The organism is Rhizobium sp. R86522 (assembly GCF_042466255.1).
GTDB lineage: Bacteria > Pseudomonadota > Alphaproteobacteria > Rhizobiales > Rhizobiaceae > Allorhizobium.
Genome location: NZ_JAXHBX010000001.1, coordinates 4,166,016 through 4,357,500 on the forward strand (window position 1 = coordinate 4,166,016; position 191,485 = coordinate 4,357,500).

192 protein-coding genes and 2 tRNA genes (2 of these 194 only partly in view) are annotated in these 191,485 nt (G+C 62.0%); 110 read left to right on the forward strand and 84 right to left on the reverse strand.

The genetic code is table 11. From position 1 onward, the window contains the following. The 4 genes from SJY08_RS20095 to SJY08_RS20110 all read left to right on the forward strand — a co-directional run. Window positions 1-360 carry the final stretch of a helicase-related protein gene (locus tag SJY08_RS20095; protein ID WP_377278692.1) on the forward strand. The gene continues 2,679 nt to the left of window position 1, outside the view, so only the last 360 of its 3,039 coding nucleotides appear in the window; the start codon falls outside the window, past its left edge; its stop codon occupies window positions 358-360. Next, the gene (locus SJY08_RS20100) at window positions 360-770 is read left to right on the forward strand and encodes an RNA-binding S4 domain-containing protein (protein WP_054150345.1); all 411 of its coding nucleotides are present in this window, start codon (window positions 360-362) and stop codon (window positions 768-770) included. Before SJY08_RS20095 ends, SJY08_RS20100 begins: the two co-directional genes overlap by 1 nt. 192 nt (window positions 771-962) lie before the next feature. After that, window positions 963-1,301: a ferredoxin FdxA gene (fdxA, locus tag SJY08_RS20105; RefSeq protein WP_054150346.1), complete on the forward strand. Its 339-nt coding sequence runs from the start codon at window positions 963-965 to the stop codon at window positions 1,299-1,301. Between the two features lie 383 nt (window positions 1,302-1,684). Further along, window positions 1,685-2,257, forward strand: a complete 573-nt coding sequence (locus tag SJY08_RS20110; RefSeq protein ID WP_054150347.1) for a CarD family transcriptional regulator — start codon at window positions 1,685-1,687, stop codon at window positions 2,255-2,257. A 136-nt stretch (window positions 2,258-2,393) separates the two neighbouring features. On the opposite strand, the gene SJY08_RS20115 is transcribed toward SJY08_RS20110, so the two are convergent. From SJY08_RS20115 to SJY08_RS20125, 3 genes are all read right to left on the reverse strand, one after another. Then, the gene (locus SJY08_RS20115; protein WP_377277835.1) at window positions 2,394-3,131 is read right to left on the reverse strand and encodes a Bax inhibitor-1/YccA family protein; all 738 of its coding nucleotides are present in this window, start codon (window positions 3,129-3,131) and stop codon (window positions 2,394-2,396) included. Window positions 3,132-3,307: 176 nt separating this feature from the next. Continuing rightward, a complete protein-coding gene (locus SJY08_RS20120; protein ID WP_377277837.1) occupies window positions 3,308-5,854 on the reverse strand; it encodes an ABC transporter permease in 2,547 nt (848 codons plus the stop codon). Continuing rightward, window positions 5,851-6,564: an ABC transporter ATP-binding protein gene (locus tag SJY08_RS20125; protein WP_377277839.1), complete on the reverse strand. Its 714-nt coding sequence runs from the start codon at window positions 6,562-6,564 to the stop codon at window positions 5,851-5,853. The genes SJY08_RS20120 and SJY08_RS20125 overlap by 4 nt, the downstream gene beginning before the upstream one ends. A gap of 74 nt (window positions 6,565-6,638) precedes the next feature. On the opposite strand from SJY08_RS20125, the gene SJY08_RS20130 reads away from it, so the two are divergent. Both SJY08_RS20130 and thpR read left to right on the forward strand, forming a co-directional pair. Beyond that, window positions 6,639-7,286, forward strand: coding sequence for an arylesterase (locus SJY08_RS20130; protein ID WP_300888601.1), 648 nt, complete (start codon window positions 6,639-6,641; stop codon window positions 7,284-7,286). Between the two features lie 66 nt (window positions 7,287-7,352). Continuing rightward, the gene (gene thpR, locus SJY08_RS20135) at window positions 7,353-7,946 is read left to right on the forward strand and encodes an RNA 2',3'-cyclic phosphodiesterase (RefSeq protein WP_054150352.1); all 594 of its coding nucleotides are present in this window, start codon (window positions 7,353-7,355) and stop codon (window positions 7,944-7,946) included. On the opposite strand, the gene SJY08_RS20140 is transcribed toward thpR, so the two are convergent. Next, on the reverse strand, window positions 7,895-8,353 hold the full coding sequence (locus SJY08_RS20140; RefSeq protein ID WP_377277842.1) for a low molecular weight protein-tyrosine-phosphatase: 459 nt from the start codon (window positions 8,351-8,353) through the stop codon (window positions 7,895-7,897). The two genes, thpR and SJY08_RS20140, sit on opposite strands and share 52 nt — an antisense overlap. A 28-nt stretch (window positions 8,354-8,381) precedes the next feature. On the opposite strand from SJY08_RS20140, the gene SJY08_RS20145 reads away from it, so the two are divergent. The 4 genes from SJY08_RS20145 to rlmN all read left to right on the forward strand — a co-directional run bounded on the left by SJY08_RS20145 (window position 8,382) and on the right by rlmN (window position 11,379). Next, window positions 8,382-8,684: a 4a-hydroxytetrahydrobiopterin dehydratase gene (locus tag SJY08_RS20145; RefSeq protein WP_300888598.1), complete on the forward strand. Its 303-nt coding sequence runs from the start codon at window positions 8,382-8,384 to the stop codon at window positions 8,682-8,684. A gap of 69 nt (window positions 8,685-8,753) precedes the next feature. Continuing rightward, on the forward strand, window positions 8,754-9,134 hold the full coding sequence (locus SJY08_RS20150; protein WP_054150354.1) for a YkvA family protein: 381 nt from the start codon (window positions 8,754-8,756) through the stop codon (window positions 9,132-9,134). 265 nt (window positions 9,135-9,399) lie between these two features. Continuing rightward, entirely contained in the window at window positions 9,400-9,903 is a 504-nt protein-coding gene (locus SJY08_RS20155) for an invasion associated locus B family protein (protein ID WP_054150436.1), read from the forward strand. Window positions 9,904-10,140: 237 nt separating this feature from the next. Continuing rightward, the gene (gene rlmN, locus SJY08_RS20160; RefSeq protein ID WP_300888597.1) at window positions 10,141-11,379 is read left to right on the forward strand and encodes a 23S rRNA (adenine(2503)-C(2))-methyltransferase RlmN; all 1,239 of its coding nucleotides are present in this window, start codon (window positions 10,141-10,143) and stop codon (window positions 11,377-11,379) included. A 33-nt stretch (window positions 11,380-11,412) separates the two neighbouring features. Here rlmN and SJY08_RS20165 read toward each other — a convergent pair whose 3' ends face one another. Both SJY08_RS20165 and SJY08_RS20170 read right to left on the reverse strand, forming a co-directional pair. Then, entirely contained in the window at window positions 11,413-12,054 is a 642-nt protein-coding gene (locus tag SJY08_RS20165) for a LysE family translocator (protein ID WP_054150355.1), read from the reverse strand. Window positions 12,055-12,128: 74 nt separating this feature from the next. Next, entirely contained in the window at window positions 12,129-12,992 is an 864-nt protein-coding gene (locus SJY08_RS20170) for an SDR family NAD(P)-dependent oxidoreductase (RefSeq protein ID WP_377277846.1), read from the reverse strand. A 92-nt stretch (window positions 12,993-13,084) separates the two neighbouring features. Between SJY08_RS20170 and SJY08_RS20175 the strand changes: the two genes are divergently transcribed. The 3 genes from SJY08_RS20175 (at window position 13,085) to SJY08_RS20185 (ending at window position 14,959) form a co-directional block, all read left to right on the forward strand. Continuing rightward, window positions 13,085-13,342 carry a type II toxin-antitoxin system ParD family antitoxin gene (locus SJY08_RS20175; RefSeq protein ID WP_377277848.1) on the forward strand — a complete coding sequence of 86 codons (258 nt, stop codon included), beginning with the start codon at window positions 13,085-13,087 and terminating at the stop codon, window positions 13,340-13,342. Continuing rightward, complete coding sequence (locus SJY08_RS20180; RefSeq protein WP_377277850.1) at window positions 13,339-13,515, forward strand: type II toxin-antitoxin system RelE/ParE family toxin; 177 nt, start codon at window positions 13,339-13,341, stop codon at window positions 13,513-13,515. Before SJY08_RS20175 ends, SJY08_RS20180 begins: the two co-directional genes overlap by 4 nt. A 220-nt stretch (window positions 13,516-13,735) precedes the next feature. Further along, window positions 13,736-14,959, forward strand: coding sequence for an argininosuccinate synthase (locus SJY08_RS20185; protein ID WP_377277852.1), 1,224 nt, complete (start codon window positions 13,736-13,738; stop codon window positions 14,957-14,959). A gap of 54 nt (window positions 14,960-15,013) precedes the next feature. Here the strand turns inward: SJY08_RS20185 and SJY08_RS20190 are convergent, their stop codons facing one another. After that, complete coding sequence (locus SJY08_RS20190) at window positions 15,014-16,204, reverse strand: multidrug effflux MFS transporter (RefSeq protein ID WP_377277854.1); 1,191 nt, start codon at window positions 16,202-16,204, stop codon at window positions 15,014-15,016. A gap of 108 nt (window positions 16,205-16,312) precedes the next feature. Further along, complete coding sequence (locus SJY08_RS20195; protein WP_153763217.1) at window positions 16,313-16,741, reverse strand: hypothetical protein; 429 nt, start codon at window positions 16,739-16,741, stop codon at window positions 16,313-16,315. A 197-nt stretch (window positions 16,742-16,938) separates the two neighbouring features. On the opposite strand from SJY08_RS20195, the gene SJY08_RS20200 reads away from it, so the two are divergent. The 3 genes from SJY08_RS20200 to SJY08_RS20210 all read left to right on the forward strand — a co-directional run bounded on the left by SJY08_RS20200 (window position 16,939) and on the right by SJY08_RS20210 (window position 21,671). Then, window positions 16,939-19,002 carry a M3 family metallopeptidase gene (locus SJY08_RS20200; RefSeq protein WP_377277856.1) on the forward strand — a complete coding sequence of 688 codons (2,064 nt, stop codon included), beginning with the start codon at window positions 16,939-16,941 and terminating at the stop codon, window positions 19,000-19,002. 157 nt (window positions 19,003-19,159) lie between these two features. After that, entirely contained in the window at window positions 19,160-20,980 is a 1,821-nt protein-coding gene (gene typA, locus SJY08_RS20205) for a translational GTPase TypA (RefSeq protein WP_054150361.1), read from the forward strand. 184 nt (window positions 20,981-21,164) lie between these two features. Beyond that, a complete protein-coding gene (locus SJY08_RS20210; RefSeq protein WP_377277859.1) occupies window positions 21,165-21,671 on the forward strand; it encodes a GNAT family N-acetyltransferase in 507 nt (168 codons plus the stop codon). A gap of 11 nt (window positions 21,672-21,682) precedes the next feature. On the opposite strand, the gene SJY08_RS20215 is transcribed toward SJY08_RS20210, so the two are convergent. Continuing rightward, window positions 21,683-22,309 (reverse strand): hypothetical protein, encoded by a 627-nt coding sequence (locus SJY08_RS20215; protein WP_377277861.1) that lies wholly within the window; start codon window positions 22,307-22,309, stop codon window positions 21,683-21,685. Window positions 22,310-22,437: 128 nt separating this feature from the next. Here SJY08_RS20215 and ppa point away from each other — a divergent pair, with 128 nt between their 5' ends. Beyond that, complete coding sequence (gene ppa, locus SJY08_RS20220) at window positions 22,438-22,974, forward strand: inorganic diphosphatase (protein WP_054150364.1); 537 nt, start codon at window positions 22,438-22,440, stop codon at window positions 22,972-22,974. A 4-nt stretch (window positions 22,975-22,978) separates the two neighbouring features. Here the strand turns inward: ppa and SJY08_RS20225 are convergent, their stop codons facing one another. Further along, entirely contained in the window at window positions 22,979-23,293 is a 315-nt protein-coding gene (locus SJY08_RS20225; RefSeq protein ID WP_377277863.1) for a DUF167 domain-containing protein, read from the reverse strand. Next, window positions 23,290-23,580, reverse strand: coding sequence for a YggT family protein (locus tag SJY08_RS20230; protein WP_377277865.1), 291 nt, complete (start codon window positions 23,578-23,580; stop codon window positions 23,290-23,292). Before SJY08_RS20230 ends, SJY08_RS20225 begins: the two co-directional genes overlap by 4 nt. 124 nt (window positions 23,581-23,704) lie before the next feature. On the opposite strand from SJY08_RS20230, the gene SJY08_RS20235 reads away from it, so the two are divergent. Next, window positions 23,705-24,952, forward strand: a complete 1,248-nt coding sequence (locus tag SJY08_RS20235; RefSeq protein ID WP_054150391.1) for an MFS transporter — start codon at window positions 23,705-23,707, stop codon at window positions 24,950-24,952. On the opposite strand, the gene SJY08_RS20240 is transcribed toward SJY08_RS20235, so the two are convergent. From SJY08_RS20240 to hemC, 6 genes are all read right to left on the reverse strand, one after another. Next, window positions 24,937-25,671, reverse strand: coding sequence for a glutamine amidotransferase (locus SJY08_RS20240; protein ID WP_377277867.1), 735 nt, complete (start codon window positions 25,669-25,671; stop codon window positions 24,937-24,939). The two genes, SJY08_RS20235 and SJY08_RS20240, sit on opposite strands and share 16 nt — an antisense overlap. Then, window positions 25,661-26,140: a TerB family tellurite resistance protein gene (locus SJY08_RS20245; protein ID WP_054150393.1), complete on the reverse strand. Its 480-nt coding sequence runs from the start codon at window positions 26,138-26,140 to the stop codon at window positions 25,661-25,663. Before SJY08_RS20245 ends, SJY08_RS20240 begins: the two co-directional genes overlap by 11 nt. A 10-nt stretch (window positions 26,141-26,150) precedes the next feature. Then, window positions 26,151-27,818, reverse strand: coding sequence for a heme biosynthesis protein HemY (locus tag SJY08_RS20250; RefSeq protein ID WP_082347723.1), 1,668 nt, complete (start codon window positions 27,816-27,818; stop codon window positions 26,151-26,153). Window positions 27,819-27,821: 3 nt separating this feature from the next. After that, entirely contained in the window at window positions 27,822-29,099 is a 1,278-nt protein-coding gene (locus tag SJY08_RS20255) for a mitofilin family membrane protein (protein ID WP_377277870.1), read from the reverse strand. Window positions 29,100-29,189: 90 nt separating this feature from the next. Further along, window positions 29,190-29,909 carry a uroporphyrinogen-III synthase gene (locus SJY08_RS20260; RefSeq protein ID WP_377277872.1) on the reverse strand — a complete coding sequence of 240 codons (720 nt, stop codon included), beginning with the start codon at window positions 29,907-29,909 and terminating at the stop codon, window positions 29,190-29,192. Between the two features lie 3 nt (window positions 29,910-29,912). Further along, window positions 29,913-30,842, reverse strand: coding sequence for a hydroxymethylbilane synthase (gene hemC / locus SJY08_RS20265; protein WP_377277874.1), 930 nt, complete (start codon window positions 30,840-30,842; stop codon window positions 29,913-29,915). A 73-nt stretch (window positions 30,843-30,915) separates the two neighbouring features. Between hemC and tsaD the strand changes: the two genes are divergently transcribed. The 5 genes from tsaD to SJY08_RS20290 are packed head-to-tail and all read left to right on the forward strand — an operon-like array spanning window position 30,916 to window position 34,401. Continuing rightward, entirely contained in the window at window positions 30,916-32,010 is a 1,095-nt protein-coding gene (tsaD, locus tag SJY08_RS20270) for a tRNA (adenosine(37)-N6)-threonylcarbamoyltransferase complex transferase subunit TsaD (RefSeq protein ID WP_377277876.1), read from the forward strand. Continuing rightward, entirely contained in the window at window positions 32,007-32,996 is a 990-nt protein-coding gene (locus tag SJY08_RS20275; RefSeq protein WP_377277878.1) for an NAD(P)H-dependent glycerol-3-phosphate dehydrogenase, read from the forward strand. The genes tsaD and SJY08_RS20275 overlap by 4 nt, the downstream gene beginning before the upstream one ends. A gap of 22 nt (window positions 32,997-33,018) precedes the next feature. Continuing rightward, window positions 33,019-33,312 (forward strand): YciI-like protein, encoded by a 294-nt coding sequence (locus SJY08_RS20280; protein WP_054150399.1) that lies wholly within the window; start codon window positions 33,019-33,021, stop codon window positions 33,310-33,312. A 5-nt stretch (window positions 33,313-33,317) separates the two neighbouring features. After that, window positions 33,318-33,749 (forward strand): EVE domain-containing protein, encoded by a 432-nt coding sequence (locus SJY08_RS20285; RefSeq protein ID WP_054150400.1) that lies wholly within the window; start codon window positions 33,318-33,320, stop codon window positions 33,747-33,749. Window positions 33,750-33,756: 7 nt separating this feature from the next. After that, window positions 33,757-34,401, forward strand: coding sequence for a class I SAM-dependent methyltransferase (locus SJY08_RS20290; protein ID WP_377277881.1), 645 nt, complete (start codon window positions 33,757-33,759; stop codon window positions 34,399-34,401). Here SJY08_RS20290 and SJY08_RS20295 read toward each other — a convergent pair. Further along, window positions 34,398-34,757 carry a hypothetical protein gene (locus SJY08_RS20295; protein WP_377277883.1) on the reverse strand — a complete coding sequence of 120 codons (360 nt, stop codon included), beginning with the start codon at window positions 34,755-34,757 and terminating at the stop codon, window positions 34,398-34,400. The genes SJY08_RS20290 and SJY08_RS20295 overlap by 4 nt on opposite strands. 286 nt (window positions 34,758-35,043) lie before the next feature. Here SJY08_RS20295 and sdhC point away from each other — a divergent pair, with 286 nt between their 5' ends. The 17 genes from sdhC to SJY08_RS20380 all read left to right on the forward strand — a co-directional run bounded on the left by sdhC (window position 35,044) and on the right by SJY08_RS20380 (window position 52,394). After that, window positions 35,044-35,439, forward strand: a complete 396-nt coding sequence (gene sdhC, locus SJY08_RS20300; RefSeq protein WP_069042870.1) for a succinate dehydrogenase, cytochrome b556 subunit — start codon at window positions 35,044-35,046, stop codon at window positions 35,437-35,439. A gap of 11 nt (window positions 35,440-35,450) precedes the next feature. After that, a complete protein-coding gene (sdhD, locus tag SJY08_RS20305; protein WP_054150404.1) occupies window positions 35,451-35,831 on the forward strand; it encodes a succinate dehydrogenase, hydrophobic membrane anchor protein in 381 nt (126 codons plus the stop codon). Between the two features lie 6 nt (window positions 35,832-35,837). Further along, window positions 35,838-37,682: a succinate dehydrogenase flavoprotein subunit gene (gene sdhA, locus SJY08_RS20310; RefSeq protein ID WP_054150405.1), complete on the forward strand. Its 1,845-nt coding sequence runs from the start codon at window positions 35,838-35,840 to the stop codon at window positions 37,680-37,682. 15 nt (window positions 37,683-37,697) lie between these two features. Beyond that, complete coding sequence (locus SJY08_RS20315; RefSeq protein ID WP_054150406.1) at window positions 37,698-38,477, forward strand: succinate dehydrogenase iron-sulfur subunit; 780 nt, start codon at window positions 37,698-37,700, stop codon at window positions 38,475-38,477. 183 nt (window positions 38,478-38,660) lie between these two features. Then, the gene (locus SJY08_RS20320; RefSeq protein WP_054150407.1) at window positions 38,661-39,185 is read left to right on the forward strand and encodes a protease inhibitor Inh/omp19 family protein; all 525 of its coding nucleotides are present in this window, start codon (window positions 38,661-38,663) and stop codon (window positions 39,183-39,185) included. A 61-nt stretch (window positions 39,186-39,246) separates the two neighbouring features. Then, complete coding sequence (gene zapE / locus SJY08_RS20325) at window positions 39,247-40,422, forward strand: cell division protein ZapE (protein ID WP_377277886.1); 1,176 nt, start codon at window positions 39,247-39,249, stop codon at window positions 40,420-40,422. A gap of 162 nt (window positions 40,423-40,584) precedes the next feature. Continuing rightward, on the forward strand, window positions 40,585-41,547 hold the full coding sequence (gene mdh, locus SJY08_RS20330) for a malate dehydrogenase (protein WP_054150409.1): 963 nt from the start codon (window positions 40,585-40,587) through the stop codon (window positions 41,545-41,547). A gap of 31 nt (window positions 41,548-41,578) precedes the next feature. After that, the gene (sucC, locus tag SJY08_RS20335; protein WP_377277889.1) at window positions 41,579-42,772 is read left to right on the forward strand and encodes an ADP-forming succinate--CoA ligase subunit beta; all 1,194 of its coding nucleotides are present in this window, start codon (window positions 41,579-41,581) and stop codon (window positions 42,770-42,772) included. Between the two features lie 17 nt (window positions 42,773-42,789). Continuing rightward, window positions 42,790-43,692 (forward strand): succinate--CoA ligase subunit alpha, encoded by a 903-nt coding sequence (gene sucD, locus SJY08_RS20340; RefSeq protein ID WP_006724463.1) that lies wholly within the window; start codon window positions 42,790-42,792, stop codon window positions 43,690-43,692. 163 nt (window positions 43,693-43,855) lie between these two features. After that, on the forward strand, window positions 43,856-46,852 hold the full coding sequence (locus tag SJY08_RS20345) for a 2-oxoglutarate dehydrogenase E1 component (protein ID WP_377277891.1): 2,997 nt from the start codon (window positions 43,856-43,858) through the stop codon (window positions 46,850-46,852). A gap of 57 nt (window positions 46,853-46,909) precedes the next feature. Then, a complete protein-coding gene (gene odhB / locus SJY08_RS20350; protein ID WP_377277893.1) occupies window positions 46,910-48,139 on the forward strand; it encodes a 2-oxoglutarate dehydrogenase complex dihydrolipoyllysine-residue succinyltransferase in 1,230 nt (409 codons plus the stop codon). A 12-nt stretch (window positions 48,140-48,151) separates the two neighbouring features. Next, window positions 48,152-48,565 (forward strand): MAPEG family protein, encoded by a 414-nt coding sequence (locus tag SJY08_RS20355; RefSeq protein WP_153763207.1) that lies wholly within the window; start codon window positions 48,152-48,154, stop codon window positions 48,563-48,565. Between the two features lie 29 nt (window positions 48,566-48,594). Next, window positions 48,595-49,068, forward strand: coding sequence for a hypothetical protein (locus SJY08_RS20360; protein WP_377277895.1), 474 nt, complete (start codon window positions 48,595-48,597; stop codon window positions 49,066-49,068). After that, on the forward strand, window positions 49,065-49,814 hold the full coding sequence (locus SJY08_RS20365; RefSeq protein ID WP_377277897.1) for an SDR family oxidoreductase: 750 nt from the start codon (window positions 49,065-49,067) through the stop codon (window positions 49,812-49,814). Before SJY08_RS20360 ends, SJY08_RS20365 begins: the two co-directional genes overlap by 4 nt. A gap of 25 nt (window positions 49,815-49,839) precedes the next feature. Continuing rightward, a complete protein-coding gene (gene lpdA / locus SJY08_RS20370; RefSeq protein ID WP_069042878.1) occupies window positions 49,840-51,246 on the forward strand; it encodes a dihydrolipoyl dehydrogenase in 1,407 nt (468 codons plus the stop codon). 129 nt (window positions 51,247-51,375) lie between these two features. Beyond that, window positions 51,376-51,876: a cytochrome b gene (locus tag SJY08_RS20375; RefSeq protein WP_069042879.1), complete on the forward strand. Its 501-nt coding sequence runs from the start codon at window positions 51,376-51,378 to the stop codon at window positions 51,874-51,876. A 17-nt stretch (window positions 51,877-51,893) separates the two neighbouring features. Beyond that, window positions 51,894-52,394, forward strand: coding sequence for a DUF2867 domain-containing protein (locus SJY08_RS20380; protein ID WP_377277900.1), 501 nt, complete (start codon window positions 51,894-51,896; stop codon window positions 52,392-52,394). On the opposite strand, the gene SJY08_RS20385 is transcribed toward SJY08_RS20380, so the two are convergent. Next, the gene (locus SJY08_RS20385; protein WP_377277902.1) at window positions 52,375-53,466 is read right to left on the reverse strand and encodes a TraB/GumN family protein; all 1,092 of its coding nucleotides are present in this window, start codon (window positions 53,464-53,466) and stop codon (window positions 52,375-52,377) included. The genes SJY08_RS20380 and SJY08_RS20385 overlap by 20 nt on opposite strands. A 90-nt stretch (window positions 53,467-53,556) precedes the next feature. Further along, a complete protein-coding gene (locus tag SJY08_RS20390) occupies window positions 53,557-54,480 on the reverse strand; it encodes a tyrosine recombinase XerC (protein ID WP_377277903.1) in 924 nt (307 codons plus the stop codon). Between the two features lie 139 nt (window positions 54,481-54,619). Between SJY08_RS20390 and SJY08_RS20395 the strand changes: the two genes are divergently transcribed. The 8 genes from SJY08_RS20395 (at window position 54,620) to SJY08_RS20430 (ending at window position 63,521) form a co-directional block, all read left to right on the forward strand. Beyond that, the gene (locus tag SJY08_RS20395) at window positions 54,620-55,519 is read left to right on the forward strand and encodes a GNAT family N-acetyltransferase (protein WP_377277904.1); all 900 of its coding nucleotides are present in this window, start codon (window positions 54,620-54,622) and stop codon (window positions 55,517-55,519) included. Between the two features lie 60 nt (window positions 55,520-55,579). Continuing rightward, the gene (locus SJY08_RS20400) at window positions 55,580-57,793 is read left to right on the forward strand and encodes a primosomal protein N' (RefSeq protein ID WP_377277905.1); all 2,214 of its coding nucleotides are present in this window, start codon (window positions 55,580-55,582) and stop codon (window positions 57,791-57,793) included. Between the two features lie 112 nt (window positions 57,794-57,905). Further along, window positions 57,906-58,289, forward strand: a complete 384-nt coding sequence (locus SJY08_RS20405) for a DUF4345 domain-containing protein (RefSeq protein WP_153763197.1) — start codon at window positions 57,906-57,908, stop codon at window positions 58,287-58,289. Window positions 58,290-58,552: 263 nt separating this feature from the next. Continuing rightward, on the forward strand, window positions 58,553-59,119 hold the full coding sequence (locus SJY08_RS20410) for a F0F1 ATP synthase subunit delta (RefSeq protein ID WP_377277907.1): 567 nt from the start codon (window positions 58,553-58,555) through the stop codon (window positions 59,117-59,119). Then, window positions 59,119-60,648 (forward strand): F0F1 ATP synthase subunit alpha, encoded by a 1,530-nt coding sequence (atpA, locus tag SJY08_RS20415; RefSeq protein ID WP_006724478.1) that lies wholly within the window; start codon window positions 59,119-59,121, stop codon window positions 60,646-60,648. Before SJY08_RS20410 ends, atpA begins: the two co-directional genes overlap by 1 nt. Window positions 60,649-60,677: 29 nt before the next feature. Further along, the gene (locus SJY08_RS20420) at window positions 60,678-61,556 is read left to right on the forward strand and encodes a F0F1 ATP synthase subunit gamma (RefSeq protein ID WP_006724479.1); all 879 of its coding nucleotides are present in this window, start codon (window positions 60,678-60,680) and stop codon (window positions 61,554-61,556) included. 24 nt (window positions 61,557-61,580) lie between these two features. Then, a complete protein-coding gene (gene atpD, locus SJY08_RS20425) occupies window positions 61,581-63,044 on the forward strand; it encodes a F0F1 ATP synthase subunit beta (protein ID WP_377277910.1) in 1,464 nt (487 codons plus the stop codon). Between the two features lie 69 nt (window positions 63,045-63,113). Next, window positions 63,114-63,521, forward strand: a complete 408-nt coding sequence (locus tag SJY08_RS20430; protein ID WP_148166079.1) for a F0F1 ATP synthase subunit epsilon — start codon at window positions 63,114-63,116, stop codon at window positions 63,519-63,521. Between the two features lie 66 nt (window positions 63,522-63,587). On the opposite strand, the gene SJY08_RS20435 is transcribed toward SJY08_RS20430, so the two are convergent. The 4 genes from SJY08_RS20435 to SJY08_RS20450 form a co-directional block, all read right to left on the reverse strand. Further along, window positions 63,588-65,207, reverse strand: coding sequence for a GMC family oxidoreductase (locus tag SJY08_RS20435; protein WP_377277912.1), 1,620 nt, complete (start codon window positions 65,205-65,207; stop codon window positions 63,588-63,590). A gap of 9 nt (window positions 65,208-65,216) precedes the next feature. Then, entirely contained in the window at window positions 65,217-66,434 is a 1,218-nt protein-coding gene (locus tag SJY08_RS20440) for a mandelate racemase/muconate lactonizing enzyme family protein (protein WP_377277914.1), read from the reverse strand. Window positions 66,435-66,476: 42 nt separating this feature from the next. Beyond that, window positions 66,477-67,901, reverse strand: a complete 1,425-nt coding sequence (gene aldA, locus SJY08_RS20445) for an aldehyde dehydrogenase (RefSeq protein ID WP_377277916.1) — start codon at window positions 67,899-67,901, stop codon at window positions 66,477-66,479. 101 nt (window positions 67,902-68,002) lie between these two features. Then, a complete protein-coding gene (locus tag SJY08_RS20450) occupies window positions 68,003-68,929 on the reverse strand; it encodes a LysR substrate-binding domain-containing protein (protein ID WP_377277918.1) in 927 nt (308 codons plus the stop codon). A gap of 168 nt (window positions 68,930-69,097) precedes the next feature. On the opposite strand from SJY08_RS20450, the gene SJY08_RS20455 reads away from it, so the two are divergent. The 8 genes from SJY08_RS20455 to SJY08_RS20490 all read left to right on the forward strand — a co-directional run bounded on the left by SJY08_RS20455 (window position 69,098) and on the right by SJY08_RS20490 (window position 77,817). Continuing rightward, complete coding sequence (locus SJY08_RS20455; protein WP_069042890.1) at window positions 69,098-70,030, forward strand: L-lactate dehydrogenase; 933 nt, start codon at window positions 69,098-69,100, stop codon at window positions 70,028-70,030. A gap of 86 nt (window positions 70,031-70,116) precedes the next feature. Beyond that, window positions 70,117-70,482, forward strand: a complete 366-nt coding sequence (locus tag SJY08_RS20460; RefSeq protein WP_054147618.1) for a helix-turn-helix transcriptional regulator — start codon at window positions 70,117-70,119, stop codon at window positions 70,480-70,482. A 28-nt stretch (window positions 70,483-70,510) separates the two neighbouring features. Beyond that, window positions 70,511-71,449, forward strand: coding sequence for a LysR family transcriptional regulator (locus SJY08_RS20465; RefSeq protein WP_377277921.1), 939 nt, complete (start codon window positions 70,511-70,513; stop codon window positions 71,447-71,449). Between the two features lie 66 nt (window positions 71,450-71,515). After that, on the forward strand, window positions 71,516-71,995 hold the full coding sequence (locus SJY08_RS20470; protein ID WP_377277923.1) for a formate dehydrogenase subunit gamma: 480 nt from the start codon (window positions 71,516-71,518) through the stop codon (window positions 71,993-71,995). Next, window positions 71,992-73,548 (forward strand): formate dehydrogenase beta subunit, encoded by a 1,557-nt coding sequence (locus SJY08_RS20475; RefSeq protein WP_377277925.1) that lies wholly within the window; start codon window positions 71,992-71,994, stop codon window positions 73,546-73,548. The genes SJY08_RS20470 and SJY08_RS20475 overlap by 4 nt, the downstream gene beginning before the upstream one ends. A 222-nt stretch (window positions 73,549-73,770) precedes the next feature. Then, entirely contained in the window at window positions 73,771-76,653 is a 2,883-nt protein-coding gene (gene fdhF, locus SJY08_RS20480; RefSeq protein ID WP_377277927.1) for a formate dehydrogenase subunit alpha, read from the forward strand. Further along, window positions 76,650-77,480, forward strand: a complete 831-nt coding sequence (fdhD, locus tag SJY08_RS20485) for a formate dehydrogenase accessory sulfurtransferase FdhD (RefSeq protein WP_377277929.1) — start codon at window positions 76,650-76,652, stop codon at window positions 77,478-77,480. Before fdhF ends, fdhD begins: the two co-directional genes overlap by 4 nt. After that, a complete protein-coding gene (locus SJY08_RS20490; RefSeq protein WP_054149864.1) occupies window positions 77,473-77,817 on the forward strand; it encodes a formate dehydrogenase subunit delta in 345 nt (114 codons plus the stop codon). The genes fdhD and SJY08_RS20490 overlap by 8 nt, the downstream gene beginning before the upstream one ends. An 18-nt stretch (window positions 77,818-77,835) precedes the next feature. Here SJY08_RS20490 and SJY08_RS20495 read toward each other — a convergent pair whose 3' ends face one another. From SJY08_RS20495 to rocF, 4 genes are all read right to left on the reverse strand, one after another. Beyond that, window positions 77,836-78,681, reverse strand: coding sequence for an asparaginase domain-containing protein (locus SJY08_RS20495; protein ID WP_377277932.1), 846 nt, complete (start codon window positions 78,679-78,681; stop codon window positions 77,836-77,838). Window positions 78,682-78,809: 128 nt separating this feature from the next. Next, window positions 78,810-79,286, reverse strand: coding sequence for a chemotaxis protein CheW (locus SJY08_RS20500; RefSeq protein ID WP_006724495.1), 477 nt, complete (start codon window positions 79,284-79,286; stop codon window positions 78,810-78,812). Beyond that, window positions 79,286-81,070 carry a methyl-accepting chemotaxis protein gene (locus tag SJY08_RS20505; protein ID WP_377277934.1) on the reverse strand — a complete coding sequence of 595 codons (1,785 nt, stop codon included), beginning with the start codon at window positions 81,068-81,070 and terminating at the stop codon, window positions 79,286-79,288. The genes SJY08_RS20500 and SJY08_RS20505 overlap by 1 nt, the downstream gene beginning before the upstream one ends. Before the next feature lie 235 nt (window positions 81,071-81,305). Continuing rightward, window positions 81,306-82,241 (reverse strand): arginase, encoded by a 936-nt coding sequence (gene rocF / locus SJY08_RS20510; protein WP_054149867.1) that lies wholly within the window; start codon window positions 82,239-82,241, stop codon window positions 81,306-81,308. A 122-nt stretch (window positions 82,242-82,363) separates the two neighbouring features. Here rocF and SJY08_RS20515 point away from each other — a divergent pair, with 122 nt between their 5' ends. Then, window positions 82,364-82,789 carry an Lrp/AsnC family transcriptional regulator gene (locus SJY08_RS20515; protein ID WP_006724498.1) on the forward strand — a complete coding sequence of 142 codons (426 nt, stop codon included), beginning with the start codon at window positions 82,364-82,366 and terminating at the stop codon, window positions 82,787-82,789. A gap of 21 nt (window positions 82,790-82,810) precedes the next feature. On the opposite strand, the gene SJY08_RS20520 is transcribed toward SJY08_RS20515, so the two are convergent. The 3 genes from SJY08_RS20520 to SJY08_RS20530 all read right to left on the reverse strand — a co-directional run bounded on the left by SJY08_RS20520 (window position 82,811) and on the right by SJY08_RS20530 (window position 89,343). Further along, on the reverse strand, window positions 82,811-86,971 hold the full coding sequence (locus SJY08_RS20520) for a translocation/assembly module TamB domain-containing protein (RefSeq protein ID WP_377277937.1): 4,161 nt from the start codon (window positions 86,969-86,971) through the stop codon (window positions 82,811-82,813). Window positions 86,972-86,997: 26 nt separating this feature from the next. Then, entirely contained in the window at window positions 86,998-88,932 is a 1,935-nt protein-coding gene (locus SJY08_RS20525) for an autotransporter assembly complex family protein (RefSeq protein WP_377277939.1), read from the reverse strand. 147 nt (window positions 88,933-89,079) lie between these two features. Further along, complete coding sequence (locus tag SJY08_RS20530; protein ID WP_054149957.1) at window positions 89,080-89,343, reverse strand: glycine zipper domain-containing protein; 264 nt, start codon at window positions 89,341-89,343, stop codon at window positions 89,080-89,082. A gap of 318 nt (window positions 89,344-89,661) precedes the next feature. Between SJY08_RS20530 and SJY08_RS20535 the strand changes: the two genes are divergently transcribed. The 4 genes from SJY08_RS20535 to hemA all read left to right on the forward strand — a co-directional run bounded on the left by SJY08_RS20535 (window position 89,662) and on the right by hemA (window position 94,886). Then, window positions 89,662-90,150 (forward strand): (2Fe-2S)-binding protein, encoded by a 489-nt coding sequence (locus SJY08_RS20535; RefSeq protein WP_054149870.1) that lies wholly within the window; start codon window positions 89,662-89,664, stop codon window positions 90,148-90,150. Between the two features lie 118 nt (window positions 90,151-90,268). Further along, window positions 90,269-92,635, forward strand: a complete 2,367-nt coding sequence (locus tag SJY08_RS20540; protein WP_377277942.1) for a xanthine dehydrogenase family protein molybdopterin-binding subunit — start codon at window positions 90,269-90,271, stop codon at window positions 92,633-92,635. Window positions 92,636-92,649: 14 nt separating this feature from the next. Continuing rightward, on the forward strand, window positions 92,650-93,450 hold the full coding sequence (locus tag SJY08_RS20545) for an FAD binding domain-containing protein (protein ID WP_377277944.1): 801 nt from the start codon (window positions 92,650-92,652) through the stop codon (window positions 93,448-93,450). A gap of 221 nt (window positions 93,451-93,671) precedes the next feature. Then, complete coding sequence (gene hemA / locus SJY08_RS20550; RefSeq protein WP_054149873.1) at window positions 93,672-94,886, forward strand: 5-aminolevulinate synthase; 1,215 nt, start codon at window positions 93,672-93,674, stop codon at window positions 94,884-94,886. Between the two features lie 74 nt (window positions 94,887-94,960). Here the strand turns inward: hemA and SJY08_RS20555 are convergent, their stop codons facing one another. Beyond that, on the reverse strand, window positions 94,961-95,950 hold the full coding sequence (locus SJY08_RS20555) for a GlxA family transcriptional regulator (protein ID WP_377277947.1): 990 nt from the start codon (window positions 95,948-95,950) through the stop codon (window positions 94,961-94,963). 69 nt (window positions 95,951-96,019) lie between these two features. Here SJY08_RS20555 and SJY08_RS20560 point away from each other — a divergent pair, with 69 nt between their 5' ends. After that, window positions 96,020-96,334 (forward strand): DUF1272 domain-containing protein, encoded by a 315-nt coding sequence (locus SJY08_RS20560; RefSeq protein WP_377277949.1) that lies wholly within the window; start codon window positions 96,020-96,022, stop codon window positions 96,332-96,334. A gap of 190 nt (window positions 96,335-96,524) precedes the next feature. Here SJY08_RS20560 and dxr read toward each other — a convergent pair whose 3' ends face one another. Then, window positions 96,525-97,709: a 1-deoxy-D-xylulose-5-phosphate reductoisomerase gene (gene dxr / locus SJY08_RS20565; RefSeq protein WP_377278695.1), complete on the reverse strand. Its 1,185-nt coding sequence runs from the start codon at window positions 97,707-97,709 to the stop codon at window positions 96,525-96,527. 108 nt (window positions 97,710-97,817) lie between these two features. On the opposite strand from dxr, the gene SJY08_RS20570 reads away from it, so the two are divergent. Then, window positions 97,818-99,665, forward strand: a complete 1,848-nt coding sequence (locus tag SJY08_RS20570; RefSeq protein WP_377277951.1) for a heavy metal translocating P-type ATPase — start codon at window positions 97,818-97,820, stop codon at window positions 99,663-99,665. Window positions 99,666-99,672: 7 nt separating this feature from the next. Here the strand turns inward: SJY08_RS20570 and SJY08_RS20575 are convergent, their stop codons facing one another. Then, entirely contained in the window at window positions 99,673-100,416 is a 744-nt protein-coding gene (locus SJY08_RS20575) for a BON domain-containing protein (RefSeq protein ID WP_377277953.1), read from the reverse strand. Between the two features lie 165 nt (window positions 100,417-100,581). On the opposite strand from SJY08_RS20575, the gene SJY08_RS20580 reads away from it, so the two are divergent. Next, window positions 100,582-101,082, forward strand: coding sequence for a ferritin-like domain-containing protein (locus SJY08_RS20580; RefSeq protein ID WP_377277955.1), 501 nt, complete (start codon window positions 100,582-100,584; stop codon window positions 101,080-101,082). An 80-nt stretch (window positions 101,083-101,162) separates the two neighbouring features. Here the strand turns inward: SJY08_RS20580 and SJY08_RS20585 are convergent, their stop codons facing one another. From SJY08_RS20585 to SJY08_RS20595, 3 genes are all read right to left on the reverse strand, one after another. Further along, window positions 101,163-102,260: a DNA topoisomerase IB gene (locus SJY08_RS20585; RefSeq protein ID WP_377277957.1), complete on the reverse strand. Its 1,098-nt coding sequence runs from the start codon at window positions 102,258-102,260 to the stop codon at window positions 101,163-101,165. Then, window positions 102,257-102,784, reverse strand: a complete 528-nt coding sequence (locus tag SJY08_RS20590; protein ID WP_069042905.1) for a sigma-70 family RNA polymerase sigma factor — start codon at window positions 102,782-102,784, stop codon at window positions 102,257-102,259. Before SJY08_RS20590 ends, SJY08_RS20585 begins: the two co-directional genes overlap by 4 nt. 98 nt (window positions 102,785-102,882) lie before the next feature. After that, window positions 102,883-103,146 carry a hypothetical protein gene (locus SJY08_RS20595; protein WP_377277960.1) on the reverse strand — a complete coding sequence of 88 codons (264 nt, stop codon included), beginning with the start codon at window positions 103,144-103,146 and terminating at the stop codon, window positions 102,883-102,885. A 156-nt stretch (window positions 103,147-103,302) separates the two neighbouring features. On the opposite strand from SJY08_RS20595, the gene SJY08_RS20600 reads away from it, so the two are divergent. The 3 genes from SJY08_RS20600 (at window position 103,303) to SJY08_RS20610 (ending at window position 104,208) form a co-directional block, all read left to right on the forward strand. Beyond that, a complete protein-coding gene (locus tag SJY08_RS20600; RefSeq protein WP_377277962.1) occupies window positions 103,303-103,635 on the forward strand; it encodes a hypothetical protein in 333 nt (110 codons plus the stop codon). A gap of 119 nt (window positions 103,636-103,754) precedes the next feature. Then, a complete protein-coding gene (locus SJY08_RS20605; protein ID WP_377277964.1) occupies window positions 103,755-103,943 on the forward strand; it encodes a hypothetical protein in 189 nt (62 codons plus the stop codon). Between the two features lie 76 nt (window positions 103,944-104,019). Then, window positions 104,020-104,208 carry a hypothetical protein gene (locus SJY08_RS20610; RefSeq protein ID WP_377277966.1) on the forward strand — a complete coding sequence of 63 codons (189 nt, stop codon included), beginning with the start codon at window positions 104,020-104,022 and terminating at the stop codon, window positions 104,206-104,208. Window positions 104,209-104,229: 21 nt separating this feature from the next. Here SJY08_RS20610 and SJY08_RS20615 read toward each other — a convergent pair whose 3' ends face one another. The 3 genes from SJY08_RS20615 to SJY08_RS20625 form a co-directional block, all read right to left on the reverse strand. Next, on the reverse strand, window positions 104,230-104,457 hold the full coding sequence (locus SJY08_RS20615) for a hypothetical protein (RefSeq protein ID WP_069042909.1): 228 nt from the start codon (window positions 104,455-104,457) through the stop codon (window positions 104,230-104,232). Window positions 104,458-104,588: 131 nt separating this feature from the next. Beyond that, window positions 104,589-104,665: transfer RNA gene (locus tag SJY08_RS20620), tRNA-Arg, on the reverse strand. A 66-nt stretch (window positions 104,666-104,731) separates the two neighbouring features. Then, the gene (locus SJY08_RS20625) at window positions 104,732-105,895 is read right to left on the reverse strand and encodes a M20 aminoacylase family protein (protein WP_377277968.1); all 1,164 of its coding nucleotides are present in this window, start codon (window positions 105,893-105,895) and stop codon (window positions 104,732-104,734) included. Window positions 105,896-106,082: 187 nt separating this feature from the next. Here SJY08_RS20625 and SJY08_RS20630 point away from each other — a divergent pair, with 187 nt between their 5' ends. Beyond that, a complete protein-coding gene (locus SJY08_RS20630; RefSeq protein WP_377277970.1) occupies window positions 106,083-107,174 on the forward strand; it encodes a D-alanyl-D-alanine carboxypeptidase family protein in 1,092 nt (363 codons plus the stop codon). Window positions 107,175-107,182: 8 nt separating this feature from the next. Beyond that, the gene (locus SJY08_RS20635) at window positions 107,183-108,328 is read left to right on the forward strand and encodes a CobW family GTP-binding protein (protein WP_377277972.1); all 1,146 of its coding nucleotides are present in this window, start codon (window positions 107,183-107,185) and stop codon (window positions 108,326-108,328) included. Here SJY08_RS20635 and SJY08_RS20640 read toward each other — a convergent pair. The 5 genes from SJY08_RS20640 to SJY08_RS20660 all read right to left on the reverse strand — a co-directional run bounded on the left by SJY08_RS20640 (window position 108,325) and on the right by SJY08_RS20660 (window position 112,116). Then, window positions 108,325-108,567, reverse strand: a complete 243-nt coding sequence (locus SJY08_RS20640; RefSeq protein WP_054149887.1) for a sulfurtransferase TusA family protein — start codon at window positions 108,565-108,567, stop codon at window positions 108,325-108,327. The two genes, SJY08_RS20635 and SJY08_RS20640, sit on opposite strands and share 4 nt — an antisense overlap. A 4-nt stretch (window positions 108,568-108,571) precedes the next feature. After that, the gene (locus SJY08_RS20645; RefSeq protein ID WP_377277974.1) at window positions 108,572-109,810 is read right to left on the reverse strand and encodes a L,D-transpeptidase family protein; all 1,239 of its coding nucleotides are present in this window, start codon (window positions 109,808-109,810) and stop codon (window positions 108,572-108,574) included. 182 nt (window positions 109,811-109,992) lie between these two features. Next, the gene (locus SJY08_RS20650; protein WP_076396727.1) at window positions 109,993-110,946 is read right to left on the reverse strand and encodes an acetyl-CoA carboxylase carboxyltransferase subunit alpha; all 954 of its coding nucleotides are present in this window, start codon (window positions 110,944-110,946) and stop codon (window positions 109,993-109,995) included. Window positions 110,947-111,008: 62 nt separating this feature from the next. Next, window positions 111,009-111,950, reverse strand: a complete 942-nt coding sequence (gene xerD, locus SJY08_RS20655) for a site-specific tyrosine recombinase XerD (protein ID WP_069042912.1) — start codon at window positions 111,948-111,950, stop codon at window positions 111,009-111,011. Between the two features lie 13 nt (window positions 111,951-111,963). Beyond that, window positions 111,964-112,116, reverse strand: a complete 153-nt coding sequence (locus SJY08_RS20660) for a hypothetical protein (RefSeq protein WP_006724525.1) — start codon at window positions 112,114-112,116, stop codon at window positions 111,964-111,966. Between the two features lie 144 nt (window positions 112,117-112,260). Between SJY08_RS20660 and SJY08_RS20665 the strand changes: the two genes are divergently transcribed. From SJY08_RS20665 to SJY08_RS20675, 3 genes are read left to right on the forward strand one after another with little or no spacing between them, the layout of a single operon-like run. Then, a complete protein-coding gene (locus SJY08_RS20665) occupies window positions 112,261-112,851 on the forward strand; it encodes a shikimate kinase (RefSeq protein WP_069042913.1) in 591 nt (196 codons plus the stop codon). Continuing rightward, window positions 112,848-113,975 (forward strand): 3-dehydroquinate synthase, encoded by a 1,128-nt coding sequence (gene aroB, locus SJY08_RS20670; protein ID WP_054149892.1) that lies wholly within the window; start codon window positions 112,848-112,850, stop codon window positions 113,973-113,975. The genes SJY08_RS20665 and aroB overlap by 4 nt, the downstream gene beginning before the upstream one ends. Continuing rightward, on the forward strand, window positions 113,972-115,276 hold the full coding sequence (locus SJY08_RS20675) for an HlyC/CorC family transporter (protein ID WP_377277978.1): 1,305 nt from the start codon (window positions 113,972-113,974) through the stop codon (window positions 115,274-115,276). Before aroB ends, SJY08_RS20675 begins: the two co-directional genes overlap by 4 nt. A 13-nt stretch (window positions 115,277-115,289) precedes the next feature. Here SJY08_RS20675 and SJY08_RS20680 read toward each other — a convergent pair whose 3' ends face one another. After that, on the reverse strand, window positions 115,290-115,571 hold the full coding sequence (locus tag SJY08_RS20680) for a BolA family transcriptional regulator (RefSeq protein WP_054149894.1): 282 nt from the start codon (window positions 115,569-115,571) through the stop codon (window positions 115,290-115,292). Between the two features lie 103 nt (window positions 115,572-115,674). Between SJY08_RS20680 and SJY08_RS20685 the strand changes: the two genes are divergently transcribed. Genes SJY08_RS20685 through SJY08_RS20700 form a run of 4 tightly spaced genes read left to right on the forward strand, consistent with a single transcriptional unit; the run spans window position 115,675 to window position 120,285 of the window. Then, window positions 115,675-116,301, forward strand: a complete 627-nt coding sequence (locus tag SJY08_RS20685; RefSeq protein ID WP_069042914.1) for a J domain-containing protein — start codon at window positions 115,675-115,677, stop codon at window positions 116,299-116,301. A 59-nt stretch (window positions 116,302-116,360) separates the two neighbouring features. Next, window positions 116,361-117,353 carry a cobaltochelatase subunit CobS gene (gene cobS, locus SJY08_RS20690; RefSeq protein WP_054149896.1) on the forward strand — a complete coding sequence of 331 codons (993 nt, stop codon included), beginning with the start codon at window positions 116,361-116,363 and terminating at the stop codon, window positions 117,351-117,353. A 12-nt stretch (window positions 117,354-117,365) separates the two neighbouring features. Next, window positions 117,366-119,261, forward strand: coding sequence for a cobaltochelatase subunit CobT (gene cobT / locus SJY08_RS20695; RefSeq protein ID WP_377277981.1), 1,896 nt, complete (start codon window positions 117,366-117,368; stop codon window positions 119,259-119,261). Further along, window positions 119,230-120,285, forward strand: coding sequence for an esterase-like activity of phytase family protein (locus tag SJY08_RS20700; RefSeq protein ID WP_377277983.1), 1,056 nt, complete (start codon window positions 119,230-119,232; stop codon window positions 120,283-120,285). The genes cobT and SJY08_RS20700 overlap by 32 nt, the downstream gene beginning before the upstream one ends. Window positions 120,286-120,357: 72 nt before the next feature. Here the strand turns inward: SJY08_RS20700 and SJY08_RS20705 are convergent, their stop codons facing one another. Continuing rightward, a complete protein-coding gene (locus SJY08_RS20705; RefSeq protein ID WP_054149898.1) occupies window positions 120,358-120,996 on the reverse strand; it encodes a VUT family protein in 639 nt (212 codons plus the stop codon). 150 nt (window positions 120,997-121,146) lie between these two features. Continuing rightward, window positions 121,147-121,437, reverse strand: a complete 291-nt coding sequence (gene rpmB, locus SJY08_RS20710) for a 50S ribosomal protein L28 (protein ID WP_006724535.1) — start codon at window positions 121,435-121,437, stop codon at window positions 121,147-121,149. A gap of 239 nt (window positions 121,438-121,676) precedes the next feature. On the opposite strand from rpmB, the gene SJY08_RS20715 reads away from it, so the two are divergent. Genes SJY08_RS20715 through SJY08_RS20725 form a run of 3 tightly spaced genes read left to right on the forward strand, consistent with a single transcriptional unit; the run spans window position 121,677 to window position 124,003 of the window. Further along, window positions 121,677-122,438 (forward strand): DUF3108 domain-containing protein, encoded by a 762-nt coding sequence (locus SJY08_RS20715; protein WP_054149899.1) that lies wholly within the window; start codon window positions 121,677-121,679, stop codon window positions 122,436-122,438. Between the two features lie 33 nt (window positions 122,439-122,471). Then, entirely contained in the window at window positions 122,472-123,350 is an 879-nt protein-coding gene (locus SJY08_RS20720) for a DMT family transporter (protein ID WP_377277986.1), read from the forward strand. Window positions 123,351-123,361: 11 nt separating this feature from the next. Then, on the forward strand, window positions 123,362-124,003 hold the full coding sequence (locus tag SJY08_RS20725) for a lysoplasmalogenase (protein WP_054149901.1): 642 nt from the start codon (window positions 123,362-123,364) through the stop codon (window positions 124,001-124,003). A 9-nt stretch (window positions 124,004-124,012) separates the two neighbouring features. Here the strand turns inward: SJY08_RS20725 and SJY08_RS20730 are convergent, their stop codons facing one another. Together SJY08_RS20730 and gloB are read right to left on the reverse strand one after the other, a co-directional pair. Beyond that, the gene (locus tag SJY08_RS20730) at window positions 124,013-124,435 is read right to left on the reverse strand and encodes a cupin domain-containing protein (protein WP_069042916.1); all 423 of its coding nucleotides are present in this window, start codon (window positions 124,433-124,435) and stop codon (window positions 124,013-124,015) included. Then, window positions 124,435-125,205: a hydroxyacylglutathione hydrolase gene (gene gloB / locus SJY08_RS20735; protein ID WP_377277989.1), complete on the reverse strand. Its 771-nt coding sequence runs from the start codon at window positions 125,203-125,205 to the stop codon at window positions 124,435-124,437. Before gloB ends, SJY08_RS20730 begins: the two co-directional genes overlap by 1 nt. 91 nt (window positions 125,206-125,296) lie before the next feature. Between gloB and SJY08_RS20740 the strand changes: the two genes are divergently transcribed. The 3 genes from SJY08_RS20740 (at window position 125,297) to SJY08_RS20750 (ending at window position 128,210) form a co-directional block, all read left to right on the forward strand. Further along, entirely contained in the window at window positions 125,297-126,049 is a 753-nt protein-coding gene (locus tag SJY08_RS20740) for a class I SAM-dependent methyltransferase (RefSeq protein WP_054149904.1), read from the forward strand. Between the two features lie 134 nt (window positions 126,050-126,183). After that, the gene (locus SJY08_RS20745) at window positions 126,184-127,287 is read left to right on the forward strand and encodes a pyridoxal phosphate-dependent aminotransferase (RefSeq protein WP_377277991.1); all 1,104 of its coding nucleotides are present in this window, start codon (window positions 126,184-126,186) and stop codon (window positions 127,285-127,287) included. Continuing rightward, entirely contained in the window at window positions 127,269-128,210 is a 942-nt protein-coding gene (locus SJY08_RS20750; RefSeq protein WP_377278697.1) for a prephenate/arogenate dehydrogenase family protein, read from the forward strand. Before SJY08_RS20745 ends, SJY08_RS20750 begins: the two co-directional genes overlap by 19 nt. A gap of 15 nt (window positions 128,211-128,225) precedes the next feature. On the opposite strand, the gene SJY08_RS20755 is transcribed toward SJY08_RS20750, so the two are convergent. Then, window positions 128,226-129,236: a DUF2125 domain-containing protein gene (locus tag SJY08_RS20755; protein WP_377277993.1), complete on the reverse strand. Its 1,011-nt coding sequence runs from the start codon at window positions 129,234-129,236 to the stop codon at window positions 128,226-128,228. Window positions 129,237-129,286: 50 nt separating this feature from the next. On the opposite strand from SJY08_RS20755, the gene SJY08_RS20760 reads away from it, so the two are divergent. Then, the gene (locus tag SJY08_RS20760) at window positions 129,287-129,814 is read left to right on the forward strand and encodes a gamma-glutamylcyclotransferase (protein ID WP_377277995.1); all 528 of its coding nucleotides are present in this window, start codon (window positions 129,287-129,289) and stop codon (window positions 129,812-129,814) included. Window positions 129,815-129,845: 31 nt separating this feature from the next. Here SJY08_RS20760 and SJY08_RS20765 read toward each other — a convergent pair whose 3' ends face one another. From SJY08_RS20765 to ftsE, 4 genes are all read right to left on the reverse strand, one after another. Then, window positions 129,846-130,631, reverse strand: coding sequence for a 1-acyl-sn-glycerol-3-phosphate acyltransferase (locus SJY08_RS20765; RefSeq protein WP_054149908.1), 786 nt, complete (start codon window positions 130,629-130,631; stop codon window positions 129,846-129,848). An 81-nt stretch (window positions 130,632-130,712) separates the two neighbouring features. Then, on the reverse strand, window positions 130,713-131,429 hold the full coding sequence (locus SJY08_RS20770; RefSeq protein ID WP_377277998.1) for a YdcF family protein: 717 nt from the start codon (window positions 131,427-131,429) through the stop codon (window positions 130,713-130,715). A gap of 85 nt (window positions 131,430-131,514) precedes the next feature. Further along, window positions 131,515-132,537, reverse strand: a complete 1,023-nt coding sequence (locus tag SJY08_RS20775; protein WP_069042923.1) for an ABC transporter permease — start codon at window positions 132,535-132,537, stop codon at window positions 131,515-131,517. Beyond that, a complete protein-coding gene (gene ftsE, locus SJY08_RS20780) occupies window positions 132,530-133,189 on the reverse strand; it encodes a cell division ATP-binding protein FtsE (RefSeq protein ID WP_054149910.1) in 660 nt (219 codons plus the stop codon). The genes SJY08_RS20775 and ftsE overlap by 8 nt, the downstream gene beginning before the upstream one ends. Before the next feature lie 200 nt (window positions 133,190-133,389). Between ftsE and SJY08_RS20785 the strand changes: the two genes are divergently transcribed. The 3 genes from SJY08_RS20785 to SJY08_RS20795 all read left to right on the forward strand — a co-directional run bounded on the left by SJY08_RS20785 (window position 133,390) and on the right by SJY08_RS20795 (window position 135,178). Continuing rightward, window positions 133,390-134,043: a hypothetical protein gene (locus tag SJY08_RS20785; RefSeq protein ID WP_377278001.1), complete on the forward strand. Its 654-nt coding sequence runs from the start codon at window positions 133,390-133,392 to the stop codon at window positions 134,041-134,043. Between the two features lie 82 nt (window positions 134,044-134,125). After that, the gene (gene hpt, locus SJY08_RS20790; RefSeq protein WP_006724552.1) at window positions 134,126-134,668 is read left to right on the forward strand and encodes a hypoxanthine phosphoribosyltransferase; all 543 of its coding nucleotides are present in this window, start codon (window positions 134,126-134,128) and stop codon (window positions 134,666-134,668) included. A gap of 150 nt (window positions 134,669-134,818) precedes the next feature. Beyond that, the gene (locus SJY08_RS20795; RefSeq protein WP_006724553.1) at window positions 134,819-135,178 is read left to right on the forward strand and encodes a response regulator; all 360 of its coding nucleotides are present in this window, start codon (window positions 134,819-134,821) and stop codon (window positions 135,176-135,178) included. A gap of 76 nt (window positions 135,179-135,254) precedes the next feature. Here SJY08_RS20795 and SJY08_RS20800 read toward each other — a convergent pair whose 3' ends face one another. The 4 genes from SJY08_RS20800 to argH all read right to left on the reverse strand — a co-directional run bounded on the left by SJY08_RS20800 (window position 135,255) and on the right by argH (window position 141,029). Next, window positions 135,255-137,912, reverse strand: coding sequence for a TIGR02302 family protein (locus SJY08_RS20800; protein WP_377278004.1), 2,658 nt, complete (start codon window positions 137,910-137,912; stop codon window positions 135,255-135,257). A gap of 133 nt (window positions 137,913-138,045) precedes the next feature. Beyond that, window positions 138,046-139,314, reverse strand: a complete 1,269-nt coding sequence (gene lysA / locus SJY08_RS20805) for a diaminopimelate decarboxylase (RefSeq protein ID WP_377278006.1) — start codon at window positions 139,312-139,314, stop codon at window positions 138,046-138,048. Between the two features lie 13 nt (window positions 139,315-139,327). Next, window positions 139,328-139,516 (reverse strand): lipoprotein, encoded by a 189-nt coding sequence (locus SJY08_RS20810; protein ID WP_054149963.1) that lies wholly within the window; start codon window positions 139,514-139,516, stop codon window positions 139,328-139,330. Window positions 139,517-139,625: 109 nt separating this feature from the next. Further along, the gene (argH, locus tag SJY08_RS20815; protein WP_377278008.1) at window positions 139,626-141,029 is read right to left on the reverse strand and encodes an argininosuccinate lyase; all 1,404 of its coding nucleotides are present in this window, start codon (window positions 141,027-141,029) and stop codon (window positions 139,626-139,628) included. Window positions 141,030-141,053: 24 nt separating this feature from the next. On the opposite strand from argH, the gene SJY08_RS20820 reads away from it, so the two are divergent. Next, window positions 141,054-141,716: a TlpA disulfide reductase family protein gene (locus SJY08_RS20820; protein WP_377278010.1), complete on the forward strand. Its 663-nt coding sequence runs from the start codon at window positions 141,054-141,056 to the stop codon at window positions 141,714-141,716. Window positions 141,717-141,785: 69 nt separating this feature from the next. Here SJY08_RS20820 and SJY08_RS20825 read toward each other — a convergent pair whose 3' ends face one another. From SJY08_RS20825 to SJY08_RS20880, 12 genes are all read right to left on the reverse strand, one after another. Next, window positions 141,786-143,345: an EAL domain-containing protein gene (locus tag SJY08_RS20825; RefSeq protein ID WP_377278012.1), complete on the reverse strand. Its 1,560-nt coding sequence runs from the start codon at window positions 143,343-143,345 to the stop codon at window positions 141,786-141,788. A 112-nt stretch (window positions 143,346-143,457) separates the two neighbouring features. Continuing rightward, complete coding sequence (locus tag SJY08_RS20830) at window positions 143,458-144,480, reverse strand: sulfate/molybdate ABC transporter ATP-binding protein (protein WP_054149917.1); 1,023 nt, start codon at window positions 144,478-144,480, stop codon at window positions 143,458-143,460. Next, window positions 144,477-145,367 carry a sulfate ABC transporter permease subunit CysW gene (gene cysW, locus SJY08_RS20835; RefSeq protein ID WP_377278015.1) on the reverse strand — a complete coding sequence of 297 codons (891 nt, stop codon included), beginning with the start codon at window positions 145,365-145,367 and terminating at the stop codon, window positions 144,477-144,479. Before cysW ends, SJY08_RS20830 begins: the two co-directional genes overlap by 4 nt. Window positions 145,368-145,370: 3 nt before the next feature. Beyond that, entirely contained in the window at window positions 145,371-146,192 is an 822-nt protein-coding gene (gene cysT / locus SJY08_RS20840) for a sulfate ABC transporter permease subunit CysT (protein ID WP_377278017.1), read from the reverse strand. Between the two features lie 68 nt (window positions 146,193-146,260). Beyond that, complete coding sequence (gene cysP / locus SJY08_RS20845) at window positions 146,261-147,244, reverse strand: thiosulfate ABC transporter substrate-binding protein CysP (RefSeq protein ID WP_377278019.1); 984 nt, start codon at window positions 147,242-147,244, stop codon at window positions 146,261-146,263. Between the two features lie 144 nt (window positions 147,245-147,388). Beyond that, window positions 147,389-148,270 carry a 3-hydroxybutyryl-CoA dehydrogenase gene (locus SJY08_RS20850; protein ID WP_054149921.1) on the reverse strand — a complete coding sequence of 294 codons (882 nt, stop codon included), beginning with the start codon at window positions 148,268-148,270 and terminating at the stop codon, window positions 147,389-147,391. 141 nt (window positions 148,271-148,411) lie between these two features. Further along, window positions 148,412-149,341 carry an electron transfer flavoprotein subunit alpha/FixB family protein gene (locus SJY08_RS20855; protein ID WP_153763151.1) on the reverse strand — a complete coding sequence of 310 codons (930 nt, stop codon included), beginning with the start codon at window positions 149,339-149,341 and terminating at the stop codon, window positions 148,412-148,414. Window positions 149,342-149,366: 25 nt separating this feature from the next. After that, entirely contained in the window at window positions 149,367-150,116 is a 750-nt protein-coding gene (locus SJY08_RS20860) for an electron transfer flavoprotein subunit beta/FixA family protein (protein WP_054149923.1), read from the reverse strand. A gap of 174 nt (window positions 150,117-150,290) precedes the next feature. Beyond that, window positions 150,291-151,148, reverse strand: coding sequence for a rhomboid family intramembrane serine protease (locus SJY08_RS20865; RefSeq protein WP_300888523.1), 858 nt, complete (start codon window positions 151,146-151,148; stop codon window positions 150,291-150,293). Window positions 151,149-151,447: 299 nt separating this feature from the next. Continuing rightward, on the reverse strand, window positions 151,448-152,026 hold the full coding sequence (locus SJY08_RS20870) for a cob(I)yrinic acid a,c-diamide adenosyltransferase (RefSeq protein ID WP_153763149.1): 579 nt from the start codon (window positions 152,024-152,026) through the stop codon (window positions 151,448-151,450). Window positions 152,027-152,030: 4 nt separating this feature from the next. Beyond that, complete coding sequence (locus SJY08_RS20875; RefSeq protein ID WP_006728764.1) at window positions 152,031-152,228, reverse strand: twin transmembrane helix small protein; 198 nt, start codon at window positions 152,226-152,228, stop codon at window positions 152,031-152,033. Between the two features lie 30 nt (window positions 152,229-152,258). Next, window positions 152,259-153,083: an SDR family oxidoreductase gene (locus tag SJY08_RS20880; protein ID WP_377278023.1), complete on the reverse strand. Its 825-nt coding sequence runs from the start codon at window positions 153,081-153,083 to the stop codon at window positions 152,259-152,261. A gap of 93 nt (window positions 153,084-153,176) precedes the next feature. On the opposite strand from SJY08_RS20880, the gene SJY08_RS20885 reads away from it, so the two are divergent. Further along, window positions 153,177-154,067, forward strand: a complete 891-nt coding sequence (locus SJY08_RS20885; RefSeq protein ID WP_377278025.1) for a YihY/virulence factor BrkB family protein — start codon at window positions 153,177-153,179, stop codon at window positions 154,065-154,067. Here SJY08_RS20885 and gluQRS read toward each other — a convergent pair. After that, the gene (gene gluQRS / locus SJY08_RS20890) at window positions 154,038-154,934 is read right to left on the reverse strand and encodes a tRNA glutamyl-Q(34) synthetase GluQRS (RefSeq protein WP_377278027.1); all 897 of its coding nucleotides are present in this window, start codon (window positions 154,932-154,934) and stop codon (window positions 154,038-154,040) included. The two genes, SJY08_RS20885 and gluQRS, sit on opposite strands and share 30 nt — an antisense overlap. Window positions 154,935-154,978: 44 nt before the next feature. Here gluQRS and SJY08_RS20895 point away from each other — a divergent pair, with 44 nt between their 5' ends. Beyond that, on the forward strand, window positions 154,979-155,623 hold the full coding sequence (locus SJY08_RS20895; protein ID WP_377278029.1) for a DNA-3-methyladenine glycosylase family protein: 645 nt from the start codon (window positions 154,979-154,981) through the stop codon (window positions 155,621-155,623). 106 nt (window positions 155,624-155,729) lie between these two features. Then, complete coding sequence (locus SJY08_RS20900; protein ID WP_377278031.1) at window positions 155,730-156,287, forward strand: HNH endonuclease; 558 nt, start codon at window positions 155,730-155,732, stop codon at window positions 156,285-156,287. 55 nt (window positions 156,288-156,342) lie between these two features. On the opposite strand, the gene SJY08_RS20905 is transcribed toward SJY08_RS20900, so the two are convergent. Beyond that, the gene (locus SJY08_RS20905) at window positions 156,343-156,858 is read right to left on the reverse strand and encodes a disulfide bond formation protein B (protein ID WP_054149930.1); all 516 of its coding nucleotides are present in this window, start codon (window positions 156,856-156,858) and stop codon (window positions 156,343-156,345) included. Between the two features lie 11 nt (window positions 156,859-156,869). After that, window positions 156,870-157,451: a YqaA family protein gene (locus tag SJY08_RS20910; RefSeq protein WP_377278034.1), complete on the reverse strand. Its 582-nt coding sequence runs from the start codon at window positions 157,449-157,451 to the stop codon at window positions 156,870-156,872. A gap of 179 nt (window positions 157,452-157,630) precedes the next feature. Here SJY08_RS20910 and SJY08_RS20915 point away from each other — a divergent pair. From SJY08_RS20915 to SJY08_RS20925, 3 genes are all read left to right on the forward strand, one after another. Beyond that, window positions 157,631-157,715: transfer RNA gene (locus SJY08_RS20915), tRNA-Leu, on the forward strand. A 22-nt stretch (window positions 157,716-157,737) separates the two neighbouring features. Further along, on the forward strand, window positions 157,738-158,229 hold the full coding sequence (locus tag SJY08_RS20920; protein ID WP_210166418.1) for a hypothetical protein: 492 nt from the start codon (window positions 157,738-157,740) through the stop codon (window positions 158,227-158,229). A 205-nt stretch (window positions 158,230-158,434) separates the two neighbouring features. Then, window positions 158,435-160,069, forward strand: coding sequence for an AMP-binding protein (locus SJY08_RS20925; RefSeq protein ID WP_377278036.1), 1,635 nt, complete (start codon window positions 158,435-158,437; stop codon window positions 160,067-160,069). A 33-nt stretch (window positions 160,070-160,102) separates the two neighbouring features. Here the strand turns inward: SJY08_RS20925 and SJY08_RS20930 are convergent, their stop codons facing one another. The 4 genes from SJY08_RS20930 to secA form a co-directional block, all read right to left on the reverse strand. Continuing rightward, entirely contained in the window at window positions 160,103-161,374 is a 1,272-nt protein-coding gene (locus SJY08_RS20930; RefSeq protein WP_153763143.1) for a GNAT family N-acetyltransferase, read from the reverse strand. Then, the gene (locus tag SJY08_RS20935; protein WP_377278038.1) at window positions 161,371-162,765 is read right to left on the reverse strand and encodes a lipopolysaccharide biosynthesis protein; all 1,395 of its coding nucleotides are present in this window, start codon (window positions 162,763-162,765) and stop codon (window positions 161,371-161,373) included. Before SJY08_RS20935 ends, SJY08_RS20930 begins: the two co-directional genes overlap by 4 nt. Before the next feature lie 61 nt (window positions 162,766-162,826). Then, window positions 162,827-164,032, reverse strand: a complete 1,206-nt coding sequence (locus SJY08_RS20940) for an acyltransferase family protein (protein ID WP_377278040.1) — start codon at window positions 164,030-164,032, stop codon at window positions 162,827-162,829. Window positions 164,033-164,132: 100 nt separating this feature from the next. Further along, window positions 164,133-166,829, reverse strand: coding sequence for a preprotein translocase subunit SecA (gene secA / locus SJY08_RS20945; RefSeq protein ID WP_377278042.1), 2,697 nt, complete (start codon window positions 166,827-166,829; stop codon window positions 164,133-164,135). Window positions 166,830-167,074: 245 nt separating this feature from the next. Between secA and SJY08_RS20950 the strand changes: the two genes are divergently transcribed. The 6 genes from SJY08_RS20950 (at window position 167,075) to SJY08_RS20975 (ending at window position 171,077) form a co-directional block, all read left to right on the forward strand. After that, window positions 167,075-167,926, forward strand: coding sequence for a peptidylprolyl isomerase (locus SJY08_RS20950; RefSeq protein WP_069042942.1), 852 nt, complete (start codon window positions 167,075-167,077; stop codon window positions 167,924-167,926). 66 nt (window positions 167,927-167,992) lie between these two features. Next, window positions 167,993-169,234 (forward strand): bifunctional glutamate N-acetyltransferase/amino-acid acetyltransferase ArgJ, encoded by a 1,242-nt coding sequence (gene argJ, locus SJY08_RS20955; RefSeq protein ID WP_377278044.1) that lies wholly within the window; start codon window positions 167,993-167,995, stop codon window positions 169,232-169,234. Window positions 169,235-169,241: 7 nt separating this feature from the next. Then, a complete protein-coding gene (locus SJY08_RS20960; RefSeq protein WP_377278046.1) occupies window positions 169,242-170,018 on the forward strand; it encodes a GNAT family N-acetyltransferase in 777 nt (258 codons plus the stop codon). After that, window positions 170,015-170,428, forward strand: a complete 414-nt coding sequence (gene mutT, locus SJY08_RS20965) for an 8-oxo-dGTP diphosphatase MutT (protein WP_377278048.1) — start codon at window positions 170,015-170,017, stop codon at window positions 170,426-170,428. Before SJY08_RS20960 ends, mutT begins: the two co-directional genes overlap by 4 nt. Window positions 170,429-170,526: 98 nt before the next feature. Then, window positions 170,527-170,847, forward strand: a complete 321-nt coding sequence (locus SJY08_RS20970; protein ID WP_054149941.1) for a hypothetical protein — start codon at window positions 170,527-170,529, stop codon at window positions 170,845-170,847. A 56-nt stretch (window positions 170,848-170,903) separates the two neighbouring features. Then, the gene (locus SJY08_RS20975) at window positions 170,904-171,077 is read left to right on the forward strand and encodes a Flp family type IVb pilin (protein ID WP_054149942.1); all 174 of its coding nucleotides are present in this window, start codon (window positions 170,904-170,906) and stop codon (window positions 171,075-171,077) included. 9 nt (window positions 171,078-171,086) lie between these two features. Here SJY08_RS20975 and SJY08_RS20980 read toward each other — a convergent pair whose 3' ends face one another. Further along, the gene (locus tag SJY08_RS20980; RefSeq protein WP_054149943.1) at window positions 171,087-171,971 is read right to left on the reverse strand and encodes a methyltransferase domain-containing protein; all 885 of its coding nucleotides are present in this window, start codon (window positions 171,969-171,971) and stop codon (window positions 171,087-171,089) included. A gap of 67 nt (window positions 171,972-172,038) precedes the next feature. On the opposite strand from SJY08_RS20980, the gene SJY08_RS20985 reads away from it, so the two are divergent. From SJY08_RS20985 to SJY08_RS21005, 5 genes are read left to right on the forward strand one after another with little or no spacing between them, the layout of a single operon-like run. Further along, the gene (locus tag SJY08_RS20985; RefSeq protein WP_377278051.1) at window positions 172,039-172,815 is read left to right on the forward strand and encodes a ComF family protein; all 777 of its coding nucleotides are present in this window, start codon (window positions 172,039-172,041) and stop codon (window positions 172,813-172,815) included. A 46-nt stretch (window positions 172,816-172,861) separates the two neighbouring features. Continuing rightward, on the forward strand, window positions 172,862-173,116 hold the full coding sequence (gene grxC, locus SJY08_RS20990) for a glutaredoxin 3 (protein WP_054149966.1): 255 nt from the start codon (window positions 172,862-172,864) through the stop codon (window positions 173,114-173,116). Between the two features lie 13 nt (window positions 173,117-173,129). Then, window positions 173,130-173,987 carry a carbon-nitrogen hydrolase family protein gene (locus tag SJY08_RS20995; protein ID WP_069042948.1) on the forward strand — a complete coding sequence of 286 codons (858 nt, stop codon included), beginning with the start codon at window positions 173,130-173,132 and terminating at the stop codon, window positions 173,985-173,987. Further along, window positions 173,984-174,412: a DUF1178 family protein gene (locus SJY08_RS21000; RefSeq protein ID WP_377278054.1), complete on the forward strand. Its 429-nt coding sequence runs from the start codon at window positions 173,984-173,986 to the stop codon at window positions 174,410-174,412. Before SJY08_RS20995 ends, SJY08_RS21000 begins: the two co-directional genes overlap by 4 nt. Beyond that, window positions 174,409-174,537: a hypothetical protein gene (locus tag SJY08_RS21005; RefSeq protein ID WP_377278056.1), complete on the forward strand. Its 129-nt coding sequence runs from the start codon at window positions 174,409-174,411 to the stop codon at window positions 174,535-174,537. The genes SJY08_RS21000 and SJY08_RS21005 overlap by 4 nt, the downstream gene beginning before the upstream one ends. A gap of 8 nt (window positions 174,538-174,545) precedes the next feature. Here the strand turns inward: SJY08_RS21005 and SJY08_RS21010 are convergent, their stop codons facing one another. The 4 genes from SJY08_RS21010 to mprF form a co-directional block, all read right to left on the reverse strand. Continuing rightward, window positions 174,546-175,097, reverse strand: a complete 552-nt coding sequence (locus SJY08_RS21010) for a DUF924 family protein (RefSeq protein WP_377278058.1) — start codon at window positions 175,095-175,097, stop codon at window positions 174,546-174,548. Next, window positions 175,094-175,849, reverse strand: coding sequence for a bifunctional 2-polyprenyl-6-hydroxyphenol methylase/3-demethylubiquinol 3-O-methyltransferase UbiG (ubiG, locus tag SJY08_RS21015; protein WP_377278060.1), 756 nt, complete (start codon window positions 175,847-175,849; stop codon window positions 175,094-175,096). The genes SJY08_RS21010 and ubiG overlap by 4 nt, the downstream gene beginning before the upstream one ends. Before the next feature lie 153 nt (window positions 175,850-176,002). Then, the gene (locus tag SJY08_RS21020; protein WP_377278062.1) at window positions 176,003-177,379 is read right to left on the reverse strand and encodes a virulence factor family protein; all 1,377 of its coding nucleotides are present in this window, start codon (window positions 177,377-177,379) and stop codon (window positions 176,003-176,005) included. Next, the gene (mprF, locus tag SJY08_RS21025) at window positions 177,376-179,976 is read right to left on the reverse strand and encodes a bifunctional lysylphosphatidylglycerol flippase/synthetase MprF (protein ID WP_377278064.1); all 2,601 of its coding nucleotides are present in this window, start codon (window positions 179,974-179,976) and stop codon (window positions 177,376-177,378) included. Before mprF ends, SJY08_RS21020 begins: the two co-directional genes overlap by 4 nt. 282 nt (window positions 179,977-180,258) lie before the next feature. On the opposite strand from mprF, the gene SJY08_RS21030 reads away from it, so the two are divergent. From SJY08_RS21030 to clpB, 6 genes are all read left to right on the forward strand, one after another. Beyond that, complete coding sequence (locus SJY08_RS21030; RefSeq protein WP_069042953.1) at window positions 180,259-181,533, forward strand: aspartate kinase; 1,275 nt, start codon at window positions 180,259-180,261, stop codon at window positions 181,531-181,533. A gap of 86 nt (window positions 181,534-181,619) precedes the next feature. Then, the gene (ptsP, locus tag SJY08_RS21035) at window positions 181,620-183,887 is read left to right on the forward strand and encodes a phosphoenolpyruvate--protein phosphotransferase (RefSeq protein WP_054149951.1); all 2,268 of its coding nucleotides are present in this window, start codon (window positions 181,620-181,622) and stop codon (window positions 183,885-183,887) included. A 39-nt stretch (window positions 183,888-183,926) separates the two neighbouring features. Further along, complete coding sequence (gene prfA / locus SJY08_RS21040; protein ID WP_054149952.1) at window positions 183,927-185,006, forward strand: peptide chain release factor 1; 1,080 nt, start codon at window positions 183,927-183,929, stop codon at window positions 185,004-185,006. Window positions 185,007-185,035: 29 nt separating this feature from the next. After that, window positions 185,036-185,878 (forward strand): peptide chain release factor N(5)-glutamine methyltransferase, encoded by an 843-nt coding sequence (gene prmC, locus SJY08_RS21045; protein WP_377278067.1) that lies wholly within the window; start codon window positions 185,036-185,038, stop codon window positions 185,876-185,878. A gap of 329 nt (window positions 185,879-186,207) precedes the next feature. Further along, window positions 186,208-186,972 (forward strand): DUF4167 domain-containing protein, encoded by a 765-nt coding sequence (locus SJY08_RS21050; protein ID WP_153763132.1) that lies wholly within the window; start codon window positions 186,208-186,210, stop codon window positions 186,970-186,972. 207 nt (window positions 186,973-187,179) lie between these two features. Beyond that, on the forward strand, window positions 187,180-189,783 hold the full coding sequence (gene clpB / locus SJY08_RS21055) for an ATP-dependent chaperone ClpB (RefSeq protein WP_377278069.1): 2,604 nt from the start codon (window positions 187,180-187,182) through the stop codon (window positions 189,781-189,783). Window positions 189,784-189,869: 86 nt separating this feature from the next. On the opposite strand, the gene SJY08_RS21060 is transcribed toward clpB, so the two are convergent. Then, window positions 189,870-191,485, reverse strand: the 3' portion of a protein-coding gene (locus SJY08_RS21060) for a M23 family metallopeptidase (protein WP_377278071.1). The gene runs 328 nt beyond the window's last position; the window shows 1,616 of its 1,944 coding nt (coding positions 329-1,944); its start codon lies beyond the right edge, outside the window — the gene reads right to left on this strand; the stop codon is at window positions 189,870-189,872.

Sequence of the window (191,485 nt, forward strand, 5' to 3'; positions counted from 1 at the left end):
AGCGACAACCAGCGTGGGACGGGCCGCCCCGGCGGCGATCGTCGTCCGCAGGGTCAGCGCAACCAGGCGCCGCGTGAAGGCGGCGAGGCTGGTGGCGAGAAGCGTGGCGAAGGTCGCCGTGACGATCGGCGCTCGGACAATCGTGGCGAGCGTCGTGACGACAATCGCGGCAAGTTTGCCGGCAAGGGCGACCGCCAGGATCGTGGCGACCGCAAGGACCGTGGTCCGCGGCCGGAGCGCGACAACAACAAGTCGCAGCCAGCACGCTTCGAGGCGAAGCCACCGCGCAAGGAGAAGCCGCTCGATCCGGATTCACCCTTCGCCAAACTCGCGGCTCTCAAGGAACAGCTGAAGAAGTAATGGACGACAAGCAGCCACCAAGCGGTTCGCGCCAGCGCATCGACAAGTGGCTGTTCTTCGCCCGTGTGGCAAAGTCACGCAGCCTCGCGCAAGAGCGGGTGGCTGCGGGCCATGTCAGCGTAAATGGGCAGAAGGTTCGTCAACCCAGTCATCAGCTCAAGGTCGGCGACCGTCTTGATATCGCCATGCCCGAGCGTGACCTGGTGCTGGTCGTGAAGTTGCCGGGTGAGAGGCGTGGTCCCTACCAGGAAGCGAGGCTCCTCTATGAGGATCTCACGCCGCCGCCCGAGAAGAAGCCCTTCAGTCCATCCGAGCCGGGCGTCCGAGCCCCAGGCGCGGGCCGGCCGACCAAGAAGGAGCGACGGGCGCTGGATGATCTGCGCGGCGAGCCGGATTGGTCTGCTGATTAGAAAATTTCTACAAAGGCGCCCGAATTGAGGGTGTTTATCCTTGCCTTGGCAGGGATTCCGCATTAGCTCACTTGCCGTCCGACAGAAATTTCCGGTAGGGCGCGGGCCGTTCCAAACGGGGTAGTATTCCCGTCAGAACCACCCACGTTCGTCTTTCTCCTGCCGTTCGAGAACGCCATCCTGGAGTGCCGCATGACCTATATCGTCACCGATAACTGCATTCGCTGCAAATACACCGATTGTGTCGAGGTCTGCCCTGTCGATTGCTTCTATGAGGGCGAAAACTTCCTCGTCATTCACCCGGACGAGTGCATCGATTGCGGCGTGTGCGAGCCGGAATGTCCTGCCGAGGCGATCAAGCCCGACACGGAGCCGGGGCTGGACAAATGGCTGAAGATCAATGCGGAATACGCAAAGATCTGGCCGAACATCACGGTCAAGAAGGAACCGATGCCGGAAGCCAAGGAAATGGATGGCGTCGATGGCAAGTTCGAGCAGTTCTTCTCGGACAAGCCGGGCTCCGGCGACTGAGGCCTTTCGGCGCGGCGTCGTGAGATGGAAGCCTGCCCAAAATTCCATCACTTGGCTGCGGATTCGCCGTTGCGTGCGCCATGATTGTGGCGCACTGCACTAAAATATTGATTTCCTCGTCTTTTTGTGATAGCGTCTCGGAACTGTTCCACTTTGCGGCATAGCTATGCCCTGAACCATCACGAAAGCAAACTCACTACCGCGCGATATACGTGACATCGGCGACACTTTTGTGTCGTGTCTCAGTCGCGACGAGGGTGGCGTTTGATTGTGTCGCGGACTGGATCAGGATGACAAGTCTCGCAACCTTGTCGTCTCATCCGGGCCTGACCGACCCGGCGCCGGCATCACGCCGGGAGCAAAACAGGGAGTATTTGAATAGAATGACGACCCAGCAGAAGAAGACTTCCTCGGCACGCCACGGCTTCAAGACCGGCGAGTCGATCGTATACCCGGCCCATGGCGTGGGTACCATCACCACCATCGAAGAGCAAGAAGTCGCCGGCATGAAGCTCGAGCTTTTTGTCATCGATTTCGAAAAGGACAAGATGCGTCTGAAGGTTCCGGTTGCCAAGGCCGTGAGCATCGGAATGCGCAAGCTGTCCGAGACAGATTTTGTCGATCGCGCGCTGAAGGTGGTTCAGGGCAAGGCTCGCGTGAAGCGTACCATGTGGTCGCGTCGCGCTCAGGAATATGATGCCAAGATCAATTCCGGTGACCTGATCTCCATCGCTGAAGTCGTTCGCGACCTCTATCGTGCCGAGAACCAGCCGGAGCAGTCCTACTCCGAGCGTCAGCTCTATGAAGCTGCTCTCGATCGCATGGCACGTGAAATCGCTGCCGTGAACAAGATGTCCGAGACGGAGGCCGTTCGCCTCGTTGAGGTCAACCTTGCCAAGGGTCCCAAGCGCGGCAAGACGATCGAAGAAGACGATACACAGGAAGAAGCGGCGTAAACCGCTTCGACTTCTGGTCATAAAAAACCTCCGGCGAAATCCGGAGGTTTTTTTGTGTCTGAGGCCCGCTCAATTCTATTGCCACGCAAAGAAAAACCCCGCCGAAGCGGGGTTTCCCAGAGACTGCCTTTAACCGTCAGTTCCGGTTTCCAAGGAAACGCAGGAGGAACAGGAAGAGGTTGATGAAGTCGAGGTAGAGACGCAGAGCGCCCATGATGGCGTTGCGGCCGGCCATCTCGCTCGAATTGCTCTCGTGATAGGACTCCTTGATCGACTGCGTGTCATAGGCGGTGAGACCGGCAAAGATCAGTACGCCGATCACCGAGATCGCGAAGTCGAGGGCCGAGGAGGCCATGAACAGGTTGACCAGCGAGGCGATGATCAGGCCGAAGAGACCCATCATCAGGAACGAGCCCATCGCCGACAGGTCACGCTTGGTGGTGTAACCATAGAGCGACAGGGCGCCGAACGAGGCGGCCGTGACGAAGAATGTCTGCACGATGCTTGCGCCCGTGTAGATCAAGAAGATCGATGACAGCGACAGGCCCATCATTGCGGCATAGACCCAGAAGGTCGTCTGCGCGGCTGCGACGCTCATCTTGTGGATCCTGAAGCTCAGGAAGAAGACCATGGCGACCGGTGCCAGGATTACCACCCACTTCAGCGGGCTCAGGAAGATCGCCTGGCCGAAAGCCGTGAGTTCGCCGCCGGAAACCGCCAACTGAAAGGTTGCAAAGGCTGCGATACCGGTGATGGCAAGGCCCAATGCCATCAGGTTGTAGACCTTCAGCATATAGGCGCGCAGACCTTCGTCGATCATCGTGGCCGACTGGGTCTGACCCGGACGGCTCTGATAGTTGCGAAGTTCGGACATGTTTTCCTCTCTCAAAGCTTCGATATTGGACAGCAGAGCCCGGATGGCTCCCGCGCCGCTGCGAAGCCCAGCATGCGTGCTTTCAATATGAGAGGTTCCCCCGTCCACGACAAGGGCCACAATCTTAAATCGCGGTAATACTGCGGGCGGCGGGGTCTTGCCCGCCGCATCCGACCTTAAAGCTCGCGAAGGACAGGGGCTGCCTTCTGACCGAGGATGCGCCAGGTTCCGGCCAGACCGATACCGATCGTGACCACCAGCGCGATCACGAGGGTCATCGCTGCGACATCGGGCAGGAAGTTGGACGGCAGCTTCATGATCTGGCTGAGCACGAACCAGGCGATCCCGCCACCGGCTACCAGCGCAAAGAGCGCCGTGGCCGCGCCAAGCAGCATGTATTCGTAGGTGAAGGCGCGGATCAGCATGGCGCGGGTCGCCCCCAGCGTCTTCAGGATGACTGCATCATGGGTGCGTGCCCGGTTGCCGGCTGCCAGTGCACCCGACAGAACCAGGACGGACGCAATCAGCGCGATGGCAGCGGCCGCACGGATCGCCGTTGCCAGCTGTCCGACGAGGCGATCGACGACATCGAGGGCGTCCTTCACCCTGACGGTCGTGATTGTCGGGAACTGTTGTGTGACCGAGCGCAGGATCGAGGCTTCCTCCGCGGAGGTCGCGTCCTGGTCTATCAGCGTCGCCAGCCAGGCATGAGGGGCGCCGGCGAAGGTGTTCGGCGAGAACACCATGACGAAATTCATCGACAGGCTTTCCCATTCGACGGTGCGGAAATTGGCGATCTTCGCCGTGATGTTGCGGCCGAGGACATTGATGGTGATCGTGTCGCCAATCTTCAGGCCGAGCTCGCGCCCTTCCTGCTCTGCAAAGGAGACGAGCGGCTCCCCGGTGTAGCCGTCCGCCCACCATTCACCCTCGGTGACGGTGCTGTTTTCCGGTATGTTCTTCGCATAGGTCAGACCACGGTCGCCGCGCAAAACCCAGCGGCCTTCCGGCGGCACCTCGACCTTGGCGACATCGGTGCCGTTGAGCTCGACGATACGGCCGCGCAACATCGGTACCTCGATCAGCTTGCCTTCGGGTGCCATGCCTTCGACGAGATTGCGGAAGCCGTCAATCTCACCGCTCTGGATGTCGACGAAGAAGAAGTTCGGTGCCCGCTCCGGCAGGTTTCCGGTCAGCTCACGTCGCAGGTTGCCATCGATCAGCGCGAGCGCCACGAGCAGGCTGAGGCCAAGGCCGAGCGACAGTGTGACTGCAGGGGTCAGGGCGCCGGGGCGGTGGATATTGCCGACGGCAAGCCTCAAGGCTGCGGAATGGATCGGAGGGCTGCGCTTCGCAAGCCAGGCGATGCCCATGGCAACCACACGGAGCAGCACGAAGCCTGCCGCCATGGCGGCCAGGAAGATCGTCGCGATCCGCTGTTGCTCCGAGGTGAAGATGGCAAGCGCCGCCAGGGCGCCGAGCGCCAACGCCATGGCAAACAGGTATGGCCAGGACGGAAAGCCCGAAGCTTCGAAGCCCTGCTCGCGGAACAGTGCCGTTGCCGGCACCTTGCGGGCATGGCCCAGCGGCAGGATGGCAAAGGCAAAGGTGACCAGCATGCCGAAGACGGCCGCCAGAAGAAGTGCGCGCGGATAAAGCGTTGCTTCTGCGGAGATCGGCAGGATGCCGGAGAGATAATTTGCGACGATTGGTGGGGCGATTGCACCGAGCACGAGGCCGGCGAGGATACCCACGGATGCCACCAGAGTGATCTGGATCAGGTAGACCATGACAACGACCGAGGCCGGTGCGCCGACGCATTTCAGAGTGGCGATGACGGTTCGTTTGGAATCGAGGAAGGCGCGAACGGCATTGGCGACGCCGACCCCGCCGACCACGAGCGCCGTGAGGCCGACCAGAGTCAGGAACTGCGAGAAGCGCTCGACATTCTCCGTCAGGGCGGGAGCCGCCCGATCACTGCTGCGGATCGACCATCCTGCCGTCGGATGCTCGGCTTGAGCGCGCTCGCGAATGGCATCTGCCGTCGGTGCGGGCTCGTTATAGCGGATCTTGTAGGCGTGTTCGACGAGGCTGCCGGTCGCCACTAGGCCGCTTGTGAAGAGGCCTTCGCGGCTGGTCAGGAAGCGCGGGGCAAAGCCGAAACCGTCAGAGATCGAATCTGGCTCTGTGACGATCGTGCCGTTGATCCGGAACCGAGCATTGCCGACGAGCAATTCGTCGCCGACCTTCATGTTCATGCGTTCAAGCAGAAGAGGGGCGACAACCGCGCCATAGGCGCCATTGTCCGCAACGAGCAATTCGGAAAGTGGCTGGTCAGGGGCGGCGATCAGTCTGCCATAGAGCGGATAGGCTTCATCAACCGCCTTGATTTCGACCAGTGACTGATCCGATCCGTCCGGCAGGCGGGCCATGGAGCGCAGATTGGTGGTGACGGAGACCGTGCCGAAGCCTTCGAGGAAGGCCAGTTCGTCCGAGGTCGCCTCGCGATTGTCGAGTTCGAAGCGAACGTCGCCCGCCAGAAGCGTCCGTCCTTCCGATGAGATGGCATTGGTGATTGCTGTCGATACGGAGTTCACGGCTGCGATCGCACCGGTTCCCAGCGCAATGCAGGCGAGGAAGATGTAGAAGCCACTTAGGCCGCCACGCAGTTCGCGCAGGGCGATACGGAAGGCAATGGACAGACGCGTGCCGAAGGATGTCATGCGGACACCGAAGCGAGACGGGTCTGCTCGGTTCGGCTGTCTCCGGCGATGCGGCCGGATGCCACCTTGATCTGCCGGGTGCAGCGGGCGGCAAGCGCCGTATCGTGGGTGACGAGGATCAGTGTCATGCCACGTTCCTGCTGCTTGGAAAACAGAAGGTCAGCGATCTGGCGGCCGGTCTCTGTGTCGAGATTGCCGGTCGGCTCGTCTGCGATCAGGACAGCGGGAGACGGCGCGAGCGCTCGGGCGATCGCCACGCGCTGCTGTTCACCACCGGACAATTGGCCGGGATAGTGGCTGAGACGCTCGCCGAGGCCGACGGACTCCAGTTCCTTGCGTGCGATGTCAAAGGCGCCCTTCACATTGGCGAGTTCCAGAGGAACTGCGACGTTCTCGAGCGCCGTCATGTTGGCGATCAGATGGAAGGACTGGAAGACGATGCCGATGTTCTTGCCGCGGAAATCGGCGAGCCGGTCTTCACTCAGGGTGTGAAGCGGCGTGTTGCGAACGTGGATCTCGCCGCTGTCGAGGCGTTCGAGGCCGGCCAGCACCATCAGAAGCGTCGACTTGCCGGAGCCGGATGGCCCGACGATGCCCACGGCTTCACTTTCAGCGATCGAAAGATCGATGCTCTTCAAGACGTGAACGGATGCTGCGGCGTTGCCAAGCGTGAGATCGGCGTTTTTCAGTTCGATGATGCTGTTTCTCACACTCATCCATCCTATATCTGCGGGACTGAAGCTTCGCCGCACTGCGGCATTCTTGCCAATCTAGGGAAGCCACCATGACATTTAAAGCAGTGCTCCTTCATTTCGCCGTGATCCTGCTGGCCACCCTTGCCGGTCCGCGGATTGCTGCGGCCGAACCGCTCCAGCTTGTGGGCCTCGGTGACAGCCTGATGGCAGGCTATCAATTGCCTCAGGAAGACGCCTTGCCGGCCCAGCTGCAGCGAGAGCTTGTGGCCAAGGGACATGACGTCGTGATCAGCAATGCTGGCGTTTCTGGCGATACGACCTCCGGCGGGCTGTCACGCGTCGACTGGTCGGTGCCGGAGGGGACCGATGGCGTCATCCTCGAACTGGGCGCCAACGACGCCCTGCGCGGTATTCCGCCGGAGCAGACCGAGAAGAACCTGGAGCAGATCATTATCCGGCTGAAAGAGCGGGATATCCCGATCCTGCTCGTGGGTATGCTGGCGCCGCCGAATATGGGTGATGACTACGGCAAGAGGTTCAATGCGATCTATCCACGGCTTGCCGAAAAACATGATCTGCCGCTCTACCCCTTCGTGCTCGACGGTGTGATCACCGAACGCAGCCTGCTGCTCGAGGACGGGATGCACCCGAACACGGAAGGCCTGAAGCTTATGGCAGAACGCATCCTGCCTCTCGCCGAATCTTGGGTGGCAGGCATCAAGGGGCAGTCAAACTAAACGCTTGCGCCTGATGTCATTGCATGATTCGCTGTGAGCACCTGCAAAAGATTCGGGGAGCGCTCCATGCCGAGATTGTTCACTGCCCTCGAAATTCCGCGCAGCGCTGCAATGAGCCTTTCATTGCTGCGCGGTGGTCTCCCCGGGGCTCGCTGGATCGATGTGGAGAATTACCACATCACGCTGCGCTTCATCGGTGATGTGGATGGCCGAACGGCAGACGAAGTCGTCGACAGGCTCGACCGGATCGACCGCCCCGAATTCTCCCTGACCCTGAATGGTATCGGTTCCTTTGGTTCAAAGAAGCCGCATTCGATCTGGGCAGGCGTCTCTCCTGCGCCCGAACTCTTCGCGCTGCAGAGCGAGATCGAGCGCATCTGCCAGCGCATCGGCTTGCCGCCGGACCCACGCAAGTTCACCCCGCACGTGACACTTGCCCGCTTGAAGGCCTCGCGCGTCGAGGATGTCGTTCACTACCTGAGCGGCCGTGGCAACTTCCATACCATGCCATTTTGCGTTGGACGCTTCGTGCTCCTGTCGTCCCGGGAATCCGTCGGCGGCGGTCCCTATCTCACCGAGGAGATCTTCCCTCTCTACGAGACGGGTGGTTACTCGAATTTCGAGACGACCGCGCAGCAGCCCGAAAAAAGCATGCTGTAGACCCGCTCGAAATCTTCAGTTTCACCGTAGTAGGGGTCGGGCACATCTTCTTGCCTCCCGAATGCGAGCTCGGCGAAGAGATGCAGGGCAGCTGTCGCGTCCTGCGGCCGAAGCGTTTGCAGGCTTGCCAGGTTGCTTCTGTCCATCGCGACCACCAGATCGAACCGGCCGAAGTCCTGTGGCTGCACCTGACGGGCGCGCTGTCGGGAGATGTCGATCCCGTTTGCCGCCGCGGCCTTGATCGACCGGCGATCCGGCGGATTTCCGATGTGCCAGTTGCCAATTCCGGCCGAAGCGATCACGGGCTTTTCGCTGGTCCCTGCGGTGAGGTGGCGGTAGATTCCTTCCGCCAGCGGTGACCGGCAAATGTTGCCCAGGCAGACGAAGAGAATGGATGGTGCCGGCATCGGTTGATCCAGAAGGAGGGGTTTCAGCATGAAATACGAGAAACTGGATACGACGTCCATTGCAGCGCGGTTGGAGGAATTGCATGGCTGGGCGCTGGGGCGTGATGGTGCCGCGATCGAAAAACACTTCGTCTTCCGCGACTTCCGCCAGGCCTTCGGCTTCATGACGGAATGTGCTCTGGCTGCGGAAAAGCTCGATCACCACCCGGAATGGTTCAATGTCTATAAAAAGGTCGATGTGACCCTCACCACCCATTCTGCCGGCGGTGTGACGGAACTCGATTTCAAGCTCGCCGTTCTCATGGAACTGGCAGCTGCCCGGAACGGATGACGGTGATTGAAATTGCAGGCTGCCATTCACATATGATTGATCGGGTCCGAACGAAAGGATCGATGGGCTATGGATGACGTGAAGATCGGTGAGATCCTGCTTCCCGGCGACGAGGAAACCCAGGAGCGACAGGAAGCGAAGGTTCGTAGCCGTTTTTGGCCGACCTTCAAAAAGGCTGCCCGACAGATACCGTTTTCGCGGGATCTTGTGGCCGCTTACTACTGTGCCACGGATCGCGAAACGCCCTTTCGTGTCAGGGGTATCCTGTTGGCGGCTTTGGGCTATTTCGTCCTGCCGATCGATGTCGTGCCAGATATTCTCGCGGTTGTCGGCTTCACCGATGACATCGCGGTACTCACCACGGCGATCGCCCTGATCAACAGGCATATCAAGGATCGCCACTATGAGGCAGCCGACGTCGTCCTGGCGGACAAGGAGAGGCGGGCCTGAACTTTGCCCCAGGCTGCCTTGATGCCCAAAGCAGCCCAACTCTTGCCTTTTTCTTTCCTTCTACATCATCGGCAGGACCGAGGTCCCAAAACCGTTTTTTGCCGGATTTCGGGGCGCTAGACGGTATGCCGACACCGAATGTGACAACAAGGCGTGCGTCGTTCACCGTTTGGTAAGGTAAATTAAGTCAAACTGAACACAGGTTTTGACGATGAGCGCCCGGTCTTTTGGCTGGGTGATGGATGGAAACAACCGGCAGGAAGACATGTTCGTAAGAAGTAGCGTAACCGCACTGGCAATCCTCCTGGCGAGCAGCGGGCTCGCCAACGCGCAATCGCCCACGCGAATCGAGCAGTTCAGGGCCTGGGGTGCCTACTCCTACAAGTCGAATGGCGGCACCGTGTGCTACGTGCTTTCCGTTCCGACGGCCAAGGAGCCGGCGAGTGTCAATCATGGCGACATCTTCTTTGTCGTCTCGCAGCGCCCGGGTCAGAACATCTCGTATGAGCCACAGGCCATGATGGGTTACCCGATGAAGGGCGACTCCAAGGTGAATGTGACGATCGACAACAAGAATTTCGTGCTGTTCGTCAAGGACAGCTCGGCATGGGTCGAAAACGCAGCCGAAGAACCGGCACTCGTTGCCGCCATGAAGGGCGGTTCGACCATGACCGTCAAGGCGACGTCGGCTCGTGGCACGGCCACAAGCTACACCTACTCGCTTTCGGGGATCTCTGCCGCGCTGCAGAAGATCGAGAACTGCAGGTAAGCCTGCATTGCATGTTTGGTTTGGGGAAGGCCGGCGCAACATCGCCGGCCTCCCTCATTTCTGCATGACCGCCCTTCGTGAGGTCGGGGTGACGGAAGGCAAAAAAGCTGCTATTGGCCGCTGCAAATGAAAGCGATGGGGCCGTTCCCCTGTTCGCAAGGTCCACGAATCCATATCTGCCAGCCGGGAAAGCGCTCCATCCGAGCGTCCTTGTCCTGTGGTCCAGAGGTCCAGACGATGACTGTCACCGTGACGCTTCCAGAGCGTAGCCAGACTGCGGCCCCGCTTCGCCCGGCCGCTTCCCTTGAGAAACCGAGCCTCATCGGCCTCGATCGTGAAGCCTTGGGCGTTGCTCTGCGGGACAAGGGTGTGCCCGAGAAGCAGATCAAGATGCGCGTGGCGCAGATCTGGAACTGGCTCTACGTTCGCGGCATCTCCGACTTCGATCACATGGCGAATGTCTCCAAGGACATGCGTGAAATGCTGAAGACGCATTTCACGATCGCGCGCCCGGAAATTGTCGAGGAGCAGGTGTCCAACGACGGCACTCGCAAGTGGCTGCTGCGCTTTCCTCCGCGCGGTGCCGGCCGTCCGGTCGAGGTGGAAAGCGTCTATATCCCGGAAGAAGGACGCGGTACGCTCTGTATCTCGAGCCAGGTCGGCTGCACGCTGACCTGTTCCTTCTGTCACACCGGCACCCAGAAGCTGGTGCGCAACCTGACGGCCGAGGAAATTCTCTCGCAGCTTCTGCTTGCCCGTGACCGTCTCGGCGATTTCCCGGACCGTGAAATTCCCGTCGGCACGATGATGCCGTCGAGCGATCGCAAGATCACCAATATCGTCATGATGGGCATGGGCGAGCCGCTCTACAATTTCGAAGAGGTGAAGAAGGCGCTACTGATCGCGACTGATGGCGATGGCCTGTCACTGTCCAAGCGTCGCGTCACGCTGTCGACTTCCGGCGTCGTACCGGAGATCTACCGGACCGGCGAAGAGATCGGCGTGATGCTGGCGATCTCGTTGCATGCCGTGCGCGATGAGCTCCGCGACATGCTGGTACCGATCAACAAGAAGTATCCGCTGAAGGAGCTGATCGAAGCCTGTCGCAACTATCCGGGCTTGTCGAATGCCCGCCGCATCACCTTCGAATATGTGATGCTGAAGGACGTCAACGACAGCCTCGAGGATGCCAAGGGGCTGATCCAGCTCTTGAAGGGCGTTCCGGCGAAGATCAACCTGATCCCGTTCAACCCGTGGCCGGGCACCAATTACCAGTGTTCAGACTGGGCGCAGATCGAGAAATTCGCGGACTTCATCAATCAGGCGGGTTTTGCCTCGCCGATCCGCACACCGCGTGGCCGCGATATTCTTGCTGCCTGTGGTCAGCTGAAATCGGAATCGGAGCGCATGCGCAAGACCGAGCGTCTGGCGTTTGAAGCGATGATGATCGCCAATCACGGCGAAGACGACGATTGAGGGTGAGGCGGGACGGTTGTCCCGCTTTCGATCCTACTTGGCCTGCGTCATGAAGATCTTCACCGCGAAGATCGAGAAGACGCCGGCGAAGGTATAGTCGATGCCACGCAGCACCTTGCGGTTCGTCTGCAGCCAGCTCGACATGAAATCCGCTCCATAGACGATGCCGACGCCGATCGGCAGCGACAGGATGATAGACCACATGCCGAGGAAGATAAGCTTGCCCGTCACGTTTGGGTCGGTGGCGGTGACGAATTGCGGCAGGAAGGTCATGAAGAAGATGATGACCTTGGGGTTCAGGAGATTGACCCAGAGCCCGTTCAGGAAGGCGCCCTTCTTCGAGACGACCGCATCACCATCCGCCTTGATGACGAAGTTCGAGCCGTGCCTGACAGCCTGCAGAGCGAGCCAGAGCAGATAGGCAGCTCCCCCGGTCTTCAGGAGCATAAATGCCGTCGGCGAGGCGACAATGAGGGCCGAAATGCCGAAGGCGACCAGCATGGTGTGGATCGAGATCCCGAAGCTGGTTCCGGCGAGCGTCATCAGGCCAATCGTCCGACCGTCGCGTAGGGAGCGGCTGATCCACAGCGTCATGTCGGGACCGGGCGTGATCGCTAGCAGCAGAAGTGCAAGACTGAAGGCAAGAAAGACGGGAAGGCTCGGGATAAAATCCATTGATGTCACCGTATGACGAAGCACCCGCGACCTGCGGGTGCTCAATCCATAACGGCCTTCAGCGAGCTTGCCAATCAGCCCTTGGGAACGGACAGGTAGGTCTTGAAGGCGTCGGCGTAGTCCGGATGCCAGCGCGAGAGCGGCGGGCGGTTTTCGATGATATCGCCGGCGGCCCAGGCGATGCGCTTCTCGTCCAGGGCGCGGTTCACATCGTTATCCGGGCAGAGGATGTAGAAGTCGCCTCTGACAAGGCTTTCCAGCATGAACTCGACCGTCTCTTCCGGCGTCCATGCGCCGGACGGCTTTTCGGTGCGGCCATTCGCCGTCAGACCCGTGAAGACGAAACCGGGGATCAGAAGATGGGCAGTGACATTGCAGTCCGGGGTATTGCGCAGCTCGTGCTGAAGCGCTTCGGTGAAAGTTTTCACGCCGGCCTTCGAGACATTGTAGGCCGGATCACCCGGGGGCGTCGTGATGCCCTGCTTGGACCCCGTATTGATGATGAGTGCCGGATCCTTGTGGGCGACCATGCCCGGGCCGAAGGTGCGGGTGCCATTGATGATGGCCATCAGGTTGACGCCGAGCACATTGTCCCAGTTGGCCTGCGGCCCAAAGAGGCTGCTGCCCGGCTGGATACCGGCATTGTTCATCAGCACATGCACGCGTCCGAAACGCTGGATAACGGCGCGCTCCAGCGCTTCGAGTTCATCCAGTTTCGAGACGTCCGTGCCGATTGCGACGACATCCGTGTCACCACTTGCGGAAAGTGCTGCAACCTCTAGGGCTGCCGCGGCCAACTGGTCGCCTTCGAGGTCAACCAGAACGACGCAGAGGCCCATGCCAGCAAACGCCTTGGCGGTGGCGAGGCCGATGCCCGAGGCGGCGCCGGTGATGACGGCGACATGACCTTTCACGAACGCTGGATGTGGGATCGTCATGGCGAACTCCTTCAGAACCTGTAGTGTTGTGGCTGGTCGCGATATGGTACCCTTCCCGGACATCGTCAACGTGACAGCGCTCGATGGAGGCAATGCTGCCCATGAACAAGGTTACGACCGTCACGGTCTCGGGGGAACTGGCGGAGTTCATCGAAGCCAAAATTTCTGCTGGAGATTATGCCTCGGAAGCCGAGGTCATTGAGGCCGCCCTCGCATTGCTGCGCGATGAGGTGGATGGACTTGCCGCTATCCAGGCTGCTATCGATGAGGGTGAGGCCTCTAGTCAGCCGCAGCCGTTTGACTTTGATGAGTTCATCGATCGCAAGCGTCGCCGCTCCGCCGCCGAATGAAGCCCCTGATTGTTTCGCCGCGGGCTGCTCACGACCTCGACGCGCTCTTCGACTACACCGAAGAGCGTTGGGGTTTGGATCAGGCGATTGCATACGCGCTTGGGACCAGGCGCAACCTTCAAGAAATCTGCGAGGGACGACGCTATGGCCGGAAAATTCCCGGACTTAGGTAAGCCTATCTCAGCGTAGCGTATCAATCCCACTACCTCGTTTATCGAGAGACGTCGCATTCCATAGTGCTGATCCGGATCCTTCACCGGCGCATGAATATCGGTCGCCATCTCTGACCCAGTTGCCTCCCGCCCTTGCACGCCAGCGGAATCTCGCTAAAAGTGCCGCCATTCTTGATCCAGGCGGGGTCTGAGCCTCGCTCCTTCCAGACGGAACATCGACATGGCACTCCCCAAAGACGTGAAGAAAGTCGTCCTCGCCTATTCTGGCGGTCTCGACACCTCGATCATCCTGAAATGGCTCCAGACCGAACTCGGTGCTGAAGTCGTGACCTTCACCGCCGATCTCGGCCAGGGTGAAGAGCTCGAGCCGGCCCGCAAGAAGGCCGAGATGCTCGGTATCAAGGAGATCTTCATTGAGGACGTGCGCGAAGAGTTCGTGCGCGATTTCGTCTTCCCGATGTTCCGTGCCAATGCCGTCTATGAAGGCGTCTACCTGCTCGGCACTTCGATCGCCCGTCCGCTGATCTCCAAGCACCTGATCGACATCGCCAAGAAGACCGGCGCAGACGCCATCGCCCACGGCGCGACCGGCAAGGGCAATGACCAGGTTCGTTTCGAACTCTCGGCCTATGCGCTGAACCCCGACATCAAGATCATCGCACCCTGGCGCGACTGGGCGTTCAAGAGCCGCACCGATCTGCTCGCCTTCGCCGAGCAGAACCAGATCCCGGTTGCCAAGGACAAGAAGGGCGAAGCGCCGTTCTCGGTTGACGCCAACCTCCTGCATTCCTCGTCCGAGGGCAAGGTTCTGGAAGATCCGTCCGTCGAAGCGCCGGAATACGTGCATATGCGCACGATCTCGCCGGAAGCCGCACCGGACAAGGCCACGATCATCAAGGTCGGCTTCGAAAAAGGTGATGCAGTCTCGATCAACGGCGTTCGCATGAGCCCGGCAACGCTGCTCGCCGCACTCAACGACTACGGCCGTGACAACGGTATCGGCCGTCTCGACCTCGTTGAGAACCGCTTCGTCGGTATGAAGTCGCGCGGCGTCTACGAGACCCCCGGCGGCACGATCCTTCTTTCGGCACACCGTGCGATCGAATCGATCACGCTCGACCGTGGTGCAGCCCACCTCAAGGACGAGATCATGCCGCGTTACGCCGAGCTGATCTATTACGGCTTCTGGTTCTCGCCGGAGCGCGAAATGCTGCAGGCTCTCATCGACAAGAGCCAGGAGCATGTCGAAGGCGAAGTGACGCTGAAGCTCTACAAGGGCAATGTCATGGTCATCGGCCGTGAATCGGCGAAGTCGCTCTATTCCGACCAGCTCGTTACCTTCGAAGACGACCAGGGCGCCTACGACCAGAAGGACGCCGCCGGCTTCATCAAGCTGAACGCGCTTCGGCTGCGCACGCTCGCCAAGCGCAATCTCGGCAAATAAGCCAGTTCAGGCATTCAAGATCGCCCGTCTCCCCCTCGGGGGAGGCGGGCTTTTTCATGCCTTGCGTTCGAGGTGGCGGAGCCAGAAGAAACCGGCGACAGCGCTCAGCTCCATGAAGGGTATGATGATGCCGAAGGCGGTCAAGGGATCACCGATCGAGGCGGCTGCCACGCCGCCCGCAAAGCCCGCGCTCATCTGCAGGAAGCCTGTTAATGCAGATGCCGATCCCGCAATATGCGGGAAGGGAGCCATGCTCGTCATCACGACATGGGGGCTCAGGAAGGCCAGACCGAAGGTGCAGACGGCCACCGGGGCCATGACGGAAAGGAAGAAGGGCGGCACGAACGCGACCGAAAGCGCCATGATGACAGCGCCGCTGCCGCAGAGGGCTATGCCGATCCGCGACGCCGTAAGCCCCGAAATCCTTCGGGAGACGAGTTTCAGGGTGAGCGATCCTGCGAGGTATGCGCCTGATTGCATCAGCATGCCCAAACCAAACGCGGTCGGTGTCAGGCCGACCTCGTTGATCAGGACGAAGGGCAACATGGTCGACTGCGCATAGAGCGCGCCGATAGTGCCACTCAGGACGAGCGATGCTGCGAGGAATCGGGCATTGCGGGCGACCTCCAGGTAGTTGCGCATCAACTGGGCGGGTCGAAGGCGTCCGAGATCCGGAACGATCGTTTCTTTCAGCAGCAGCACGGTAAAGCCTACGGCCATGGCGCCGAACCCCACCATCAGCAGGAACACCGCATTCCAGCCGAAGGCCGCCAACGTCAAGCCGCCAAGGGTCGGCCCCATGGCCGGCCCAACGGCGAGAAAGATACCGATGGTGTTGAGGATCCGGGCGGCATCCGCGCCGGTGTAGAGGTCTCGAACGATCGCGCGCCCGACGACAACGCCGACGGAAGCACCGATGCCCTGAACGAGGCGCGCGGCGAGGATGAACTCGACGCTGGGGGCCAGCGTCGCGAGAAGTGATCCAACGAGATAGATAGCCAGAAAGATCAACGTCGCCTTCTTGCGTCCGAGCGCATCAGCGAGGGGGCCTGCGACCAGCTGGGCAAGCGCGAACCCGGCGAAGAACATCGAGAGGCTGAGTTTGATTGCTGCATCGGTCGTGCCGAAGGCGCGTACCAGCTCTGGCATGGCCGGTGTGTAGATGGCCATGGAGATTGGGCCGAGCGTGGTCAGGAAAGCACCGAGGAAGGTGGTGCGACGCTCGCTCATGCGCATCGGTGTCATCAGAACTCGTCCGGAATCAAGAAGAAAGGCGCCACTGCGGCGCCTCCTGCTGATGACTTAGTGCGATTGTGGTCCGGGATCGAGTGCCAATTGTCGCTTCCTGCGCGATCAGGTCGATTTCGAAAAGAAATCCAGAACCTTCGAATAGGAGCCCGCCATGTCCATGTCGCCGATCATCTCGGCAAGCGACTGCTGTGTCCGGTAGTATTCCGCATAGTCGAAATGGGAGTCGTCGGTCAGTGTGGACAGATCCATCATCTTGCCGTTGCGATCGACGATCTGCAAGGGCAGCTCCGTCGAGAGTTCGCGATAGGTGTCGGCGTCGATCTCTTCCCGCTGAAAGCTCTCCGACGCAATCTCGCGCAAGCGGCGGGGCGTCATGCTGGCGAAGACCGACAACGCCTCTTCGAAAACCTCGGTTTCTTTCGAGACCGCTACCTTCGGCGAAAGCTCAGGTAGGCCGACATTGGATTGCGGGCTGCTTTCTTTGACGCGAAGGGAGGATGCGCCTACCGGTTGGATCGGAAAGATTTCCATGGCCGTGACCGTCCTTTCATAGGATATATCGATCTATGTTCTTATTCGAAACTACGTCAATCAGCGCCTGAACCCGTGGTGGAAAAATTCTGCCTTGTTCACCGATTTTTGCGTGCTCACCCATATGTTGCCGGGATAACATGGAGGAAAATCAGTGCTTCGCTCCTTTGCAGCGCGAAGCTTCAGGAGGTTTTCGCATGGTCCAGTCGTCTGTTTTCAATCCCGCCGTCACCGAGTGGCAGGGGCCGCATGGCCTGCCGCAGTTCGAGAAGGTTGGCGACAACGACTATGCGCCGGCCTTTGACGCGGCGCTGAAAGAGCACGACGCAGAAATCGATGCGATCGCGAACAATCCTGAACCGGTGACTTTCGCGAACACGATCGTTGCGCTGGAAATCGCGGGCGACGCGCTCTCCCGTGTGTCGGCCCTGTTCTGGAACCGTGCCGGTGCCCATACCAATCCCGACATCCAGGCTCTGGAGCGCGAGATCGCGCCGAAGATGTCGCGCCACTATTCGAAGATCGGCATGAACGCGGCGCTGTTCCGCCGCATCGATGACCTCTGGACACGCCAGGCGGATCTCGGGCTGACGGTTGAGCAGACCCGCGTTCTGGAACGCCACTGGAAGGGCTTCGTGAAAGCGGGTGCCAAGTTGCCGAAGGCCGAGCAGGAGCGTCTGGCGGCGATCAACGAAAGGCTCGCGAGCCTCGGTGCCAGTTTCGGCCAGAACGTCCTCGCCGACGAATCGTCGTGGACCCTGCCGCTTGTCGGCGAGGAGGATCTCGCTGGTATCCCCGCCTTCCTGCGCGATGCCATGGCGTCTGCGGCTGCCGCCCATGGCGGCGGACACAGCCATGTGGTGACACTGTCGCGGTCGATCATCGAGCCCTTCCTCACCTTCTCCGAACGTCGCGACCTGCGCGAGATCGCCTTCAAGGCCTGGACCTCGCGCGGCATCAATGGCGGGGCAACGGACAACCGGGAAATCGTCAAGGAAACCCTGGCTCTCAGGGCAGAGAAGGCGGCTCTGCTCGGCTACAAGGACTTTGCCTCCTACAAGCTCGACAACACGATGGCGAAGACACCGGAAGCGGTGAACGGTCTCCTGATGCAGGTCTGGGAAAAGGCAGTCTCTCAGGCGCGCGCCGAAGAGGCCGAGCTTGCCGCCTTGATTGCTGAAGAGGGAAAGAACCACGAGGTCGCGCCGTGGGACTGGCGCCACTTTGCCGAAAAGCTTCGGGCGAAGAAGTTCGATTTTTCCGAAACTGAACTGAAGCCCTATCTGCAGCTCGAAAAGATCATCGAGGCCTGCTTCGACGTCGCGGGCCGCATCTTCGGCATCCGCGCCGTGCCGCTTGCCAATGTCGTTGGCTATCATCCGGATGTGCGGGTCTTCGAGATCCGCGACCGGAACGACAAGCTGGTGGCGCTTTTCCTCGGTGACTATTTCGCCCGTTCATCGAAGCGCTCGGGTGCCTGGATGAGCAGTTTCCAGGCGCAGCACCGGCTGCCGCTGAAGAACGGCCGCCAGGGTGAGCTGCCGATTATCTACAATGTCTGCAATTTCGCCAAGCCCGAAGCCGGCAAACCGGCGCTGCTGTCACTCGACGATGCCCGCACACTCTTCCACGAATTCGGCCACGCCGCACATGGCATGCTGTCGGATGTCACCTATCCTTCCGTCTCCGGCACGGGCGTATCGCGCGACTTCGTCGAACTGCCGTCGCAGCTCTACGAACACTGGCTGACGGTGCCGCAAATCCTCAAGACCTATGCGGTCCACTACCAGACCGGCGAACCGATGCCGCAGGCCTTGCTCGACAAGGTGCTCGCCGCCCGAACCTTCAATGCGGGCTTCAACACCGTCGAATTCACCTCGTCGGCGCTGGTCGATATGGCCTTCCACACGCGCGGGGCGGTCGAAGACCCGATTGCGGTGCAGGCCGAGGTACTCGAGAAGATCGGCATGCCCGCTTCGATCGTCATGCGCCACGCCACGCCGCACTTCCAGCACGTCTTTTCGGGCGACGGCTACTCGGCCGGCTACTATTCCTACATGTGGTCGGAAGTGCTCGACGCCGACGCCTTCGCGGCCTTCGAGGAGACCGGCAATCCCTTCGATCCGGAGATGGCATCGAAGCTCAAGACCCACATTTATGCCTCGGGTGGATCGGTCGATCCGGAGGATGCCTACAAGGCATTCCGCGGCAAGCTGCCAAGCCCGGAGGCGATGCTGAAGAAGAAAGGGCTTGCCGCTTAAGGCTTGCAGTGCACCCGAAATTTGCCGTCGGCGGTAACCATCGCCGGCGCATCGGGCGTTTCCCCCTTTCGCAAATGCAAAAAACAAGGTATGAGCGCGCCAAAGTAAATCGGCGCCACTCTCCCGTATTGCGCCCCAGCTATCAGAGATCACAAACATGAAAATGCGCAACATCGCGATTATCGCGCACGTCGACCATGGAAAAACGACCCTTGTGGACGAGCTTCTGAAGCAGTCGGGGTCTTTCCGTGAGAACCAGCGCACCGCCGAGCGCATGATGGATTCGAACGACCTCGAAAAGGAACGTGGCATCACGATCCTGGCCAAGGCGACTTCGATCGAGTGGAAGGGTCACCGCATCAACATCGTCGATACGCCCGGTCACGCCGACTTCGGCGGTGAAGTTGAGCGTATCCTCTCGATGGTGGACGGCGCGATCGTTCTGGTCGACTCCTCGGAAGGCCCGATGCCGCAGACCAAGTTCGTCGTCGGCAAGGCGCTGAAGGTCGGTCTTCGCCCGATCGTCGCGATCAACAAGATCGACCGCCCGGACGGCCGCCACGAAGAAGTCATCAACGAAGTCTTCGACCTCTTCGCCAATCTCGATGCGACCGACGATCAGCTCGACTTCCCGATCCTGTACGGCTCTGGTCGCGATGGCTGGATGAACGTGAACCCGGAAGGTCCGAAGGATGCCGGTCTCGCGCCGCTTCTCGACCTCGTGCTCGAGCATGTTCCGGAGCCTAACGTCGAAGAAGGCCCGTTCCGCATGATCGGAACGCTTCTCGAAGCCAACCCCTTCCTCGGTCGCATCATCACCGGTCGTATCGCTTCCGGCTCGATCAAGCCGAACCAGGCTGTCAAGGTTCTCGCCCAGGATGGCAAGACCGTTGAAACCGGCCGTATTTCGAAGATCCTCGCGTTCCGCGGCATCGAGCGCCAGCCGATCGAAGAAGCCCATGCTGGTGACATCGTCGCCATCGCCGGCCTTTCGAAGGGCACGGTTGCTGATACGTTCTGCGATCCGTCGATCACCGAAGCCATGACGGCACAGCCGATCGATCCGCCGACCGTCACCATGTCCTTCCTCGTCAATGACAGCCCGCTTGCCGGCACGGAAGGTGACAAGGTCACGAGCCGCGTCATCCGCGATCGCCTGTTCAAGGAAGCTGAAGGCAATGTCGCCTTGAAGATCGAAGAATCCGACGGCAAGGATTCCTTCTTCGTGTCGGGCCGTGGCGAATTGCAGCTCGCCGTTCTCATTGAGACCATGCGTCGCGAAGGCTTCGAGCTTGCCGTTTCGCGTCCGCGCGTCGTCATGCACAAGGACGAGAGCGGCCAGACCATGGAGCCGATCGAAGAAGTCGTGATCGACGTCGATGAAGAGCATTCCGGTGTCGTCGTTCAGAAGATGTCCGAGCGCAAGGCCGAGATGGTCGAGCTTCGCCCGTCCGGCGGCAGCCGCGTTCGTCTGCGCTTCTACGCACCGACCCGTGGCCTGATCGGCTACCAGTCGGAACTCCTGACCGATACGCGCGGCACGGCGATCATGAACCGCCTGTTCCACGACTACCAGCCTTACAAGGGTGCGATCACCGGTCGCGTCAACGGCGTTCTGCTGTCCAACCAGTCGGGTGAAGCTGTTGCCTACGCGATGTTCAACCTGGAAGACCGCGGCCCGATGATCATCGAGCCAGGTGAAAAGGTTTATGCCGGCATGATCATCGGCATCCACACGCGTGACAACGACCTCGAAGTCAACGTTCTCAAGGGCAAGCAGTTGACCAACATCCGCTCTGCCGGCAAGGACGAAGCCGTCAAGCTGACCCCGCCGATCCGCATGACGCTCGATCGTGCGCTCTCCTGGATCCAGGACGACGAGCTGATGGAAGTCACGCCGAAGTCGATCCGCCTGCGCAAGATGTTCCTCGATGCGAACGATCGCAAGCGCATGGAAAAGTCCAAGGCTGCCATCTGAGGCGCAAGTCTCTGAAAACATGTTTCGTTTTGAAACCCCGGTCTAAAAGGCCGGGGTTTTGTTTGTGCATCCTCCGCCTTCCGCCTTGCGAGTAATCTTAAAAAAGCGTTAAATTTTCTCGTTGGGCCGATGCAGGTCCAGGCTCCGCGTCTCATCAGGGGGCGCGCCAGAGTGGGTTTACGTTATGAAGACGTTGTCGATCGACATGCGCTTGGCAGGCCCCGGTGACGCCGCCGCGATCGCGGATGCTCATCGCAATGCCTGGATGCACGCCTATTCCGGTATCATTCCCTATCGTGCGCTGACCCGTATGGTCGAGCGCCGCGGCGAAAGCTGGTGGCGAAAGGCGACGCGTGGTCCCGCCACGATCCTTGTTGCCGAAGTGGCGGGGCAAGTCGCAGGTTATGCTTCCCTCGGCTACAACAGAGCGCGCGTCTTGCCGCATGAGGGCGAGATCTATGAGTTGTATCTCCGGCCCGAATATCAGGGTATCGGGCTCGGTTACCAGCTGTTCCACGAGGCGCGGCGGATTTTGAGATCGCTGGGCTGCAACGGCATGGTCGTCTGGTGCCTTGAAGACAGCGAGATTGCCGCAAATTTCTTCCGGACGAACGGCGGTACGGATGCCGTCGAGGGGATGGAAGACTTCGACGACGTGCACCTCAAGAAGCTTGGCTTCATCTGGAACTGACCGCGTTTGCCTCAGTCAACGACGTAACCCTCGGGCCAACTGAAGGTGCGCTCACTGGTCAGGTCGCCGCGCTTGCCATACCATTCCGGTGGCTGCATGCCGCAGTCGAAAGTGTCAGCAATATCGTCTGCCACCTGTCTGGCCACCCTGTTGGCGTCGGCGGTCGCCTTCGCATCCACCATCCCGACGAAGCAGGAGCCCGGATAGGCTGCCGTTCCGACCCGAGAAATGACAAGAACCTGGCCTGTGCTTTCCGGGCTGGGTGATCCGCTGGGTCCCGGGTTTTCGATGAACCAGCGCAGGATTGCCGCCACCGGCGTGCCCGCCCCATTGAGTTGCCACTCGATCTTCGTATTGACCCGGTTGAAGGCAGAAAAGCTCTCGAAGGCGCCCTCGATGAGTTCCCGATCGACCTTGCCGAAGATCACGCTCTGCCGAAGGTCGCCCTCCTTGAAGTAGACGGGAAACTCGCCGTAACCATTGCACTTCAGCGATACGCCTATCGGGTCCTCTGCCAATGTCTCACAGGTATCGAGGTCAAGATCCGTATAGCTGCTGTCGTTTGCGGGAGCGGGGCTCGCAAGTGTCAGGACGGTCAGAAGCGACAGGCCCGCCATCACTCCATTCTTCTTGTTCATGCTGTCTGCACTCCCCGTCTTTTGGCGTCGTGCCCGGTGACCTGCGACTCAGCCGAAAGCCGTGTTGCATTGCGCCATAATTCGCATTAGGTAGCGCAGGAATTCAACACTCTACGGGGTCCAATAATATGCGTATTGATGCAATTGCCATCGGCAAGAACCCGCCGGAAGACATCAACGTCATCGTCGAAGTTCCTGTCGGCGGCCAGCCGATCAAGTATGAGATGGACAAGGACGCCGGCACGCTGGTCGTCGACCGCTTCCTCTACACCCCGATGACCTATCCGGGCAATTACGGCTTCGTACCGCACACGCTCTGCAAGGACGGCGACCCGCTCGACGTTCTGATCTGCAACACGCGCCCGCTCGTTCCGGGCTGCGTCATCAATGTTCGCCCGATCGGCGTGATGATGATGGAAGACGATGGCGGCATGGACGAGAAGATCCTCGCCGTGCCGGTACCGAAGCTGACGCGTCGCTATGACAAGATCACCAACTACACGGATCTTCCGGAAATCACGCTGAAGCAGATCCAGCACTTCTTCGAGCACTACAAGGATCTGGAGCCCGGCAAGTGGGTCAAGATCGGCGACTGGATGGATGTCGATGCTGCCAAGCAAATCATTCTGGACTCGATCCAGCGCGCCAAGGACGAAGGCAAGTAAGTTCTCAGGCGGACGCGAGAGCGTCTAGCTGCGATTTCAAATCCTCCGGGTCGCCCTCGATCCGGAGGATTTTTTGTCTTGAGGTTTCGCCGGAGACGACTGTTATAGTCGATTTCGGGACCTTCAAGGATTTTGAGAGCAGGGCGATGAGGGCCTTGTTGGCCTTGCCCTTTTCGGGCACGGCGGTCACGCGGGCCTTCAGATGTGACTGGCCGTCGGCGGAAACTTCCACCCCGTCAAACGCATCGCGCCCGCCGTTCGGTGTCAGCCGGACGGCGAGCAGGAGATGGTCATGGCCAAGACGGTAGGGGCTTGTCACGCCACCAGCGGGTAGATGCTGTTCCAGAGGAAGGAACGCAGGAAGAAGATGATCAACAGCAGGACAATCGGCGAAATGTCGATACCGCCGAGATCCGGCATGAAGCGGCGGATCGGGCGGAGGGCCGGTTCGGTGACGTTGTGGAGGAATTGTCCAAGCGTCGCCACGAATTGATTGCTGGAGTTGATCACGTTGAAGGCGTAGAGCCAGGAGAAGATCGCACTGCCGATCAGAATCCAGGTAAAGATGCTCAGGGCAAGGTCGATCGTCTGAAACAGTGCGTACATTCAGGTCTCCATTTCTCGGTTGACAGTGATGTAGACATTGGCGACTTAACGGACAAGTGGATGGGGCCCACGCAATCCGAATCATGTTTAACGGCGGGCCTGTCCGCAGCTTAAGGTCACTTCGATGCACCCGTCCTCGGCCGATGATCGTTTCGCCGCGTTTCGGCATTCCTCCTACACGCGTTTCTTCTTTGCCCGCTTCCTGGGAGCCTTCGCCACCCAGATCCTCAGCGTCTCCGTCGGCTGGCAGATGTATGACATGACGGGCAATGTCTTTTATCTCGGTCTGATCGGTCTGGTGCAATTCCTGCCGTCACTGCTCCTGATCCTCGTCACCGGTTCCGTCGCCGACCGCTATAACCGCCGGGCCATCGTCTCGATCTGCATGATCGTCAGCGCCATCTGCGCCGGAGCGCTGCTTGGGCTGACCATCGCCGATGCCTTCGAGCCGACGATCGTATTTGCCATCCTCGTCGTTTTCGGCATCGAGCGCGCCTTTGCAGCGCCCGCCGTGCAGTCGCTTGCGCCCAACCTGGTGCCGCAGAAGGATCTCTCCAACGCGGTCGCCTGGAATTCGTCCTCCTGGCAGACAGCGTCGATCGTCGGCCCCGTGGCCGGTGGTCTGCTCTACGGAGCGAGCCCTGTTGTCGCTTATTCCGTGTCCTTTGCTTTCTTCGCGGCCGCGGCCATCCTGGTTTTCCTGGTCAAGCGTCCGCCGCAGCGGAAGTCGGAGAAGGCCGTCAGCCTCGACACCCTGTTTGCTGGCTTCCGTTTCATCTTCGGTGAGAAGGTGGTGCTGGGTGCGATCTCGCTCGACCTCTTCGCGGTCCTGCTCGGCGGAGCCGTGGCGCTGATGCCGGTCTTTGCGCGTGACATTCTCGATCTCGGCCCCTGGGGGCTCGGTCTCCTGCGCGCCGCACCCGGGATCGGCGCCATCATCGTTGCCATCGCGCTGGCGACCTTCCCGATCCGTCACAATGCCGGGATCTTTATGTTCATCGGTGTTGCGCTGTTCGGGGCCGGCACGATCGTCTTTGGCTTGTCCGAATATGCGTGGCTTTCGATCCTCGCCTTGATGCTGATGGGTGCCGCCGACATGGCGTCCGTCTATGTGCGTGAGACGCTGATCGCTCTCTGGACTCCAGACGAGGTGCGTGGCCGGGTCAATGCCGTCAACATGGTCTTTGTCGGAGCTTCCAACGAGCTCGGCGAATTCCGCGCCGGCACCATGGCGCATTTCATCGGGCCTGTGCCAGCTGTCGTGATCGGTGGTTTCGGCACGCTCGCCGTTGCGGCCGTCTGGGCGCTCGGTTTCCCGCAGCTGCGCAAGATCGACAGTCTCGAAGTGCCGGAGCGTCAGGAGGCGCGCTGATCACGCTCGAAGATCAGGTCGAGGAAATCCGACAGCCAGGCGCGCAAGGGGGCGTCGAAGATCATCCGGCCTTCCAGATGTTCCCGGCCTTGCTGGGCATTCGGTAGCACGAATCGATGTGCACCATGGACGACCCAGCGGTGCATCATGGCGCGGGTCAGTTCGGCATGGAACTGCACGGCCCAGGCGTTTTCGCCATAGCGGAAGGCCTGGTTCGGGTAGATGTCGCCGCTCGCGAGCAATTTTGCACCATTGGGCAGGCTGAAACCCTCGCGATGGAAGTGATAGACCATCTTCGGCCAATGCATCAGCAGGCGGCCATGCTCCGTCGGCCGGATCGGATACCAGCCGATCTCGGTGCGTTCCTCGCGGTCGGCCTCCACCTTGCCGCCGAGATGGCGGACCAGCATCTGGGCGCCGAGGCAGATGCCGAGGAACGGCTTGTTTTCCTTGAGCGGTACATCGAGCCAGTTGATTTCGGTCTTGATGTAATCGTCGGGATCATTGGCGCTCATTGGCCCGCCGAAGACGACCGCGCCAGCGTGGTTCCTCAGGCTCATCGGCAAGTCTTCGCCGAGCACCGGGCGGCGGATGTCCAGCGGGTAACCCTTTTCTTCCAGCATCTGGCCGACCCGGCCGGGGCTGGAACGTTCCTGATGCAGGACGATCAGGACAGGCAGCTTGCGATCGCGCGAACGCGACCGTTCCTCACGTGGCATCGTCGATTGCTCCAAGACCCGCACGTTCGGCTGCTTCCTGCCGCTGGACGATGCGTTCACGCCCGGAGACACCGAGCAGATCGGCAACCCGCCAGATCGCGTGGTCTTCCATTTCGCTGCGGGTGCCATCGGCATAGACAATGTCCCAGAGGATGCCCACGAGGTGCTGGCGCTCATCTTCATTCAGCTGGCGCTTCAGCTCTGTGGTGAAGCGATAGTAGTCGACCGCCTCGCTTTCCGCGTCCTGACCGGCTTCGATCAAGGCGTCGAGGGCGCTATCTTCAAGCCCGTATTCTTCTTTCAGGATTTCCCGCAGTTTCATCCGCTCGGTATCGCGCACGACGCCGTCTGCCTCCATGACCTGAAGACAGAGGGCAGCGACGGCGATCCGGGGATCGTCGGGGGCGAAGACCGCCTTGGGGCGGTCCTGCATCACGGATTGGAAGAAGGCTTGCAAGCGGTCGAGCATGCGGATCCCGTCAGAAGAGTTTCAGGCGCGTTTTGGCTTCGGGTGCGGCGAGCGCCGGATCCTTGACCCCGGGGTCATCGGGCGGCCGGCCGAAGAATGGCTCGACCACAGCTGGCTCCTGCGCAGCGGCAGTGGCCTCTCTGGATGCGATCACCGCAGGTTTCTCCGGCTTTGTCGCTTTGGCCGGAGGTGCCTCCGGTTCGATTGCTTTTGCTTGAGGCTCGGCATCGATCACCCGGGCTTCCGGTTGCACGATTTTCGGCTTTGCCGTCTCGAACTGAGGTTCGGGCTGCGCAGGCGCTTCGGTCCTTGCAACAGGTGGCAGGGAGGCAAGTGCCTTTTCACCTTCGGAGACGCTGCCTTCTTCGATCGGGCCGGCCAGTTGGTCGAAGGGTGTCTTCCATTCGAAGGCATCGAGACGACCGGTGACCGGCGAGATCGGCATCCAGCGTTCAGAGACATGGCCGTCGGCCACCCAGGCGGGGTCGCGCGGTGCCTTCAGGGCCTGGCCCATCCAATGGCGGATACGGCCCTGATCGCCGGTTTCGGCCTCTTCAATATCCGCAAGGAGCAGATAGACCCGTTCGCGCGAAGCGATACGGGCAGCAGCTTCCGCCTTTGTCCGAGCCTTCTTGAAATCCTGGGCATCGAGCGCTGCCTCGGCGACAACAAGCAACGACTCGTAATTGTTCGGCTTCAGGGCCTCAAGCTTCTCCGCCTTCTTGAGACGGTCCACGGCGCTGTCACCGCTGCGCGCCCGCACATAGGCCCGGGCAATTTCCGGGTGCGGTTCGATCTTCCAGACCTGTTCCAGCGTGTGTGACGCCTTGCGGAGGTTGTCTTCGCGCATATAGGCCTTGGCGGCCACGATCGCGGCCGGGACGAGACCCTTGGCGAGCTTCAGTGCCTTCAACGCGCTGTCGCGTGCGCCCGCCGGTTCGGCTTCGAGCTGGTCCTCGGCCTTTGCGGTCAAAAGCACGGCCTTCAGGCGTTCGGCCTCGTGGCGTTCCAGGACATGGGCGATCTTCTGCTGGTCGAGCAGTCGGATCGCATCGTCCCAGTGCCCGGCGCGGCAGCGGTGTTCGAGCGTCGCCTTGGCCGCCCAGGGCAGGTAGGGGGCAGCTTCCGCTGCGGTTTCGGCATATTGCCGAGCTGCCTCATGGGCCCCCAGACGATTTGCCTCGACATAAAGGCCGCGTAAGCCCAGCTCTCGGGTCTCCGGATCTTCGGACATCTCCTGGAACAGCCGGCGGGCCTCGTCATGGCGGCCTTCGATCAGAGCGGCCTGGGCATCCAGCACGCGGATCAGGGGCTCCTGATCAGCGCGTATCAGGCTTCGGGCGCGGGCGCTCATCTTGCGGGCCAGGATCGCGTTTCCAGCACCTGCGGCAATCAGACCGGTGGAGAGCGCCTGATAGCCGCGGTCGCGCTTGCGGGCGCGGAAGAAGCGGCGAACCGAGTGGGGCGAAGTCCAGAGCGTGCGCAGCAGCCACCAGGTCACCATGATCACGGCGACGAGCCCGACGAGCGCCGTCACGGCGACTATGAGATCGGTATTGTACTGCTGACCTTCCCAGATCAGCGAGATTTCACCGGGACGATCCGCGATCCAGGAGAAGCCGAAGCCGAGCGCCAGGATGAAACCGAAGAAGAAGAGGACCTTGAGGATGGTTGTCATGCGTCAGCCTCCGTTTCCGGCCACGGTCTGAGACAGCGCCGCGGCTACCCGCTCCTCGGCCTCGATCCGGTTCTTCAGAGTTGTCGCAAACTCCGATGAGGCCGCCTTGCCGGCTTCAGGCAGTGTTTCCCATTCCAGGGCCGCGCCCTTGAGGTCGCCATTCTGCAGCTTGTTTTCAACGCGGGCGACGATGGCCTCCGGCGTATCGCCCTCTACATTGCCGACGGGCCTCACCTTGACCAGCGAGCGGGCGCTCGCCATCAGGCGATCGGTCCAGCCTTCGCCTTGCTCCGGCTGGTGGATGGCGGCGAGGATCTCTTCCGCCACCTGGTTGAACTGCCGTGTCAGATCCGATCGAGACGGTACGCCGTTGCTTGCAAGCGGTGTGAGTGCGGCAACCGCCGGATCCTCGGGCGAAACGCTTTTCAAGGCGTCGAGCTCCGACAGGAACGGGCCGCCGCGATCGATTGCGGTCTTCAAACCGGAAAGGGCGATGGCACGCGCCATTTCAACGTCGCTGCGTGGTTCGTCCAGCTTGCGCTCGGCTTCATCAAGTCGCGTGGCGCTCTGGTCGAGCGCCTGCTTGTTGCTGGCGATTTCCGCACGCAGGGACTCGATCGCCTGTTCAGCAGCGACCAGCTGCGTCTTGAGTGCTTCGACAGCGGCGGCATCGGCGGTCGGCTCGGAGCCCGCATTGGCGACGCTGGTTTCAAGCGCTGTTATCCGCTCGGCAAGTGCAGGGTCGGTGGCGGGCGCCGCGGGTTGTGCCGCCAGGCGCGCGACTTCGGCCTTCAACGCGTCAAGCTCTGCCGTGTCCACGGCTGGAGCCTGGACCGCCTGTTCCGGGCCCAGGCCGGGAACGATCCCGGCATATTGCATGCTGCCGGCCAGAGCGAGTGCCACGAGGCCGCCGAAGATGCCGGAGGCAACCAGGGTCGAGGTCGGAGGGGACTGGCGAACCGGTTCCCGGCTGGTGGTTGTCTCGCTTTTCGCTGCCGTTTCAGCACGCGTTTCCGTGTCATCGACAGGGGCGGTTTCAGCCGTCGGCTCCGGCGTGGGCGTCCAGGGATCTGCTGGCGTTTCAGCCGGAGCGTCGTTCGAAGCCGTGTTACTTGCGGTCGGCTCGTCCGCGACGGCAGACGAGGCAGGGGCATCCGATGGCAGAGCATCGGCCTCGGCATTGCCGGAATCCGCGGCGGACTTGGTTTCCTCAGCGGTCAGGTCGATTGTCACCGGATCATCGGTGGCTTTCGATCGACGGGGTGGCTTTCCGGAAACCATGGCAACCTCTTCATTTCGCGCGTGTGATTAAACCTAGTCAGTCCTCAAGGCGAAGGGAAGGCCCGAGGTTCCATTTCACGCGGCACTGCATCAAAGCAGAAGAAGGAGCAGATCCTCGCGAGGTTCCATAGGCCAACGGCTTCTGGCGTGAAAATCTGCCGGCAGGGTGTCTGCAATCTTTTCACTCAGGCAGAGAAAGCGTGTCCGCGGCCAGTCGAGCACTTCGCTCGTTCGTTCGTGCAGCTCCCCGAGACGCCTTGCCGTTTCGGAGGAGTAGACCAGAATTGCTTCCGGCATCGGGGTGAGCTTGTCGATTACCGCGGTGCCGGGATAGGTGGACGGAACCATCCGGTAACATTCTCGTACGTCCACCATGCGTCCCGCCTCTCGCAGCTTGGCTTCGAAGTCTGGAGAGCGTGGAGTTCCCGTCAAATAGAGGATCGATGCGCCCGGATGTTGGTCCGACTTCGCGATGAGCAGTCCAGCCAGGGAGTGTCCGTCACCGTCGGCAACCGAAACATCCTTGAAACCGGCCTCTCTTGCTGCTCGGGCCGTGGCGCGACCGACGGCGAAGAGGGGCAGGGCGAGGAAGAGGCGTCTTGCATCGTCCGGAAGCGTTTTCAGCACGCGCATCGCTTCGGCACTGGTCACGGCAAGGAAACCTGCGTCGGGCGCGGGAGGGGCGGCGAGTGCCTCGGGCTGTTGCATCGCCTGCATCAGGGGCAGGAGCACGGGCTCATGACCACGGCGTTCGAGTTCGGCGGCGGTTCTGGCCGAGGCCGGCTCCGGACGCGTCACGAGAACGCGCATGCCTCAATTCCAGCTATCGAAGAAGTCGCTGCCGGCCTTGCTGCGAACTGTGCCGCCGGCTCTCGCGCCGAGTACGGCAGCCTCTGTCCGGCTTCCCTCGATCTCCACGTCATGCCAGCGGCTGCCGTCGGGCGTCAGGATCATGCCGGCAAAGCGGATTGCGTCGCCCTGCACCGTTGCAAGGCCTGCAATCGGCGTGCGGCAGGAGCCATCCAGGGCGCCGAGAAAGGCGCGTTCGCAGCTGACCGCATCGAAGGTGTCGTGATGATTGATCGCTTCGAGCAGGTCGTTGACCCTTGCATCGCCGATGCGGCTCTCGATGCAAATCGCGCCCTGGGCCGGTGCCGGGGGAAAGTCGTTCGGGTCGAGCAGTTCGGTCGGGATCTCGGGCTTGCCGAGACGGCGGAGACCCGCATAGGCGAGGAGCGTCGCATCCACTTCGCCATCGGCAAGCTTGCGCAGGCGGGTGTCGACCAGGCCGCGGAAGGTGATGACTTTGATATCGGGGCGGATGCGGCGGATGAGGGCCTGGCGGCGCAGCGAGGACGATCCGACGGTCGCCCCTTCCGGAAGTTGCTTCAGCGTCGGAGCCGTGCGGCCAACGACGGCGTCGCGGACATCCTCGCGCGGCAGGAAAGCCGAGAGGAAAAGCCCTTCCGGCAGCTTGGTCGGCATGTCCTTTGAGGAATGCACCGCGAAATCGAGATCGCCGGAGAGAAGTTGATCCTCCAGCTCCTCGGTGAACAGTCCCTTGCCGCCGATTTCGGACAGCGCACGATCTGTGATCCGGTCGCCCTTCGTCGAGAGTACCACGATCTCGAACATCTCCTCCGGTAGCCCATGGGCGACCATGAGGCGCGCGCGTGTCTCCGAAGCCTGGGCGAGAGCGAGCGGGCTGCCCCGCGTGCCGATGCGGAAAGGTTTTGTTTGCATCCGAACTTGTCCGTTGTTACCGACAGATTTCGTAGACCGGTTTCTCGGCGACCGCAATCAATGAACAGGTTCCATGACATCCAAACTGCGCATCCTCGGCATCGAAACGAGCTGTGACGAGACGGCAGCAGCCGTCGTTACGCGGCTTTCTGACGGCTCGGCCGTCACCGAGGCGGATGTCGTGCTGAGCCAGCTGGACGAACACAGCGCCTATGGTGGCGTGGTACCGGAGATTGCCGCCCGCGCCCATGTCGATGCGTTGGACACGCTGATCGAGGAAGCGCTCAAGCGCGCGAGCATCACGCTCGCCGAAGTCGATGCGATCGCCGCCACGTCCGGTCCCGGCCTGATTGGCGGCCTGCTTGTGGGGTTGATGACCGGCAAGGCGATTGCGCGCGCAACGGGCAAGCCGCTTTATGCCGTCAACCATCTCGAAGGCCATGCGCTGACGGCGCGCCTCACCGATGGCGTTCCCTTCCCATACCTCATGCTGCTTGTTTCCGGTGGTCATACGCAGCTCGTTCTGGTCAAGGGCGTCGGAGACTACGAGCGCTGGGGCACGACGATTGACGATGCTCTCGGCGAGGCCTTCGACAAGACAGCGAAGCTGCTCGGTCTTCCCTATCCCGGGGGGCCGGCTGTCGAGCGGGCCGCAGCCACGGGCAATCCCAAGCGCTTTGCCTTTCCCCGGCCTTTGGTCGGCGAGGCGCGTCTCGACTTTTCGTTTTCGGGCCTCAAAACCGCCGTGCGTCAGGCGGCAGAAGGCATCGCGCCTGTCACCGATCATGACATTGCCGATATCTGCGCCTCCTTCCAGCATGCCATTTCGCGCACGCTGAAGGATCGCATCGGCCGTGGCCTGCAGCGCTTCAAGGAAACATTCCCCGAAGTGGCCGAGCCCGCGCTGGTCGTCGCCGGCGGTGTGGCTGCCAACAAGGAAGTACGCCAGACGCTCGACACGCTCTGCGGCGAGCATCGCTTCCGCTTCGTCGCGCCGCCGCATCATCTGTGTACTGATAATGCCGTCATGATCGCCTGGGCAGGCCTGGAGCGCATGGCGCTCGGCATGCCCTCGGATGATCTTGCAGTCGCCCCCCGCTCGCGCTGGCCGCTGGACCAGGATGCCAAGGCCTTGCTTGCCTACGGCAAGCGGGGAGCCAAGGCATGAGCGGGATGCAGCGTATCGCCGTGATCGGCGCAGGTGCCTTCGGCACGGCGCTTGCGGCCGTGGTGGCGCAGACGGGCAGGGCGGAAGCCCTGTTGGTCGGTCGCGATGCCTCGGTCATGGCTGATCTCGCCGCAAGCCGAATCCATGAGGCTGCATTGCCGGGCATTCAATTGCCTGCATCGCTATCCTTTTCCGCACGGCCGGAAGATCTCGGCGAGGCCGATATCGTGCTCTTCGCCATGCCGTCCCAGGCGCAGATCGCGGCTGCAGAATCCTTTGGGCCACACCTGAAGCCGGGCGTGCCGGTCGTCATCTGCGCCAAGGGGATCGAGAAGCAGAGCTCACGTCTGCTCACCGACGTGCTGGAAACGGCTCTTCCCGGCCATCCGATCGCCATGCTTTCTGGCCCCGGCTTTGCGGCTGATATCGCCAAAGGCTTACCGACGGCCATGGCGATCGCTGCAGAGGACCTGTCCCTTGCCGAACAACTCGCCAAGGCGATCTCCGGCCAGACCTTCCGTCTTTATGCATCGGACGACCGGATCGGTGTGCAGCTCGGCGGCGCGCTGAAGAACGTACTCGCCATTGCCTGCGGCATCGTCGAGGGCATGGGGCTTGGTGATTCGGCGCGGGCAGCCCTGATCGCCCGTGGCCTTGCTGAGATGTCGAGACTGGTCGATGCGATGGGCGGGCGAGGCGATACGGTGCGGGGTCTGTCAGGCCTCGGTGACCTAGTGCTGACCGCGACCAGCCACCAGTCCCGCAATCTGCGCTTCGGTATTGCGCTCGGCAAGGGCGAACCCATAGGCTCCCAGCAGGGATCGCTCGTGGAGGGTGCCTTTGCGGCTGCGGTCGCTGCACGCCTCGCCGAAGGTCACCAGATCGAGATGCCGATCACGGAAGCCGTTGCCGCGATCATCGATGGCAGACTGGACATCCCGACCGCGATCACCCAACTGATGTCGCGACCGATCACCACCGAATAAGAGACCCTTGAGGAGAGAAAAGATGCTGTTTGCCGTCATCTGCGCCGACAAGCCTGGACACCTGAACCTTCGGATGGAAACGCGTCCGCCGCATGTCGAGTGGCTGAACGGGCTCAATGCCGCCGGCCAGTTGAAGATCGCCGGCCCGTTCCTCGACGCGGACGGCAAGCCCTGCGGCTCGATGCTGATCATCGCAGCCGACGACATCGAGGCCGCCAAGGCGCTGGCAGCACAAGACCCCTATGCCAAGGCCGGCCTGTTCGAGACTGTTGAGATCAAGCCCTATAACTGGGTCTTCAACAATCCGGAGGCGTGAACGGCATGGCATTCTGGCTCTACAAGTCCGAACCCTTCAAGTGGTCCTGGGAAATGCAGAAGGCCAAGGGCGATGTCGGGGAAGAGTGGACCGGCGTTCGCAATTATCTCGCGCGCAACAACATGCGGGCGATGAAGATCGGCGACAAGGGCTTCTTCTACCATTCCAACGAGGGTCTGGAAGTCGTCGGGATCGTCGAAGTCTGTGCGCTCTCTCATCCGGATTCGACCGCCGAGGGGGATGCCCGCTGGGACTGCGTCGACATCCGCGCCGTCTGCGACATGCCGAAGCCGGTCAGTCTTAAGGACGTCAAGGCGAACGAGAAACTGTCGAAGATGGCGCTTGTTACCTCTATGCGGCTCTCGGTCCAGCCGGTGACGGACGACGAATATTTCGAGGTCTGCCGCATGGGCGGTCTCGATAATCCGCCCGTCTGATCTCCTCGTGAAGACAGATCCTGATCGGTTCATCCTCGAAAACACCAGCGTGCTGTCGCCGCCGCATGTGCCGGAGATACGTCTGCACCTTGCAAGCGAGGTGCATGATCTCTGGATGAAAACCGAGGAGGATCTGGAAGCGATCGGTCTGCCGCCGCCGTTCTGGGCCTTTGCCTGGGCGGGCGGCCAGGGGCTCGCGCGCTACATCCTCGATCATCCGGAAACGGTGAGGGGGAAACGCGTTCTTGATTTTGCCAGCGGTTCGGGAATGGTGGCGATTGCAGCTGCCCTGTCGGGTGCAGCCGCGGTGGTGGCCGCCGATATCGATCCCTGGGCGAAATGTGCGGTGCGGCTGAATGCCGCTCTCAATGGCGTGAGCATCGATTTCACCAATGACGACCTGATCGGCCGATCCGTCGATGTCGACGTGATCCTTGCCGGCGATGTCTTCTATGAGAGCGATTTTGCGAAGGCGCTGGTCGCCTGGTTCAGCGCCACTGCGAAGGATGGATGTCTCGTCCTGGTCGGAGATCCCGGACGCAGCTATCGCCCGATTGAAAATCTCGAGTCGCTGGCGACCTATGAGGTGCCTGTCACGCGCGTTCTGGAAGACAGCGAGATCAAGAAGACGACCGTCTGGCAATTTCTCTAGTTTCTTGGCCGGATCACGCAGACACCGGCCTCGAACGAGCAGGCCTCATCCGGATTTTCGGTAGAAATTTCAATGATTTTCGCCTTGGGCGCACGATAGGCAATGACTTGCGGCCTCAAGCCCCTGTCGATGGCGAGGAACACCCCGTTGCCCTTGATGCGCAGCCCCGAGACGCTGCCAACGAAGGTGCCGATGCCGGGGATGACAGACGGAAGACCGTTGCTGCCGATCACCGCCTGGCCCTGGGATTTGTAATGGCCATGGCCTCGGTCATGCCGCTCCCCGGCGAGGCCGACATCGGCGGTGGAGATGAGCGCGATGGCCGCAGTTGTCAAAACGGAACCATACTTTAGCATGCGGCAACCTCCGGGACGCAGTTAACAAATCGTTAACCCAACATGCCGCAACTGGTTGCTAAAGTCATCCATCTCAACGCTTTTTTCGTATGGAAGAATGCGGTTCGCATGGACGCTAAAGGTCTGTTCACGCGAATCGATTAAATTGAAATCGTCAAGCGAATGTGCTTGTCGTCCGGGGTTTCGAGGATTAAACGTCCCCCTGATGCAATGCCACAAACGTTATGACGCATTGCAAACAATATGTCCGGACTCTCGGACCGCATCGAGACGCCGCGAGGTTTAGATGGCGAATGTGACTAAAAACCGGCCTCTGTCGCCGCACCTGCAAATCTACAAGCCTATCCCCACAATGATCATGTCGATCCTGCACCGTATCACCGGTGCGGCGCTTTATTTCGGCACGATCCTCGTGGCTTGGTGGCTTGTGGCAGCCTCAACGGGCGCCGAATACTTCGAGTGGGTCAACTGGTTCATGGGAACCATCATCGGCCGCCTGATCCTGTTCGGCTATACCTGGGCACTCATCCATCACATGCTCGGCGGTCTGCGCCACCTGATGTGGGATGTCGGCTACGGCTTCGACAAGCATTTCTCCACGAAGCTCGCCAAAGCAAACATCATCGCATCCGTCGTCCTGACGATCCTCGTCTGGGTCGTTGCCTATATCATTCGCACCTGAGGCACCATTCCATGGATATGCGCACTCCGCTCGGCAAGGTCCGCGGTCTCGGCTCGGCCAAGGAAGGCACCGAGCATTTCTGGCGTCAGCGCGTCACGGCCGTCGCCAACATCCCTCTGATCCTCTTCTTCGTCGGCTTTCTGGTCATGTACAACGGCCAGCCCTATGCCGAAGTGGTTGGCGCATTGTCGCACCCGCTTGTTGCCGTCGTCATGGCTCTGGTCGTGCTGTCGGCACTGATCCATATGAAGCTGGGCATGCAGGTGATCATCGAGGACTATGTCCATGCCGATATCGCCAAGCTTTTGCTTCTGATGCTGAACACGTTCTTTGCAATCCTGATCGGTGGCCTCTGTCTTTTCGCCATCTTGAAGATCGCATTCGTAGGGTAAATCAACATGGCAACCATTCATAACTTCGCCCAGACCGGCAAGGCCTACACCTATGTTGACCATTCCTACGACGTCGTGGTCGTCGGTGCCGGTGGCGCCGGACTGCGCGCGACGCTCGGCATGGCCGAACAGGGCTTCAAGACGGCTTGCATCACCAAGGTTTTCCCGACCCGTTCGCACACGGTCGCTGCTCAGGGCGGTATCGCCGCCTCGCTGAACAACATGACGCCCGACTGCTGGCAGTGGCACCTTTACGACACCGTCAAGGGTTCCGACTGGCTCGGCGACGTTGACGCCATGCAGTATCTCGCCATGGAAGCGCCGAAGGCGGTCTATGAGCTCGAGCATTACGGCGTGCCCTTCTCGCGTAACGAGGAAGGCAAGATCTATCAGCGCCCCTTCGGCGGTCACATGCAGAACTATGGCGAAGGCCCGCCGGTGCAGCGCACCTGTGCTGCCGCCGACCGTACCGGCCACGCCATCCTGCACACGCTCTACGGCCAGTCGCTGCGCAACAATGCCGAGTTCTTCATCGAGTATTTCGCGCTCGACCTGATCATGTCTGATGATGGCAGCCGCTGCACCGGCGTCGTTGCCTGGAACCTCGACGACGGCACCATCCATCGCTTCTCCGCGAAGATGGTCGTGCTCGCGACCGGCGGCTATGGCCGTGCCTATTTCTCTGCAACGTCCGCTCACACCTGCACCGGTGACGGCGGCGGCATGATCGCCCGCGCGGGCCTTCCGCTGCAGGACATGGAATTCGTCCAGTTCCACCCGACCGGTATCTACGGCGCCGGCTGTCTGATCACCGAAGGCGCACGCGGCGAAGGTGGTTACCTCGTCAACTCTGAAGGCGAGCGCTTCATGGAGCGCTATGCTCCTTCGGCGAAGGATCTCGCCTCGCGTGACGTTGTCTCGCGCTGCATGACGATGGAAATCCGTGAAGGCCGCGGCGTCGGCAAGAACAAGGACCACATCTTCCTGCATCTCGATCACCTCGATCCGGCCGTCCTGCACGAGCGCCTGCCGGGCATTTCGGAATCGGCGAAGATCTTCGCCGGCGTTGATGTGACCCGCGAGCCGATCCCGGTTCTGCCGACGGTTCACTACAACATGGGCGGCATTCCCACGAACTACTGGGGCGAAGTGCTGAATGCCGACTCCAACAATCCGGAACGCATCATTCCGGGCCTGATGGCTGTCGGTGAAGCCGGTTGCGCCTCGGTGCACGGTGCGAACCGTCTCGGCTCCAACTCGCTGATCGACCTCGTGGTCTTCGGTCGTGCGGCTGCGATCCGGGCTGCTGAGGTCATCGACCGCACGTCGCCGATCCCGGCGCTGAATGTTGCCGCCTGCGACAAGATCATGGATCGCTTCGACAACACGCGTCACGCTTCGGGTCAGACCCCGACCGCTGTGCTGCGCGACAAGATGCAGCGCGCCATGCAGGACGATGCGGCCGTGTTCCGCACGCAGGAATCGCTCGAAAGCGGTTGCAATCGTCTGTCTGCGATCTGGAAGGAACTGCCGGACATCAAGGTCACCGACCGTTCTATGATCTGGAACTCTGACCTGGTCGAGACGCTCGAACTGCACAACCTGATGGCCAATGCGATCACCACGGTCTATGGCGCCGAGGCTCGCAAGGAGAGCCGTGGTTCGCATGCCCGAGAAGACTACACGTCCGGTCCGTATGGCGGTCGCGACGACGAGAACTGGCGCAAGCATACGCTGGCCTGGGTCTCGGAAGCGGGTGACGTCAAGCTCGACTACCGCCCTGTCCATACCGAGCTCATCGCTGAAGGCATCGATCCCAAGAAGATCGCGCCCAAGGCTCGCGTCTACTGATTTGAGGACCTCATCATGGTAGAACTCGCTCTCCCCAAGAATTCCCAGGTCACCGAAGGCAAGGTCTGGCCGAAGCCGGCCGGTGCCAAGAACGTTCGCGAATACCGGGTCTATCGCTGGAGCCCGGATGACGGCGCCAATCCGCGCATCGATACCTATTACATCGATGTCGACGATTGCGGCCCGATGGTTCTGGACGGCCTTCTCTACATCAAGAACAATATCGACCCGACGCTGACGCTGCGTCGTTCGTGTCGTGAAGGCATCTGCGGCTCGTGTGCGATGAACATCGATGGCACGAATACGCTTGCCTGCACCAAGGGCATGGATGAGGTGAACGGAACCGTTAAGGTCTATCCGCTGCCACATATGCCTGTGGTCAAGGATCTCGTGCCTGATCTCTCGAACTTCTACGCCCAGCACCGTTCGATCGAGCCTTGGCTGCAAACGGTGTCCCCGCCTCCGGCGAAGGAATGGAAGCAGAGCCACGAGGATCGTCAGAAACTAGACGGTCTCTACGAGTGCATTCTCTGCGCCTGCTGCTCGACCTCCTGTCCGAGCTACTGGTGGAACGGCGACCGTTATCTCGGTCCGGCCGTGCTGCTGCAGGCCTATCGCTGGCTGATCGACAGCCGCGATGAAGCGACCGGCGAGCGCCTCGACAATCTCGAGGATCCCTTCCGCCTCTATCGCTGCCACACGATCATGAACTGCGCCCAGGCCTGCCCGAAGGGTCTGAACCCTGCCAAGGCGATTGCCGAGATCAAGAAGATGATGGTCGAGCGTCGCGCCTGAGCCACATTGTCAAAAGAATGAGAGGCCGCCCGGGAACCGTTTCGGGCGGCCTTAATTTATCCTTATAGTGCCGGCTATCGATCGAACGTGATATGGAACTTGATTAACCATATTCGCGTAACATATCTAAAACTCAGTTGTACGGCAGGTTGCGGCAAAGGTCGCGAGAGCGGGAGTATAATGATGAAATTCAGCCATGCAGTCACCGGAGCAGCCATCCTTCTGGCGCTCGCGGGGTGCCAGCGTACATCCTACAGCAACATGAATGCTGCGAACAGCGCCCTGCCTCCGCTGCAGGCCCAGCCGGTTCCATCGGTGCAGTCCGGCCAGCTTCCTCCTCCGGGTGCGACAGATCCCAACCAGTTTCCCGCTGCGCCAGCGACGACTGCTGCGGCCGTGGGAACGGCGGTCGCGCCGGCAACCGCGCTTGACGTCACCAAGGAATCGATGGTCGGCAACTGGCGCGTCCAGAGCGCTGGCGCAAGCTGCGACATGTTCCTGACGCTCACCAATCTCGGCAGCGGCTCGCGTGGCGGCACCCGCGGTTGCGCCGGCGAACTCACGGCGATGGGTTCCTGGGAAGTGTCAGGTAAGTCGGTTGTCCTCAAGGACCGCAACGGCAACACCATCGGCAGCCTCTACAAGACGGCCGACGCCCGGTTCGACGGCAGCACCGCGTCCGGCCAGCCGGTCAGCCTGAGCCGCTGAACCTCCTCTTATACCTGCGGTGGCCCGCTCGGGGCCACCCTCCCGGCGGGACATTTTCTCCATGCAGCCAGTTCCTGACTACGGCTTAAGCGTCGTCGAGCAATTGCGCGCGATGACGGAGGCGGGAACACTTCAGCCCGACCGCTACCAGTTTGGCGTTGCCGAAAAGCTCGACCGGATCCTGACGGAGCTGAAGGCGCGCAAGCCGGCGGCCAAGAAGAGTGCGCTCGGCTGGATGTTTGCCCGGGCACGCAAGCCAGAGATCCCGATCAAGGGTCTCTATATCCATGGCAGCGTCGGCCGCGGCAAGACCATGCTCATGGACCTGTTCTTCCGGCTTGCACCCATCGAGAAGAAGCGCCGCGCGCATTTTCACGAGTTCATGGCCGATGTGCATGCCCGTATCCATGCCCACCGCCAGAAACTGAAGGCCGGCGAGACAAAGCAGGCCGATCCCGTGCCGCCTGTGGCGGAAGCGCTTCGCGAAGAGGCGCAGCTTCTCTGCTTCGACGAATTCACGGTGACCGACATCGCCGATGCGATGATCCTGGCGCGGCTCTTCACCGAGCTTTTTGCGCGGGGTTGCACGCTTGTGGCGACGTCGAATGTCGAGCCAGACAACCTATATCGTGATGGGCTGAACCGTGGGCTATTCCTGCCCTTCGTCGATCTGCTGAAAAAGAACGTCGATGTCTCGACGCTCGATTCTCCCACAGACTACCGTCTCGAAAAGATGGAGAGCCTACCGGTTTACATTGCGCCCCTCGATGACGCACCGAAGATGATGGACATCGCCTGGAAGCGTGTGACAGAGGGTGCCCGGGAGGTGCCTACATCGATCGAGATGAAAGGGAGAGCCATCGCGGTCCCGCGGGCCGCCGGTCGGGCTGCGCGCTTCAGCTTTCACGATCTCTGCGAGCGACCACTCGGCGCGTCCGATTATCTGGCGATCGCCAAGCGTTTCGACATCGTCTTCGTCGAGGGTATCCCGCATCTCGGCCCAGAAAAACGGAATGAGACGAAACGCTTCATCATTCTGATCGATGCGCTCTACGACTCCAGTGTTCGGCTGTTCGCCTCTGCCGTTGCGATGCCGGAAACTTTGCTCACGGAGAAGAAGGGCACCGAAGGCTTTGAATTTGATCGAACAGTTTCGCGTCTCTTCGAAATGCGGAGCGCAGATTATCTGGAGCTGCACCAGTCAAAACGTCAAAATCATGACGGCTCGGTGACATAATCTTTGACGTTTACGTAAGAATTTTATGTTCTAACCGATTGAAATTGATACACCGAAAATTATCGTTTGCGGTTTAGACCCTTTGGAGCTATGCGGTTTGTCCACAAGGGCAGGCTAACACTCGCCCTCGGCCTTGGTCGCGGATCCAAAAGGAAGTCTACAATGGCGCGCAAGAAGATCGCTCTTATCGGTTCTGGAATGATTGGTGGAACGCTGGCGCATCTCGCCAGTCTGAAGGAACTGGGCGACATCGTCCTGTTCGACATTGCTGACGGCATCCCCCAGGGCAAGGGTCTCGACATTGCCCAGTCCGGTCCGGTCGAGGGCTTCAATGCCAAGCTTTCCGGCGCGAGCGATTACGCCGCCATCGAAGGCGCCGACGTTTGCATCGTCACTGCCGGTGTTGCCCGCAAGCCGGGCATGAGCCGCGATGACCTGCTCGGTATCAACCTCAAGGTCATGGAACAGGTTGGCGCCGGCATCAAGAAGTATGCCCCGAACGCCTTCGTCATCTGCATCACCAACCCGCTCGACGCGATGGTCTGGGCGCTGCAGAAGTTCTCGGGCCTCCCGACCAACAAGGTCGTCGGCATGGCCGGCGTTCTCGACTCTGGTCGTTTCCGCCACTTCCTGTCTGAAGAATTCAACGTTTCCGTCCAGGACGTCACCGCCTTCGTTCTCGGCGGCCACGGCGACACCATGGTGCCGCTCGCTCGTTACTCGACCGTTGGCGGCATCCCGCTGACCGACCTCGTCAAGATGGGCTGGGTCACCAAGGAGCGCCTCGAAGAAATCATCCAGCGCACCCGTGATGGCGGCGCCGAAATCGTCGGCCTGCTGAAGACCGGTTCGGCCTATTATGCACCTGCTGCTTCCGCCATCGAAATGGCTGAGTCCTACCTCAAGGACAAGAAGCGCGTTCTGCCCTGCGCCGCCTACCTCACCGGCCAGTACGGCGTTAAGGACATGTATGTCGGCGTACCGGTCGTCATCGGTGAAGGCGGCGTCGAGCGCATCATCGAAATCGACCTGAACAAGGCCGAAGAAGAAGCCTTCCAGAAGTCTGTCGGCGCCGTTGCCGGCCTCTGCGAAGCCTGCATCAACATCGCGCCGGCTCTCAAGTAATTGCCATTTCGCCCAAAACAGGGACACGACAATGAACATTCATGAATATCAGGCCAAGGCTCTTCTGAAGAGCTTTGGTGCACCGGTCGCCGAAGGTGTGGCCATCTTCTCCGCAGAAGAAGCCGAAGCCGCCGCAAAGCAGCTTCCTGGCCCGCTCTACGTGGTCAAGAGCCAGATCCATGCTGGCGGCCGCGGCAAGGGCAAGTTCAAGGAACTGTCGCCGGACGCCAAGGGCGGCGTACGCCTCGCTTTCTCGATCGACGAAGCCAAGAGCCACGCCAAGGAAATGTTCGGCAACACGCTGGTGACTGCCCAGACCGGCGACGCCGGCAAGCAGGTCAACCGTCTCTACATCGAAGACGGTGCCGACATCGCTCGCGAACTCTACTGCTCGCTGCTCGTCGACCGCTCGGTCGGCCAGGTTGCCTTCGTCGTTTCGACCGAAGGCGGCATGGACATCGAAGCCGTTGCCCATGACACGCCGGAAAAGATCCACACGATCGCCATCGATCCGGAAGCCGGCGTCACCGACGCCGATGTTGCCAAGATCTCGGCTGCTCTGGAGTTGACCGGTGCTGCTGCCGAAGACGCAAAGTCGCTCTTCCCGATCCTCTACAAGGCCTTCGTCGAGAAGGACATGGCGCTGCTCGAAGTCAACCCGCTGATCGTCATGAAGAATGACCATCTGCGCGTGCTCGACGCCAAGATGTCCTTCGACGGCAATGCGCTGTTCCGCCACGACGACGTCAAGGCGCTGCGCGACGAGACCGAAGAAGACGCCAAGGAAATCGAAGCCTCGAAGTGGGACCTCGCTTATGTGGCCCTCGACGGCAATATCGGCTGCATGGTCAACGGTGCCGGTCTCGCCATGGCGACGATGGACATCATCAAGCTTTACGGCAAAGAGCCGGCAAACTTCTGCGACGTCGGCGGTGGCGCCGGCAAGGAGAAGGTCGCGGCTGCCTTCAAGATCATCACCGCTGACCCGAAGGTCGAGGGCATCCTCGTAAACATCTTCGGCGGCATCATGAAGTGCGATGTCATCGCAGAGGGCGTCGTTGCCGCTGTGCAGGAAGTCGGCCTGAAGGTTCCGCTCGTCGTGCGCCTCGAAGGCACCAATGTCGAACTTGGCAAGAAGATCCTGAACGAATCCGGCCTCGCGATCACCGCGGCCGACGATCTGGACGACGCTGCCAAGAAGATCGTCGCGGCGATCAACGGCTAATCTGAGGAACCTATTCGATGTCAATTCTTGTAAACAAGAACACCAAGGTCCTCGTTCAGGGCCTGACCGGCAAGACCGGCACCTTCCACACCGAACAGGCGCTCGCCTACTACGGCACGCAGATGGTCGGCGGTATCCATCCGAAGAAGGGTGGCGAAAACTGGACCGGCTCCAAGGGTGAAACCCTGCCGATCTTCGCGACCGTTGCCGAAGCCAAGGAAAAGACCGGTGCAGATGCATCCGTGATCTACGTTCCGCCGGCCGGTGCAGCCGACGCCATCATTGAGGCGATCGACGCCGAGATCCCGTTCATCACCTGCATCACCGAGGGTATCCCGGTCATGGACATGGTGCGGGTCAAGGCCAAGCTCGACAAGTCCAAGTCGCGCCTGCTCGGCCCGAACTGCCCGGGTATCCTGACGCCGGAAGAGTGCAAGATCGGCATCATGCCGGGCTCGATCTTCCGCAAGGGTTCGGTCGGTATCGTCTCGCGCTCGGGAACATTGACCTATGAAGCCGTGTTCCAGACCTCGAACGAAGGTCTCGGCCAGACGACCGCTGTTGGTATCGGCGGCGACCCGGTCAAGGGCACCGAATTCATCGACGTGCTGGAGATGTTCCTGGCCGACCCGGCCACGACCTCGATCATCATGATCGGCGAAATCGGCGGCTCGGCTGAAGAAGATGCAGCCCAGTTCCTGATCGACGAAGCCAAGAAGGGCCGCAAGAAGCCGATGGCCGGCTTCATCGCAGGCCGGACTGCTCCGAAGGGCCGCACAATGGGCCATGCCGGTGCTGTCGTTTCCGGTGGCAAGGGCGATGCGGAATCGAAGATCGAAGCCATGGAAGCGGCCGGCATCAAGGTTTCGCCTTCGCCGGCACGTCTGGGCAAGACCCTGGTCGAAGTCCTCAAGGGCTGAGACCTGACAAAAATCAAGCCAGGCGAAGGGTTGGTCCGCCAATCCTTCGCCTGGACTTCGCATATCTGGGACGATTCGCAGTTTTTGACGATCGCGAGCGGCAGGCCGGGCATCCGGCCATCAATTCTAGTCGGGAGGCGAGCCGAGAGGTTCGCAAAACACCATGGGTAGGCAAGAAGCCAACGAGCAGTTTCTGATCACGTCCTTCCTCGACGGATCGAATGCGGCCTATATCGAGCAGCTTTACGCGCGTTACGAGGAAGATCCCTCATCGGTTTCCGACGAGTGGCAGGCTTTCTTCAAGGCGCTGGCCGATAATCCGACCGATGTGAAGAAGGCCGCCAAGGGCGCCTCCTGGCAGCGCAAGAACTGGCCGATCGCCGAAGGTGGCGATCTCGTCAACGCGCTCGACGGCAACTGGGGCGTGGTCGAAAAGGTCATCGAAAAGAAGGTTCAGGCCAAGGCAGAAGCGACCGCCGCTTCGACCGGAAAGTCTGTTTCGGAATCTGAAGTCCTGCAGGCAACGCGCGATTCCGTCCGCGCCATCATGATGATCCGTGCATACCGCATGCGCGGTCACCTGCATGCCAAGCTCGACCCACTCGGTCTCGCCGCTCCGGTTGATGACTACAACGAGCTTTCGCCGACCGCTTACGGCTTCACCGAAGCCGATTACAGCCGCAAGATCTTCATCGACAACGTGCTGGGTCTGGAATACGCCACGATCCCGCAGATGCTCGACATCCTGCAGCGCACCTATTGCTCGACGCTCGGCGTCGAATTCATGCACATCTCCAATCCGGAAGAAAAAGCCTGGATCCAGGAGCGCATCGAAGGCCCCGGCAAGGGTGTCGAATTCACGCCGAACGGCAAGAAGGCCATTCTGCAGAAGCTGATCGAAGCCGAAGGCTTCGAGCAGTTCATCGACGTCAAGTACAAGGGCACCAAGCGCTTTGGCCTCGACGGTGGTGAATCGCTGATCCCGGCGCTTGAGCAGATCATCAAGCGCGGTGGCCAGGAAGGTCTCGAGCAGGTTGTTCTCGGCATGGCCCATCGCGGTCGTCTGAACGTCCTGACCAACGTCATGCACAAGCCGCATCGCGCGGTCTTCCATGAATTCAAGGGCGGTTCCTTCAAGCCCGACGAAGTCGAAGGCTCGGGCGACGTGAAGTACCATCTCGGCGCTTCCTCCGACCGCGAGTTCGACGGCAACAAGGTTCACCTGTCGCTGACGGCCAACCCGTCGCACCTGGAAATCGTCAACCCTGTCGTCATGGGCAAGGCCCGCGCCAAGCAGGACCAGCTCGCCAAGATCTGGGAAGGCGATGTCATTCCGCTGAAGGAGCGCGCCAAGGTTCTGCCGCTTCTCCTGCATGGTGATGCAGCTTTTGCCGGCCAGGGTGTGACTGCGGAAATTCTCGGCCTGTCTGGCCTGCGCGGCCACCGCGTGGCCGGCACGCTGCACGTGATCATCAACAACCAGATCGGTTTCACCACCAATCCGGCTTTCTCGCGTTCGTCGCCCTATCCGTCCGACGTCGCCAAGATGATCGAAGCGCCGATCTTCCACGTCAATGGTGACGATCCGGAAGCCGTCGTCTATGCGGCGAAGGTTGCGACCGAATACCGTATGAAGTTCCACAAGCCTGTCGTCGTCGACATGTTCTGCTACCGCCGCTTCGGTCACAACGAAGGCGACGAGCCGAGCTTCACCCAGCCGAAGATGTACAAGGAAATCCGTGCCCACAAGACCGTGGTCAACATCTATGGCGAGCGTCTGATCGCCGAAGGTCTGATCACCGAGGGCGAACTCGAGAAGATGAAGGCCGACTGGCGCGCCCATCTCGAGCAGGAGTTCGAGGCCGGCCAGAGCTACAAGCCGAACAAGGCCGACTGGCTTGATGGCGCATGGTCGGGTCTCCGGACCGCCGACAATGCCGACGAGCAGCGTCGCGGCAAGACCGCCGTGCCGATGAAGCAGCTCAAGGAAATCGGCCGCAAGCTGTCGACCATTCCGGAAGGCTTCAAGGCACACCGCACGATCCAGCGCTTCATGGAAAACCGGGCCCAGATGATCGAGACCGGCGAAGGCATCGACTGGGCCATGGGCGAAGCACTCGCCTTCGGTTCGCTCTGCCTCGACGGCCACAAGATCCGTCTGTCCGGCCAGGATTGCGAACGCGGCACCTTCTCGCAGCGCCACTCGGTTCTCTACGATCAGGAGACCGAAGACCGCTACATCCCGCTCGCCAATCTGGCCCCGAACCAGGCTCGTTACGAAGTCATCAACTCGATGCTTTCGGAGGAAGCCGTACTCGGCTTCGAATACGGCTATTCGCTGGCTCGTCCGAATGCGCTGACGCTCTGGGAAGCCCAGTTCGGCGACTTCGCCAACGGTGCACAGGTCGTGTTTGACCAGTTCATCTCGTCAGGCGAACGCAAGTGGCTGCGCATGTCCGGTCTCGTCTGCCTTCTGCCGCATGGCTATGAAGGTCAGGGTCCGGAGCACTCTTCCGCCCGCCTCGAGCGCTGGCTGCAGATGTGCGCCGAAGACAACATGCAGGTCGCAAACGTCACGACGCCGTCGAACTACTTCCACATTCTGCGCCGTCAGATGAAGCGTGACTTCCGCAAGCCGCTGATCATGATGACGCCGAAGTCGCTGCTGCGCCACAAGCGTGCCACGTCGAGCCTTGCCGAGATGGCTGGTGAATCTTCGTTCCACCGCCTGCTGTGGGACGATGCCGAAGTCATCAAGGACGGTCCGATCAAGCTGCAGAAGGATGCGAAGATCCGTCGCGTCGTCATGTGTTCCGGCAAGGTCTATTACGATCTTCTGGAAGAGCGCGAAAAGCGCGGCATCGACGACATCTACCTGCTGCGCATCGAACAGCTCTATCCGTTCCCGGCCAAGGCGCTCATCAACGAGCTCTCGCGCTTCCGCAATGCGGAGATGGTCTGGTGCCAGGAAGAGCCGAAGAACATGGGCGCCTGGTCGTTCATCGATCCGTATCTGGAATGGGTGCTTGCCCATATCGACGCCAAGTACCAGCGCGTACGCTACACCGGTCGTCCGGCTGCTGCCTCGCCGGCAACCGGCTTGATGTCCAAGCACCTTGCCCAGCTCGAAGCCTTCCTCGAGGACGCACTGGGCGGTTGATCCGCCCAGTCACTCCCTCGCAGACCGAAACGTTCTCTGACCAACGGAATTGAGATCATGGCCACTGAAATCCGCGTACCCACCCTCGGCGAATCCGTCAGCGAAGCCACTATTGGCACCTGGTTCAAGAAGGTCGGTGACACCGTCAAGGCCGACGAGCCGCTCGTCGAACTGGAAACCGACAAGGTGACTGTCGAAGTCCCGTCGCCGGTCTCGGGCGTTCTGACTGAAATCGTCGCCCAGAACGGCGAAACCGTCGGTCTCGGCGCGCTGCTCGGCCAGATCGCTGAAGGTGCTGCCGGTTCTGCTGGTGCAGCTGCTCCGGCCCCTGCCGCCGCACCGGCTCCTGCTGCAGCCACTGCTCCGGCGGCCGCTGCTCCGGCTGCTCCCTCGGCCATGCCGGCTGCTCCGGCCGCCGCCAAGCTCGCTGCCGACAACAACATCGCGACCTCCGACGTCGACGGCTCCGGCAAGCGTGGCCAGGTGCTGAAGGGCGACGTGATCGCCGCCATCGCCAAGGGCGTCTCCGCTCCGGCACCGGCTGCCACCCCGGCTGCTCCGCGTCCGGCCTCTTCCGGCGACGACGCATCGCGCGAAGAGCGCGTGAAGATGACCCGCCTGCGCCAGACGATCGCCAAGCGCCTCAAGGACGCCCAGAACACGGCTGCCATGCTCACCACCTATAACGAGGTGGACATGTCGGCCGTGATGGCCCTGCGCAACCGCTACAAGGACATCTTCGAGAAGAAGCACGGCGTGAAGCTCGGCTTCATGGGCTTCTTCACCAAGGCCGTCACGCATGCGCTGAAGGAACTGCCGGCCGTTAACGCCGAAATCGACGGCACCGACATCATCTACAAGAACTACTGCCACATCGGCGTTGCCGTCGGCACGGACAAGGGCCTGGTCGTTCCGATCGTGCGCGATGCCGACCAGATGTCGATCGCCGAGATCGAAAAGGACATCGGCCGTCTCGGCAAGGCTGCCCGTGATGGTCAGCTGTCGATGGCCGACATGCAGGGCGGTACCTTCACCATCTCCAACGGTGGCGTCTACGGTTCGCTGATGTCCTCGCCGATCCTGAATGCACCGCAGTCGGGTATCCTCGGCATGCACAAGATCCAGGAGCGTCCGGTCGTCGTCGGTGGCCAGATCGTCATTCGTCCGATGATGTATCTCGCGCTCTCCTACGATCACCGCATCGTCGACGGCAAGGAAGCAGTCACCTTCCTCGTTCGCGTCAAGGAAAGCCTCGAGGATCCGGAACGTCTGGTTCTCGACCTCTAAGGAAAACGCACGATGGAGCCGGTATCCGCTTCCGCCTCTCCGCTGGTCCTGCTTCTTGCCTGGAGCGTGGTCCTGCTGGTGGCGCATGTCCTCCTTCAGGGCATGCTGGCCACCAAGGAGCTGGGCACGGAGTGGAATGCCGGCCCGCGTGACGACAACAAGCAGCCGGCGAGCAAGCTCGCCGGGCGCGCCGCACGGGCGTCATCGAATTTCCGCGAGACCTATCCCGCCTTCGTGGCCCTTGCCGCTGGGTTGCTGTTCACCGGTGAGACCTCGGGCCTCGGCCTGACCGGTGCCATCGTCTGGTTTGTCGGGCGCATCGTCTATTATCCGCTCTACCTGGCAGGTATTCCCTATATCCGCTCGCTTGTCTGGACTGGCGCCACGGCCGGCCTCGGCTTGATGTTCCTCGCACTGGCGTTTTGAGGTGAGGCATGGGCGCGTCGTCGAGAGCAATGGTTCTTCTTGCCGCGCTCGCGCTGTCTGATGCGGCTATGGCCGCCGATTGCCGGATTGAAAAAGCCACCTACCGCGAAGCCGAAACCGGCGTCGAGCTGGTCTTTGCTGCTGCCAGCGGCGAGAATACGCCTGTTTCCCATGCGTTCAGCACCGAAATCGGCACTTTCAAGCTCGATGGTCACGTCATGTTCGATCCCGAGATCGAGCGTCCCATCGGCATGCTGATGAACAATTGCCCCGAGGGCGACGTGACTGGGGCAACGATTGCTGCCTGCACCGTCTGGAAGGGTATCGTCTACGGGATCGACGAGACGACCGGCCATGTCGACCTTCTACCGCCGGAAGGAGCCGACGCGCCCGATGCGCTTCTCCTGCCCGGCTTCGGCCCCTCCATCCTGTCGTCTGCCGTAGGCAAGGCGATGAACAGCGCGCCCTGGGATGTTTTCGAATTCAAGGGATGCGCCTCATGACCACCCGTCCCATCCTTCTCGTCACCGGCGGCAGTCGTGGCATCGGTGCTGCCGTCTGCCGAAAGGCCGCAACGCAGGGCTATGACCTGCTGGTGAACTATCGCTCGGACCAGACTGCTGCCGAGGCCGTTGCGGCCGATTGCCGAAAGCATGGCGCCAAGGCAGAGATCGTGCAGGGTGATACCGCCACCGAAGAGGGCATCGCCGCGATCTTCGCCGCCGCCGATCTCCTTGGACCGCTCCATGGTCTGGTCAACAATGCCGGCGTGGTCGACGTCACGGCGCGGGTCGAGGAATTCGACCGGGCGCGGCTCGACCGGATGTTTGCCGTCAACGTCATCGGCAAGATCCGGTGCGCCACGGAAGCGGTGAAGCGCATGTCGACGAAACACGGCGGGCAGGGTGGCGTGATCGTCAACATCTCGTCCATGGCCGCCGTGATCGGCAGTTCGGGCCAGTATGTCGACTATGCCGCCGCCAAGGCCGCCGTCGATACCTTTACTGTGGGCTTGTCCCGCGAAGTCGCGACAGAGGGCATCCGGGTCAATGCCATCAGGCCCGGGATCATCGATACCGAAATTCATGCATCCGGTGGATTGCCGGACAGGGCGCGCGATCTGGCGCCCATCGTTCCGATGCAAAGGCCCGGAACGGCCGACGAAGTGGCCGACAGCGTTCTTTATCTCCTCTCGCCTCAGGCATCCTATGTCACGGGTGCCCTCTTGAATGTCAGCGGCGGTCGGTAACCGTCGAAAACGAAGGAAGCTTCCCATGTCTTATGATGTCATCGTTATCGGCTCCGGCCCCGGCGGCTATGTCTGCGCCATCAAGGCGGCCCAGCTCGGCATGAAGGTTGCCGTGGTCGAAAAGCGCGCGACCTATGGCGGCACCTGCCTCAACATCGGCTGCATCCCCTCCAAGGCCCTGCTGCACGCCTCGGAAGTCTTCCACCACGCCGCCCATGGCATGGCCGATCTCGGTGTCGAAGTCGGTGCGCCGACATTGAACCTCGGCAAGATGATGGCGCACAAGGACGCGACCGTGAAGTCTAACGTCGAAGGCGTCGCTTTCCTGTTCAAGAAGAACAAGATCGACGGCATCCAGGGCACCGGCAAGATCCTTTCGGCCGGCAAGGTTGAAGTCACCAACGACGCCGGTGAAGTCCAGGTCCTGGAAACCAAAAACATCGTTATCGCGACCGGTTCCGACGTCGCCGGCATTCCGGGTGTTGCGGTCGAGATCGACGAAAAGGTGATCGTGTCCTCGACCGGCGGCATCGCGCTTGAAAAGGTCCCGGCTAAGATGATCGTCGTCGGCGGCGGTGTCATCGGCCTCGAGCTCGGCTCGGTCTGGTCGCGCCTTGGCGCCAAGGTCACCGTCATCGAGTATCTCGACACGATCCTCGGCGGCATGGACGGCGAAGTCTCCAAGCAGTTCCAGCGCATCCTTGCCAAGCAGGGCATGGAATTCAATCTCGGCGCCAAGGTTACCGGTGTCGTGAAGTCGGGTGAGGGTGCTAAGGTCACGTTCGAGCCGGTCAAGGGCGGCGAAGCCCAGACGCTCGACGCGGACGTCGTGCTCGTCGCCACCGGCCGCAAGCCCTACACGGCGGGTCTCGGCCTCGAAGAAGCGGGCGTTGCCCTCGACAACCGTGGTCGCGTCGAAATCGACGGCCACTATCGCACCAATGTCGCCGGCATCTTTGCGATCGGTGACGTGGTCAAGGGGCCGATGCTGGCTCACAAGGCCGAAGACGAAGGCGTGGCGCTTGCCGAAATCCTCGCTGGCCAGCATGGCCATGTGAACTACGAGGTCATCCCCGGCGTCGTCTACACCCAGCCGGAAGTCGCCTCCGTTGGCAAGACCGAGGAAGAGCTTAAGGCCGCAGGCGTTGCCTACAAGGTCGGCAAGTTCCCGTTCACGGCCAATGGCCGAGCGCGCGCCATGCAGGCCATGGACGGCTTTGTGAAGGTTCTGGCCGACAAGGACACGGACCGCGTGCTCGGCGTGCATATCATCGGTCTCGGCGCCGGCGAGATGATCCACGAAGCTGCCGTGCTGATGGAATTCGGAGGTTCCTCGGAGGATCTCGGTCGCACCTGCCACGCCCATCCGACCATGTCGGAAGCCGTCAAGGAAGCCGCACTCGCGACCTTCTTCAAGCCGCTGCATATGTGAGGCGGCCCGACCTGATATAGGTCAAATATTATATTTCGGTAAGGTTGAAGGTCGTCGCTTGTACCCCAGGCGGCGGCCTTTATCATGTGTGGTCAGTGCCTCCCTTTGCTCCTCCCGAAAGGCAAGACCATGGCCCATGTCGCACCCGCCTCCTATTCCATCCCGCAGAAGGCCCTTCACTGGCTGATGGCCCTGCTCATTCTCTTCAATCTCATCTTCTCTGATGCGATGGAGGAGGTGGCTGAAGCCTACGAACGCGGGGAGGTCCCTTCGCCTGAGGACCTGACCTTCGCCAATATCCATGCCTATGTCGGGATTGCCGTTCTGTGTCTCGGGCTTGTGCGCCTGGTGATCCGCTTCACCCGAGGGGCGCCGCCGGCGCCGGCTGAGGAGCCGCCGATCCTGGCAGTCGCTGCGAAGCTGGCGCATGGTACCTTCTATGCCTTGTTCTTCCTTATCCCGCTCAGTGGCATCGGCGCCTACTACTTCGGCAACGAAACCGCAGGCTTCGTGCATGGCGGCCCGCTGAAGAGCCTCATGTGGCTTTTGATCGCAGTGCACATCCTGGCGCTTCTGGTACACCAGTTCTACTGGAAGACGCCGGTTGCCACCCGCATGACGCGGGGGTGATCTCCAAGGAGGACAGGATGGGTGTTGTCGTCGAACAGCGTGTCGTGCTCCCGCATCCTGACCTTGCCAATGCCGACTGGGCCGACAGCTACAGTGTCCGCCTCGATCGAAACGATCTCGTTCCGATGGAGGTTGCGAGCGAGCTTATGGGGCGGGCGCCGCGCTGGGTCGGCGCTCTGCTCAAGATCCGGAACCTGATCGTCGGTCTCTTCGGCTTGAAATCAGCAGAGTTAGAGTTGACCGGTCAGGATCGCATCGGCGGCTTTCCGGTTCTGGCGCAGGATGAGCAGCATGTGCTGCTTGGCTTCAACGATAAGCATCTCGACTTCAGGATCATCGTCGCCGTGGAGCCGGAGGGCGCCGGGTATCAGCATGTGTCGCTGACGACGCTCGTCAAGCGGCACAATCTGTTCGGCCGGATCTACATCCTCTTCGTCACGCCGTTCCACAAGCTGATCGTGAAGACCTTCCTGAAGCGCTTTGCCGCTTCGAAAGACCCTAGCCGTCGATCCGCGTAACGGTGTAGCCCTGGCCGCGCAGCAATTCGACCAGACCTTCTTCGCCCGGCAGATGCAGCGCGCCGACGGCGATAAAGGCGTTTCCTTTTTCCAGGTGCTGCTTGCTACCTTCGGCCATGACCAGGTTGCGATCTCGGACGATGCGGGTCTCGAAGGCGGCATAGGCGCTTTCGTCTTCACCGGCGGCGGTGGGGGCGACGACTTTCAGCAAGGGCATGGTCATGCCGATGTCACCGGCGAGATAGAGCTCCGTCATGGTTTCAATGACGTCCTCCATCTTGTCGCCGAGTTCGATCGTTTCGATCAACGCCTTGAAATGAAAATCGACCGGTAGGTCGGCCATGGCTTCCAGTTGCTCGACCAGCGTTTCAAGGCCGGCAACCGGCTTGTCCGCAGCCACGGCATCTTCGGCGATCTTCTTGTCCAGGAAGGAGGCGCCGGCTGCCTTGCGGGAAAGTTCGCATGCCGGGAGCGCCACGAAGCTCGCCAGGATCCATGGCTTCATCTTGGCGACGGCGCCTAGCGCCAGGCCACGCTGCTTCAGCCCGGCTTCCAATCGCTGAAGTTCTTCAGCGTCAAGATGGTCCTTCACCGACTTGCCATCGGTAAACATTGTCAATTCGGGATGCATGAGCAGCGAAGCGGCGGCCTTCTGCTCGTTGAGGATCTCGTCTGATTCGATGACGACCACATCGGCGGCGGCAGCCGCTTCGCGGGCGCCGTTCGGCATGGTCAGAACGCGGGGATCGGTGACATGCATGGTGCCGAGCAGGTAGGAGGGCTGCAGGCCTGCCTTCTCAACCTTCCAGAAGATCCCCTGGCCATTCGGTATTTTGGCGGCTTCGGCGCGGATCTTCGCGAGCTCTTCCGGCTTTTCCTTTTCCATCGCCACGAGCAGGTTCTCGCCATGGCAGGCGACATCGGAAGCGCGCGCCGGGCTGACTGCAAGGAGGGTGGCGAGCAGGAGGACGACGAGGGCGAGCGGCAGCACGCCTGCGATCCAGAGACCGATTTCAGACGGCGAAAGGCGCGGCAGGTGCGGCCGCAGCGAGAAAAAGCGATGCGCGTTCATGTCGTCTCCTGTCAGAAGTCCGGAGAATAGAAGCGATCGCCCTCACGTTCGATTAAGGATCTTGGTTAACGCGGGTGCGATCGAGACACGTCAGGCGCGGGGATGGGCGCGATCGTAGATGTCCAAAAGCCGTGCGCTGTCGACACCGGTGTAGATCTGTGTGGTCGAGAGGCTCGCATGGCCGAGCAGCTCCTGGATCGTCCTCAAGTCGCCGCCGCTGCCGAGAAGATGGGTTGCGAAGGAGTGGCGCAGGGCATGGGGTGTGGCTGAATCCGGCAGGCCGAGGGCCGAGCGCAGCTTCTGCATCTCGCGCTGGATGATCGCCGGCTGAAGCGGGCCGCCCCGGGCGCCTCGGAAAAGCGGTGCGCCGGGTTCCAGATGATAGGGGCAGAGCTTGTAGTAGGTTTCCACCGCTTCCATCACCACGGGAAGCAGGGGCACCAGCCGCGTCTTGCCGCCCTTGCCGGTGATGCGCAGGCTGGTCGGGCGGCCCTGGAAAACGTCGGGTGTCAACCCCAATGCCTCCGAGATGCGCAGCCCGCAGCCGTAGAGCAGGGAAAGCACGGCCGCGTCGCGTGCCGCGATCCAGGGCTCCTCGTTCATCTGCGTATCGACAGCGACGACGGCTAAAGCCTGACGTCCACTCAGCGGCTTGGGCAGGGATTTCGGCTGTTTCGGCGAACGGATCGCACTCGCACCCGCTGCATTCACCAGGCCCTTGCGCTCCAGATGACGGAGGAAGGATCGCAGCCCGGCGAGATGCCTACCAAGCGAACGGGCACCGTCCCCCTCCTTGCGGCGATGAGCGAGGAAGCCGCGCAGGTCGGCCGGGCGCAAGTCCTTGATGTCCTCGATCTTCACGGTCCCGCCGACATGGGCGGAGAGGAATTGCAGGAATTGCCGCGTGTCGCGCTCATAGGCGTCCAGCGTGTTACCGGCCAGGCGACGCTCTGCCCCCAAGCTCTCCAGCCAGGCCGCACGTTCGCCGAGAAGTTTTTCGTCTGCCGGGATCAATTGGGCGCCTTTTGCGTTTTTGAGTGTTGACCACCCGGCTCACGATGGCGCGGGAGGGTTAACGAAAGACGAATATCGGGGCTGTCATGACCGGATCACAAATCGCTGCCAGAAACCCTCTGGAACTCTGGCGAGGTAAATGCTGATGCGCCGCTCTCCCGTCTCCACTTTCGCGAGCGTCACCGACACCCTGTCGCTCCTGTCTCACGGGCGCCCCGGACATATCGTCGACACGCTGATCGCCGAGCGCGGTCAGAAGCTCGTCGAGCATCCCCTTTGGCCCGTCATGCGACCCTTTCTTTATAGCGTGCTGCGCTATGACAAGGCGATCCAGTTCGCCAATGATGTCGCTAATCTTCCGGGTCCGCAGGTCTTTGACTACCTGAGCGCTGCGCTGCGTCTCGAGATCCAGGTGCGGCATGCCGACCGCATGCCCCCATCCGGCGGCTTCATCCTGGTCAGCAACCATCCGACGGGGATCGCCGACGGGGTGGCGATGTATGATCTGCTCAAGGATCGCCGTCCCGACATGACCTTCTATGCCAACCGCGATGCGGTCAGGGTCAATCCGCGTCTCGCCGAGATCATCATTCCGGTCGAATGGCGCGAGGAGCACAAGTCGAAGCTGAAGGCGCGGGAAACGCTGAAGCTCACCACGCGGGCCGTGGAAGAGGGCAGGGCGACCATCCTCTTTCCCTCGGGCCGCATCGCCTATTGGGACGAAGGCAAGCTGAACGAGCGGCCCTGGAAGACGTCTGCGATTTCGCTTGCGCGCAAATACAATCTGCCGATTCTGCCGGTGAACATGAAGGCGCGCAATTCCGGCCTGTTCTACTGGTTCGCCCGCTGGTCGACAGAACTGCGCGACATGACCGTCTTCTATGAGCTTCTCAACAAGCGCGGCGGTCGCTTCGATTTCACCGTCGGCAATCTGATTCCGGTCGAGGCTCTCGACGGCGATCCCGCCGAGGTGACCAAGGCGCTGGAAGACTTCACGGTCCATCGGCTGCCGGCCGATCCCGACCGCAGTTTCCGCTGATCTCTCCCCTTACATAAAGCCTGTTTTCTTTCCGATCCTCAGGGGGCAAGTTGCAGCCCGATGAAGGACGATTCGAAAAGCCTGTTCGGAGAACTGTTCGAAACACCGCGCCGCAAGGTGGTGCCGGTGCTCGTTCCCATGCCAGCACCAACGGCCTACAGCTACGCGGTGCCCGATGAGCTGACGGTGGAGCCGGGCGCGATCGTGCAGGTGCCGCTTGGGCCGCGACAGGTGATCGGTGTGGTCTGGGACGGCGGCGAGGACGCATCAGTCGATCCGAAGAAGCTCAGGGAAATCACCAAGGTCTTCGACTGCCCGCCGCTCGACCAGGACATGCGCATCTTCCTTGACTGGGTGGCGGCCTATACGCTTTCTCCACCCGGCTATGTGGCCCGCATGGCGCTTCGGGCACCGGCGGCCTTTGATCCGGAGCCGATGATCGAGGGCCTGCGTTATGCCGGTTATCAGCCGGAACGTCTGACGCCGGCGCGGCAGAAGGTGCTGGAAATGGCAGCGGATGGTCTCTCATGGACCAAGAGCGGGTTGGCCCATGCCAGCGGCGTCTCGACCAGCGTCATTGACGGTCTCGTCAAGCAGGGTGTGTTCGAACAGGTCTTCCTACCGCCGCCGCCGCTGGTCGCCGTGCCGGACCCCGACTACGCCGAAAATCGTCTTGCCGGTCCGCAAAAAGAAGCAGCCGAGGAGATCCTTGAGAGCTTGCGCAAGGGTGGCTTTGCCGTTTCCCTGATCGATGGCGTGACAGGCTCCGGCAAGACGGAGGTCTATTTCGAGGCGATTGCCGAGACACTGAAACAGGGCAAGCAGGTGCTGATCCTGCTGCCGGAAATCGCGCTCACCGCCAACTTCCTCGAGCGCTTCCAGGATCGCTTCGGCTCCAAGCCCGGGGAATGGCATTCGGATCTCGCGACGCGCACGCGCGAAAAGGTCTGGCGTCAGGTCGCGACCGGCGAGATCCGGGTTGTCGCCGGTGCGCGTTCGGCGCTCTTCCTGCCTTTCGAGAACCTTGGGCTCATCATCGTCGACGAAGAGCATGACCCCGCCTTCAAGCAGGAGGACCGCGTCTTCTATAACGCGCGGGACATGGCCGTCGTCCGGGCGCGCATCGCGGACTTCCCGGTCGTGCTCGTCTCGGCCACGCCGTCGGTTGAAAGTCAGGTGAACTGTATCGCCGGCCGCTATACCCGCATCCATCTGCCGACCCGCTTTGCCGATGCCGCGATGCCGGATCTGCACCTCATCGACATGCGGCGTGCGCCGCCCGAACGGGGCGGCTTTCTATCGCCGATCCTGTTGCGATCCGTTGGCAAGGCGGTGGAGCGCGGTGAACAGGCGCTGCTCTTCCTCAATCGGCGGGGATATGCGCCGCTGACCCTCTGCCGCGTCTGCGGTCACCGCTTCCAGTGCCCGCAATGTTCGAGCTGGCTTGTCGAGCATCGGTTCCGTGGCCAGATCCAGTGCCACCAGTGCGGCTATCATGAGCCGACGCCGAATGCCTGCCCGGAATGCGGGACACTCGATCATCTGGTCGCCTGCGGCCCGGGGGTCGAGCGCATCGCCGAAGAGGTGGAGAAACACTTTCCCGATGCGCGGACGCTGGTGCTCTCGTCGGATATCGGCGGGGTCAAGCGATTGCGGCTCGAACTCGAGGCGATCGCCAATGGCGAGGCCGACATCGTCATTGGTACGCAGCTCGTGGCGAAGGGGCATAATTTCCCGCTGATGACGCTGGTCGGCATCATCGATGCCGATATCGGTCTGTCGAATGGCGATCCGCGTGCTGCCGAACGGACATTCCAGCTGCTCTCGCAGGTGACGGGTCGTGCCGGCCGTACCGGGCGCAAGAGCCTTGGTCTGTTGCAGACGTTCCAGCCTCAGCATCCCGTCATGCAGGCGATCATCTCGGGTGATGCCGCCGCCTTCTATGAGCGCGAAATACTGGAGCGCGAGCGGGCGCAACTGCCGCCTTTCGGTCGTCTCGTTTCGATTATCGTCTCGGCCGATAGCCGCGCCGAGGCCGAGGGGCATGCGCGCGGGCTGCGACAGGCTGCGCCCCATGAAAGCGGCATCATGATCCTCGGTCCCGCCGAAGCGCCTCTTGCGCTCATCCGTGGTCGCCATCGCTTCCGACTGCTCGTCCATGGCCGCCGCAACAGCGACATGCAGGCCTTCGTCCGAAGCATGCTTGAGCGCGGGCCGAAAGAACGACGGTCGATCCAGGTGCAGGTGGATGTCGATCCGCAGAGCTTCCTTTGATACGATCGGGAAAGATTGCGTCGCATCACCTGCGAATTAGGGCTCGGAGCCATACCGCAGCCGCGCGTTTCGTGGCATAAGCCGCGCGGTTTGTTTCCAAGCGGGTTGATCCATGGAATTCTACTTTCCCATCGAACTCGGCGAGCAGCTCGCCTTTCTTGCGGCTTCTGTCGCAGCGCTCATCGGATGCTTTGTGCTCTTTGCCCCAGGCCTCACCCTGAAGGCGCTTGCGCTTGTTCCAGCAGAAGGCCGCCCGGAAGGGCTCGGAGCCGCGCGATCGATCGGCGGCTTGATCGTCGGCTTTGCCGGGACCGCGCTGCTGCTTGCCCAGCCGACCGTCTACTTGGCTTTCGGCGCCGCCGTCGGGCTTTCGGCCTTCGCCCGGGTCCTGTCCATCATGTCCGACCAGGGCAGCACCTGGCGCAACCTTCTCCTCCTGGTTGTGCAGGCGGTCATCGCTTCCCTCACCCTCGCCTATGTCTTTGGTCTGACTTGATCTTCGCTTTTCGAACGGGCTCAGCCGATATCTCGTCAATTTGACGCAGTTTCGGACAAAAAAAGCTCCAAGGCCTTGCTCTGAAGGATCAAACCGTTAATACGCGTGTTGCGAGTCTAGACCTGCTATGCTAGACGAACCGCGAAATTCGGAAAACGCAAGTGCAGCATGCTTGTGTTTTTGGGGAAAAACAAAACGATATCAGGAGCTTGAGAGGCCTCAATCGAGGTGTCCGGCCCCCTGGATCAAGATCAGGGAATTTTTTGCCCGTGGCAGACGCATCCCAAGTGATTTCAGGCGTGGCGGAGCGTTACGCATCGTCGCTTTTCGAGCTTGCGCTCGAAGCCGGCGTGCTTGACGCCGTCGCCGCCGATCTCAACCGTTTCCAGGCGATGATCGACGAAAGCGCCGATCTGAAGCGCCTGGTACAGTCGCCCGTCTTCACGGCCGAAGACCAGGTCAAGGCTATCAGCGCGATCGGCGAAAAGGCCGGTTTCAACGCGCTGGTGTTGAACTTCCTGAAGGTCGTTGCAAGCAATCGTCGCCTGTTTGCCGTTCCCGGCATGGTGGCTGCCTATCGCCAGATCCTCGCCCGTCACAAGGGTGAGATGACGGCTGACGTCACGTCTGCTCATGCCCTTTCGGCAGAGCAGGAAACCGAACTGAAAGCGGCGCTGAAGGGCGTTACCGGCAAGGAAGTTTCGATCTCCGTCACGGTCGATCCGTCTTTGCTCGGCGGCCTGATCGTCAAGATCGGCTCCCGCCAGATCGACACGTCCCTTCGCGCCAAACTTTCCACCCTTAAGCTTGCACTGAAAGAGGTTGGCTGATGGATATCCGCGCCGCGGAAATTTCCGCAATTCTTAAAGATCAAATCAAGAACTTCGGCAAAGAGGCAGAAGTCTCTGAAGTTGGCCAGGTTCTGTCCGTCGGTGACGGTATCGCCCGCGTCTACGGCCTCGACAACGTTCAGGCCGGCGAAATGGTCGAGTTCCCGGGCGGCATCCGCGGCATGGCGCTCAACCTCGAAGCCGACAACGTCGGTGTGGTTATCTTCGGTGCCGACCGCGGCATCAAGGAAGGCGACATCGTCAAGCGGACCGGCGCCATCGTAGACGTTCCGGTTGGTCCGGAACTGCTCGGCCGCGTCGTTGACGCTCTCGGCAACCCGATCGACGGCAAGGGCCCGATCAACGCGACCCGCCGTTCGCGCGTCGACGTGAAGGCTCCGGGCATCATCCCGCGCAAGTCGGTTCATGAGCCGATGTCGACCGGCCTCAAGGCCATCGACGCCCTCATCCCGGTTGGCCGTGGCCAGCGCGAGCTCGTCATCGGTGACCGTCAGACCGGCAAGACCGCGATCATTCTGGACACCTTCCTGAACCAGAAGCCGATCCACGACAATGGCCCTGATAACGACAAGCTCTACTGCGTCTACGTCGCTGTTGGCCAGAAGCGTTCGACCGTCGCCCAGTTCGTCAAGATCCTCGAAGAGCGCGGCGCCCTCCAGTACTCGATCATCATCGCCGCCACCGCTTCGGACCCGGCTCCGATGCAGTATCTCGCACCGTTCGCCGGCTGCGCCATGGGCGAATACTTCCGTGACAACGGCCAGCACGCCCTGATCGCTTACGACGACCTGTCGAAGCAGGCCGTTGCCTACCGTCAGATGTCGCTCCTGCTGCGTCGCCCTCCGGGCCGCGAAGCTTACCCGGGCGACGTTTTCTATCTCCACTCCCGTCTGCTCGAGCGCGCTGCCAAGATGGGCGACGCTGCCGGTGCCGGCTCGCTGACCGCTCTGCCGGTTATCGAAACCCAGGGTAACGACGTTTCGGCCTTCATTCCGACCAACGTTATCTCGATCACCGACGGTCAGATCTTCCTTGAAACCGACCTGTTCTATCAGGGCATTCGTCCGGCCGTTAACGTCGGTCTGTCGGTTTCGCGCGTTGGTTCTGCCGCGCAGATCAAGGCGATGAAGCAGGTTGCCGGCTCGATCAAGGGTGAGCTCGCCCAGTATCGCGAAATGGCCGCCTTCGCCCAGTTCGGTTCCGACCTCGACGCCGCCACCCAGCGCCTGCTGAACCGTGGTGCCCGTCTGACGGAACTCCTGAAGCAGGCTCAGTTCTCTCCGCTCAAGACGGAAGAGCAGGTTGCTGTGATCTTCGCTGGCGTGAACGGCTACCTCGATAAGGTTCCGGTCAACCAGGTTGGCAAGTTCGAACAGGGTCTCCTCTCCTACCTCCACTCGGAAGGCAAGGCGATCCTGGACGCGATCCGCACCGACAAGGCGATCAGCGACGACACCAAGGGCAAGCTCAAGGCCGCCCTCGATAGCTTCGCGAAGAACTTCGCCTAATTCAGGCTCAAGCCAAGGACGGATAACGGATGCCTTCACTAAAGGATCTGAAAAACCGGATCGCCTCCGTCAAGGCGACGCAGAAGATCACCAAGGCGATGAAAATGGTCGCCGCGGCGAAGCTGCGTCGTGCGCAGGAAGCGGCCGAGGCTGCTCGCCCGTACTCGCAGCGCATGGGTGTCGTCCTGGCCAACATCGCGCAAGCCGTGGGTTCGGACGACAGCGCACCCCGCCTGATGACCGGCACCGGCAAGGACGACGTGCATCTGCTCGTCGTCTGCACTGCCGAGCGTGGTCTGTGCGGCGGTTTCAACTCGTCGATCGCCCGTTTCGCCCGTGACCATGCGCGCAAGCTCCTGGCTCAGGGCAAGACGGTCAAGATTTTCTGCGTCGGCAAGAAGGGCTACGACAGCCTGCGCCGCGAGTTCGCCGGCCTGATCGTCGAACGTACGGATCTGCGCGAAGTGAAGCGTGTCGGCTTCACCAATGCGGATGCCATCGGTCGCAAGGTCATCGGCATGTTCGACCGCGGCGAATTCGATGTCTGCACGCTGTTCTATTCCGAGTTCAAGTCGGTGATCAGCCAGATCCCGACCGCCCAGCAGATCATCCCGGCCGCTCCGGCCGAGGCTGCTCCGCAGGGTGGTGCATCGGCACTCTACGAATACGAGCCGGACGCGGCCGGGATTCTCGAAGATCTCATCCCGCGCAATATCTCGGTTCAGATTTTCCGGGCCCTGCTCGAAAACGTCGCGGGTGAAATGGGCGCCAAGATGAGCGCCATGGACAATGCGACACGCAATGCCGGTGAGATGATCAACAAGCTGACACTTTCCTACAACCGTCAGCGTCAGGCACAGATCACCAAGGAACTCATTGAAATCATTTCGGGCGCGGAAGCGCTCTGAGGTTAAGGAAAGAGGGTAAGATACATGGCTAAGGCAGCTACCCCCAAGTCTAAGGCGGTGAAGTCCGCAGCTGGTGCTCTCGGCAAGGTTACGCAGGTCATCGGCGCCGTCGTCGACGTCGCATTCGAAGGCGAACTGCCCCCGATCCTGAATGCGCTGGAAACCGATAACGGCGGCAACCGCCTCGTTCTCGAAGTCGCGCAGCACCTCGGCGAAAACCAGGTCCGCACGATCGCCATGGACTCGACTGAAGGTCTCGTCCGCGGCCAGCCGGTCAGCGACACGGGCGCTCCGATCACCGTTCCGGTTGGTCCGGAAACGCTCGGCCGCATCATGAACGTCATCGGCGAGCCGGTTGACGAAGCCGGTCCGCTCGTAACCGAAGGCCGTCGTTCGATCCACCAGGAAGCGCCTGCTTACGTCGAACAGTCGACGGAATCGCAGATCCTCGTCACCGGCATCAAGGTCGTCGACCTGCTCGCACCTTACGCCAAGGGCGGCAAGATCGGCCTGTTCGGCGGCGCCGGCGTTGGCAAGACCGTTCTGATCATGGAACTGATCAACAACGTTGCGAAGGCACACGGCGGTTACTCCGTGTTTGCAGGCGTGGGTGAACGTACCCGCGAAGGCAACGACCTTTACCACGAGATGATCGAGTCCGGCGTTAACAAGCACGGCGGCGGCGAAGGCTCCAAGGCTGCGCTCGTATACGGCCAGATGAACGAACCGCCGGGCGCCCGCGCTCGCGTTGCTCTCACCGGTCTGACGATCGCTGAAGACTTCCGCGACAAGGGCCAGGACGTTCTGTTCTTCGTCGACAACATCTTCCGCTTCACCCAGGCAGGTTCCGAAGTGTCGGCTCTGCTCGGCCGTATCCCGTCGGCCGTTGGTTATCAGCCGACGCTTGCTACCGACATGGGTCAGATGCAGGAACGCATCACCACCACGACCAAGGGGTCGATCACCTCGGTTCAGGCCATTTACGTTCCCGCCGACGACTTGACCGACCCGGCTCCGGCCACTTCGTTCGCCCACCTGGACGCAACGACGGTTCTGTCGCGCTCGATCGCCGAAAAGGGTATCTACCCGGCCGTTGACCCGCTCGACTCGACCTCGCGCATGCTCGACCCGCTGGTTGTTGGCGAAGAGCACTACGAGATCGCTCGTAAGGTTCAGACGACGCTGCAGCGCTACAAGTCGCTTCAGGACATCATCGCCATCCTCGGCATGGACGAACTGTCCGAAGAGGACAAGATGACGGTTGCCCGCGCCCGTAAGATCGAGCGCTTCCTGTCGCAGCCGTTCTTCGTTGCTGAAATCTTCACCGGTTCGCCGGGCAAGCTGGTGGCACTCGAAGATACGATCAAGGGCTTCAAGGGCCTGGTCAACGGCGACTACGACCACCTGCCGGAAGCAGCCTTCTACATGGTCGGCTCGATCGACGAAGCCATTGAGAAGGCCAAGCGCCTGGCTGCCGAAGCTGCCTAAGTACAGGGACTCCCGGCACGCGGGATGACCCGCGTGCCGCTCCATCCTTCATCAGAGAAGTGAACGACCATGGCCGACAATTTCAACTTTGAGCTCGTTTCGCCCGAGCGTCTTCTGCTCTCCGAACAGGTGATCGAAGTCGTCATTCCGGCAACGGAAGGCGAAATGACCGTCATGGCCAATCATGCGCCGACCATGACGACCATCAAGCCGGGCGTCGTGACTGTGAAGCTCGCTTCCGGTCAGGTGTCCAAGTATGTGGTCTTCGGTGGTTTCGCCGACGTCCTGCCGACCGGCTGCACACTGCTTGCCGAATCCGCCGTTCCGCTTTCGGAAATCTCGCCCGACACGCTGACCAAGCGCATCGACGAGGCCCGCAAGGAACTGGAAGGTGTCGAGCATCACGAGCATCGCACTAAGCTTGAGCAGTATCTCGCCGAGCTCACCAACCTGAACGGCGTTCTCGTCGCCGCCTGATCGGCTGCTGACAGCTGACAAAGATCGAAGCCGGGCCTTGCGCCCGGCTTTTTTCATGCCCTGATGTCAGGCGGAGACAGCGTCTTCCAGGATCATGGCCGCACCCTTCTCCGCGACCATCATGGTCGGAGCGTTGATATTGCCGGCGGTAATGTTGGGGAAGATAGAGGCGTCGACGATGCGCAGGCCCTGGACACCATGGACACTGAGGCGGGTATCCACCACAGTCTCGTGTGGATCTGTTCCCATCGCGCAGGTGCCGCACAAGTGGTAGATCGAGCCGCTGTTGAGCCTGAAGTAGTCGAGCAGCTTGTCATCGGTATCGGCAGCCTTGGAGGGCGACACTTCCTCCTCCACCCAACCATCGAGCGCCCGCGCGTCCGCGATGCGGCGCATCAGACGGCTCCCTTGCAAGACTTCCTCTATATCGCGATCGGTCGAGAGATAGTTTGGTCGAATCAGCGGCGCTTCCGATGCGTCTGGCGAGGCGATGGTCACGGTCCCCTTGCTTGTCGGACGGCAGGCGTTGAAGGCGATCAGAAAGCCCGGATAGGGCTCCGGTGTTAGGCCCGCGCGCGGGTTGTCCGGAATGCGATAGGAGAGCGGGTTGAAATAGACCTGGATATTGGGCCGCGCCTCATCCGGCGATCCTCGGAAGAAGCCGCCGGCCTGGTTGACGCTCATCGCAAAGGGACCGCTGCGCTTCAACAGCCACATCAGGCCGAAGCGCGCCTGGCCGATCAGGCTGGCGAAATCGCCGTTCAGCGTCGGCTGTTTCGAACGGTAGTAGAAACTGGCGCAGAGATGGTCCTGGAGGTTCCGCCCGACGGCCGGCAGATGTTTGCGCGTCTCGATGCCCTGGGCAAACAGCGTTGCTCCATCGCCGAAACCTGAAAGCTGCATCAGCTTCGGTGTGTCGACGGCCCCTGCCGCCAGGATCACCTCGCGGCGGGCGCTGAAGCTACGCAGCCGGCCATGCTGCATGACCTCGATGCCCGACACCCTGCCGTCCGTCTCGACTAGCAGACGCCTTGCATGGGCCTCGCGCTCGATCGTCAGGTTTGATCGTTTGAGCGCCGGGCGCAGATATTCGGCGCTGGAATGCGAACGCTGGCCGCGCCTTGTATTGACGTCGTAGACGCCGGCCCCTTCAAGCGTCTCGCCGTTGAAATCCTCGTTGAGCGGGATGTCGAGCTCGTTACAGGCATCGAGGAACGCGTCACTCACCGGATGCGTGGCGCCACGCATCGGTGTCACATGGATCGGGCCGCTTCCGCCATGCCAGCGGCTTTCGCCACGGGCATGGGTTTCCAGCTTCCGGAAGAAAGGCAGCACGTCATCGAAGCCCCAGCCGGGATTGCCGGCGGCCCGCCAGTCGTCGAAATCCTCTGCCGCACCCCGCACGAAAACCATCGCATTGATCGAGCCGGAGCCGCCCTGCACCTTGCCGCGCGGAGCATAAATGCGCCGACCGCCGAGGTTTGCCTCCGGCTCCGTGCGGTACATCCAGTTGACCTTGGGATTGTAGTAGCTCTTGGCGTAACCGACCGGGATCTTGAACCAGAAGGACTTGTCCTCGCCACCGGCCTCGATGAGCAGCACCGAATGGCGGCCGCTTTCGCTCAGGCGGCTGGCCACGATGCAGCCTGCCGAGCCTGCACCGACCACGATGAAATCGAAGATCATGGGATATCCTCAGCCCTTGGCCGGTGCGAAGGCTTTCACGTCTGCATGCTCCGCTGCCATCTGCAGATGCAGCCGGTCGCCGGTATAGGGCGTGTGCCTCGCGATGACCTCGTGGTTCAACTCGATGCCGAGACCCGGCTCGCGCGAGGGGATGAGGTAGCCGTCGTCGAAGCCGAGCTTTGTCTTCAGCACCTCGGCGTGGAAGCCGCCGAAATCCATGATCGCCTCATGGATGAGGAAGTTCGGGCAGGTTACCGCAAGCTGGATCGACGCCGCCGCTCCGACCGGGCCGTTGTAGAGATGCGGCGCGATCTGCGCATAAAAGGACTCGGCCATCCCGGCGATCTTCTTCGCCTCCAGCAAGCCGCCGACGCGAGCGACATTCATCTGCAGGATGGAGGCAGAGCCAAGCTGCAATACCCTCTGGAATTCGTATTTCGTCGTCAGGCGCTCGCCCGTCGACACGGGAATGGAGGTCGCGCGGGCGACTTCCGCCATCGCGGCCTCTTGGCCCGGCGGCACAGGCTCCTCGAACCACAGTGGATCGTATTTCTCCAACCGTTTGGCCAGCCGAATGGCGGAAGAGGGGACCATCTGGCCATGGGTGCCGAAGAGAATATCTGCGCGATTGCCGATGGCATCGCGGATCTTCTGGCAAAACTCTTCGCAGCGGTCCATGACCGGCAGCGACAGCTGATGACCGGAATAATTGGTGTAGGGGCCTGCCGGATCGAATTTCAGCCCGGTGAAACCAGCTTCGACCATGCGGATCGCCTCTTCGGCGGCGAGATCCGGATCGTTGTAGTCATACTCCCCGGCTGAATTCTTCGGATAGAGATAGGTGTAAGCGCGCAGCTTCTCGTGCACCGTGCCGCCGAGCAGATCGGCCACCGGTCGTCCCGCCGCCTTGCCGATGATGTCCCAGCAGGCGATTTCAAGGCCCGAGATAATGCCGACCATGGTCGGGTCGGGTCGCTGGGTAAAACCACTTGAATAGGCCGCGCGCCAGAAGCGTTCGATCTGGTGAGGGGCATGGCCCTCGAGATAGCGGGTGAAGACGTCTTCGACCAGCACGGCGATGCCGGACGGATGAAAGGCGGTCGAATAGATCTCACCGACGCCCGTGATGCCGCAGGCCGTCTCTAGCTCAACGAAGATCCAGTACATGCCGCCGATATGCGGCGCGGGCGTTGCGACAACATGTGTCTTGAGCGAAGCGACTTTCATGGATGCCCCCGATGAAGAATTCTTGAGCCGGCTAATCGGCGATCAGTGCTTGAGGATGACGAGGCGAGTCTGGGAGAATTCCAGCATGCCGTGTTTGCCGTCGTCACCGCCAAGGCCGGAGCGCTTCCAGCCGGCGTGGTAGCCCTGGTAGGGATCGGCCGGGAAGCGGTTGATATAGAGTTCACCTGCCTCGATCTCGTTCGCGGCCTTCATCACCTTGCGGTAGTTCTCGGTGAAGACGACGGATGCGAGGCCGAACTGGTGGTCGCTTGCCATGTCCAATGCCGCGTCGAAATCGGTATAGGGGATGACCGCGAGCACCGGGCCGAAGACTTCCTCCTGGACGATCTCCATGTCCTGGCGGCAGTCGGAGAGCAGTGTCGGCGGATAGAAATAGCCGTCGCCTGCGGGCAGGAAGCCACCCGTCTCGATCACCGCGCCATCGGCCTTGGCCCGTTCGACCATGTGATGGACACGCAGGCGGGCTGCGGCATTGGCAAGCGGTCCCATGCGGGTCGGGTCCTCGGCGCGGTCGCCATAGTGGCGGCGTTCGAAGGCGTCCTTGAGCTTGACTAGAAGCGTGCCATGCACGGAGGCATGCACGTAAAGCCGCTCGACGGAGGTGCAGACCTGGCCGCAATGGGCCGTCTTGGCGGCCAGCACGCTTTTCGTCACCACGTCGAGATCGGCATCCGGCTCGATGATGACAGGCGTCTTGCCGCCGAGTTCCAGTGAGGGCTTGGCGATGTTGGCCTTGCAGTATTCCAGAACCGTCTGACCGGCGGCAACGCTGCCGGTCAGGGTGATCATGCCGACCTCACGGCGCGTCGCCATCACCTGGGCCACCTCGTGGCTCATGGCCATGATGCTGACGAGGCCTGCGGGAAGGTCTGCTTCCTTGATCGCTTCGGCGAAGACGAAGGCCGATGTCGGCGTGTTGTTGCTCGGGCGCACGACCACGGCATTGCCGGTGATCAGAGCCGGCGCGATCTTGCGGACGAGCGTGTAGATCGGGAAGTTGAAGGGGATCAGGCAGGCGACGACGCCGATCGGTGCACGCTTCAGCATCAGCGTTTCATCCGGCGTATCGCTCTCGATCACCTCGCCCTCGACGCGGCGCGCCCATTCGGCATGGTAGCGCATCAGCTCAACACCGTAGCCGGTTTCGGCCACGGCATCGTCAAGGCTCTTGCCGGATTCCTGCGCCAGTGCTGCGCCGATCTTTTGCTGATGGCGCTCGATGGCATCGGCGAGCCGGCGGAGTGCATTGCCGCGCTCGATGGCCGGCAGGCGGCCCCAGGGTTTCTGGGCAACAGCGGCAGCGTCCGCCGCCTCGATGACATCGGCTTCGGTCGCCGAGGTGACCGACGCAAAGACCCGACCATTGGCGGGGTTCTTCACCTCGATCGTCTGGCGTGGCCCCGTCTCGCGAAACGATCCGGCAATGAAGTTCTGGAAGGTAGACATGGCAGGCACTCCGACAACGGACAGTCTGCCCAAGTAGGAAGTCGAGCCTGCTGCTTCGCAAGCGACTTATTGTCGGGTTGAGCATTCCAAAAAGGAATGTTTCAAGCGCTCGCTTGCCTCAGCAGGGCCACGGAGCTTCCGTCGATTTCCTGGCTCAGCCAGCGTCTGAACGCTCCGACATGCGGGGATTGTGCGCTGTCGGTTCGAGTCACAAGCCAGTAGGACTCATGCCCCTCGACTTCGACGTCCAGAACCTGGGTGAGGGCACCCGTCTGCATCAGGGGCGCCACCATTGAGCGGTCCGCCACTGCAACGCCCAGTCCATTGCATGCGGCTTCGATGACGAGGTCGAGAAGATCGAATTCCAGTCCGCCCTGCGTGTCGGTTTCCGTCATGCCGGCCGCGTCGAGCCAGCGCTGCCAGGTGAGATAACGCTGGTCGGCGGAGGCCAGAACATGGAGGAATGTGAAGTGGGAAAGGTCGATGGCATCCCCATCGCGCAAGTCCGCCAAAAGGTCGGGAGCGCAGACGGCAATATGCCGTTCGGTAAACAGGCGTTCCGACTTGAGGCTTGGCCATTCCCCATCGCCGAAGCGGATGGAGCAGTCGAGCATCCCCCTTTCGGAAAGATTGTCTTCGAGGTCTGTGGTGATGCTCAGATCGACGTCGGGCAGGATGGCTCGCAGGCTTGTCAGGCGTGGCATCAGCCAGCGTTTGGCGAATGTCGGCGGCACGTTGATCCGCAGACGGCGCTTGTTGCTCTTCTCGCGAATATTGCGGACCGTCATCTCCACCGTGTGGAAAGCCTGCTGCAGCGAGGCGAGCAATTCTGTACCGGACGGCGTCAGTTCCAGGTGATGGTGCCTGCGGATGACAAGGGGCTCGCCGAGCTGCTCCTCGAGATTGCGCACCTGACGGCTGACGGCGCTCTGGGTGAGGTTCAGCAATTCCGCTGCACGCGTGAAGCTGCGGGTCTGACCGACCACCTCAAATACCTTCATCGCGGATAGCGCCGGCAGTCGTCTCATGATCCCTCGTGATGCTCCTATGAGCCTTTGATGATTAAATCAGAGGCCACAGGCCTGCGCCATGCAGTTTTGACGCGAATGTGTCATGCTTTCCGGTATAGCTGATTGAAAGTGTCGGGTGACCGATGAGATAAGGATCCAGAATTTTATGCTTTCGGGGGAATCGGCATGAAGGTCGGTATCGTGGGTGCGGGAATGGTCGGCAGCTCGGCGGGTTATGCGCTGGCGCTGATGGGGCTTGCCAGCGAGATCGTGCTCATCGATCGCAATGAGGCACTCGCCATCGCGCAGGCGGAAGACATTGCCCATGCGGTTCCGTTCATGTCCTCGACCATCGTTAATGCCGGACAGTATCGGGATCTTGAGGGCGCGGGTGTGGTCATCCTCTCCGCCGGTGTGAGCCAGAAACCCGGCGAAACACGCCTCGAGCTTCTGGAGCGTAATGCTGCGGTTTTCCGTTCCGTTCTTGCCGAGGTGTTGCCGGTCGCACCGGATGCGATCCTGCTGATCGCCTCCAACCCTGTCGATATCATGACCCAGATCACCACACGGCTTTCCGGCATCGATCCGCGCCGGGTGATCGGTTCGGGCACCATTCTCGACACCGCGCGTTTCCGCAGTCTCGTCGGCCGCCATCTCGGGATTTCCCCGCAATCGGTGCATGCCTATGTGCTCGGCGAACATGGTGACAGCGAGGTTCTCGCCTGGACGAGTGCCCGTGCAGGCTCCGTCTCTTTGTCCTCTTTCGCCGCCCAGGTCGGCTCGCCGCTGACCGAGGACGTGCGCGCGCAGATCGACGACGGTGTGCGCAACGCTGCCTACAAGATCATCAACGGCAAGGGCTCCACCTATTACGGCATCGGCGCGGGCCTTGCCCGCATCGTCAAGGCGATCGCCCGTGATCAGCGCGACGTGCTGTCCGTTTCCATTGCAACGCCGGAAGTGGCGGGCATTCGGGATGTCGCCCTATCGATCCCGCGCGTGGTTGGCGCAGAAGGTGTCGTCGTCGATCTTTTTCCCGATCTCGACGACGAGGAGTATGCGGCCTTGAACCGCAGCGCGTCGCTTTTGAAGGAACGAGCCGACGCCATTCCTTTATAGGGGGAACTGCCTATATAATGCCAGGATATGCAGGCGCAGAAGCGCCGTGACGATCAGATACTGCGCCCCGATTTCTGGATCACTTGATGAACGAAACGCCGCCACTCACCCCTGAGGCTCTCGATGATTTCCTGCTCAAGGCGCGCGCCGCCAGCGGGCTTTTAAAGGCGCTATCGCACGAGACGCGTCTGTTGATGCTCTGCATGCTCTGCCAGGGCGAGAAGACGGTCACCGAAATCGAACAGTTCCTTGGCATCCAGCAGGCCGTCGTTTCCCAGCAACTCGCGCGGCTCAGAGGCGAGAAGGTCGTCCAGACCCGCCGCGAAGGACGCCAGATCTACTATCGGATCGCCGATCCACAACTCGCCGAACTGATCTCCGTGCTCTACAAGATGTATTGCGGCCCGACACCCGTCACGATCAGCCAGGCGGCGGCGCTCAGCGAGGCGTAAGCCCGAGAGGGCATCGAAGGGGCGGTGCATGATCGACAAGCTGGAATTCTTCATCGCGCTTGCCCGCCAGCAGCATTTCGGCCGCGCCGCCGAGGAATGCGGCGTGACGCAGCCGACACTGTCGGCCGGCATCCGGCAACTCGAAGAGCAGCTCGGCGTGATGTTGGTGCAGCGCGGCTCGCGCTTTCTCGGCCTCACCCCGGAAGGCCAGCGGGTGCTCGAATGGGCCCGGCGCATCGTTGGCGATACCCGCACGATGCGCGAGGAGATGCGGGCGGCTCGGCGGGGCCTGGCGGGGCATATCCGGCTCGCGGTCATTCCCACTGCGCTTGCCATGGTGCAGAAGCTCACCGAACCCTTTCAGGCCCGTCATCCGGACGTGACTTTTTCCGTCGTGTCGCGCACCTCGCTGCAGGTGTTAAGCCTGCTCGAAAATCTCGAGATCGATGCGGGTATCACTTATCTCGACAACGAGCCCTTGGGGCGCGTCACCAGCGTACCGCTCTATTCCGAGCGCTATCATCTGATCACCGCGGTCGGCACCCCGCTTTCCGATCGTGACAGCATCACCTGGAGCGAGGTGGCCGATCTCAGGCTCTGTCTTCTGACCGCCGACATGCAGAACCGCCGGATCATCAACCAGCACATGGCAGAGGCCGGGGTGACGCCGAAGCCGACGCTCGAATCCAATTCGATGATCGTGCTGTTCTCCCATATTCGCACCGGCAAATGGGCGTCGATCATGCCGAAGAACGTCGCTGAGTCCTTCGGTTTCGGCGAGGAGATCCGGATGATCCCGATCACCGCACCCGAGGCCGAGCATCTGGTGGGGCTGGTCGCTACCCACCGCGAGCCTTTTACTCCTTTGGTCTCCGGGCTGCTGCATGAGGCACGCTTGCTGGCGGCCGGGAATGCCTTCGATAGAAATCTTCTATCGAGCGACGGAAGCGCCGTATTGACCTCCTGACATCCGACCCATCATCATCTTCCGATAAACGAACCTGCCAGAGCTCGGCGGGCGAGGAGGCTTTCGATGAATATTCGTGTGGCTGCGGACGACGTCTCCGCCCGCATTTCGGCTGTGATCGCCGAGTTGCAGCATCTGGAGGGCCCGATGCTGCCGATCCTGCACCGTGTGCAGGAGGAATTCGGCTACATCCCTGAGATCGCCAAGCAGATCATCGCCAGCGCGCTGAATCTTTCGCGCGCCGAGGTGCATGGTGTCATCACCTTCTACCACGATTTCCGCGCCCAACCGGCCGGGCGGCATGTCTTAAAACTCTGTCGCGCCGAGGCTTGCCAGTCTATGGGCTGCGAGCCTCTGGCGGAGAAGATCAAGGCCAAGCTCGGCATCGACTGGCACGAGACGACGCCTGATGGTGCCGTCACTCTCGAACCAGTCTTCTGTCTCGGCCTCTGCGCCCAGGCGCCGGCTGCGATGCTCGACGGTGCGCTGCATGCCCGTCTCGACGAGCACTGTCTTGGCGAAATTCTGGCGGAGGTGCGCTCATGAGCGTTACCGTCTTCGTCCCCCGCGATGCGGCAGCGCTTGCTGTCGGTGCCGACAAGGTGGCGGCTGCCATCGAGCGTGAAGCCAGGGCGCGCGGCCAGGAAATCACCATCGTCCGCAATGGCTCGCGTGGCATGCTGTGGCTGGAGGTGCTGGTCGAGGTTCGCACCGACAAGGGCCGCGTCGCCTATGGTCCGGTCAAGGCCTCCGATGTGCCTTCCCTCTTCGACGCCGGCTTCCTTGATGGCGGCGAACATCCCCTCGGCCATGGCCTGACCCAGGACATTCCCTTTCTCAAGGGCCAGACGCGGCTCACCTTCGCCCGCTGCGGCGTTACCGATCCGCTGTCGCTCGATGACTACCGCCACTATCAGGGTCTCAAGGGTCTTGCCAATGCCATCGCCATGGCGCCGGCCGAGATCGTCAAACAGGTCACCGACAGCGGCCTGCGCGGTCGTGGCGGTGCAGGCTTCCCGACCGGCATCAAGTGGAAGACGGTCGCGGACGCGAAGGCCGATCAGAAATACATCGTCTGCAATGCCGACGAGGGCGATAGCGGCACCTTCGCCGACCGGATGATCATGGAGGGTGATCCCTTCGTGCTGATCGAAGGCATGGCGATTGCCGGGATCGCGGTCGGCGCCACCAAGGGCTATGTCTATACCCGCTCCGAATACCCGCATGCGATTGCCATGATGGAAGAGGCAATCGAGATTGCGAGGGCTGCGGGCATCCTCGGCGCCTCGGTCATGGGCTCACCTTACGCCTTCGACATGGAAGTGCGCATGGGCGCCGGCGCCTATGTCTGCGGCGAGGAAACCTCGCTGCTGAACAGCCTTGAGGGCAAGCGCGGCGTGGTACGCGCCAAGCCACCGCTGCCGGCACTTCAGGGCCTGTTCGGCAAGCCGACGGTCGTCAACAACGTCATGTCGCTTGCCTCTATCCCGGTCATCATGGATCGCGGTGCGCAGTTCTACCGCGACTTCGGCGTTGGCCGTTCGCATGGCACGATCCCGATCCAGCTCGCCGGCAATCTCAAGCATGGCGGCCTCTATGAGACCGCCTTCGGTCTGCCGCTCGGCCAGTTGATCAACGAGATCGGCGGTGGAACGATTTCGGGTCGTCCGGTCAAGGCGGTGCAGGTGGGCGGGCCGCTCGGCGCCTATTTCCCGCCTTCGCTGTTCGACACGATGTTCGACTATGAGGCCTTCACCGCTGCCGGTGGCCTGATCGGCCATGCCGGTGTCGTGGTCTTCGACGATACGGCCGACATGCTGAAACAGGCGCGCTTTGCCATGGAATTCTGTGCCGTCGAAAGCTGCGGCAAGTGCACGCCCTGCCGCATCGGCTCGACGCGCGGCGTCGAGACGGTCGACAAGATCGCGCGCGGGATCGAGCCGGAGAAGAACAAGGTGCTGCTGGAGGATCTCTGCAACACCATGAAATTCGGTTCGCTTTGTGCGCTGGGTGGTTTCACGCCCTATCCGGTCATGAGTGCGATGACGCATTTCCCGCAGGATTTTGCGCGGGCGCCTGTGGTGGAGGCTGCGGAATGAGTTGTCTTCGAGAAACTCGCGAGGCTGCCGGATCTGGCTCCCTCTTCTCCCCAGCGGGGAGAAGTGCCGAACGCAGTGAGGCGATGAGGGGGCCGCTTGCGCTGACGCTTACCCCCTCATCCGGCGCTACGCGCCACCTTCTCCCCGCTGGGGAGAAGAGGTCCCGCCTGCGCTCTGCCCGTCATTGTCATCACGTCATGCACGCTCTCCAGGAGGCCCTCCATGCCCCTCGTTCCTGAAATCGACTACGGCACGCCCGCCTCGCGCTCGGAAAAACTGGTGACGCTCACCATCGACGGACGCGAAATCACGGTGCCCGAGGGCACGTCTATCATGCGCGCCTCGATGGAGGCCGGCATTCAGGTGCCGAAGCTCTGCGCGACTGACATGGTCGATGCCTTCGGCTCCTGCCGCCTCTGTCTGATCGAGGTGGAAGGCCGCAACGGCACGCCCGCCTCCTGCACCACGCCCGTGGCACCCGGCATCGTCGTCCACACCCAGACGGAGCGCCTGAAGGCCATCCGCAAGGGCGTGATGGAGCTCTACATCTCCGACCATCCGCTGGACTGCCTGACCTGCGCGGCCAATGGCGACTGCGAGCTGCAGGACATGGCCGGTGCCGTGGGTCTGCGCGATGTGCGCTACGGCTATGAGGGCGAAAATCATGTGAAGGCGCGGTCCGTCGAGGGCGGGATCAATGCCCAGTGGATGCCGAAGGACGAGAGCAATCCCTATTTCACTTATGATCCTTCCAAATGCATCGTCTGTTCGCGCTGCGTGCGGGCCTGCGAAGAGGTGCAGGGTACGTTTGCGCTGACCATCGAAGGCCGTGGCTTTGACAGTCGCGTGTCACCCGGCGCGCATGAAGCGTTTCTTTCGTCGGAATGTGTCTCCTGCGGCGCTTGCGTGCAGGCCTGCCCGACCGCGACGCTGACGGAAAAGTCCGTCATTGCCATCGGCCAGCCGGAGCATTCGGCCGTCACCACCTGCGCCTATTGCGGGGTCGGCTGTTCGTTCAAGGCGGAGATGCGCGGCGAAGAGCTGGTGCGCATGGTACCTTGGAAGGATGGCCAGGCCAATCGCGGCCATTCCTGCGTCAAGGGCCGCTTCGCCTATGGCTATGCCAGCCACAAGGACCGCATCCTCAATCCGATGGTCCGCGAGAAGATCACCGATCCCTGGCGCGAAGTGACCTGGGAAGAGGCCTATGCGCATGTCGCCGCCGAATTCCGCCGGATCCAGTACCAATATGGCCGGGAAGCCATCGGCGGCATCACCTCGTCGCGCTGCACCAATGAAGAAACCTATCTGGTCCAGAAGCTGATCCGCGCCGGGTTCGGCAACAACAATGTCGATACTTGCGCCCGCGTCTGCCACTCGCCGACCGGCTACGGCCTCGGCCAGGCCTTCGGCACGTCTGCCGGTACGCAGAACTTCAATTCGGTCGAGCATTCCGACGTCGTCGTCGTCATCGGTGCCAATCCGACCGATGGCCACCCGGTCTTCGGCTCGCGGCTGAAGAAGCGGCTCCGGCAGGGTGCCAAGCTGATCGTCATCGACCCGCGCCGCATCGATCTCGTGCGCACCCCGCATGTGGAAGCGGCTTACCATCTGCCGCTGAAGCCAGGCACCAATGTCGCCGTGCTGACGGCACTCGCCCATGTCATCGTCACCGAAGGCCTGTTCGACGAGCGCTTCATCCGCGAGCGCTGCGACTGGTCGGAGTTCGAAGATTGGGCCGCCTTCGTCTCCGAGCCGGCGCATTCTCCGGAGGAGACCGAGAAGTTCACGGGGGTGCCCGCCGCCGAGCTTCGCGGTGCCGCGCGGCTCCTCGCCACCGGCGGTAATGGCGCGATCTATTACGGCCTCGGCGTCACCGAACACAGCCAGGGCTCGACCACCGTCATGGCGATCGCGAACCTCGCCATGGTCACCGGCAATATCGGGCGCCCCGGTGTCGGCGTGAACCCGCTGCGTGGCCAGAACAATGTCCAGGGCTCCTGCGACATGGGCTCCTTCCCGCATGAGCTTCCCGGCTATCGCCACGTGTCCGACGATGCGACGCGCGAGACCTTTGAAAAGCTCTGGGGTGTCGAGCTCAGCAACGAGCCGGGCCTGCGCATCCCCAACATGCTCGATGCTGCCGTCGATGGCACATTCAAGGGCATCTATATCCAGGGCGAGGACATCCTGCAGTCCGATCCGGATACCAAGCACGTCTCGGCAGGACTCGCTGCCATGGAATGCGTCGTCGTGCACGATCTCTTCCTCAACGAGACGGCCAATTACGCACATGTCTTCCTGCCGGGCTCGACCTTCCTCGAAAAGGACGGGACCTTCACCAATGCCGAGCGCCGTATCAACCGCGTGCGCAAGGTGATGACCCCGAAGAATGGCTATGCCGACTGGGAAGTGACGCAGAAGCTTGCCCAGGCCATGGGCCTTGCCTGGAATTACACGCATCCGTCTGAGATCATGGATGAGATTGCGGCGACGACCCCGAGCTTTGCCGGCGTCTCCTACGACTATCTGGAGAAGATGGGTTCGGTGCAGTGGCCCTGCAACGAGAAATTTCCTGTGGGATCGCCGATCATGCATGTCGACGGTTTCGTGCGCGGCAAGGGCAAGTTCATCCGCACGGAATATGTGCCAACGGACGAGCGCACCGGCCCGCGCTTCCCGCTGCTTTTGACCACCGGTCGCGTTCTCTCGCAATACAATGTCGGGGCGCAGACGCGGCGCACGGAAAACAGTGTCTGGCATGAGGAAGATCGGCTGGAGATCCATCCGCATGATGCCGAACAGCGCGGCGTCAAGGATGGCGACTGGATCAAGCTTGCCAGCCGTTCCGGCGACACCACGTTGCGCGCACTGATCACCGATCGCGTAGCCCCGGGCGTGGTCTACACGACCTTCCATCACCCAAATACGCAGGCCAATGTCATCACGACCGACTTCTCCGACTGGGCGACCAATTGCCCGGAATACAAGGTGACCGCCGTGCAGGTCTCGCCGTCGAACGGCCCGACCGAGTGGCAGGAAGAATATGAAGAACTGTCGCGCCAGTCGCGGCGGATCGTCGGCAAGCTGGAAGCGGCGGAATGAGTGATCTGATCGGCTCCACGGCGCGCCTCGTCGGCGGGCTGAAGGCGACCCACGGGCGCGTCTCGGCCAGCAGCCGGCTTGTGCCCGAGGAGGTGCCGATCGCCTTTTCCTATGCCGGATCCACCCATGCGGTGATGATGGCCACGCCCGATGATCTCGAGGATTTCGCTGTCGGCTTTTCCCTCGCCGAGGGTATCATCGAGGGGGCCGAGGATGTGCTTGCCATTGACGCCATCGAGGCGGGCGAGGGCATCGATGTCCAGGTGACTCTGAAGGAGATGACGGCGGAAGCGCTGATCGCGCGACGTCGGCGCATGGCCGGGCCTGTCGGTTGCGGGCTTTGCGGCATCGAGTTGATCGAGCAGGCGAGCCGTGCGGTAAAGCCGGTTGCTGCCGAGGGTTTCAGTCTGACTGCCAGGGACGTTTCCCAGGCCATGGCGCAGCTGACGGCGCGGCAGGATCTGAACCGCCAGACACGCGCCGTGCACGCTGCTGGCTTCTACAGCCTGAGGCAAGGGCTTGTCGCGATCCGTGAGGATGTCGGCCGCCACAATGCGTTGGACAAGCTGGTGGGTGCCGTCGTCATCGGCGGTTGGAGACCAGCCCAGGGTGCGGTGCTGGTCACCAGCCGGCTTTCGGTCGAAATGGTGCAGAAGACGGCAGCGCTCGGTGCGCCCGTGCTGATTGCCATTTCCGCGCCGACAGCGCTTGCCATTCGCACGGCTGCGCAGGCCGGCATTACCTTGATCGGCATTGCCCGCGACGAGGATTTCGAGATTTTCACCCGGCCCGACCGGGTGGCCGAGGGAGTACCGCTGCATGTCTGAAACCGGCACCGACGCCAAGCTGATCCGCATGGCGAACCAGATCGCCACCTTTTTCCTGTCGCAGCCGGAAGAGGTGCGTGCGGAGGGGGTGGCTACGCATATCAACAAGTTCTGGGAGGTCCGCATGCGCCGCCGCTTCCATGAGTTGGTGGCGGTCCCCGATGCCGGTTTTCTGCCGCTGGTGGTCGAGGCCGCCAGCAGCATCAAGCGCCCCGGCGCGTCTGATGCCACCGCCGTCGGTCTTGGTCAGGAGGCTGCTGTTGGTGCACCCTTCGGCAAAGGGGTAGCCGCAGGCGAGTCGCTGTCGGAGCCCAGCATCCCGGAGACGACGCCCTGAGCCCAGACGGAAGTGCCGTCAGTTTAGCCAGAGATGGATGAGTGCTGCTTCCGGCGTCTCGGTGCCGCCGTTTTCGATACCCGTGCTCCAGAGGCCGGTCCCGGCCGCATAGGCGCCGGGTGACAGGCCGCCTGCCTCGCACTGGCTCACCGCCCGCAGCCGCTTTCCACTCTTCACTGCTTCGGCGAGCACCGACAGCAGGACGGTATCGTTCATCGCTGTGCCGGCGCCGAAAATACGCAGCACCGCACCGTCCAGTCTTTCTAGCATCGCCTTCACAGCTTCTGCCGGAATTCCTGGGGAGAGCGTCAGGATCGCGAGCTTTCGGTCCTCAAAAGTCCGACGCTGCGGCACGTCGGGTGTCGCCTGCGGCTGCGCGCGAAACGCATCCGCTTCGTGGCTGTCATGTTTCACCAGGCCGTCAGCCGCGAGAAGTTTGCCGGCGAAGGCAAGGAAAACGCCGGGCTCTTTGCTTGCCGTAGCCGAGATCGCGAGATCGAGATTGCTCTCGGCATCGCCCTGATGCCCGAGTGGCAGCATGGAGCCGCAGAGGATCACGCGGCGGTTCTCCCCCGCCAGAGCCTGGCTCAGCGCTGCACCGGAAAAGGCCATGGTGTCGGTGCCGTGGGTGATGATCACGGCTGCATCCGGATGGCGGCGGATCGTTTCCAGCATTCGGTTCCAGTGGGCAGGACCCACATCGGCGCTGTCGAGCAAGGGATCGAAGACGTCAGCGGTCAAAACCGCGCCGGCGGGCAGGCGTGCCGCAATCGCTTCTTCCACGAGCCCCTTGAGGGGTGCCAGCCCTTCCGGCGTCTCGGCCATCCCGATCGTTCCACCCGTGTGGATCAGCAGCAGTTTCATTGTCTCGCCTCCCAGATTCGTTGCCGTCTGGTAGGGCAGTGCGAAGTGGAGATCAACCGGGTCCTGGAACGCGAAAAGGCAGCGCCTGACAGCGCTGCCCCTTCAAAATCAGTCAACTGTCGCCGTGATCAGGCGGCCAGATCTTCCAGGTCGCTACCCTTGAACATCTTGGCGAGGTTCAGGAAGCAGATCATGCCGTTCTCGTTGGCAATGATGCCTTCAGAGAAGGTCTTGTCGAAGGAAGCGGAAACTTCCGGAACCGGCTGAACCTGGCTCGACGGGATGGTCAGGATGTCCGAAACGCGGTCGACCAGCATGCCGATGACCATGTTGTGGACTTCGGCGACGACGATCGCCGAACGCTCGTTGGCAACCGTGCTCTTCATGCCCAGCTTGTAGGCGAGGTCGATGATCGGGATGACCGAGCCGCGCAGGTTCATGACACCGATGACATCGGCCGGCGCATGGGGGATCGGAGTCGAGGGTGCCCAGCCGCGGATTTCGCGGATCGTGGTCGTCTTGACGCAGAACTCCTGATCATGAAGCCGGAAGGCGATGATCTCGAGGGTCTCACTGCCGAAGCTGGTGGAGCTGATAGTTGCCATTAGAAATCTTCCCAACCTTCCTGTACCTTGGCAGCGGCTGCGCCACCTGCGGCGCGAGCGACACTCGCCATGAGTTTGCGTGCCGGTGATGCCACAGGTGAAGCATCGGGACGCGCTTCCATGACTTTATGCGAAGAGTGTTGCCCAATTCTAAACTGTGACACCAGTTCGCGCAGGGATGCCGCCTGTTTTGCGAGGCTGTGGCTCGCAGCGGTCGATTCTTCGACCATGGCGGCATTCTGCTGGGTGTTCTGGTCCATGGCGTTGACCGCCTTGTTGATCTCCGACAGGCCGGTCGACTGTTCGCGCGAGGCTTCGACGATCGCTACGACGTTGGTGTTGATGTCCTTGACCTCAATGACGATCTGCTCGAGCGCCTTACCGGTCTCACCGACCAGTTGCACGCCGGCCTTGACCTGATCGGACGATGTGTTGATCAGCGCCTTGATTTCCTTCGCAGCGGTTGCCGAGCGCTGCGCCAGTTCGCGAACTTCCTGGGCGACGACGGCGAAGCCCTTGCCGGCTTCACCAGCGCGAGCCGCTTCGACGCCTGCATTGAGCGCGAGAAGATTGGTCTGGAAGGCGATATCGTCGATAACACCGATGATATTCGAAATCTCCTTGGAGGAGTTTTCGATCTGGCCCATTGCCTCGATGGCGTTCTTGACCACAAGCCCAGACTTCTCTGCGCCTTCCTTGGTCCGGGCGACAAGCTGACCGGCTTCGTTGGCGCGCTTGGAGCTGTCGGCGACGGTCTGCGTGATCTGTTCCAGGGCTGCTGCCGTTTCCTCGACCGCTGCCGCCTGCTGTTCGGTGCGTTTGGCGAGATTGTCGGATGCTGCCCGGATTTCTTCCGAACCTGAAGCAATCGCGTCGGTATTGGAGTTGACCGTCTGCAGCGCTGCCCGCATGCGCTCGATTGCAGCGTTCAAGTCAAGGCGAACCTGCTCAAGTTCCGGTGGGAATGGTGTGTCGATGCGGGCCGTCAGGTCGCCGTTCGCAAGAGCGGAAAGTCCCTTTGCCGTCGCGTCGACGGCGTTGACGCGACCGGTAATGTCTGTCGCGTACTTCACCACCTTGAAAACGCGGCCGCTGGCGTCGAAGAGCGGGTTGTAGGAGGCCTGGATCCAGACCTCTTTGCCGCCTTTGCCGATGCGCTTGAACTCCTGCGAGAAGAACTGGCCTGAGGCGAGCTTCTTCCAGAAGTCCCGATAGGCCTCCGTGCGGGTGTAGTCCTGTTCGCAGAACATGGAATGGTGCTTGCCGGCGATTTCGCCGAGCGTATAGCCGAGGGTCGAGAGGAAATTCTCGTTGGCTGTCAGGATCTCGCCCGCGGGCGTGAATTCGATCGTCGCCTGGACACGGGAGATCGCTTCGAGCTTGCCGGAGTCTTCCGCACTCTTCTGCTTTGCCGCCGTGATGTCGCTGGCGAACTTGACGATCTTCCACAGCTTGCCGTTCCTGAAGACCGGATTATAGGAAGCCTGGATCCAGATCTCGCTGCCGTCCTTCTTCAAGCGCTTGTATTCGCGGCTCTCGAATTTCCCGGAATTGAGCATCGCCCAGAATTCTTGGTAGCCAGCGGTGGCGGTGTAGGCAGGATCACAGAAGATGCGGTGGTGCTTGCCCTTGATCTCTTCAAGGCTATAGCCGAGCGCCCGACAGAAATTTTCGTTCGCCGTGATGATCGTACCGTCGAGCTTGAACTCGATGACCGCCTGCGACCTTCCCAATGACTCAAGGATCGCTTTTGACTCCGCTCCAGGCAACGCTATCAATCCCATCTGTATTCCCCCTACCAAGGATCCCTGCATGCACCGCTGACCAGTGCTCCTATGTGAATATTAGCCTTGTGGGTTTAAGCAATCGTCAATGTTCAACGATTTTCTGATGTGTCAGTGAGCGAAATTCGGTCATTTACCCTCAGAATTTGGGGGTTCTGAATTGACAAAAGGCAATCTTGAATCGAAAAATGCGCATATTATAATGCTATAATGTTAAATGCGTGGCTGGTGGGAGTCATCCGCCACGGGTCGGACGGTCCAGAATGCGGCGGCCGAAGAGGCTCGCAGCCAGTTCCACCATGACGCGGGCGCTGCGGCCTCGGTCATCGAGAAACGGGTTGAGCTCGACGAGGTCGAGGGATGAGACAAGCCCGCTGTCGTGCAAGAGTTCCATGATCAGATGCGCCTCGCGGAAGGTCGCGCCCCCCGGAACCGTGGTGCCGACGCCGGGTGCAACGTCGGGATCGAGGAAGTCGACGTCGAGGCTGACATGCAGCAGCGCGTTGGCCTCGCGGACATCGGCCAGGATACGTTTGACGATGCTGCCCATCCCCTCTTCGTCAATGGCGCGCATGTCATAGACATTGACGGCATTCTCCGAGATCAGCCGGCGTTCCTCCTCGTCGACCGAACGGATGCCAACCTGGTAGACATGCCGTGGATCGACGAATGGCCGCTCGCTCGGAAGGATCGGGGCAAATTCAGCCTTGCCGCAGAAGAACGCGACGGGCATGCCGTGGATATTACCCGACGGGGAGGTTTCGGGCGCATTGAAGTCCGAATGGGCATCCAGCCAGAGCACGTAGAGCGGTCGACCCACCACACTTGCATAACGCGCCATGCCGGAAACGCTGCCCATGGAGAGGCTGTGGTCACCGCCGAGCAGGATCGGGACGGCACCGCCGGCTGCCGCCTCGTAGGTGGCAGTCTCGATTGCGCGGGTGAAGGCTCCGACGACAGGCAGGTTCTTGGCACGCGGCATGTCCGCTAGATCCGATGCCGGCTCCGGCCGAAGATCGCCGCGATCCTCGACCGTATAGCCGAGGTCACGCATGGCCGGACCGATCCCGGCAATGCGATAGGCTGCAGGCCCCATGGCACACCCGCCGCGGCCCGATCCTTCCTCGAGCGGTACCCCGATGAGGGCGACAGTCTTCTGTTGCATGGCCATGTCTCGTCCTTCTCTTTATTGACCCGCATGATCGGGCAAAGCGACGTTCTCAAAAAGGTGGAACTTCGTCACAAAGCGCTATAGTTTGCGCAGATCGCAACCATCATGTGACAGTTTGTAAAATGGACGACCTCGATCGCACGATCCTCGGCGCATTACGCCAGAACGCCCGCCTGCCCGTCGCTTCGCTTGCGGCGATGACGGGGGCCTCGCGCGCGACGATTTCGGCCCGTATCGACCGGCTGGTGGCGAACGGAACGATCGCGGCCTTCACCATCCTGACCGGCAGCGAGATCCAGCCCAGCGGTGTCAGGGCGATCATCATGATTGAGGTGGTCGGGAAGTTTCACGACCGGGTGGCCCATCAGCTGCGCGGCATGCCCCAGGTGCGTTCCCTGCACAGCACGAACGGCAAGTGGGACTTCATTGCCGAGCTGGAGGAGCGGGATCTCGCGAGTTTCGACGAAACGCTCAGACGGATCCGGCTGATCGAGGGGATCAACTTCACCGAAACCAACATTCTCCTGAAGACCAGCAAGGTCGCCTGACCGTTTCGACCGGCGACCGGCTCAGTATTCCTTTTCATAGAAGATGCCGCCGCCGGCTCCCGATCCGCCGGCTTCACCCTTCAGCTTCAATCCCCGGCCGATATCCAGGTTGATCGTCGCCTTGGCGCCGCCGGTGCCGCCCTGTTCCAGCTCGATATAGGTCCGGTCGTTCAGGTACTTGCCGGCACTGATGCTGGTGCCCCCGGTCTCATCAGTAGAGATGTCGAGATCATCGATGCCGAGCGTGTTGCGCAGCGACTGGAAGAGCGAGGTGCCCTGTCCGCCGGCCAACTGCGCAGCCGCATCGGCAAGCTGGGCGATCTGCAGCGGCGACAGGCGCGACAGGGACTGGCCGAAGATCAACTGGGCCAGAATTTCGTCCTGGGGCAGGGCAGGGGTGGAGCTGAAGGTCACTTGCGGATTGCTGGCCAGCCCAGTCAGCAGGATGACGATCGTGGCGTTGCCGGATGTGGTTGTTGCTTCCAGATCGAGCAATGGCACGAGATCGCCGCCAAAGGTGATGGTGGCGCGGGTGATGTCCAGCCGCTTGGTCAGGATCTGCATGCGACCGCGCCTGAGTTCGAACGCGCCCGAGACCACCGGGGCGGCAGCGCTGCCGGTCAGGTTGATTGTTCCGCCGAGTTCCGCGTCGATACCGCGACCCCGGATGAAGGTCTGGGACGGCGAGGAAATGGTGAGGTCGAGTGCGATGGGGGCGCTTGCAGAGCGGCCCTCCGCCGGCGTCTGATCAGGTTGCTGCCGCAAGATTGCCGGCGGTGCATGGCGGTGTTCTATATCCAACGCCTCGAGGCTGGCAGGGCGGCTCTCGGAGAGGGTGATCGACGTGCGTGAAAGGTTGATCGCGCCGGCGAGTGTCGGGCCGTTCAGCAATTGCCCCGTGAGCGTGAGCCGGCCATCCGCCGTGCTGGTCACCGTATTGCCATCGACATAGACGGCCTGGTCCAGGTTGATCGTCAGGTCTGCCGGCAGCCCCGGATTTGCGATGTCGATGAAACCGCTTGCCGATATCCGTCCGCCGGTCGCGAGGTTTCCGGTGAGGCTCCCGATTTCGGCGCGCGTCCCGGTGAGGTTCACGGTCGTTGCAATCTGTTCAATCGCGAGGTTGCGTCTCACGTCGACGATACGGGCGCCGCTGGTGGACACGGTGCCAGTGATGTTCGGCTGTGCGCCGGTTCCCCCGATCGTCAGGTTGACGCTGGCATTGCCCTCGGCGACGAAACCCTGGGCGGCCAGCTGGCCGTTGGCCGCGGACAAGGGGACATCACCCTGGACCTGGATATCGAGGCCAGGACCGTTCTGCAACGAGACCGTGCCGTCCGCCGTGAGGCCGATGCCAGCGCCATTGATGCGGCTGTCCAGGGTCAGGTTCTGGTTTTCGAACCGGCCGTTTGCCGTGATGCCGAGCGGAGGCACCCCAGCGCCCCGCGTCTGGGCGATTGCCGCGTTCTGCCAGTCGAGGCGATAATCCGCAACGGGCGCCGCTGCCGTGCCACGCACCGTGATCGTGCCGGAAATCGTGCCTTCCGGCGCGATGTCGGGTGCAAGCGCTGCTGCGAGCGAGGCGGGAAGGGCTGTGATGTCGGCTGCGAGATCCAGCCTTTCACCCACGGTTCCAGACAGTGCAATCCGGCCTGAACCTGCGGAAATGACGGTCTCGGCGATCGAGACCTGCCCGTCCGCGACGCGAACCGAGGTGGGGGATGCCAACGCGAGCGCAATGCCACGCGGTGCAGCGCTCAGTTCTTCGATCGCGACAGCGAGGCCTGCATCTCCCTGGTTCAGCGCGCCCCGGAGGAGCACAGGGGCATTGTCATAACGTCCGGTGATGTCGAAATCCGTGTCGGTGCCCGATCGCGTGAAGGCTAGTGTCACCGTATCCAGGCGGTTGGCGCCGGATGCAATACTCGCGGCGCGCACCGTGCCCTCGGCCGCAAGGGCCATCACGTCGGACAGCCGAAGATCGATGGTCGGCTCCGCAATCGTCAGCGCACCTTGCCGGATTGCCGCGCCGGAAGCCTGAACGTCAGCCGCGAGCCTGCCCTCGCGAGAGGCGAGCGTCACCTCTCCCTTGAGATCGCCCGCGACGGTCTGGCCGGCAAGTGCGGCAAGCAGGCTCAGATCCGGAAAGTCGAATGCAATGTCGCCGCTTGGCAGCATGTCCGGGCCGAGATCGAGCGCGCCGGTCAGCCGGTTCGGACCAATGGCCAGATCGAGTGCGTCGACCCGCGTCACGCCATCGGCACTGACGACCTGCGCCTTCGCATCGACCGGCTTCCCATCGATCTGGCCGCTTGCCATGAGGTTGGCGGAGGGCGCCTCACGGTTTGCCACGCCGTCGAGCTGGAGCGTCAGATCGTCAATACGATAACCGGCGGCTTGACCCTCCTCGACCACAAGGGTGACGGATGCCTCGATCGCGTCGAGTGGGCCGGATGCCGACAGGTTGAAAGAGGCAGGCGCTTCCAGTCGTTCGACGAAAAGTCCAATGTCGCGCAGCTGGCCGGTCAGGTCGGTCGCGATCATGCCGTCCTGATCGAAGGAGAGGGAGCCTTCGGCCTGGGCAATGTCGCTCGCCAGGACGATCTCCCGTAGCGCCACCGCGCGCGGGGCGACGAAATCGACGCGGGCGGACAGATCAACCGGACCGTTGAGTCGGCTTGAGAGCGCGGGGGGCAGCATGTCGGCTTCGGCCCGAACGGCGAGACGCCCGGAGAATCCGTTGCTCGCCAGCGTGTATTCGCCGGAACCTTGCAGATCGAGACCAGCGCTGTCGAATACCAGTCGCTCGAAGGCGATCGTTTCTGACGTCACGCTTAGCGGCGCGGTCAGTGTCAGCGGGCCCCGGACATAAGGGCGGATGGACTCGTCGCGGATGTCAGTTCTCTGGACCGATGCCTGAAGGTTGACCGGTCCTACACGGTTTGCCAGGTCGAAGTTGTCACTGCTGGCTGAGAGCGTCAGATCCGATAAGCTGCCCTGGGGAACGGTGATTTCGGCGAGATCGGCGCGCAGCGACAGGCTTGCGGCTGGTGCCTGTCCCGTCACGGCAAGATCGAGGCTCCGGAGCTTCATACCGCCGGTAAAATCCGGTGACTGCGAGGTGATGCTGACGGGTTCCCCGGTCGCACGTGCCGTCAGCCTGAGATCGTTCTGACCGTTCGGATCGTAGAGACCGGCGGCCTCGACTTCGGCCGAAGCCGTCGCGAACTGGCCGCGCTCTATGGCTACTGATCCGTCCGCACCCAGTCGGGCCGCGACATCGATCGCCGTTTCCCCGGCCAGAACGTCTCGCAGTTCGGGTGGAACGAGCCCGGCAAAAAAGCCGCCGCCATTTGCGGTCAGCACTCGCGTTCCGTCCTCGGCGAGTTTGTGGCTGACGTCGACTGTAATCGTGCGTTCGCCGTCGAGCGACGCCATGACTTCGCCTGCCCAGTCATCGAGCGGTCCGTCGCCGTCCACCTTGATCGCCAGCGCCGGGAGACCGGGCAGCTGCAGCCTTTCGCCGAGAAGACCTGCCGCCGGCTCCTGATAGTCCAGGTTGATGCGCAACTGGTTGTCGTTCGGTGCATAGAGCAGGTCGACCACGGCACTATTGCCGGGATCGTCCAGCCGTGTTGCGGTCAGTCGGCTTGCGATGGTTTCGCCGACGATCGTCAGCGACCCCAGTGCCGAAAGGTCAAGATCGCGCTCTGCGAGGGCCGCCCCGATTTCAATCGAGGGGAGGTCGATCGAGGCGACATCTATCTCGACCGGCAACGAGAACGGCTCTTCCGTTTGTGGCGTCTCTGCGGACGGAAGCGGTGCGCGCTCGACAGTCACCTGTCGTGCCGTGATGCGTTCGGCCGTGAAACGCTTGCGGATGAGATCGCGCGGCGTCCAGTCGAGCGAAAGATCATCTATGGTCGCATAGATGCCCTGACTGTCCGCCACCGTAATCTGATCGACGGAAAACTGGCTGCTGAGCAGTGGTCCGGTGCCGGTCAAAGTGATCTGCTGATTGTCGGTCGAGATGAGCCTGGCAATCTGGTCGGCGAGAAACTGGCTTCCCGTGCGCGAGAAGCCGCCGACGAGAATGACCACCACAAAGAGCGCGATCAGCGCGGCCAACAGGCCGCCCAGCAGGCGAATCGTCCAGGTCAGGATGCGCTTCAACCAGATCATGTTCACTATCGTCCTGTCTTGCCCGGTCAGAAGCTCTGGCCGATGCCGGCATAGATTGCATAACGGCTGCCGCCATCATTCGGGTCCAGGGGAACCGCTACATCGAGCCGCAAAGGCCCGAAGGGGGTCATGTAGCGCAGGCCGACCCCTGCGCCCATCTTGATATCCGAGAAATCGGGCACTGTGGTGTCGGTGACCGTGCCGATGTCGAGAAAGGGCACGATGCCGATCATGTCGGTCACACCGATACGGGCTTCGAGATTGGCCGTCACATAGGATCGGCCGCCAGTGCCCTCGTCAGACGCTGTCCGCGGCGTGATCTCCTGGAAGGAATAACCGCGCACCGAGCCACCACCGCCGGCGAAGAAGCGTCGGGTCGCGGGGATTGCGGAGAGATCGCCACCGCCAACCAGCGTGCCCGCGTTCAGGCGACCGGCAAGTACGAAGCGCTCCTCCTCGCCGAAGCCGAGATAGGTCGAAATCGAGCCCTCGAGCGAAGTGAAGAAGGTCTGGCCGAAGAAATCGTAGCTCGGTGTCAGCGAGATGGTGCCGTAATGGCCCTCGGTGGCGTTCAGCCGGTTGTCCCGCGTGTCCCTGATGTAGCCGAGCGGTACGCCGAAGGTCAGGTATTCATTACCATCGCCGAAGGCGTCGTCGATGCTGTCATAAGCCAAGGATATACCGGCATTGACGATGTCGGTGTCGGTCAGTTCATAGGCATAGGATACCTTGCCCGTCACCGTTGCGGCATCATAGTAATCGGTTTCGAGCGTGCTGCCCTTGATGCTCGCCTCGAGCGTTCCCGAGGGGACGAAGGCGCCCGGCTTGATGAAGGTGATGCCGGCCGTGTAGTCGAGCGAGGTGACGTCGCTGACGTCCTTCAATTCTCCAAGTCCACGCACCGCGCCTTCGATCCTGAGCGATTCCGCCTGGCCGAACAGATTGCGGTGGCCCCAATAGCCTTCGATGCCGCCGCCATCGAGCGAAGAGTAACTCGCGCCGACGCCGAAGTAGCGGTGTTTGCCTTCGGAGACGGTGATGCCGATCGGCAGGGATCCGCTCGGGTCCAGCCCGTCCGCTTCGTTGACGGTGACCGAGGAGAAGACGCCGAGTGTGCGCAGTCTCTCGCCTGCCTTTCGCAGCTGCTCGGGCGAATAGGTCTGGCCCGGCCTCAGCCGCGAGTAGTAGGCGATGAAGTCCGAATCGACTGCCCGAGCGCCCTTGACGGTGACGGCGCCGAGCGGCGCGACGGGGCCTGCTTCAACGGCGATGGTCACATCGACAGTGTTGGTCTCGTGGTCGGCGACGACTTGACGGCGGGTCACGTTGGTCAGTGGCCTGCCTTGCTCCTTGAGGCGCTCGGCCATCTGTTCCGCTGCGCGCAGGATCACCAGCGAGCCCGCATTGCCGTCCGGGGCAAGATCGAATTCTTCCGGGTCGAGACGCGCCGCATCTCCCTCGAGGCTGATATCGCCGAGTTCAAATGTCGGACCGGGCTGCACGGAGATGGCGACCGGGACGGGGCGTGAGCGGTCGAAGACCGGGTTCGGCGGCAGACTGTCGATGTCGCGACCGTCGATCGTCACGGTGACAATGCCGCCATAGAGCGCGTTTTCATAGAGTGTCGCAATAAGGCGATCACGATCGTCACGTGCCTTGATGACCAGGCCAAGATCGCCGGATACCGGTTGATCTTCGTCAGCAATCAGCAACGATGTACGTTCCAGAGATTTCTTCAGGGCGCGATCGGCGTCCCCGGTGTCAAGGGCAATGCTGAAATCGACGGGATCGATGATGTCGCGGTCGGCTTCGTCGCTGCCGAATAGACGTATTCCAAATAGCTCGAAAGCGTAGGCTTGCGAGGTTATGCCGACGGACAGGGGGCTCGCGACGGTCAGTAACAGCCCGAGCCGGAACGCATGACTAAATTTCGGCAATGTCCATCCACTCGGTCTCGGCATGTCGCTTTCATCGCGATCCGTCAGGCACTCCCCACCCGGCGGACAACTTAGGCGGAAATGCGCCTCATAGCATACCCCCTTTTTAAGCACTCATGAAAAAAGGCGGGAAGTGTTGCTTCCCGCCCTGTCTCGTTTGCGGCAAATCCGTCAGTAGCTGCGCGGGCAGGCGTCGATGTAACGGTTGCCGTAGCGGTCGCGGTAGTAGCACTGGCCCGGCTGTTCCGAGACGCGACCGATAACGGCACCTGCAACGCCGCCGATGGCCGCACCGACAGCGGCACCCCGGACGTTGCCCGTGGCAATGCCACCGATGATGGCGCCAGAGGCAGCGCCGATGCCGGCACCTCGTTCCGTCTGGCTGCAGCCTGCGACCGAAAGGCCGACCAGCATCAGCACAAGAGCTTTCTTCATCTTCATCTCTCCAAGTTCCACGCGTCCGGTCGATCCGGTCTTGTTTTGACACTTTGCCCCGCCGCTCGAGCACTCCCCACGCGGCTTCAGGCTTTCATCAGCATAGCCCCAACTCTTGGAAAGTCCATGGTCGTGGCTCACACCCTCGCGGGTGGTTCCATTACATGAGACACCGAAGATGAACCCAGGATTTACAGTCGGTTTAATGCTGCAATGCGGCACAGAATTTTTCGTTTGCGACCTTCTGGACAGTTGCACATGTCACATAAAACTCACACCATGCTCCCCGTGTCCGGGAGAGACACGAGGAGGAAGAACATGGCTAAAGTGACACTGACGGTGAATGGCCGGACAGTGAGCGGAGAGTGCGAGGATCGCACCCTGCTCGTGCATTTCATTCGCGAAAAACTTGGTCTGACGGGAACGCATGTGGGCTGCGATACCACGCAATGCGGCACCTGCGTCGTTCACATGGACGGCAAGTCGATCAAGAGCTGTTCGATCCTGGCCGTCCAGGCGTCGGGATCCTCGATCACCACGATCGAGGGCCTTTCTTCCGGTGGCGAGCTGCATCCGGTGCAGGCTGCCTTCAAGGAGCATCACGGTCTGCAATGCGGCTTCTGTACGCCGGGCATGGTGATGACGGCGTTGGACATGATCTGTCGTCACAATGGCGCGCTCGACGAGGCCACCGTCCGCCATGAGCTCGAAGGCAATATCTGTCGCTGCACGGGCTACCACAACATCGTCAAGGCCGTGCTCTCGGCCAACGAAGCGATGACCGCCGGCCGTCAGGCCGCCGAGTGACGTCCAAGCGAGTAGGGAACAGTGAGTAGCGAAGAGAGCGTCGCGCCGCGACGCTAACTGAACGCACTCCGTACTCTATTCGCCATTCGCTATTCGCTCACTTCTGGAGGAGAAGACAATGGGTGTTGAAGGAATCGGCGCGCGTGTGGCGCGCAAGGAAGACAAACGTTTCCTGACCGGCAAGGGCCGGTATACCGACGACATGGTCGTCCCAGGCATGAAATATGCCTATTTCGTCCGTTCGCCTTATGCACATGCCAAGATCAAGTCGATCGATGTCGCCGCCGCCAAGGCCATGCCCGGTGTCATCGACGTGCTCGACGGCAAGCAGCTGCTCGCCGACGGTATCGGCAACCTGATCTGTGGCTGGATGATCCATTCGAAGGACGGCACGCCGATGAAGATGGGCGCCTGGCGTCCACTGGCACATGAAACCGTTCGCTATGTCGGTGACGCGGTCGCGATCGTCGTGGCCGACAGCATCGGCGAGGCCCGTGATGCCTCGGAGGTCGTTTCGGTCGAGTATGAAGAACTGCCGGTCGTGACCGGTGCGGTCGACGCTCTGAAGTCCGGCGCGCCGCAGCTGCATCCGGAAGCCCCTGGCAACCTGATCTTCGACTGGGAGATCGGTGACAGCGCTGCGGCCGATGCCGCGATCGCCAGTGCCGCTCATGTCACGGAAATCGACATCTTCAACAACCGCCTCTCGCCGAACCCGATGGAGCCGCGCGCGACGCTCGGCATCTACGACACGGCGGAAGATCACTTCACCTGCTACACGACCTCGCAGAACCCGCATGTCGCGCGTCTCGTGATGAGCGCCTTCTACAATGTGGCGCCCGAGCACAAGCTGCGTGTGATCGCACCTGACGTCGGCGGTGGCTTCGGCTCGAAGATCTACATCTATCCGGAAGAGGTCGTCTGTCTCTGGGCCTCGAAAAAGACCGGCGTACCGGTCAAGTGGACCTCCGACCGCACCGAGGCCTTCCTCACCGACGCCCATGGCCGTGACCACGTCTCCAAGGTGAAGATGGCCTTCGACAAGGACCACAACATCATCGGGTTGAAGGTCGACACGATCGCCAATCTCGGCGCCTATATGTCGCTCTTCTCGTCCTCGGTGCCGACTTATCTCTACGCGACGCTGCTCTCGGGCCAGTATGCGATCCCGGCGATCCACGCCAATGTCCGCACCGTCTATACCAATACTGTGCCGGTCGATGCCTATCGTGGTGCCGGTCGCCCAGAGGCGACTTATCTCCTCGAACGTACCGTCGAAACGGCAGCCCGCGAACTCGGCATCTCGCCGGCAGAACTGCGCCGCAAGAACTTCGTGCGCACCTTCCCGTACCAGACGCCTGTGATCATGTGCTACGACGCCGGTGACTACGACGCCTCGCTGGAGGCGGCGATGTCTGCAGCCGATTGGAACGGTTTCCCCGCTCGCAAGGCCGAAGCCGCAGGGCGTGGCAAGCTGCGCGGCATCGGCATGAGCTGCTACATCGAGGCCTGCGGCATTGCGCCGTCGGCGGCGGTCGGCTCGCTCGGGGCAGGCGTGGGTCTCTGGGAATCCGCCGAAGTCCGCGTCAATGCGGTCGGCACGGTCGAAGTGCTCACCGGCTCGCACAGCCACGGCCAGGGTCACGAGACCACCTTCGCCCAGCTTGTCTCCGAACGCTTCGGCCTGCCGATCGACAATGTCTCGATCGTGCATGGTGACACTGACAAGGTGCAGATGGGCATGGGCACCTATGGTTCCCGTTCCGGTGCCGTCGGCATGTCGGCCATCGTCAAGGCGCTCGACAAGGTCGAGGCGAAAGCCAAGAAGATCGCGGCGCATCTGATGGAAGCTGACGAGAGCGATATCGTCATCGACAATGGCGAGCTCAAGGTCGCCGGCACGGACAAGTCGGTGCCGTGGTTCCAGGTGGCGCTCGCCGCCTATACCGCCCACAACCTGCCGTCGGGCATGGAGCCCGGTCTGAAGGAGGGCGCCTTCTACGATCCCTCCAACTTCACCTTCCCGGCCGGCTGCTACATTGCCGAGGTCGAGGTCGATCCGGAAACCGGCAAGACCGAGATCGTCCAGTTCGTTGCCGCCGACGACTTCGGCAATATCATCAACCCGATGATCGTCGAGGGACAGGTGCATGGCGGTATCGCGCAGGGCATTGGCCAGGCGCTGCTGGAAAGCGTGCATTACGATCCGCAGACCGGGCAGCTTCTGACCGCGAGCTACATGGATTATGCCATGCCGCGCGCCGACGACCTGCCGTCCTTCAATGTTTCGCACCAGAACACGCCTTGCCCGGGCAATCCGCTTGGGATCAAGGGCTGCGGCGAGGCCGGTGCCATCGGGTCTCCGCCGGCACTGATCAACGCGATCACCGACGCGATCGGCAATAACGATCTCAACATGCCGGCGACGCCGCTTGCCGTCTGGAGCGCGCTCCAGACCAATGCGACCCGCCAAGCTGCCGAATAAGGAAGGAGAGAACCATGCAGCTCTATTCCACCAGCTATCACCGCGCCTCGTCGATCGAGGATGCCGGAAAACTTCTTTCCGGTGCCGAAGACGGCAAGTTTATCGCCGGCGGGCAGACGCTGATCGCGGCGCTCAAGCAGCGTCTCGCCCAGCCGTCGGACCTTGTCGATCTCAGGCATATCGACACCCTCAAGGGAATCAAGGTGGACGGTCGCCGCGTCACCATCGGCGCTGCCGTCACCCATGCGGAGGTCGCCTCTTCGGCGGCCATCCGCGCAGTCTGCCCGGCGATTTGTCATCTGGCCTCGATGATCGGTGACCCCCATGTGCGCCACATGGGCACGATCGGCGGCTCTGTCGCCAATGACGATCCGGCTGCCGACTATCCGTCGGCCGTGCTCGGCCTCGGGGCGACCGTTGTCACCAACACGCGCGAGATCGCGGCAGACGACTTCTTCGTCGGCCTGTTCGAAACAGCGCTTGCCGAAGACGAGATCATCACGGCGATCCGTTTCGACGCTCCGGAAAAGGCAGGCTATGCGAAGTTCGCCAACCCGGCCTCGCGTTATGCGATGACCGGTGTCTTCGTGTCGAAAGGTGCAGGGGGCGTTCGGGTCGCCGTGACCGGTGCCGGATCGTCAGGCGTCTTCCGCCATGCCGGACTTGAAGCCGCACTCTCGGCCAATTGGTCACCGGAGGCTGTCGCAGGTGTCGAGATCGATTCGTCGGAGCTGATGTCGGACCTGCATTGCACGGCCGAATACCGGGCAAACCTCATCCGGGTCATGGCCAAGCGCGCCGTCCAGGCATCTTGATGCCTGGCGTCTCATCAAAAACGGAAAAGGACGGCCTCGGTCGTCCTTTTTCTCTGCGGCTTGACGCAGATCAAGTTTCGCCAGCTGCAATCCATTAGGATTTACGTGAGAAAGTTCTGAAATTCGCGCCTTTTGTCGCAGTTTAGAATGAATATACACAAGCAGGGTTGACCGGAACCGCGGACGGACCCAAAAGAGGCTGAAAGACTGGAGTGACAGGCATGGATTTCGAGGCGTTTTTCAAGGATCAGCTCGCGGGGCTTCACGAGGAAGGCCGATACCGCGTCTTCGCTGATTTGGAACGCCAGCGCGGCAACTTCCCGCGCGCGACCCGCTACACCGAAAACGGCACCCAGGAAGTCACCGTCTGGTGTTCCAACGACTATCTCGGTATGGGCCAGAATCAGCTTGTCATCGATGCCATGAAGCAGGCGATCGACGACTGTGGCGCCGGTGCCGGCGGCACCCGCAACATTTCCGGCACCAATCATTACCATGTCCTGCTTGAGCGCGAACTCGCTGATCTGCACGGCAAGGAATCGGCGCTGATCTTCACTTCGGGTTACGTCTCGAACTGGGCAGCGCTCGGCACGCTCGGCGCCAAGATCCCGGGTCTCATCATCTTCTCCGACGCCCTCAACCATGCCTCGATGATCGAAGGCATTCGCCACTCCAAGGCTGAGCGCGTCATCTGGAAGCACAACGACGTCAAGGATCTGGAAGCCAAGCTTGCCGCTGCCGATCCCAAGGCGCCGAAGATGATTGCCTTCGAATCCGTCTACTCGATGGATGGTGATATCGCGCCGATCAAGGAAATCTGCGATCTCGCCGACAAGTATGGCGCGATGACCTATCTCGATGAAGTCCATGCGGTCGGCATGTACGGCGCCCATGGCGGCGGTATTGCTGAACGCGAGGGCCTGATGGATCGTCTGACGATCATCGAAGGCACGCTTGGCAAGGCCTTCGGTGTCATGGGTGGCTATATCGCTGCCTCGACCGCTCTTTGTGATTTCGTCCGTTCGTTCGCTTCGGGCTTCATCTTCACGACGGCGCTTCCGCCGGCGCTCGCTGCCGGCGCTGTCGCCTCGATCCGCCATCTGAAGACTAGCCAGGTGGAGCGCTTCGCCCATCAGGAGCGCGTACGTCGTCTGCGTGCCATGCTCGACAAGGCCGGCATTCCGCATATGCCGAACCCGAGCCATATCGTTCCGGTCATGGTCGGCGATGCCGCCAAGTGCAAGTGGATCTCCGACCTGCTGCTCGATAACTGTTCCATCTACGTGCAGCCGATCAACTATCCAACGGTCCCGAAAAAGACCGAGCGGCTGCGCATCACCCCTACGCCTCTGCATTCCGATGCCGATCTCGAACATCTGGTCGGTTCGCTTCACCAGCTCTGGTCGCGTTGCGCGCTGGCACGCGCGGTGGCTTGATCGGGCTAAAACCTTCAGAAGTGTAAAACGGGCTGCGGTGACGCGGCCCGTAACCGAGATATCGAAATCCAAACCTATTTGCCAAAGCGGATTCGATAGTCTGAGGGAGCAATCCCCTTGTTTCTGTGAAAAGCCCGGCGCATTCGTTCCGCGTTCCCGAAGCCGAAAAGAAAAGGCAGTTCCGATAGTCGGGCTTCTCCCCTTTGGAGGGCTTCGCAAGCTGCATCAACCCGCAGATCTTCCACGAAACGAGCCGGGGCGGTGCCCATCGTAGCCGTGAACTTGCGGGCAAAGCTTCTCTCGCTCATCCGTGCCATCGCGGCCAGACGGGGCACAGACAAGTCGGATGACAGGTGCGCAAGCATCTTGGCAATGAGGTCGTCAAACTCCCCGCCTTTGCTCTGCATCTGCCTTGTGAGAGCTGCACTGAACTGATGCTGCCCTCCTGTTCGCCTGACATGGAGAACAAGAGACTGAGCCAGTCGTAGTGCTTCTGAACGATTCAAGTCTTGCTCGATCATCGCCAGCGCCATGTCTATACCTGCAGTGACGCCGGCCGAGGTCCAGATCCCGCGGTCCTCTTCAAAAATGGCGTCACTGTGCACGTCGATTTGTGGAAATTCCTCTCGGAGTTGCGCGCAGTTTTCCCAATGGGTCGTCGCGCGCCGTCCGTCCAGATGACCGCCATGCGCAAGCACGAACGCGCCGAGACATACCGAGGCGAGGCGGCGGCATTGCCCCTTCATCTCACCAAGGAACGACAGCAGCGCGGTTGATCGGGCGGCAAGGATGGCACTGTCACCACCGGATACGATCACCGTATCCGGTGGGCTTGCCCGGCATGTCTCAAACGGCTGGGTTTCCAGCGCAAAGCCCGTATCCGTCACAACGGGGCCGCCCGCTTCCGAAATGAGCGATACCCGGTAGGCTTTTTCGCCGGAGGGCAACCGGGCATCGTTGAAAACCTGCAGAGGTCCGGTGACGTCTATCAGCTTGGTGCGGTCGAACAGCACAATGGCGACATGGCGCTGGGACGGAAGGTGTTTGGCGGAAAACGAGGGCATATTGTCATTTCTGCCAAAATCGGTCCGATGTAGCAATATGGGCTGACATTGTTGTTGAAGGAGGCCCCTTTGCTGGAATTGCGCCCCAACTGCGAACTCTGCGACCGTGACTTGCCCCCGGATTCCGCCGATGCTCGCATTTGCACCTATGAATGCACCTACTGCGTGGACTGTGTGGAATCCATCCTGCAAAACGTCTGCCCGACCTGCGGCGGTGGGTTCGCAGCACGTCCGATCCGACCCGCCAATGCGTGGCGCCCTGAAAAGCGATTAGGGCTGCGCTATCATCCAGCAACCACAACCCGTCGTTATACCCCCTTCACGCTCGACGACATAAAGGCACATGTCGAACGCATCAAAGACTTGCCGCCAGCGGATCGTTGAGGTCGCCGGCTCACGGTGTGCCGGAAATCCTGATTTCTGAAGCAAAAACTGGGTCACTGAGTTCTGAGCAGAGGTCCGCCACAACAGTCAGATGCAAAAAACCCGAGTTTCGGGTTAGCCAGTACTCCACCTTCAACGCACGGGTTAGGCGGTAACGCGGGCCTTTTGTGTTTGTGTCAGTCGTTTCAGGTCAGGCCGCGCGCCTTTCGACAACCTCAGCCGCCTTGCGCCGCGCCTCGTGATCCGCCGCATAGACGTCGGCGATCGTATCCGCAGGCACGCCCTCGACCATCGCATCCATCACCGTCTCGACCACGTCGGCCATGTCGAGGAAGCGGATCTTGTCCTCGACGAAGGCGTTGAAGGCGGTTTCTTCGGCGGCGTTGAGGATCGCGCCCTGCAGGCCGCCACGCGTGAGCGCCGTGCGCGCAAGCCGCAGCGCCGGGAAACGGTTCTCGTCCGGCGCCTCGAAATCGAGCCTTGAAAGCTTGGCAAAATCGAGCCGGTCGACATTCAGTGCCGGGCGCTTCGGATAGGTGAGCGCATAGCCGATGGCGGTGCGCATATCCGGCACGCCAAGCTGGGCGATGACGGAGCCGTCGGTGTAACCCACCATCGAATGGATGATCGACTGGGGATGCACGACAACCTCGATCTGGTCGGGGCGGACATCGAAGAGGTGCTTTGCCTCGATCATCTCCAGCGCCTTGTTGAACATCGAGGCGCTGCCGACAGATATCTTCAGGCCCATCGACCAGTTGGGATGGGTGCGCGCCGTCTGCACGGTGACATTGGCCATCTGCTCCCGGCTATGGGTGCGGAAGGGGCCGCCCGAAGCCGTCAACACGATGCGCTCGAGTGCGTGGCGCTGGTCGGCTTCCAGACACTGGAAGATCGCCGAATGTTCGCTGTCAACAGGGATCAGCCGTCCACCGCCATGTCTCACAGCATCGACGAAAAGGTGGCCGGCAGAGACGAGGCATTCCTTGTTGGCAAGTGCGATATCGGCGCCGCGGGCGGCAGCCTTCAGGGTCGGCGCGAGGCCGGCGGTGCCGACGATGGCTGCCATGACCCAGCCGGCTTCCATGTCGGCAGCCTCTTCCAGTCCGCTTGCGCCGGCTGCGACATCCGTGCCGGTGCCCGCCAGCAGGTCCTTCAACGTCCTATACTGGCTTTCGTCGGCGGTGACGGCCAGCTTTGCCCCCGTGCGGCGCGCCTGTTCGGCCAGCAGATCGAGATTGCCGTTGCCGGTCAGCGCCATCACCTCGAAGCTGTCGCGACCGCCGAGCTGTTCGATCACGTCGAGCGTGTTGACGCCAATCGAGCCGGTCGAGCCGAGGACTGAAAGGCGCCGGGGCCGGGCATTGTCGATCATGCTGCTTACGTCCGATTGCTTCATGCTTAGAAGGCTCTACAAGGGAAAGGGAAGACCAGCAAGAGAGGTCGATCCCGACCCCTCGCCAGCCCGCTTGGGAATATGAGAATGCCGGACATTTTGCAGTCGACACGTTTGCGTGAGAGCCTGCCGGTCCTGCTCGCGGCGCTTGCCTTTCTCTGTCTTACCGGCGGCGGCATTCTTGCGTTGACGGATTATCCCGAGCTTGCGCGTCAGGTCTGGCTGGTCGGTGCTGGTTCCGTCTTCATCGTCCTCGTCATCGATATCCTGCGGGCGCTTCTCAACGGCCGGATGGGCGTCGATGCCATCGCTGCGCTTTCGATCGGTGTTGGCCTCGCGCTCGGAGAGAACCTTGCCGCGGCCATCGTCGCTGTCATGTATGCCGGCGGCCAATTGCTCGAAAGCTTCGCCGAGGGCCGCGCCCGACGCGACATGACGGCGCTGCTCGGTCGTGTCTCGCGTACGGCCATGCTCTATCGTGGCGATGCGCTCGAAAGCGTGCCGATCGAAGCGCTCAAACCGCAGGACCGCATACTCGTGCGCAAGGGTGAGGTCGTGCCGGTCGACGGGCGCCTGCTTGCCGCGACTGCTGTCCTCGATCTTTCGGCGCTCACTGGCGAATCGCTGCCCGTCCCCATCCAGATGGGCCATGAAGTGCCGAGCGGCTGCACGGTGCTTGGCGACGCCTTCGATCTTCTGGTGCTGCGCGAATCCAAAGCAAGCACCTATGCCGGTATCGTCCGCCTCGTCGAACAGGCGCAGGCCAGCCGGGCGCCGATGGCGCGGCTTGCGGATCGTTATGCCCTCGTCTTCCTCGGCATCACGCTTCTGCTCGCCGGTGGCGCCTGGTGGTGGAGCGGAGAGGCAACGCGGGCGCTTGCCGTGCTCGTCGTCGCCACCCCCTGTCCGCTGATCCTTGCCGTGCCGGTTGCCGTCATCGCCGGCATGTCGCGGGCTGCGTCGCTTGGCGTGCTGGTCAAGACGGCCGGCGCGCTCGAGGCGCTGGCTGCGGTGACCACCGTCGTTGTCGACAAGACGGGGACCGTGACATCCGCACGACCCGAAGTGTCCGAGGTCCGGCCGCAACCGGGCTTCACGTCTGATCAGGTGCTGGCGCTGGCTGCCTCTCTCGATCAGGCCTCCGGCCATGTCGCGGCAGAAGCGCTTGTACGCGCCGCCACCGCGCGAGGTCTCGGCCTGACCCTGCCACAGGGCGTCATCGAAGAGGCGGGGCGGGGGCTGTCCGGCTTGGTCGGAGGTGTCAAGGTGGTGCTCGGTGGCAGCGGCTATGTCCGCTCGCAGCTGCTTGCCGGCGAGGATTTCGCCAGAGGCGGCATCGAAGGCGGCACGGCGGTGGTTGCCGTCGGCATTGATGGTCGGGCAGCCGGCCTCATTCTCCTCTCCGATCCGTTGCGTGCGGATGCCGGGGCAGCAATCTCCGCCTTTCGGGCCGGTGGTATCAGTCGGATCGTCATGGCCTCCGGGGACCGCAGCGATGTGGCGGAAAAGGCCTCGGCCAGTCTCAGCCTTGATGCTGTCGCCGGGGATCTCACGCCTGAAGGCAAGGTCGATCTCATTCGCAGGGAACGCGCCGGTGGCGTGGTGATGATGGTGGGAGACGGGGTCAATGATGCCCCGGCGCTGGCGCTTGCCGATGTCGGCGTGGCGATCGGTGCGCGGGGTTCGGCGGCTTCGTCGGAAGCGGCGGATGTCGTGTTGCTGGCGGACGATCTTTCTCGGTTGCCGCTTGCCTGCGGGATCGCCAGACGTTCCCGCAACATTGCCCGGCAAAGTGCGATTGCCGGGCTGCTGCTCTCTTTCAGCGCTATGGTCTTTGCCGCCTTCGGTTATCTGTCGCCCGTTCAGGGTGCGCTGCTGCAGGAGGTCATCGATGTTGCCGTCATCCTCAACGCCTTGCGCGCCCTTCGGGGTTAGCCGCACCTTAGGCCTGCGTCATGACGCTGCCTTCGCCAGAAATCCGCACACGCAGATTGTTCTGCACATGGGTGACGCCGCTGACGCGATCGGCGCAGTCTTCGGCGCGGCGCTTTTCCCAGCGATCCGTCACATGACCGGATAGGGTCACCTCGGCGTCCTTCACCGTCACCTCGATATCGGAGGCATCGACGGCGGGGTCGTCGGCCAAACGGTCGTTGGTGTCCTCGAGAATGCGGGCATCCGAGCGGCGATAGCCCTTGGGGCCCTTGCCGCGGTGGTTGTCCATCTCGCGACTCCGGGCGGCCTCCTCGTCGCCGAACCAGGATGCAACCTCGTCGCTGGCACGGTCGACAAAGCCACGATCGTCATCATGGTCGCGACTGCTGCGGCCATAACCACCGCGATAGGATGGTTTGTCGGACGGGTGGGAGCCTCGTCCGGCACCCCGGGCATAGCGGCGTTCGTCGTCTCCGTATCCACGGTCGCTCAGGTCGCCGTAGTAGCCCAGATCATCCGTCGTCCAGTCGGAGCGCCCCGTGCGGGGATAACGCGACCCGCTGGCTCTGTCACCGCCGTCCATGCCGTGGTCGCGCTGGCGCATGGCGTCGTAGCGATCAGCGTCCGGTCGGTCGTCGCCATAGCCGCGGACGAAGCCGCTGTCGCCGGGGCCGTAGTTACCGGTCGGGCTGCGGCGCGTGTTGCGGTTTCGGCCGTCTCCGGCATCCCAGTTGTCGTTGCGATTGACCATTGTTTCCTCCTTCGGGTCTGGAGGGTGGCGTCCTGCGCCACCTGCAAAACTAACCCTGCGGAGCTCTTGATCGTTCCCGTCGGCGCGGCAAAAACAAGTCAGGAACAAAGCGCCATCCGGCCGGTTCTTTTCTCACCACAACCGATAATCGAGGAGATACCGACAATGGCTACCAAGACACTCGAAGACCTGTTCCACGAGACCCTCAAGGATATCTACTACGCCGAACGGAAGATCCTGAAGGCACTGCCGAAAATGGCGCGTGGCGCTCAGGACGAGAAGCTGAAGGCTGCCTTCCTGCAGCACAAGGAAGAAACCGAAGGCCAGGTCGAGCGCCTGCAGCAGGTGTTCGAGATCATCGGCAAGCGTCCGCGCGCCAAGACCTGCCCCGCCATTGACGGCATCGTCGAAGAGGGTGAGGAGATCATGGAAGAGTTCAAGGGCTCGCCCGCCCTCGACGCCGGCCTGCTTGCCGCCGCCCAGGCAGTCGAGCACTACGAAATCAGCCGCTATGGCACGCTGCGCGCCTGGGCTCAGCAGCTCGGCTACAAGGATGCGGTCAAGCTGCTCGACGAGACGCTGGCGGAAGAATCCAAGACCGACGAAGCGCTGACCAAGCTTGCCGAAAAGGCGGTCAATGCCGCAGCCCAGAAGAAGGTGGCCTGATAGCAGTTGCTTGCCAATTCAAGGAAGGGGTCGGATCTGTCCGGCCCCTTTTTCCGTGCTTTTGTCCTGCCGGGACGCACTCAGTCTTTGTCTTCGTCCTTCCAGGCATAATGAGCCTGGAGAAAGGTCATGAGCCTGTTTTCGTCGGCACGGAGCAGGGCGCGGGCCGGCGCTGCCTGGATGAGTTCGCGGACTTGATCCAGGTCCGTGTTCTTGTCGGCGAGGTTGAGGATCGCCGGATGCACATAGCTCGAGCGGCAGATCGTCGGCGTGTTGTGCAGGCGGTCGGAGGCGATCTCACACATTTGTCGTATCGTCGGTCGTTCCGACGCATCGATGTGCTTCCAGGCTTCGGCGAATGCGGCGACAGATCCGCCCCAGGTGCGGAAGGTCTTGGCCGAGAGCCGTCTGCTGGTGATCTCCGTGAGGTAGGTGTTGAGCCGGCCCGAATCGATGCGATGCAACTGCCCCTCCTGATCCCGCCAGGAAAAAAGATCGCGCCCGGGCAGATCGGCAATCTCTTCGAGGATCTTCTGCAGTTTCGGATGACGAAGCTTTCGGCGCACCCGCTTGCCGCCCTTGGCGATGAAGCTCAGCCGGATGCCATCCGGCTCGAAGGTCAGATGGCGCTTCTGAAGCGTGGTTGCGCCATAGGTCTTGTTTTCCTGCGCATAAGCGCGGTTGCCGACGCGCATGTAGGTCACGTCAAGCAGGCTGATCAGGGCTGAGAGCAGGAAATAACTTGAATCGGCGTGTTCGGCGATGTCGCGGGCGATCCTCCGCCGGATGGTCGGCAGAGCCTCACCGAAGCCGATGAGATCGTCAAACTTCCGCTCGCTGCGCCATGTGGCCCAGTCAACATGGTAGCGATACTGCTTGCGCCCCCTGGCATCGTAGCCCGTCGCCTGCAGGTGACTGCGCGGGTCGAGGCTGATCCAGACGCGTTCATAGGCTGGCGGCAGCGCGAGCCTGCGGATGCGTGTGAGGAGGGGCTGATCAGCGATGACGGTGCCGTCTGGAAGGTGATAGGAAAAGCCCTTGCCGCGGCGTCGGCGACTGATGCCGGGCTCCGCATCGGTGCCGTAGACCAGACCGATCTCGGTCAGCTCAGGCACATCGTCCGTCGAAGGCGGAGGTCCCGCACTCGCGTCTGCATCCCCGCTGTCGGTCTTGCTCATCCGACGGGACTGTCCGTCCCGGTTTCACCGAGTTCACGGCGCAATTGCTGGCGCGCGCGGCTCAGGCGGCTCTTGACCGTGCCCACGGCACAGCCACAGATTTCGGCTGCATCTTCGTAGCGTTCGCCGAGCATGACGATGAGGACCAGCATTTCCCGGTGATGTTCGGGCAATCGGTTCAGAGCCCTGCGGACCTCGTCGGCCTGCACGGTCCACTCCTGGCTCGCCTCGCTGGTCAGTCGCGAGGCTATACCCTCGGGCAAGCCAACGGTCTCGCGGCTGCTCTTCTTGAAGCGCGTGCAGAAAGTGTTGCGCATGATGGTGAAGAGCCAGGACTTCAGGCGTGTTCCAGGCTCGAATTTGTCGAGGTTAGCTAGCGCCTTGGTCAGCGTCTCCTGGACGAGATCATCCGCCTCTTCAGGCTTGTTGCAAAAGGTCCGCGCAAAGGCGCGCAATGCCGGTATCAACTCGACCACTTCAGACTGTGCGGCAAGCTCGGCTCTACGGGTCGTCAAGATCGCCATCCTCCGATGTCTGTGGTACCAGGCAGAACGACGCAGAAACGCGCGTCATTTACCTTGGTTCCCGAAATTGTGAGTGGTCAGCCAGGCCGGCGACCATGTCAGCTACGGCTTACAAACTTGCTGAAGCGGCTCAGTTCGCCGTCGGCGGTTTTGTCCTGGTGGAGAAAGGCGAGGTCGTTCTTTTCAAAAATCTGAAAGAATTCCTCCCACTCAATCTTCTCCAGCGCCTGCTCCGGCTTGCCGAAATCCACCCTCAGAATGCCGCCGTCGCCGCTGTCCTTGACGCGCGTTGGCATGCCATTCCGCTCCTCGATCCAGCGGCGTATCTCGTCATGGTCCGTCGTTTGACGCGCACTGCTCATGGTGTGTCTCGCTCGTTCTCATTCCTCCCCTTGACCCGTTGATTGAACGCCTCTGTCAGCCAGTGGTTCCCGCGTCTGGGCCGCTTTTTCCGACGGAACAGAGAGCGTCTCCGGATGTTCTCTTTTGCGAGAGATCCGCAAGCGAGAGTGAGAAACATGACACATGTGCAGAATGTCGACGGCCAGGGACAGTTGCTGATCGGCGATCGCGTCTCGCCCATCACCTACCACGTGGCGGTCGAACGCCGCGGAGAAGGCTATAGCGCCAAGGTCGAGATACAGGCGCCGCGCGACTGGCTGCTGCGGCAGGGCTTCGAGACACGCGCAACACTGGTGTTTGCATCGGGGGAGCAGGCCGAGCTTGAACACGACGGCCGGCTCGACGTATCCGAAAGCATCAGTGTGATCCTTCAGGCCGAGCCGCTTGAATACAAGGATCGCCAGAAGCTGATCGAAGCCTTTCCCGAAGCGGACCGGGGCGTACACTGACCGCGGCAGTTGATGTCTGCAAAAGATGACTGATCCGAGATGGTCCGGATGGCGTAAAAGACGCATCAAGGACAAGTCGAATTCAACATGCCAGCAATGCCGTCAAGTCGGAGGTCCACATGGAAGAACAGAAAACCTCGTCTCCGGAGACGCGACGCGACAGGACGGGCGGAATCGTACGCGACAAGCTGGACCTGCTGATGCACGAGACGCGCCGGGAAGCGGTCCCGGGGCATCTGATCGCCTTGGCGGAAGAGCTGCAATCGGCCCTCGACGAGAAGGCCGCACCCTCAAAGAAACCTGCCTGATTCCTCTCGGAACCTTTTCCCTCCGCGACAGGTTGCAATCCTGAACGTGCACCCAGATTTGAGGAAAGGGTATTTCATGATCAACTATTTATGGTTGTTTGTCGTCATGCTTGGGCCGATCCTGCTCGGCGGCGCCGTCTTCTATGCCATCATGCGGCAGAGACGGTTTACCCGCCGCGAGCGCATCAATCAGGATGCGGCCACGCGAGAACTGTATGAAAAAGATGAAAGGGCCGATACCGGCCCTTATGGCGGCCGCCGATAGGCACCGGCGGCGCATTGGTCTTTACAGGAAACTTCCGTTGTTCGGGTCGTAACGCTTTCCGTTCGCAATGCTGGCAAGTTCGACGAGATCGTCTTCGTCACGAATGCCGCTCTTCACAAGATAGCTGACAAGCGCCTCAGCATTTTCCTGCACATGCCTGTCGGCATGCATACGTTCGTACAATCGCCGTACGGCCCGCTCCACGATTGCGTTTTCTTCATTGCTCTTGCCCGGGGGTCTTGGTGCCATGGCATTCCCTCCGTTCGAGGCCGACGATAAAAAGAATAAGCACCCGTCGGCGTGGCATGAAATCATCATGCCGTATAACGGCACGAACGCAACCCTAGATTCGTAATGGCGAGATGTGGGCAGTGAGAGGATGGTGATCCCGACGCGATTCGAACGCGTGACCCTCAGATTAGGAATCTGATGCTCTATCCTGCTGAGCTACGGGACCACTTCCTCCTCCATACAAAAGCAGAGCCTTCAAGCCAAGCGGTTTTGCATGGTCGAAATTCAGTGTTCAGCGCGGCAGGCGTTGCTCGGCCAGACGCACCCAATAGGATATCCCCGCCGCGATTGCCTCGTCGTTGAAGTCGTAAGCCGGATTGTGCAGGCCCGCCGTTTCCCCATTGCCGATCATGATGTAGGCGCCGGGGCGCGACTGGAGCATGAAGGCGAAATCCTCGCCGGCCATGCTCGGATCCACTTCGGTGTCGACATTGTCAGGGCCGACCACGTCGATCGCTGCGCGCGCGGCGTAATCCGTCTCGGCAGGATGGTTGACGGTGACGGGGCAGGCGCGCTCGTATTCGTATTCGATGGTCGCGCCATGGGCGGCCGCAATGCCGGTTGCGATCTCGCCGATGCGCCGCTCCGCCAGATCGCGCACGCCTTCGTCCAGCGACCGTACTGTGCCGGAGATGAAGGCTTCTTCGGGAATGATGTTATGGGTCGTGCCGGCATGAAACTGGGTGACGGAGACCACGACCGAGCGTAGCGGATTGGCGTTGCGAGCAGCAATGGTCTGAAGGGCGCCGACGATCTGGGCCCCGATGACGATCGTGTCTGCCGTGTTGTGCGGTTCGGCAGCATGGCCGCCGACGCCGGTCAGCTTGAGCTGGAACTTGTCCGGAGCCGCCATGATGCCACCCTTGCGGATGGCGAAGGTGCCGACAGGTTTTCCGGGCATGTTGTGCATGCCGTAGATCTCGTCGATGCCAAAGCGCTCCATCATTCCGTCTTCGACCATGGCGAGCGCCCCGCGCCCACCTTCTTCGGCCGGCTGGAAGACAACGGCAACGCTGCCGGAAAAATTGCGGGTCTCCGCGAGGTACTTGGCCGCGCCCAGCAACATGGCGGTGTGACCGTCATGGCCGCAGGCATGCATGCGGCCTGCAATGGTCGAAGCCCAGGGCTTGCCCGTGATTTCGTCGAGGGGAAGCGCATCCATGTCGGCGCGCAGGCCGATGGTCCTGCCTTCGCCGCCAGAGCCCTTGATGATGCCGACGACGCCCGTGCGCCCGAGGCCGGTTGCGATCTCGTCAACGCCGAATTCCCGCAGCTTTACCTCAACAAAGGCTGCAGTGTTTTCAACGTCGTATAGGATTTCCGGATTGGCATGCAGATGGCGGCGCCATTCGGTGGCTTCCGACTGGAGTTCGGAAGCTCGGTTCAGAAGCGGCATTCTCTCGTCCTGCGTTTATTCTTGATCACGGTCGCGGGGATCACGTGATTGTCGGCTTGAATGTGCGCCTTTCAATTGACGTATTCAATGGGCTTTGCCATTCCTTCCCTACATAAGATCTCGTCATGCGTTGACGAGAGCCCAGCCGAACAAGAGGATCGAAGTCGTGTTTGCGAAACGTCCCCGCATGTTGTCTTCAACCGGATCCGTCCGCCGAGTGGCGGTCGCCGTCTCGCTGGTGGCGATGGTTCTGCCGGGTCTGGCTGCCGCCAATCCGATGATGGTGGTCGATGTCGGCAGTGGCCGGGTCATCGCCCATGAAGAAGCCTTCCGCAAATGGTATCCGGCCTCGCTGACCAAGCTGATGACAGCCTATACGACCTTCCGCTCCATGCGCTCAGGCGAGCTTTCGCCGGAGACCGTGGTCGTCATGAGCAAACATGCCGCCGATCAGCCGGCGAGCAAGATGTATTTCAGGCCGGGCTCCAAGCTGACGCTCGACAGTGCCTTGAAGCTTCTGATCATCAAGTCTGCCAACGACGTCGCGGTGGCCATCGGCGAGACGGTCAGCGGCAGTGAAGCGGCATTCGTGCAGCGCATGAACCAGGAAGCCGCCCGGCTCGGCATGACGTCGACGCGGTTCGTCAATCCGAATGGTCTGCCGGGCAAGGGGCAGTATACGACTGCCCGCGACATGGCCGTGCTTGCGACGACCATCCGGCGTGAATTCCCTGAATATGCGGGTTATTTCGCGCTGGAAGGCGTGACGACCGGCAAGAAGGACTATCCGAACTTCAACCTGCTCGTCGGCCGTTTCCCAGGCGCTGACGGCATGAAGACGGGCTATGTCTGCGCCTCCGGCTTCAACCAGGTCTCGTCTGCCACGCGCAATGGACGCACCGTGATCTCCGTGGTGCTCGGTTCCGACAGCCTCGGTGCGCGTGCCGATCTTTCGGCCGAGCTGCTGCAGAAGGGGCTGACCACCTCGGTGGCCGGCAACCGGCTGGATCAGCTCGCGCCCTATGGCGAAGGGCAGGATCAGGTGACCGACATCAGCGCCGAGATCTGCAATCCAAAGGCGCGCCAGATCCGCAGCGAAGGTCGTGATGAGGCCGGGCGCATGAAGCTGACCTCTCCTTACATCCAGGAAATGGGCCGCCCGCCGGCGATGAGCTTTGCCGGCCTCATTCCCGGCAGTGAGCCGGTAGCGACAAAACAGGGCTCCGGCACGGGCGAGATCGCCAATGTGCCGATCCCGAGGCCCCGTCCCACATTCTGAGTATCGCAATGACCCAGTCGCGCATTCCCGTCTCCATCCTCACCGGCTTCCTCGGGGCCGGAAAATCGACGCTTCTCAACCGCCTGCTCAAGGACCCGGCGATGAAGGATGCGGCCGTCATCATCAACGAGTTCGGCGAAGTGGGTATCGATCATCTGCTGGTCGAGACCTCGAACGACGCGGTGGTGGAACTCGCCGACGGTTGCCTTTGCTGCACGGTGCGGGGCGAGCTGGTCGATACGCTGGCGGAACTGATCGACGGCATGCAGACCGGCAAGGTGAAGCCGCTGTCGCGCGTCGTCATCGAGACGACGGGCCTTGCCGATCCGGCACCCGTGATGCAGTCGGTCATGGGTCATCCGTCGATCGCCCAGCATTTCGATCTCGATGGTGTCGTGACGGTCGTCGACGCGGTCAATGGCCTCTCGACCATCGATACCTTTCCGGAGGCCTACAAGCAGGTCGCGGTCGCCGACCGGCTGATCCTGACCAAGAAGACGCTCGCCGACGAGGCCGCCGTCTCTGCCATCACGCAGCGCCTGCGCTCGCTCAATCCCCGCGCGCCGATCACCGATGGCGACGCTGATGATGCGGGCTCTGCCGCCATGCTGATCAACGGGCTCTACGATGCCTCAACCAAGATCGCCGATGTCGATCGCTGGCTGAAGGACGAAATGGCGGCGGCCGGCGATCACCATCACCACGATCATCATCATGCTCACCACAGCCACTCCCATGGTCACGGCCACCATCACCATCATGATGTGAACCGACACGGTACTTCGATCCGCTCCTATTCCATCCTCCATGACGAGCCGATCGATCCGATGGCGATCAACATGTTCATCGATCTCCTGCGCTCCACGCATGGCGAGAAGCTTCTCAGGATGAAGGCGATCGTGGCGCTCACCGACCGGCCGGACAAGCCGCTGGTGCTGCATGGCGTGCAGTCGATCTTTCATCCGCCCGTGCGCCTGCCGGCCTGGCCTGAAGGGTCCGACCGCAAGACGCGGCTGGTGCTGATCACCAGGGATTTGTCGGAAAGTTATGTGCGGGACCTGTTCGGTGCTTTCACCGGCAAGGTGGCGATCGACCGCCCGGATCGCGCGGCGATGATGGACAATCCGCTGTCGGTTCCCGGCCTCAAGTTCTAGCCGAGCGTCACGCCGCCCTTGCGGATGTGAAAGCGGTGACCGGCGTCGAGCCGTTCCTGCGCGACCAGTTCATGGCCGTCCTCGTTGCAGAAATGCGGAATGTCGATGCCGGCGAGCGGATCGCTGGTCTCCACCACGAGTTCGTCACCGGCCTTCATGTCGGCCATACGCCGACGGGTCTTCAAAACGGGAAGGGGGCATTTCAGCCCCCTCAGGTCGTAGATCACCGTCTCGGCCATGCCCTTACCAGAGCTTCCAGAAGGGCTTCTTGTCGGCCTGTGCCGGACCTGCAATGGCCGCCTCGGCCGTCTGGGGGGCAAGCGGATTGGGCTGCGGCACCGGGACGGCGTTGGTGGCCGGCGCGGCGGGTGCGGCCGTCGTCGTCTGTGCAGCCTGTGCCTGCGGGTCACCGTTCGGGTTGGTCGCCATCTGGTTGACGGCAGCCGTGCCGTTGGCGGCAGGCAGCCTGGCCGGATCGACGTCGTCGAGGTCGAGCAGCCTGCCCGCCTTCAAGGCCGAACCCGTGGGCGCGAAAGCGAGGTCGTGCGAGCGCGACTTGCGCAGATCCGCCACCAGCGCCTTGCGCTCGGCTTCCGTCGGGTCGTACCAAATCTTGCCGTCGTATTTTTTCATCGCCTTGGCATAGGCGGCATCATAGGCTTCGTTGAAGCCATTGAGCGCGACCGAGAGTGCCGGGGGTGTGCTCATGGCGGGGCAGGCGCCCTGCGGATTGAAGCTCGATCCTGCCGGGATCGACTGGTTGAAGACGTATTTCTTCTCGCAGACATTGACCTCGGGCGGCCGCTTTGTGACTTCGAAATTGTCGTAGCCGACCTTGAGCGTCTTCCAGAAATCGAAGTGCGGGCTGTGGCGATGACGCGCCATGTTTTCAGCGGTCATGCGGAAGGGAAAGGCCTGCAGCTGCACGGCCTGCTGGCCGCCCTTGAAGGCGTCGCGCGCAAACGCATAAATCTCCAGCATCTGCGCATCGGTCATCGAATAGCAGCCTGACGACGAGCAGGCGCCATGGATCATCAGGTGTGATCCAGTGCGGCCGTTGGCGCGGTCGAACTGGTTCGGAAAACCGGTGTTGATCGCCAGGAAATACTTGGAATTCGGATTCAGGTGATACGGCGTCAGCGGGTAGAAGCCTTCCGGCGCCTGGCGGTCACCTTCCTTTACCTTCGGCCCGAGGCGACCCGACCAGGCGCAGATATCGTATTCCACGACCTTGTCGAAGCGGCCGTTGGTCTTGGCCTTCCAGACCTCGAGCTTGCCCTCTTCCTTGAAGATGCGGATCATGATCGGCGAATTGCGATCCATGCCCTTCTTCTGGATTTCGGCAACGAGGCGCGCCGGCAGCGGCTGCTGGACCTTGTTGGAAACCCGCGGCGTGTCATAGGCAGCGCTCTCGAGCGCGTCATTGCAGCCTGCCAGAGCCGCAGCGAAAACCAGAACCAGGGCCGTTGATGTCAAACGCATGCGCGAAGGCTCTTTCCAGAAACACATGTTGGTGGCTCAAACCGAGCCGATCATGCGTAGTTTAGAACTGCTTTCTTCACAAATTATAAACCAATGGCCGTCGATTTCGCCATCCGTCTTCCGCCGCTACCGCTGCAAAGCGGCGGAGTGATGGCAAATTGCCGCAGTCGCAACCTTCAATCTCAGAGGTTGCGGCCGATATCGAGGAATTTCTGGCGTCGATCGGCGCGCAGCTTATCGCCCGGAAGCGGCGTCAGTTCGGCCAGTGCGCTGGCGATCACGTCGCCGGTCATGCCGATGACCCGGTCTGGTGCGCGATGGGCACCGCCGACCGGCTCCGGGATGATGGCGTCAATGATGCCGAGCCCCTTCAGGTCCTCCGCCGTGATCTTCATGTTGGTCGCGGCTTCCTTGGCGCGGGTGGAATCGCGCCAGAGAATGGAGGCGGCGCCTTCCGGCGAGATCACCGAATAGATCGCATGCTCGAGCATGTAGACGCGGTTGCCGGTGGCAATCGCGATCGCGCCACCCGAGCCGCCTTCGCCGATGACGACGGAGACCATCGGCACCTTAAGGCCGAGGCACATCTCGGTGGAGCGGGCAATGGCTTCCGCCTGGCCGCGTTCTTCTGCTCCAACGCCCGGATAGGCGCCGGCCGTATCGATCAGTGTGATGACTGGCAGGCCGAAGCGGTCGGCCATTTCCATGACGCGGATCGCCTTGCGATAGCCTTCAGGGCGCGGGCTGCCGAAGTTGTGCTTGATGCGCGACTTGGTGTCGTTGCCCTTTTCCTGGCCGATCACCGCGACAGGCTGGCCGCGGAAGCGGGCGAGGCCGGCCTGGATGGCGGCGTCCTCGGCAAACTTGCGGTCACCGGCCAGCGGTGTGAATTCTGTGAACAGCGCTTCGGCATAGTCGACGAAATGCGGACGCTGCGGATGCCGCGCGACCTGCGTCTTCTGCCAGGCGTTGAGCTTCGAATAGATCTCCACCATCGCCTCATCGACGCGGCTTTCCAGCCGGGTGATCTCTTCCGAGGTGTCGATGCTCTCGTCCTCTTCCGCGATCTTCTTCAGTTCGCGGATCTTGGCCTCGAGGTCGGAGATGGGCTTTTCGAAGTCGAGATAGTTGTGCATGAACTCCGTTCCGATCGTTCGTTCCTGGCGCTCGCCGCCCGCAGGAACCGGCTTTGCCGGTCCTAATCGGGGTTTTTGGCCTGTTTTGCAAGGGGGTGATGCGTATGCACCAGTTGCTGCAGGCGCTCGTCGAGCACATGCGTATAGATTTGTGTCGTTGAAATGTCGCTGTGGCCGAGCAGTTCCTGCACGGCGCGAAGGTCCGCACCATTGCCGAGAAGGTGGCTGGCAAAGGCATGTCGCAGAACATGTGGAGACACGGCATTCGCCGATAACCCCGCCCGGATGGCGAGATCCTTGAGGTCCCGCGCAAAGACCTGGCGGGGCAGGTGGCCTTCCTTGCTGGCGGCTGGAAACAGAAAGGGGCTGTCGGCGTGCACGGGATCGGCCCCGCGAATTTTACCGTATCGCGCGAGCGCCTCGATCGCTGTCCTCGACAGGGGGACGAGCCTTTCCTTGTTGCCCTTGCCGCGCACCAGAAGGAAACGGCCCTCCTGCGTCAGCACCTTTACCGGCAGCGATACGAGTTCGCTGACGCGCATGCCGGTCGCATAGAGAAGCTCGATCAGCGCCAGTCGCCGGATCCGTGCTCCCTGATCCGGTCCTTCGAGGTTTGCTTCGTGCTCGGCGAGCGACAGAAGCCCCGTGACATCCTCGACGGTCAGCACCTTGGGCAGGGGGCGGGTCTTCTTCGGCGCGTCGAGGATCGCGGTCGGATCATCGCCCCGCAGCCCTTCCGCATAGAGAAACTTGTAGAACTGGCGCATCGCCGACAGGCGTCTTGCCTGGGACGTCGGCTGGAAGCCGCGTCGCGCGAGATCGGAGAGATAGGCGGCGAGATCTTCCCGTGTCGCTGCACCCAGGGTAACCTTGCGGCCGGAAAGAAAATCGGCGAGGTCGTCGAGGTCCCGCTCATAGGAGATGAGCGTGTTCTGGGCTGCTCCGCGCTCGGCGCTCAGCATTTCCAGAAAGGCTTCGACGCGAGCCCGGCTCAGATCCGACATGTCCTGTTTCCCGCTATTGCTCGACCGGATTGATCCGCTCGGAAGGAATGCGCACCGTCACGTCGCGTTCCCGCGGTTCGACGAAGACGGCAAAGGACCACATGGTGACATAGACCAGACCGACGATGGTCCCGCAGATGAACAGGAAGCGAAACAGAGTGGGCATGGTCGGTCCTTCACCGGTTCCGAGAATAAATAGGTAGAAACATGGAGTTTACCAAGGCCGGGACAGGCCTTGCGGAAATGCTGCCATGGCTTGACGCTAGCCCTCTATATGTCAATAGGTCATGAAACAGTCGTGAACAGGCCGATGACCGATACGATCCTCAACCTTGCTCCCAGTCTGGGTGTGCGTGCCAAGACGGCGCTCGGCAAACGCAATCTTGTTCTCGTTGGTCTGATGGGGGCCGGCAAGTCGGCGATCGGTCGGATTGTCGCGCAGCAACTCGGTCTGCCCTTCGTCGATACCGATACGGAGATCGAGCGGGTGTCGCGGATGACCATCGCCGAACTCTTTGCCGCCTATGGCGAAGAGGAGTTCCGCGCGCTCGAAACCCGTGTCATCAAGCGCCTGTTGCGGACGGGGCCGCGGGTCGTGTCGACCGGCGGCGGCGCCTTCATCAACGAGAGGACCCGCAAGCAGATCGAGCGTGGCGGGCTTTCGGTGTGGCTCAATGCCGATCTCGACGTTCTCTGGGAGCGGGTGAACAAGCGCGATCACCGGCCCCTGCTGAAGACCGAGAACCCGAAGCAGACGCTGAAGGATCTGATGGACAAGCGATATCCGATCTATGCACTGGCGGATATCACTGTCCAGTCGCGTGACGTGCGTAAGGAAGTGATCGCCAATGAGGTCCTGACCTCGGTGATCGAACATTTCGGCAAGGACAAGACGCAATGACGAAGCTCGAGACATCGGAACGCCTCGTGCATGTGCCGCTGGGCGAGCGCTCCTATGACATTCTCATCGGCCCTGGCCTGATGGCGCGTGCCGGCGGCGAAATCTCGACCCGCATCAAGGGTCGCCGTGCGGCCATCGTCACCGACGAGAATGTCGGTGCGCGCTATCTCGACGGCCTGATGGACAGCCTCCAGACCGATGGCATCGAGGCAGTCTCGGTCACGCTTCCCGCCGGCGAGAAGACCAAGAGCTTCGACTATCTCACCAAGGTCTGCGACGTGCTGCTTGAAGCGCGCATCGAGCGCAACGACACGGTGATTGCGCTCGGCGGCGGCGTTATCGGCGATCTCACCGGTTTTGCGGCCGGAATCGTCCGGCGTGGTGTTCGCTTCGTGCAGATCCCGACATCGCTGCTCTCGCAGGTCGACAGTTCGGTCGGCGGCAAGACCGGCATCAATGCGCGGCAGGGCAAGAACCTCGTCGGCATCTTCAATCAGCCGGATCTGGTGCTCGCCGATACCGACGTGCTCGACACGCTGTCGGAGCGAGAATTCCGCGCCGGCTATGCGGAAGTGGCAAAATACGGCCTGATCGACAAGCCAGACTTTTTTGAATGGCTGGAGACGAACTGGCGCGAGGTGTTTGCGGGCGGTGCGGCCCGTATCGAAGCGATCGCCGTCTCCTGTCAGGCCAAGGCCGACGTGGTCGCCGCCGACGAGCGGGAGAACGGCCGTCGTGCTCTGCTCAACCTCGGCCACACCTTCGGGCATGCGCTCGAAGCCGCAACACAGTATGACAGCAGCCGGCTCGTGCATGGCGAGGGGGTCTCGATCGGCATGGTGCTTGCGCATCGCTTCTCGGCGCGCATGAACCTGGTCAGTCCAGATCTCGCGGATCGCGTCGAGGCGCATCTGAAGGCCGTCGGCCTGCCAACGCGCATGGATCAGATCCCCGGCGAATTGCCGCCGACCGGTGTCCTGATGGATGCCATCGCCCAGGACAAGAAGGTCAAGAGCGGTCAGCTCACCTTCATCCTCACCCGTGGTCTCGGCCAATCCTTCGTCGCAGACGATGTGCCGGCATCCGAAGTTCAGCGTTTCATTGAGGAGATGCGCCCATCATGATCGAGCAAATCCTTGCCGGCTTCGCCGAGTATTGGCTGACGCTGGTCGCCATCCTGTTGTTGATCTGCTGTTCTGGTTTCTTCTCCGGCTCCGAGACAGCGCTGACCGCAACGTCGCGTGCGCGCATGCACACATTGGAGGTCAATGGCGACGACCGCGCCGGGGTGGTCAACATCCTGATCGAACGGCGCGACCGGCTGATCGGCGCTCTGCTGATCGGCAACAACCTGGTCAACATTCTCGCCTCGTCACTGACGACCAGCCTGTTTCTCGGCCTTTTCGGCGATTCCGGCGTGGCGATCGCAACGCTCTTGATGACCGTTCTGCTCGTCATCTTCTCGGAAGTCCTGCCGAAGAGCTGGGCGATTTCTGCGCCGGAACGTTTCGCGCTGTTTGTTGCCCCGCTCGTTCGCCCGTTCGTCGCCGTGGTTGGGCCGCTTTCCAGCCTTGTCAACTGGATCGTGCGCAAGCTGCTTGGCATGTTCGGTGTTTCGATCTCCGGCGAAGCGTCGATGCTTTCTGCGCATGAGGAGCTGCGCGGCGCAGTCGCCCTCCTGCATCGCGAGGGATCGGTGATCAAGGCCGACCGCGACCGCCTCGGGGGGGTTCTCGATCTGGGCGAACTCGAAGTTTCCGACATCATGATCCACCGCACGGCCATGCGGGCGGTCAATGCCGACGAGGCGCCGGAAACCGCGATCCGCAACATTCTCGAAAGTCCTTACACCCGCATGCCGGTCTGGCGTGGCGCGACCGACAACATCATCGGCGTGATCCATGCCAAGGATCTGATCCGCGCGCTCGCCGAGCCGAATGTCGAGCCGCAGGACATCGACATCGTCAAGATTGCCCAGAAGCCGTGGTTCGTGCCTGACACCACCAACCTCAAGGACCAGCTCAACGCCTTCCTGCGCCGTAAGACCCATTTCGCCGTGGTCGTCGACGAATATGGTGAAGTGCAGGGTGTGGTGACGCTGGAAGATATCCTGGAGGAGATCGTCGGCGATATCTCCGACGAACATGATCTGGAGATCCAGGGTGTGCGTCAGGACAGCGACGGGTCGATCGTCGTCGATGGCGGCGTGCCGATCCGCGACCTCAACCGTGCCATGGACTGGCTGCTGCCGGATGAGGAGGCAACGACGATTGCCGGTCTCGTCATCCACGAGTCGAAGTCGATCCCCGAGGAGCGCCAGGCCTTTACCTTCTACGGCAAGCGTTTCATCGTCTTGAAGCGGGAGAAGAACCGCATCACGCGTCTGCGCATCCGGCCGATCGATGCGGCCGAGCCGGAGGTCTGATTTCAGACGAAAACTACCAGCGCGTGGGCTCGCCGGGGGCGGCGGGCTCGATGGCCAGCGCATGCAGGCCGGCGTCCAGTTCGGGTTTCAGCAGATCGGTCACGGCCCGGTGGCGCGCAAGCCGCGTCATGCCCTCAAAGGCGGATGCGACGATGCGAACACGCATATGTGTTTCACCGGTTCCGGTGATGTCGGGCTGGTGGCCGGCATGGTGCTGGCTCTCGTCGATCACGACGAGCCGTTCGGGGCTGAAAGCCTCCGTGAGACGGGTCTCGATCCGGCTCTTTACCGACATGGTCTTACCTCTTTCTGCTGCTTCGCAAAACGCCCCACAAAGCGCGCAACAAACCGGTTTGTCAATTCTTGTCCGACCCCTTGCTGAGCCCCATAATTAGCGCATGAAACTCGACTCGAAATATTTCGACGGGATACGTACCCGGCGAAAGCGGGCAGCGGAGCCCGAACCATCCAATCCTGTGTGCCAATGGGACGGCTGCGACAAGCCGGGGGCCCATCGCGCACCCGTGGGCCGCCACGCCGAAGGCCAGTTTTTTCTGTTCTGCTTCGAGCACGTGAAGGACTACAACAAGGGCTATAACTACTTCTCCGGCCTCTCGGACACCGAGATCGCGCGTTACCAGAAGGAGGCGATCACCGGTCATCGCCCGACCTGGACCGTGGGAGTCAACAAGGCGGCGAAGGCGAGCCCGCTTCACTCCACCATGCGTTCCGGTTCGGCTGCGTCACAGGCGCGCATGAAGGACCCGTTCGGCTTCGTACAGCAAGGCCGCGGCGGTGCGTCGCGCTATCAGGCGGCGGATCGAAAACTCAAGGCCCTTGAGGCAAAAGCGCTTGATACGCTTGGACTTACCGTCAGCTCCACGCCGACCGACATCAAGACCCGCTACAAGGAGCTTGTAAAAAAACACCATCCCGACGCAAATGGCGGAGACAGGGCTTCGGAAGAGCGTTTTCGCGCTGTTATTGAAGCCTACAAATTGTTAAAGCAGGCCGGTTTCTGTTAATCCGAACACACAGCAGCGATGAGATGCGGCCGGTCGGTGGCGCCCGGCATGGAGAAACGATGAGCAAAATTGATCTTGATATTACCAATCTCCCCGACACCACCGTGTCGGTGCGCGAAGTGTTTGGTATCGACAGTGACATCCGGGTGCCGGCCTATTCCAAGGGTGACGCCTATGTGCCGGACCTCGATCCGGACTATCTTTTCGACCGTGAAACCACGCTCGCCATCCTCGCCGGCTTTGCCCACAATCGCCGCGTCATGGTCTCCGGCTTCCACGGCACGGGCAAGTCGACGCATATCGAACAGGTCGCAGCCCGCCTCAACTGGCCTTGCGTGCGCGTCAACCTCGACAGCCATGTCAGCCGTATCGATCTCGTCGGCAAGGACGCCATCGTCCTCAAGGACGGCAAGCAGATCACCGAATTCAAGGACGGCATCCTGCCCTGGGCCTACCAGCACAATGTCGCGCTCGTCTTCGACGAATACGATGCCGGCCGCCCGGATGTCATGTTCGTCATCCAGCGCGTGCTGGAATCGGCCGGCCGCCTGACGCTGCTCGACCAGAGCCGCGTCATCCGCCCGCATCCCGCCTTCCGCATCTTCGCGACCGCCAACACGGTTGGCCTCGGCGACACGACGGGCCTCTATCACGGCACGCAGCAGATCAACCAGGCGCAGATGGACCGCTGGTCGATCGTGACGACGCTGAACTATCTGCCGCATGACAAGGAAGTCGATATCGTCTGCGCCAAGGTGAAGAGCTTCGGCTCGACCGCCGAAGGTCGCGACACCGTCTCGCGCATGGTCCGCCTTGCAGACCTGACACGTGCCGCCTTCGTCAACGGCGATCTTTCGACCGTCATGAGCCCGCGTACCGTCATCACCTGGGCCGAGAACGCCGAGATCTTCGGCGATGTCGCCTTCGCGTTCCGGGTCACCTTCCTCAACAAGTGTGATGAACTTGAGCGCACGCTGGTGGCCGAGCAGTATCAGCGCGCCTTCGGCGTGGAACTCAAGGAAAGTGCGGCCAATATCGTACTCGGCGCATAAGGACTGAGAAGCATGGCAGGGCGCGGCGACAATTCGAAGGCGAGAGCCGGCGGTGGAGTAGACACGGAACCGGTGCGCCGGGCCATCACGGGCTGCGTCCGTTCGATTGCGGGTGATCCGCAGGTCGAGGTCGCCTTCGCCAACGAGCGTCCTGGTCTTGCCGGCGAGCGGATCCGCCTGCCGGAACTCTCCAAGCGTCCGACCGCCCATGAGCTCGCCGTGACCCGCGGTCTTGGCGATTCCATGGCGCTCAGGCTCGCCTGCCACGATCAGAAGGTCCATGCGGCGCTTGCACCGCAGGGCACAGATGCCCGCGCCATCTTCGATGCGGTCGAACAGGCTCGTGTGGAATCGCTCGGGTCGCTGCGCATGCCAGGCGTGGCCTCCAACATCCAGTCGATGAACACCGAGAAATACGCGAAAGCGAATTTCTCGACGATCAGCCGGCAGGAAGATGCGCCGATCGGCGAGGCCGTCGCCATGCTGGTGCGCGAAAAGCTCACCGGCCAGAAGGCGCCGGAAACGGCCGGCAAGGTGCTCGACCTCTGGCGTCCCTTCATCGAGGACAAGGCCGGTGCCGACCTCGACAATCTCTCGTCCGTCATCGAAGACCAGCAGGCCTTCTCCCGCGTGATCCGCCACATGCTGTCGGCCATGGACATGGCTGAGGACATGGGCGACGATCAGGAGCAGAGCGAGGACGAGCAGTCCACCGACGAGGAGCAGCCGCGCAGCGGCGAGCAGGACCAGGAAACGTCCGAAGACGAAGCCGGTCAGGATTCCGCGCCTGCGGAAGAAAGCGAAGCCTCGCAGGAACAGCTCGACGACGGCGAGATGGACGGTGCCGAAATCTCCGAAGAGGAGATGTCGGACGAGGGCGACGACGACAGCGAGACGCCCGGCGAAATGCGCCGTCCGGCGACCCCCTTCGACGATTTCAACGAGAAGGTCGACTACAAGATCTTCACCCAGGAATTCGACGAGGAGATCACGGCTGAAGAGCTTTGCGATGAGGCCGAGCTCGAGCGCCTACGCGCTTTCCTCGACAAGCAGCTCGCGCACCTGCAGGGTGCCGTCGGCCGGCTCGCAAACCGCCTGCAGCGCCGCCTGATGGCGCAGCAGAACCGCTCCTGGGACTTCGATCTGGAAGAGGGTTATCTTGATCCGGCGCGTCTCACCCGCCTGATCATCGACCCCATGCAGCCGCTCTCCTTCAAGAAGGAGAAGGACACCAAGTTCCGCGATACCGTCGTGACGCTGGTCATCGACAATTCCGGCTCGATGCGCGGCCGTCCGATCACGGTTGCCGCCTCCTGTGCCGACATCCTTGCCCGCACGCTCGAGCGCTGCGGCGTCAAGGTCGAGATCCTCGGCTTCACCACCAAGGCCTGGAAGGGCGGACAGGGCCGAGAGAAGTGGCTTGCGAGCGGCAAGCCGCCGGCGCCCGGCCGCCTCAACGATCTGCGCCACATCATCTACAAGTCGGCGGACGCCCCCTGGCGCCGGTCGCGCCGCAATCTCGGCCTGATGATGCGCGAGGGCCTGCTCAAGGAAAACATCGACGGCGAAGCGCTGATGTGGGCGCATAACCGCCTGATCGGCCGCCGCGAGCAGCGCAAGATCCTGATGATGATCTCGGATGGTGCGCCGGTCGACGATTCGACGCTGTCGGTGAACCCGGGCAACTATCTCGAGCGCCATCTGCGCGCCGTCATCGAGCAGATCGAGACGCGGTCTCCGGTTGAGCTTCTGGCGATCGGCATCGGCCACGATGTCACGCGCTACTATCGCCGCGCCGTCACCATCGTGGACGCCGACGAACTGGCCGGCGCCATGACCGAACAGCTCGCCTCGCTCTTCGAGGAAAAGCCGTCCGGTGGCACAGGCCGGGCGCGCCTGCGTGCCTGAGCGATCGATCTATGGGCGGCGTCTTGGCCTGAGCTCTGCGCTGGCAGGCCTGCTTGCGCTCTCCGCCTGTACGCCTTCGGTCATCTCGCCCGGTCAGACCTTGTCCATCCCGGTCGACAGCGACATGTTCACTGAACTCGGCGGCAATCCGACCATCGCGCCCGGACTGACATTCCTCGGCGGTGTCGAGTTGTCATCCTCCGAGCCGCTGTTCGGTGCCTTCTCGTCGATCCGGTTCCTGGACGACAGCCGCTTCCTCGGTGTGTTCGACACGGGCTACTGGATCGAGGGAGAGATCAGGCGCGATGCCGAGGGCCGACTCGCTGGTGTCGACGCCGTCAAACTTGCGCCGTTGCTGGACGCGTCGGGGCAAGAGAGCCCGAGCAAGTTCTTTGTCGATGCCGAAAGCCTTGCCGTCGATGGTAACGGTGCCTTCGTGGGTTTCGAACAGCGTCACCGCGTCGTGTCCTACGCTCCTCTGTCCGACCTCGGCAAGGCAGTGCCGTCTGAACCGCTCGCCTTCCCCTTCGATCTCGACGTCCTGCGCAGCAATGGCGGTTTGGAGGCGCTGGTGATCGCCGAAAAGGACGGACCGCTCGGCGGGGCGCTGGTGGCGATTTCCGAAAAGAGCTTCGACGGCAACGGCAATATCTATGCGGCGATCCTCGGTGGTCCGCTTGCCGGCGAATTTCGAGTGCGTCCGCGCGACGGTTTCGACATCACCGATGCGACTTTCCTGCCGGATGGCGATCTCCTGCTGCTCGAGCGCCGCTTCACCATCGCCAGAGGTGTGGGCATGCGTTTGCGCCGCGTCGACGGGGGCAGCATTCGACCGGATGCTGTTCTCGATGGCGAGATCCTGTTCGAGGCCAATTACCGATCCCAGATCGACAATATGGAAGGCATCGACGCCATCCCCGAGCCCGACGGCTCCGTTCGGCTGATCGTCGTCTCCGACGACAACCATTCGATCCTGCAGCGGAACTTGATGCTGGAATTCCGGCTCTCCGCGCCTCAGTCATGATGTCTTCACCCCTAGAAAACGAAACAGCCCCGGTTTGCCGAGGCTGTCTTTGATCGTTTGGTTTCGCTGCCGTCAGGCCGTGCGCGAGGCTGTCGGCATGGGGCGAACGACACTCATCAGCGCGCCGTAGGGCAGGAGCATGATGAAACCGATCAGCATCTTCACGCCGAAGTCGGCGATCGCCCAGGAGATCCAGCGTGGTGCTTCTGTCGACATCACGCCTAGGATAGGGGCTGCGGCAATCGCGAAGTCGTCGTTCGGGCCGATGAAGCCGAAGACGGGCGCGAAGGACAGCGAGAAGAAGATGATCGTGTCCAGCACGGAGCCGATCAGCGAGCCCATCAGCGGTGCCTTCCACCAGGTCTGCTGGCGCAGCCTGTTGAAAACCGAGATGTCGAGCAGCTGGCCGACGAGGAAGGCCGAGCCCGATGCGATCGCAATGCGCGGCGTGGCCAGCAGGATCGACAGGAGAACACCTGCGATGAAGCCGACGAGAACGACGCGGCGCGCAACCTGGGGGCCGAACTGACGGTTGGTCAGGTCGGTGACGAGGAAGGCGATCGGATAGGTGAAGGCGCCAAAGGTCAGGAGGTCGGCCAGATTAATGCCGGCCAGAACGCCATTGACCGGATGCTGGACGAGGAAGTTCGAGGCGACGACGATTGTCGTCATCAGCAGACTGTAGGCAAAGAAATAGCGCTTGTTCAGCATTTTTTTATCCTGGGTGATGCCACCAGTTGGAGGGACAAAAATGTAAGGGTAGGGCGGTATGCGAGGCTCTCGCCTCTCAGGATACCCCAAACGAAAAGGCTTGCCCGGCGTGCCGGTCAAGCCTTTCGAAAGTCTGGCCGGATGACGCTATTAAGCGGCTTCGGCGGTCTTCTTGACGATCTGGCGACGCAGCAGACGAGCGCGCATGCTCAGTTCGGTTTCGGAAGCCTTGATCAGGAAAGCATCGAGACCACCGCGATGCTCGACCGTGCGCAGGGCAGCAGCCGAAACGCGCAGGCGGAAGCGCTGGTTCAGAGCGTCCGAGATCAGCGTGACGTCGCACAGGTTCGGAAGGAACCGGCGCTTGGTCTTGTTGTTCGCGTGGCTCACGTTGTTGCCCGACTGGACGCCCTTGCCGGTCAATTCGCAACTGCGGGACATGGTACACCTATTGTTTTTTTAGGCCATCGCATCGCTTCCGGCCAAATGCCGGCGAGGCAATCCAACAGCGTCTGATTGGAAAGTTGCGGTTCTATAGTCAGTGAGAACCGGCGCGTCAAGCCAAACCTTGGATTTTCCGGGCGGCAGACCGGGTGTAGGATATTTTCTTGCCACAGTCCACGGCGAGACTGCATGTTCTAGACGCCGGCCCGCCGGCATTCCCATGATGGAGATGGCATTTGCGTCCGACCGGCTTCCTTACCGCCTTCCTCGTCCTTGCCGCCGGTGGTGCCGGGGCTGCCGATTATCGCTACGACACATCCTACAAGGTTTCTCTCGGTGTCTTGCCGATTGCGCGCATGACCTTTCAGACGGCCGTCAAAAACGACCGTTATACCATTTCCGGCCAGTTCCATTCGTCGAGCCTCGTGGACATCGTGCGCGAGGTGTCTGCCGACAGCAGCGTGTCCGGGCGCATGTCCGGCGGGAGCATGAACCCGGAGCGCTATGTGCTCGACTACAAGAGCGGCAAGCGGAAACATACCTACGAGGTGCTTTTTGCCGGTGGCAATGTGGTGGAAACCAGGGTCACGCCGGAGCGGCCGAAGCCGGACACCTGGGTGCCCGTCCAGCCGGGTGACCTGAAGTCGGTGCTTGATCCGATTGGTGCTCTCCTCATCCCCGGCAATGCCGATGTCTGCGGCCAGATACTGCCCGTCTATGACGGCGAAAGCCGGATGGATCTCGTTCTCTCCCCGAACCGCTCCGAGACCTTCTCCGCCGGCCGTGCCAAGGGCGAGGCCATCGTCTGTTCGGTTCGCTACGTGCCGAAGTCCGGATATCGCCAGGGCCGCAAGGACATCGAGTATCTGAAGTCGGTGACCGGCATGGAGATCTGGTTTGCCAAGACTGCGACGCTGCAGCTATATGCACCTGTCTATGCGAGAATCCCGACCCGCTACGGAACCGTGCATGTGACAGCAGAAAAGTTCGACGGCTAGTTTCAGCGGGCGAGCCCCGCATCAGGGGATTTCATGAAGACCAAGGCAACGCTGATCGGGTTCACCGCGATCCTGATGTGGTCCTTTCTCGCGCTGATGACGGCGGCCTCCGGCACTATGCCGCCCTTCCAGCTTTCGGCCATCACCTTTGCGATCGGCAGCCTGCCCGGCATCCTGTTGTTCATCGCCCGGCCGGAGCGCCTGAAGGAGCTCCGCCAGCCGCCGAAGGTCTGGCTCGCCGGCGTCGGTGGCCTCTTCGGCTATCATTTTCTCTATTTCACCGCACTCCGGAATGCGCCGGCCGTCGAGGCCGGTCTGATCGCCTATCTCTGGCCGCTCCTGATCGTCGTCGGCTCGGCGCTCCTGCCGGGCGAAAGGCTCGGTTGGCACCATATCGTCGGTGCTTTGTGCGGCCTTGCCGGAACCGCGCTCATTGTCGGCAAGAACGGTTTCGCTTTCGACCCTGCCTATAGCCTCGGCTATTTCACCGCCTTGCTCTGCGCCTTCACCTGGGCGGCCTATTCGCTTGTCAGCCGCAAGTTCGAGACGGTGTCGACCGATGTCGTCACCGGCTTCTGCCTTGCGACATCGGCTCTTTCACTTCTCTGCCATCTCGCGCTCGAAACCACCGTCTGGCCGGATACGACGGCGCAATGGGCCGCGGTGATCGGGCTCGGGCTGCTTCCGGTGGGTCTTGCCTTCTATGTCTGGGACTATGGGGTGAAGAACGGCGACATCCAGATCCTCGGCGTTTCCAGCTATGCCGCGCCGCTTCTGTCCACGCTGATCCTGATTATTTTTGGCTTTGGCGAGATTAGCGTCAGAATTGGCCTTTCATGCCTGCTTATCACAGGTGGCGCTGTGCTCGCGGCTCGCGATATGGTTTTCCGCAAATCGGAGCGCGCGACCTGACGGGAGATTGAATGGCCACTGCGACCGGCATCCTCTGGCTTTCGGTCGCGCTCGGTACCAGCTATCTCTGGATCCTGCCGCGAGAGAAAACCGTGTTCCGGGCCGTCTGGAAGACGTTGCCAGTCCTGCTGCTCGCCCTCTATGCCTATGCCGTCGGCGCCCATCCGCTGCTGGTTGCCGCCCTTTTGTTCGGAGCCCTTGGCGACTGGTCACTCGCCTTTGAAGGAGACCGAGCCTTTGTCGGTGGTGTCGCCGCCTTTCTCTCGGCTCATATCGCCTATGTGGCCTTGCTCGCGACCCTCACCGACCTGGAGATCGCCTTTGCCGAACCCTGGCGGGTGATCGCCGGCGCGCTTGTCGCGATCCTGACCTTCGGCGTGCTTATGCGCATCTGGAAGCCTGCCGGACGATTGGCACTGCCCATAGGCATCTATGTCTTCTTGTTCATGGTCCTGGTCTGGCTGACGCTCGGTCTCGCCAATCCGATCGCCTTTGTCGGCGCGACGCTCTTCATTCTCTCGGACATCGTGCTGACGATCCGGAAATACTGGACGGGCCCCGATCACCCGATCGATGGCATGGCCGCTTACTTCGTCTGGGCGACCTATTATGCAGCGCAGGTGATCCTGACGGTGACGCTGTCCGAGGTCTGAATCGCGGACTTATGCGCCCGGTGCCCAGCCTGGCGGCGCCATTTCGAAGGCGGAAAAGTCGAAGCCGGGCGCTACGGTACAGCCGACCAGCGTGAATTCGCCGAGACTTTCCGCCGCCTGCCACTCATCGGCATCAATGATTGCCTGAGGACGCTGACCGGCCGCGAGATCGAGCCCCAGCACGACCGTCTCCTGCGTCACGCCGTCCTTCGAACGGCGCAGGGCAAGCGGCGCACCGGCATAGTAGTGCCAGGCCTCGGCGGCATCCTTGACCTTGTGCCAGTGAGACCGTTCGCCGGCCTGCAGGAGATAGTAGATCGCCGTCGAATGGCCGCGGGGGCCGCCGTGTTCGTCCCGATAGGTTTCCACATACCAGCCGCCCTCGGGATGACGCTGCATGCCGAGGGTTTCGATGATATCGGCTGCCTGCATCAGAAGGAGTCCTTGCGCTTGCGGATTTCCGCGAAGACCTCGTCATTTGTCGCGCCCTCCATGCCGAGCGTGCGGCGAATATCCGGGTCGCCGGCGCGCAGGAAGGGATTGGTTTCCTTCTCCAGGCCGATGGTCGTCGGGATGGTGAAATCGCCACGCTTGCGCTGCATTTCGATCAGTTCGACGCGGGATCTGAGCCGGGCATTCTCCGGATCGACCGTCAGTGCGAAGCGGGCATTCGAGAGTGTGTATTCATGGCCGAAATAGACGATGGTCTCGTCGGGCAGCGCTGCAAGCTTCTGCAGGGCATGCCACATGTCGAGTGCGGATCGTTCGAAGAGGCGCCCGCAGCCGAGGGCGAAGAGCGTGTCGGCGGCAAAGAGCAGCATATCCTCGGGCAGGTAGTAGCAAATATGCCCCGCAGTGTGGCCCGGCGTCTCGATTACCCGCACCGGCCGCTTGGCGAAGGTGAACTCGTCGCCGTCGCCCACAGTCCGGTCGATGCCGGGAATCGCCGCCGCCTCGTTGCGCGGGCCGATGATCTCGCAGCCGTATTTTTCCTTCAGTGCCAGATTGGCATCGACATGGTCACCGTGGTGGTGGGTCGTGAAGACATGGGTGATCGCCCAGCCCCGCTTCTCCGCGGCCGCCACGATCGGATCGAGTTCCGGTGCGTCGATCGACGCCGTCTCGCCGGTTTCCGGGCAATGGAGGAGGACGCCGAAGTTGTCACTTCGGCAGAGGAATACCTCGATCTGCAGTGATTTCATTGTTGACCCGCTTTTTTATGTCCCACCTCGTTGGCGCGAATGTATCCTCTTGCAGCTTGAAGTCCAAGGATGGGCTGCTAACAATAAGTTCATGCATGTCGATATCGTGGATCTGAGGCAGTTTTATTATACGATGCTCGGCCGAGTGGCGGAGCAGTCGGTCGCGCTGGCAATATCCTCGGTCTGGGCGCGCCTGCCACAGGAACGGCTTGTCGGCCTTGGTTACTGTATTCCCTTTCTCGAACGCTTCCGTGCCGACACCGAGCGTACCATGGCCTTCATGCCGGCAGGGCAGGGGGCTGTGAACTGGCCGGTCGGCGAACCCTCGGCCACGACGCTCGTCTTCGACGAGGAGTTGCCTCTCCCTGATAGTTCGGTCGATCGCGTTCTCATGGTTCATTCACTCGAATTCGCCGAGAACCCGCGGGAAACCTTGAAGGAAGTCTGGCGGGTGCTCGCCCCCGGCGGCCGCCTCGTCATCGTCGTGCCCAACCGCCGTGGTGTTTGGGCTCGCATGGAACACACGCCCTTCGGTTCGGGCCGGCCCTATTCGCGTGGCCAGCTCACGGCGCTGCTGCGCGAGACCAACTTCACACCCGGTGCCTCGGCAGAGGCCTTGTTCTTCCCGCCGTCGAAGATCCGTGCAGTCCTGCGCCTTCGCCGAGGCTTCGAGCGGCTTGGTAAGGTACTCTGGCCGGCCTTTTCCGGCGTCATCGTCGTCGAGGCGCAGAAGCGGCTCTATCAGGGACTGCCCGTTGCCGCGCGTGCCTCCCGCCGCGTCTTTGCGCCGGTGCTCGCACCGCAGGGCGTGCCGACGACCCGCAATCGGTCTCCCGAGGTCTGAAAAGCGGAGAGTGTCGGGCGTCCCCTGGACAGGCTGCGGCGCTCGCCCGCCTCGACAAAGCGAGTTTTCCGCAGTAATCCCAATCCCATGTGAAGGGGTGGCCTCTTGCCATCCAATGGCCGGGAATGCGCCTCATGAACGCCTCGACGAAGCCGACACCCCGTGCCGGGGTCATGGAGATCGCCGCCTATGTTCCTGGCAAGGACCATGCGGGCGGTGTTTCCCGCGTCTTCAAGCTGTCGTCCAATGAAACGCCGGTTGGTCCAAGCCCGAAGGCCATGGACGCCTTCCGCATAGCGGCCGAAACGCTTGAGATCTATCCCGACGGACAAGCGCGCGTGCTGCGTGCTGCGATCGCCGAGGTGCATGGGCTGAACCCGGCCAACATCCTCTGCGGCAATGGTTCGGGCGAGTTGCTGGCCCTGCTCGCCAACATCTATGTCGGGCCCGGCGACGAAGCCATCATCACCGAACATGGCTTCCTGCTCTATCGGATCCAGATCCTGGCGGCCGGCGGCACGCCCGTGACGGTCAAGGAAGCCGATCGGCGCGTCGACGTGGATGCAATCCTTGCCGCCGTGACCGAGCGGACGAAAATCGTCTTCCTCACCAATCCCGGCAATCCGACTGGCACCTATGTGCCCTATGCCGAGATCAAGCGACTGCATGCGGCCTTGCCTGCGCATGTCATCCTCGTGCTCGACGCCGCCTATGCGGAATATGTCCGCCGAAACGATTATGAGGCCGGTATCGCGCTCGTGTCTGCCAACCGCAACGTTGTGATGACCCGGACCTTCGCCAAGGTCTACGGGCTGGCTGCTCTGCGCATCGGCTGGATCTATGGCCCCGCCGAGATCATCGACACGCTGAACCGGGTGCGCGGGCCGTTCAACATCAACACGCCGGCACTTCTCGCCGGGGCTGCCGCCATGCACGACCAGGCGCATGTGGCGAAAGCCGTCGAGCATAACCAGGTCTGGCTCGCCCGGGTCTCGGAAGCGCTCACCGCCCTTGGCCTCGAGGTCACGCCCTCGGTCACCAATTTCATCCTGATCCACTTCCCTGACCAGGACGGAAAGCGCGCGTCTGATGCCGATGCCTTCCTGACTTCGTGCGGCTTCGTCTTGCGCGCCGTCTCGTCCTATGGTTTTCCCAATGCACTCCGCATGACGATCGGCAGCGAGGAGGCCAATACCGGCGTCATCACTGCCCTCACCGAATTCATGGAACGCACCTGATGTCTGAAATCCTGTTCGACCGCATCGCCCTGATCGGTATCGGCCTCATCGGCTCGTCGATCGCCCGCGACGTGAAGAAGCTTGGGCTGGCTAAAGAGGTCGTCATCTCGACCCGCAGCGCCGAGACGCTGAAGCGGGCAGAAGAACTGGAGCTCGGTACTGCTTATGTCGAGTCTGCCGCCGAGGCGGTCAAGGATGCCGATCTCATCATCGTCTCCGTTCCCGTCGGCGCTTCGGAAGCGGTCGCCAAACAGATCGCGCCCAACCTGAAGCTGGGCGCCATCGTCACCGATGTCGGCTCGACCAAGGCATCCGTCATCGCGCAGATGGCGCCGCATATGCCAGACGGTGTGCATTTCATTCCCGGTCATCCGCTGGCGGGTACGGAGAAGTCCGGTCCCGACGCCGGTTTTCCCGGCCTGTTCAAGGGTCGCTGGTGCATCTTCACGCCGCTCGAAGGTACGGACGCGCAGGCGATGGCCCGTCTGCGCGGCTTCTGGGAGGCGCTGGGATCGATGTGTGACGAGATGGATCCGCAGCACCACGACAAGGTGCTGGCCATCGTCTCGCATCTGCCGCATATCATCGCCTACAACATCGTCGGCACGGCGGACGATCTGGAGGCCGTGACGGAATCGGAAGTCATCAAGTATTCCGCTTCGGGTTTCCGCGACTTCACCCGTCTGGCCGCTTCCGATCCGACCATGTGGCGGGATGTCTGCCTGCACAACAAGGATGCGATCCTCGAAATGCTGGCACGGTTTTCGGAGGATCTCGCCTATCTACAGCGGGCGATCCGCTGGGGTGAGGGCGACAAGCTGTTCGAACTCTTCTCGCGCACCCGCACCATCCGTCGCTCGATCGTCCAGGCAGGCCAGGATGTCGATGTGCCGGACTTCGGCCGTCACGCGCTCGACAAGTGAGCCAATCCCGCCGCCTCAGAGGGGCGGGATCTGTCCAAGCGGGATGAAGCCGAGCGATGCCACGCCATTCTGGATGGTGATCTCGGCTTCGCTGTCGTCGCGGCCGAAGGCGAGTGCCCGCAGTACGTTGGCGACATTGTCGATCATGTCTGATTGCTCGGGATAAGCCGTCTTCACAGCATCGCGCCAGGCACGGATTTGCTCGACCTGCAACTTGATCCGCCCGGAGATCAGGCCGTCTTCACCCACCTCGAAGGGGCCACTCAGCGTCAGGACACGGCCTTCACCCATGTCGATCACCATGCGACGAATTTCGCCCCTGGTGCCGTAGAGCTTCTGCTCCTGTGCCACACGCGGATCGAGCAATCCGCCCTTGTCGGCAAAGGTGGCGTCGAGGCTCGCCGCTACGGGGGGAAGCGCGATCTGGGTGCCGTCGATCGAGACCGAGACATCGCGCACCAGCGTCGCGTAGTCGAGATTGCCTTCGTTCTGGCGGACATGCGACTGGGCGCTCGGCGCCGCCATCTGCACCTGCAGGTTCGACACGGTGGAGGTGACCGTCGCGCTGAGCCCTTCCATCATCAGCGAACTGCGCGACAGGCCTGATAGGCCGATGCGGAAGCTCGACTGCATGTTGGTCCAGTCCAGCGCCGTGTTGAAGCCGAGCGCCGAGCGGATTTCCGCCGGCCCGTCCAGTTCCCAGACGATATGGCCGGGATTGTAGATCTGGGCTGCTGCGCGCATCGGGCCGAAGGAGGCGGCCACACCCTGGAAGTGATCGTCGAAGGCAAGTCGCGTGCAATTCAGCCGGAAGCGGAAGGGATAGCCGCCAAGCGTCGCATCCTCGCAGGTTGCGGTCACGCCTGCCGGATTTCCGCCGCCGAAGAAGGTCAGAATGCGTTTCTTCAGAAATTCCGCAGCAAAATACCAGCCGACACTATAGACAGCGATGACGAGGACGATCAAAACGCCGAGCCGGACAACCTTTCGGCTGATCGTGCTTTCCGGCGCGGTCGACATGGCCATGGGATGCTCCTCGTTGCGATCACTTCACGTGTCTTGGATTGGCGTGCGATATGGACGAATTTTGGGTCTTTGGCTACGGATCGCTGATGTGGAATCCGGGCTTTCCCTATAAAGAAAGAGTGCTTGCCCGGCTCGGCGGTTATCGTCGTTCCCTCTGTGTGCGCTCCTATGTCCACCGCGGAACCGAAGAGCGCCCTGGACTGGTCCTCGGGCTCGACCGGGGCGGCTCCTGCAAGGGCGTCGCGTTCCGTGTCGCGCCATCTTCGTGGCAATCCACCGTTGACTATCTGCGCGAACGCGAACTCGTCACCAGCGTCTATCTTGAGCGCCACGTCCGCACCACGTTGGCCGACGGCCGCTCCGTCAGGGCACTCACCTACGTGATCGACCGGGCCCACCCGCAATATGCAGGCGCCGTCACGGTCGAGGAGGCGGCGCAGATCGTCGAGGGCGCCGTCGGTCGCTCGGGTCCCAATCCGGTCTATGTCGCCAACACCGTCGCCCATCTCAGGGAAATCGGCATCCGCGACCACTGGCTCGAGAGCGTGGCTTCCGCCATCACCGCGAACGGAGCCTGAAGCCCCGCACGCATTCCCGTGTTGAATGCGTTCAGAGTGCTCCGAGTTCCTTCAGCCTGTTCACGGCCGTGGGAGGCAGCGGCAGATGCGGGTTGTCCTTGGCCGTCTTGATCAGCAATTCGTCGCTTGCCGCCTCCAGGCGTTCCATCAGGGTCGCCTGCATGACGTCGGGATCGAGACCCGGCTCGATCGGCGGCAGGATGCGCACGACGAAGTGACCCGGAAAACGCAGGAACTTGCGGCGCGGCCAGAAGAGACCGGGATGCATGGCGACGGGCACGACGGGCACGTTGATGTCGCGGTAGAGACGGGCGATGCCATATTTGTATTCCGGCGGCGCACCCGGCGGACGGCGGGTGCCCTCGGGATAGATGATCAGCTGGCGGCCATTGGCCATTTCCACCTTGGTCCGCTCGATGACCTGCGCCATGACCTTGCCCTTGGCGCCGCGATTGACCGGGATCATCCGCTGCTTGGCGACATACCAGCCGAAGACCGGGATCCACATCAGTTCCCGCTTCAGGATATAGACCGGATCATCCAGCCATGGCAGCAGCGCATAGGTGTCCCAGAAGGACTGGTGCTTCGGCGCCAGGATATAGCCGCCGCTCTTCGGAATGTTCTCCAGCCCCTCGACCGTAAACGTCGTGCCGACGATCTTCTCCATCAGCCAGTGATTGGCGCGCGCCCAGTCCTTCGGCACGAAGAAGGCCTTCTTGCGCGGCAAGAGGAAGTAGATCGGAAACAGCACGATCATCCGGATGATGATGTTCGCGTAAAAGGCGATGTTGAAGATGATGGAACGCAGGGCAATCATGATCTGGAGCTCTCGAGGGCGGGCGAAACCGTCATTAGAGCAAAAGTCCCGCCAGCAAAAGCGCTAGCTTCTTCTTGCTGGTCAGGATGTGCGTCCAGATTCGGTGATTTCGCCGTCCGGGCGCAGGCCCTGATCCCGGCTCCATCCGGTCACGCCCCTGACATAGGCAATCACCGTCTTCCCGTATTCGGCCAGCATGGTGCGCATCGCATCCGGCTCGCTGTACCAGGCGCGCGTCTTCAGATCGGCATTGACCACGGGATAGCCGATGAATTCGGTGTCCGGATCGCTGCGGCGCAACTCCATCAGGCTGCGGGAGAGATGGTAGTTACTGGTGACGACCAGGATGGAGCGATAGCCCTTGTCGCGGATCCAGATCGCCGTCTCGTTGGCATTGCCGATCGTGTCGATCGCGGCGTAACCGATGTCGACGCAGCATTCGAAGATGTCAGGCGAGGTGCGCGTCGCCTTGCGGATCTGCCCTGCGGTGGTCGAGGGATTGACCCCCGAGATCAGAAGTCTTTCGCCGTAGCCGCGCTTCAGAAGATCGATCGCCTGCTCGATGCGCTGGTAACCTCCGGTCAGAACGACGATCGCATCCGCCTTCACCGTCTCGGGTGGCCGCATGTTACTCACCGAATCAGCGAAGATCAGAAAACCGGCCACCAGCACCGCCGCGCTGAGGATCACGAGCATCCCGCCGTAGCGCAAAGCCCGGCGTATCAGGCCTTTGCGCGCAAAGAGGCCGTCTCCGGAAGTAGGGCGGCCGCCGTCACGCAGCGGTTGATTCGAGGTCATCCGATCCATGCTCATAGCCCGTGAATAGCCGGGATTTCCCACAGCGAACAGGCGGCTTTAAGGCAAGTCAACATGCGAGATTTCGTCAATCGTCGAGAAGGCCGTCCGTGCGGGCCGGATCGGAGCGAATGAGATCGATTTCATAGATCGTGCGCATGACCGTCAGGCGCGCGGTAATGGTGGTCAGAAGCGCAATCACGATCATCGTCGCGAAGATGCCGAGATAGCCGCCCCAGCCGATCGTGAAGGTGCCAAACAGTGCCGTCGCCTGGTCGCTTTCCGGGGTTGCCAGCGAGCGGCTTTGCCAGAAACTGGCAAGCGCAAAAAAGCTTGCTGCCAGCACCGCCCCGACGGCTGCGCCCTTCATGCTGATCTTCAGAAAGTGTTTCTGAAATTCCTGGGCGACGAAGCTGCCCTCGGCGCCGACGAAATGCAGCACTTCGATGATATGGCGGTTGCCTGACAAAGCGCCGCGCGTCGCAAAAACCACCGTCAGCACCATGGCCGTGAAGACGAGGATCAGGATGCCCGAGCCGATCAGCACCGTCGTGCGGGCCATCTGCACCAGACGGTCCACCCAGGTGCGGTGGTCGTCGAGGAAGGCCTGAGGCACTTCTTCATTCAGGAGCGCGCGCATGGCGTCGAAGTCGGGCGGATTGGTCTCGTCGATGGTAATGACGATCAGCCGAGGAACGGGGAGGTCTTCGAGGTTGAGCCCCGTGCCGAGCCAGGGTTCGAGCAGGCGCGCGGTCGCTCCGTCGTCCATGATCTGGCCGTCGCGGGTTCCAACGAAGGTGAGCGCCAGATCGCGCGCCTTGACGAGGGCGGCCCCCATGTCGAGGCCTTCTTCGGGTTTGATCTGGATGGTGATCTCGCGAGAGATCTGGCTTTGCCAGCCGGCGGCCGTGGCGCGGACCATGGACACGCCGCCAAGCGTCAGGCAGGCAAGGAAGGCCATGATTGCGATCACCACCATCAGGGCATTGCCCTGGATGTTGGATGGCGGCAGGATCGGGCCTGTCGGCCTCACCGTCATCTCGACGCGGCGCTTCTTCTGACCAGGGGTCTGGTTTGCGTTCTGATTTGGGTTCTGGGTGATCTCATTCATAGATGTCGAGCCGCCCGTCGGTCAGGATCATCCGGCGCGCATCCACCTGGTCCATCAATGCGAGATCGTGGGTGGCGATCACCACCGCGGTGCCGAGACGGTTGAGTTCCAGGAAAAGGCTCAAGAGTCTGCGTGCCATCGGCGGGTCTACATTGCCCGTCGGCTCGTCGGCGAGCAGGATTTCCGGCCGGTCGATCAGAGCGCGGGCGATCGCCACGCGCTGCTTCTCGCCGCCCGAGAGCACCGGCGGCAGCACATTGATGCGCTCGCCGAGGCCCACCCATTTCAAGAGTTCGATGACATCCTGCTTGTAGGTCTGTTCGGCCTTGCCGCGTACGCGCAAGGGAAGCGCCACGTTCTCATAGGTCGTCAGGTGGTCGAGCAGGCGGAAATCCTGAAAGACGATGCCGACGCGACGGCGCAGCATCGGCAGCTCATTGCGGGGTATGCTGGTGATGTCGCGGCCGAAGCTCTTGATCAGTCCGCGCGTCGGCTGCAGCGACATGAAGAGCAGGCGCAGAAGCGTCGTCTTGCCGGCGCCCGACGGCCCGGTCAGGAACTGGAAGGATCCCTTCGGCAGGTCGAAGGTCAGGTCGCGGAGGATCTCCGGTCCCATCCCATAGCGCAGGCCGACATTTTCGAAATGGATCAAAGGGGGCCCAGTCTGACGTGTCCGAGGTCTGGGGCGCGTAAACGACGATCGTAAACGGCCGGTAAACATGCCCCGGGGCGCCTGGCCTTCTCAGCCGTCTTTCCGAAGCATTAACCAATTGAATTTACGACTGGTGAGGATTCGTTTCAACCGCCGACTTTCGGGGTATCCGATTTTGGCTGTGCGAAAGGTCCGCACACATGAGTGCTTTCCGTTATCAGAAGCAGGCCGCCGCCGCGGACCTCGATCTCCTGCCGCCGGATCGTGCCCGTCGACGGATCGATCACCAGCACCAGCGTGCGACCCGTCACGAAGTCGTGGATGCGCAGTTCGTCACGGTCCGGGAGGCACCCAAGGCGTCGCCACGCCCGGATGCGTCCGCGTCTTCCGCAGCCGTCGCCCCTGATCTGCGTGCGATCCTCCGTCATGCGACCGATGCCGTCGAACAGCGCCTGCAACAGCTGTCGGACGTCGCCTTTTCGCTGCTTGTGGCGATTGCCTTTGTCTCCATCTTCTCGCTTGCCGGACAATTGGTCTTCGGCGGTGGCGAGCATCCGGAGATTGCCGCCAAGCCGCTTGACTTCACGCATGTCAATCTGACGCCACAGGACCGCAACGGAATGCGTGTTCTTCTGCTCAATGCCATCGTCGAGAACCGCACCGCCCGGGAAGTGTCGCTGCCGAAGCTCAGGGCCGATCTTCTCATCGACGGGCAGGTGATCGCCAGCACCTATATCGAGCCGCCGGTCGCGAGCCTGGATGGCGGCGAGAGCCGCGGCATCGTCACCCGTCTCCAGCATCCCGGTGGAAAAACGCCGGAAGTCCGGCTTTCCTTCGAAGAGTCGGGTGCCTAAGCCCTTGCCAGTGTGCTAAGGCCCTTGCCTTTCCGGCATGCCGCCGGCCAAGGACCTGAGGTCGACAAGCAAGGAGTTCCCCATGCCCGTAGTTCGCGGAAAGAACATCGAACCGCTCTTTACCGCCGAGCAGATCCGGCAGCGTAATCTCGAACTCGCCCAGGATATCATCAAGGGTCCCTGCGACGACCTTCTGGTCATTTCGGTACTGAAGGGCTCATTCATCTTCGCTGCCGACCTCATTCGTGCGTTGCATGACGTCGGCCTCGCCCCGGAAGTCGAGTTCATCACCCTGTCCAGCTATGGCACAGGCACGGTCTCCCAGGGCGTGAAGATCATCAAGGACATCGATAGCGACGTGAAGGGGCGCAACATCCTTCTGATCGACGATATTCTCGAGTCCGGCCGCACCCTGCTTTTCGCCAAGGAACTGATGTTCGAGCGGGGTGCCGCCAATGTCACCATCGCCGTGCTTCTCGACAAGAAAGTGAAGCGAAAAGAACAGTTTGAGGCTGATTATGTCGGTTTCGAATGCCCCGACTATTTCGTCGTGGGCTACGGCATGGATGTGGCCTATGCCTTCCGCGAACTGCCCTTCGTCGGCGTCGTCACAGGCGACGCGTGAGCTGTTTCGAAATGGAACATCTCGCCATCTGATGGCAGTGACCTGTTAACCATCGCGCCGGACGACCTGTCCGGCGTTTACCACTCGACAAGGAAAGTCTGGTGATTTGCCTCTCGCAAGGCTCAAATGACGCGGGAGAAAACTTCAACCATGGCGAGAATCCTCATCACCGAAGACGAAGACTCCCTGCGTTCGTTCGTGGCCAGGGCGCTCCGCCTCGACGGTCACGAGACGCATGAAGCCGCCGATGGCGCGGAAGGTCTCGAAAAGCTCTCCGAAGGCGCCTTTGACCTGCTTCTGTCGGATATCCGCATGCCCGTCATGGACGGCATCGAGCTTGCGCATCGCGCCCATTCCGAATTCCCGGCCATGAAAATCCTGCTGATGACCGGCTATGCCGAGCAGCGCGAACGTGCAGACGACCTCTCGGCAAAGATCGTCGACGTCGTCTCCAAGCCCTTCGCCCTGCCGGATATTCGCAAAGCCGTTGCTTCGGCGCTTGCCGGCTGAGGCCGCCGACTACATCGCTCAACAAACAAACGCCCGCTGATGCGGGCGTTGTCGTTTCTGCAAAACCGCTACGGCCTCACTGGATGTCGAGCAATCGCTCCAGATAACGCCGCTCGATCTCGGGGCTCGAATTCTCACCGAGCTTTTCGCGGATCGCTTCAAGGATCTCACGAGCACGCTGCACGTCGATCTCGTCGGGAACCTTGACCTGCTCGCCGAAATCCGGGCCGCTGGTGGCGCGGGGGCGGCCGAGCGGATCGCGACCATCCTGATTGCCCTGACCCTGACCCATCTGCGGACCCTGGCCACCCTCGCCCTGCTGGGCCTGCATCATCTGGTTCATCATGTCACGGGCGCCCTGGCGAAGCGCCTCCATGGCGCGTCCCTGGCCTTCGACGGCCGGGCCGCCCTGACCTTGGCCAAGCGCCTCGCCGGCGCCCTGCATTTCCTGCTGGGCTTCGCCGAAACCGGGGCCGGGCTCCATGCCCATGCCTCTCAGGCCTTCCTGCAATTCGCCAAGCTGCTGACCAAGCTGTTCCTGCTGTTCGCGCAGCTGTCGCAGGGCTTCACGCAATTGCTCGGCGGTCATGCTTTCCAGGCCCTGCTGCCCCTGCTCGCCCTGTTGTCCTTGCTGGCCCTGTTGCTGCTGGCCCTCGGCGCCTTCTTCGCCCTGCTGCGGGTCGCCGCGCTGCATGCGGTCGCGCAGCGCCTGATCCAGACGGAAAGTCTCGTCCATCAGCCGCTGCTGCTCCTGCATGATCTCGCCGAGCTTGTCGATCTGGCGGCGGGCCTCGCTGTTCTGCTGCTGCTGGCCCTGCTGCGGGCGTCCGGCCTGCAAGTTGTTCATCATCCGCTGCAGTTCCGAGAGCAGTTGCTGTGCCTGGTCGCGGTTGCCGGAACGGGCGAGGTTCTCCAGCTGGTCGAGCATGTTGTCGAGATCCTGCTGACGCAGCATGTTCTGCGCATTCTGCTGCGGTTCGCCCTGCTGGTTGGGCATGCGCTGCGCCAGGGCCTGCAGGAATTCCTGCATCGCCGAGCGCAGCTCTGCCATCAGCCGCTGGATTTCCTCGTCGGAAGCGCCGTTCTCCAAGGCATCGGACAGAGCCTGCTGTGCGTCGCGCAGACGGCGTTCGGCCAGCGACAGGTCGCCGTCCTCGATGCCGAGCGCGATTTCCCAGAGATAGTCTGCCGTGTCCTTCAGCTGTTCTTCGCCGCGCGCCATGTTCATGCGCGCGCGAGCGCTTTCTATCGCAATGAAATTGCCGAGATCCGGGATCGTCTCGTCGGCGCGGAGCACCAGCGCCTCGTTCAGCGCGATCGCCTGCGGCATCTGGCGGGTGTCGAGCGCGAAGACCTTGCGCTGTTCGGCAACGGCTGCGGCGAGCGGCTCGTTGAAATTGCGGCTGGGCAGCAGCATCTCGATCGGCTCGCTACGGCCGGTCTGTCCAGCGCCATCGGTCGCCACCAGCGTGATCTTCACCATCTGGCCGGCAAGCGGATGCTCAGTGATGTTGCGGCTCGCCACGCCCTTTGTGTCGCGGGCATTGTGGCGCGGCAGGTCGAGCTTGTAGTCCGGATGCGGGTAAAGCGGCGTCGCATCGGCCTGCTCTTCCAGCGGCAGGATCTCGGCATGGGCCCCGCGCAGGCCGTAGTCATCCTTGGCGCTAAAGGCGATTTCGAGCGCCCCGTTGATCGCGCGGCGCGGCGTGCCGTCAAAGGCGATCTCAGGTGCCTTGTCGGGTGTGACGCCGATCGTCCAGGTCCGGTCGGCAACGCGCAGTTCGCCGGCCTCGTTCAGTTCCAGCTCATGGGTGCGCGCCACCATCGGCGCGTTCGGAGCCGGCGCTGGCGGCGGCGTCGGGACAGCCGTCTGACTGCTTGCGTCGATCTCCGAGCCGGCCGTGGGCCTGCGGGCTGCATCGTCCTTCTCGGCGACGTCGAGAACGGCGCCATCCGATTGCTGGACGAAGAGGACCTTCTCTTCCGACGGCCCACCGCTGATGCGCACGGTCACCTTTGACTTCTGCGGCACGGTCACGCCGGCTGCGTCCTGGGTGCCGAGACCCGAGAGGAAGACTGGCGGCTGACCGGTATAGCCCGGTGGCGTGATCCAGGCGTCGATGCGGATCGCCGGTAGCTCGCTTTCCGGCACATGCTGGCGGAAGGCATCGGCAATCTGGCCTGCGCCATTGGAGCCGGAATAGGCTAGCGCCGTGACGAAGAGCAGGGCCGGCACTGCGCGCAGGGCATAACGGTCGTAGCGGGCGATGTCGGGCTGCGGCATACCGGCGTCGAGGGCGGCAATCCGCTCGGCCATGCGCCGCTGGTGTTCCTGCCAGAGCGCGCGAGCAAAGGGTGTCTCGGCGGAGAGCTGATCGTCCTGCACCGCCACCGGCTGGTGGGCGAGGCCATTGCGCTCTTCAAGCAGCCTGTCCGCTTCCGGAATGCTCGGCAAGCGTAGCTTCAGGAAGGGCAGGAAGGAGGCGACAAAGGCAAAGACGAGGATAAAGACGATCGCCAGGCGGACGAGATCCGGGACCTCACGATAAACGCCGAACCAGGCAAGCGCGACGAAGAGGGCTGCAATGCCCGCGACCGGCAGGAAGAGCGGCAACAGCCGCTCGGCAAACAGCACGGACCGTGCGAGCACACGTTTGACGCCGACGCGCCGCGCAAGCTTCGGGTCGTCCTTGAAGGCGCCTTTCCTGTGGCCGGCCGGGCGGGAAGAGCTCATCCGTCTGGTCTCCGAGAGCGCCGCGCATCGTCACGGCTGATTGTTCTCGAAGATAGCAGTCTTTGTGGCGAAGACGAGGGCGGCAAGGAAAAGCGGCAAGCTTTTCCCGCCTCATCGCCGAATTGTGAATGGATCAGGCCAACCAGTCGGGCACGCTGTCGAGCGCGATCAGGTCCTCATAGGTCGGACGCGGGCGAATCACGTGGAACTCGTTGCCGTTCACCAGCACCTCCGGCACCAGCCGGCGGGTGTTGTAGGTGCCGGCCTGCACCGCGCCATAGGCACCGGCGGAGCCGACCGCGATCAGATCGCCCGGCTTCGGCATCGCCATCTCGCGGTCGAGCGCCAGATAGTCGCCGGTCTCGCAGACGGGGCCCACGACATCGGCCTTGATGCGTGGCGCGTTCGCTGCCGAAATCACCACGGGCTTGATCTCGTGATAGGCCTCGTAGAGCGTCGGGCGAATGAGGTCGTTCATCGCCCCGTCGACGATGACGAAAGTCTTGTCGCCGCCGTCCTTCACATAGATGACCTCGGTCACCAGGATACCGGCATTGCCGACGATCAGGCGGCCGGGCTCGGTGATGATGCGGCAGTTGAGGCTCGACAGCTGGTCCTTGACGATCCGGGCATAGGCGTCCGGCTCGGGCGGCGGGTTGTTGTCGTCCTTGTAGGGGATGCCAAGGCCACCGCCAACATCGACGTGATCGATGCTGTGCCCGTCGCCACGCAGCGTCTCGACGAGTTCGCGCAGCAGGCGGAAGGCGTCTTCGAAGGGTTGCAGATCGGTGATCTGGCTGCCGATATGCATGTCGATACCGGAAACCTGGATGCCTTCCAGCGTCGCCGCCCGTGCATAGACGGCACGCGCTCGCTCGTAGGAAATGCCGAACTTGTTTTCCTTCTTGCCGGTCGAGATCTTGGCATGGGTCTTGGCATCGACATCAGGATTGATGCGGAAGGAGACATGCGCCTTTTTGCCGGCCTTGATGGCCCGCTGGTTCAGGATTTCCAGTTCCGGCTCGCTCTCGACGTTGAAGCAGTAGATGCCGGCTTCGAGTGCTAAATCCATCTCGCTCGGCGTCTTGCCGACGCCGGAGAACATGATGCGCTCTGCCGGGATGCCGGCTGCCAGCGCGCGGCGGAGTTCGCCTTCCGAGACCACGTCGACGCCGGCGCCGAGGCGGCCCAGCGTCTTCAGGACGGCTTGGTTGGAATTGGCCTTCATCGCGTAGCATACGAGGGCATCGACGCCGTCGAAGGCTTTGGAGAAGACCTTGTAGTGTCGCTCCAGCGTTGCAGTCGAATAACAGTAGAAGGGCGTGCCGACGGCACGTGCGATTTCGGGAATGGCCACGCCTTCGGCGTAAAGAACGCCGTCGCGATACTCGAAGTGGTTCACGGGTTAAGCCCTGTCAAAGAAGCGGATCGAGAAGGAAGGGGCTATCCGGCGTTGCCGGCGCTTCGGCGCCACGCTGGTTCTGCTGGCTGGCAGGCGTGCTCGGCGGATCGAGATCGCCCTTGCGGCCGCAGGCGGACAGAGCCAGCGAGGCGGCCAGCGCAATAGAGAGCGTAAGCGTCGTGCGTTTCAGCGAATTCACCATGACCCGGTCCATAGAAATGTTGTTGCTCTAGGCTCTAGCGAAAAAAGGGGCGCTTGTGCACCCCTGATCTCGTGATGATTGGCAAGCGTTCGCGTGATCGGTTGCCTTATCAGTTTCTGGCCCGCCACCAGGCAATCTGCTTCCTGACTTCGGAAGGTGCCGTGCCGCCAAAGCTCTTGCGGCTCGCGACCGAGGCTTCAACCGTCAGGACGTTGAAGACGTCGGCCGTGATTGCCGCATTGATGCTCTGGAGTTCTTCCAGCGAAAGCTCCGAGAGATCGCAGCCCTTCTTCTCGGCCATGGCAACCGCATTGCCGGTCACATGGTGCGCATCACGGAAGGGCAGGCCGGCTTCGCGGACCAGCCAGTCGGCCAGATCGGTCGCGGTCGAGTAACCCGAACCGGCAGCCGCCTTCATGCGGTCGGTGCGGATGGTCATGTCGGTGACCATGCCGGTCATGGCGGCAATCGCCAGTTCCAGGCTTTCGGCGGCGTCGAAGACCTGTTCCTTGTCTTCCTGCATATCCTTGGAATAGGCGAGCGGAAGGCCCTTCATCACGGTCAGAAGCGCAATCAGCGAGCCGTTGATGCGGCCGGTCTTGGCGCGCACCAGTTCGGCGGCGTCCGGGTTCTTCTTCTGCGGCATGATCGAGGAGCCGGTCGAAAACGCGTCCGACAGCCGGATGAAGCCGAATTGCGGCGTCGACCAGATGACGATTTCTTCGGCGAGTCGCGACAGGTGCACGGCGGCAATCGAGGCGATCGACAGGAATTCCAGTGCAAAGTCGCGGTCGGAGACGGTGTCGATCGAGTTGCGGGTCGGCTCGCGGAAGCCAAGGGCCTTCGCCGTCATGTGGCGGTCGATGTTGTAGCCTGTGCCGGCAAGCGCTGCAGCACCGATCGGGCTTTCGTCGAGGTGTTCGATTGCATGGCGCACGCGCTGGCGGTCACGGCCAAACATCTCGACATAGGCCATGCAGTGATGACCGAAGGTCACCGGCTGGGCCGTCTGGAGATGGGTGAAGCCAGGCATCACGGTGTCTGCATGTTCTTCGGCGCGGTCGAGGAAGGCCGTTATCAGGCCGGACAATGCCTGTTCCGTCTTCTGCAGCTCTTCCTTCACCCAGAGGCGGAAATCGAGTGCCACCTGGTCGTTGCGCGAGCGGGCCGTGTGCAGGCGACCAGCGGCCGGGCCGATCAGCTCGGCGAGGCGGGCCTCGACGTTCATATGGATGTCTTCGAGCTTGCGCGAGAAGACGAACTGACCGCCCTCGATCTCTGACAGGATCGTGTCCAGGCCGTGAAGGATCTTGTCTTTATCTTCGTTCGAGATAATGCCTTGGTGCGCCAGCATGGTCGCATGCGCCTTTGAGCCGCGGATATCCTGGGCGTAAAGCGTCTTGTCGAAACCGATGGAGGCATTTATCTCCTCCATGATGGCCGAAGGGCCCGAGGCGAAGCGACCGCCCCACATCTGGTTGGAGGATTTGGTGTCTGTAAAGTCCTCGGCCATGAAGTGCCCGTCCTGGAGAATGACATGACAGAAAAAAGACCTGAGGGTCTCTTCCCCACCAAGCTGGTTGCGATTGCGGCGGTAGCCGGCATCGTCGCCGGCGCGGCTGCGGTATACGTGAAGCAGACCATGTCTGGCAATGCCGTGGAGACAGCGGATGCCGCGCAATGCGAGGGTTCTGTCGCCAGGGCAGAAGCCATCACGCCCTATCTGAAAGGCGATGTCGCAGCGATGATCCCCGTCAGCGAACCGAAGCTCATCCAGGGTCTTACCTTCCAGGACAAGGAAGGTACACCGATGACCATGGCAAACTTCGCCGACAAGACGGTGCTCATCAATCTCTGGGCCACCTGGTGTGTGCCCTGCCGCGAGGAAATGCCCGCCCTCAACAACCTGCAGGAGGCAACTGGTGGGGAAGCCTTCCAGGTGCTCGCCATCAACATCGACACCGGCGATGTCGAAAAGCCGCAGACCTTCCTCGAGGAAACCGGCGTCGACGCACTCGGCCTCTATCGCGACGCCTCCATGGGTGTCTTCAATCAGCTGAAGCGCGAGGGGCTTGCCTTCGGCCTGCCGGTGACATTGCTCGTAGACGGCACGGGCTGTCTGCTCGGCAGCATGAACGGCCCTGCCGTTTGGGACGGCGCGGACGCCAAGGCGCTGGTGACGGCTGCCGCGACTCAGTGACCGAATTCTAGCGCATGAGGTGAGGGAAGCTGTCCGGCCTTGCTCGGCAGACGGCGCCGTGCTCGCTCACTAGGCTGCTTTCGGCAGAGGCGTCAGGCTATTCTCGACCCTGGCAATCAGGTCGCTCGCCGGCAAAGGCTTGGCGTAGAGATAACCCTGACCCTCCTTGATGCCGAGGTCCAGGAGCTTGCTCCGCTGTTCTTCGGTCTCTATCCCTTCGGCCACGACCTCCATGCCGAATTTCTCGGCAAGCGAGATCAATGCTTCGACCAGAACGCTGGACTTCCTGTCCAGGGCCACGCTGTCGACGAAGTACTTGTCGATCTTCAGATACTGGGCCTGAAGGGCATGAAGCGATGAAAGTCCGTTATGCCCGGTTCCTGCATCGTCGATCGCCAGCCTGATGCCAAGCGTTGCCAGTTCCCGCGCAACCTGCAATGCAGACTCGAAGTCGGAAATCGGCTGACGTTCCGTGATCTCGATGACTAGCTGGGTAGGGTTCAATCCGGCTTTTGCGATCATTGCGGCCAGATTTTCGACAAATCCTGCACCGAGAAGCTGGTCCGGGGTCACGTTGAACGAAAGCTTGAGTGTCTCGTGGCGTCGGAGCAAGTCGCCAATCTCTGAGCCTGCCCTGCCGAGGAGGACTGATGTCAACGTGTCGATCCGACCATTGTTCTCGGCCAGCGGAATGAAGACTGCCGGCGAGACGCTGCCGCCATCGGGCTTGGTCCAGCGTGCCAGCATTTCGAAACCGGTCATCCGGCCGGTCGCAAGGCAGAAGAGCGGCTGGTAGACCGGATGCACATGTCCTCTGGAAAGAGCGTCGTCCAGTTGCCGCAGCGGCGTTGGCGGACGCACCAGACCTCTGGCGCCGAGATAACCCAGTCCGAGCGAAAACAGCCCGGCGATCACGATGATGTCGCTGCCGAAGCTGCTGTTCCAGGACCCGATGACAGCTTCTTCGATCATCAGCCTGACGCGGATGGGATAGCGCTCGGAGGCTTTCATGAATTCGCCAAACGGTCCGTCCAGTCCGGCAGCACCCTCTGGCTCGTAGCTCGATACGACCTGCTGATTGCTGAGCGTCATCTCCATCAGGGCATGGTCGCGCAGCTCGCCGGGCAGGATGTCGAAGAGAAGGCCTGCCGTGGCGAGGAAGGCGGTCAGGCTGCCATCCTCGGTCGTCCATCGCACCATCAGGCCTTTCCATTCCTCGGCCTCGATGGGAGCCAGTTCATAGGCGGGATTGATTGCGGGCACTGGATCGGAAGCAGCGAGGGCCGCCTGAAAGACCTGTTCATGGGCATTGTCGGCCCAACATGTCACCTTTGCCGAGGAAACACGGATTTCCCGGATGGAGACGGAACGGAAGGCTATGTCTTCAATGGCCTTGTTGACGGACGGCGAGCAGCCATAGGGACCCTGTGCGCCAAGCTCGCCCATGCTCATGACTGCAAGATCGATCTGGCGTTCCAGCCGGATCACAGCGGCCGTCAATATATCATTCAGTTGCTGCCGGTTCGCCTGAGCGACGAAAGACTGCGCGATCAGCCAAAGACTGCCAGCGACGAGCGCCGCAAGCGCGAGGGACGCTGCGGTCAATTTCAGTCGAACTCTCGTCGTCACGCTGCCACCCATGATGGCAAGGCTGGCAAACAATCCTTAAGATTGGCTCAAAGACCCAAGCCTGAACCGTCTCTGGATCATTCACAATCAGGAGAGCAGCGCGGAGCTTGGCTCACAGCTCGTAAATCCGCGGCCGCAGGATTTCGATGAAGCCCTGATCGCCCTTCGCCTTGGCGAAGTCGGGGGACACGTCGAATTCGACGATCGTGTCGCCCGCGGTCTTGGCCAGCACCCGGCGCGAGCCCGGGCGGTCAAGAACCCGCTGGATTGTCGCTGCCACACCCTTCGATGCGTCGTCGCTCCACACGACATCAGTCGGACGGAAAAGAAGCTCGGCCGGCCCGTCCTTCAAACCTTCCGCGGCATAGGTCATGTTGCCGACGGTCGCCTGTCCATTCGATACACTCGCCTTCAGCGTGTTGGTGTCACCGAGGAAGCGCATGACGAAGGCATTGGCGGGATGGCGGCAGACCTCTTCCGGCGTGCCCTGCTGAACGATTTTACCCTTCTCAAGGATCACCACGCGGTCGGCGAGGTCGAGTGCCTCTTCCTGGTCATGGGTGACGAAGAGCGTGGTGATGCCCAGCTCGTCATGGATCGAGCGCAGCCAGCGGCGCAGGTCGCGGCGGACATTGGCGTCGAGTGCGCCGAAGGGCTCGTCGAGCAGCAACACGCGCGGATCGACGGCGAGTGCACGGGCGAGTGCCACGCGCTGCCGCTGGCCGCCGGAGATCTGGCCGGGGAAACGTTCGCCGAGACCGGAAAGCTGGACGAGGGAAAGCAGGTCTTCGACACGACGGTCTATTTCGGCCGTCGAGCGCTTTACCTTCGACACCTTCATGCCGAAGGCAATGTTCTCGGCCACGGTCATATGCGGAAACAGCGCGTAATGCTGGAAGACGAAGCCGACGCCGCGGTCGCGTACGGGAATGTTTGTCGCATCCTCTTCGCCGAAATGGATCTGGCCGCCATCGGCAAATTCCAGGCCGGCGACCATGCGCAGGATGGTCGTCTTGCCGGAACCCGAAGGGCCGAGCAGCGCCACCAGTTCGCCGCTCTTGATGTCGAGCGACACGCCATGCACGGCGCGGAAGGTTTCGAAGGTCTTGACGACCGTGTCGAGGCGAATGTTCACGAATTCATCTCCGAAGTATTGCCGGCGAGCGTGGCCGGTCGGTTCCGGCGTCCTGCGCCCTGGCGCTCGAGCAGAACCTTGGCCACGAGCGTGACCAGTGCCAGCGCGGCGAGCATTGAGGCGGCAGCGAAGGCGCCGACGGCGTTGTAGTCCTGGTAAAGCAGCTCGATATGCAGCGGCAGCGTGTTCGTCTGGCCACGAATGTTGCCGGAGACGATCGACACGGCGCCGAATTCACCCATGACACGGGCATTGCAGAGCACCACACCATAGAGCATGGCCCATTTGATGTTGGGCAGCGTCACCGACAGGAAGGTGCGCAAACCTCTTGCGCCCAGCGAGGTTGCGGCCTCCTCGAGATCGCGCCCCTGCGCCTGCATAAGCGGGATCAGTTCACGGGCAACGAAGGGTGCCGTCACGAACATTGAGGCGAGCACGATGCCCGGCAGGGCAAAGAGGACCTTCAGCCCGGCGCTGTCGAGGGTGGGGCCGAAAATGCCCTGCAGACCATAGACGAAGAGATAGGCGACGCCGGCCACGACCGGCGAGACCGAGAAGGGGATCTCGATCAGGATGGTGAGCAAGCGCTTGCCGCGAAAATCGTGCTTGGTGATCGCCCATGCGGCGGCCACGCCGAAGATAGTGTTGATCGGCACCGCGATCAGCGCTGTCAGTACCGTCAGCCAGATCGCATGACGCGTGTCGGGGTCTGCGATCGTCTCCAGGAAATAGGGAAGCCCCCTGGAAAACGCTTGGATGCCGATGACCGCCAGGGGCGCTACGACGAAAAAGGCCACAAGCACGAGGACCATGCCGATCAGCGTGTATTTGAAGAGGGGCGCATCGCCGACGCGTGGCGGGCGTCGATTGTTCGTGACGTGGCTCATGGTTCAGCCTTTCACCGTGTAGCGCAGCGCGCGGGCCTGCATGTAGTTGGTGATCGCCAGCATCACGAAGGCGGCGATCAGCATGACGGAGGCGATCGCGGCGGAGGCTGGATAGTCGTATTCCTCGAGCCGGATGAAGGCGAGAAGTGCCGTGATCTCGGTCGAGAAGGGCTGATTGCCGGCAATGAAGATGATCGCCCCGAATTCGCCGAGGCTGCGGGCGAAGGCGAGCGATGTGCCGGCAAGCAGCGCCGGCGTCAGAAGTGGCAGGATCACGCGGCGGAAGATCGACCAGTCGCTGGAGCCGAGCGTCTGGCCGGCCTCTTCGAGCGCCGGATCGAGCTCTTCCAGCACCGGCTGTACCGTGCGCACGATGAAGGGCAGGCTGGTGAATGCCATGGCAATCATGATGCCGAGCGGCGTATAGGCGACCTTGATGCCGATCTCGCCCAGTGCTGCGCCAAACCAGCCGTTGGAGGCAAACAGGGTGGTGAGCGAAATGCCAGCGACGGCCGTCGGCAGCGCAAACGGCAGGTCGACCAACGCATCGACAATGCGGCGCCCTGGGAAACGATAGCGCACCAGCACCCAGGCGAGCGCCAGGCCGAAGACGAGGTTGAACAGGGTCGCGACCAGCGCCGAGCCGATCGTCACGCCATAACTCGCCACAGCGCGTTCGGAAGAGACGATGCGCCAATAGTCTGCGGGTCCGAGGCTCGCGGCCTTGAAAATCAGAGCTGCCAGCGGCAACAGGATGATGATCGCGGCATAGACCAGCGTGATCCCGAGGGACAGTCTGAAGCCCGGCAATACGCGGCGTTTCAACGTCGTCGTCCTTTCATGAGAAAACCGGCGGATGATCCGCCGGTCCTGAAATCGATTGGAGACCGTGCTTAGCGGCTGCCATAGATCCCATCAAGGATGGCACCCTCTGCGAAATGCTCCTCGGAAACCTTGGCCCAGCCGCCGAAGACGTCTTCGACGGTGACGAGACGGATCTCGGGGAACTGGTCCTTGTATTCGGCAGCGATCGTCTCGTCATGGACGCGGTGGCCGAAATCGGCGGCGATCTTCTGACCTTCCGGCGAATAGAGGAAGTCGAGATACTTCTTGGAGAGTTCCTGGCTTCCCTTGGCATCGGCGACCTTGTCGACGATCGCGACCGGGAATTCGGCAAGCAGGCTCACCGACGGCACGACCTGCTGGAACTTGTCCTCGCCATACTGCTTGGCGATTGACTTGGTCTCGGCTTCGAAGGTGATGATCACGTCACCGGTCTCGCGCTCGACGAAGGTCGTCGTCGCGGCGCGGCCACCGGTGTCGAAGACCGGCACGTTGTCGAAGATCTTTTCGACGAATTCCGTCACCTTGGCCTCGTCGCCGGCAAACTTCTCCTTCGCATAGGCCGTTGCCGCCAGATAGGTGTAGCGGGCATTGCCCGAGGTCTTCGGGTTGGGGAAGATCACCTGGACGTCGTCGCGGGCGAGATCGTCCCAGTCCTTGATGTTCTTCGGGTTGCCGGCGCGTACCAGGAAGGACGGGAAGGAATAGAAGGGCGAGGCATTGTTCGGGAATTCCGACTGCCAGCCTTCGTTGATGAAACCGTTCTTGGCCAGGAATTCGACGTCCGTCACCTGGTTGAAGGTGACGACGTCGGCTTCCAGACCCTCAACGATGGCGCGTGCCTGGCGCGAGGTACCGCCATGCGACTGATCGATGCTGACGCCCGGATTGGCCTTGATGAAGGCTTCGTTCTGGGCGGCGAAGATCTCGCGGGCGATGTCATAGGAGGCGTTGAGCAGCTTGTCAGCGGCGCTGGCCGAAACCGGCAGGGAAAGGGCGGCGAGGGCGGCGCTCAAGAGCAGGAGGCGTTTCATGGACTGGTACTCCGGTATGCGGGGGATCGGTATCTGCCCCGCAAACTAGAGGGTAGGCCCGCCCCTTCCGAGGAATGGCCGACCAATGATTGCCCGCAGGGGCAAATATCTTTCCGCCGGCGGGGCCCCCGCCGGAATGGTCCATCAGCGCGTCGGAACCGGCACTTCGCCGCGGTAGTCGTAAAAGCCGCGGCCCGACTTGCGACCCAGCCAGCCGGCCTCGACATATTTGACCAGCAGCGGGCAGGGACGGTACTTCGAGTCCGAGAGGCCCTCATGCAGCACCTGCATGATCGAGAGGCACGTATCGAGACCGATAAAATCGGCAAGCTGCAGCGGGCCCATCGGGTGGTTGGCGCCGAGCTTCATTGCCGTGTCGATCGCTTCGACCGAGCCGACGCCTTCATACAGCGTGTAGATCGCCTCGTTGATCATCGGCAGCAGGATGCGGTTGACGATGAAAGCCGGGAAGTCTTCGGCGACCGTGATCGTCTTGTCGAGCGAAGAGACGAAGTCCTTGGCGGTGGCGAAGGTGGTTTCATCGGTCGCGATGCCGCGCACCAGTTCGACCAGCTTCATGACCGGAACCGGGTTCATGAAATGGATGCCCATGAAACGCTCCGGCCGGTCGGTGGCAGAGGCAAGGCGGGTGATCGAGAGCGACGAGGTATTCGTTGCAATCAGCGCCTCTGGCTTCAGAACCGGGCAGAGTGTCGCGAAGATCTTGCGCTTGACAGTTTCATCCTCGGTCGCTGCCTCGATCACGAGATCTGATGGAGCGAGGTCGTTGACGTCCGACGAGCCGGAGATCAGCGCGAGTGCGGCCTTGCGATCCTCGTCAGTGATCTTGCCATTGGTGACCTGTCGGGCGAGGTTGCCGTTGATGGTGGCGAGGCCTGCCTCGATCCTCTCCTTGGAGAGATCGTAGATCGTGACCTTGTAGCCGGCGGCGGCGGCGACCTGGGCAATGCCACAGCCCATCTGGCCGGCACCCACTACACCCACATTGCTGATCTTGTCCGTCATCGTCTCGCTCCTCACCCGTTCTCGTCTTCACTCAAGAAGATGGCACCGACAAAAATGCCGGACCCGCTCATCGCGGACCCGGCTGATTGATAGACCGCAAAGGGTTCTTTGACCAGTCCTTTCGCAGTTGCGAAAGGGCGATCAGAGCGCCTTCTCGAGCTCCGGCAGGGCCTCGAAGATGTCGGCGACGAGGCCGTAATCGGCAACCTGGAAGATCGGTGCTTCCTCGTCCTTGTTGATCGCGACGATGACCTTCGAGTCCTTCATTCCGGCGAGGTGCTGGATGGCACCGGAGATGCCGCAGGCGATGTAGAGCTGCGGGGCAACCACCTTGCCGGTCTGGCCAACCTGCCAGTCGTTCGGGGCATAGCCTGCATCGACGGCCGCACGAGATGCGCCGACGGCGGCACCCAGCTTGTCGGCTACAGGCAGGATCACTTCCTGGAACTTCTCCGAGGAGCCAAGCGCACGGCCACCGGAAATGATGATCTTGGCCGAGGCCAGTTCCGGACGGTCGGACGAGGACAGCGCATCGGAAACATAGCTGGATACGCCGGGGTTTGCAGCGGCAGCAATGCTTTCTACGGCAGCAGACCCACCTTCACCGGCAGCGGCGAAGGAGGCTGTGCGAACGGTGATCACCTTCTTGGGATCGGTCGACTGCACGGTCTGGATGGCGTTCCCGGCATAGATCGGACGCTTGAAGGTGTCGGCAGAGACCACTTCAGTGATTTCCGAGACCTGCATGACATCAAGCAGGGCTGCGACGCGCGGCATAACGTTTTTGCCGACCGAGGTCGCGGCCGCAATGATCGTGTCGTAGGAGCCGCCAAGCGAGACGATGAGGGCCGCGAGCGGCTCTGCAAGGTTGTTGCCGAGCGAAGCGTCGTCGGCGAGCAGCACCTTGGAGACGCCCGAGAGCTTTGCAGCCGCATCGGCGGCAGCCTTGGCGCCAGCACCGGCCACCAGCACATGCACGTCGCCACCGATCTTGGTGGCGGCCGTGAGCGCCTTCGCGGTCTGTTCGGAGACGGTCGCGTTGTCGTGTTCTGCGAGAAGAAGAATAGCCATTTTACGTTTCTCCTGTCCGTTCCGCTTACAATACGCCGGCTTCGTTCTTGAGCTTGTCGACAAGCTCTGCCACCGACTTCACCTTGATGCCCGCCTTGCGGCCACCCGGCTCCTCGGTCTTCAGAACCTTGAGGCGCGGTGCGACGTCGACGCCGAAGTCGGCCGGGGCCTTCTTGTCGAGCGGCTTCTTCTTGGCCTTCATGATATTGGGCAGCGAGGCGTAGCGCGGCTCGTTCAAACGCAGGTCGGTGGTGACGATCGCCGGGAGCTTCACGTCGATGGTCTGCAGACCGCCGTCGACTTCGCGGGTGACGGTCGCCTTGTCAGCGCCAAGCTCGAGCTTGGAGGCAAACGTCGCCTGGCCCCAGCCGAGGAGAGCCGCCAGCATCTGGCCGGTCTGGTTCGAATCGTCGTCGATCGCCTGCTTGCCGACGATGACGAGGCCCGGAGCCTCAGCCTCGACCACGCCCTTCAGGAGCTTGGCGACGGCGAGCGGCTCGACGGCTTCGTCTGTCTCGATCAGGATGCCGCGGTCAGCGCCCATGGCGAGTGCGGTGCGGATGGTTTCCTCGGCCTTGGCCGGGCCAATCGACACGATCACCACTTCTTCGGCCTTGCCGGCTTCCTTCAGCCGCAGCGCCTCCTCGACGGAGATCTCGTCGAAGGGATTCATGGACATCTTGACGTTGGCGAGCTCGACGCCGGAACCATCTGGCTTGACGCGGATCTTGACGTTGTAATCCACAACCCGCTTGACTGGGACGAGTATCTTCATGGGTTCCTCTCTTCAAATCTTCTGCCGGAAAATGCGCGCTGATGCGCTCCGCCGTTTGTCGATTGGCGACATCGATACGCATTTTTTTCCCAAACACAACGATCGATGCCGTTTGACGGACAGCAATAATTTACGTTGACGTTCACGTCAATACTTCGCCACCGCGACCTCTTGTCATCGTCCCCAGTGGGTGACCTTGCGAACCGGTTGCGATGCCGTGGTTTTTGCGCCGTTTGCGGCCTCGTCCCTGTCCCGGGCTCTCGGGTCGCCGGCCGGTCTTTGACCCCAGGGGCCGACTGTCGCGACATCCACGGTGGGCGCGGCGTGTTCGACAGCCTTGGGTGTCACGATCGCCCGATCGAAGAGCGGCACACCCGGACGTCGCAAAAAGAGCACCAGGATCGCACCGGCGATGATGCCGCCGACATGCGCGCCCCAGGAGACATTGCTGTCACCGTCGATCACCAGCATCACGAATTGCTGGCCGACCCAGAAGAGAAGCGGGATGAAGGCCGGGAGCGGCAGCGGAAAGCGCATGAAGACCAGCACCCAGACGCGCACCTTTGGGTGCAGCATCAGATAGGCCGCAACCACGCCCGATACCGCGCCCGACGCCCCGATCAGCGGCGCTTCGCTCGCCGGCATAACCAGCCCATGCACGAGCGCGCCGGCGGCCGCGCAGGCAAGGTAGAAGAACAGGAACTTGAAGTGCCCCATCGCATCCTCGACATTGTCGCCGAAGACCCAGAGGAAGAGCATGTTGGAGCCCAGATGAAGCCAGCTGCCATGCAGGAAGGAATAGGTGACATAGGTCGCCCCCTCCGGCACCAGCACCAGCCGCGGATCGAGTTCGGCAATATCGAAGGCGACGGCCGGTATGAAGCCCATGCCATAAACCCCGATCTCGTAGAGCGCCTCCGGTGCCAGTGTCGCCAGCGCATGGGTCACGACATTGGCGAGAATCAGCCCCAAGGTCACATACTGCTTGCGGATGTGCTTCAGCGCGTTTCGGTCGTGCAGGGGAATGAACATCGCGCCTCGTCGGGTTCGCCGGAGTTTGTTGGGCGGATGCTAGCGCAGGTTGGGATGCGGGGACAGGGGGGCGTACCACACAGGCAGTTCCTGCCTCCCCCTTAGCGGGGGGAGGACGGAAAATCGAAGGCTTGAGGTCCGCGCAAGCCGCCTAAACTTCAGATTTTCCAAGAGAGGGGCAAAGTTGCGCGGGCAGAAACCTCAGCAGGCCCCCTCTTGCGAAATCTGAGGTTTGCCCCTGATCGGGCCAATTCCCCGATTTCGCTTTCTCCCCCGCAAGGGGGGAGATATGTCGTCGCCTACCGGTTCTTCCCCGGCACCCAGAGAATATCCGCCCTGCCGCCATCATTCGCATGACGTGCCGCGACAAACAGAAAATCCGACAGCCGGTTCACATATTTCAGCGCCGGCTCGCCCACTTCCTCGCCGTCGAAGCGGGAGAGTTCGACCATGATGCGCTCGGCGCGGCGCGAGGTGGTGCGCGCGAGGTGCAGATAGGCTGCAGCGGGCGTGCCGCCCGGCAGGATGAAGGACTTGAGCGGATCGAGATCGGCGTTCAGCTGGTCGATTTCCTTTTCGATCCGGTCGACCTGGGCCTCGATGACGCGGAGCGGCTCGTAGGAGAGCACCTCACCGGTTTCGGGTGCTGCGAGATCCGCGCCGAGGTCGAAGAGGTCGTTCTGGATGCGCATCAGCATGGCGTCCAGTTCCGGCATCTCTCCCGTGTGGAGCCGGGCGATGCCGATCGCTGAATTCGTCTCGTCGATCGTGCCATAGGCGTCGACGCGCAGGTCGTGCTTCAGGCGGCGCGGGCCGGTCACCAGTGCCGTGGTGCCGTCATCGCCGGTGCGGGTGTAGATCTTGTTGAGCTTGACCATGGTTTCAGCGTCCCCCGCCCGTCAGCCAGAGTGTGAGCATGATCAGCGCGATCGCGATCGCCTGCAGCACGATACGGGCCTGCATCAGCTTGTTCGAGGTGTTGCCGTCGCCGCCCTTCAGCATGTTGAAGAGGCCTCGCAAGAGGACGAGGGCGACAAGCCCCATGACGATGATGGCGAGGACATAGGTGAATGTGGACATAACGTGGGATGAGCCTTTGTTCGTCGCCGGTCAGTCCAGCGAGCGCATCAGTCGATAGAAGAGGTCGGCCGGCAGCCAGCGCTTGATCAGGGCCCCCTGCTTGGCCGGCTTGGTCACGAGATAATGTGGGCGGGCACGCCGGGCGGTCAAGGCGTGGGTGAGGACTTTGTAGACGGCCTCTGGCCCGAGTTTGTGGCGGTTGACGGGGCCTGTGCCATCGAGTCGCGCCAGTTGCCGGCGGTAGTCCTCGGCATGAACCGAGTTTTCGAGGTCGATCACGCGGCGGATGTGGTGGAGCGCATTGGCGGTGAAGCGGCTTTCGATCGGGCCGGGCTCGATCAGGCTCACCTGCACGCCGGAGCCCTCAAGTTCCATGCGAAGCGTGAGCGAGAGGCCCTCGAGCGCAAACTTCGAGGCCGTATAGGCGCCGCGCCAGCGATAGGGGATGATGCCGAGGATCGAGGAGCATTGCACGATGCGGCCTGATCCTTGCGCTCGCATCGCCGGGATCACCCGGCGGGTGAGATCGTGCCAGCCGAAGAGATTGGTCTCGAACTGGATGCGAAGCGCGTCCGTCGGCAGATCCTCCACGGCGCCCGGCTGGCCATAGGCGCCATTGTTGAACAGCGCGTCGAGCCGGCCGCCGGTGCGCTCGAACACGGTCGCGACAAGGGTTTCGATGCTGGCTGTGTCGGTGTAATCCATGACGAGGGCCTCAATACCCTTCGCCTCGAGCGCGCCCAGGTCTTCCGGCTTGCGCACCGTCGCAAAGACCCGCCAGCCGTCGCGCTTGAGGGCCTCGGCACAGTAGGCGCCGATGCCGGAGGAACAACCGGTGACGATGATGCTCTTCACGGGGAAAACCTCGTTATTGCTTTGCAAACGGCGATGGGTTTCCCATATTCGGCCCCAGCCTGCAATCGTGCCCCGCGTTCTTGAGGAGACTGGATGCCGACTTTCCTGCGTATGCTCTACAAGGTCGGCTTTGACGCGTTCTGGCATTTCACCGAGGACGACGGCTGGGCGATGGCGAGCCATGTCGCGCTGTCGGCTATTCTTGCGCTTTTTCCATTCCTGATCTTCGGCACGGCGCTTGCGAGTTTCCTCGGCGCCGACCAGTTCGCCGAGACGGCGGTGCATCTGATTTTCGACACCTGGCCGGAGACCATCGCCAAGCCGCTGTCCGACCAGGTGGTGCAGGTGTTGACCATTCCGCGCGGTGGGCTTCTGACTATCTCGGTGCTGGCAGCCGCCTATTTCGCCTCGAACGGGGTGGAGGCGCTGCGCGTCTCGCTTAACCGCGCTTACCGCGTGGCGGAGACGCGGCCCTGGTATGTGACGCGGCTCGTCAGCCTCGGTTTCGTGCTGGCCGCCGTCGTCGTGCTGGCGGCGATCAGCGCGCTCCTCGTCGCCGTGCCCGTGGCGCTGGCTTATGCGGAAAAGCTCTTTCCCTTCCTCAAGGATTTTCTCGCGACCGTCGCCAACTGGCGGGTTTACGGAACCGTTCTCTTCCTCGTCCTGGCGCTCGTGGTCTTCCATCTCGGCCTGCCGGCCGGCCGGCGGCGACTGTTCGACGTTCTGCCCGGCGTGCTCCTGACGCTGGCGCTCTGGCTGGTCGGCGCGCTTCTCTTCGCCTATTACCTCGCGTCCTTCGCCGATTATGCGGCGACCTATGCCGGTCTTGCCTCGATCATGATCGTGCTGGTCTTTCTCTACATGGTCGGCGCGATCTTCATCATCGGCGCGGAGTTCAATGCGGCGCTGATGAAGTTCCGGGTGGTGCCGGTGAAGGGGACACCCGCAGGGATCTCAAATCCCGACCATGGCGCGAATATCTGACGGCGTCTTGCCCTCTGCCCTGAGCGCCGACAAGGCCGTGTCGCCGAGGCTTTTCGACAGCTTGCGGCCATCGGGCCCCAGGATCAGCCGGTGATGGTGGTAGACGGGTACGGGCAGGCCGAGCAGGGTCTGCAGCAGTCGATGGATCGAGGTCGCATGGAAGAGGTCGAGACCGCGCACGACGTTGGTCACGCCTTGGGCTGCATCATCGAACGTGACGGCCAGATGGTAACTCGAAGGCGCGTCGGAGCGCCAGAGCACGACATCGCCCCAGGCGGCCGGATCCGCCTCAATCTCGCCTGTCGGCCCATCGCCGGTTTCCTGCCAGGTGAGAGGTTTTTCGATGAGACGCTGCGCCTTGTCGATGTCGAGCCGCCAGGCATAACGTTCGACCGTTGCCAGTTTGTCGCCCCGCTCGGCCTCGGACAGCATGCGCTCCTCTGTCGGATAGAGCGGTGCGCCGTCCGGGTCGCGTGGCCAGGGGCCACCCTCGCGCTCGAAGGCTGAGACACGGGCCTTCACCTCGCCGCGGGTGAGAAATGCGGGATAGACCAGCCCCATTGCTTGCAGCCTATCGAGAGCTTCGCGATAGAGGGGAAAGTGTTCCGACTGGCGGCGGACGGGCCGTTCGAAGGGGATGCCGAGCCAGGTGAGATCGTCGATGACCGCCTGTTCGAAGTCCGGCGTGCAGCGCGTCAGGTCGATATCCTCGATGCGCAGCAGAAGGCGCCCGCCCGTTTTTCCGGCCATATCGGCGTTCAGAAAAGCACAGAGCGCATGGCCGAGATGCAGCCGGCCATTGGGGCTCGGCGCGAAACGAAAGACGGGGGCATCCTGTCCGGTGGTTTGACGATCGCGTTCGGTCATGCTTTTCCTTCGCATGAGAGTGGAATGAGGAAAAGGGGACGGATTTGACGACGATCCGATGCGAGGCCGATCTCGCTGCGGGGCTTTCCCTTTTGCTGACACGCGATCCCCGGCTCTGTCCGATCGCAGACGCTTGCGGTCCGCTGCCGCTTCGCCTGTCGCCGCCGGGATTTGCGGGGCTCGCCTCGATCATCGTCTCGCAGATGGTGTCGCGGGTCAGCGCCGACGCGATCTGGCGGCGGATGACGGCGGTCCTGGGGAACCGGCCGCTGGCGGAAGATTATCTGGCGCTCGGGCCCGAGCTGATCGGCACATTCGGCCTGTCGCGCGGCAAGGCGCAGGCGCTGGAAGAGGCCGCCAAGGCCGATCTCGGCGGACCCTTCCGGCTCGACGAGCTGGCAGAAATGCCGGCGGAGACCGCGATCGCGGCGCTGACGGGGCTCAAGGGCATCGGTCCCTGGACGGCCGAGGTTTACCTGATGTTCTGCGGCGGCCATCCGGACATCTTCCCGGTCGGCGACGTGGCGCTCAGGATCTCGGTGGGCGATGTTTTCTTCGCCGGAGAACGGCCCGCGCCGGAACTTGTGGCGGAGCTGGCTGAAGCCTGGGCGCCCGCCCGATCGGTCGCCGCAAGGCTGTTCTGGGCGCATTATGCCCGCATCACAGGCCGTACTGCCTTGCCCCGCTGAGGGCGCGCCGAGAGGTCGCAAGGCGGCTCAAAGATTCAGGCTTCACAATGCTGTAACAACGGACCTAATATAGAAGGGCAGATGCCGAATTGATCAGGAGTACCCCTTGACGATTGCAGTTTCTCCCCAGGCCCTGCCGGCGCTCGTCCTGAATGCCGACTACCGGCCACTGAGTTATTATCCCTTGTCGCTCTGGTCCTGGCAGGACGCGATCAAGGCGGTCTTCCTCGACCGTGTGAACATAATCGCCGAGTATGATCACTCCGTCTGCTCGCCGAGTTTCTCGATGCGACTGCCGAGCGTGGTCAGCCTCAAGACCTATGTTCAACCGACCCGGAATCCGGCCTTCACCCGCTTCAATGTCTTCCTGCGCGACAAGTTCGAATGCCAGTATTGCGGTTCGCCCGAGGATCTGACCTTCGACCATGTCATCCCGCGCGCCCATGGCGGCGAGACGACCTGGGAGAATGTCGTGGCCGCCTGCTCGCCGTGCAATCTGCGCAAGGGATCGAAGCTCCCCAGGCAGGCCGGCATGCATCCGCATCAGGCGCCCTACCGGCCGACGGTGCAGGACCTGCACAACAACGGCCGGCTCTTTCCGCCGAACTACCTGCACGAAAGCTGGATGGACTATCTCTACTGGGATACCGAACTGCAGCCTTGAGGTCAGGCGGCAGCGCGGCTGAAGGCGGCACGGATTGCGCCGCCTCGGATCCGCTTCAGACAGCGGGCTTGCGGAAGACGCCCCAGAGCGCAAGCGCGGCGAGGGCGGCACTCGTCAGCACATTCCAGCCGGCGAAGGACAGGCCGAGCACGCGAAGCGTCGCTTCGGTGCAGGAGGGCGCCTTGGTGGCGTTCAAGGCTTCCAGCACGTTGACGGGCGTGTCGCCACCGGTTGCGCCGATCGCGCAGGTTGACGGGCCTTCCCAGAACTTCCACTCGACGCCAGAATGGTAGATGCCCATGCCGACGCTGATCAGCATGGTGATGGCAATGGCGATCAGCAGGAGCTTCGTGACGACTGGCGGCAGGCGGAAGACGGTTGAAAGGACGGCCAGGACGCCGATTCCAATGCCGATATAGTAGGGATTACGCTGCATCAGGCAGAGCGCACAGGGGATATAGCCGCCGATATGCTCGAAGCCGAGCGCGGAGCCCACAACGAGCGCCATGCCGAAGGTAAGCAAGGCGGCAAGCGCGCCATCGGACTTCAGGGGTATTAGGATCGAGTTCATCTGCAACACTCTCACAGGGCGAATTTCACGAGGTAGAAGCCGCCGACCAGCAGCAGCATAAAAAGGGTAAAAAGAAGACCGAGATATTTCTCGATGAAGAGGCGAATGGATTCGCCATAGAGCTTCAGCAGGAAGGCTACGAGGAAGAAACGGAACGCGCGGCCAATGATGCTGACAATGGTGAAGACCAGGAAATTCAGCCCCGTGGCGCCGGAGAAGATGGTCAGGACCTTGTAGGGGAAAGGTGTGATCGCAGCAAAGAGCACCCCCCAGCCACCCCAGGTGTTGTACCAGCCCGCCACCTGTTCGAAGGCATCCTCCTTGCCGTAGAAGGCGAGGATAGGGCGTCCAATTGCCTCGAACAGGAACATGCCGATGGCATAACCGAGAAATGCACCGAGGACGGATGCGAGCGTGCAGAGGAGGGCCAGCCTGAACCAGTTGTGCCGGCGCTTGATGACCATAGGGATGAGCAGGACATCCGGCGGGATCGGAAAGAAGAAGCTTTCGATGAACGAGACGCCAGCAAGGGCCCGATCGGCGTGGCGAGTGCCGGCAAGCGACATCGTCCAATCATACATACGACGCAGCATTGAGGCTTCCGTGGGTAGATGGTTCACGGCGTTCTAGGGGGCGCATGGCTGCCTGTAAATGGTGCTGGCGCCGCGTCGGACGCGAGCGTTGAACGTTTGCGTGAAGGGATGCTCGAAAAAGGCGTTGACCGCTGCACCCCGGCTCGTATAGTCCGGCGCTGTCCATCCGACGCTCATGTGCCCCATTGGCGGAACTGGTAGACGCGCTCGACTCAAAATCGAGTTCCGAAAGGAGTGCTGGTTCGATTCCGGCATGGGGCACCACAATCTCAAAAAGGCAGAAGGCATGAGCAATACCGGCAAGAAGATCCGTATGGCGCAGCCTGTGCAGCAGGTGGTGGTGGATGCAGGCCTGTTGCCGAAGGTGCCGGCTCAGCCCGTTGCCGCCAAGGGCAAAGGCAAGCCGCAGACGGCTGCATCTCTGGCCGCGTCGCCTGTCGCCCCTGTCGAGGGCAAGCAAAAGATCAACATCGTGGCACCCGTTGCGCCGCAGGTTGCGGCCATGCGCCAGAAGCTTCGGCAGCAGTCCGTCCAGTCGCAGGTCGCGCGTATCGATGCGGCGATCGAGGCCGGTACGGTTTCGTCCGCCGATGCCAAGGCACTGGTTCTGACGCTTGCGATGAAGCGGCTCGGCGCGAAGGAGGCGGCGGAGAAGTGGTATCGCAGCCAGAAGCTCGAACCCTTCGCCGGACGGACGCCGGCGCAGATGGTGCGTGCCGGTGAGTTGAAGGCACTGGTTGCCTTGATGCGCGCAGAGGGCGCCCAAGCCAAGGGCTGACCTTTGCGGCCGGCCCGTGCGCTTCGATGTGCAGACGTTTCCGTTTTCGGGTCAGCCTATGTCCTCGCCTGGCAACCGGTTTCCCGGCCATTCCAACGTCGATCCTTCTCCCGTTTGCCGGTCGTTTACGCTGAGATGAGCGGCTTATTGTGCGCTTGCGAGATGAGTGTTAGCACTGACAGCATGACGATCCGGACACTCAGCCATGCTGCTTGAGCCGCGCGAGACCTTCGAGGCCCTGCGCCGCGACTTCCGCTGGACCATTCCCGCCGATTTCAACATCGGCCGGGCGGTCGCCGACGATTGGGCGGCGAAGTTTCCCGAGCAAGTTTGCCTGCAGCACTTTTCACCCGATGGCCGGCATCTTTCGATGACCTATGGCGAGCTTTCGGCGCAATCCTCGGCGCTGGCCGAGGCCTTGACGGAAATCGGCGTCATCAGGGGTGACCGTGTGGCGCTTCTCATGCCGCAATGCTTTGAAACGGTGATTGCGCATGTCGCGATCTACAAGATGGGCGCGATTGCCCTGCCACTTGCACTGCTCTTCGGCGAAGAGGCGCTGGAATACCGGTTGCGGGATGCGGGGGCGCGCGTGATCGTCACCAACAGTTTCGGCCTGCAGCGGCTGAAGGCCATCAAGGCGCGTCTGCCGGCGCTGCAGACGGTGATCTCGGTCGATGGGCCCGGGCCCGATGTCATCGGTTTCCGTTCGATGATCGAGGGCCGGTCCGGCCTGTTCGACATTGTCGACACAGGACCCGACACGCCGGCGCTGATGATCTACACCTCGGGCACGACGGGGCCGCCCAAGGGAGCGCTGCACGGACATCGCGTTCTGGCCGGTCACATCCCCGGTTTCCAGCTGGCGCATGACTATCTGCCACAACCGGACGACAAGGTCTGGACACCCTCCGACTGGGCCTGGGCGGGCGGGCTGCTCAACGCGCTTTTGCCGGCGCTGATGCTTGGTGTGCCGGTCGTTTCCTCGCCGGCGCAGAAATTCGATCCGCATATCGCCTTCCGGATCATGGCCGAGATGAAGGTGCGCAATGCCTTTATCCCGCCGACGGCGCTCCGGCTCCTGAAGGCGGTCGACAAGCCCCGCGAGGCCCATGATCTCGTACTGCGCAGCATCGGGTCAGCGGGCGAATCGCTGGGGCGTGAAACCTATGAATGGGTGAAGATGGCGCTCGGCATCGTGCCCAACGAGTTTTACGGCCAGACGGAGTGCAATTTCGTGCTGTCCTCGGCGGCGCATCTCGGTGTTTCCAAGGGCGGCTTCATCGGCAAGGCGGTGCCGGGGCATGAGGTGGCGATCATCGATGCCGAGGGTCGGGAATTGCCGGCCGGCGAAACCGGGCAGGTGGCGATCAAGCGACCGGATCCGGTGATGTTCCTCGGCTATTGGAACAATCCCAAGGCGACGGAGGAGAAATTCGTCGGCGACTGGATGAAGACGGGCGATCTCGGACGGCAGGACGAAGACGGCTATGTGCAGTTTTTCGGCCGCGACGATGATGTGATCACGTCGTCCGGCTATCGAATCGGACCGGCGGAGATCGAGGACTGCCTGATCGGGCACCCGGCCGTCCGGCTCGCAGCCGTCATCGGCAAACCGGATCCTCTGAGGACCGAGATCGTCAAGGCCTTCGTCGTGCTGCAGGACGGATACACGGCGCAGGCGGCCTTGTCGGCGGAGATCCGCGACTGGGTGAAGAACCGATTGTCGATGCACGAATATCCGCGCGAGGTGGAATTCGTCACCGAGCTTCCGCTGACGACCAGCGGCAAGGTGATCCGTCGGCTGTTGCGGGATCAGGAGATCGCCAAAGCCAGCTGACGGGGCAAGGATCGCTCACTGCGGTCGCGGTGATCAGCCGCCGAAACGGCGGTTCAGCACCTTGTCACGCAGGATACGGGCGATGTTGCGCGTGTTGCGGTACATATGCAGCTGTGCACCGACCTGGCGGACGTCACGATCGACATTGGTTTTCAGGCCGATCACCAGGGTGCCCATGGCTTCGCGCTCCTGCCAGAAGCGGCTCATGATCGGATGATCGGGGGCCGCACAGCTGTCGGTGCGCTCGATGTTGGCATCGTCGAGATGCCATTCGGTGAGATCCGCCATCAAGAGCTTGCCAGGCGAGAAGCGGGCGTAGCGCTCGTCATAGGCGGTCTTCCAGGTATAGGCCTCGCCGGCCATGATGAAGACGACCATGGAGGCGATCGCCTGACCGTCGAGGTCGAGCGTGTGGATACGCACGGCATCGGCCTCGGCAAGATTGGTGATGGCCTCGCGGGCAAAGGCCGCCCGCAAGCGGTCGTTGACCATGGCGGAGCGCTTGCGCCCCTTCCAGCCGCTCGCTTCCAGCGCCAGAAATTCCTCCATCCGCAGACGGATCTCTTCCGGCTGGCGCGCGACATTGTAGCTCAACGTGCCCTGCGCGGAGAGCAGCTTCGCCTGACGCCGCATCTCGCGCAGGTGGCTCTTGCTGAGCGTCGATTGCAGATAGGCGGGGCCATCCACATAGCTCTGCAGCATGGGCCGTTGATATTCGTTGGTGACGGTCAGAGGCAGGTCGCGGGCGAGCGCCACGGCACGGGCGAGCTGGGTGAAGCGTCCTTCGAGGCGCAGATCCGGAATGACGAGCACGTTGGGAAGGCGCATCTCCGGCGCCACAAGGGCATCGAACATGTTGTCGATGGTTTCCGCCGCCCCTTCGGCATCGACCAGCGGCGTGCCAAGCGGTCCGAAGGGATTGGCCCAGACTCGAATGATCGAGGGACCGACGGAGAAGCCTGGCTTTTCGATCGAGAAGGGAAAGAGAAGGCGCAGGCGCGAACGGCGCTCGTCCTCGTCGCGAATGACGGCGAAACGCACCTGGCGCTCCTCCAGCCGCGGCATGGCCGGGGCGAGGAAGCGCGGGGCGAAGAAGACATTTGCTTCCATCACCCGATAGGTCAGGTAGTCGAGTTCGTCCTGAAGCTCGTAGCCCATCTGGCTCGGATAGACGCTCAGACGACGGCCGGGGCGGCCGGTCGCGACCTCCGTCTCCGCCGCGGGCTTTACGCGGGCACCGGCAAGGCTGCCGACCAGGCGGTTGGCGCCGCTGTTCATGCTCTCGTCGTAGATGCTGTCGGTCATGGGCGGACGGCCTCCGTGGGGGGCGTCAGGGCATGCGGATCGGCAAAGGCGAAGACGACGATCCCGAGTGCGCGGCGGACCGCGATATGTAGCAGCATGGCTTCCACGACCATGGCCGTGGCGGTCGCTGTGGCAGCGCCGGCCAGACCCCAGGCGGGGATCAGCGTGATATTGAGGCCGATATTGCAGGCAAGAGCCACCGCATAGACGGCGACGCAGAGCTGCTGGCGCCCGGCCATGGTCAGGAGCATTTCGGCCGGGCCGACCAAGGCCTTCGCCATATTGCCGGCAAAGAGGATCACCATCAACAGGTATCCGGCGGTAAAGGCTGAGCCGAAGAGACCGAGCAGCATGTCGCCGAGCATCAGGACGACGACGCCGACGGCCAGCGAGGGCCAGAAGCTCCAGCGCGCGGCCGTTCCCGCAAAACCGGCGAGGCCCTGGCTGTTTCCCTCGGCCATCAGGGTCGAGAAACGTGGTGTGGCTCCGGCTTTCACGGCGAAGAAGACGAATTGCATGAGTGCCATGGTCTTTGCTGCAGCGAAATAGACGGCGACCTGGTCCGGCGGCAGGTATAGGCCGACGACGATGACATCGGAATTGGTGAGGAGAAAGCCGAACCCCTCGATGAAGAAGATCGGCAGGGCTACCTTGAACCAGCCGGCGAAATCGATCTTGCGATCGCCACGGTCGTAGCGGTTCAAAAGGCGTCGATCTACGAGCAGGAACTGGCCGAGGGTCGTGAGATAGGTTGCGGCAAGTGCTGCCTGCATGGCGGTGACCGCGGTTGCGGGCGCGCCCCCGCTGACGGCAAGAAGCATGAAGGCGAGGATCAGGGCGGGGCGGACGATATAGGTGGGGCTCAAGCCGAGCACGGCCCAGCGATTGGCCCGGGCGGTGCCGTCGAGCACATCGCCGAGGGCGATCATCGGCAGGGCGAAGACGGCAAGGAAGAGCGGCACGAGGTAATAGTGCTCGATGCCGCTGCCGAAGAAATGCAGGGCCGTGATGCCGGCAAGTGCCAGGATACTGGCGCTCGTCATGGCAAAGAGGCGTGCGGTGGAGGTCAAGCCGCGGATCTTGGCATCGGCCTTGTCCTGGTCGTATTGCGGCAGGAAGCGGATGACGGCGGTGTGGAAGCCGAGGCAGGAGAAATTGCCGGCGAGAACGACCAGAACCCAGACGAAGACGAAAATGCCGTATTCGAATTCGCCCATCAGGCGGGCCTGGATGATCTGCGAAATGAAGGCGATGGCGGCGCTGACGACGCGGATGGCAAAGGCGATCGCGGCCATGCGCTGGGCGCGGGCCGTCTCGTCTTCAGCGCGGAGCGCGCGCACCAGACGCGGGCCCGCGGGCAACCATTTTTCCGCTGTTTCCAGAACAGTCATCGGTACGGACGCAATACTTCTCGCTGGGTCGGGTATGGCCTCCAGTGATGACAGATCAGGGTTAACGAAGTGTGGTGATGCTGCCTTGCGGCCGCCCGTCGTCCCGGGTCTCGCCGGACATCGGTACGCCGTTGAAGAGGAAAAGTGCCAGGGGCGAGCGCCGGATCAGCCGGTGGAGACCAAAGGAGAGGAAGAAGGTCGTGAGGCAGATCAGGAGGAACTCCACGACCGGCGGCCATTCCGCCAGGATGAAGAGCGCCGCAAGCGCGTAGATGATCGGGTGGTGCAGCAGATAGATGCTGAAGGAGGCGTCGACGATGCGGTCGATGCGCGGTTCCGGGCGGTTCCAGAAGCGTTCGGCGATGCCGATGAGAAAGAGGCTCAGGAGGATCGCGGCCGCGCCGTCGAGCGCGTTGTAGGCGATGCCCCCATCGCCGGCTTCCGCCCCGCGCAGCGCTGCAGCAAGGATCGCGGCGACCACGCCGAATGCCGGAAGGCCAGCCCCCTTCGTCCAGACGAGTGCCTGGCGGATCTCCGGCGAGGCTCGCAGGACGGCGCCGATCAGGAAGAATGGCAGGTAGCGGAGATAGGGATCGATGCCATGGGCGAGCAGATAGGGAAGGGCACCCTGGCGCGTCAGCATGTCCTGATGCGAGAGGTGGATCATCACCTCCCATGCTGCCGTCGCGATGATCAGGAATACGAGCGCCAGCCTTGGGCGCGTCCACCAGTGCACTTCGGTCTGCTTGATGACACGATCAAGTCGTGCGAACCGCCGTCCGGCCGTGAGAAGCACCAATATCCCGCTGTAGGCGAGGAGCGCTGGCAGGAACCAGAGATGCATGATCCAGTTGGCACCGGGATGGACGAGATCCCGGCCGACCTGATCGAGCGCCGTCGACATCGAGCTTGCGCCGAGAAGGGCGCTTTCGAGGTCGATCACGGCAATCTGGATCGGCGCGAGCAGCACCAGCCCGGTGAGGAAGGGGATGCCGAGGCGAATGAGCCGACCGCGGAGCCAGGCTGCGGGCTGGCGCCTCTCCAGCATCATCGCCGCGAAGTAGCCTGCGACCATGAAAAAGGCGGGCATGCGGAAGGTCACGAGCACGCCGCTCAGGAAGGTCAGGATCTCGCTCTTTTCGGGGGACTGTATGTCCCAGAGGACGCGGGCATTGTAGGCCATGGCGGCGTGGTAGGGGATGCCGAGAAGCATCAGGAAGGCGCGCAGCCAATCCCACTGGTGCTCCCGCGCTGTCATAGCCGACATCAAGCCCTCCAAAGGAAAAGGGGAACCGGGCCGTTTGGCGCGGTTCCCCTTTTGTCAGAGGCTAAAAGCGAAAGGTTGAGAAAGCCTCAAGCCCTCGCGGTCACGCTTCGAGCGCGCCGTGGCAGTGCTTGAACTTCTTGCCGGAGCCGCAGGGGCAGGGCTCGTTACGACCGACGGTGCCCCAGCTCTTCGGATCCTGGGGGTCGCGGTCGCCGGCGGGAACGGCAGAGCCTTCGCCGACATCGTCCTCGCCGGTGGTGGCGTCGATGTGGTGGGCCTGCATCGGCGGCGGGGTCGGGGCCTGGGGCGGATCACGGACCAGTTCGACGCGTGACATCTGCATGGTCACGGCATCGCGCAGGTTGGCGAGCAGGGCCTGGAAGAGCTCGAAGGCTTCGGCCTTGTATTCCTGCAGCGGGTCGCGCTGGGCGTAGCCGCGGAAGCCGACGACCGAGCGCAGGTGGTCGAGGTTGACGATGTGTTCGCGCCATAGGTTGTCGATGGTCTGCAGCACGACGGAGCGCTCGACATAGGTCATCAATTCGGCACCGAAGCGCTCGGCCTTGTCGGCATAGGCCTTGTCGGCAGCTTCCATGATGCGGTTGTAGATGTCGTCCTCGGCGATGCCTTCCTCGGCGGCCCAGGCATCGATCGGCAGGTCGAGATTGAGGGTGGTCGCGACCTTCTGCTTGAGGCCGGCGACATCCCACTGCTCGGCATAGGCGTTCGGGGGCACATGGATGCCGACCATGGTCTCGATGACTTCGTGGCGCATGTCGGTGACGGTCGCCGAGACATCGGTCGCGTCCATCAGCTCGATGCGCTGCTCGAAGATCACCTTGCGCTGGTCGTTGATGACGTCGTCATACTTCAGAAGGTTCTTGCGGATGTCGAAGTTGCGGGCTTCGACCTTCTTCTGGGCGCGTTCCAGCGCCTTGTTGATCCAGGGGTGGACGATCGCTTCGCCATCCTTCAGACCGAGCTTCTGCAGCATGCTGTCCATACGGTCAGAGCCGAAGATGCGCATGAGGTCGTCCTGGAGCGACAGGTAGAACTTCGACCGGCCCGGGTCACCCTGACGGCCGGAACGTCCGCGCAGCTGGTTGTCGATGCGGCGGCTTTCGTGACGCTCGGTGGCGATCACATAGAGACCGCCGGCTTCGAGCGCCTTCTGCTTGAGGGCCGCGATCTCAGCCTTTATGGCTTCTGTCTTCGCATCGCGCTCCGGACCCGGCTCGATCTCGGCCAGTTCGTGTTCGAGGCGCATGTCGAGGTTGCCGCCGAGCTGGATGTCGGTGCCGCGGCCGGCCATGTTGGTGGCAATGGTCACGGCGCCGGGAACGCCGGCCTGGGAGACGATATAGGCTTCCTGCTCGTGGTAGCGGGCGTTGAGGACCTTGAAGTCCTTGAAGCCCGACTGGCTCAGCATGTTGGCGAGCAGTTCGGACTTTTCGATCGAGGTGGTGCCGACCAGAACCGGCTGGTTGCGTTCGCTGGCGGCCTTGATCTCCTCGATGATCGCCTTGAACTTTTCCTCGACGGTCCGGTAGACCTCGTCATCCTCGTCGATACGCTTGATCGGCAGGTTGGTCGGAACTTCCAGGACATCGAGACCGTAGATGTTGGCGAATTCTTCCGCTTCGGTTGCTGCCGTACCGGTCATGCCGGCGAGCTTCTTGTACATGCGGAAATAGTTCTGGAAGGTGATCGAGGCGAGCGTCTGGTTCTCGGGCTGGATCTGCACCTTTTCCTTGGCTTCGAGCGCCTGGTGCTGGCCTTCCGAATAGCGGCGGCCCGGCATCATGCGGCCGGTGAATTCGTCGATGATGACGATCTCGTCGTTGCGGACGATGTAGTCCTTGTCGCGCTGGAACAGCTTGTGGGCCTTCAGCGCGTTGTTGATGTGGTGGACGATCGCAACGTTTTCGACGTCGTAGAGGCTCTCGCCCTTCAGGAGGCCTGCCTCGCGAAGCAGATTTTCGAGCTTCTCTGTGCCGACTTCCGAGAAGTTGGCCGCGCGCTGCTTTTCGTCGATCTCGTAGTCTTCTTCCGACAGGAGCGGGATGAAAGCGTCGATGGTGTTGTAGAGATCCGAGCGGTCGTCGAGTGGGCCGGAGATGATCAGCGGCGTGCGGGCTTCGTCGACCAGGATCGAGTCCACTTCGTCGACGATCGCGAAGTTGTGGCCACGCTGCACCATCTGGCCGCGCTCGTACTTCATGTTGTCGCGCAGATAGTCGAAGCCGAGTTCGTTGTTGGTCGCATAGGTGACGTCGCAGGCATAGGCAGCGCGGCGTTCATCGTCGGAGAGACCATGGACGATGACGCCAGTGGTCAGCCCGAGGAAGCCGTACATCTTCGCCATGGTCGCGGCGTCACGGCGGGCGAGGTAGTCGTTGACGGTGACGACGTGGACACCCTTGCCCTCGAGGGCGTTCAGGTAGACGGCAAGTGTCGCGACCAGCGTCTTGCCTTCGCCCGTCTTCATTTCGGCAATCGAATTGTCGTTGAGGATCATGCCGCCGATCAGCTGAACGTCGAAGGGACGCATGCCGAGCGCACGACGGGCACCTTCACGGGCGACGGCGAAGGCGGGTACCAGGATATCGTCCAGCGTCTTGCCGGCGGCCAGCTCTGCCCGGAACTCGGCCGTCTTGGCGGCGAGCTGTTCGTCGGTCAGCGCCTTCACCTTCTCTTCGAGGGCTGCGATCTGAGCAACGCGGGGGTTATAGGATTTCACGCGACGGTCGTTCGACGATCCGAAGATTTTGCGCGCAAGTCCACCAAGACTGACCATATCGATGGTCCTTTCTGACCTTCGTCATATCGTTGACGTACCTTTCGAACCACCATTAGCGAGGACGAATAGGCACAAGGCGCCCTGAAACTACTCTGGACGCGAGGTTGCGTGACAGATAAGAGGGGGGTCGAATGATGTCAACGGCGCAGGCTGGTGCCAAATCCCCTCGGTCGCCGGGCATCTGACAATCTTTTGCCCAATTCGAACGGTCTTGAAACGGTTCACCATCCGAAAGGTCTTTCATGCTTCGCCTCAACAAAATCGTGCTTGCCGCCTGCGTTTCCCTCTCGGCCCTCACCGGTGCGGCTTTCGCCCAGGACGCCACTGTCGTTGCAAAGGTCGGTGATCTCGAGATCACCCAGTCCGAACTCGATCTGGCGATCGCCAACCTCGATCCGCAGCTCGCACAGCTTCCCGATGAGCAGAAGAAGGTCGCTGCCCTTTCCGGTGCAATCGACGTCAAGCTGCTTGCGGCAAACGCGACCGCCGCCGGTCTGCAGGACGATCCTGAATACAAGCGCCGCATGGCCTTCATCGCCGAGCGCGAGCTGCATAACGCCTTCTTCAAGAAGAATGTTGTCGACGCTGTCACGGAAGACGAAGTGAAGGCGCGCTACGAGAAGGAAATCGCAGCGCTTCCGAAGCAGGAAGAAGTGCGCGCCCGCCACATCCTGGTGAAGACCGAGGAAGAGGCCAAGCAGATCATTGCCGATCTCGATGCCGGCAAGGACTTCATCGAAATCGCCAAGGAAAAGTCGACAGACCCGAACAAGACGGAAGGTGGCGACCTCGGCTACTTCTCCAAGGGCCGCATGGTCCCCGAGTTTGAAGAAGTGGCGTTCTCGCTCGAAAAGGGCACTTACACGAAGACCCCGGTTCAGACCCAGTTCGGCTTCCACGTGATCCTTCTCGAAGACAAGCGCGATGCTCCGCCGCCGGCCTTCGAAGCCGTCGAGCAGCAGGTTCGCCAGCTCGTGATGCGCGACAAGTATCTCGAGCTGATCGAAAAGGCGAAGACCGAGCAGAAGATCGAGATCGTCGACGAAGCCCTGCGCAAGGGCTACGAAGAAGCCAACACGGCAGAGCAGCAGTAAGCTCTTCCCTAATCGTTGTTTGTTCCAAGGCCCGCAGTTTGCGGGCCTTCCATTACGGGCCGCGCCATGTCTTCCAGCATTTCTCCTCTCGCTCCGAAAACCTATGCCGACATGCCTGTGATCCGCGGTGTGCGGATGGCGACCGCGGCTGCGGGCATCAAGTACAAGAACCGCACCGATGTGCTGTTGATGGCCTTTGACGAACCGGCCTCGGTCGCGGGCGTCTTTACCAAATCCAAGTGCCCTTCGGCTCCGGTCGATTTCTGCCGGCAGAACCTTTCGCATGGCGTGGCGCGCGGCGTCGTCGTCAATTCCGGCAATGCCAATGCCTTCACCGGGGTAAAGGGCAAGGCTGCGACAGAGCTGACGGCGAAGTCGGCAGCGGCAGCATTGGGCTGCGGGGAGAACGAGATCTATCTCGCCTCGACGGGTGTCATCGGCGAACCGCTGGATGCGACCAAATTTTCCGGCGTCCTCGAGCAGATGGCGACAGATGCGACCGGTGATTTCTGGTTCGAGGCGGCCAAGGCGATCATGACCACGGATACCTATCCGAAGGTCGCGACGCGCAGCGCCCAGATCGATGGCGTGACTGTTACGATCAACGGGATCGCCAAGGGTGCCGGCATGATCGCGCCCGACATGGCGACGATGCTCTCCTTCGTCGTAACGGATGCGGATATCGCGCCGGCGGCCCTTCAGGGTCTCCTGTCTGCAGGCGTCGAGCCGAGCTTCAATTCCATCACCGTTGACAGCGATACATCGACCTCGGACACGCTGATGCTGTTTGCGACCGGTGCCGCATCGGCGGATGGTCAGGCGAAGATCGAGGGGGCAGATGATGCCCGTCTCGGCGACTTCCGGGCGGCGCTGAACGATCTCCTCAAGGATCTGGCGCTGCAGGTTGTGCGTGACGGTGAAGGTGCCCGCAAGATGGTGGAGATCACCGTCAAGGGGGCCGAAAACGATCTTGCGGCCAAGAAGATCGCGATGTCGATCGCCAATTCGCCGCTGGTCAAGACGGCGGTGGCCGGTGAAGATGCCAATTGGGGTCGTATCGTGATGGCGGTCGGCAAGTCCGGTGAAATGGCCGATCGTGATCGGCTGGCGATCTGGTTTGGCGATGTGCGCGTAGCGGTCAATGGCGAGCGTGATCCGGCCTATTCGGAAGAGGCGACCACGGCCGTCATGGAACGGGAAGACATTCCGGTTACCGTCGATATCGGTCTTGGTTCCGGCACGGCCACGGTCTGGACCTGCGATTTGACAAAGGAATATGTCGCCATCAATGGCGACTATCGGAGCTGACGTCTGAATGCATGCAATGGTAAGTGATCCCAACCTGCCGCTCGTCCGGCGCCTCGAAGCGGTGGGTTTTCGGGCCTGGCCGGCAAGCAGCGTCGTCTATGATGGAAGCTGGCAGGTGCGCCTGACTGGGGGACATCCCGGCAAGCGGTTGAATTGTGTCGTGCCGCTCGATCCCTCGGATAGCCGCGATATCGCGCTGCGCATCGAAAAGGCCGGCAAGCGTTTCGAGGCGCATGGGCGACCGCTTCTGGTGCGGCAGACGCCGCTTTCGCCGAAGCCGCTGATCGACTTTCTGGCGTCCGATGGCTGGGAATGCTTCGAGGAGGTCGTGACAATGACCGGCGATCTCGGGCGCATGACCTTCCCGGATACTCTCGACCATCTGCCGACCCAGGATGTCGGGCGTTATGTCGATGCCGATATCGCGGTGCATGGCAGCGATCCGGGTTTGAAGGCAGCGCTCGCTGAGATCCTTGGAAACATCAAGCCGTCGTCGGGCCTTTTCGTGATCGAGGATGCCGTCAAGGGACCGCTTGCGGCGGCTCTGTGCGTTCAGGACAATGATCTCGCGGGCATCATGTCGCTTGCTGTCCGTCCCGATCACCGTCGACAGGGGTTCGGTATCGAGATCCTGAGTTCTGCACTGCGCTGGGCCCGCATGCGCGGTGCGCGCACCGCCTGGCTGCAGGTGGTTGCCGACAACACGGAAGCGATGGCGCTCTACACGAAGATGGGCTTCGAGGAAGCCTATCGCTATGCCTATTGGCGGAAAGCGTCTGCATGAGCGATGTGAAGATGCCCATCCTGCTGGTCGCGGCCTGTGCACTCGTCGATACCGACAACCGCATCCTGCTCGCACAGCGCCCCGAGGGGAAGTCGCTGGCCGGTCTCTGGGAATTTCCCGGCGGCAAGGTCGAGGCTGGCGAGACGCCTGAGGAAAGCCTGGTGCGCGAACTCGAGGAGGAGCTCGGGATCAAGACCAAGGTAGCTTGCCTCGCGCCTCTGACTTTTGCGAGCCACACCTACGAGACGTTTCATCTGCTGATGCCGCTCTATATCTGCCGTCGCTACGAGGGCATTCCGCAGGGGCGGGAAGGGCAGGCAATCAAGTGGGTCAAGGCCAAGGCGCTTCGCGAGTATCCGATGCCGCCGGCGGACGAGCCGCTCATTCCGGTTCTCCAGGACCTTCTCTGAGAAAAGCCTGATTCAAGCCGCGTCGTTAATCAAAAGTTTATAACCCTGACCGCAATATACACTCTGTTCATGCGTCGGATACGTGTGTGGAGCGTAATATGGTAAACGAGGATTTCTGGAAGGCCGCACGGTCCCGAGAGCGGTCTTCGGTCAAAACGGGCAGGACCGGGGTCTTGAATATCGCGTTGCTTTTCGGCACGGCTGCGATCGCCCTTTCGCTTGTCTTGACGCCCATGCTCGCCTCCAAGACCGACCGCAAGACGCTCGCTTTTCAGCCTGACGAATTCGACATGATTACCACCGGATCGATCCCCAAGGACGAGAGCGGCAAACGGTATACGATCCGCCGCAGCGTGCTTCAGGAGACGCCGGGTTCCGTCTGCATCATCGACGGCTACGGCTCCGGCCAGGCCTGCTAATTCCCATCGGCCGGGGCGGGGGCAACCATCTCGGATCCAGACTGTCAGGAGCGAGAATGCGTCTTTTACGCCAGTTGATGTCTGACCTTCGTGGCGCGACCGCCGTCGAATACGGACTGATCGCCGCGATTATCAGCGTCGCGCTGCTTTCCGGCTACAGCGCGTTCACGGGCTCGCTGCTCAGTACCTTCAATACAGTCGAAACCCAATTCACCGAAGCCAAGAAGTAACAATCGCCGTCAGGGTTCATCTGGTCGCCGCGCTGGATCGAGCGCGTCGGCGAGGCGCATCTTTGCAGAACCGGGCTTGAGCGGTTTCTGCTGGCTCTCGTGTGGGGCCCAGCCGGAAACGAAGACGATCGAGAAGGTGGCGCGGATGCGGCCATCCGGATCGGAGAACCGTTCGGCATAGAGTTCCGCTGCCCGAAGGAAGAACTTGCGCGAGACCGGGCGACGGCTGCGTCCCAGCAGCGGATTGGCCATGCCCATGGCCTTCAGGTCTCGCATCAGCGCGAAGATGTGATCGTAGCGGACGGTGAAGCTTTCCTCATCGATGACCGGAAGTGCGAAACCCGCGCGCTGCAGAAGCGAGCCGATGTCCCTGATGTCGGCGAAGGGGATGACGCGGGGGCTTGCACCGCCATAGATCTCCGTTTCGGCCGCCAGGAGGACCTCGCGCAACTCGGAAAGCGTTCCTGAACCTGGGATGGCGGCGAGCAGCAGGCCGTCGGGTTTCAGCGCACGGCGCATCTGGATCAGCATGCCGGGGGTGTCATTGGTGAGATGCAGAGACAGCGGCGAGAGGATGAGGTTTACCGATTGCGGGTCGAGCGGCACGCTTTCGTAACTGGAGACGGCGACCGGGTTTTCGGCCTCACCGAAATTCGCATCGGTTTCGATCCGCCGCAGCGTACCGATCTTGCCGGTCGCGAGCGCAGCCCTGGCGGTGAGCCCGGTTCCGCCGAAGAGTTCCACGGCATCGTCGAAGCTGCGCTGGACGATGGCCAGGCGGTCGGCGAGTTCGCGGGCGGTCAGGTCCAGCAGGAAATCGCTGCCGGCTGCGTTGCGGGCCAGGGCACGCGCACGGTTGCGGGCGATCAGGGCTTCGTCGAAAAGCTCGTTCATGGCGGGAATCCTGGATTGGCCTCGTTCCGGCATTGGCCGAACGCCCAAGCGGGCGTAAAGTCGATGCATGTGGGCTCATTTAGTGCAGAAAAGCGCATCCGTCAGCCGGCATCATGCCGGATCGGCACTGCGCGGGCTGTTTCACCTCATCTATCCACCGGCCTGTGCCCATTGCCATGCCCGTGTCGCCAGCCATCACGCACTCTGTGCGCAATGCTGGGGCGACATGCGGCTGATCGACAAGCCCTATTGTCCGGTTCTCGGCCTGCCCTTTGCTCATGATCCGGGCGAGGGGATGGTTTCGCCGCAGGCGATCGCCCATCCGCCCGTCTTCGACCGCCTGCGTTCGGTTGCCCTCCACGAGGGGGTGGCGCGGCATCTGGTACATGATCTCAAGTATCGTGACCGGGTGGATCTGGCGCCGATGATGGCTGGCTGGATGCTGCGGGCGGCCTCGGTGGAAATTGTCGCCTGCGATGCCATCGTCTGCGTGCCGCTGCACCGGATGCGGATATTTCGGCGCATGTTCAACCAATCGGCGGAACTGGCGCGGCATGTGGCGCGGCAATCGGGCAAACCGTTTTTCGCGGAGGTTCTGGTGCGGCGCAAGCGCACGCAGCAACAGGTCGGCCTGACGGCGAACCAACGTTCGCTCAACGTGCGCGGCGCCTTCGGCGTGCCGGCAGGCCTTGAGGATCTCGTCTTCGGCAAGCGCCTAGTGCTGGTTGACGACGTCTACACGACGGGGGCGACGGTCAGTGCGGCGACAACTGCCCTGAAAAAGGCAGGCGCTCAGGATGTCACTGTTTTGACCTTTGCAAGGGCACTCGCCGGGCCTATATGAGGGGACCAATTTCCTGTCTATGCGACGCTTTCCGGCGGAGAACTTCATGGCTGACGTCACGATCTACACACGGCAATTCTGCGGCTACTGCGCCAGCGCCAAGGCGCTACTGGACAGCAAGGGCGTCGCCTATGTCGAGCATGACGCGACAGGCAAGCCGGATCTGCGTGAGGAAATGATCGCCAAGTCCGGCCGCAACACTTTCCCGCAGATCTTCATCGGTAGCCAGCATGTCGGCGGCTGCGACGACCTGCATGCGCTCGATCGGGCCGGCAAGCTCGATCCGCTTCTCACAAAGTAAGGACTGATTGGTCATGGTTTTCAAGGCTGCCGCCGTCCAGATGTGCTCCGGGATCGATCCGGAGAAGAATGCCGAAAGCATGGCACGGCTCGTGCGCGAGGCCGCCCGGCGCGGGGCGATCTATGTTCAGACGCCGGAAATGACGGGCGCGGTGCAGAAGGATCGGGCCGGTCTTGCCGCCGTGCTGCGCGACGAAGAAACCGATCTCATTGTCAAAAAGGCGTCAGAACTCGCCAAGGAGCTCGGCATCCATCTGCATGTCGGCTCCACCGCCATCAAGCTTGCAGATGGCAAGATCGCCAACCGCGCCTTCCTGTTTGGCCCCGACGGCAAGAAAATCACGTCCTACGACAAGATCCACATGTTCGACGTCGATCTCGACAATGGCGAGAGCTGGCGCGAAAGCGCGGTCTATCGTCCGGGCGAGCGGGCGGTCGTTGCCGATCTGCCCTTCGCCAAGCTCGGCTTCGGCGTTTGCTACGACGTACGCTTCCCGCATCTCTTCCGGGCGGAAGCCATGGCGGGGGCGCAGATCCTGACAACGCCGGCCGCCTTTACCAAGCAGACCGGCGAGGCGCATTGGGAGATCCTGCTTCGAGCCCGCGCGATCGAGAACGGCGCCTATGTCATCTCGGCCGCCCAGGCGGGCGTGCATGAAGACGGGCGCGAGACCTTCGGTCATTCGATGATCGTCGGCCCCTGGGGCAAGGTGCTGGCGTCTGCCGGCGGCACCGGCGAGGACGTGGTCGTTGCCGAGATTGATCTCGAGGCAGTGAAGGCCTGCCGGGCGAAGATCCCGAACCTGAAGAATGGCCGCGACTTTGCGCTCGACATCGCGCCTGTGCTTGCCAAGGGAGGCGTCACAGTTTGATCCGCTATTCGCTGTGCTGCGAGAAGGCCCACGAATTCGAAGGGTGGTTTTCGGAAAGCGCCGATTTCGACCGGCAGAAGGCTTCGGGTTACCTGACGTGCCCCGTCTGCGGATCGGCCGAGGTCGGCAAGGTGTTGATGGCACCGGCCGTCTCGACCGCCCGTCAGAAGGAGGAGACCCAGGCGCTGGCCGTCTCCGAGGTGCAGAAGCAGGCCTTCGTCAAGCTCAAGGAGGCGATCCGCGAGATCCGTGCGAGCAGCGAGGACGTCGGGGAGAAGTTTCCCGAGGAAGCCCGCAAGATCCACTATGGCGAGTCGGAGGCGCGCGGCATCATCGGCCAGGCGTCACCCGTGGAGGTCAAGTCGCTGATCGAGGAAGGCATCGAGATCGCGCCGCTGCCGGTCCTGCCTGACGACGTGAATTGACCACCGCCTTTACCGCCGACGGTGATCTCTATTTCATCAATCGAGAGCGCATCAAGCGACTGGCTGCTGACAATCTTGAGACGCAGGCCGATCGGATTTCAGCCGTCAAAGCCTTGCCCGTCTGATCGACGGCTCAGCCCTTGAAACCGTCTTGGTCGAGATAGGCCTGCTCTTCGGGCGTCGTCTTGCGGCCGAGAGCGGTATTGCGGTGAGGAAAGCGACCGAAGCGCTCGATCAGATCCAGATGCAGAAGGGCCCATTTCAGCGCTTCCGCATCACCGGTCTCGTCGCGGTGCTTCTCGAAAAGCGAGACGCTGTGGCGCTGATCTTCCATGTCTTCCGAGTGTTCGAAGGGCAGGTAGATAAAGGGACGCAGGATAGGCTCGACCTTGATGTCTAAGCCCTTGGCCAGAGCGTGGTGGGCTATCGTGCGGGCGAGCGGATCGGTCGCATAGGAATGCGCGCTGCCGCGAAAGAGATTGCGCGGGAACTGGTCGAGCAGCAGGAGAAGAGCGAGGGTGCCCTCAGGGGTCTGCTGCCAATCCGACAATTCGTTGCGCGAAGCCTGGAAATGCAGTTCGGCATAGTCCGCTTCGATTTCGGCGTCGAGCGCTTCATTGCGCGAAAACCAGGCTTCCGGACCGTGGCGCAGCCAGAAGTCGATGATCGTCTGCGGTGTCGTCATGTCGCCGATCCCGGGCGGCTCGCCAGCATCATGTAGTTGACATCGATGTCTGCCGAGAGGTTCCACTGGTTCTGCAGCGGATTGAAGAAGACGCCTTTGGTTTCGAGGATCTGCATGCCGTTTGCAGAAAGCGGCCGTTCGATTTCCTCGGGGCGGACCAGCTTTTCATACTGGTGGGTACCGCGGGGCAGCCAGCGCAGGACATATTCGGCGCCGACGATGGCAAGCGCTGCTGCTTTCAGCGTGCGATTGATGGTGGAGACGAGCATCAGGCCGCCGGGGCGGACCATGGAGGCGCAGGTCGACAGGAAGAAATCGACGTCGGCGACATGCTCGACGACTTCCATGTTGAGCACGATGTCGAAGGTCTCGCCCTGGGCGGCCAGTTCTTCCGCGGTGATCGCGCGGTAATCGACTTCCACGCCGCTCTGGGCGGAATGGGTCATGGCGATCTTGATGTTCTTCTCGGAAGCGTCAGCACCAAGAACGCTTGCGCCCATGCGGGCGACCGGTTCCGACAGGAGGCCACCGCCGCATCCGATGTCGAGGATGCGCAGGCCCTCCAGCGGGCGGGCGCTCTTCGGGTCGCGGCCGTAATGCTCGATGACCTTGTCCCTGATGTAAGCAAGGCGCACCGGATTGATCTTGTGCAGCGGCTTGAACTTGCCGGTCGGATCCCACCACTCGGCCGCCATGGCGGAAAAGCGGTCGACTTCGGACTGATCGATTGTGGTGCGGGCCTCTGCACTCATGATGGAACCTCCTGGCGCGTTTGGTCATGAAGTCGTCTCGATGACCTTTAAAGTCAAGGGTGGAGACGTCGCAGGTGGCGGAGCGACGACGGATTGGCAGGCCTCAAGCGTTCTTGCCGTCGTTCGCGCCAGGTCGTGTTGTCTTGCGGACGATCAACGGGACGTCCGTTTCTCCAGTCCGTCGAGAATGCGTTTGGCAAGGGCGGGATAGTCGCCGTCAAAGTGGTGACCGCCCTTGATGCCGATCGTCTCGATCGGGCCGCCGACGAGATCCTTGCAGGCGTCGTCGTCTTCGTCCGTTCCATACATGCATTGAACCAGGGCGGGGTCGATCCTGGCGACTTCCGTCAGGGGATCTGCCCCGCCGCTTCCGCCACTGCCCAGCCAGCCGGAGACGGACACCTCGTAATCGGCCTCGTGGGACAGCGCGAGCAGGCTCACGAGGGAGACCCGTGACTTCAGCTTGTCGGGCAGCCCGTTATAGGCGGCCGGCAGGATGTCGGCGCCAAAGGAATAGCCGATCAGCATCACATGCTTCACCTTCCAGCGCTTCTCGTAGGTGTGGATGATGGTGGCGAGATCCCCGCTGGTCTGTTCCGGGGTCTTCTTCGACCAGAAGTAACGGAGCGAATCCACGCCGACGACGGGAATGCCGGCGGCTTGCAGATTGGTGCCGACCTGGCTGTCGAGGTCGCGCCAGCCGCCATCGCCCGAAAAAATCACCGCCATTGTGTCGCGGGTCGGCGCAGCATCGAGAATGGTCAGCGGCAGGCCGAGCGGGGTTTCTGCAGCATTGGTCGCCGCGACCAGTTCATCGATCGTATCGGAAAAGGCCTTGTTCGTATCCGCATCGATGTCGCGCTGGTCGATGTCAGGATGGCTCGCCAAGAGGTCAGTGACATGGGCGCGGGCATCGGCCTTGGCAGCCGGGCTGAAGAGGACGGTCGCAGGATCGGGCAGGTCGCCCGGTGTGAGGCCATAGATCATGCGGTCACCGACGACCTTCTTCTCGGCCGGGGTGCAGAATTGTTTGGTGAGCGGGATACCGGCTTCCGGGTCGAGGGCCAGCGTCTGGCCAATGGTGGCCTTCGGGGTCTGGGCAAGGATGGCGAGCGCCAGTGCCCCGCCTTCGCCGCGGCCTGCGACAACAGGCGGCAGGAAATTCGCATTGCCTGCCTTGCGCTGCAACTGGCGTCCAAGCGCCTCGATATCGGAGACGGTGTAGATGCAATCGCCTTTGTCGGCAGACAGCGAGGCAATGTATTTCGGCGTGTCGATGCCGACGACGATCGCGCCGTTGGCCTGCAGGCGCTCGGCTTCCGTCTGGTCGGTATCCTGCCAGCCCGGCGCGTCCGACAGCAGAACGACGAGCGATTGCGGATCTCCGTCGGGCAACAGTGTGACCGGCGAGGGGATCATGCCGGTGTCGAGTGGCGGGTCTTCGGCATGGGCCAGACCGGGCACGATTGTCGGCGAGAGCAAGGCGAGGAGGGGGAGTGCGAGCAGCGTCGCGCGGAGGGAGGTCTTCATTTTTTCACCACGCCTTTCAGACCGCCGCCGATCAGAAGCGTTGCATCGAGCAGGGCCAGTACGGGATTGAGACCGCCGGCGACCGCGAGATAACGCGGCTGCCAGTCGGGATGGAACTTGGACTTGAAGGCGCGCAGGCCCTTGAAATTGTAGTAGCGTTCGCCGTGTTCATAGAAAGTGTTGGCGACGCGATCCCAGACGGGAGCCACCTCGCGGCGTGACAGGCCCGACAGTGGCGCCATGCCGAGGTTGAAGTGGCGATAGCCCTGGTCGCGGAGTGTCGTCATCAGGCGCACGAACAAGAAATCCATCGCGCCCTTCGGGGCGTCGGGGGCGAAGCGCATGAGGTCGATCGATGCCTCCTCGCGGGTGTCCGTCAGCAGAATGTCGGCGAAGGCGACGATCCGGCCCCCGTGGCGCAGGATGGCGACTGGTTGGGCTGTCATATAGGTCTCGGTAAAGGCGCCCAGCGAGAAGCCCTTTTCCTTCGCCCTGTGGTGGTCGAGCCAGGCATCGGAGATGCGGCGCAGGTCGTCGAGGATGGCAGCGACGTTTTCCGTCGGGATGATCTCGAAGGTCAGGCCGTCGCGCTCGCCCTTGGCGGCGGCCTGGCGCAGGCCCGCCCATGTGCCGCCCTTCAGGTCGAAGCGCTCGAGATCGACCACCGCCATCTCGCCGAGCTTGAAGGCCTTCATGCCGGCATCGGCGATGACAGGCAGGATGGCAGGGGAGGCCTGGTAGAAGACGGCGCGGCATCCGCTCGCACGTGCCGTTTCGACGAATTGCCAGACGAGCTCGTCACGCGAGGCTTTCGGCCCGACGGGATCGAGGAAGGCAATCAGGGACCGGCCCTGGCGGCCATACATCAGGAATGCCTCGCCATCGGGTGAGACCATCACCGACTTGTCGCCGGTGCGCACGAGATTGGCGTCGGCCACATCGTGGCGGTCGAGAATGGCGACGGCTTTCGCCAGTTCCTCCTCGCCTGCCGGGTGGATCGCCGGGGCTGCCGGGCGCATGAGGCTGAAGAGGCAGACACCCATGGCGACTACGGTGAGACCGAGCATGGCGCGAAGCGAGCGCGGCGCCTCGGCATCGAAGGCGAACTGCCACCAGAGCGCATGGCTGTATTCGACGTCACGATAGACGAAGAGGAGGACGATGACCGCGCCGCCGATCAGGACTGCAACAGCGAGCAGCCAGGAGGAGGTGAGCGCCTGGCCGAGGGATGCCCTGCGATGAAAAAGGCGGCGGCTCGGGAGGAGGCCGATGACGAGAATGGCGAGCAGGGCCGCTTCGTAGACGGCGACGGCCTTGGCGAGCGACAGGACGAGGGCGAGCAGGGCGACAAGCAGGGTGCCCCACCAGGCGCCGTCGAGGCGCTGGGCCAAGCCGCGGGCGACGACGACGAGCATCAGGCCGAGGATGCTGGCGAGGAAATGGGCGCCTTCGACCAGGGGGAGCGGCAGGAACCCCGCCAGCAGGTCGAGATTGTCGCCCGGTGTGGGCGTCACGCTCGACAGCACCAGCATGGCGCCGAGGACCAGAGCAAGTGCTGCGAGAAGCGTCGGGGCAAGGCGTCCGGCGGTCCTGGCGACACCTGTTGCGAGCGGGCTCGCCGACAACTGGCGCAGTTCGGTTGCCGTGACCACGAAGATGGCGATGATCAGCGGCAGAACATAATAGATGGCGCGGTAGGCGACGAGTGAGGCAAGCAGCGCGTCGCCCGGAACCTCTGAGCCGAGGGCGGCCAGGATCACGGCCTCGAAGACGCCAAGGCCGGCGGGCACATGGCTGACGACACCGATGCCGATGGCGACGGCATAGACGGCGAAGAAAGCAGGCCAGGAAATCTGTGCTTCTGCTGGCAGAAGGGCATAGAGCACCGACGCTGCAAAGGCGACATCAAGCATGGTCACCAGGAATTGCCGCGAGAGCGTGCCGGTATCGGGGAGGCGGAGCGTGCGGCCGGCAATCTTCAATCCGCCACGGCGGGCGATGCCGAGAAGCAGCAGGATCGCGATGAGGATGATGGTGCTGACCGTCGCAAGCGTCGTGGAGGAAATTCCCAGCAGCGGTGCGATTTCGCCGGCCATCGGCACCAGGCTGCCTGATGTCAGCAGGGCGAGGCCGAGCGAGAAGGACACAGTGACGAAGGCGATGATGCGGCCGATTTCGTCGGGCGAGAGACCGGCGCGGGAATAGGCGCGGTAGCGGATGGCACCTCCCGACAATGCGCCGAAGCCTGCGACATTGCCCACGGCATAGGCGCTGAAGGCGGTGAGCGCCACCTCCGGCCAGGGGCGCTTGCGGCCGATATGGGACAGGGCGTTCAGATCATAGAAGCAGAGGGTGACGAAGCTCAGTGCCGTGAAAAGCACGGCGAGCGCGATCGAGGAGGCACTTGTCGCCTCCAGGGAACGGATCACGTCGGCATAGGTGACCTCCTCTGTCAGCCGGTAGACGGCATAACCGACGGCGGCAAAGACGAGGAGTGCCGCGACTGCAGCGATCGACTTCGCATGTCTGTTAAAGAAGGAGGGCGGCGGGAGGTTGTCGCTGAGGGCAGGCTCGGGAAACGCGTCTAATGCTTTCATGACACCCTATCCGGTATCGATCGACCAACATGTGACGATCCAGCCTCCCAGCCCGGGCGTCGCCTCATGGTTGGCGCCCGAATTCGATCCAAATTAAGGCAGGGTTCCCGCACGCCTGTTGCGACCGAAAATCCGCGCTTTACCGTACCGTTTGGGGGGCAAGTGGCCGTTGCGCCCCGGGAACATATAGACTAAAAGCCCCGCAACCTGAGGCCTATCCGCCCAGGTCGGTGTTTTTGTGCCGGGGTTCCGGCGTCTTTCAAGGGCATATGGTTCAAGTCTATGGCTCGCATCGTCATGAAATTCGGCGGGACATCCGTCGCCAATCTGGATCGCATCTATAATGTCGCGCGCCATGTGAAACGCGAAGTGGATGCGGGTCACGAAGTGGCCGTGGTTGTCTCGGCCATGTCGGGCAAGACCAACGAGCTGGTCGACTGGGTGCAAAACATGCCCAAGGTCGCCGGTGCCGCTTCGCCCTTTTACGACGCGCGTGAATATGATGCCGTCGTCGCTTCGGGCGAACAGGTCACTGCCGGCCTGCTGGCGATTGCGCTCCAGTCGATGGATATCAATGCCCGCTCCTGGCAGGGCTGGCAGATCCCGATCAAGACCGACAACGCCCATGGTGCTGCCCGCATCCAGGAGATCGACGGCACCGAGATCATTCGCCGTATGGCCGAAGGCCAGGTGGCTGTCGTTGCCGGTTTCCAGGGTATCGGCCCTGACAACCGCATCGCGACGCTCGGCCGTGGTGGCTCTGATACGTCTGCCGTTGCGATTGCCGCCGGCGTTAAGGCCGACCGTTGCGACATCTACACCGACGTTGACGGCGTCTATACGACCGACCCGCGCATCGAGCCCAAGGCGCGTCGCCTTAAGAAGATCGCGTTCGAGGAAATGCTTGAGATGGCCTCGCTCGGCGCCAAGGTGCTGCAGGTCCGCTCCGTCGAACTCGCCATGGTGCATAAGGTCCGCACCTTTGTGCGCTCCAGCTTTGAAGATCCCGATGCGCCGGGCATGGGTGATCTGATGAACCCGCCCGGTACGTTGATTTGCGATGAGGAAGAGATCGTGGAACAGGAAGTCGTCACCGGTATTGCCTATGCCAAGGATGAAGCCCAGATTTCGCTGCGCCGTCTGGCCGACCGGCCGGGTGTCTCGGCTGCGATCTTCGGACCGCTCGCTGAATCCCACATCAATGTCGACATGATCGTCCAGAACATCTCGGAAGATGGTTCGAAGACCGACATGACCTTCACGGTGCCCTCTGGAGACGTGGACAAGGCGCTCGCCGTTCTCGGCTCCAACAAGGAGAAGATCGGTTTCGACGTCGTCCAGAGCGAGAAGGGTCTCGTGAAGGTTTCCGTCATCGGTATCGGCATGCGCAGCCATGCAGGCGTTGCCGCGACCGCCTTCCGTGCGCTGGCCGAGAAGGGCATCAACATCAAGGCGATAACGACGTCCGAGATCAAGATCTCGATCCTGATCGACGGCCCCTATGCCGAGCTTGCGGTTCGGACTTTGCATTCCTGCTACGGTCTGGATAAGAATTGATTCCTGAGAGCGGACATCCGTGACCCGACCCCTGAAAAGGTAAGGGTAACAATCCGCTGACCAATGGGAAGTGGAGCAAAATCGGGATGAGAGACCTTTCTGCGGGTCCCCGCGTCCTCCTCAAGCGGCTGCGCGAATTGATGGCGGAGCCGCTCGAGCCGCAGGAGCGACTGGATCGGATCGTTCGCCAGATCGCGAACAACATGGTCGCAGAGGTGTGCTCCGTCTATGTGCTGCGCTCCGACGGCGTTCTCGAGCTTTATGCGACCGAAGGTCTGAACAAGGACGCCGTTCACCTGGCCCAGCTGAAAATGGGTCAGGGTCTCGTCGGTACGATCGCGGCGTCTGCGCAATCTCTCAATCTTTCGGATGCCCAGGCGCATCCGGCTTTCCGGTACCTGCCGGAAACCGGCGAAGAGATCTATCACTCCTTCCTCGGGGTGCCGATCCTGCGCGCCGGGCGAAGCCTTGGCGTTCTCGTCGTACAGAACAAGGCGCAGCGGAACTATCGCGAGGACGAGCTCGAAGCGCTCGAGACGACCGCGATGGTGATTGCCGAGATGATCGCCACCGGCGAGCTCAAGAAGATTACCCGGCCCGGCCTCGAACTTGATCTGACGCGACCCGTCTCGATCGACGGCGACAGCTACTCCGAAGGCATAGGCCTCGGCTATGTCGTGCTGCATGAGCCGCGAATCGTCGTCACCAATCTGTTGAACGAAGACAGCGAGACGGAAATCCGCCGGCTGGCAACGGCCCTCGGATCGCTGCGCATTTCGATCGACGACATGCTGTCGCGGCGCGAAATCTCCATGGAAGGCGAGCATCGCGACGTGCTCGAAACCTACCGCATGTTTGCCCATGACCAGGGCTGGGTGCGGCGCATGGAAGAGGCGATCCATAACGGTCTGACGGCGGAAGCCGCGGTCGAGAAGGTGCAGAGCGACACCAAGGCGCGCATGATGCGCCTGACCGATCCCTATCTGCGCGAGCGCATGCACGACTTCGACGACCTGGCGAACCGCTTGCTGCGCCAGCTCACCGGCTTTTCGCCGCACAGTGCTGCCGAAGGCTTCCCGAACGATGCGATCGTCTTTGCGCGCGCCATGGGGGCGGCCGAGCTGCTCGATTATCCGCGTGCCAACCTGCGCGGCCTCGTGCTCGAAGAAGGAGCCGTCACCAGCCACGTCGTGATTGTTGCGCGTGCCATGGGCATTGCGGTCGTCGGCCAGGCGGCGGGTGCCGTGGCGCTTGCTGAAAACGGTGATCCCGTCATCATCGACGGTGACGACGGCAAGGTGCATGTGCGCCCGGTTGCCGATTTGCAGAAGGCTTATGAGGAAAAGGTCAAGCTCCGGGCCAAGCGGCAGGAACAGTTCCGCGCGCTGCGCGATGTCGAGCCAGTCACCAAGGACGGTCACCGGATCAAGCTGCAGATGAATGCGGGCCTTCTGGTCGATCTGCCGCAACTGGCCGATTCCGGTGCCGATGGCATCGGGCTGTTCCGCACCGAATTGCAGTTCATGATTTCCTCGACCATGCCGAAGGGCGAGGAGCAGGAGAGCTTTTACCGCAATGTGCTGAAACAGGCGGCTGGCCGTCCGGTCACCTTCCGCACGCTCGATATCGGCGGTGACAAGGTCGTTCCCTATTTCCGCTCCCAGGAAGAAGAGAATCCGGCGCTTGGCTGGCGGGCGATCCGCCTGTCGCTTGATCGGCCGGGATTGCTGCGCACCCAGTTGAGGGCGCTGCTGAAGGCTGCCTCCGGCGCCGAGCTCAAGATGATGCTGCCGATGGTGACCGAGGTCTCGGAGATCCGGGCCGTGCGCGAACTGATGCAGAAGGAGATCCAGCACATCTCCAAGTTCGGCCATCAGTTGCCGAAGAAGCTGCAGTTCGGCGCCATGCTCGAAGTGCCGGCGCTGCTCTGGCAGCTCGACGAGCTGATGGACGAAGTGGATTTCGTCTCGGTCGGATCGAACGACCTCTTCCAGTTTGCCATGGCCGTTGATCGTGGCAATGCCCGCGTGTCTGACCGTTTCGACGTGCTGGGGCGACCTTTCCTCAGAATTCTGAGGGATATTGTTCGCGCCGGCGAGCGCAACAAGACGCCGGTGACCCTTTGCGGCGAGATGGCATCGAAGCCGCTCCCGGCGATGGCCCTGCTCGGCATCGGCTTCCGCTCCATCTCGATGTCGCCGACCGCGATCGGTCCGGTCAAGGCCATGTTGCTCGGTCTCGACGTCGGTCTGCTCTCGGAGGTTTTGATGGCTGCGCTTGACGACGACACCCCGGGCGTGTCAGTGCGCGACCTGCTCCTCCGCCATGCGGAAGAGCACAACATCCCCGTCTGACTTTGAAGACTGACTTTGGCGACTGACCTGGAGTAAAGGGTGGCGAAGCTTCCTGTCGAGAAAATGCGCGAGCTCGAACGCCGGTTCGGCGAGATCGAGGCGCGAATGTCGGCGGGACCGGCAGCTGATGTCTATGTGAAGCTCGCATCGGAGTATTCCGAACTCGAGCCGGTCGTGAAGAAGATCCGCGAATACCAGTCTGCGATCGACGAGGCCGACGGCTTGCGCGCCATGCTGTCCGACAAGGCGACGGACCGGGAGATGCGCGATCTTGCCGAGATGGAATTGCCCGAGGTCGAAAGCCGGATTGAGGCGCTTGAGGGCGAGATGCAGATCCTGCTTCTGCCGAAGGATGCCGCCGACGAGAAGAGCGCGATCCTGGAAATTCGTGCCGGAACCGGCGGGTCCGAGGCGGCACTCTTTGCCGGTGACCTGTTCCGGATGTACGAGCGCTTTGCCTCGACGAAAGGCTGGAAAGTCGAAGTGCTTTCCGCCAGCGAAGGGGAAGCTGGCGGCTACAAGGAAATCATCGCAACGATCAGCGGTCGGGGCGTGTTCTCCAAGCTGAAGTTCGAATCCGGCGTTCACCGCGTGCAGCGCGTGCCGGAAACAGAAGCGAGCGGGCGCATTCATACGTCTGCGGCAACCGTTGCCGTTCTGCCGGAAGCGGAAGATATCGACATCGAGATCCGGCCGGAAGACATCCGCATCGATACGATGCGCGCTTCGGGGGCCGGCGGCCAGCATGTCAACACGACAGACTCGGCCGTGCGTATCACCCATCTGCCGACCGGCCTGATCGTGACGTCGTCAGAGAAATCGCAGCACCAGAACCGCGCCAAGGCCATGCAGGTGCTGCGTTCCCGGCTTTACGATATTGAGCGACAGAAGCTCGACAGCGAGCGATCGGCAAACCGCAAGAGCCAGGTCGGTTCGGGCGACCGTTCGGAACGTATCCGGACCTATAACTTCCCGCAGGGGCGCGTGACCGACCACCGGATCAACCTGACGCTCTACAAGCTCGACCGGATGATCGAAGGTGATCTCGATGAAATGCTCGATGCGCTGATTTCCGATTATCAGGCCGGGCAGCTTGCGCAGCTGGGCGAAAACCAGTGACGGGGGCCGCGCCAACAGCACGGTTGCTGATGGCGGACGCCCGGCGTCGTTTTGAGGCAGTCGGATTGGACGATGCTGCAACCGATGCGCGGGTGCTCGTCTGCGGCCTTCTCAAGCTTAGCCCGACGGCCCTGTTGCTCGAGGGTGAGAAGCCGGTTTCGCCGGAAGGCGTGGCACAGGTGGAGGCGGCCGTGCTTCGGCGTCTGGCCCGCGAGCCGGTCCATCGCATCCTTGGTCGGCGTGACTTTTACGGGCTCGATCTCGCGCTTTCATCCGGGACGCTCGAACCCCGACCGGATACGGAAATCCTGGTTGACGTGATCCTGCCACATCTCAAGTCCATGGTCATGCAAGGTCGCAAGCCGAAACTTGTCGATCTTGGAACGGGAACCGGAGCGATCGCGCTTGCGTTGCTTCACGAATGCCCCGAGGCCGAGGCCATGGGGATCGATATCTCCGAAGACGCCTTGAAGACAGCTGCTGACAATGCCGAGCGCAACGGGCTGGGGTCGCGTTTTGTCACGCGGTCGGGACCGTGGTTCGACAAGACAGCCGAACGGTTCGACATCATCGTTTCCAATCCACCCTATATCCGCAGCGATGTGGTCAAGGGACTGGAACCGGAAGTGACCAAGTTCGATCCGATGGTAGCGCTGGATGGTGGTCCGGACGGGCTCGACGCCTATCGGGCGATTGCCCAGAGTGCTGCGAGCCACCTCGAAGACCAGGGGCTCATCGGCCTGGAGATCGGTTTCGACCAGCGTCGAGACGTTACGCAAATATTTGAATTGGCGGGTTTTTTGCTTGTCGAAGAGCACCGTGACTACGGCCACAATGACCGTGTCCTGGTGTTTGCGAAGAGGCTTGATTAGCGCATTTGCTGCGGCTGCTAAGGATAATTTCGGGAAACATAGAAAAAGGCTTGGTTTTCCGAATGAAGCGTAATAGCTTGCGGGCACGCAACGGGCGGCGGGGAAAGAACGAAGATTCGTTCGCGACTGGGCCGGCTTCGAAAAAGTTCGCTGTCGAACTCCGCGAAGCACGACTGGACCGATGCGTACTCAGTAAACTCGACTTTCACCAGCGGCGAGCAAGGCGAGAGCGCGGTCTGTTGGCGGCGCGTGGAGACTTGGTCCGGTTCAATAAGAGCCCATGGCGTTGCCCTTTATCAGCACAACAAAGACATTCAGGTGAAGCATCTATGAGGCCAGGACAGCAAAACAAGCGTGGTCGGGGGCGTAACAACAATGGCGGCGGCGGTGGCGGCGGCGGTGGAAACAACAATTTCAACCGCAAGGGCCAAAACCCGCTGACCCGGACCTATGACAGCTCCGGCCCCGATGTGAAGATCCGCGGCACCGCCCAGCACATCGCCGAAAAATATTCCACGCTCGCTCGCGATGCCCAGAGCGCCGGCGACCGCGTCATGGCGGAAAACTACCTGCAGCACGCCGAGCACTATAACCGCATCATTGCGGCCGCTCAGTCGCAGATGCAGGAACGCTTCCAGCGTGACGACCGCGATGGCGGCGACGACCGTCAGGATTACAACGAACGGGACGGCGAGGATTTCGACGGCTCGGAAGACAATGCCGCCCAGGCTAGCGAGCGTCCGCAGCAGCAGGCACCGCAGCCGCAGCAACAGAACCGTCAGCAGCACGAGCGCCGCCAGCGGGAGCCGCGCGAGCCGCAGGCCCAGCCGCAGCCGCAGGCGGAGATCGCCGGTACGGGTCCGCAGCCGGTCATCGAAGACATGCCGGCGGAAGCCGCAGCCGCTGCTGCCGAGAGCCAGGCGGAAGCCGGGGCCGAGCGCCAGCCGCGCCGTCGCAATGCCGGCAACCGTCCGCGTCGCCAGCCGCGCCGCAGCGCTGCCGGTGATGAAGGCGGTGAAGGTGCTGAAGGTGGCGAAGGTGGAAACGGCGAAGGCGGCGAAGCACCCGCTCTTGCCGAAGCCGCTTCGGAATGAGCTTTTCGAGCTCGATTTGACGATTGCAAAACTCCGGGCTCAGACCCGGAGTTTTTCGTTTATCTGCCTCTTTAAAGGGCAAAATCCCGCTCCCATATCTCGGTCAGGGGAGCGGTTTTCGCTCCGGGGTCCGCCGCTTCCGGGGACCTCATCCACACCAACCGACCTGTGCCGATTGCGGGCAGGGCGGGGAAACGGAGAGTGACTATGAATATCGAGAAATATTCCGAACGCGTGCGCGGATTTCTGCAATCGGCGCAGACCCATGCCCTGTCGGAAGGGCACCAGCAGTTCACACCCGAACACGTGTTGAAGGTTCTGCTCGATGATGAGCAGGGCATGGCCTCCTCGCTGATCAGCCGTGCGAGCGGTGATGCCAAGGCCGTGCGGATCGCCAATGATGCCGCACTTGCCAAGCTGCCCAAAGTGTCCGGGGGCAATGGCCAGGTCTATCTGGCGCAGCCACTTGCCAAGGTGTTTTCGACCGCCGAAGACGCGGCCAAGAAAGCTGGCGACAGCTTCGTCACCGTCGAGCGTCTTCTGCTGGCGCTTGCGATCGAGTCTTCCGCTTCGACTTCGGCTTCGCTGAAGAAGGGCGGCGTGACCGCCAATGCGCTGAACCAGGTGATCAACGAGGTCCGCAAGGGCCGCACGGCCGATGGTGCGAATGCCGAGGCCGGCTTCGACGCCTTGAAGAAATATGCGCGGGATCTCACGGCTGAAGCGCGCGAAGGCAGGCTCGATCCGGTCATCGGTCGCGATGACGAGATCCGGCGCACGATCCAGGTTCTGTCGCGTCGCACGAAGAACAATCCCGTTCTGATCGGTGAACCCGGCGTCGGCAAGACGGCGATCGCCGAGGGTCTGGCACTGCGCATCATCAATGGCGACGTGCCGGAGAGCCTGAAGGACAAGAAGCTCATGGCGCTCGACATGGGTGCCTTGATTGCCGGTGCCAAGTATCGCGGCGAATTCGAAGAGCGTCTCAAGGCGGTGCTGAACGAGGTGCAGGCCGAGAACGGCGAGATCATCCTTTTCATCGACGAGATGCATACGCTTGTCGGTGCCGGCAAGGCCGACGGTGCCATGGATGCGTCCAACCTGTTGAAGCCGGCGCTTGCGCGCGGTGAACTCCACTGCGTCGGCGCGACCACGCTCGACGAATACCGCAAGCATGTCGAAAAGGATCCGGCGCTCGCCCGGCGCTTCCAGCCTGTTATGGTCGAGGAGCCGACGGTCGAGGATACGATCTCGATCCTGCGCGGCCTCAAGGAGAAGTACGAGCAGCACCACAAGGTGCGGATCTCCGATTCCGCTCTGGTTGCTGCCGCGACGCTGTCCAACCGCTACATCACCGACCGCTTCCTGCCCGACAAGGCGATCGACCTGATGGACGAGGCCGCATCGCGGCTCCGGATGCAGGTGGATTCCAAGCCCGAAGAGCTCGACGAACTCGATCGCCGCATCATTCAGCTGAAGATCGAGCGCGAAGCGCTGAAAAAGGAAACCGATGCGGCGTCCGCCGACCGGCTAACGCGTCTTGAAACCGAGCTCACTTCGCTCGAGGAAGAGGCGGATGCGCTGACGGCCCGCTGGCAGGCGGAAAAGCAGAAGCTCGGCCTCGCCGCCGATCTCAAGCGTCAACTGGACGAAACCCGCAACGAGCTTGCGATTGCTCAGCGCCAGGGTGAATTCCAGCGCGCCGGCGAACTCGCCTATGGCGTGATCCCGAAGCTCGAAAAAGAGCTGGTGGATGCGGAGGCGCAGGATGGTTCGGCCGCCGGCAATATGGTGCAGGAGGTGGTTAACCCCGACGGCATCGCCCATGTCGTATCCCGCTGGACCGGTATCCCCGTCGACAAGATGCTGGAAGGCGAGCGCGACAAGCTGCTCAGAATGGAGGACGACCTGGCGAAATCGGTCGTCGGCCAGGGGGATGCGGTGCAAGCCGTGTCGCGGGCGGTTCGCCGTGCGCGTGCCGGCCTGCAGGATCCGAACCGGCCGATCGGCTCGTTCATCTTCCTCGGCCCCACTGGCGTCGGCAAGACCGAGCTCACCAAGTCGCTTGCACGCTTCCTGTTCGATGACGAGACAGCCATGGTCCGGCTCGACATGTCGGAATACATGGAGAAGCATTCGGTCGCCCGGCTGATCGGGGCGCCTCCCGGCTATGTCGGCTATGAGGAAGGTGGCGCGCTCACCGAAGCGATCCGTCGCAAGCCCTATCAGGTCGTGCTATTCGACGAGATCGAGAAGGCGCATCCTGATGTGTTCAACGTTCTCCTGCAGGTGCTCGACGACGGGCGCCTGACGGACGGGCAGGGCCGAACGGTCGATTTCAAGAACACGATCATCATCATGACCTCGAACCTCGGGGCCGATTATCTGACGAGCCTCGGCGAGGACCAGGATGTCGACCAGGTGCGCGATCAGGTGATGGATGTGGTCAAGGCCTCGTTCCGACCGGAATTCCTCAACCGTGTCGATGAGATCATCCTCTTCCACCGGCTGCGCCGGACGGAGATGGGTGCGATCGTCGACATCCAGATGACGCGGCTGCTCTCGCTGCTTTCGGAACGCAAGATCCGCATCGATCTCGCCCCGGACGCGCGCGCCTGGCTGGCCGACAAGGGTTACGACCCGGTCTATGGCGCCCGTCCGCTGAAGCGGGTGATCCAGAAATACCTGCAGGACCCGCTCGCCGAGCAGATCCTGTCCGGTCAGGTGCTGGACGGATCCGATGTCACGATCGAGGCGGGCAGCGATCGGCTGTTGATCTCGCCCAAGGCTTCGGTGAGCGCTGCGGCTTAAGCCAAATCGCTTCGTCTGCACAAAACCAAAACGGCGGTCCTTGCGGGCCGCCGTTTTCCGTTTGTCTGACGCGCGGACGGTTCAATTCACCGGCTTGCGACCTGGGCAGGGCGCCCACCTGTTTGCAGCAGGGTGTCGATACGCTGACGCTCCTGCTGGAAGGCGGCAAGTGCCGGACCCTCGAGCGCCTTGCCACCCGGCAGACGGACCTTCATCGCGTCGACCTTCGTGCCGTTGACGATCAGTTCGTAATGCAGGTGGGAGCCGGTCGATGCGCCGGTCGAGCCGACGAAGCCGATCACCTGGCCCTGATTGACCTTGGCGCCGGGCACGATGCCCTTGGCGATGCCGCTCTGGTGATTGTAGGAGGTGACATAACCATTGGCATGGCGGATCAGCGTCTGATTGCCGTAGCCCGAGGCCCAGCCGGCTTTCTCGACGACGCCATTGCCGGCGGAAATGATCGGTGTGCCGCGCGGGGCTGCCCAGTCGACGCCGGTATGCATGCGCGAATACCCGAGGATCGGATGTCGGCGCATGCCGAAGCCGGAGGTGAAGCGGCCGTTGGGCACCGGATTTCTCAACAGGAACTGGCGGATCGATTTGCCGTTTTCGTCGAAATAATCGAGCGAGCCGTCTTCGGGATCCTGGAAGCGGTAGAACTGGGTGATCGAGTCGCCGAAGCGGGCGCGTACATAGAGGAGCTCGCTATCCTCCGTCGCTCGGCCTTCATCATCGGTCACGGAGAAGACTGCTTCGAGCATGTCGGTCGGCTTCAACTGTGCCTGGAAATCGACATTGGCGGCCAGAAGCCGGATGACCTGTGCGGTCAGATCCTGGTTCATCCCGTAGGACAAGGCGGCGCGGTAGATGCCGTCATAGACGCGCGGCAGATCGCGGCCGGACATCAGCGCAGGCTGTGAGGTCTCGAAGGCACCGGCCACGGCGTCGAGTTCCGGCGGTTCGGCACCCTCGACGAGACGGCCGACGTCATTGACGGCCATCGTCACGATATGATCGGCCCGGTGGTAGAGCGAAAAACGCACGAGGCGTACCTCATCGCCACGCTGCAAGAGCCCGACGCGGATCACGTCACCCTCGACGAGCTCGGTCTCTTTCATGAAGGGCGCCAATGCCCTGCCGACATCCTCGGCCTTTGTTTCGGGATAGCCGGCGGCCTGCATCAGCGCCGCCACGGATTGCGGCTGTCGGACCGGCAGGATGTCGTCGGCATATTCCGGGGTCATCGGCGTGATGATTTCCGGTTCGGCGACGCTCATGTTCTCTTCGACGATACGTGCGGTCACCCCGACGGAGAGATCGAGCCCGGTGTCCTCCGCATCGAAGCGGCGCGGGTCGATGTAATAGAGCGCTGCGACCTGGGTGTTGCCATCGGTCAGAACGGAACCGTTCGAGCGGACATTTTCTTCGACTTCGTCGAAGGTCATTTCGCCGGCCAGCGGTTTATCTGGAACGGTCGGGAATGGGGTCGACTTCAGGATGACCTCGGATTCGACATCCGAGCCATACAGCGAGCCTGCCCGATTGGCGACAGGCGGGGTTGTGTCATCGGTGGCGAAGATCGCAAGCGGATCGAAGCGCGGATAGCGCTCCTGAACGGCGTAGTCAGCGGCGAGCACCATCTTCACATGCGCGAAGGGCAGCTTGCGGACAACCTCGCGCTCGCCATCCTTGAAAACTG

Bases quoted from the DNA above. Each gene is read 5' to 3' on its own strand.
- SJY08_RS20100 (WP_054150345.1), top strand. From the start codon at position 360: ATGGACGACAAGCAGCCACCAAGCGGTTCGCGCCAGCGCATCGACAAG.
- fdxA (WP_054150346.1), top strand. From the start codon at position 963: ATGACCTATATCGTCACCGATAACTGCATTCGCTGCAAATACACCGAT.
- SJY08_RS20110 (WP_054150347.1), top strand. From the start codon at position 1,685: ATGACGACCCAGCAGAAGAAGACTTCCTCGGCACGCCACGGCTTCAAG.
- SJY08_RS20115 (WP_377277835.1), bottom strand. From the start codon at position 3,131: ATGTCCGAACTTCGCAACTATCAGAGCCGTCCGGGTCAGACCCAGTCG.
- SJY08_RS20120 (WP_377277837.1), bottom strand. From the start codon at position 5,854: ATGACATCCTTCGGCACGCGTCTGTCCATTGCCTTCCGTATCGCCCTG.
- SJY08_RS20130 (WP_300888601.1), top strand. From the start codon at position 6,639: ATGACATTTAAAGCAGTGCTCCTTCATTTCGCCGTGATCCTGCTGGCC.
- thpR (WP_054150352.1), top strand. From the start codon at position 7,353: ATGCCGAGATTGTTCACTGCCCTCGAAATTCCGCGCAGCGCTGCAATG.
- SJY08_RS20140 (WP_377277842.1), bottom strand. From the start codon at position 8,353: ATGCCGGCACCATCCATTCTCTTCGTCTGCCTGGGCAACATTTGCCGG.
- SJY08_RS20145 (WP_300888598.1), top strand. From the start codon at position 8,382: ATGAAATACGAGAAACTGGATACGACGTCCATTGCAGCGCGGTTGGAG.
- SJY08_RS20150 (WP_054150354.1), top strand. From the start codon at position 8,754: ATGGATGACGTGAAGATCGGTGAGATCCTGCTTCCCGGCGACGAGGAA.
- SJY08_RS20155 (WP_054150436.1), top strand. From the start codon at position 9,400: ATGTTCGTAAGAAGTAGCGTAACCGCACTGGCAATCCTCCTGGCGAGC.
- rlmN (WP_300888597.1), top strand. From the start codon at position 10,141: ATGACTGTCACCGTGACGCTTCCAGAGCGTAGCCAGACTGCGGCCCCG.
- SJY08_RS20165 (WP_054150355.1), bottom strand. From the start codon at position 12,054: ATGGATTTTATCCCGAGCCTTCCCGTCTTTCTTGCCTTCAGTCTTGCA.
- SJY08_RS20170 (WP_377277846.1), bottom strand. From the start codon at position 12,992: ATGACGATCCCACATCCAGCGTTCGTGAAAGGTCATGTCGCCGTCATC.
- SJY08_RS20175 (WP_377277848.1), top strand. From the start codon at position 13,085: ATGCTGCCCATGAACAAGGTTACGACCGTCACGGTCTCGGGGGAACTG.
- SJY08_RS20180 (WP_377277850.1), top strand. From the start codon at position 13,339: ATGAAGCCCCTGATTGTTTCGCCGCGGGCTGCTCACGACCTCGACGCG.
- SJY08_RS20185 (WP_377277852.1), top strand. From the start codon at position 13,736: ATGGCACTCCCCAAAGACGTGAAGAAAGTCGTCCTCGCCTATTCTGGC.
- SJY08_RS20190 (WP_377277854.1), bottom strand. From the start codon at position 16,204: ATGACACCGATGCGCATGAGCGAGCGTCGCACCACCTTCCTCGGTGCT.
- SJY08_RS20195 (WP_153763217.1), bottom strand. From the start codon at position 16,741: ATGGAAATCTTTCCGATCCAACCGGTAGGCGCATCCTCCCTTCGCGTC.
- SJY08_RS20200 (WP_377277856.1), top strand. From the start codon at position 16,939: ATGGTCCAGTCGTCTGTTTTCAATCCCGCCGTCACCGAGTGGCAGGGG.
- typA (WP_054150361.1), top strand. From the start codon at position 19,160: ATGAAAATGCGCAACATCGCGATTATCGCGCACGTCGACCATGGAAAA.
- SJY08_RS20210 (WP_377277859.1), top strand. From the start codon at position 21,165: ATGAAGACGTTGTCGATCGACATGCGCTTGGCAGGCCCCGGTGACGCC.
- SJY08_RS20215 (WP_377277861.1), bottom strand. From the start codon at position 22,309: ATGAACAAGAAGAATGGAGTGATGGCGGGCCTGTCGCTTCTGACCGTC.
- ppa (WP_054150364.1), top strand. From the start codon at position 22,438: ATGCGTATTGATGCAATTGCCATCGGCAAGAACCCGCCGGAAGACATC.
- SJY08_RS20230 (WP_377277865.1), bottom strand. From the start codon at position 23,580: ATGTACGCACTGTTTCAGACGATCGACCTTGCCCTGAGCATCTTTACC.
- SJY08_RS20235 (WP_054150391.1), top strand. From the start codon at position 23,705: ATGCACCCGTCCTCGGCCGATGATCGTTTCGCCGCGTTTCGGCATTCC.
- SJY08_RS20240 (WP_377277867.1), bottom strand. From the start codon at position 25,671: ATGCCACGTGAGGAACGGTCGCGTTCGCGCGATCGCAAGCTGCCTGTC.
- SJY08_RS20245 (WP_054150393.1), bottom strand. From the start codon at position 26,140: ATGCTCGACCGCTTGCAAGCCTTCTTCCAATCCGTGATGCAGGACCGC.
- SJY08_RS20250 (WP_082347723.1), bottom strand. From the start codon at position 27,818: ATGACAACCATCCTCAAGGTCCTCTTCTTCTTCGGTTTCATCCTGGCG.
- SJY08_RS20255 (WP_377277870.1), bottom strand. From the start codon at position 29,099: ATGGTTTCCGGAAAGCCACCCCGTCGATCGAAAGCCACCGATGATCCG.
- SJY08_RS20260 (WP_377277872.1), bottom strand. From the start codon at position 29,909: ATGCGCGTTCTCGTGACGCGTCCGGAGCCGGCCTCGGCCAGAACCGCC.
- hemC (WP_377277874.1), bottom strand. From the start codon at position 30,842: ATGCAAACAAAACCTTTCCGCATCGGCACGCGGGGCAGCCCGCTCGCT.
- tsaD (WP_377277876.1), top strand. From the start codon at position 30,916: ATGACATCCAAACTGCGCATCCTCGGCATCGAAACGAGCTGTGACGAG.
- SJY08_RS20275 (WP_377277878.1), top strand. From the start codon at position 32,007: ATGAGCGGGATGCAGCGTATCGCCGTGATCGGCGCAGGTGCCTTCGGC.
- SJY08_RS20280 (WP_054150399.1), top strand. From the start codon at position 33,019: ATGCTGTTTGCCGTCATCTGCGCCGACAAGCCTGGACACCTGAACCTT.
- SJY08_RS20285 (WP_054150400.1), top strand. From the start codon at position 33,318: ATGGCATTCTGGCTCTACAAGTCCGAACCCTTCAAGTGGTCCTGGGAA.
- SJY08_RS20295 (WP_377277883.1), bottom strand. From the start codon at position 34,757: ATGCTAAAGTATGGTTCCGTTTTGACAACTGCGGCCATCGCGCTCATC.
- sdhC (WP_069042870.1), top strand. From the start codon at position 35,044: ATGGCGAATGTGACTAAAAACCGGCCTCTGTCGCCGCACCTGCAAATC.
- sdhD (WP_054150404.1), top strand. From the start codon at position 35,451: ATGGATATGCGCACTCCGCTCGGCAAGGTCCGCGGTCTCGGCTCGGCC.
- sdhA (WP_054150405.1), top strand. From the start codon at position 35,838: ATGGCAACCATTCATAACTTCGCCCAGACCGGCAAGGCCTACACCTAT.
- SJY08_RS20315 (WP_054150406.1), top strand. From the start codon at position 37,698: ATGGTAGAACTCGCTCTCCCCAAGAATTCCCAGGTCACCGAAGGCAAG.
- SJY08_RS20320 (WP_054150407.1), top strand. From the start codon at position 38,661: ATGAAATTCAGCCATGCAGTCACCGGAGCAGCCATCCTTCTGGCGCTC.
- zapE (WP_377277886.1), top strand. From the start codon at position 39,247: ATGCAGCCAGTTCCTGACTACGGCTTAAGCGTCGTCGAGCAATTGCGC.
- mdh (WP_054150409.1), top strand. From the start codon at position 40,585: ATGGCGCGCAAGAAGATCGCTCTTATCGGTTCTGGAATGATTGGTGGA.
- sucC (WP_377277889.1), top strand. From the start codon at position 41,579: ATGAACATTCATGAATATCAGGCCAAGGCTCTTCTGAAGAGCTTTGGT.
- sucD (WP_006724463.1), top strand. From the start codon at position 42,790: ATGTCAATTCTTGTAAACAAGAACACCAAGGTCCTCGTTCAGGGCCTG.
- SJY08_RS20345 (WP_377277891.1), top strand. From the start codon at position 43,856: ATGGGTAGGCAAGAAGCCAACGAGCAGTTTCTGATCACGTCCTTCCTC.
- odhB (WP_377277893.1), top strand. From the start codon at position 46,910: ATGGCCACTGAAATCCGCGTACCCACCCTCGGCGAATCCGTCAGCGAA.
- SJY08_RS20355 (WP_153763207.1), top strand. From the start codon at position 48,152: ATGGAGCCGGTATCCGCTTCCGCCTCTCCGCTGGTCCTGCTTCTTGCC.
- SJY08_RS20360 (WP_377277895.1), top strand. From the start codon at position 48,595: ATGGTTCTTCTTGCCGCGCTCGCGCTGTCTGATGCGGCTATGGCCGCC.
- SJY08_RS20365 (WP_377277897.1), top strand. From the start codon at position 49,065: ATGACCACCCGTCCCATCCTTCTCGTCACCGGCGGCAGTCGTGGCATC.
- lpdA (WP_069042878.1), top strand. From the start codon at position 49,840: ATGTCTTATGATGTCATCGTTATCGGCTCCGGCCCCGGCGGCTATGTC.
- SJY08_RS20375 (WP_069042879.1), top strand. From the start codon at position 51,376: ATGGCCCATGTCGCACCCGCCTCCTATTCCATCCCGCAGAAGGCCCTT.
- SJY08_RS20380 (WP_377277900.1), top strand. From the start codon at position 51,894: ATGGGTGTTGTCGTCGAACAGCGTGTCGTGCTCCCGCATCCTGACCTT.
- SJY08_RS20385 (WP_377277902.1), bottom strand. From the start codon at position 53,466: ATGAACGCGCATCGCTTTTTCTCGCTGCGGCCGCACCTGCCGCGCCTT.
- SJY08_RS20395 (WP_377277904.1), top strand. From the start codon at position 54,620: ATGCTGATGCGCCGCTCTCCCGTCTCCACTTTCGCGAGCGTCACCGAC.
- SJY08_RS20400 (WP_377277905.1), top strand. From the start codon at position 55,580: ATGAAGGACGATTCGAAAAGCCTGTTCGGAGAACTGTTCGAAACACCG.
- SJY08_RS20405 (WP_153763197.1), top strand. From the start codon at position 57,906: ATGGAATTCTACTTTCCCATCGAACTCGGCGAGCAGCTCGCCTTTCTT.
- atpA (WP_006724478.1), top strand. From the start codon at position 59,119: ATGGATATCCGCGCCGCGGAAATTTCCGCAATTCTTAAAGATCAAATC.
- SJY08_RS20420 (WP_006724479.1), top strand. From the start codon at position 60,678: ATGCCTTCACTAAAGGATCTGAAAAACCGGATCGCCTCCGTCAAGGCG.
- atpD (WP_377277910.1), top strand. From the start codon at position 61,581: ATGGCTAAGGCAGCTACCCCCAAGTCTAAGGCGGTGAAGTCCGCAGCT.
- SJY08_RS20430 (WP_148166079.1), top strand. From the start codon at position 63,114: ATGGCCGACAATTTCAACTTTGAGCTCGTTTCGCCCGAGCGTCTTCTG.
- SJY08_RS20435 (WP_377277912.1), bottom strand. From the start codon at position 65,207: ATGATCTTCGATTTCATCGTGGTCGGTGCAGGCTCGGCAGGCTGCATC.
- SJY08_RS20440 (WP_377277914.1), bottom strand. From the start codon at position 66,434: ATGAAAGTCGCTTCGCTCAAGACACATGTTGTCGCAACGCCCGCGCCG.
- aldA (WP_377277916.1), bottom strand. From the start codon at position 67,901: ATGTCTACCTTCCAGAACTTCATTGCCGGATCGTTTCGCGAGACGGGG.
- SJY08_RS20450 (WP_377277918.1), bottom strand. From the start codon at position 68,929: ATGAGACGACTGCCGGCGCTATCCGCGATGAAGGTATTTGAGGTGGTC.
- SJY08_RS20455 (WP_069042890.1), top strand. From the start codon at position 69,098: ATGAAGGTCGGTATCGTGGGTGCGGGAATGGTCGGCAGCTCGGCGGGT.
- SJY08_RS20460 (WP_054147618.1), top strand. From the start codon at position 70,117: ATGAACGAAACGCCGCCACTCACCCCTGAGGCTCTCGATGATTTCCTG.
- SJY08_RS20465 (WP_377277921.1), top strand. From the start codon at position 70,511: ATGATCGACAAGCTGGAATTCTTCATCGCGCTTGCCCGCCAGCAGCAT.
- SJY08_RS20470 (WP_377277923.1), top strand. From the start codon at position 71,516: ATGAATATTCGTGTGGCTGCGGACGACGTCTCCGCCCGCATTTCGGCT.
- SJY08_RS20475 (WP_377277925.1), top strand. From the start codon at position 71,992: ATGAGCGTTACCGTCTTCGTCCCCCGCGATGCGGCAGCGCTTGCTGTC.
- fdhF (WP_377277927.1), top strand. From the start codon at position 73,771: ATGCCCCTCGTTCCTGAAATCGACTACGGCACGCCCGCCTCGCGCTCG.
- fdhD (WP_377277929.1), top strand. From the start codon at position 76,650: ATGAGTGATCTGATCGGCTCCACGGCGCGCCTCGTCGGCGGGCTGAAG.
- SJY08_RS20490 (WP_054149864.1), top strand. From the start codon at position 77,473: ATGTCTGAAACCGGCACCGACGCCAAGCTGATCCGCATGGCGAACCAG.
- SJY08_RS20495 (WP_377277932.1), bottom strand. From the start codon at position 78,681: ATGAAACTGCTGCTGATCCACACGGGTGGAACGATCGGGATGGCCGAG.
- SJY08_RS20500 (WP_006724495.1), bottom strand. From the start codon at position 79,286: ATGGCAACTATCAGCTCCACCAGCTTCGGCAGTGAGACCCTCGAGATC.
- SJY08_RS20505 (WP_377277934.1), bottom strand. From the start codon at position 81,070: ATGGGATTGATAGCGTTGCCTGGAGCGGAGTCAAAAGCGATCCTTGAG.
- rocF (WP_054149867.1), bottom strand. From the start codon at position 82,241: ATGGCCATGCAACAGAAGACTGTCGCCCTCATCGGGGTACCGCTCGAG.
- SJY08_RS20515 (WP_006724498.1), top strand. From the start codon at position 82,364: ATGGACGACCTCGATCGCACGATCCTCGGCGCATTACGCCAGAACGCC.
- SJY08_RS20520 (WP_377277937.1), bottom strand. From the start codon at position 86,971: ATGATCTGGTTGAAGCGCATCCTGACCTGGACGATTCGCCTGCTGGGC.
- SJY08_RS20525 (WP_377277939.1), bottom strand. From the start codon at position 88,932: ATGCCGAGACCGAGTGGATGGACATTGCCGAAATTTAGTCATGCGTTC.
- SJY08_RS20530 (WP_054149957.1), bottom strand. From the start codon at position 89,343: ATGAAGAAAGCTCTTGTGCTGATGCTGGTCGGCCTTTCGGTCGCAGGC.
- SJY08_RS20535 (WP_054149870.1), top strand. From the start codon at position 89,662: ATGGCTAAAGTGACACTGACGGTGAATGGCCGGACAGTGAGCGGAGAG.
- SJY08_RS20540 (WP_377277942.1), top strand. From the start codon at position 90,269: ATGGGTGTTGAAGGAATCGGCGCGCGTGTGGCGCGCAAGGAAGACAAA.
- SJY08_RS20545 (WP_377277944.1), top strand. From the start codon at position 92,650: ATGCAGCTCTATTCCACCAGCTATCACCGCGCCTCGTCGATCGAGGAT.
- hemA (WP_054149873.1), top strand. From the start codon at position 93,672: ATGGATTTCGAGGCGTTTTTCAAGGATCAGCTCGCGGGGCTTCACGAG.
- SJY08_RS20555 (WP_377277947.1), bottom strand. From the start codon at position 95,950: ATGCCCTCGTTTTCCGCCAAACACCTTCCGTCCCAGCGCCATGTCGCC.
- dxr (WP_377278695.1), bottom strand. From the start codon at position 97,709: ATGATCGACAATGCCCGGCCCCGGCGCCTTTCAGTCCTCGGCTCGACC.
- SJY08_RS20570 (WP_377277951.1), top strand. From the start codon at position 97,818: ATGCCGGACATTTTGCAGTCGACACGTTTGCGTGAGAGCCTGCCGGTC.
- SJY08_RS20575 (WP_377277953.1), bottom strand. From the start codon at position 100,416: ATGGTCAATCGCAACGACAACTGGGATGCCGGAGACGGCCGAAACCGC.
- SJY08_RS20580 (WP_377277955.1), top strand. From the start codon at position 100,582: ATGGCTACCAAGACACTCGAAGACCTGTTCCACGAGACCCTCAAGGAT.
- SJY08_RS20585 (WP_377277957.1), bottom strand. From the start codon at position 102,260: ATGAGCAAGACCGACAGCGGGGATGCAGACGCGAGTGCGGGACCTCCG.
- SJY08_RS20590 (WP_069042905.1), bottom strand. From the start codon at position 102,784: ATGGCGATCTTGACGACCCGTAGAGCCGAGCTTGCCGCACAGTCTGAA.
- SJY08_RS20595 (WP_377277960.1), bottom strand. From the start codon at position 103,146: ATGAGCAGTGCGCGTCAAACGACGGACCATGACGAGATACGCCGCTGG.
- SJY08_RS20600 (WP_377277962.1), top strand. From the start codon at position 103,303: ATGACACATGTGCAGAATGTCGACGGCCAGGGACAGTTGCTGATCGGC.
- SJY08_RS20605 (WP_377277964.1), top strand. From the start codon at position 103,755: ATGGAAGAACAGAAAACCTCGTCTCCGGAGACGCGACGCGACAGGACG.
- SJY08_RS20610 (WP_377277966.1), top strand. From the start codon at position 104,020: ATGATCAACTATTTATGGTTGTTTGTCGTCATGCTTGGGCCGATCCTG.
- SJY08_RS20615 (WP_069042909.1), bottom strand. From the start codon at position 104,457: ATGGCACCAAGACCCCCGGGCAAGAGCAATGAAGAAAACGCAATCGTG.
- SJY08_RS20625 (WP_377277968.1), bottom strand. From the start codon at position 105,895: ATGCCGCTTCTGAACCGAGCTTCCGAACTCCAGTCGGAAGCCACCGAA.
- SJY08_RS20630 (WP_377277970.1), top strand. From the start codon at position 106,083: ATGTTGTCTTCAACCGGATCCGTCCGCCGAGTGGCGGTCGCCGTCTCG.
- SJY08_RS20635 (WP_377277972.1), top strand. From the start codon at position 107,183: ATGACCCAGTCGCGCATTCCCGTCTCCATCCTCACCGGCTTCCTCGGG.
- SJY08_RS20640 (WP_054149887.1), bottom strand. From the start codon at position 108,567: ATGGCCGAGACGGTGATCTACGACCTGAGGGGGCTGAAATGCCCCCTT.
- SJY08_RS20645 (WP_377277974.1), bottom strand. From the start codon at position 109,810: ATGCGTTTGACATCAACGGCCCTGGTTCTGGTTTTCGCTGCGGCTCTG.
- SJY08_RS20650 (WP_076396727.1), bottom strand. From the start codon at position 110,946: ATGCACAACTATCTCGACTTCGAAAAGCCCATCTCCGACCTCGAGGCC.
- xerD (WP_069042912.1), bottom strand. From the start codon at position 111,950: ATGTCGGATCTGAGCCGGGCTCGCGTCGAAGCCTTTCTGGAAATGCTG.
- SJY08_RS20660 (WP_006724525.1), bottom strand. From the start codon at position 112,116: ATGCCCACTCTGTTTCGCTTCCTGTTCATCTGCGGGACCATCGTCGGT.
- SJY08_RS20665 (WP_069042913.1), top strand. From the start codon at position 112,261: ATGACCGATACGATCCTCAACCTTGCTCCCAGTCTGGGTGTGCGTGCC.
- aroB (WP_054149892.1), top strand. From the start codon at position 112,848: ATGACGAAGCTCGAGACATCGGAACGCCTCGTGCATGTGCCGCTGGGC.
- SJY08_RS20675 (WP_377277978.1), top strand. From the start codon at position 113,972: ATGATCGAGCAAATCCTTGCCGGCTTCGCCGAGTATTGGCTGACGCTG.
- SJY08_RS20680 (WP_054149894.1), bottom strand. From the start codon at position 115,571: ATGTCGGTAAAGAGCCGGATCGAGACCCGTCTCACGGAGGCTTTCAGC.
- SJY08_RS20685 (WP_069042914.1), top strand. From the start codon at position 115,675: ATGAAACTCGACTCGAAATATTTCGACGGGATACGTACCCGGCGAAAG.
- cobS (WP_054149896.1), top strand. From the start codon at position 116,361: ATGAGCAAAATTGATCTTGATATTACCAATCTCCCCGACACCACCGTG.
- cobT (WP_377277981.1), top strand. From the start codon at position 117,366: ATGGCAGGGCGCGGCGACAATTCGAAGGCGAGAGCCGGCGGTGGAGTA.
- SJY08_RS20705 (WP_054149898.1), bottom strand. From the start codon at position 120,996: ATGCTGAACAAGCGCTATTTCTTTGCCTACAGTCTGCTGATGACGACA.
- rpmB (WP_006724535.1), bottom strand. From the start codon at position 121,437: ATGTCCCGCAGTTGCGAATTGACCGGCAAGGGCGTCCAGTCGGGCAAC.
- SJY08_RS20720 (WP_377277986.1), top strand. From the start codon at position 122,472: ATGAAGACCAAGGCAACGCTGATCGGGTTCACCGCGATCCTGATGTGG.
- SJY08_RS20725 (WP_054149901.1), top strand. From the start codon at position 123,362: ATGGCCACTGCGACCGGCATCCTCTGGCTTTCGGTCGCGCTCGGTACC.
- SJY08_RS20730 (WP_069042916.1), bottom strand. From the start codon at position 124,435: ATGCAGGCAGCCGATATCATCGAAACCCTCGGCATGCAGCGTCATCCC.
- gloB (WP_377277989.1), bottom strand. From the start codon at position 125,205: ATGAAATCACTGCAGATCGAGGTATTCCTCTGCCGAAGTGACAACTTC.
- SJY08_RS20740 (WP_054149904.1), top strand. From the start codon at position 125,297: ATGCATGTCGATATCGTGGATCTGAGGCAGTTTTATTATACGATGCTC.
- SJY08_RS20745 (WP_377277991.1), top strand. From the start codon at position 126,184: ATGAACGCCTCGACGAAGCCGACACCCCGTGCCGGGGTCATGGAGATC.
- SJY08_RS20755 (WP_377277993.1), bottom strand. From the start codon at position 129,236: ATGGCCATGTCGACCGCGCCGGAAAGCACGATCAGCCGAAAGGTTGTC.
- SJY08_RS20760 (WP_377277995.1), top strand. From the start codon at position 129,287: ATGGACGAATTTTGGGTCTTTGGCTACGGATCGCTGATGTGGAATCCG.
- SJY08_RS20765 (WP_054149908.1), bottom strand. From the start codon at position 130,631: ATGATTGCCCTGCGTTCCATCATCTTCAACATCGCCTTTTACGCGAAC.
- SJY08_RS20770 (WP_377277998.1), bottom strand. From the start codon at position 131,429: ATGACCTCGAATCAACCGCTGCGTGACGGCGGCCGCCCTACTTCCGGA.
- SJY08_RS20775 (WP_069042923.1), bottom strand. From the start codon at position 132,537: ATGAATGAGATCACCCAGAACCCAAATCAGAACGCAAACCAGACCCCT.
- SJY08_RS20785 (WP_377278001.1), top strand. From the start codon at position 133,390: ATGAGTGCTTTCCGTTATCAGAAGCAGGCCGCCGCCGCGGACCTCGAT.
- hpt (WP_006724552.1), top strand. From the start codon at position 134,126: ATGCCCGTAGTTCGCGGAAAGAACATCGAACCGCTCTTTACCGCCGAG.
- SJY08_RS20795 (WP_006724553.1), top strand. From the start codon at position 134,819: ATGGCGAGAATCCTCATCACCGAAGACGAAGACTCCCTGCGTTCGTTC.
- SJY08_RS20800 (WP_377278004.1), bottom strand. From the start codon at position 137,912: ATGAGCTCTTCCCGCCCGGCCGGCCACAGGAAAGGCGCCTTCAAGGAC.
- SJY08_RS20810 (WP_054149963.1), bottom strand. From the start codon at position 139,516: ATGGTGAATTCGCTGAAACGCACGACGCTTACGCTCTCTATTGCGCTG.
- argH (WP_377278008.1), bottom strand. From the start codon at position 141,029: ATGGCCGAGGACTTTACAGACACCAAATCCTCCAACCAGATGTGGGGC.
- SJY08_RS20820 (WP_377278010.1), top strand. From the start codon at position 141,054: ATGACAGAAAAAAGACCTGAGGGTCTCTTCCCCACCAAGCTGGTTGCG.
- cysW (WP_377278015.1), bottom strand. From the start codon at position 145,367: ATGAGCCACGTCACGAACAATCGACGCCCGCCACGCGTCGGCGATGCG.
- cysP (WP_377278019.1), bottom strand. From the start codon at position 147,244: ATGAAACGCCTCCTGCTCTTGAGCGCCGCCCTCGCCGCCCTTTCCCTG.
- SJY08_RS20850 (WP_054149921.1), bottom strand. From the start codon at position 148,270: ATGACGGACAAGATCAGCAATGTGGGTGTAGTGGGTGCCGGCCAGATG.
- SJY08_RS20855 (WP_153763151.1), bottom strand. From the start codon at position 149,341: ATGGCTATTCTTCTTCTCGCAGAACACGACAACGCGACCGTCTCCGAA.
- SJY08_RS20860 (WP_054149923.1), bottom strand. From the start codon at position 150,116: ATGAAGATACTCGTCCCAGTCAAGCGGGTTGTGGATTACAACGTCAAG.
- SJY08_RS20865 (WP_300888523.1), bottom strand. From the start codon at position 151,148: ATGTTCATTCCCCTGCACGACCGAAACGCGCTGAAGCACATCCGCAAG.
- SJY08_RS20870 (WP_153763149.1), bottom strand. From the start codon at position 152,026: ATGGTCAAGCTCAACAAGATCTACACCCGCACCGGCGATGACGGCACC.
- SJY08_RS20875 (WP_006728764.1), bottom strand. From the start codon at position 152,228: ATGTCCACATTCACCTATGTCCTCGCCATCATCGTCATGGGGCTTGTC.
- SJY08_RS20885 (WP_377278025.1), top strand. From the start codon at position 153,177: ATGCCGACTTTCCTGCGTATGCTCTACAAGGTCGGCTTTGACGCGTTC.
- gluQRS (WP_377278027.1), bottom strand. From the start codon at position 154,934: ATGACCGAACGCGATCGTCAAACCACCGGACAGGATGCCCCCGTCTTT.
- SJY08_RS20905 (WP_054149930.1), bottom strand. From the start codon at position 156,858: ATGAACTCGATCCTAATACCCCTGAAGTCCGATGGCGCGCTTGCCGCC.
- SJY08_RS20910 (WP_377278034.1), bottom strand. From the start codon at position 157,451: ATGCTGCGTCGTATGTATGATTGGACGATGTCGCTTGCCGGCACTCGC.
- SJY08_RS20920 (WP_210166418.1), top strand. From the start codon at position 157,738: ATGAGCAATACCGGCAAGAAGATCCGTATGGCGCAGCCTGTGCAGCAG.
- SJY08_RS20925 (WP_377278036.1), top strand. From the start codon at position 158,435: ATGCTGCTTGAGCCGCGCGAGACCTTCGAGGCCCTGCGCCGCGACTTC.
- SJY08_RS20930 (WP_153763143.1), bottom strand. From the start codon at position 161,374: ATGACCGACAGCATCTACGACGAGAGCATGAACAGCGGCGCCAACCGC.
- SJY08_RS20935 (WP_377278038.1), bottom strand. From the start codon at position 162,765: ATGACTGTTCTGGAAACAGCGGAAAAATGGTTGCCCGCGGGCCCGCGT.
- SJY08_RS20940 (WP_377278040.1), bottom strand. From the start codon at position 164,032: ATGTCGGCTATGACAGCGCGGGAGCACCAGTGGGATTGGCTGCGCGCC.
- secA (WP_377278042.1), bottom strand. From the start codon at position 166,829: ATGGTCAGTCTTGGTGGACTTGCGCGCAAAATCTTCGGATCGTCGAAC.
- SJY08_RS20950 (WP_069042942.1), top strand. From the start codon at position 167,075: ATGCTTCGCCTCAACAAAATCGTGCTTGCCGCCTGCGTTTCCCTCTCG.
- argJ (WP_377278044.1), top strand. From the start codon at position 167,993: ATGTCTTCCAGCATTTCTCCTCTCGCTCCGAAAACCTATGCCGACATG.
- SJY08_RS20960 (WP_377278046.1), top strand. From the start codon at position 169,242: ATGCATGCAATGGTAAGTGATCCCAACCTGCCGCTCGTCCGGCGCCTC.
- mutT (WP_377278048.1), top strand. From the start codon at position 170,015: ATGAGCGATGTGAAGATGCCCATCCTGCTGGTCGCGGCCTGTGCACTC.
- SJY08_RS20970 (WP_054149941.1), top strand. From the start codon at position 170,527: ATGGTAAACGAGGATTTCTGGAAGGCCGCACGGTCCCGAGAGCGGTCT.
- SJY08_RS20975 (WP_054149942.1), top strand. From the start codon at position 170,904: ATGCGTCTTTTACGCCAGTTGATGTCTGACCTTCGTGGCGCGACCGCC.
- SJY08_RS20980 (WP_054149943.1), bottom strand. From the start codon at position 171,971: ATGAACGAGCTTTTCGACGAAGCCCTGATCGCCCGCAACCGTGCGCGT.
- SJY08_RS20985 (WP_377278051.1), top strand. From the start codon at position 172,039: ATGTGGGCTCATTTAGTGCAGAAAAGCGCATCCGTCAGCCGGCATCAT.
- grxC (WP_054149966.1), top strand. From the start codon at position 172,862: ATGGCTGACGTCACGATCTACACACGGCAATTCTGCGGCTACTGCGCC.
- SJY08_RS20995 (WP_069042948.1), top strand. From the start codon at position 173,130: ATGGTTTTCAAGGCTGCCGCCGTCCAGATGTGCTCCGGGATCGATCCG.
- SJY08_RS21010 (WP_377278058.1), bottom strand. From the start codon at position 175,097: ATGACGACACCGCAGACGATCATCGACTTCTGGCTGCGCCACGGTCCG.
- ubiG (WP_377278060.1), bottom strand. From the start codon at position 175,849: ATGAGTGCAGAGGCCCGCACCACAATCGATCAGTCCGAAGTCGACCGC.
- SJY08_RS21020 (WP_377278062.1), bottom strand. From the start codon at position 177,379: ATGAAGACCTCCCTCCGCGCGACGCTGCTCGCACTCCCCCTCCTCGCC.
- mprF (WP_377278064.1), bottom strand. From the start codon at position 179,976: ATGAAAGCATTAGACGCGTTTCCCGAGCCTGCCCTCAGCGACAACCTC.
- SJY08_RS21030 (WP_069042953.1), top strand. From the start codon at position 180,259: ATGGCTCGCATCGTCATGAAATTCGGCGGGACATCCGTCGCCAATCTG.
- ptsP (WP_054149951.1), top strand. From the start codon at position 181,620: ATGAGAGACCTTTCTGCGGGTCCCCGCGTCCTCCTCAAGCGGCTGCGC.
- prmC (WP_377278067.1), top strand. From the start codon at position 185,036: ATGGCGGACGCCCGGCGTCGTTTTGAGGCAGTCGGATTGGACGATGCT.
- SJY08_RS21050 (WP_153763132.1), top strand. From the start codon at position 186,208: ATGAGGCCAGGACAGCAAAACAAGCGTGGTCGGGGGCGTAACAACAAT.
- clpB (WP_377278069.1), top strand. From the start codon at position 187,180: ATGAATATCGAGAAATATTCCGAACGCGTGCGCGGATTTCTGCAATCG.